Source organism: Mycoavidus sp. SF9855 (genome assembly GCF_024582735.1).
Classification (GTDB): Bacteria; Pseudomonadota; Gammaproteobacteria; order Burkholderiales; family Burkholderiaceae; genus Mycoavidus.
On the sequence record NZ_CP102085.1, the window covers coordinates 1,952,535 to 2,183,220 of the forward strand.

Below are 230,686 nucleotides of genomic sequence, written 5' to 3' on the forward strand. Positions count from 1 at the left end.
AAACAGCACGAAAAGCAGTGGATAGGCAAAAATTGGGTTTATGGCAGCATCGAAGCGGCAAGTGTCAGATCATTTGCGCAACCGACAGTGTCCAATCAACAATGGTTATCATCAATCGGTCACAGCACATAAATAGATGGCACATAATAGAGACTGCATGTGAGAGTGTTTAGAGGCCTTTCTAACGCGCGCAGCAAAACACCATGCGCCTTAACTATTGGCAATTTTGATGGCGTGCACCGCGGCCATCAAATGCTGCTAGCGCATATGCGCGAACAGGCTCAGCAACGAGGCTTGCCGGTTTGCGTGATGACTTTCGAGCCACATCCACGCGAATTTTTTAATGCGGCCAGCGCACCGCCGCGCATTGCGCTGTTGCGTGACAAGCTTGAAGCCTTGCGCCTATGTGGCGTGAACCAGGTGATTGTTGAGCCATTCAATGCTACTTTCGCGAGTCAAGCTGCGGCGACTTTTATCGAGCGCGTCATCGTACAAGGCCTAAATACACGCTGGCTTTTAGTGGGCGATGACTTTCGTTATGGCGCAAAACGGGCTGGCGATTTCGCTACCTTACAAACCGCCAGCAAGCAATATGGGTTTGAGGTCGAGAAAATCGCCACGATTACCAATGGCAATCTACGGATCTCTAGCTCTGCTGTACGGGCCGCCTTGCTCACGGGAGATCTGGCCAGCGCCGGCGTTTTGCTGGGTCGTGCCTATATGATTAGCGGTCATGTCATACATGGCAGCAAATTGGGGCGCGAGCTTGGTTTTCCGACCTTGAATTTTCGCATAGCATCCCAACGCTTAGCGCTTAGCGGCATCTTTGCGGTACGTGTGCATGGACTAGCCGCAAACCCATTGCCGGCTGTCGCCAGCCTTGGCATACGACCTACGGTGGATGATTCGGGCCGGACGTTGCTCGAAGCGCATGTCCTCGATTGGCAAGGCGACGCTTATGGCAAACTAGTGCGAATTGAATTCCTGAAAAAATTGCGCGGCGAGGAAAAATATGATGACCTTGCCACCTTACGCGCCGCGATTGCGCGCGACGTAGACAATGCGCGTACATTCTTCATCTCCTCTGATCAGAAACTATGAGCGATAAAAAAGCGGATGCAAAACCAGTTGCAAAATATCCGGTTAACCTCCTAAACACCTCTTTTCCAATGCGCGCTGAGCTACCCAAACGCGAACCGCAATGGATCAAAGCATGGCAACAAAAAAAGGTGTATCAAAAAATTCGCCAGATTTGCAAGGGGCGCCCGCAATTTGTCCTGCACGACGGCCCCCCCTATGCCAATGGCGATATTCACCTTGGCCATGCGGTTAACAAAATCTTGAAAGACATGATTGTGAAAGCGCGCACGCTGGCTGGCTTTGATGCCGCCTATGTGCCGGGCTGGGATTGTCATGGCATGCCGATCGAAATTCAAATTGAAAAAAAGTTTGGCAAAGCACTGCCCACTGCCGAAGTGCAGCGCAAAGCGCGCGCTTACGCGAATGAACAGATCGAGCGGCAAAAGACTGCATTTCAGCGCTTAGGGGTACTCGGCGATTGGGAGTCACCTTATCTCACGATGGCTTTTGCCAATGAGGCGAATGAAATCCGCGCCTTCGCCAAAATTCTCGAAAAAGGATATATCTTTCGTGGCCTAAAACCTGTGAATTGGTGCTTTGACTGCGGCTCGGCCCTAGCCGAAGCGGAGGTCGAATATCAAGATAAAACCGATCCCACGATTGATGTTGGCTTTGCTTTCGCCCAACCAGAAAAAATCGCACAGGCATTTGGGCTCACCACGTTACCCCAAGCAAACGGTTGGATTGTCATCTGGACCACGACCCCGTGGACCATTCCGGCGAATCAAGCGCTGAATCTCCATCCAGAGTTTAGCTATAGTTTGGTTGACACGCCACGTGGCTTACTGATTCTGGCCACCGAACGCGTTGAAACATGCCTACAAGCGTATGGACTCAGCGGCACGATCATTGCATCGGCGCCAGGTAAAGCGCTAGCAGGGCTCCATTTTCATCATCCGCTGGCCACTGCGCACGAAGCCTATCAACGGACTGCGCCCATCCACCTTGGCGATTATGTAACCTTAGAGACGGGCACGGGGGTGGTTCACTCAGCACCGGCCTATGGCGTTGAGGATTTTATTTCGTGTAAAGCGCATCACATTCATGATGAGCAGATGATTAACCCGGTGCTCGGCAATGGCCATTATGCTGAATCGCTGGCCCTTTTTGGCGGCCTGTCGATTTGGCAAGCGAATCCTAAAATTGTCGAAGCCTTAGACCAAGCTGGCGGGTTATTCAAAACCGAAATGTATACGCATAGCTATATGCATTGCTGGCGGCATAAAACACCCATCATTTATCGTGCGACTTCGCAATGGTTTGTGGGCATGGATCTAGTCCCTAAGGAAGGCGGCAAAACTCTGCGCGCCGCCGCCTTGGAAGGCATTGAGGCGACACATTTCTACCCGGCCTGGGGCAAACAGCGGCTATTTGGCATGATTGCTAACCGTCCCGATTGGACGGTCTCGCGGCAACGTCAATGGGGCGTACCGATCGCTTTTTTTGTGCATAAAGAAACTGGCGAGCTCCATCCTAATATGCTGGCCCTGCTTGAAGAAATCGCCCAACGCGTTGAGCAGGGCGGCATTGAAGCATGGCAAGCGCTTGATCCGCGTGAGTTACTCGGCGATGACGCAGATCACTATGAAAAAAACCGCGATACGCTCGATGTTTGGTTTGATTCTGGCACCACCCATTGGCATGTACTACGCGGCTCTCATCAGGATCAGCTTACCTTTCCAGCTGATTTGTATTTAGAAGGATCCGATCAGCATCGTGGCTGGTTCCATTCATCGCTGTTAACCGCGTCTATGCTTGATGGCCAGCCGCCTTACAAAGCCCTGCTCACGCACGGCTTTACCGTCGACGGACAAGGCCGCAAGATGTCAAAGTCGCTCGGCAATGTGATTGCACCGCAGCAAATCACTGACACCCTGGGCGCGGAGATTATTCGGCTCTGGGTCGCATCGACCGACTATTCAGGCGAGCTATCCATTTCCGATGAAATCTTAAAACGCGTCGTCGAGAGTTATCGACGCATCCGTAATACGCTGCGCTTTTTATTGGCCAATTTGTCTGATTTTGTATATGCGCAGCACGCTCAACCGATCGCTAGCTGGCTTGAAATGGATCGCTATGCGCTGGCGATGTCAGCGGCTTTGCAACGCGAGATTCTCGTGCATTACGAGCAATATGAATTCCAGCCAGCGCTAGCAAAGCTCCAGACCTTTTGTTCAGAGGATTTGGGGAGTTTTTACCTGGATATCCTTAAAGACCGCCTCTATACCGCAGCGCCAGATGCGCCCGCACGGCGCGCCGCGCAAACCGTGCTGTATCACATCACGCAAAGTCTGTTGCGGATGATTGCGCCTATTTTATCCTTTACCGCCGAAGAAGCATGGCAAGTCCTAGAGCCGGACGCAGCCACCATTTTTACCGAAACTCATCACACCTATCCAGCCGTCGAGCACGCTGCAACACTGATTGCCAAATGGCAACTAGTGCGCACGGTGCGTAGTGAAGTTACCAAAGCACTTGAAGCTGCTCGTACCAGTGGTCAGATCGGTTCATCGTTGCAAGCCGAGGTGGAGTTAAGCATGAGCGGCGTGCGTTATGAGACCCTAGCAAGCTTAGGCGACGACTTAAAATTTATTTTGATTACGTCCGCCGCGACCGTCGTCAAAGTTGAGCAGGAAAGCGCTGAAGGCGTCTATGTGACCCCTTCAGCACATCACAAATGCGAGCGTTGTTGGCATTATCGTAGCGACGTCGGCACAGAATCCGCCCATCCCACCCTCTGCATGAGATGTTTTAACAATCTATTTGGCGCTGGCGAACCTACGCGGAGGGCGGCATAATGGCAAACCAACACAATCGTGAAACACTCATACGTTGGTTAGGGTTAGCGCTGGCCATTATCTTGTGCGACCAGCTCAGCAAGCTCTCAATCATGCACACTTATGCTTATGGCGAGTCGCATCCGCTGACTTCATTTTTTAATCTAGTCCTGGTCTATAATCCAGGCGCGGCTTTTAGCTTTTTAGCGAAAGCCGGCGGCTGGCAACGCTGGGCTTTTATTGCGTTGGGCATAGCTGCAGCATTTTTTATCACTTACTTACTTAAACGGCACAGCGGCCAAAAGCTTTTTTGCACTGCGCTGTCTCTCATTCTTGGGGGCGCGCTTGGCAATGTCGTCGACCGGCTGTTATATGGCCATGTCATTGATTTCCTCGATTTTCATTTTCGGGGGTGGCACTGGCCAGCCTTCAACGTGGCCGATAGCGCGATTACGTGCGGTGCAATTTTGCTGATTATCGATGAACTGCGGCGCGTTCGTCGCGCACGCTGAAGCAATAGAGGTGTGGCGCTGCAATCACGAACGCACAGCTGATGAGGCCATGCTCATTTAGGCTGATGACGCCATACTCAGTTATTGTGCGAAACTCCGAACCGGCTGATTAACTTAAAGAATCCAGATGGATCTGCTCAACAAACATCTCGTGCTTGGTCTAACAGGCGGCATTGCCTGCTATAAATCTGCGCAATTAACCCGTCTTCTCACCCAAGCAGGCGCTACTGTACAGGTCGTGATGACCGACGCCGCGACCCAATTCATTACACCGGTTACGATGCAGGCGCTGTCAGGCCGCCCAGTCTATACCAGCCAGTGGGATGCACGCATGAGCAATAATATGGCTCATATCGACCTTTCACGGGCGGCCGATGCAATCATCATCGCGCCCACCTCAGCGGATTTTATTGCAAAGCTGGTCCACGGCTTGGCCGACGATCTTCTCTCCACGCTAGCCATTGGGCGCACTTGCCCGCTGCTGGTGGCCCCGGCGATGAATCAGCAGATGTGGCAAAATCCAGCTACCCAGCGCAACCTCGCGCAACTTCATGCAGATAAAATCTTGGTACTGGGCCCTGATGCCGGGTCGCAAGCATGCGGCGAAACCGGTGCAGGCCGGATGCTTGAACCAACGGCAATATTAGATGCCATCATGGCATTTTTTCAACCAAAATTACTGGCCGGCAAACGCGTACTCATCACGGCAGGCCCGACCTATGAACCGATTGATCCAGTCCGCGGCCTCACCAACCGTTCAAGCGGCAAAATGGGCTTCGCTGTGGCACGCGCAGCGGCGCACAGTGGCGCGCAGGTTCGCTTAATTGCAGGCCCAACGCCACTTGCTACGCCCGCCGGCGTGATCCGTGACGACGTACAAACCGCTCAACAAATGTGTGATGCCGTCATGGCCGAAATAGCCGAAACCGATATTTTTATCGCGGTCGCAGCCGTTTCTGACTGGCGCGTTGACCAAGTCAGCATGGAAAAGATTAAGAAAAATGGCGAAGCCATCGCCCCTCGCTTCACTTTTGTTGAAAATCCAGATATTTTGCGGCTGGTCGCCCATTTGCCCAAGCCCCCCTTTTGCGTAGGTTTTGCAGCAGAAAGTGAAGAGCTTGAGAAGCATGGACAGGAAAAACGGCTACGCAAAAACGTACCGCTTTTAGTCGGCAATCTTGGTCCTAAGGCTTTTGGTTACGACGACAACGAAGTCACATTATTCGACGCAACAGGCGCGACCCCGTTGCCGCGCATGGATAAACAAGCGCTGGCCCGCACTTTAATCGCTGAAATTGCACAGCGTCTAACGGTTAAAGATTAATATGAAAATCGATATCAAAATTCTCGATCCGCGCATGCGTGATCAATTACCGCACTATGCAAGCCCGGGCAGCGCCGGCCTTGATTTGCGTGCGTGCCTTGAAGCTCCGCTGACGCTTGAGCCTGGCACTACGGCATTAGTCCCCACCGGGCTCGCGATTCATCTAAATGACCCAGGCTATGCCGCGCTGATTTTGCCACGCTCAGGGCTTGGGCATAAACACGGTATTGTGCTGGGCAATCTAGTGGGGCTGATTGATTCCGACTACCAAGGGCAGTTGATGATTTCGACCTGGAACCGAGGGCAAACTCGCTTTACGCTCACGCCCTTTGAGCGTTTGGCCCAACTCGTAGTCGTGCCGGTGATACAAGCTGAATTTAATATTGTTGATGAGTTTGCGCAAAGTGCACGTGGTGAAGGCGGGTTTGGCAGTACCGGTAGGGCGTAGATAACTCCGATTTGTGCGGCTAGCACCTGTGTTTGGTTGCGTTGGAAAACGCGATGATTGAACATCATCAACACTCTCCATTTTGCTTCGTTTTAATTTGATGCTAAGCCGCTTGAACTCACTGGGGTTACATAACTAGACAAGAGGGTGTCAGGAATTTTGTGTGAAAGAAGTCATATGATAATGAAGTTAATAAAAAGGGAAGCATATGACGAAGATAGACAAAGGGATATTAGATAAATTTCTAGAGGGAGTAGATCTGTCGAATCCTCAATCGATATTCACAGAAGTGATGTTGACCCTCTCTCACGGACAAAAAATGGTTTCCATTAATCAATTGGAAATGGATATGAAATTATTTTGTTATGCGGCATGAACACAAGGCAAAACAGAATCCACCCTGCCAAACTTAAAGCAGTCCAACTCATGTAGAGAGTCATTAGTCGACCCTGAATAACTCGTAAGCTCTTATGTGGTAAAGGTTTTTCGTCGAAATAGAGTGGCACAAATTGCAATAAAATGGCATATTAAGAAAGTAAATCTTGCAATTTGTGATGAGGCAAAAATGGGTCCAAAGGCAACGGCGAGCACAGGAGATTTATTCCGGTATCCGCTAAACGAACAGATCAATATGAAGCATCCGTTGGTGCGACTGGCGGGTTTAATCAACTGGGATCAGCTTAGCGTGTTGATGAGTGAGAACTTCACCTCAAATAGAGGTCGACCTGCGACCTCGCCACGACTCATAGCAGGCTTACTGTATCTGCAATACGCATTCAATTTGTCTGATGAAGAAGTGGTGTTGGGTTGGCTGGAAAACCCCTACCATCAATTTTTTACAGGGGAAACGTACCTCCAAACCGAGGCGCCGATTGACCCGTCAAGTCTAACGCGTTGGCGTAATCGGCTGGGTGAAGCGGGCGTAGAAGAGCTATTAGCGGAGACGATCGAAGCGGCCAAACGTAGTGATGTCATCAAAGCGTCGAGCGTAAAACGAGTGATCGTTGACACCACGGTGATGGAGAAAGCGATAGCGCATCCAACCGACTCGCGACTGCTAGAGCGTTGCCGAGAGCACCTGGTGAAAGCGGCGGAACAACATGGCTTAAAGTTACGGCAAAACTACAACCGAGTCGCGCCCCGCCTATCAATCCAAATCGGCCGCTATGCGCACGCGAAGCAGCACAAACGAATGAACAAGGCGTTGAGCACCCTGCGTTCGCGAGTGGGACGAGTGATGCGTGACGTTGAAAGACAAATCGAGTCAGTGGCCGAGCAAGGGCGTGAAGCATTGCGAGAGTTGATATCCCGTACGAAACGAATCATTTCGCAAAGGCGCAAGGACAAAGACAAACTCTATGCTCTGCATGCCCCGGAAGTGGAGTGTATTGCCAAGGGCAAGGCGCGTAAGCCCTACGAGTTCGGTGTGAAAGTGTCGATCACGACGACTCATCAGGAGGGGCTGGTGGTTGGCGCACGCTCGATGCCAGGAAATCCCTACGACGGTCATACGCTGGCCGAGGCGCTAGAACAGGCAGCGATCTTAAGTGACGTGACTCCAGAGGTTGCCATCGTTGATCGGGGTTACAAAGGAATTGCGATAGAGGGTGTAAAAATCTATCACTCTGGCATGCGTCGGGGTATTACCCGTACGCTAAGCGCGATCATCAAACGACGCAGTGCCATCGAGCCCACTATTGGTCATATGAAAGCGGATGGGAAGCTCGGTCGAAATTGGCTTAAAGGGGCATTAGGCGATGCCATGCACGCTGTGCTCTGTGGCGCTGGGCATAACTTACGAATGATCCTCAGAAAGCTTCGGCTTTTTTACGTCTTTCTTTTATCCGTTTTATTCTGTCATACCTTTGCTGTTGGTTTGAGTTTTTAGATCAAATAGTACGTAAAACGATTTATTCAGGACCGACTCATTAGGTCGAATGTCGTTTTTTTGCAAATAGTTCCTTTCAAAGTTGATCGGTGAGACGTAGTTGAGAGCTGAATGCCTACGTTTGAGGTTGTACCAGGCCTCAATCCATGTGAATACAGCCAATCGAGCTTCAGATTTGCTCTTAAAGTTTCGACGATCGAGCAATTCGCATTCAAGGCTGGCAAAAAAGCTCTCCGCCATCGCGTTGTCATAGGCATCCCCTACGCTGCCCATAGAAGCTCTTACGCGCATTGCCTTGCAGCGATTGCCAAAGGCAAGGCTAGTGTATTGACACCCTTGATCACTGTGATGAATCACATTTTCTGGCTAGCGTTGTTCAAGCGCCATATTCAAGGCATCGAGCATCAGATCAGTGTCAAGAGACTCACCAATTGCCCAGCCCACCACACGTCGACTCCACACAGCCAGAACAATGGCCAGATAGATAAAACCTACCCCAGTTGGCACGAACGTGGCATCCGCCACCCACAGCTGGTTTGGCTCATCCGCAACAAATCGACGATTCACCAGATCGGGCGCGGGTCGTTGTCGCAGGTCGCGTTTAGTTGTCACTTGGTAGCGGCGACGGCATACCCCCCGCAGGCTGTGAATGCGCATCAGCCGTGCCACTCGGCGACGACTGACAATCCAACCTTGCTCCTTCAGCTCAGCTCGAATACGTGGCATACCATAAGTCTCATCTGACTCAGCGTGAATCGTGCGAATGTCCTCTATCAGTTGCGCATTCGCTTGCTCACGAGCATTCGGTACACGTTTACGCCAGTCATAATATGCACTGCGCGAAACGTTTAGAACTTGGCACAATGCCTGCACTGGAAATTCGGCCTGATTCACCATCACGAGTTCGAAGATGGGGTGTACATCTTCTCGCCTTTGGCGGCAAACCAGGCCGTAGCCTTTGCCAAGATATCTCGCTCCACCTGTAGCTGGCGTACTTGACGGCGTAAGCGACTAAGCTCTTCACGCTCTGCAACACTTAGGCCCGCCTTGACCGATGATTTGGGTTCTTGAGCTATCGAGGCTTGGGCTATCCAATTAAGGATTGTCTTAGTACAGCATCCTAACTCTTTGGATAGCTCCTTAGCGCTCTTACCCGCTTGCACTAGCTCTACGAAAGGCCGCTGGATACGGCGCTCTAGATTGATTCATTACGAACTCCTTTTAGGTAGTTTAAAAGTGTCCGCGAAAAGAAGCCAACTTCAGTCTGATCCGCACGACTTTTCCCGATGGCTTCATCTTGTCCACTCGTCGCTCCAGCGCTGTGCTGGTGAGCTTTGATATAGCTACCATCAATAAACGTCCACTCTAAATCCGGTTGATTGACCAATGCCTTAAAAATTTTTAACCACTTACCGCTTGCTGACCAAGCATTGAATCTTTTATACACCGTATTCCAACAGCCAAAGAACTTTGGCAAATCGCGCCACGGACACCCAACACGCAGACGATAAAGCATGCCTTCGACCCTTAAGCGCAAGTTACGCTTGCGATAAATCTGTTCATCAAGCAAAATCTTTTCTAGCTTCGACCAAAATTCATCCGTAAGAAGTAATCGGGGCATTGCAAACTCGTATTGTCTCGGTGTGGAAACCTCAACAATACGGGTTTGCTCTTATTTTTCAAGAGATTCGCGACAAACGTCAACACGCCCTAGTAGTGCGTATGTTGGGTTTACCCCAATATCTCGCTATTAATTCTAAAAACGCCTTGATTTTACTTATTCTGTCGCCTAGCCTAAATTTACAATGTGCTCTCCAAGCAGCGTTGGTAGGATTTGCAAGATCTGCTGCGTAAAAACCAGCCCCATTTACCTAAAGATCTTGAAGTACTACCGCAATTCTAGAGCCTTGTATCTATTCAAAACAAAATCTTTTTCACCTTACTTAGGAGTTTTTATGATCGAACTGCACACTTCTTTTGGCGTGATCCAACTTGAGCTAGATGCTGAGAAAGCCCCGCAAACTGTCGAAAATTTTTTGAATTATGTCAAAAGCGCGCACTATGACGACACTATTTTTCACCGGGTGATTCCAGGCTTTATGATTCAAGGTGGTGGCTTTACAGAAGATATGGACCAAAAATCTACGCAGGCCACGATCAAAAATGAAGCCAATAATGGCCTCAAAAATGTACGCGGCAGTATTGTAATGGCCCGAACCAATGACCCCCACTCTGCCAGCGCACAATTTTTTATTAATCTGAGCGATAACGACTTTTTAAATTTCTCTGCTCCCACCGTACAGGGCTGGGGATACTGCGTCTTTGGGCGTGTGGTGTCCGGCCTAGAAGTGGTAGATAAAATCGCTGCTGTAAAAACAGGCACAAAAGGGCATCATCAAGATGTACCCGTAGAAACCGTCAAAATTGAAAAAGCAGTAGTTGCTTCGTAAGAACCTGTTCACGATCTTCCAAAAAGGTTCATATTTGGGGGAGCAGGAGCACAGAATTCGGATGTACTTGTACAGTGAGGATTGTGAGCACCGCACGACCCCTAAGATGGGCTTTTTTGGGAGACCAGAAACCGCTGGTTATCAGTAAGCATGATCAAACATTATAGCTTGGGACAAATGATGGGAAAGAGGAGTGACCTTGCCTGAAAATACCAACTACAAGAAAAACGAACGTTTATCTTGTAGTCAAAAAATTGCCGTTTGACGCAAAAAAGCACAAGAAAACCCATTCAAAAAATCAAAACAAGATTCAATTTCTAGATTTTGCTTTTCTGGCGCTGTCTGTTACTCATTCACGAAGTAATCCTTACGGTCCCCCTCGCTGCTGTGTTTGCATTTGTTGCAGTCAAGCCTTATCTATATCAATACATTAATGATCCAGGAAATTCTTGAGGATCCTGCTTGGCTTGGAAAAATGACAACGCGTGATCGGGCCGCGTTAAGCCCGCTGTTTACGAATCACGTTAACCCATTTGGACGTTTTGATCTCGATTTGGAGAGCAGAATCCAGTTCAGGAGCCGCATTACGCTTCCAAATTGAGGTAAAAAAACTGCTTTGCCCCTGGTAGTGCGTATGTTGGGTTTACCCCAGGAAGAAGAGCGTAGCCGTTTGACCTATGAAGCATTAGCCGATGTAGAGACAGGGCAGGTCATTGATTATCAAGCAGTTCAAGCATGGGCGAATAGCCTTAGCACTGATCAAATTTTGCCGTTGCCGCGCTAATGGAAGTAAAATGGACGAGTAAGGCGCTTGCAGAGTTAGGGCGATTGTATGAGTTTTTAGCCTCGGTTAGTCAATCAGCTGCTGCACATGTGATCCAGTCTCTCACTGCTGCACTGGCACGCTTGCAAGTGAATCCTCGTATAGGAGAGAGGTTTGAAGAATTTGACCCACGAGAGGTTCGCAGAATTTTTGTAGGGCATTATGAAATGCGCTATGAAATCCAGGGCTCCACGCTCTATATATTGCGTCTTTGGCATACGCGTGAAGACCATTAAGATGATTCTGCATAGCAGAAAGCTGGGGGGCGGTATTAACGCTGAAAATATATTGGCGAACAAGGATAATTGGGTGATAAAAAATCCATATGACACTCGTGGTGCAAGCGTGTACGTTGGGCGAGATCATACCGAGATGCAATGGAAGAAGCTGTTTGCCGATCAGCAATTGGATGGCTTTCTGGTGCAGGAATATATTGATTCCCAATATCTGATTGCCGGTGACGCGGCGTCTGGTTTCCGAGATCTAGTAGCAATCATTGCAAGCGGCTGTATCGTCAGGCACGCATCGCGCGTCAATTCTGGATATAAAGTGAATATCGCACAGGATGGAAAAAACCTGTCAGTTCTGAGCACACTCAATTTTCCAGCGCAGACCGGCATAATATAGCCATGTTCGGCCAGTGGTTATCGCGTTGCTCTGCAGGTCTCCGATCGCTGCACAGTCAAAATTTTCGTCTGTTTACGATAGGCAATTGCATTTCACTGATTGGACGCTGGATGCAGCGGGTGGGAGTCGCTTGGCTTGCCTGGACGCTGACTCACTCAAGTTTCTGGCTGGGTTTGATTGCGTTTGCCGATCTGTTCCCGACCATTTTCTTAAGTCCTCTCTCAGGCATACTGGCCGATCGATATGACCGTCGGCGTATCATGCTATTTACACAGCACACTGCCTTAATACAGGCGCTGCTACTCGCCGTCTTAACCAGTACAGGGCTAATTAATATCGAGGGTCTGTTTGTGCTGACACTGGGGCTCGGCGTGGCAGACGCGATCAACCAACCGGCGCGCCTTTCCTGGCTTCCCAGCCTGGTCAAAGCAGCTGACCTTCCTTCCGCAGTAGCAGTTAATTCCATTGTTTTCAACATTGCAAGATTTATCGGGCCTGCCATCGCGGGCATCGTAATTGCTGGTTCGGGTGTTGTTATCACCTTTGTTCTGAATGCACTCAGTTATGCTGTTTTTATTGCTACGCTGCTTTGCATTCGGTTAAAAAGCAAGCCGCGCGGACACAAGCGGTCCAACATTTGGCATGGAATGCGCGCCGGTTATCGGTACACGGCGCGTCATCCGCAAATTGGCCCAGTATTTCTAATGCTCATTTTGACCGCCCTCGGAATCCGCGGCATTCCGGAGCTGGCTCCGGCAATCGCTGAAATGGCATTTCAGCGAGGGGCCGGCGGATTCGCCGTGCTGATCACGATGATTGGTTTAGGTGCTTTGGTTGCAGGACTCTGGATAATCGGGCGAGACCTTTCCAAAGATCTGGCTTCGTTGATCATTCGTCATGTGCTATGTTTGTCGTTAAGCGTGTTATACCTAGCAATTAACCATGAATTTTTTATTGCGTTGTCTCTTTTCTTTGTGATCGGATTTTCTTTGGCGGTGACCGGGATCAGTGCACAAACCATAGTTCAAATGAAAGTGGCCGAGCACATGCGCGGAAGGGTGTTCGCACTGTATGGTGTCGTCTACCGGGGCGGCTCTGCAATTGGCGCGTTATGGATGGGAACCGTCGCCTCCTGTTATGGTGTCCGCTGGACCATATATGCAGGCGCAGCGCTGTGTTTTGCTGCCTGGTACTGGGCAAAGCGTTCAATTGGGCCACGAAGCGGAGTAGAGTGATGAATAAAGGCTGTGCTCATAGATGGCGCTTTTGGCTTCCATGTGGTCACTAGGCCAGATTCCCCGGCAAATGCGCCGGATAGTTACACAACTAAAGTGGAAACTTTTCCACGCATGTTTCATGCTTCAATCTGGTCAGTTTTGCACACTGTTTTGCAGCTATCTATTTTAAAGGAGAATTCATCTTGTCGACTATCTCTAATACTACGGGTTCTATGAATATTGGCACGCAGCCGTATATTGATTCAAAGCCAGACATTCGCTTTGAAACCGGTGATAAGGGGGACTTGACTGTGGTTATACAGACGAAAGATCTCGAAATGAAATCAGTCACTCAAAAAAATTTACCAGATTACATAAGGCTATTCAGCGATCCCACCAATATGGAAAAATACCGTGAGGGCGGCGTCTGGAGTGCAGATCAAACTAAAGAACATGTTAATACGTGGATAAACCTCTGGCAAAATGGAAATGCCTTTAGCGCTTTTGCTATCACCAACAGAAATGAAGATGATCAGTTTATTGGCAGTGTATTAATTAAAGCTTGGGAACCAGCAGATTCTTGGGATTCATGCATTGCTATTGCGATAGGTCGGGTGCTCTATCATAAACATTGGGGTAAAGGATTGGGCAAGCAGGTCGCTATTGCGCTGGTGAATTATTACATTCCTGAAGCGCTAGATCGAGGCTATAAACTGCCCTCTCTCTCCGGGGAAACTCCAAAAAACATTACCCTTACAGCGCGTGAAGATAATCATGCTTCCGTCAAGACTTGGAAATCTCTGGGATTGCCACAAGTTGCCACGATCGAAAGATTTGGAAGAGAGCGGCTCGTTTTTTCTGAAACTATCGAAAAGCTTGATAAAAGAAATTTGCCGGTTCTGTCGCAGTAAGGAGAGTGGTCTCAAAGGAGAGTGTTTCATCCCAGCGCACTATGAAAGCTAAAGGGCCACCACACTCTTCTGGCGGTGCTCGCCGCTTGCCGCCAATGCAGTATGGGTAAGTACGCTTTTCATCTTGCGCCAGACATGCTTCAATGCGCACCTCATATTGTCAGCCGTCTCCAAAATCATACTTGTAGAGAAAGCGCTCATTGATAAGGAATTTGAACTCGCATAGCCGAACCTGATCGGCATCGGTTGAAAAGCTGATATCGCCATCGTGGTAGACGCCATAGTCTTGGCCATGGATGTGAAATCGGTTCAAATGAGCATCGCTCCAGCCAAAGGCAATCTGCAGCGTGTCATGCAGTTCAGCAATTGTGCTGCCGCTGCGCACCAGCAACCAACGCCAAATCATTGGAGTAATCTGGCGAATCCAGACATGGAACTGGTAAATTTCAGCACCAGCTTCGTTGGGTATCGTCACTTCAGCCTCGCAAACAACCGTTGGACCATTTAATTTTGATAGCCAGACCCGAAGTCTGGTAAGGAAAATTAACATACCATCGTATCTGGCCGCCGAAAGAAGCTCTCTTCTCCTCAATGTGGTGGTAGCTAACCACCACAGACAAAATGATACAAGGAGCCAGATGAATCGAGAGATTCACGTCCTGTTGTATTAGGTCTAGCGGTACAATTGAAACTCATTGTAAGCTATTCGTAATCGGGCCCAAAGCTCCCTTCTTTGGGATTGAAAAGTAGCAAAAGTCCAATAGAAACATATCCAGTAGAAACATGATGCCCTCATCCAAAACTATCACTGCCGATAACCTAATCGCGCTTGGCGCTGATAGACTTGCAGCTATTCTGTACTCTCTGTCGCAAGAAGATGCTCACATAAAGCAAAGACTGCGCCTTGCCTTGGCTGAGCAAGCTGGGATTGAAACAGTCGCCAACGAAGTGAAAAAACGTCTAGCCTCATTGAAGCGCTCACAGGCTGCTATCGCTTGCGAAAAAATCCACGCACTGAAACAAGATCTTTATTTGCAATACGAAACCATTGTAGAACGCATTGCACCCAAGCGACCTGATCTGGCACTTGAGTTATTGTGGTTATTTATGGGGCTTGCCCCCTCAATTTATGAGCGCAGCTACGACCGCAACAATGACCTAAGCATGGTCTTTCATCAGCCTCGCGAAGATCTTGGCGGCATTGCGCAACGCGCAAATCCTGAGCCGATGGCGTTAGCCAATCAAACCTTCACTGCAATCAAGGCCAATGACTACGGACAATACGAGGGCTTAGTCGAGATACTCTTTCCCGCGCTGGGACAACAGGGAGTTGCGCACCTTAAAGCAAAAATCAACGCTGCGCTCGCGATCCATCCTAAGCGTCAAGATAATCGATTTGATTACCAAGAACGTGTGCTCGTGCGCGCGCTACAAGATTTAGCTGATCAAGAAAAAGATGTCGATGCCTATATTGCACTCACCACGGCAGCCGAGCAGCGCATGCCACATGTTGCAGCTCAGATCGCACACCGTTTGCTCAACGCCGGGCGGGGAGAAGAGGCAATGACTGCTCTGCTCGAAGGCCATCCCCAACTTCATGCTAACCGCTATCACGCGTCCTCGCATGAATGGGATAAGGTCTATCTTGAAACGCTCGACGCGACAAATCGAACCGAAGAAGCGCAAACAATCCGCTTAGAAAAGTTCGATCAACACCTGAACAGTGAAGCCCTGCGTGCCTATCTCAAACGCTTGCCGGCTTTCGATCAAGCCGCGGTCGAAGAAAAAGCACTTGCATATGCGTTGCAGTTTCCCAATGCCGTAGTGGCGTTAAACTTCTTTTCAAGTTGGCCAAGCCTTTCTTATGCCGCTCAACTCACGCTCACGCGGACCTCTGAAATCGACGGTGATGCGTGTTATTCACTTGACGAAACTGCGCAGCAGTTAGCAGGGAGCTACCCTTTAGCCGCCACCTTGTTGCGTCGTGCGATGATCGAAGCTATCTTGCGCAGCGCTAAATCGAAACGTTACCGTCATGCGGTGCGCCATCTGGCTGAATGCCAGTCGCTGGACAATCTTATCTCCTGCTACGAACCTTACGTTTCTCACCAAACGTTCGTCGCGACTCTGCGTACTGCACATTCTCGTAAAAGTGGTTTTTGGGCTCACATGAAAGAATTTGGCATGGATCAGCCGATTGCTTAATTTTGCTTAGAATGTATTCAACCTTCTCCAAAAAAACTTTATGTCGAGCAAGCAGGCGCATCAACCCCAACCGCAAAAGATGGACCCGCAGGAACATTTAAACCAAGGGGATCGTCGCCCTCTCCCATCTGAGGTTGACAATTCTGCGCGGCCCGACACTGGCTCCAAAGAGAGTACTCTGGCCCTGGAAATATCTCCGACGGGGCGAATCCATCTGGCATCTGTTGCAGGGCAGTCTGATTTATCCCCAGCGGCCACCACGCGCATCCGCCAAGCCTTCGAGCGCGGCAGCGGCCATGGGCTACTCCACTTGGGCGCAGTAGAGCTGGCGACATGGTTGCCGTCTTCTCTTGCATTCGGTCGCGAGTTGGGTCATCTGTTCATGGCGCGCTGGTGTGCGGTGCCGGATTTAACGCATCAGTGGGACAGCGCCGAGATTGCCCCCCCTCTCACCGAGTTGGAAAAGCTGGTAGCGTCAATTCCGCTGATGATCGGAGCGCACTATCTAAATCTCGCCGGCTTGGCAATTCTTTGGGCTGATCTGCACGCCGCGGCGCGCACAGAAATCTCGGCCGAACATGACGACGTGCAGGCATGGCTACAGCGTAAGCACGCAAGCTGGAATTTGGTTGGTCGCGTTTGTTTTCATCTCGCCGAAAATAAAAATAATGAGCAAGCGCCCTTCGCTTTTCTCGCGACGTATGCAGCCGGCGTATCGCCACGTTCACAGGTGCAGCACCAGGCGCTAGGCAAGGCGTTACAAGAGTACGCTGGCGTAGGCGACCGCAACACGCTGCTTGGGCTGCTGCTGCCGGTGCACAAGGCGGCCGAGCAGAGTCCATGGTTAAAAGTGCTGGTGGACTCCGGCGCCATTTTTCGTCCAATCGCGTGGACGCCCTCCGACGCACATCAATTCTTGCGTAACATTCCACTCTTCGAAGCATGCGGTATCGTGGTGCGGATTCCGGACTGGTGGAAACCCCATCAGCCAGCACGACCGCAGGTACAGGTGAATATCGGCAACCGCGCTGCTGGCTTAGGGCTGGATACGATGCTCGACTTCAATGTATCGCTTTCACTCGATGGCGAGGCGCTTTCGTCTGCTGAATGGGAACAACTGCTCGCTGCCGGCGATGGTTTGGTACGACTCAAAGGGCGTTGGGTTGAACTGGATCGAGAAAAGCTCGATGGGGTCCTCGCACATTGGCAAAAAGTACAGCGCGAGGCGGCTGGCGAGGGGATTTCTTTTCTTAATGGTTTGCGCTTGTTAGCCGGTGCCGCAGTGGAAGCCAATGGCATGGCAGCACTATCAGACGATACGGCAGATTGGTCTACTGTAGTGGCGGGTGACTGGCTGAAGGATGCGCTGGAAGGGCTACGCAATCCACACAATGTGCGTAGCAAAGCGCACCCCGGAGCGGAACTCAAGGCACAACTACGCGCCTACCAACAAGATGGCGTGCAGTGGTTATGGTGGTTGCATCGCCTGGGGTTGGGAGGATGCCTGGCGGATGATATGGGTCTAGGAAAGACGGTGCAAGTCATCGCGCTGCTCTTGCTGGCAAAACAGGAAGCCGATCCGGGTCCGCATTTGTTGGTGTTGCCCGCATCGTTGATCGGCAACTGGCAAGCCGAAATGGCCCGCTTCGCGCCTACTCTACGCATATTGGTGGCACACTCCTCGGCGCAACCAGGCAAAGCGCTTGCTACCCTATCTGCCGGGCAATTGGCCGAGTGGGATGTTGTCATCACCAGTTACGGTAACTTGATCCGTCTACCCTGGCTGCTGGAGACACGCTGGTCGCTGGTGGTGCTGGATGAAGCCCAAGCCATCAAAAATCCGGGGGCGCGGCAGACGCAAGCGGCCAAGGCATTGAAGAGCCGGGTGCGATTTGCGTTGACCGGGACACCGGTGGAAAACCGACTGGGCGATTTATGGTCACTGTTCGATTTTATCTGTCCCGGTCTACTGGGCTCTAACAAGATGTTCAGTCGTTTCGCACGCTTTTTAGAGCAAGACGAGCAGCTTGGTTACGCGCCGTTGCGCAAGCTGGTTCAGCCTTACATTCTGCGCCGCCTGAAAAGCGATAAGCGGATTATTGCCGACCTGCCGGACAAAACCGAGGTTAAGGCTTATTGCGTACTCAGCCGACTGCAAGCCAGTCTGTATCAACAAGCAGTCGATGCGCTGGCCAAACAGATCGAAACTCTGGATGGCATCGCCAGGCGGGGTGCGGTGTTGGCGTTCCTGATGCGCTTCAAGCAGATCTGCAATCATCCGTCCCAATGGTTAGGCGATGGTGCTTATGCGCCAGATGACAGCGGAAAATTTGCCCGTTTGCGCGAACTTGCAGAAGCGATTGCGGCGCGCCAAGAAAAAGTCTTGATATTTACCCAATTCCAGGAAATGACCGGGCCGTTAGTTGAATTTTTACAAGGGGTGTTTGGGCGACCTGGATTGCTGTTGCATGGCGCAACCCCTGTCAAAACACGCCAGTCGCTGGTTGATCAATTTCAACAGGAACAAGGACCGCCGTTTTTTGTACTATCCATCAAAGCGGGGGGCACTGGCCTTAATCTGACGGCCGCATCGCACGTGATTCATTTCGATCGCTGGTGGAATCCCGCGGTGGAAAATCAGGCGACCGATCGTGCCTACCGCATCGGCCAGAAAAAAAATGTGCTGGTCCATAAATTTATTTGTCGCGGTACTGTCGAAGAAAAAATCGATGCGCTGATCGATACCAAACTCGGACTATCAAATGATATCCTTACAAACGGTGGCGAAATGTTGCTGACCGAAATGGATAATAAGGCATTACTAAAGCTAGTATCGCTTGATATTAATAGCGCCATGGATGATAAATAAACTCGCTGTACAGCTCTGTCATGTGGAATGAAAATGGATTTTTATGATGGTGGTTGGGCGCCTTATGTCTCGGTCGCGGAACGACGCGACAAAGCACTACGAAAATTAAAATCCCTTGAAAAAAAAGGGCGAGTCTGTCAGCCAGTCACCATTGAGGGGCGTGCGATCGCTCGTACTTTCTGGGGCAAAAAATGGTGCGACAATCTTGAAGCCTATAGCGACTATGCTAGCCGCTTACCGCGTGGACGCACCTACGTGCGGCATGGTTCGGTGGTTGATCTAAAAATCAAGGCCGGCAAAATTACGGCGTTGGTTTTTGGTTCAGAAATGTACAAGGTTAGCATCGAAGTAGACGCACTAGAGGCCGAGCGCTGGCAATCGATTTTGCGTGAATGCGCGGGTCAAGTTGCATCGCTGGTGGAGTTGTTGCAGGGGCGTTTGTCGAACTCCGTCATGGAAGTAGTCACGCGTCGCGGCGCCGGCTTGTTTCCGGTCCCGCAACAGATTGATTTTCGTTGTAGCTGCCCCGATTCAGCGTCGATGTGCAAACATATTGCCGCGGCATTGTATGGTGTGGCCACTCGCCTAGATAGTCAGCCGGAATTACTGTTTGAGTTGCGCCATGTCGATCCGCTGGAATTGATTCGACAAGCGGGTAACCTATCGATAGCCGACGCACAGTCGGAACCGCACCAGCAACTGGATACGTCAGATCTGTCTGCATTATTTGGTATTGAATTAAATGAGTCACCGGTGGCGATAGCTGCACCTTCTTTGGCGGCAAAGAGTCCTGCGATCACGGCCAAACGCTCTGGCAAGCCTGCCCGCTCGCTGGCCCCAAAGGCGGCCACTCGTCAAGTAGCGCAGGTTCAGCCTGCGCCGGTAAAGAAAAAAATGGCAGCGCTGCGTCAACCGCGCCAGAAACCAACAAAGACCGTCACCGCACGTGATCTGCTTGGGCGCGGCATACCTCGCCATATGCAGCAAAGCTGGCTCCAATCTGGCATCCTGCTACGTACTAACGAACGCGGCGTATATCACGCAACGAAGCAAACAAAAAAACGAATCGAGGATTACCTAGGGCGAGTCACGATGACCTGAGCTTAGGCCACCACCCGGATTGGGGTAAACCACAGCGGGGCGATCCAAACATACGGGGTTGGATGCACTGCCTGAATCTAGCCGGCGATACTCTCTTAAACCTATATTCCGCTACCCCAGCTTTCAATAAACAGAATTATAATTTATTGATATATAAGAACTATTTATATTTCCTTTGAAGGCCATTCGGCTAGCGAGCCACTTACCACACTTCCCAAAGCTTGAGTTTGAGCAAGTTACCACTTCAATTTACTAGTTAATTTTGCATATTGGCGAACTCAGTATATTTACCGAAACTACGTGCCCAAGCGTAGTGCTGATCATCTGTTATTCCATCTTAAAAGCTAATAGCAAGCTTAATTAAACCTTTAGCCATCCCCTGACTGTCGTCCTGATTAATAGACAAATCATGGTAGTCACCCAAGTATCGTTTGAGCCACACAAAATTAATCATAACACCTAGACTTATACCAGTTTAACTAGTATACTATTTTTCTTTAACATTTGAATTCAGTATTCCAGCGACTTCTATGTCCATCATTTCTCACCCCCATGACAAATTTTTTAAGGGAAGCCTCAAAGAAAAACAAATTGCTCTCGATTTTCTAAAAGCCCATTTACCTGCTGATATCTATCAACAGCTTGACCTCAGCACTCTGCGAGCCATTGATAAAAGCTATGTTAGTGCTGAGCTACGCGAAGTGCATAGCGACATGGTCTACGCTTGCCAAATCAATGGCAAAGCAGGCTATATCCCCATTTTACTGCTGCTTGAGCATCAATCTACCGCCAGCAAACATATGGCTTTTAGACTGCTGCAGTACACTGTAAATTTGATGGGAGATCATTTAAAAGCTGGGCATAACTCACTCCCATTAGTCTTGCCGATATGTCTTTATCATGGCGCCGTATCTCCCTATCCGTATTCAACAGATATCTTTGAAGACTTTGATGATGTTGAGATGGCAAGAGCGCTAGTCTTCAAACAGTTCCAACTCATTGATTTGACAATGCTGCCAGTCGATACCTTGAAACAGCATGGAGCAGCCTCACTGATGGAACTACTTTTTAAGCGCTATCAGGAACGCAATTTTATTGAAACAATTCGGCAGCTTGCAGACCAAGGCATCTTGAAGATGGCAGTATCTCATACGACAGAGTCATATTTTTTTGCTATGCTAGAGTATATTGGTTCAAATGAACAAGGGAAGCAACCGCAAAAAGCGGAAGATTTATTTAAGCTACTAAGCACAGTATTACCTGAGAAGCGGGAGAGTATCATGACTTTTAACGAACAATTGCGGCAAGAGGGTCGGCAGGAAGGTAGACAAGAAGGTGAGCACCAGAAAGCGCTTGCTATTGCTAAAAAAATGCTAGCCGAGGGATCAGAACCTGCTTTTGTTAAAAAAGTGACCGGTCTTTTTGACGAGGACATCAAAAAAATAGCGCTCCAACATTAAATACCCTCAGCACACTTTAACTAGACTTCATAGTCTATTTGCTCAGTTACTACACAACTAGTACCTGAGAAGCGGAGCGGGGGTAGCGGAAGATAGGATTAAGCGAAGACCAGCAACGGTGACTCTCTCCGCTTAAAGACATCAGCGATGATCATAAAACTTAATTTATACAAAAGCCGTTTGCACATCAAAGGCAAAACCACGAGGCGCTTTGTGTACATCCTCAAAGGTCACAATCTCATAAGCGTCTTCGTGCGCAAACAGCTCACGCAATAATGCATTGTTAAGCTTATGGCCCGATTTATAAGCCTCATAAGAAGCCAACAGCGGGTGACCCGCTACATATAAATCGCCAATCGCATCCAGCATTTTGTGCTTCACGAATTCATCTTCATAGCGTAAGCCATCGTTATTCAAGATGCGATATTCATCGAGCACAATGGCGTTGTCCATACTGCCGCCGCGCGCTAAACCCAACTCGCGCATCGCTTCCACTTCATGCGCAAAGCCAAAAGTCCGGGCGCGCGCGATTTCGCGCACATAGGAGGTATCCGCAAAATCAACCACTAGCTTCTGGCCTGTTTTGTCAACGGCAGGATGGTGAAAGTCAATCGTAAATTTAAGCTTAAAACCAAAGTATGGATCGAAGCAGGCGAATTTATCGCCATCGCGCACCTCAATTCGCCGTTTAATTTTGATGAATTTTTTGGCAGCGTTTTGCTCTTCAATGCCAGCTGACTGCAATAAAAAGATAAAAGAAGCGGCGCTGCCATCCATAATTGGAATTTCTTCAGCGGTCACATCTACGTAAAGATTATCAATCCCAAGCCCGGCACAAGCCGACATCAGATGCTCAATGGTTGAAATGCGCGCGCCCTCTTTTTGCAGCACTGAGGCTAGCCTAGTATCGCCGATGCTAGAGGCAGAGGCTGGAATTTCAACTGGCGGCGTCAGATCAATGCGCGTAAACACGATACCCGTATGAACTGCTGCAGGACGTAGCGTAAGCTCGACCTTGCGACCAGAATGCAATCCGATGCCAACGGTTCTGACAATGGATTTAATTGTGCGCTGCTTTAGCATATTTAATATTTATAATCGAAAACCTTGGACCAATAGGTTGAATTATACTCAATTCAGCCTATTGGCTTTTATCAAACTGTTGCGCACCGTTACCAAAAGCAAACGAGCGCAGTCCCACTCCCGTTTGCCATCCGTAGCGCTTAAGGGGAGTGGCTTGGTCAGCCGCGGCGCCGTTCGTCAATCCGCCTGATTACGCAAAAAGGCCGGAATATCATATCGATCCACGCCTTTTTTCTCTAGCGCGCTAACATGAGCAGACGCCGTCTCACGCGAGCTGCGCCAAACAGCAGGGGTATCCAGCGCACCATAGTCGGTTGTATTCGATAACGGGGCGTGAGCCACGTTCATCGGTACATTATCCGTTCCCGTTCTTAATAGGGTCATCGGCACGGCTTGTGCTTTTTTGGCAGTCCGGCCTAAACCTGTCGCCACTACGGTGACCCGCAGCGCCTCACCCATGGCATCATCATAAACCGTGCCAAAGATCACCGTTGCATCTTCAGCAGCGTAGCTTTTGATGGTATTCATCACTTCGCGTGTTTCAGATAGGCGCAATGAACGGCTGGCGGTGATATTCACGAGCACACCACGTGCCCCCGACAAATCAACCCCTTCCAGCAATGGGCTGGCTACCGCTTGTTCTGCCGCCAGACGTGCGCGGTCAATGCCGGCGATGGTGGCCGTACCCATCATCGCTTTGCCTTGTTCGCCCATGACCGTTTTCACGTCTTCAAAGTCAACGTTGACTAGACCTTCGACATTGATGATTTCTGCAATCCCGGCGACAGCGTTGTGCAGCACGTCATCCGCACACTGAAAACATTTGTCCATCTCAGCATCATCGCCCATGACGTCAAAGAGCTTATCGTTGAGCACGACAATCAATGAATCCACTTGCGCTTCAAGCGCTTGCGAGCCGGCCTCAGCGATACGCATGCGCTTGCCCCCTTCAAATTCAAAGGGCTTGGAGACGACACCGACAGTCAGAATGCCCATTTCCTTGGCGATTTGCGCCACCACGGGGGCCGCTCCGGTGCCAGTGCCTCCGCCCATGCCTGCGGTGATAAAGACCATATGCGCACCGCGCAAACAATCGGCGATGCGCTCACGTGCTTCTTCGGCAGCAGCTTGCCCCATTTCAGGTTTAGCGCCAGCGCCCAGACCCGTCTTGCCAAGTTGAATCACATGCGCGGCTTGTGAGCGCATCAAGGCTTGCGCATCGGTATTCATGCACAAAAAATCTACCCCTTGCACGCCTCGGTTAATCATGTGCTGCACCGCATTGCCGCCTGCTCCGCCCACGCCTACCACCTTAATGATGGTACCGCTGGTTTCCGTTTCCAGCATTTCAAATTCCATTATGATTCTCCATCAAAATTAAATTAACTTAACTTAAACTTTTCAAACTCTAACTGGCCTTTTCGAGGTTTTAAAAAAGCGTGCGCCACGCACTCGCTCTGCACCTCTAAGACCCACTTTTCCCTGTTGATTTTTTTAAAAACTGCGCAAAAACCACTCCTTCATCCGCGTCCAAACCTGTGCGGCCGAACCCGCGCGCACAGCAACTTTGCGGCCCCTTATCCGTTGTGCATGTCCTTCGAGTAACAGCCCCATGGCCGTTGCATAACGCGGGCTACGCACGACATCAGCCAAACCGCCAAGATAATGAGGAACGCCAATACGTACAGGCTTCAAGAAAATATCCTCACCCAATTCGATCATGCCGGCCATTAGCGCTGCGCCGCCGGTTAAAACGACACCGGAAGACAATATTTCTTCGTAACCGGATTCGCGCACAACTTGTTGCACCAGTGAAAAAAGCTCTTCAATGCGCGGCTCAATCACCGCTGCTAGCGCCTGCCGAGACAACATGCGCGGGCCACGCTCGCCAAGACCTGGGACTTCGATCATTTCATTTGGATCAGCCAAGACCTGTTTAGCAATGCCATGGCGCACCTTAATGTCTTCTGCATCTGGCGTAGGGGTGCGTAACGCCATCGCGATATCGCTGGTGATTTGATCGCCGGCAATTGGAATCACGGCAGTGTGCCGAATTGCGCCTTCAGCAAAAATAGCGATATCCGTCGTGCCGCCACCAATGTCAACTAACACCACGCCTAGCTCTTTCTCATCTTCGGTGAGCACCGCCAGACTTGAGGCTAAGGGCTGTAAAATCAGATCATTCACTTCCAGTCCGCACCGCCGCACGCATTTGACGATGTTTTGCGCCGCCGAGACCGCGCCTGTCACGATATGCACTTTCACCTCAAGCCGAATGCCGCTCATGCCAATCGGTTCGCGCACGTCCTCTTGCCCATCGATAATGAATTCCTGGGTGAGGATGTGCAGCACTTGCTGATCGGTCGGAATATTGATGGCTTTGGCCGTTTCGATGACACGAGAAACATCGGCTGACATCACTTCTTTGTCTTTGATCGCCACCATACCGCTCGAATTAAAGCTGCGGATATGGCTACCAGCAATGCCGGTGAAAACATTCGCGATTTTGCAATCCGCCATGAGCTCAGCTTCTTCGAGCGCGCGCTGAATCGACTGTACCGTGGCCTCAATGTTGACCACCACCCCTTTTTTGAGTCCTTTCGAGTCGCTTTGGCCAAGACCGATCACTTCGTAGCGGCCCTCGCCCTTTTGTTCAGCCACCACCGCGACCACTTTCGAGGTGCCGATGTCAAGTGCGACTAATAGGTCTTGATAATCTTTCATAGGATCAATTAAAGCAGTAGTAAAGTGTCCAGCCTATTTAAGCGTATGAGCGCTATTTTGGGCGGTCGATAAATTTCATCCCAGCGGCACGAATTGCAAAACCATTTGGATAACGTAAGTCGGCATATTCAATCTGGGGGCCCCATTGCGTGGTCATATAGTGCCAGGCAGCAACCAAGCGGCTACAACGTTTCGCTAACGTGTCCATATTTAAGTCTTCACTCTGCTCACGGCCGAGTTCAATGCGCATGCCACTGGCAAGCTCAACGCTCCACGCATAGCGAGACGATAAAGTGACCTCTTGCACCTGGACACCAAGTGGGGCAAACCAGCGTTTAAAATCATGATAGCGCGCCACCACCTGCTGCTCGCTGCCCGGCGGCCCGTTAAACGCGAGCAAATCATCGCCGGCTTCCGCTGGATTGGCGGTGAAACGCTCGCCTTGGGTACTGACCAACCAATCACTACCCCATGTGCCAAGCGGCTTATATTCATCGAGCGCTACGCTGAGCCGATTAGGCCAAATGCGCCGTACGCTCGCGTGGCGCACCCATGGCATGGCCTCAAAAGCGGTGCGGGCAGCATCCAAATCCACCGTAAAAAAATTACCCCGCAACTGACTCATCGCGGCGCGCGCGCCTTGCATATTGAAGTGGCTCGTATCCCCTTCAATGCGCAACGCTCGCAGCACAAACACCGGTTGCCGATTTAACCAGTACGCCAAACCCACCAGCAATAGCAACGCGCCACACGCGCTTAGCAGATTAGCGAGTAAGTTGAGTTGACGAAGGTTGTGCCACATTTTGCGCGGATCTTTTTAGACTAAGGTGAGAGACAGTGCATGCAGCATCAACTCGTCATAACTGATCCCGATGGCAGCTGCCGCTTTGGGGATCAGCGAGTGACTGGTCATGCCTGGCACTGTATTGCCCTCTAAAAACCAAGCCTTACCATTGGCGTCAAGCATAAAATCTATCCGTCCCCAACCCTTGCCGCCGAGTACTTTGAAGGCATGGCGGGCGAGTTCCAGCAGGCGTTTTTCCTCGGCGCTCGCCAGCCCGCAAGGAACAATATATTGGGTATCTTCAGCAAGATATTTGGCGTGATAATCGTAAAATTCACTGGCGGGTATGATTTTTATGATTGGCAGGTCAAGCCCCTCGACCAGCGATATCGTATATTCACCTCCGCCGTCGATGCCTTTTTCAACTAGCACAACGGGCTCATGATGAGCAATCTCCGCCAGTGCCGCAGCTAATCGATCCGCTGTTTTCACTTTGCTAATGGCAATACTTGACCCTTCGTTGGCGGCCTTCACGAAAAGAGGCAAGCCGAGTTGAGTGGCGATCTCTTGCGCGCGGGCTTCGTAGTTTTCACCTCGCAGCACTACCTCAAACGGCGGCGTGGGTACGCCGCTTTGCTGCCAGATCCATTTGCTGCGCACCTTATCCATCATCAAAGCGCAACCCAGCACCCCAGAACCGGTACAAGGAATACCGAGAAATTTAAGCGCACCTTGGACCGTGCCATTCTCGCCATCCCCGCCATGCAGCACGTTAAAAACGCGTGCAAACCCCTCTTCCTTTAGTGCGAAAAGTGGCCGCTCGCTAGGATCGAATAGCCAAGCATCCACGCCGCGCGCGCGCAACGCAGCTAATACCGCCTGCCCAGAATTCAACGATACGCCACGCTCGGCGGACTGGCCACCGCATAGCACCGCAACTTTGCCAAATATTTTTGGATCCATGATTGATCTATCCTCTGCCTCTAATTTCAAATATGCGACTGCGTTAGCCACACCGGGACATGACCCATCGAGCCTGCCCCCATCGTAATCACGACATCACCGGCTCGCGCCTGCTGGGTAATCGCCTCGGGCATCGCCTCGATAGTCTCAGCAAAGACAGCGTCTACCTTACCCAACGCACGAAGTGCGCGCACCAATGCCTGCCCATCGGCCGCGGTGATAGGCTCCTCACCGGCCGAATACACTTCAGTGAGGATGGCTGCGTCCGCACTAGAAAGCACTTTAACGAAATCCTCAAAGCAATCGCGAGTACGCGTAAAACGGTGCGGTTGAAAAGCCAGCACTAGCCGCCGCCCAACAAAAGCGCCGCGCGCAGCCTCAATCGTGGCCGCCATTTCGACCGGATGATGGCCATAGTCATCAATCAAGGTATAACTGCCACCAGCGCTTAGCGGGATTTCCCCATAGCGCTGAAAGCGGCGGTCTACACCCGTAAACTCTGCCAGCGCTTGGCAAATAGCCTCATCGGCCACCTCCAGTTCAGTGGCAATCGCAATCGCCGCTAAAGCATTACGGACATTGTGCAGGCCCGGCAGATTCAACTCGATGGCCAAGGGCGCAGCATCTGCGCGCAGAACAGTAAAGTGCATACGGCCGGCCTCGGCGCGAATCTCCACGGCGCGTACCTGAGCCTGCTCCGACAGTCCATAACGCACAATCGGCTTAGCCACGGCAGGCAAAATCTCGCACACATGCGGGTCGTCAATGCATAACACCGCAATACCGTAAAACGGCAAGCGCTGCGTAAATTCGATAAAGGCTTGCTTCAGTTTCGTAAAATTATGTCCATACGTCTCCATATGGTCCATATCAATATTGGTAATGACTTCGATCACCGGGAACAGGTTCAAAAAAGAAGCATCTGATTCGTCTGCCTCGGCCACAATAAAATCACCGGTGCCAAGCCGGGCATTCGCGCCGGCACTATTTAAGCGTCCGCCAATCACAAAAGTTGGGTCGAACCCGCCTCGCGCCAGGACACTTGCCACTAAGCTCGTGGTGGTGGTTTTGCCGTGCGTACCGGCAATCGCAATACCCTGCTTTAAGCGCATCAATTCGGCTAGCATCGCGGCGCGCGGCACCAGCGGAATGCCACGTTGACGGGCGGCCAGCATTTCCGGGTTATCTGCGCGGATCGCGCTAGACACCACCACCGCGTTGGCCTCTCCAATATGCTCAGCCTGATGACCCAATGCAATGCGCGCACCTAATGCCGCCAAGCGATCCGTGACTGCGGTCCGATTTAAGTCGGAACCGCTGACGCAATACCCTAGATTTAACAGCACTTCGGCAATACCGCTCATGCCCGAGCCACCAATGCCGATAAAATGAATGTTTTTGACGACATGCTTCATAGCTGTCCCTTATTGCGCTCAGCCACCGCTAAACAAATTTTGCTCACTTGCTCGGCTGCATCAGGTTTAGCCAGCAGGCGCGCACGCTCGGCCATTTGGCTTAAGGCCTCACGGGTTTGTGTCTGCAGCCAAGCCGCCAGCTTGTCTGCAGACAACTCGCGCTGCTGAATCATCACGGCGGCTCCATGCGTAGATAAGAACGCCGCATTGGTTGTTTGGTGATCATCTACCGCATGTGGAAACGGCACCAAGAGGGCCGCGACCCCTACTGCGGCAATTTCTGCAATCGTCATCGCGCCGGCCCGGCAGATCACCAAATCAGCATCGGCATACGCCTTCGCCATATCTTCAATAAACGGCGTCAATTCAATTTGTTCATGATCGTGCAAACCAGCAGCGGCATAATTTGCCCGCAAAGCATCAATCTGCCGCACGCCCGCTTGATGCACGACATGCGGCTGCTCATCGACAGCTAAAGCGCTGAGCGCGCGCGGCACAACCTCATTGAGCGCCGCCGCGCCTAAACTGCCACCGACCACCAATAAGCGCAATCGACCACTCCGCTGCCGATAACGTTGCGCTGGCTCAGGCAAGTCCATCAGCGCATCGCGTAGTGGATTACCGGTCCATTCGGCACGCGGCAAGACATCTGGAAACGCAACCAACACCCGACGCGCAATTTTGGCAAGCACTCGGTTCGCCAGCCCAGCAATTGAGTTTTGTTCATGCAAAATAAATGGGCGGCCGCTGAGTACCGCCATCACGCCGGCCGGGAAACTAATATAGCCACCCATCCCGAGCACCACAGTCGGTTTAATTTTTGCCAGCACACGCAGGCTTTGCCAAGCCGCGCGTAGTAAATTAATCGGCAGCATTAACTTGGTGCGCAAACCCTTGCCGCGCAGCCCGCCAAAGCGCACAAATTCAATTGGAATACCGTGCTTGGGCACCAGCGCAGCCTCCATGCCCGTGGGATTGCCAAGCCAGACCACATGCCAGCCATGGCGGCGCATCCGATGGGCGACGGCTAGCCCCGGAAACACATGCCCTCCCGTGCCTCCTGCCACAATCAGCAAAGTGCGCGCATTACTCATACTTTTCCTCCGCGCATTAAGAGGCGATTTTCATAATCGACCCGCATTAATAGCGCAAGCGCAATACAATTAAGCAAAATACCTGAGCCACCATAGCTCACTAGCGGTAGGGTTAACCCTTTAGTCGGCAACAAACCCAGATTGACCCCCATATTGATAAAGGCTTGAGCCCCTAGCCACAAGCCAATACCTTTGGCGGCAAGGCCCGCAAATACACGATCTAGCACCAGTGCTTGACGGCCAATTTCGAAGGCGCGCCGCACCATCCAGTAAAACAGCACAATAACGGCCAATACACCGAAAAAACCCAGCTCTTCGCCAATCACAGCCAGAATGAAATCGGTATGGGCCTCTGGCAAGTAATTGAGTTTTTCAACGCTGCCGCCTAAACCAACGCCAAACCATTCACCGCGGCCGAAGGCAATCAACGAATGCGTCAACTGGTAGGCTTTACCTTGGGCATAACGTTCATCCCACGGATTTAGGTAAGCAAAAATGCGTTCACGCCGCCATGGCGATAACCAAATTAACAACGTAAAGGTACCCACTACCGTCAGAGCAATGCCACCAAACCATTTGCCATTCACTCCGCCCAGAAAAAGCACCCCCATCGCAATCACCGCGATCACCATAAAGGCGCCCATATCGGGTTCAAGCAGCAACAATGCACCGATACACCCTACGGCCAACGCCATGGGCAAAAATCCCTGGCCTAGGCTATGCATTAACTCCTGTTTACGCACGGTGTAATTCGCGGCATAGACGGTGACTGCGAGTTTCATAATTTCGGAGGGCTGAATATTGAGTAAACCCAGCGAAATCCAACGATGTGCACCGTTAACCCCTTTGCCAAATGGAGGAATCAAGACCATCACCAGCAACACCAAGGCGAACAGAAAAAGCTTAGAAGCAAACCGATCCCAAAGTTTAAGCGGCACCCAAAACACACAAAATGCCGCCACCATCCCCAGCGACAGCGACACAATATGCCGCAACAAGAAATGATTCGCCTGATAAGAGGCATATTTCGGCGCATCCGGCATCACAATCGATGCCGAATACACCATCACCAACCCTAGCCCCAGCAGCGTAATGACGGCCCACATCAACGGCGCATCATATTCAAGCAGCTTCATAAAACCACTCCGCAAGCACTCGCTAGCTCGGCGACTGTCTGCCTGAACACTTGCGCCCGGTGGCGGTAGTCGCGAAACATATCAAAGCTCGCACAAGCCGGCGAGAGCAGAACTGTGTCGCCCTTTTGGGCCAGGGTGGCGGCCGCGCGGGTCGCATCTATCAAGGTGGCATATTCGTTCAGCGGCACGCCCGTAGCCGCCAATGCCTGCCGTAAACGCGGCGCATCGCGACCAATCAACATCACGGCCCGGCACCAATCGGCAACGGGAGCTGCGAGTGGCGCAAAATCTTGCCCTTTACCCTCCCCGCCCATAATTAATACAGTGCGCCGCGCCAAGCCATTCAGGGCAGCAACCGTTGCCCCGACATTGGTGCCCTTACTGTCATCAACAAACTCGACGCCGTTTAAAGAGAGAATCGTCTCAACCCGGTGCGGCTCACCATGGTATTCACGCAGGCCATGCATTAGACTGGCTAGCGGCAGGTCGATCGCGCGACATAAGGCCAACGCGGCCAGCGCATTCGCCGCGTTATGCAAACCACGAATGCGCAATGCCTCAACCGGCATCAGCCGTTTCAGGGCAATCTCATGCGCAACTTTTGCCCGCGGGCGCGCACGCGGGGATAGCGGCAGCGTGCTGTCGGCAACAGCTTCAGCCAGCGCCAACCAGGCCATGCCGTTTTCTTGCGCTAAACCGTAATCCCCATTGATGTGCGGAGCGTCAAGTCCGAAGCTAATCACCCGCGCCGCTTTTTGCGTCGAGCTGCGTAGGTTTTTTTCGCTCTCTTCGCTGACCCAGTCAGAACTTTGCACGAGCGCCATAGTATGCGCATCATCACGATTCAAAATACGCACGGTATGAGCGCCAAAAATACGGCTTTTAGAGGCAATATAGTGCGCCAAGCTCTGATGCCAATCGAGATGATCTTGCGTGATATTGAGTATCACAGCAGCGTCGGGCGCAAACGTGTAAGCACTTGCCAGCTGAAAACTCGACAGCTCAAGCACCCAAATTTCGGGCAGCTGATGAGCGTTGAGGGCTTCGGCTAAGCGCTCAAGCAGCGGCGGACCAATATTGCCGGCGATGCCCACGCGCCGGCCGGCGCGCTCGCACAATAAACCCGTGAGCGCAGTGGTTGTCGTTTTGCCGTTAGTGCCGGTAATCGCGAGCAGTTTCGGCTGATAAGCCTCCATCCTCAGTGCTCGCAACGCCTGGGCAAAAAATTCAAGCTCTCCCCACAGCGGCACACCACGGGCACGCGCAACCTCAAGCAATGGTGCAAATTCAGGATGCCACGGCGAAATCCCCGGGCTCAGGGCAACTAACTCAATGCCATCGAGTAATCCTGGCGTTAACTCACCATGGATAAACTCCGCGGCGATCTGTTCTTCTTTAAGCGCTGCGAGTTTAGGCGGCTCTGCTCGCGTATCGGCAATCCGCACGGCACAACCATAGTGTGCACACCAACGCGCTAAGGCCAGGCCCGAAGCACCTAGGCCTAGCACTAACACAGCGGGTTGTTGGAGTTCACCAAACATTGACATAGTTTCTTTTACCGCAATTTGAGCGTAGATAGACCGATCAAAACCAGCATCAGCGTAATAATCCAAAAACGCACGACCACCTGAGTTTCTCTCCAGCCTGATAACTCAAAATGATGATGCAGCGGCGCCATCTTGAATAAACGGCGCCCGGCGCCGTAATACCGTTTGGTATATTTAAACCAGATGACTTGGATCATCACCGACAAGGTTTCGACAACAAATACGCCGCCCATGATAAAAAGGACGATTTCCTGCCGCACAATCACCGCCACCGTACCCAGTGCGCCACCCAGCGCGAGCGCACCTACATCGCCCATAAAGACCTGTGCGGGATAGGTGTTATACCAAAGGAAGGCAAGGCCTGCGCCCCCCATCGCCGCGCAAAAAATCAGCAACTCGCCAGCACCTGGAACATGGGGAAACAACAGATATTTTGAATAGACAGCACTGCCCATCACATAGGCAAAAATCCCCAATGCTCCGCCGACTAACACAACCGGCATAATCACTAGACCATCCAAGCCATCGGTTAAATTCACCGCATTGCTAGTACCCACAATCACAAAATAAGTGAGCGTAATAAAACCATATAAACCTAATGGATAACTGATCGACTTGATAAACGGCAGCAGTAAATCTGCCCGCGCCGGCAAATCAGTCGACAAGCCACTACGCACCCATGCCATAAAAAAATCAAACACGGGAACATTGCTGGCCTCCGATACGCTACACGCAAGATACACCGCAGCAAAAAGGCCAATCAGCGATTGCCAGCCGTATTTCTCGCGTGACGACATGCCACGTGGATTTTTATGCACCACTTTGCGATAATCATCAACCCAACCAATCAGACCAAAGCCAAACGTAACCAGCATCACAATCCAGACAAAACGATTGGTCAAATCGGCCCACAATAAAGTCGCTACGGCGATACCAATTAAAATCAGCACCCCGCCCATGGTTGGGGTGCCTGCTTTGACCAGGTGCGTGCTCGGACCATCTTGGCGCACAGCCTGGCCCATTTTGAGTTTGGTGAGCTTACGAATCACCCATGGACCGCACACTAAGCCGATCACTAGGGCAGTAATCGCGGCCATCACCGCTCGCAAAGTCAGATAGTGAATCACGCGCAAAAAACTTACGTCATGTTGTAGCCAGTGCGCGAGCCAAAGTAGCATTGCCTTAATTTCCTATGAATGTAAAAGGGGCGCTTGGGCCCTCAATCGATTCAGCGCCAAGCGCTGCGACAATGCGTTCCATTTTCATAAAACGCGAACCTTTAACCAGCACCGTAGCGCTGGCATCAAAACCCGCACCTAACAGCTGTTTAATTAATGCTTCAGCACTACTGAAATGTTTAGCCTCTGCACCAAATGCGCTACAGGCATCGCGCGTAGCGTCTCCTAATGCATATAACGCATCAATGCCACGCTCACGGGCATAGACCCCCACTTCACGGTGAAAAGCAGCGCCTTGCGGCCCGAGCTCACCCATTGCGCCAATCACCAACACCCTCGGCGCCGCACGCGTTGCCAACACGTCAATTGCTGCGCGCATTGAATCGGGATTCGCGTTGTAGCTATCATCAATTACCATGGCCCCGGCAAATGGCCCAACGCGAACCACTTTGGCAACCAGCCGGCCACTCACCGGCTGGAATTTTTCAAGTCCCAAGCGGATGGCAGCCAGCGTCACTCCCGCGGCCAGCGCCACGGCTGTTGCCGCCAGAGCATTGCGTGCATTGTGTACGCCCAGCACCGGCAAGGTGAGTTCGAACCGACCAATGTCCGTTTGCACTGCCAGCCGGCCCTCAGAGCATAACGTGCCGCTGACAGCCGCGGCGCTGGCCAGTGCAAAATCGATGATGCGACGTCCACTCGCCGCGCTGCGCCAAATCGACGTATAGACATCGTCTGCTGGCAGCACCGCAATACCCTCCACGGGTAAGGCACGCAGCACATTCGCATGTTCGTGCGCCACGGCTTCTACGCTGGCCATGAATTCTTGATGCTCGCGCTGCGCATTGTTAATCAGCGCGATAGTGGGTTCGGCAAGCGCGGCCAGCTGCGCCGTTTCACCTGGATGATTGATGCCAAGCTCGACCACAGCGAGCCGATGCGCCGCATTTAAGCGCAACAAAGTGAGCGGTACGCCCACCTCATTATTTGAGTTACCGCGGGTAGCAAGCCACGCCCCCTCGCCCACTGCCGCCGTGAAAATCGACGCAATCATTTCTTTGACTGTGGTTTTGCCATTGCTACCCGTCACCGCGACCAAGGGTAGTTTGAATTGGCGGCGCCAGCCACGCGCCAGCGCACCGAGCGCTTGTTGTGTATCAGACACACATAAAGTTGGCACAGAAGCCTGACTAGGAGGGCGTGACACTAAGATCGCAGCCACGCCACGCGCCACTACGTCGGGCAGAAAATCATGCGCATCAAAGGTTTTTCCCTTTAGTGCGATGAAGAGATCGCCTGGGCCGGCGGTGCGGCTGTCAGTAGAAATTCGCTCAAAACAGGTGTCTGGCTCACCCAGAATCTGAGCACCCGCGATCAGCAGCGCGGCCTCACGCAATGACAGTGGACTCATCCATGGCCCCCTACCGCTTGCGTTGCACGCGCGGCCAAGGCAAGACGCACATGGTCTTGATCACAAAATTGATACTTTTGGCCCTGTATTTCTTGCGTCGTCTCATGACCTTTGCCGGCCAGCAAAATCACGTCCTCACAGGCAGCCGCACGAATCGTACGCAAAATTGCGCGCGCGCGATCTTCAATGCACTCGGCACGTGTCGGGTCGGACATGCCGTGCAAAATATCGTCGATGATCGCAGCAGGCTGCTCGTGACGCGGATTATCGCTGGTTAATACGACGGCATCGGCAAGCCGTTCGGCGCTACGCCCCATGAGCGCGCGCTTAGTGGTATCGCGGTTACCGCCACAGCCAAAAACACAGACCAAATTACCCCCACGGGCGTGGGCAATTGGGCGCAGCGCAACCAAAGCCTGTTCCAGGGCATCAGGGGTATGGGCATAATCAACCACCACCAGCGGCTCGTTCAATGTCATATTGCCGCCCAATTGTTGCATGCGGCCAAGCACTGGCTCTAAGCGAGCAAGTTGAGCCAACGCAACCTCGAATGGCACCTCTGCCGTTAACAACGTAGCCAGCACGGCAAGTAAATTACTCACATTAAAAGTACCTAACATCGGCACCGTAATTTCACCCTCGCCCCAACTAGAACTCACTTTGAATGCCGTACCCGCAGTCGTCGAGCGAATGTCCTGCGCGCGCAGCACACCGTCTGCGTTCATTCGCTGAGACGCCACGGTCGCTTCATTAATACCATACGCAATCGTCTGCACTTTGCCATGCAGGCGCGCCAGCAAACGCGCGCCTGCGGCATCGTCACAATTAATAATGGCGTAGCGCAATGTCGGCCAGTCAAATAAACGCGCCTTCACGCTTTCATAGTTCTCTAATGTGCCGTGATAATCTAGGTGGTCATGCGATAGATTGGTAAAAATCGCCGTATCAAAAGCAATGCCATTGACACGCTCTTGCTGCAAGCCGTGCGATGACACTTCTATGGCAACCGCTTGCGCACCTGCGCGACACACCTGCGCTAAACTGCGCTGCAATTGAGTCGCATCGGGAGTCGTGAAGCCCGTGGCCACCAATTTGCCAGGCAAGCCCGCCCCCAAAGTACCCATAATCGCGCACGGTTTATCAAGCGCGGACAAGGCTTGCGCCACCCAATGGCTACAAGAAGTTTTACCATTCGTGCCAGTCACTCCGATGACCAATAGCGCCTGACTGGGCGCACCGTACCATTCGCTGGCAATCGGCCCCGCCAACTCAGTGAGGTTAGGGATGGCTAAGGTTGGCACAGCAAAATTTTCTGCCCCTACCAAGCCGATCGGCGCAGACTCCGATTGCCCAGGCTGCCACAGAATTGCGCCCGCGCCCCGTTTGATTGCTTCGCCAAAATAACGGCGCTGCTCTTCTTCCGTGACGGCATAACTCAAATAAATATCGCCTGACTGCACAGCCCGGCTATCTGCGTGCACATTCGCAGTGGCAGGAACACGCGCACGCAGCCAGTTAAGCGTGTACGCCAGCACGTCCGCCACCTTGTCATTCGCTAAATTACATACGCTGCTCATCTATTCGCCTCCAAACGATTCTGTTGCACACTATTCGCTACCGCCATCAGTTGCACCGGTTTATCGGGGGTCACATTTAATGCCCGCAACGTATCATTGGCGATTGCCGCAAACACTGGAGCGGCGACTTGACCGCCAAAATGTTTGCCGGCGCTTGGCTCATCGATGGAAATTGCAACAATAATGCGCGGCGCCGACATGGGCGCAATGCCAACAAACGAGGCGCGATATTTTGATTTATCGTACTGGCCCTTAGCATGCTTATACGCAGTACCCGTCTTGCCGCCAGCCCGGTAATCGGCCAACTGCGCAGCTGGCGCCGTGCCACCAGGCCCGATCACCGCTTCGAGCATCTGCCGCACCTGACGAGCCGTCTGCGGCGAAATAACCTGCACGCCAGCAATGCGTTCACTCGCCTGATTGCCATGGTCAGAATTTTTGAACAGTGTCAGCGGCAGCAACTGCCCATCATGCGCTAACGCAGTATAAGCACGCGCTATCTGAAACAACGAAACTGAAATGCCATAGCCATAAGCCATCGTCGCTTGCTCAATCCGCCGCCAACGCTGCCAAGGTCGCAAGCGGCCTGCAACCGCCCCCGGAAAACCAATCTCCGGCGCCTGCCCAAAACCAACGCTGGTAAACATGTCCCACATTTCTTCTGGCTTGAGCTGCAAGGCAATTTTGGTGGTCCCAATATTGCTTGATTTTTGCAACACGTTAGCCACCGTCAGGACACCAAAATCACGGCTATCGCTAATCGTTGCGTTATCCAGTTTATAGCGGCCAGGCGAAGTGTTAATCAGTGTCGTGGGCGCGACCCGCTTCAAGTCGAGCGCCCGGGCCAAGGTCAGCGGCTTCATAATCGAGCCCGGTTCAAAGGTATCCGTCAGCACGCGATTGCGCAGCTGAGCACCGGTCAACTGGGTTCGACGATTCGGGTTATAGGCCGGATAATTCACTAAGGCCAACACTTCGCCAGTATGCGCATCAAGCACAATCGCGGCCCCCGCTTGGGCTTTATTGCGCAGCACCGCTGCTTTCAAATCGGTATAGGCGATATACTGCAATTTGCTATCAATCGACAAGGTTAAATCACGCCCATCGCGTGGCGACACCAATTCATCGACATCTTCTACCACGCGCCCCATCCGATCTTTAATCACACGGCGGCTGCCTGGCATACCGATCAGTTGCTTTTGCATACTGAGTTCAATCCCTTCTTGCCCCTCATCCTCAATATTGGTAAAGCCCACTAAGTGGGCCGTGATTTCCCCTTCTGGATAAAAGCGTTGATATTCCTTACGCTGATAAATCCCTGGGATATCCAGCGCCGCAACCTGCTCAGCTACGTCAAGCGGCACTTGACGTTTGATATACACAAAACTTTTATCTTCGGCCAACTTGCGACGCAGCGCCTGACGGCTCAAACCTAGCAGTTTGCCCAATGCCTCAAGCTTAGGGTCAGCTAGGTCACTCGGTGCATCTTCTGGAATCGCCCAAATGGCGCGCACCGGCAAACTGGTCGCCAGCACCACACCATTACGATCAAAAATTTTGCCACGGGTTGCCGGTAACGCAAGCGTGCGCTGATAACGGCTCTCACCTTGTTTTTGATAAAAGTCGTTACCCGGCCCCTGGATCCATAAGGCGCGCACAGCCAGTGCAGCAAAGCCCAGAAAGAGCAAAAAGACGACGCATTTTGAACGCCATAACGGCAAGCGCAGCGATAACACTGGGCTTGCCGAAAACGGAATGGCGCGGTGTGAGACCTGTTTCATCCCCCACCCTTTTCAGAAAAAACCGGCGCTTGGGGGGCCTGATCAGTTAAATAGTGGGTCAAACCGGAACTCACCGGCCGCATTTTAAGCACGCGCTGCGCGACGCTCTCGATACGCGATATTTTTGACAACGCACCTTGCTGATATTGCAATTGCGACCATTCCTGCCGCAACTGGCGCTCTTGCGTCTGCGCCCGATCAAGCTCGATAAAGATGCGACGCTGCTGATCAGTTGCGTTAATCACGGATAACGCACACATCACCAGCGCACCTAACAACAAAAAATGCAGGCGGCTCATGACGCCACCTTTTCGGCGCAGCGCAGCAACGCCGAGCGCGCACGCGGATTAAGCGCAATTTCAGCTGCGCTCGCGCGTATACGCCCATGCAATTTAAGTAATGGCATGGGTAGATCAGCAGCCCGAATCGGCAAGCGGCGATCAAGCATAGGAGGCATCGCATGTTTTTTTAAAAACTGCTTAACGATCCTATCTTCAAGCGAATGAAAGCTGATCACCACCAAACGCCCTCCTGGTTCTAATAAATTGAGTGCCGCGGCCAGCGCTATTTCCAATTCTTCAAGTTCTTGATTAAGGTAAATCCGTATAGCTTGAAAGGTGCGCGTAGCCGGGTTTTTCCCCGGCTCACGAGTTTTGACGGCGCTGGCCACGATCTCGGCCAACTCGCGGGTGCGCGTGATCGGTCCCAAGCGTTCAGCTTGCGCCCGGCGAGCAACAATCGCTTTTGCAATCTGATGAGCAAACCGCTCTTCCCCATAATCCCGTATGACCTCGGTTAATTGCTGTTGTGGCACGCGCGCCAGCCACTGCGCCGCCGACTCGCCACGGCTTGAGTCCATCCTCATATCCAGTGGCCCATCCACTTGGAAGCTAAAGCCGCGTTCAGGATCGTCAAGCTGCGGCGAGGAAACGCCCAAATCTAATAAAACACCCGCGACCCGCTCTACGCCACGCTGCGCCATTTCGTCATGCAAATTAGCAAAACTGCTATGCACGATCTCAAAACGCCGATCTGTCATCTGCTGTGCCGCCAGCAACGCCTGCGGGTCTTTATCAAAAGCCACCAAACGCGCATCCGCACCCAGCCGCTCAAGCATCAACTGGCTGTGTCCGCCACGCCCAAAAGTGCCATCAATATAGATGCCATCGGGCCGCCAAATCAGGGCGTTAACCGCCTCCTCAAGCAGCACCGTACAATGTCGCAAACCCTGCATAGCGACAGCCACCTTAGAACGTAAAATTTTTCAATGCAGCAGGCATTTCTTGAGCCATCACCGCTTGTTCTTTAGCTGCATAAGTCTGCGCGTTCCAAATTTCAAAACAGCCGCCCATACCCAGTAACATGACTTCTTTATCGAGCGCTGCGGCGCTGCGCAATTCAGGCGAAATTAACACCCGGCTCGTACCATCCAGTTCGACCTCAGAGGCATTGCCTAAGAAAATGCGACGCCACCAATGAGCATCCATCGGCAAAGCGGCAATTTTTGTGCGAAAGTTTTCCCATTCAGCGCATGGAAAAAGCAGCAAACACCCATCCGGGTGCTTCGTCATCGTCACCCGACCTGCTGCTTGTCCTTGCAACGCCTCCCGATAGCGAGACGGAATCGACATCCGTCCTTTCGCATCGAGTGTCAGCGCTGACGCCCCTTGGAACACTCGTTTCTCCTAACCTGGAACACCTCACGGCGTCCACTCAACCCATTTAACCCTCATTAGAGTTATCCCTAATGAGAAATTCACACAAAAATGCACTTTGTCACACTTTTCCCCACTTTAGATGAAGGCTGAACAATGGTCAAGCGACACAACGGCTTTTTATTTGATTTTTATTAGAAAAAACAACAACTTAGCGAGGATACTTTAGAACCAAAAAGGGAATTCCATTTGAAATAAGGTAGATACTGAGATTTGTGAAAGTAATTTATGAAGATTGAGGAGATCGGACAGCGGGAAAAAGCTAACTTATATGGTGGGCTTCCGGTTTGCAAGGAGATTTTTCAATGATATTCAAGAAAGGAAGGTTGCAGACTTATATTCAGCCTTAAGAAGCAGACCAAAGCCTGCGGGCCCTGGCTACGCTGTTGTCCTATTCGAGTAACGAGCTAAACACCTAATCGTCGATGTTTCTCATCTCCTATCGAGATGCGATGTGCCCGAGTTAAACGTCACGGGCCAAAAGCTGTATCTCTCGCCGGCGATGGACTTGTATAACGTGAATTGCACCCCAAAAGTTGGAACAGGCGTCCCATTTTTGGGGCAGGGTCAGACCAAATTCAATGCGCGGCTTTTTTAGACGATAGAACTGCCTTCAAAGATGGGATAACTCCACTGCCCCCCTGTGCATAAAAAAATTAGGCTACAACGAATACTTGTTTTCGTCATTGACCATTACCAGAAAAGCACCATTGGCATCATCAAACTAACAGCGCTTTTTCGTTTTAGCGCGGTTGATGCTTCTGTAATTCATCTAGTTTCTGAGCCAGAATATGACCGATTTCAGCGGTCGGCGCGGGCCTATCCATGTCTTCGTGTTTGCAGTGGATATCGTAAATCTCGACATTGCCGAGAACGTAAGGCTTCCATAAATCAGGGGTTAGCGGGATAGATTCATCTTCCGTTATCGTTGCACGAAAGAAGAGCACGTCGCCGCCATAAATGAGCGGGGAAAAATGCATTGCAATGTGACAATTGTTTTCGATGACATCTCGGGTTTTTCCCCATAAATATTCACCTGCATCTGGAATACCTTTATCGCCATAGCGACCAAAAAGCTTGATATAGGCAGCCTCTTGATCCATCTCCGGTTCATTGCTCCGCTGAGAATAGTCTGGATAACTATCTAGCAAAGCGAGTAGTGCCACTTTTTCGCCTTGTTGTTCGAGTTGTGTGGCCATGCTGTGAGCGACGCTGCCGCCAAAGGACCATCCCAGCAGATAGTAAGGCCCGCCAGGCTGAATGCGGCGAATTTGCCTGATGTAATCCGAGGCCATGGCGTCGATGGTTTTTGCAAGCGGCGGCACGCCATTGAGTCCACGGGCTTGCAGGCCGTAGACGGGTTGATCCGCGTTTAAATATTTAGATAGAGCGATATAACTCCAGCTCAGACCGGCAGCGGGGTGGACGCAGAAAAGAGGTGGCTGGGTACCTGTGGGTTTGATCGGAAGTAAAACGGCAAATGAATCGTCTTGGGCTCCGTCTAGCTTAAATAAACGCTGCGCCAGTTCCATGACGGTAGGCGCTTCAAACAGCGTGCGCAGGGCGATCTCGACGCCTAACGTGGTGTGAATACGACTGGTCATCTGCATGGCGAGCAGCGAGTGACCGCCGAGTGCGAAGAAGCTGTCGTGACGGCTGATGCGCTCTAGCCCAAGCAGCTCGGCCCAAATGCCCGCGAGGGCGGTCTCAATTTCGCCTTGCGGGGCTTCATACAGCTGATGGGCAAAGGCCTCGTCGTCCGGCGCTGGCAGCGCCTGGCGGTCAAGCTTGCCGTTGGGCGTCAACGGCAGCGCATCCAAGCGCACAAAGGCGGCTGGTGTCATGTACTCAGGCAGCCTGTCCGCGAGGTGCGCACGTAGCGTGCGGGCGAGCTGTTCATCAGGTTCGGCCACGACATAGGCGACCAGGTGCTTGTCACTGCCTTCCCCCCGCGCAAGCACGGCAGCTTCACGCACTTGCGGATGCTCCACCAGGCACGCCTCGATCTCAGCGGGTTCGATCCGAAAGCCGCGGATCTTGACCTGCTGGTCGTTTCGGCCCAAGAACATCAGATTGCCATCAGGCAGGTAACGGGCCAGGTCGCCCGTCTTGTACATGCGGGCATCGTCACGACCACTGAACGGATCAGGGAGAAAACGCTCGGCAGTCAGGTCGGGCTGGTTCAGATAGCCACGCGCGACACCGGCGCCACCAATGTACAGTTCGCCTACCGCCCCCAATGGCGCTGGCTGGCCGTGCGTGTCCAGCAGATAAACACAGGTGTTTGCGATTGGTCGGCCGATATGAGGCCGACTGTCTTCACCATTTTGCGGTCCAGAAGTTGCAACAACCGTGGCCTCAGTCGGACCATAGTTATTCACCAGCGTGAGCCCAGAAGGTAGCCCCTCTGGCAAGCAAGGGAAACGATCCCCCCCGGTCAACAGATGGCGCACGCTCGAGGGCGTTTGCCCACCACTCAATGCCATGACAGCCAAAGGCGTGACCAGAAATGTCACATCGAGGCGCTGCTGATGCCACCATTGCAGCATGGCCAGCACATCATCGGAGACAGCGTGAGGCGGTATGGACAGTGTACCCCCGCAGGCCAAACTAGGCCAAATCTCCCAGGCGCTGGCATCAAATGCCACGCCAGCGGTTGTTGCACTTCTACAGCCGCTATGTAAATCGAAAGTACGGATATGCCATGTGCAGAGATTGGATAGGTTGCAATGCTCGACCATGACCCCCTTGGGCATGCCGGTGGAGCCGGAGGTGTAGATCACATAGGCGAGATGATGGGAGGTTAGTCCCGGGACCTGCGGATTGGTAATGGGCGATTGCGGTAATCTATTTGGATCGAGTACGATCAGTGAAGCGGCCGCCTCGCCGAGCGCGGCGCGTCCAGCCGCATCAGCCAGCAAGATCGTCGGTGTCGCATCGGCGAGGATGTGCGTAAGACGCTCGCCCGGATAAGCCGGATCAAGCGGCACGTAGGCACCGCCCGCCTTCAGGATCGCCAGCAACCCCACCACCATCGCCGGTGAGCGCTCCACACAGATCGCTACGCGCGCATCTGGTTGAACGCCCAACGCAATGAGTTGATGCGCGAGGCGGTTGGCGTGCGCATTCAGCTCGGCATAGCTCCATACTTGATCTTCGTACACGAGCGCGGTGGCTTCTGGCGTGCGCTCGACCTGTTCTTCGAACAACTGGTGAATGCACTGGTGTTCTGGATATGGCGTGGCCGTCGCGTTCCAGGTTTCGAGTAAGCACTCACGCTCTTCGATGGGCAGCACCTCCAGTTGCCAAACCGGCATGTCGGGCGTGTGCTCCAGCGCCTCGGCTAGGCTCTGCAACGTCTGCTGCATATAGCCGCACACCCTAGCCGGATCGAGCGGCTCCACGACTTGGGCAGTCAGAGCCAGTGCGATGCCGCAGTCCTCCACTGACAGCGTGAACGGATAGTTGGTGCGTTCCTGCGCGCCCAGGAATTCCATGCCGGATACGGTTGGGCCCTCGCCCGATGGCATGGCATTGTGTCGGTAGTTCAGCAGCGCACTAAACAGCGGCGCACCGACTGGCACGCCGCTGCAGCGCTGCGCTAGCGCCAGCGACGCGTGTTCATGCTCAAGCAGCGCGGCCAGGCACGCGTGGGTTTGACGCACACTGTCCTTAACGCCACGACTGTCCAGGTCAATGCGTAGCGGCAGCGTGTTGATGAACAGCCCCATCGCACGGTCCGCCCCCTCACCGGCTTGCATGCGCCCGAACAGCACTGTGCCGAACACCACCCGCTGTTGGCCGCTGGCGCGAGCGAGCACCTGAGCCCAGGCTAGATGACACAGACTGGCCAAGCTCACGCCCACTCGTTTGGCTTGAACGCGCAGGCGGTCGTTTAAGTCTTGCGGCAGCATGCGGTGCGATTCACAGACCTGGGCGCCGTTGCGATGAACCTCGGCCAGCCCAAAAGGCAGCGTGGGCGCATCGACCTCGACCAGCATGCGGTTGAAGAAGTGCTCGTGCGCTTGCTGGCTTAGTCCTAAGCGTGCTTGCGCCACCAGGTTGCGGAATGGCTGGGGAGCTGGCAGGGCGTCGCCACGGTCTTCGAGGAACGCCTGAATCTCAGCCTGCATCACATCCAGCGTCGAGTGATCACCAATCAGATGGTGCAGCAACTGGACAAGCAGCCAGCGGCCATCTTTGTTCTGCGTGATCACGAAGCGCAACAACGGGGCCTGAGTTAACTCAATGCGATGTTGACGAGGATCGAAGCGTTGCGTCAATTGCTCAGTAATCGGTCCATCGGCTGGATCCAGAGTGAGCTCCGTGATTGACAGCGGCGCGTGACGCCAGACCACCTGAGCGGGCGTGGACAGACTCTTCCAGACAAAGGCGGTGCGCAGGATGTCATGGCGGTTCACTACCTGCTGGACCGCATCTAGGTAGCGATCGAGCAATGCTCGATTGGCAAAAGCCATCTGGGCGATCAACAGATACGGATCGCCCTCAGTTGCCAGCAGGTGGTGGAAGAGGATGCCGTCCTGCAGGGGGGACAAAGCGTAGATATCCTGGATATTGGCTACCCCGCCCAGGGTCTGTTCAACGATACGGTCGATCTCGTCTTGGGCGAGGTCAATCAACGGCAGCAGGTCTGGTGTCAGCGTGGTCGTGTTGGGCGTAATGAGATTTGGCGGTGTAGCCACTTCGTGATGTTGGCCTACAGATTGGGCCAGCACGCTAAGCGTGGGCGTATCGAACAGTGTGCGCACGGAAATCGTTAGGCCGAGGCGACGCAGGCGTTCAATCATCTGCACGGCGAGCAGTGAATGGCCGCCGAGCGCGAAGAAGCTGTCGTGACGGCTGACGCGCTCCAGGCCCAGCAGTTCAGCCCAGATGCCCGCGAGGGCGGTCTCAATTTCGCCTTGCGGCGCTTCATACACCTGATGGGCGAAGGCCTCGTCATCTGGCGCTGGTAACGCTCGGCGGTCGAGCTTGCCGTTGGGCGTCAACGGCAGCGCATCCAAGCGCACGAAAGCAGTCGGCACCATGTATTCAGGCAACCTAGCCGCAAGGTACGCACGCAGGGTGCTAGCAAGCTGTTCATCAGGTTCGGCCACGACATAGGCGACCAGGTGCTTGTCGCTGCCCTCCCCCCGCGCGAGCACGGCAGCTTCACGCACTTGCGGATGCTCCACCAGGCACGCCTCGATCTCAGCGGATTCGATCCGAAAGCCGCGGAGCTTGACCTGATGGTCGTTTCGGCCCAAGAACATCAGATTGCCATCAGGCAGGTAACGAGCCAGGTCGCCGGTCTTGTACATGCGAGCATCGTCATGATCACTGAACGGATCAGGGAGAAAACGCTCGGTAGTCAGGTCGGGCCGGTTCAGATAGCCACGCGCGACACCGGCCCCACCAATGTACAGCTCGCCCGCTACGCCCAGCGGCACAGGCTGACCATAGGCATCCAGTAGGTAAACTTTAAGATCCGGAATCCGCACTCCAATCGGACTACCTATTTGTTCACTATCCTGCTGCTGCAGAGGCCGATAGGTGACATGCACCGTGGTTTCTGTAATGCCATACATGTTCACCAATTGGGGAGCATGTTCAGAGCACGTCGCGTACCACGCCTGCAAGATGGCGGGCTCAAGTGCCTCACCCCCAAAAATGACATACCGTAAACGGTTCCGTAATGCACTTTGCGCCTGGCTCGCGATGAATGACTTAAAAGCACTGGGTGTCTGATTCAATACAGTGATGCCTTGTTCGCACACCAAACGATAAAATTCTTGCGGCGAGCGGGTAATGTGATGGGGCACAAGGACGAGTTTGCCCCCATAGCGCAAGGCCCCCCATAGCTCCCAGACAGAGAAATCGAAGGCAAAGGAGTGGAATAGACACCAGGTATCGTGCTGGTTAAAGTGATACCAAGCTGCGGTAGCGTCGAACAGACGCACAATCTGAGCATGCTCGACCATGACCCCCTTGGGCGTGCCGGTAGAGCCGGAGGTGTAGATCACATAGGCAAGATGATGGGGGGTCAGTCCCGGGACCTGCGGATTGGTAATGGGCGATTGCGGTAATCTATTTGGATCGAGTACGATCAGTGAAGCAAGGGCCGCCTCGCCGAGCGCGGTGCGTCCAGCCGCATCAGCCAGCAAGATCGTCGGTGTCGCATCGGCGAGGATGTGCGTAAGACGCTCGCCCGGATAAACCGGATCAAGCGGCACATAGGCACCACCCGCTTTCAGGATTGCCAGCAACCCCACCACCATCGCCGGTGAGCGCTCCACACAGATCGCTACGCACGCATCTGGTTGAACCCCAAGCTCGATGAGCTGATGCGCGAGGCGGTTGGCGTGCGCATTCAGCTCGGCATAGCTCCATACTTGATCTGCGTACACGAGCGCGGTGGCTTCTGGCGTGCGCTCGACCTGCTCTTCGAACAAACGGTGAATGCACTGGTGTTCTGGATATGGCGTGGCCGTCGCGTTCCAGGTTTCGAGTAAGCATTCACGCTCTTCGATGGGCAGCACTTCCAGTTGCCAAACCGGCATGTCGGGCGTGTGCTCCAGCGCCTCGGCTAGGCTCTGCAACGTCTGCTGCATATAGCCGCACACCCTAGCCGGATCGAGCGGCTCCACGACTTGGGCAGTCAGACCCAGTGCGATGCCGCAGTCCTCTACTGACAGCGTGAACGGATAGTTGGTGCGCTCCTGCCCACCCAGGAATTCCATGCCGGATACGGTTGGGCCCTCGCCCGATGGCATGGCATTGTGCCGGTAGTTCAGCAGCGCACTAAACAGCGGCGTGCCAGCTGGCACACTACTGCAGCGTTGTGCCAAGGCCAGCGATGCATGTTCTTGTTCGAGTAGTGCGGCCAGCCGCGCATGGGTCTGACGCACGCTGTCTTGAACGCCAAGACTGTCTAGGTCAATGCGTAGCGGCAGTGTGTTGACGAACAGCCCCATTGCACGGTCCGCCCCCTCACCGGCTTGCATGCGCCCGAACAGCACTGTGCCGAATACCACCCGCTGTTGGCCGCTGGCGCGAGCGAGCACTTGAGCCCAAGCCAGATGACACAGACTAGCCAGACTCACGCCCACCCGCTTGGCCTGAGCGCGCAGGCGGTCGTTCAAGTCCTGCGGCAGCATGTGGTGTGACTCGTTAACCTGGACACCGTCGCGATGAACCTCGGTCAGCCCGAAGGGCAGCGTAGGTGCCTCAACCTCGGCCAGCATGTCGATGAAGAAGCGCTCGTGTGCCTGCGGGCTGAGCCCCAAGCGCACCTGCGCCACCAGGTTGCGGAATGGCTGGGGAGCTGGCAGGGCGTCGCCACGGCCTTCGAGGAACGCCTGAATCTCAGCCTGCATCACATCCAGCGTCGAGTGATCACCAATCAGATGGTGCAGCAACTGGACAAGCAGCCAGCGGCCATCTCTGTTCTGCGTGATCACGAAGCGCAACAACGGGGCCTGAGTTAACTCAATGCGATGTTGACGAGGATCGAAGCGTTGCGTCAATTGCTCAGTAATTGGTCCATCGGCTGGATCCAGAGTGAGCTCCGTGATTGACAGCGGCGCGTGACGCCAGACCACCTGAGCAGGCGTGGACAGACTCTCCCAGACAAAAGCGGTGCGTAGGATGTCATGGCGGTTCACTACCTGCTGGACCGCATCTAGGTAACGATCGAGCAATGCTCGGTTAGCAAAGGCCATCTGGGCGATCAGTAGATAAGGATCGCCTTCGGTCGCCAGCAGGTGGTGGAAGAGGATGCCGTCCTGCAGGGGGGACAAGGCATAGATATCCTGGATATTGGCTACCCCGCCCGGGGTCTGTTCAACGATACGGTCGATCTCGGCTTGGGTGAGGTCAATCAACGGCAGCAGATCTGGTGTCAGCGTGGCGGTGTTGGATTTAATACCATTGGGCGGTGTGGCCACTTCGCGATGTTGGCCTACAGATTGGGCCAGCACGCTAAGCGTGGGCGTATCGAACAGTGCGCGCGCGGAAATCGTTAGGCCGAGGCGGCGCAGGCGTTCAATCATCTGCACGACGAGTAGTGAATGGCCGCCGAGCGCGAAGAAGCTGTCATGGCGGCTGATCTGTTCAACATTAAGCAGCTCGGCCCAGATGCCCGCGAGGGCGGTCTCAATTTCGCCTTGTGGGGCTTCATACGTCTGATGGGCGAAGGCCTCGTTGTCCGGCGCGGGCAGCGCCTGACGGTCGAGCTTGCCATTAGGCGTGAGCGGTAGTACATCTAAGCGCACGAAGACGGCTGGCACCATGTACTCAGGCAGCCCAGCCGCAAGATGCGCACGTAGCGTGTGGACAAGCTGCTCGTCCGGCTCTGCTACGACATAGGCGATGAGGCGCTTGCCACCGTTCTCATCTAACGCGAGTACCGCGGCTTCCCGCACTTGCGGGTGCTCAATCAAGCGCGCCTCGATCTCGCCGAGTTCGATCCGAAAGCCGCGGAGCTTGACCTGCTGGTCGTTGCGCCCCAGGAACTCTAGATTGCCGTCAGGCAGGTAGCGAGCCAGGTCGCCGGTCTTGTACATGCGAGCATCGTCATGCTCGCTGAACGGATCGGGAAGGAAACGCTCGGCGGTCAATTCAGGACGATTCAGATAGCCACGCGCAACACCCGCCCCACCAATGTACAGCTCGCCTACTGCTCCTAATGGCACGGGCTGGCCGTGTGCGTCCAGCAGATAGAGTTGGGTGTTCGCGATCGGGCGGCCGATAGGGATGCTTATGCCCTCTTCTGGAAGCGAACCGATTCTATATGTCGTAGCAAAAGTCGTACTTTCGGTCGGACCGTATCCATTGATCAGTTGTTGTGGTGGTGTATTGCGCAGTACTTGCGCGATGACGCTAGCATCGAGCGCATCACCACCCACAATCAATATTTTAAGTTGTGGGAATACGGGCTCTAGCGCCACTGCCAATTGGTTAAACAACCCAACGGTCAGCCACATAATGCTAATGTGTTTTTCCTGCAAAGTACGCACAAAAGCATCGGGCGTAAGAACGGTGTCGCGATCTATCACGACAAGGGTTCCGCCATTGAGCAAAGGCGCCCAAACTTCAAAAGTGCTAGCGTCGAAAGCGGGATTGGCGGCAAAGGCCACGCGATCATTGACTCCGATGTCGGCATAGCCGTTGTTGATCACCAGGCGAGCAATGGCGCGATGCGGCACGAGCACCCCTTTGGGGACGCCGGTCGAGCCTGAGGTGTACATCACATAAGCGGTATCTAGACTGGAATGGACCAGGTCGGGATTGGCGGCGGACACATCCGTTTCATTTACGTCCCTTGATGCCAGACGTAGCAATGGTGTAAGCAGGGCGGCAGGAATCTCGGTATGGGTATCAGTGACCAATAGGCGCGCGGCGCAATCGGCCAAGATCCAGGTTTGTCGCTCCGCCGGGGCTTGAGGATCAATTGGCACATAGGCGGCCCCCACTTTGAGGATCGCCAGTTGAGCGGCGACCAACTCCACAGAGCGCTCAAGCAACGTAGCAATATAGTCACCCGGTTGAACCCCCAGCTCGATGAGCTGATGCGCGAGACAGTTGGCGCGCGTATTCAGTTCGGCATAACTCCATACTTGATCTTCGTATTCCAACGCAGTGGCATGCGGTGTACGCTCGACCTGCTCCTCGAACAACTGATGAATGCACAGGTGTTCTGGATATGGCGTGGCCGTCGCGTTCCAGGTTTCGAGTAAGCGTTCTCGCTCCTCGATGGGCAGCACCTCCAGTTGCCAAACTGGCATGTCGGGCGTGTGCTCTAGCGCCTGGGCCAGGCTCTGCAGCGTTTGCTCCATATAGCCGCACACCCTAACTGGATCGAGCGGTTGCACAACCTGAGCGGTCAGACCCAGCGCAGCGCCGAAGTCTTCCACCGACAGCGTGAACGGATAGTTGGTGCGCTCCTGCCCACCCAAGAATTCCATGCCGGACGCGGTTGGGCTCTTGCCCGATGGCATGGCATTGTGCCGGTAGTTCAGCAGCGCACTAAAGAGGGGTGCGCCAGCTGGCACGCTACTGCAGCGTTGTGCCAAGGCCAGCGACGCATGTTCATGTTCGAGCAGTGCGGCCAGCCGCGCGTGGGTATTACGCACGCGGTCCTTGACACCGGTGTCATCAAGATCAACGCGCAACGGCAGCGTGTTGATGAACAGGCCCATCGCACGGTCAGCCCCAGCACCGGCTTGCATGCGCCCGAACAACACGGTGCCGAACACCACCCGCTGTTGGCCGCTAGCGCGAGCAATCACTTGAGCCCAGGCTAGATGGCATAGACTGGCCAGACTCACGCCCACCCGCTTGGCCTGAGCGCGCAGGCGGTCGTTCAAGTCCTGCGGTAGCATATGGTGTGACTCGGTAACCTGTGCGCCGTCGCGATGGACCTCGGCCAGCCCAAAAGGCAGCGTAGGTGCCTCGACCTCGACCAGCATGTCGGTGAAGAAGCGCTCGTGTGCCTGCTGGCTTAGCCCCAAGCGCGCCTGCGCCACCAGGTTGCGGAATGGCTGGGGAGCTGGCAAGGCGTCGCCACGGCCTTCGAGGAAAGCTTGCACCTCGGTATTCATCACATCCAGCGTCGAGTGATCACCGATTAGATGGTGCAGCAACTGGACCAGCAGCCAGCGGCCATCGCTGTTCTGTGCGATAGCGAAGCGCAGCAACGGGGCCTGGGTCAAATCGATACGATATTGGCGAGGATCGAAGCGTTGCGTCAATTGCTCAGTAATCGATCCATCGGCTGGATCCAGAGTGAGCTCCGTGATTGACAGTGGCGCATGACGCCAGACCACCTGGACGGGCGAGGACAGATTCTTCCAGACAAAGGCGGTGCGCAGGATGTCGTGGCGATTCGCTACCTGCTGGACTGCATCCAGGTAGCGATTGAGCAATGCCCGGTTAGCAAAGGCCATCTGGGCGATCAGTAGATACGGGTCGCCTTCGGTCGCCAGCAGGTGGTGGAACAGGATGCCGTCCTGCAGGGGAGACAAAGCGTAGATATCCTGGATATTGGCTACCTCCCCTGGCGTTTGTGCAACGATACAATCGATCTCGGCTTGGGTAAGGTCGATCAGCGGCAGCAGGTCCGGCGTCAGTGTGTCGGTGTTGGGTGTAATGCCATTGGGCGGTATGGCCACTTCGTGGTGCTGACCCAGAGATTGAGCCAGCACGCTGAGCGTTGGCGTATCGAATAGCGCGCGCACGGATACGGTTAGGCCAAGGCGACGCAGTCGTTCGATCATCCGCACGGCGAGCAGTGAATGGCCGCCGAGCGCGAAGAAGCTGTCGTGGCGGCTGATCTGTTCAACATTAAGCAACTCGGCCCAGATGCCCGCGAGGGCGGTCTCAATTTCGCCTTGTGGGGCTTCATACGCCTGACGGGCGAAGGCTTCGTTGTCCGGCGCGGGCAGCGCCCGGCGGTCGAGCTTGCCGTTGGGCGTCAACGGCAGCGCATCCAGGCGCACGAAAGCGGCCGGTACCATGTACTCAGGCAGCCTGTCCGCGAGGTGCGCGCGCAGAGTGCTAGCAAGCTGTTCGTCCGGCTCAGCTACAACGTAGGCAACCAGCCGCTTGTCGTTGCCCTCGCTCCGCGCAAGCACGGCAGCTTCCTGCACCTGCGGATGCTCGACGAGGCGCGCCTCGACCTCAGCGGGTTCGATCCGAAAGCCGCGAATCTTGACCTGATGGTCGTTACGGCCAAAGAACATCAGATTGCCGTCAGGTAGGTAACGAGCCAAGTCCCCCGTCTTATACATGCGAGCATCGTCACGATCGCTGAATGGATCGGGAAGAAAACGCTCGGCGGTCAATTCAGGACGATTCAGATAGCCACGCGCAACACCCGCCCCACCAATGTATAGCTCGCCCACCACTCCCAATGGCACAGGCTGGCCATGCGCATCCAGCAGATAAAGCCGAGTGTTCGCGATCGGCCGGCCGATAGGTAGCCGATCCAGTTGATCGTCAAGTCTACTCACCTCGTAAGTTGTTGAAAAAGTGGTACTCTCAGTGGGCCCATAGCAATGGATAAGATGACTCGGCCCTCCATTTTTCAGTAACTCTACGAAAGACTCCCGTTTTTCTTGCTCTCCTCCACAGAGTAGATATTTCAGTTGCGCTAAGGCTGGACCTATAGCCAAAACGAATTGATTGAACAACACGGTCGTCAAGAAGAGCGATGTCACCTTATGCCGACAAAGCGCATTTGCTAGACGTTGTGGGTCAGTGAACGTATCGGCATTAATGATGACAATACGGCCCCCATTAAGCAAAGGGGCCCAGACTTCAAAAGTGCTGGCGTCGAAAGCGGGATTGGCGGCAAAGGCCACGCGATCATTGACTCCGATGTCGGCATAGCCGTTGTTGATCACCAGGCGAGCAATGGCGCGATGCGGCACGAGCACCCCTTTGGGGACGCCGGTCGAGCCTGAGGTGTACATCACATAAGCAGTATCTAGACTGGAATGGACCAGGTCGGGATTGGCGGCGGACACATCCGTTTCATTTACGTCCCTTGATGCCAGACGTAGCAATGGTGTAAGCAGGGCGGCAGGAATCTCGGTATGGGTATCGGTGACCAATAGGCGCGCGGCGCAATCGGCCAAGATCCAGGTTTGTCGCTCCGCCGGGGCTTGAGGATCAATTGGCACATAGGCGGCCCCCGCTTTGAGGATCGCCAGTTGAGCGGCGACCAACTCCACAGAGCGCTCAAGCAACGTAGCAATATAGTCACCCGGTTGAACCCCCAGCTCGATAAGCTGATGCGCGAGACAGTTGGCGCGCGTATTCAGTTCGGCATAACTCCATACTTGCTCTTCGTATTCCAACGCAGTGGCGTGCGGTGTACGCTCGACCTGCTCCTCAAACAACTGGTGAGTGCACTGGTGTTCTGGATATGGCGTGGCCGTCGCGTTCCAGGTTTCGAGTAAGCATTCACGCTCTTCGATGGGCAGCACCTCCAGTTGCCAAACTGGCATGTCGGGCGCGTGCTCCAGCGCCTTAGCCAGGCTTTGTAGCGTCTGCTGCATATAACTGCACATCCTAGCCGGATCGAGTGGTTGCACGACCTGAGCAGTCAGGCCCAACGTGGCACCAAAGTCTTCCACCGACAGCGTGAACGGATAGTTAGTGCGCTCCTGCGCGCCTAGGAATTCAATGCCAGATACGGTTGGGCTCTCGCCCAACGGCATGGCATGGTGCCGGTAATTCAGCAGCGCACTGAACAGCGGCCCCTCGGCTGACACGCCGCTGCAGCGCTGTGCCAGCGCTAATGAGGCGTGTTCATGCTCAAGCAGCGCAGCCAGCCGTGCATGAGTATCGCGTACGCTGTCCTGAACGCCACGACTGTCCAGGTCAATGCGTAGCGGCAGCGTGTTGATGAACAGGCCCATCATCGCACAGTCCATACCAACGCCCGCCTGCACACGCCCAAACAACACGGTGCCGAATACCACCCGCTGTTGGCCGCTAGCGCGAGCAATCACTTGAGCATAGGCTAGATGACAAAGACTGGCCAAGCTCACGCCCACCCGCTTGGCCTGAGCGCGCAGGCGGTCGTTCAAGTCCTGCGGCAGCATGTGGTGTGACTCGTTAACCTGTGCGCCGTCGCGATAGACCTCGGCCAGCCCGAAAGGTAGCGTTGGCGTATTAACCTCGGCCAACATATCGGTGAAGAAGCGCTCGTGTGCCTGCGGGCTTAGCCCCAAGCGCGCCTGCGCCACCAGGTTGCGGAATGGCTGGGGAGTTGGCAGGGCGTCACCCTGGCCTTTAAGAAACGCCTGAATTTCAGCCTGCATCCCCTCCAGCGTCGAGTGATCGCCTATGAGATGGTGCAGCAACTGGACGAGCAGCCAGCGGCCATTACTGTCCTGCGCGATCGCAAAGCGTAGCAATGGGGCCTGAGTCAAATCGATACGATGTTGGCGAGGATCGAAGCGCTGGGTTAACTGCTCAGCGATCGCTCCATCGGCTGGACCCAGAGTGAGCTCCGTGATCGACAGCGGCGCATGACGCCAGACCACCTGGGCTGATGCGGATAGACTCTCCCAGACAAAAGCGGTGCGCAGGATGTCATGACGATTGATTACCTGTTGGACTGCATCTAGGTAGCGATCGAGCAATGCTCGGTTAGCAAAGGCCATCTGGACGATCAGTAGATAAGGATCGCCTTCGGTCGCCAGCAGATGGTGGAACAGGATGCCGTCCTGCAGGGGGGACAAGGCATAGATATCCTGGATATTGGCTACCCCGCCCGGGGTCTGTTCAACGATATGGTCGATCTCGGCTTGGGTGAGATTGATCAGCGGCAGCAGGTCCGGCGTTAGCGTGGTGGTGTCGGATGCGATGCCATTTGGCGGTGTAGCCACTTCATGATGTTGGCCCAGAGATTGGGCCAGTGCGTTGAGCGTCGGCGTATCGAATAACGTACGCACTGAGACAGCTAGGCCGATGTGACGCAAGCGTTCGATCATCTGTACAGCTAGCAGCGAGTGGCCGCCGAGCGCAAAGAAGTTGTCGTGACGGCTGATGTGTTCTAGCCCAAGCAGCTCGGCCCAGATGGCGGCGAGGGCGGTCTCAATTTCGCCTTGCGGGGCTTCATACAGCTGATGGGCAAAGGCCTCGTCGTCCGGCGCGGGCAGTGCCTGGCGGTCAAGCTTGCCGTTGGGCGTCAACAGCAGCGCATCCAAGCGCACAAAGGCGGCTGGTGTCATGTACTCAGGCAGCCTGTCCGCAAGGTGCGCACGTAGCGTGCGGGCGAGCTGTTCATCAGGTTCGGCCACGACATAGGCGACCAGGTGCTTGTCGCTGCCATCCTCTCGCGCGAGCACGGCAGCTTCACGCACTCGCGGATGCTCCACCAGACATGCCTCGATCTCAGCGGGTTCGATCCGAAAACCGCGGAGCTTGACCTGATGGTCGTTTCGGCCCAAGAACATCAGATTGCCATCAGGCAGGTAACGGGCCAGGTCGCCTGTCTTGTACATGTGGGCATCATCACGATCGCTGAACGGATCGGGGAGGAAACGCTCGGCAGTCAGGTCGGGCCGGTTCAAATAGCCACGCGCGACACCGGCTCCACCAATGTACAGTTCGCCTACTACGCCCAATGGCACAGGTTGGCCATGCGTATCTAGCAGATAAACACGGATGTTAGAGATCGGTCGGCCAATGGGAACCACTTCACTGCTGAGATCATGTGAGCAACGCCATGCAGTGGCGCAAACGGTTATTTCGGTTGGGCCATAGGCATTGAAGACGACGCCTTGATGAATCAAGGTTTGAAGCAAGCTTGCACCGGGCGCTTCGCCTGCCAGAATCAGTGTTAGAGGGATGTTCAGGCTAGGCAAATCCTCGCCATCCTGAAGCAGCGCAGGAGGTAAAGTAACGTGAGTGATTGCATATCTCGCCAAATAATCCCACAAACCATTTCGGTCCCGTCGAGCGATATCAGGCAGCAGATACAAGCCTGCGCCGCATCCTAAGGCCATGAAGATTTCCGAGACACTCGCATCGAAACTGGGGGAGGCAAACTGCAATACCCGGCTGGAGGGGTGAACCTCAAAACAAGCTATCTGCGCCTGAGCGAGATTCACGACACCTCTATGCTCCACCATGACGCCCTTGGGCGTACCGGTGGAGCCGGAGGTGTAGATCACATAGGCGAGGTGGTGTGAGTTCAGTCCCGGGACCTGCGGATTGCTGATGGGCCATACTAGCAGCACATTCGGATCGAGCACAGTCAGCGAGGCAAGGGCCATTTCGCTTAGTGCGGCGCGTCCAACCGCATCGGCCAGCAAGATCGCCGGTGTCGCATCGGCGAGGATGTGCGTAAGACGCTCGCCCGGATAAGCCGGATCAAGCGGCACGTAGGCACCGCCCGCCTTCAGGATCGCCAGCAACCCCACCACCATTACTGGCGAGTGCTCCACGCAGATCGCCACGCGCGCATCCGGTTGAACGCCCAACTCAATGAGCTGATACGCGAGGCAGTTGGCATGCGCATTCAGTTCGGCATAAGTTAATACTTGATCCTCATATACGAGCGCAGTAGCCTGTGGTGTACGCTCGACTTGCGCTTCGAATAACTGGTGAATGCACTGATATTCCGGATAGGACGCCGCCGTTGCGTTCCACGTCTCGAGCAAAAGTGTGCGCTCGGTCGGCGCGAGGATATCGACCGTGGAAATGGATTGCTGCGCATCGGCAGTCATTGCCCGCAACATGGCCTGCAGATAGCCGACCTGCCGCTCAATTGTCTGACGATCAAAGAGGGCGGTCGCATAACGTAAATCCCCGATGATCTCGTCACCAGCTTCTTGTAAATTCAGTTCGAGATCGAACTTGACGGTGTTGTAGCTCAATGCGACTGGGGTCACCTCCAAAGCAGGCAAGCGCCACTCGGCCACCTCGTTGTTTTGCCAGGCGAACATGACCTGGAACAGCGGCGTATGGTCCAGCTTGCGTGGTGGCTGCACGATCTCCACAACCTGCTCGAAGGGCAGATTCTGATGAGCCTGAGCCGCCATCGTGCTATGCCGGACGCGCTCTAGCAATTGAACCGTATTTGGCTCGCTGGCCAGATCGATGCGCAACGCCAGCGTGTTGACGAAGAAGCCGAGCAAGGACTCAATCTCACGGTGGTTACGATTAGCGCTTGGCGTGCCGATGATGAGATCGTCTTGGCCGGACAGCCTGGACAGGACTGCGCCCCAGGCGGCCAACAGGGTCATAAATAGGGTCGCACCGTGCTCTTGGCCCAGGCGCTTGAGCAAGCGCGTTATTTTCGCATCAAGACGAACCGGCACCTGAGCCCCAGCAAAGGATTGCTGAGGTGGACGGGGCCGGTCGGTGGGCAGATTGAGCAGCACGGGCGCATCGGCCAGTGTCTTGCGCCAGTACGCTCTCTGGGTCTGGAGTCGCTTGCCCGAGAGCCATTGCCTTTGCCAGGCGGCGTAATCTGGATATTGGATGGCAAGCGGCGGTAGCGGACAAGGTTCACCGGCTCGATAGGCCGTATACAGCGCATTCAATTCCTGCAGGAGCACGCCCAAAGACCAGTCGTCCGAGACGATATGGTGCTGTGTGAGCAGGAACACGTGCTCATTGTCAGCGAGTTGAATCAGGCGCGCGCGAATCAGTGGACCTTGCGCGAGATCAAACGGCGTCTTCGCCTCTTGGGCGCTCAAACTTTCCAGTTGCGCATGGGCATTCGGTTTGCCCCGTAGATCATGCCAGTGCATCGGCAAGCCCAACTCGGGGGCCAGAAGCTGAACCTGTGGCTGGCCGTCGATAGTGACGAATACAGAACGTAGTGCCTCGTGGCGCGCGAACAGAGTATTCAATGCTTGTTGCCAGGCGGCCCGATCCAAGGCCCCACGCAAGCGAATGGCCAGCGGAATATGATAATTGTCGCTGATCCCATCGAGCTGTGCGAGAAACCACAGGCGCTGCTGGGCGAACGACGGAGGCAAAATGTCCTTGCGTGACACAGGCGTGATGGTGGGGAGCGTACTGTCTTCTTGGGTCAAACGTTTGTTGACCACCGCGGCAAACGCAGCAAGGCAAGGCGAGTCGAACAGCGCTGCCAGTGGCAGTTCGGCGCCCAGCGCTGCGACGCGGTTCATCAGGCGTATGGCGAGCAGCGAGTGACCGCCGAGCGCGAAGAAGCTGTCGTGACGGCTGATCTGTTCGACATGAAGCAGCTCGGCCCAGATCGCGGCAAGCGCGGTCTCAATTTCGCCTTGCGGCGCTTCATACACCTGATGGGCGAAGGCCTCGTCATCTGGCGCGGGCAGCGCCTGGCGATCAAGCTTGCCGTTGGGCGTCAACGGCAGCGCATCCAAGCGCACGAAAGCAGTCGGCACCATGTATTCAGGCAACCTAGCCGCAAGGTACGCACGCAGGGTGCTAGCAAGCTGTTCATCAGGTTCGGCCACGACATAGGCGACCAGGTGCTTGTCGCTGCCCTCCCCCCGCGCGAGCACGACAGCTTCACGCACTTGCGGATGCTCCACCAGGCACGCCTCGATCTCAGCGGATTCGATCCGAAAGCCGCGGAGCTTGACCTGATGGTCGTTTCGGCCCAAGAACATCAGATTGCCATCAGGCAGGTAGCGGGCCAGGTCACCGGTCTTGTACATGCGAGCATCGTCATGATCACTGAACGGATCAGGGAGAAAACGCTCGGCAGTCAGGTCGGGCCGGTTCAGATAGCCACGCGCGACACCGGCCCCACCAATGTACAACTCGCCTGCTACGCCCAGCGGCACAGGCTGACCATAGGCATCCAGTAGGTAAACTTTAAGATCCGGAATCCGCACTCCAATCGGACTACCTATTTGTTCACTATCCTGCTGCTGTAGAGGCCGATAGGTGACGTGCACCGTGGTTTCTGTAATGCCATACATGTTCACCAATTGGGGAGCATGCTCAGAGCACGTCGCGTACCACGCCTGCAAGATGGCGGGCTCAAGTGCCTCACCCCCAAAAATGACATACCGTAAACGGTTCCGTAATGCACTTTGCGCCTGGCTCGCGATGAATGACTTAAAAGCACTGGGTGTCTGATTCAATACGGTGATGCCTTGTTCGCACACCAAACGATAAAATTCTTGCGGCGAGCGGGTAATGTGATGGGGCACAAGGACGAGTTTGCCCCCATAGCGCAAGGCCCCCCATAGCTCCCAGACAGAGAAATCGAAGGCAAAAGAGTGGAATAGACACCAGGTATCGTGCTGGTTAAAGTGATACCAAGCTGCGGTAGCGTCGAACAGACGCACAATCTGAGCATGCTCGACCATGACCCCCTTGGGCGTGCCGGTAGAGCCGGAGGTGTAGATCACATAGGCAAGATGATGGGGAGTCAGTCCCGGGACCTGCGGATTGGTAATGGGCGATTGCGGTAATCTATTTGGATCGAGTACGATCAGTGAAGCAAGGGCCGCCTCGCCGAGCGCGGTGCGTCCAGCCGCATCAGCCAGCAAGATCGTCGGTGTCGCATCGGCGAGGATGTGCGTAAGACGCTCGCCCGGATAAACCGGATCAAGCGGCACATAGGCACCACCCGCCTTCAGGATCGCCAGCAACCCCACCACCATCGCCGGTGAGCGCTCCACACAGATCGCTACGCACGCATCTGGTTGAACCCCAAGCTCGATGAGTTGATGCGCGAGGCGGTTGGCGTGCGCATTCAGCTCAGCATAGCTCCATACTTGATCTGCGTACACGAGCGCGGTGGCTTCTGGCGTGCGCTCGACCTGCTCTTCGAACAAACGGTGAATGCACTGATGCGCCGGATAATCATGCCCCGTCGCATTCCACTCGACCAGCAACTGTCGCCGCTCTGCGGCATCGAGCAAGTCGATGCCGCTAATTGGCTGTGTGGGTTCGGAGGCGAGGGCATCCAGGAACTTTAAAAAACGGCATTGATATGCAATGAGTTCATCTGCGGTGTAGAGCGTGGGGTTCGCGTCAAAATCAATCCGTAGCGGACCGTCGTCGGATAGAGTATAGACAACGATCATCAGATCTTCGACGGGCCCATTGACGAGATTATGATTGGTCGACGAATGCTTGCCAAAGGACAGCTTATAGTCAAACGGCATGAGATTGATCGTGGGACCAAATAATGGTTGACTTTGCGCCAGCCCAAGTTCTCGCCGTAACGCTTCACTGCGGTAGCGTTGATGCCGAAACCCGCGTTGAATCTCTTGTGCTGCCTGTTCCATCAATAAGGATAGGCTCATGTCCGGCTGCACAGTGAATCGGACCGGCAAAACATTAGCCGTCGTACCGGGAATGCGCCGGTCTTCGCCCAAGCGGGCGGTCCCCGGAAAGCCCAACACCACGTCCTGAGCGCCGATCAAACGATGAAGATACGCTGCCATGGCAGCCATTATGAGCTGCGCCAAACGACTTGCGTCAGAAGCGTGAGTGCGCACCGATTGAGAGCGGAGGTAAGTAGTCTGCCGAAGGCGGTGATACAAAGCGGGGGCTGGACGATCTGCAAGCGTCACCGGTTTGGGCCAATCCGCGCAGTGCTTAAGCCAATATGCTCGGTCTCTTGGAAATTGTGCAGAGGCACGGTAGCGAGCATCATTCTCCAGCAACAGCGATACTGACCCGAAGGGGCACTCTTTCGCTGCCACACCCTTGACCCGCGCGCTATACATTTGCGCCATGCGTTGCGCGATGAGGACGCCTCCGATCCCATCCATCACGATATGGTGATAGCGCTGATACCAGAGAAATCGGTCAGGGGCGACTTTTAACAACGCATAGCCAAACGGTAGGCTGTGCAGAAGGTCGATTGGTTGTTCGTAGTCGGCTCTCATCCAAGCCTCGGCAGCGGCTTGAGGATCAACCTCTGCACTGACATCGATCAAGGGGAGAGACCAATTTAGTGAGCCGACAAATTGTTGAAGGCCATCGTCACTTTCGGTGAATTGAAGACACAGGCTTTGCGCTTCCAAAACCACCTGCTGCAAGGCTGCCTCGAACAAGGTCGGGTCAACGATGCCATGGATTTCTGTGAACTGGCTAATGTTGTAGACAGGGCTTTGGGGCTTGATTTGCTGCGCGAGCCAAATCTCCATTTGTGCAGCGGATAAGGGATAGGTCACCGGCTTAATGCAAGCATGCATAAACATAGGACTTCCTAAAACAAAAGTTAAAGGCCTCCACAGACGAATTTATGATACGTCCAAAAATACATACAGTCAAACTGATGCGTAACGCACCCAGGGCCGCCTCATTATAAAAATGCCAAGAGGGGTATGAATTTAGTAAGCCGAGAGAGATAGAAATGTTTTAGGATTCAAGCCCCTATATGAATAAAGAGGGGCCTGAATTGTAGAGGGAGTTGGAAGGATGTCAGGGAAGACCCCTTTACTTTTTACAAGATATGTCAATAAATTCAAAATTTAACTCTATCCTGACGTAATTTGCACGGAGAATCTGACATCAGGTTAGGGTTTAGATCAACCGTACATCACTTCCATATTTTGAGGGCTTAAATTTGCCCACGCAATTGGTGAAATTGCCCTCCCCCTCACACACCGGCCATTGCGGTCACGATGGGGAAGAGCCGCTCTACATCTATATATAATAAGCGGTATAGGTCATCACCCGCGAACTCATGCGCATTAAATCACGCACCGGCAACGGTAACTCTATCCCCCCGGCATCGGAAGCGGCGCGCCCATGCGCGATTTCATCAGTACGCATTTGTTCGATAATGGCGCGCGATGCATGGTCATTTACCGGCAATTTCTCTAAATGGGTATCAAGATGCTGCTCAACTTGCCGCTCTGTCTCGGCCATAAAACCGAGGCTAATGCGATCGCCCATTTTTCCGGCGATAAAACCAATCGCAAAAGCACCGGCATACCATAGCGGATTAAGCAAACTCGGACGTGCGTCTAACGTATTTAAACGCTCTGCCAACCAACTCAGATGGTCCTCTTCCTCACGTGCTGCATGCTCGAAACTGGCTTTCAAGCGAGATGACTGAGTCGCAAGTTTCTGCGCTTGATACAGCGCTTGCGCACAAATTTCCCCAGTGTGATTCACGCGCATTAACGCACCTGCCTGCTTTTTCTCTGGTTCCAGCAACTCGGCCGCCATCCCTTCATCCAGGGCCTGGGGTATGGGCCGCGCGGCCCGGACAACACCGGTTATCGCCCGCAAACTTCGGTCAAATTCACCAATTAAACCATCAATCATCATCTTTACCCCATTCCTGAAAACACTTGCCACCATGCAGCAGTTGCTCGCGCTTAGCTATATGCACCCAGCCTGTTGTTGTGTAAATGTGACATAAATTTAGAATACATGGCGTGTAAAAGAGCTTTTTCTTTAACCTAGCTACTGAATTTGTTACAGTAGATTAACTTCTTGTGAAGTTGTAGCAGTAAATTCGGTATCTGGCTCCGTATTTTTTATGGGCGGGTCTACCTAGTGTTTTAGGGGGCCGCTGGAGTGCAGCACTATATTGCTTGCAGGTTATTTGGGCCTCAAGTTGTGAGCTGTGCGAGGGTCAGATCGTATATTTTGCCAAATAAATTCCCAATCTTCTTGGAGATACTCAATGAAAAAGTCACTTCTTGCTCTCGCGGCACTGGGTGCATTCGCTGGTGCGGCTCAGGCCCAAAGCAGCGTGACGCTGTATGGTGTGATTGACGCAGGTGTTAACTATGTTAGCAGCGTGCAAGCTACAGCTAAAGCTAAAGGCGGCAGACAATTTAGCCTAACTAGCGGTGTTATGCAAGGCAGCCGTTGGGGTGTGCGTGGTACGGAAAACCTCGGTGGTGGCTTGAAAGCTATTTTCACCTTGGAAAACGGATTTGAATTGAACAATGGCCGTTTGGCTCAAGGCGGTAGCGAGTTTGGCCGTCAAGCTTTTGTTGGCTTGTCAGGTGACTTCGGTACAGTAACCGTTGGTCGTCAATATGACTCAATTGCTGATTTTGTCGGTGGCTTTGCTGCAGGCAGCCAGTGGGGTACATATGCGGCTCACCCAGGTGACCTCGATAACTTCAATAATAGCGCTCGCATCAACAACTCGATCAAATACACCAGCCCAAATAACGGCGGCTTCACGTACAGCGCGTTGTACAGCCTGGGCGGCGTAGCAGGTGAATTCCAGAAAAACCGCACCTGGTCAGTTGGTGCAGGTTATGCAAATGGCCCGTTGGCTTTTGGTGTTGCCTACTTGAACGCGATGAATCCTAATCTCTCGATCTACGGCAATACTTCGGCAGACGGCGGCGTTGCAAAAAGCTTCTCCAACAACGCGATCTTAGGTGGCTTTGCATCTGCTAGCACATTGGAAATCGTTGGTTTGGGCGGTGCCTATACATTTGGTCCAGCTACGGTTGGTCTGACTTATAGCAATGTCAAACTCAAAGATTTGAATGATAGCCGCTCAGATGCAGGCAAATCTAACTTTACTGGTTCGCCTAAGTTCAACAACGGTGAAGTTAACCTCTCGTATCAGTTGACACCAGCTCTGAAAGTAGGAACAGCTTACTCCTACACAGAAAGCAACTCTGTCAGCATCAAAGGTCGTGACGAAAAAACTTCTAAAGCGAAGTTTCATCAAGTTAACCTCGGTGCTGATTACTCTCTGTCAAAACGCACCGATGTTTATGCCCTCGGCGCGTACCAGAAAGTCTGTGCTGGTAATGATGTAGTTGCGGCACAAATCGCTGGTCTTGAGCCTTCACGGAACAAGCGCCAAGCTGTTGTGCGCGTAGGTCTTCGCCACAAGTTCTAAATTGAGAAATGAAATTTAATTGAAAAATTAAATTAAGTTCTTATTAAAAAGGCGCCTTCGGGCGCCTTTTTTATTGGTGTACCACATGGCTTAGCCACAATGATCATAGCTGCTCCCGCAAAACCCTACGCAAAATCTTACCCACATTCGTCTTAGGCAATTCAGCGCGAAATTCTATAAACTTTGGACGCTTATACCCGGTTAACCGTTCTTTGCAAAAAGCCATCACCTCCGCTTCGATCAGAGCGGGGTCTTTTTTAACCACAAAAATCTTAACCACCTCTCCTGAATGCTCATTGGGCACGCCAATCGCCGCCGCCTCAAAAATACCCGGATGCTGCGCGAGGACTTCTTCGATTTCAGTCGGGTAGACATTAAATCCTGACACAATCATCATGTCTTTTTTGCGATCGACGATTTTGATGAAGCCATCTTCATTCATAACGCCAATATCGCCTGATTTAAAAAACCCATCCTCGGTCATTGCTTTAGCGGTTTCTTCCGGCCGATTCCAATAACCCGCCATCAATTGCGGCCCACGGATGCAAATTTCGCCCTCTTGACCTGGCGCTACTTCAACGCCGTCTTCATCTCGAATTGATACCTCAGTGGAAGGAATCGGTACTCCAATCGTGCCTGAATACGTCGTGGCAACCACAGAATTGCACGTCACGCACGGTGAAGTCTCAGACAGTCCATAGCCCTCAACAATCGGGGCGCGTGTGAGATCAAACCAGTGGCGCGCCACCGCTTCTTCTACCGCCATGCCTCCGCCATGTGCTACCAATAACTTTGAAAAATTGAGTTGCCCAAAGCCAGGGTGATTCAGCAATGCTTTATATAAGGTATTCACCGCCGGAAAAGTATTAAATGGATACGGTTTTAAGGTTTTAATCAAACCAGCAATATCGCGCGGGTTCGGAATTAAAATGCCCAGCCCGCCCGTGCGAATGCTCAGCAGCGCACATACGGTAAGCGCATACACATGGTAAAGTGGCAAAGCAACCACCGTGACCAGTTGCTTAATCTCTGGCCGATTGCGATGCGCGGGCGCAAGCCAAGCTTCTGATTGCAAAACATTCGCCAAAATATTGCGATGCAATAAGACAGCGCCTTTAGCTAAGCCTGTCGTACCGCCGGTATATTGCAAAAATGCAATCTGATCGGCGCTTGGCCGAGTGAATTTAAAGGCTAAGCGCGCACCGCTCGCCAGCATCTGATTAAAGCGGACATACTTTTTAAGCTGCCAAGCAGGCACCCTTTTTTTCAAATAACGCACAGCCGCATTAATGAACGGCCCTTTAACACCCATTAAATCGCCCATTGACGCCACGATTACCTGCTTAACGGCCGTACGGCCAATAATCCTGGCTAAGGTAGCTGCAAAATTTTCCAGTACGACAATGACCTCAGCGCCGCTGTCGCTCAATTGATGCTCAAGCTCATGGTCCGTATAGAGTGGATTCACATTAACCACCACATAGCCCGCCCGCAACACCGCCATCATCGCCACTGGATATTGCAAAATATTAGGCATCATCAAGGCAACGCGCGCGCCTGGTTGCAAATTTCTTGCCTGCAACCAGGCCGCCATCTGGCGCGAGAGCCGGTCCAGTTGACCATATGTCATGCTTTTGCCCAAGCAAACAAAGGCTTCCCGTTGAGCGTATTGGCTTAAGCTTTCTTCAAATAACTCAACCAATGATGTATAAGCCGATAGATCAACTTCGGCAGGAACTCCGGATGGATAGGATTTAAGCCAGATTTTTTCCATTTTTAATACTTCCCGTTAATCTCTTTACTCTTATTTTTTTAACCAAATGAAGTATTTTTCTAAGTTAATCCCTCCCACTCAAGCTGGTCAAGCGGTATATGGTGTACATTCGTGCGTTTGAAGAATATATTGGAGAGTGATCCAAACCGGGGGCTGACGTTTCTAGGCCGCCTCCTTGAGCAGCGCCAACTCAACACTCTCTTGAGTTTTCATACAGAGAAACCAACGGCAGAAGGTTTTACGCAGATCACCATTGAGCACTTGCACAGGCGTTTGAGAAGCTTCAGCCCTCAGTTTGGATCACTCTCTTGATTAAGGTGCTGCTTCATCATTGCGCGTTGGTAACGCCATAGCTTAAAAGAAGTTAGCTTGCCCGCAGCACTCTCTTGCGGAAACGATTAGATCAACCTAATCGTTAGGCGACACTACGCACCTTGTCTGCAATTGCTTCGGCATAGTGTACTGCTGCCGTTGCTTCCGCCGCTTCAACCATCACGCGCAATACTGGCTCGGTGCCAGAAGCCCTGATGAGCACACGACCGGTAGCGCCAAGGGCATGCTCAGCATGCGCAATCGCTGCTTTAATTTCATGATTACTATGCCAATCACTCCCTGGGCGTAGTTGAATGTTAATTAGTTTCTGCGGGAAAAGCTGCACGTCACGCAATATCGCAGCCAGCGTCTTGCCACTACGTTTTAACGCGGCCAGCACCAGTAACCCAGAAACAATGCCATCGCCAGTGGTGTGCCGATCAAGCGATAGAATGTGGCCCGAGCCTTCTGCGCCCAGTTGCCAGCCGCGCGCCCGTAAACGCTCAAGCACATAGCGGTCACCCACCGCGGCCCGCTCAAAGGCCACGCCTAACCGTTGCAAAGCGATTTCTACCGCTAAATTGGTCATCTGCGTCCCGACCACGCCAGCCACTTGGCCGTCTGTTGCAATGCGGTCAACAACGAGCGCATAAAGCAACTCATCGCCGTTATAGAGGCGCCCAGCAGCGTCGACAATTTGTAGCCTATCGGCATCGCCATCCAGCGCAATCCCCAAATCTGCATGGTTTTCTCGTACGGCTTGAATTAATGCATTGGGCGCAGTGGCACCACATTCTTTATTAATATTGAAGCCATTTGGCTGAGTGCCAAGCGCGACAACATCGGCGCCCAATTCATGAAATACATGGGGCGCAATATCATACGCTGCGCCATGCGCACAATCGACCACCAATTTCATCCCGCGCAAATCAAATTGTGCGGGAAAAGTACTTTTGCAAAACTCGATATAACGCCCTGCTGCATCATCCAACCGGCGCGCCTTGCCCAGTTGCTCAGAGGGCGCGCACACTAGAGCCCGATCCAGATTTGCCTCAATCTCACGCTCAATCTCATCAGGTAGTTTATTGCCATCGCCTGAAAAAAATTTAATCCCATTATCGTAGTAAGGGTTATGCGATGCGCTAATCACCACCCCCGCGGCTAAGCGTAAAGCACGGGTAAGATAAGCCACGCCTGGCGTTGGCATCGGACCCGCCAACATGACATCGACCCCGGCAGCAGAAAGCCCCGCCTCTAAGGCCGCTTCCAGCATATAGCCAGATACCCGCGTGTCTTTTCCGATTAGGACAGTTGGCCGGTTACCTGTTTGTAGTCCATGATCCGCACCTGCCAAGACTTTACCAGCGACATAACCCAAGCGTAATACGAAATCAGGGGTGATCGGCAACTCACCGACTTTGCCGCGAATACCATCTGTACCAAAATAATGGCGGTTCATTGTTGGGGGTTTCCTTTATCTAGCAGAATCTGCGGTTCGTACCGCACTCCATATTTTTAATGCATCAACCGTTGGCGCCACATCATGCACGCGAATGATGCGCGCGCCACGCTCGGCGGCACAAATTGCACCCGCAATGCTTGCTGCCGCGCGCTCGCTAGCCGGCCGGTCAATTACCGCCCCCAACATCGATTTGCGCGATAGGCCAATGAGTAGCGGCACATCAGCGGGCGCTAACTGCGCCAAATGGGCCAGCAAAGTGTAATTATGTTCAAGCGTTTTGCCAAAACCAAAGCCAGGGTCTACGCTAATGCGCGAGCGCTCAATCCCAGCTGCCTCCAATTCTGCAATCCGTGCGTGCAAAAAAGCCGCGACTTCGGCCACCACGTCTTGATAGGATGGCGCCCTTTGCATCATCTGCGGAGTGCCGCTCATATGCATCACGCATAGGCCACAACCACTTTGCTTGACGAGTTCAAGCGCGCCAGGCTGGCGCAAGCCCCAAATATCGTTAATCAGATCTGCCCCCTCAGCAAGGGCGGCCCGCATGACCTCCGGCTTATGCGTATCGATAGACAGCGGCACGCCGACATCGCGCAAGGCTTTAATGATTGGCAGCACACGCTCGAGTTCTTCGTTAAGCGGTACGGCTGGTGCGCCCGGACGCGTCGATTCGCCACCGATATCAATGAGATCCACGCCTTCATCAACCATTTGCATAGCACGCGCCAGGGCAGCATCATGGGTCAGAAAATGCGCGCCATCATAAAATGAATCGGGCGTAATATTTAGAATGCCCATGACCTGCGGGCGTGTCAGCGCAAGCCGAAAGCGCCCGCATTGAAATTCACTCGGACCAGAGATATTCACGCGTTGCACAAAGAACGTTTAAGTTAAGACCAAGAAAAAATGAGCGGCGCTCCCACCCCCGCTCACTCACATCACCACCGATCAGCGCGCTTCAGCAGGTTGTGCTGTAGTGGCTGGCTTAATTTCGGAATAACCGTCGTTGTCACCGCCCGCAGCCGAACTCCCGTCTGATGAATCATTCTTTGGTGAACGGGGAGGATTGCCAGCCATAATGTCGTTGACTTGATTGGCATCGATGGTTTCCCATTCAAGCAAAGCTTTGGCCATCGCTTCAACCTTATCACGGTTATTTTCGAGCAAATCGCGAGCCCTCTGATACTCTTGATCTAGCAGCCGGCGAATTTCTGCGTCGACCTTCTGTTGGGTGGCTTCGGAGACTGATTTTGAGGCTACTTTACCAAACATTGATTCTTGCTCGGTATCTACGTAAACCATCGTTCCCAGCACATCCGACATACCATAGCGAGTGACCATATCACGGGCAATTTTAGTCGCGCGCTCAAAATCGTTTGAGGCCCCCGTAGACATCGAGTCGAGAAATACTTCTTCCGCTACCCGACCGCCGAAAAGAATGGCGATCTCTTCTAGCATTTTGTCGCGATATAAATTGACCCGATCGTGCTCAGGCAGTTGCCAGGTAATCCCTAGCGCCATGCCGCGCGGCATAATCGAAACCTTATGCACGGGATCTGCGTGCGGCAAGAGTTTAGCGACCACGGCATGACCAGATTCATGGTAGGCCGTATTACGGCGCTCCTCTTCCCGCATGACCGCCGACTTGCGTTCTGGCCCCATAAAGATCTTGTCTTTGGCATCTTCAAAATCTTTCATTTCGACAATACGCTTATTGCGCCGTGCAGCAAACAACGCAGCTTCGTTGATGAGGTTGGCCAGGTCAGCGCCAGAAAAACCCGGTGTGCCACGCGCGATAATCGATGCATCGACATCATTTGAAATCGGCACTTTGCGCAAATGTACCTTCAAAATATGCTCACGCCCGCGGATATCAGGCAAACCAACATAGACTTGGCGATCAAACCGGCCTGGGCGCAATAGTGCTTTATCCAGCACATCAGAGCGGTTGGTGGCGGCAATCACAATGACGCCTGAATTGGCTTCAAAGCCGTCCATTTCAACCAACATTTGGTTTAAGGTTTGTTCGCGCTCATCATTGCCGCCGCCCATACCCGCGCCACGGTGACGCCCGACGGCATCGATTTCATCAATGAAGACAATGCATGGTGAATGTTTTTTTGCTTGTTCGAACATATCACGTACGCGCGCAGCACCCACGCCAACAAACATTTCAACGAAATCTGAGCCAGAGATACTAAAGAAAGGGGCCTTCGCTTCGCCAGCAATGGCGCGAGCCAACAAAGTTTTACCTGTACCCGGCGGACCAATCAGCAGCACGCCACGCGGAATACGGCCGCCAAGTTTTTGAAACTTCTGCGGATCGCGCAAAAAATCGACCAACTCTAGTACTTCTTCTTTGGCTTCGTCGCAACCTGCGACATCGTTAAAATTGATCGCATTATTATTCTCGTCGATCAGCCGCGCACGCGATTTGCCAAACGAGAAAGCGCCGCCTTTGCCACCGCCTTGCATCTGCCGCATCATATAAAACCAGAAGCCGATGATCAAAAGCGTTGGCCCGAGGTATGTCAGTGCAGAGATCAGTACATTGGTTTCTTCATCAGGTTTACCGCTCACCTGGACGTTGTATTTCATTAAATCGCCAACCATCCACATATCGCCAGGCGATGCAACTTGATACTTATTACCCTCAACTGGCGTCACCGCCAAATTGCGCCCGTGCACTAGAACATCCTTGATTTTGCCGTTCTTTGCATCCTCCATAAACTGGGAGTACGCAATCGTATTCTCGGGTGGGTGCGGCTTATCGAACTGCTTAAACACAGTAAACAATACCAGTGCAATGACCAGCCATACTAATGTCTTCGAAAGCATATTGTTATTCAAAGCGTCACTCCTTGGTCCATCGTGTGGAATTCACGATGCATAATATTAATTCAGTCCGCCGGCTATCTTCATAGCAAAAACTAAGCAGCTCATAGAAAATGCTGCAATGACTCACATATTATTGCGCCACTTTTAAACATTTTCCTAAAATAAAAACCTCGGCAGACTTGTCGCGCGAAGCCTTAGGCTTACGTGCTGCGACTGATTTGAAGCTCTGCTTAAACTTCTTAATAATTTGGCTATAGCCACTGCCATGAAAACATTTAACCAGCAATGCACCCTCTTGATGCAAGCACTGCTGCGCAAATTCTAACGCTAGATCGCACACATCTTCAATCCGTGCTGCGTCCGCTACCGCCACCCCTGATAAATTGGGCGACATATCAGAAAGAATCAGATCTATTTTACGCGTTCCAATCATTTCGGTTAACTGCGCCAACACAGCATTCTCGCGAAAATCGCCCTGAATAAAATGGACATCTGCAATAGGCTCCATCGGTAGTATATCAAGTGCAATGATCGTGCCCGAGAGATTATTTGTCTCAGAACGTGAATTTTGTGCAAGTTTGTGACGAACATATTGGCTCCAACTACCCGGAGCCGCCCCCAAATCAACAATAATTTGGCCCGAGCGAATGAGCTTATCTTGTTCATCGATTTCTTTCAATTTGTAGGCCGCCCGGGCCCGATACCCTTCACGCTGGGCAAGTTTTACATAAGGGTCATTGATATGATCATGCAACCAAGACTGGTTAAACCGGTTTTTTGCCATCTAATAAAAGTTATATCTATGTTTTTACTGAAATTTTAGCGGATAATATGGTTTTATATTTACTATAGCTGACTCTTTGTCTAACGTCAGCGTGTAAAAACTACTATTCTTAAATCATGCCTGCTTTATCCATTACGCCCGCCAAACGGGCGACTTTACGCGCACAAGCCCATGCCCTCAAGCCCGTCGTTATGATTGGCGCTGATGGCTTAACCGAAGCCGTGCTTGCTGAAATTGAAATCCATCTCAGCGTGCATGAGTTGATCAAAATTCGTGTCTTGGGCGACGATCGCGACGCGCGCGCCGCCATCTACCAAGATATTTGCGAGCAACTTAACGCCGCGCCGGTTCAACATATTGGCAAGTTATTGCTGATTTGGCGCGCCACGCCTGCGCCTCAGGAATCCCAAACAACTTTAGCGCGCCCGGCCCATCAAGGCCAAGCAGCCAAGCCCGCTAAAGGACGCGGCTCACGCCTGGTGACGATTGTCAAACCGAACCCAAATCCAAGCCGGCGCCCGCAAACTAAAAGCGTCCTAGTGCGCGGCAATGAACGCGTCACGGCAGGCGGCTCAATCAAGAAAGCAAAAAACCGGCAGGCCAGCACAAAACGCCAGTATCAGTCTGATAAATAGCGCTATCGCTAGACCTGTTTCAGCACCCTGCAGGTCTATTAAATATAGCGAATCGCAATAATTTCATATTCGCGCACGCCGCTTGGTGCTTGCACGGTCGCAACATCGCTTTCATATTTGCCAATCAGCGCTCGCGCAACGGGCGAACTGATTGAAAGCAAGCCGTGTTCAAGGTTGGCTTCATCATCCCCAACGATTTGATAGGTTACTCTTTCGCCCGAGGCCAGGTCCTCAAGATCAACCGTGGCGCCAAATACGGCGCGGCCGTCCGCATCAACCAGCGCCGGCTCGATAATTTGCGCGGCGGATAATTTTGCTTCTAACTCTAAAATCCGGCCTTCGATAAAAGCCTGCTTCTCTTTTGCCGCATCATATTCGGCATTTTCCGAAAGATCACCCTGAGCACGGGCTTCTGAGATTGAATGAATCACCGACGGCCGCTCGACTGTTTTCAGCCGATGCAGTTCGTCTTTTAATAGGCCAGCGCCACGTTTGGTTAACGGAATAGAAGTCATGAGGAAATTATACGGTACCTAAATACATTGAGGGGTTAGTTTAGACTAGCATGTAGCCCTTGTATATCATATACCTCTAGATTTTTTAAATAACGCAATCCCTCAACCGCTGCGCGCGCGCCTGACATCGTTGTGTAATACGTGACTTTATTAGCCAGAGCGCTGATCCGAATCGAACGGGAATCGGCAATCGCTGCGCGCGTTTCATCAACCGTTGTAAAAACTAACGCAATCTCACCATTTTTAAGCATATCGACAATGTGTGGGCGGCCGTCTTTCACTTTATTGACCGCCTTGACTGGCACGCCAGCCGCACTAATCGCCGCGGCCGTGCCTTTGGTTGCAACCAAGCAGTACCCGAGCTCGTGCAGTAAGCGCGCCAACTCAACTGCAGTGGGCTTATCGCTGTCTTTTACGGTCATCAAAACCGTACCAGAAACTGGTAAGCGCGAGCCAGCTGCAAGTTGCGACTTAAATAGCGCCTCGCCAAAAGTGCGGCCAATCCCCATCACCTCGCCAGTTGAGCGCATTTCAGGACCGAGTACGGGGTCCACGCTTGGAAATTTAGCAAACGGAAAGACCGCCTCTTTAACGCTAAACCAAGACGGCTCAACTTCCTCACCGATATGCTGCGCATCAAGGCTTTGCCCAACCATGCAACGCGCGGCAATTTTTGCGAGTTGCATGCCGGTTGCCTTGGAAATATAAGGGACTGTGCGTGAAGCGCGTGGATTGACTTCAAGCACATAAACAATATCTTCAACCTGCTGGGTTGGTCCAGTGCCCGCAGCTTGACGCTGAATCGCAAACTGCACGTTCATCAGCCCAACCACTTTTAAAGCCTGTGCCATCGCTACCGTTTGCCGCTTCAACTCGGCAATCGTGGCGGCCGAGAGCGAATAGGGCGGCAGTGAACACGCCGAGTCGCCCGAATGCACCCCAGCTTGTTCAATATGCTCCATCACGCCGCCAATAAAGACCCTTTGCCCATCTGCAATGCAATCCACATCACATTCAATGGCATCGTTCAGAAAACGGTCAAGTAACACTGGCGAATCGTTGGAAACCTTAACGGCCTCTCGCATATATCGCTCAAGCTCGCGCGGCTCATGCACAATTTCCATCGCGCGCCCACCGAGCACATAAGAAGGCCGCACCACGAGCGGATAACCAATTTCCTCAGCCAGCGCCAGCGCTTTTTCTTCAGTTCGAGCGGTGCGATTGGGTGGCTGGCGCAAGCCAAGTTTAGATAACAATTGCTGAAACCGCTCGCGGTCCTCAGCCATATCGATCATATCCGGCGTCGTCCCGATAATCGGCACGCCATTGGCCTCAAGATCAAGCGCCAGTTTGAGCGGAGTCTGCCCACCATATTGCACGATCACGCCTAAAGGTTGTTCTTTATCGACAATTTCGAGCACATCCTCTAACGTCAGCGGCTCGAAATATAGGCGATCCGAGGTGTCATAATCAGTCGATACCGTTTCTGGATTGCAATTGACCATAATCGTCTCATAGCCATCTTCACCCAGCGCAAGCGCCGCATGCACGCAACAATAATCAAACTCAATACCTTGCCCAATCCGATTTGGGCCACCACCTAACACAACAATTTTTTTGCGCTGAGTCGGCTGTGCTTCGCATTCTTCTTCATACGTTGAATACAAATAGGCCGTTTTTGTCGCGAATTCAGCCGCGCAACTATCCACTCGCTTATAGACTGGGCGCACATTGAGCGCCAGGCGACGGGCGCGCACGGCAGCTGGCTCCACCCCCAGCAATTTAGCCAAGCGCCGATCGGAAAAACCACTCCGCTTTAACTCACGCAATTCGTCGGCTGACAGACTCTCCAATGAACGTGTCCTCAAGGCCTGCTCTTTCAGCACGATTTGCTCAATCTGCGCTAAAAACCAAGGGTCGATATGGGTTTCTTGGTAAATTTCAGCTAGACTTAAACCGATCCGAAACGCATCGGCCACATACCAGATACGATCGGGGCCAGGCTCACCAATTTCTTCGCCAATTTGGTCGCGATCGGTCGATTTTTCATCCAGCCCATCCACTCCCACTTCAAGCCCGCGCAACGCTTTTTGAAAAGACTCCTGAAAGGTGCGGCCAATTGCCATGACCTCCCCGACCGATTTCATTTGGGTGGTCAAATGCGGATCAGCTGCGGGGAATTTCTCAAAAGCAAACCGTGGGATCTTGGTCACTACATAGTCAAGCGTAGGCTCAAACGAAGCCGGCGTGCCGGAGCCCGTTTCATTGCTGGTAATTTCATTTTTTAATTCATCGAGGGTGTAACCTACGGCAAGCTTAGCGGCGATCTTCGCAATTGGAAAACCGGTTGCCTTTGAGGCCAGCGCTGATGAACGCGATACCCGTGGGTTCATTTCAATGACCACCATCCGGCCATCGGCCGGATTAATCGCAAACTGTACATTTGAGCCCCCCGTATCAACGCCAATTTCGCGCAAGACGGCTAACGAGGCGTTGCGCAAGAGCTGATATTCTTTGTCCGTGAGCGTTTGCGCAGGCGCGACGGTAATTGAATCCCCGGTATGGATCCCCATTGGGTCTAGATTTTCAATTGAGCAAACAATGATGCAGTTATCATGCCGGTCGCGCACCACTTCCATTTCAAATTCTTTCCAGCCCAAGAGAGACTCTTCAATCAATAACTCATGGGTCGGCGAAAGATCGAGGCCGCGTTTGCAAATTTCTTCAAACTCTTCACGGTTATAGGCAATCCCACCGCCTGAGCCACCCATTGTAAAAGAGGGCCGGATAATCATTGGATAACCCGTGCCGCCGGTTTGTATTGAGATCTCGGCCTGTACTCTTAGCGCGTCCTCAAACGAATGAGCAATGCCAGATTTTGCCGAAGCCAGGCCAATCTTTGTCATGGCTTCTTTAAATTTCTGCCGGTCTTCTGCTTTATCAATCGCAGCCGGCGAAGCGCCAATTAATCCAACGTTGTATTGGGCAAGCACGCCATGATGATGTAGATCAAGCGCACAATTAAGGGCGGTCTGCCCACCCATGGTTGGCAAGATGGCGTCAGGACGCTCTTTGGCGATAATCCGCTCAAGCACTTCCCAAGTAATAGGCTCGATATAGGTCACATCCGCCATTTCCGGGTCAGTCATAATCGTTGCCGGATTACTATTGACCAAGATCACCGTGTAACCTTCATCACGCAATGCCTTGCACGCTTGCGCGCCTGAATAGTCGAACTCGCATGCTTGGCCGATGATAATCGGACCCGCTCCGATGATTAGGATTTTATTAATATCTGTGCGCTTAGGCATAAAATTCTCTAAATAGTTTTCTTATACGGCCGCTTTGTTGCTAGCACGTTCACGCTCCATGAGCGTGATGAATCGATCGAATAAATAGCCTAGATCATGCGGCCCCGGCGATGCTTCTGGGTGGCCCTGGAAGCAAAATGCCGGGGACTCCTTCAAAGCAAAACCTTGCAAGGTACCGTCAAATAGCGAAACATGCGTGATCCGGGCGTGTGCCGGCAAGCTCTGCGCATCCACCGCAAAACCGTGATTTTGCGAAGTAATCACCACGCGGCCATCATCCAGGTCTTTCACCGGATGATTAGCGCCATGATGGCCGGTTTTCATTTTGACTGTCTGCGCGCCAATCGCCAGCGCCATAATCTGATGCCCAAGGCAAATGCCGAAAGTTGGCAATTTTTGCTCGATCAACTCACGCACAGCACGAATTGCATAATCGCATGGCTGAGGATCGCCCGGACCATTGGATAAAAAGATGCCATCCGGTTTAAGCGCCAGCGCCTCAGCTGCGCTCGTTTGAGCCGGCAGCACAGTGACCCGGCAGCCACGCTGCGCTAACATGCGCAAAATATTAAATTTGACGCCATAGTCAAAAGCCACGACGTGGTAGCGTGGTTGCGTCAACGTGCCGTAGCCAGTACCCAACTGCCATTCGGTTTGCGTCCATGCATAGGGTTTAGGCGTTGAGACAACTTGAGCCAAGTCCTTCCCTGACAACCCTGCAAAAGCTCTGGCCAACGCCAGCGCTTTCTCAGCATCCGTGTCGCCAGCCAGAATACAGCCGTTTTGAGCGCCACGCTCACGCAAAATCCGGGTCAAGCGACGCGTATCAATACCGGCAATCGCGACCGTCTGCTGCTCGCGCAGATAATCAGCAAGCGGCTGATGCTGACGGAAATTAGACGACAATACAGGAAGATCACGAATGATAAGGCCGGCCGCTTGTATTTTTGCAGCATCAATATCTTCGTGATTAACCCCCGTATTACCAATATGAGGATAAGTAAATGTCACCAGCTGATGAGCGTAACTCGGATCCGTCAGGATTTCCTGATAGCCCGTCATTGCAGTGTTAAAGACTACCTCACCCACAGTATGACCGGCAGCGCCAATCGAAACGCCACGAAAAATCGTGCCATCAGCAAGCGCAAGCAAAGCAGGTTGAAAAGACGGCAACACGGCTAACTCCTAAAGGCAACACGCCTACTGTCAACCCGCCGCCGGTCACTAAAAATTGCCCGTGTGCTCGCCAGAGAGCTCCACATCAGCATTAAGGCTTGGCTGCATGCAGTCGCACTTGACTATGCGGGACCAGAACGGAGGATACGGGTAGGCGCTAAGATAAATTTAACTCAGATAAACCTTCTAATTATAACTTGAAAGCGTTCTATTTTTTGTATTTTTGAGGATAAAACCTTACCCCTTATCTGCTTAGCCGCTATTTGCCTGATATTTCTGCGCCTCAATCAGGCCACGATTAGCCAACGCATCAGCACGCTCATTCTCCGGGTGACCCGCGTGTCCCTTAACCCAGCACCATTCAATTTCATGCTGGTTAGCTAGCCGATCTAAGCGCTGCCATAAGTCGACGTTTTTCACCGGTGTTCTCGCTGAGGTTATCCAGTTTTTTTGCTTCCAACCGTGGATCCATTGACTAATGCCCTGTTGCACGTATTTTGAATCTGTATAAATAGCAATTTTGGCGCGGCGCTTTAATGCTTCAAGAGCCGCAATCACCGCCATCAACTCCATCCGATTATTGGTGGTAGCCGGTTCACCGCCTGACAATTCTTTTTCTTGCATACGATAGCGTAACAACGCACCCCACCCCCCTGGACCTGGATTGCCTTTACAAGCCCCGTCGGTGTAAATTTCGATCGTTTCGGAATGCATCATTTACGCCTCTGAGTTTGTGGCGTGGCCACCGGCGGCAAAGCAGGCGCCAGGGCGGCAGAACTGCGCGGCGCGGCGCCGACTAAACGTACGCCACGCACGCGCTTAATCGCCGTAATCATGTACACTGCGCCAAAAATAGGCCACCAGCGATCCCCGGCTTTTTCTACGCACGCAAATCGCGTCAGCCACTGTTCATTCATAAAGGGCGGCTGATAACAACCAAAGCGCCCGCGATTTAATTCAAAACCCAGTAACTTAAGCCAGTCCTTGAGACGCGAAAACGCAATCAGCTTACGGTGAGCAGGCACAAAAGAACGCTTAGTTAACCCCTTAAGCGCTTGTCGAGCTCCCCATAGACTCAATGTATTAAAGCCAAAGATCACCAATTGTCCTTCGGGCAACAACACACGCTCAACTTCTCGTAATAGCCGATGTGGCTCACACGTCAATTCAAGCGTGTGTGGCAAAATAAGTAAGTCGACACTTTGGGAGGCGAAAGGCAGCTCAGGCAAATCGCACCGAATGCAGCTATATTCGGCAAACGCAGCCAACATTTTTAAATCAGACTCTGCATTCAACACCACCGCGCGGGATGGCATGCGATTTTCACGCAGCGCATCAAGTTGAGGCAGGCCAAGTTGTAATGCATAATAGCCGAAGATATCACTCACCAGGCGATCAAGTTGTGCCTGCTCCCAGGCAAGCACATAGCGCCCAGGGGCAGAAGCCGCCCAAGCGGACCACTCTATAGTAGATTGATTAGACATGATGCTCCAATGAATACGTCATTTACTGCTCGCAAATTACTTGAGTACGTAGCAGTCCCCGCGTTTCAAGATAACTATATTTGGTTGGTATCGGATGGCCAAGCCGCATTCGTGGTCGACCCAGGCGATGCAACCCCGGTCATCGCTCAATTGCGCGAACGTGGCTGGCATTTAAGCGCTATTTTACTCACACATCATCATTATGATCATGTCGCTGGAGTAGCGAGCCTACTTAGCAGGTGGGACGTCCCTGTATATGGCCCCGCGCAGCAGACCATCGACACCGTCACGCACCCGCTCAAACATAATGATACGGTATGTCTGCTGGCACCGCAGTTAGAATTTGCCGTGCTTGAAATACCCGGCCATACAAATGACCATCTGGCTTATTTCATCAAAGGCGCACAGCAGACAGCGCCTCGCGTATTCTGCGGCGATACGCTTTTTGCTAGCGGCTGCGGCCGTCTATTTGAGGGTACGCCGCAGCAGATGCTTGCCTCACTCGATGCGTTAGCCGCGTTACCCAGCGCCACGCGCGTACACTGCGGACACGAATATACGCTAGCGAATATCCGCTTTGCGTTAGCTTGCGAGCCGAATAATTTAGACTTACACACCTGGCAACGCCAAGCACACACTCTGCGTGCACAGGGTAAACCAACCGTACCCACGACCTTGGCTCACGAAAAACGTGTTAATCCCTTCTTACGGGTTGACCAAGCAGAAATACAGCAGCGGCTTGCTGTGCCAACGAGCGATCGGCTCGCTACATTTATCGCGCTGCGTGAATGGAAAGACCACTTTAGTTAAAATACGGTTGAAAACAAGTTAAGCTTCCCTGCTATGCTTGTACTTTTTACGGCTTTACCTGGAATTCTTGCCCTAATGAGATTCATCTTTAGTGTGCTATGGGTCGCATCGGCCATATTATTAGCCTCCTGCGCCAGTAGGCTGCCCGCTAATACTGAGAACACGCTGTCCACGGTAGATGAGCGCTCTTCTTTTTTCTCTTCTTTCGCCGCTCGTTTTAAAACCGCCAACGTTGATCAAACGATTGACCTTGACCATGATTCCGTCAATGCCCATAGCGGGCATTCGGCTGATTTATGGAGCCGTATCCGGCGCGGTTTTCAGATGCCAGATCTCAAAAATGACCTAGCCCAAGCACAACTGTCTTGGTATGCTGCACGGCCTGAATATGTCCAGCGCATGACCGAGCGTTCCAAACTTTATCTTTATCATATTGTAGAAGCGCTGGAAGCACGCAATATGCCCACTGAGCTTGCGTTGCTGCCCTTTATTGAATCTGCCTATAACCCACAAGCCCTGTCAGTCGCTAAAGCGGCAGGTATGTGGCAATTTATCCCGGGGACAGGACGCAGTTATAATCTCAAACAAAATATTTTCCTAGATGAACGCCGCGATGTACTCGCTTCAACCAATGCCGCGCTCGATTACTTAGCTAAGCTACACGGTATGTTTGGCGATTGGCGCCTTGCCCTAGCAGCTTATAATTGGGGAGAAGGCAATGTCTTGCGCGCGATCGCGCGTAATCGCAAAGCAGGTTTGCCAACGGATTACCTCAGCCTAAAAATACCTAAAGAAACGCGTCATTACGTACCCAAATTACAAGCTGTTAAAGATATCGTTGCGCAACCGCAAAAATATGGCTTAACGCTGCCGTCGATTCCAGATCATCCCTACTTTGTCACCGTGACGACTGCACGCGATATTGATGTTGCGGTAGCCGCACAGCTTGCCGGCTTATCGGTTGATGCATTTCATGCACTCAATCCATCGTTTTCAAAACCGATTATTTTAGGGGCGACGCAGCCACAAATTTTGTTGCCGTTTGAAAATGCACAAATGTTTGAGCAAGGCCTAAATAACTATCAAGGTCTACTCTCAAGCTGGACCACCTATACCGTCACCAAACGCGAGCGCACAACGACGCTGGCAGCAAAAATCGGCGTTGATCCAGCAACCTTATCTGCGATCAATAAAATTCCGGTTGGCATGCGGCTCAAGCCAGGCTCTACGGTACTAATACCCAAAGTCAAAGCCGCAGACGATGAAGATATCAGCGCCTATATCGCAGAAAATGCAGTCTTCGCACTTGAGCCGGATGTGCCAGACACCCGCAAAATGTTGATTCGTGTGCGCCGGCATGAAACGATGGCCGCCTTTGCTAAGCGCTATCGTATCCCGGTTGCCCAAATTCAAGCGTGGAACCATACCAAGCGCACCAAGCTCGCGCCTGGGCAGATTGTGATGCTGCATGTTCCGACGAGCCAAAAACCTACGTTGGTTAAAGCTAAACTGCGCGTGCGGCCACTGCCGCCGACAGCCAACGCAATCAAGGCACGAGCCGTTAAGCTCAACGCGAAAAAACCCGTAGTCAAGCACAAAGCAAAAGTTGGGCCAATCAAAACCCCCAAGGCCAAGGCCCAAAGCTCGCTGCCGGTGCGAAAAATAGCCTCAAATTAACCCGCTCTATTCACCAAAAACAGAACCGAGATAACCCGTCTCAGTGGAAACATTTATGCGCCAACTTGTACTCGATACTGAAACGACCGGCCTGAAAGCCCGTGGCGGCGATCGTATTATTGAAATTGGCTGTATTGAGCTCATCAACCGCCAGCTCACCGGCAACCATCTACATTTTTATATCAACCCAGAGCGTGACAGCGACCCAGGGGCGCTGGCGGTACACGGGCTAACCACCGAATTTTTAAGCGACAAACCCAAATTCGCTCAAATCGCCAGCGAACTATGCGATTTTGTCAAAGGCGCACAAATTATTATTCATAATGCGCCGTTCGACGTCGGATTTCTGGACGCCGAATTAGCCTTACTGGGCCTTGCGCCATTTAATGAACAGTGCGGCACGGAAGTGATCGATACGCTCGTTCATGCAAGGCAGATCTTTCCCGGCAAACGCAACTCGCTCGATGCGTTATGCGAACGCTTTAGCATTAGTAACGCGCACCGGACCTTGCATGGCGCGCTCCTTGATGCTGAGCTACTCGCTTTAGTTTACCTAGCCATGACGCGTGGCCAGGAGAACCTATTGCTGGATATGCTAAACGAGCCCTCCGCCGAGACCCGTCACCATGCGTCGATCGCACTTGAGCAACTCATATTGCCGGTACTCCGTGCAACTCCAGATGAAATCGCGGCCCATATCACTGTATTAGACGAATTAGAAAAAGCCGCAAAAATCCAAAGTGTGTGGCGCAGCAGCATTGAAAAGTAGCGTTCCACACCCTTTATCTGATAAGCTTATTGGTTGTGCTACGCAGACATGCATGCGTGACTATCTCAAGCAGCAATTAGGGCGATTAACTCAGCGGTAGAGTGCCACCTTCACACGGTGGAAGCCAGTGGTTCGATCCCACTATCGCCCACCAAATCCTTCCCGCCAGCGACATTGTGCTTTTCTTTAAGAATCGTAAGCTCGCTGAAATTTTCTACGACCCGCTTTTTACTAAAACAAAAAGGATTGAGTCGATACCCCTGCCTTGCTGCGCTAAAAAGCCAGGCGAAATACCTATAAACGTAATGGATAAAAAAAAGCCCAAACCGGAGTTTGGGCTGAATCCACCAAAGGAGGAGGGTGGAGGAGACACTGCTTGGTTACCAATCGATAACCGATAAACAGATTATAGCAATGACTCTTGTGCAATGCAAGGAACTTTATAATATAAAATCATTTTTTACATTATGAAAAATTAGAGGATTTTACCAGAAAAATAAAAATGCTTATTATTCAATAGGTTAGGCCACAACACCCCAAGCCTGGGCGTTACCTTACAGAAAATTAGAGAACTATTCAGTCGTTATTTTAGGTCATTTACCCTAAAAATTAATTTGCTGCGCAGCACAAATTATTTTGGATAATCTATCTGCCACGGGCTTGAAATGGTATCCGTTTGCCACGCACACGCACACGCACACGCACACGCCACAGTCGCAGCGTAAGTAATACCCAGATGAATAAATGTGAAGAAGAAAAAATACTGAAGAGGTTCGCAGCCCCAATACACAACGGGGCCTAACTATAAAGAAAAGGCAAAGCAGACCGATAAGCCGGATTCTGTGCACGCAACCAGAGTTGCGCGTGACAGCCATTCCTCTAGGCACGTCATTGCTGACGCGCTCAAGCTTCCTACCCGCGAACTAGCAAGGGGCCTGCTTGCACCCTATAGATGCATGCTCGCCTATTTGGAATTGCTCCGGGTGGAGGTTACCGTGCCAGCTGCGTCACTGCAGCCGCGGTGCGCTCTTACCGCACCGTTTCACCCTTACCTGAGCCATCAAACTTAACGCTTGAGGCCATCGGCGGTTTGCTTTCTGTTGCCCTATTCCGCGTGTCGCCACGGATGGCCGTTAGCCATCACCCTGCCCTTTGGAGTCCGGACTTTCCTCCCCCTTCTAACGAAGGCGGCGGCTGTCTGGTCTACTTTGCCAGGTGAAGTTTAGCACGCTTACTCAGTTAAGCAAGTCGCCATGCGATTGTTTCACCTGCACCTAATGGCACAATCGTGTGCTCACCTGCGGGTAATTCAAGTGGCAGCTGCCATGACTCGCGCCGCAGCGTAACCGTTCCTGAGTTGCGCGCCAAGCCATAAAACGCCGCGCCGTGAAAGCTTGCAAACCCCTCAAGCTGCGCCAAGGCACCGACCCGATCAAAAGCCTGCGCGTAAAGTTCAAGCGCATGCAAAGCCGTGTAACACCCAGCGCACCCACACGCATGCTCCTTCAAGCCTTTAGGGTGTGGCGCACTATCCGTACCTAAAAAAAAGCGCGGATTACCCGAGGTTGCCGCTTTTACTAATGCCATCCGGTGCCGCTCGCGCTTTAAAACTGGCAAGCAATAATAGTGTGGCCGCAGCCCTTTTTGGAACAGCGCATTGCGGTTATACAACAGATGATGCGCGGTAATCGTCGCGCCAAACGTGCCAGGCGCTGCCTCTGCGTCGCGCACATAGTCAGCCGCTTCTTGCGTGGTGATATGCTCAAAGACAATCTTCAACGCCGGAAATGCGCGCCGCACAGGCACCAGTACTTGATCGATAAATACTTTTTCACGATCGAATAAATCAATTGACGGATCCGTCACTTCACCGTGCACCAGCAGCGGCAAACCAAGCTCTTGCATCACTTCAAGCGTTTTTGCGCAGTGTTTAAGGTCCGTCACGCCGGCATCTGAATGAGTCGTGGCCCCTGCCGGATAGAGCTTAATCGCGTGTACAACGCCTGACTCATGGGCGCGACGAATTTCATCAGCAGGCGTGTTATCGGTGAGATACAGTGCCATCAATGGTTCAAAATCCGCAGATTCTGGCAACGCATCCAGAATGCGGCGGCGGTAAGCCAGTGCTTGCGCTGTGATCGTTACCGGCGGATTCAGATTGGGCATCACTAGCGCGCGCCCAAACTGGCGCGCGGTATGCGGCAACACAGCCGCCAGCATCTCGCCATCGCGCAAATGCAAATGCAAGTCATCCGGACGCGTCATGGTGAGTGAGTTAATCTGCGCTGTTTGGGGTTGAGTGAGAGCTTGATTAAAGTGATTTTCCATGAATTTGAGCCTAGCTCAGAAGAGATACGATTCAATTTATTATAATCTGCAAGCGCATCTTAGTGGGATGATTAGAAATTAGAGTATAAACACAAATTGTGCTTGCGATAAATTTGCTCATCAGGCAAAATCTTTCCCACTTTCAATCGGAATTCATCCATAAAGAAGTAATCGACGCATTGCAAACTCGCGTTGTGTTGGTATGAGAACCTCAACAATACGGGCTTGCTCCTATTTTGCAAGAGCTTAGTGCCAAACTTCAACAGCCCCCTAGTATTTTTTAGGTTCTGTAGTCCAAGTTCCATCATTGAAATTTTATAGCGTGGCCCATCAACCTATGGCCGACCTTTAATTTTTGCTTTAGATAAGACTTATGCCTGCTTGCGTCAATCCAAATCCAGTAACCTATCCCTTATCCGCTGCACAAATGGAGATTTGGCTCGCGCAGCAAATCAACCCCCGTAGTCCTGTCTACAATATTTGCCAATTCACAGAAATCCATGGCGCCGTTGACTCGGCCTTGTTCGAAGCCGCCTTGCGACAGGTGGTCGCGGAAGCAGAAAGCTTTTGTCTTCAGTTCATCGAAAGTAGCGATGGCATTCAACAATTTGTCAGTTTACCGGATTGGTCACTTCCTTTGATCGATCTCAGCGCAGAGGTTGATCCTCAAGCTGCTGCCGAAGCTTGGATGAAAGCGGACTACGAACAGCCAACCGACCTACTGAATAACCTGCCGTTTGGCTTTGCATTGTTAAAAATCGCACCTGACCGATTTTTTTGGTATCAGCGTTGTCACCATATCGCGATGGATGGGGCCAGTGGCCGCCTCATCGCGCAACGCATGGCGCAGGTATATAGCGCACGAGTCAAAGGGGTAATAGCGCAAGAGCGCCCATTCGGACCCGTATCGCTGCTGCTGGAAAATGACGTTCGCTACCGCGCCTCTGCGCACTTTACAAAAGACCGGGAATATTGGCGTGCGCACTGCGCGGATTGGCCTAGCGCGGTGACACTTGCAGATAAGCAAGCCCCCGCTTTGCACCACCGTTTGCGTCAGACAGCTTACCTCTCTTCTCAAACAATGCGCACTTACGCTTCTGACGCAAGTGGTTTGGCTCAGTTTATTACCGCTGCCGTGGCGGCGTATCTTCATCGTTTAACCGGTGCTCAAGACGTGGTGTTGGGCTTTCCGGTGCCAGCTCGCTTTGGCGAAGGCCGGCGTATTCCCGGCATGACTTCTAATGTCATGCCTATCCGACTCACGGTGCAGCCAGACACGAGCCTCACATCATTGATAGAACAGGCGGCGCAAGAGATTAAACACGGCTTTCGGCATCAACGCTATCGCTGTGAAGAGCTACGGCGAGAACTCCGACTGGCGCAAGGCCGGCCATTGTTTGGTCCCACCATCAATCTGATGCCATTTGACCATGACCTGCGCTTTGGCAAACATGCATCGGCCACTCATAATCTTGTCAATGGGCCGGTCGAAGACCTGATGATCGCGGTCTATGTCCTATCCGGGGACAGCCCATTGCGGATTGACTTTGACGCGAACCCCTCCCTCTATACAGCAAACGAACTCATTGCACACCAGCGCCGTTTTCTAAAATTCCTGGACGCCCTGGTCACAGAGCCCACCCAGCCAATCGACGGCATCGACCTGCTCAGTGCAGCGGAGCGGCGGCAATTGCTGGTCGAATGGAATACAACGGAGGCGCCGTATCCAGCGCACCAATGCATTCATCAGTTATTTGAAGCACAGGTTGAGCGTACACCGGACGCCATTGCCTTGGTGTACGAAGGTCAGGCATTAGGGTATGCGGAACTGAATGCGCGTGCTAATCGTCTTGCGCATCAACTCATCGAGCTGGGCGTTCAACCAGATACGCTGGTGGCGATCTGCGTGGAACGCAGCCTAGCGTTGGTGGTGGGGCTACTGGCAATTCTCAAGGCGGGTGGTGCTTATGTGCCACTTGATCCGGCATATACGGGCGAGCGGCTGGCGAGCATTCTCACCGATGCGGCGCCACGGATCCTGTTGGCAGACGCAGTGGGCCGCGCCACATTGGGCGAAAGGGCCCTCGCCTCGTTGACTGTGCTCGATCTAGCGGTGCAGCCAGAACAGGCAGTCACTAATCCGCACGTGCTTGGCCTGACTGCTCGTCATCTTGCCTATGTAATCTACACGTCCGGTTCTACCGGCGCCCCCAAAGGCGTGATGGTTGAGCATGCGCAGATTGTACGTCTGTTTGATGCCACAGAACCTTGGTATCACTTTAACCAGCATGATACCTGGTGCCTGTTTCATTCCTTTGCCTTCGACTTTTCGGTTTGGGAGCTCTGGGGAGCCTTGCGCTATGGCGGGAAACTGATCTTAGTCCCTCATCAGATTGCCCGCTCGCCACAAGAGTTTCATCGGCTGGTTTGCGAGCAAGGCGTGACCGTATTGAACCAGACGCCCAGTGCTTTTAAGACTTTTATTGCCAGCCAAACACAAAGCCAATTGCGCGATCAATTACGCTATGTGATTTTCGGTGGTGAAGCGTTTGAACCTGCAATCTTGCAGGCATGGTACGCCATGCGTTCGGAGCACGCGCCTCAATTAGTGAACATGTATGGCATTACGGAAACCACCGTGCATGTCACTTACCAGCCGCTACGACAACAGGATAGTCATCAAGTGGGCAGTCCGATTGGGGTAAGGATTCCCGATCTTAAGGTTTATCTGCTGAACGCCGATGGTCAGCCCGTGCCGTTGGGAATGGTGGGCGAACTGTATATTGGCGGAGCGGGTGTCGCACGTGGCTATTTGAACCGCCCTGAATTGACCGCCGAGCGTTTTCTTTGCGATCCGTTCAGCAATCATGCCGAGGCCCGCATGTATAAGACGGGCGACTTGGCCCGCTATCTGCCCGACGGCAATCTCGAGTTCCTCGGCCGCAACGATCACCAGGTTAAGATCCGGGGCTTTCGGATTGAGCCCGGCGAAATCGAAGCGCACCTTATCGAGCATCCTCTGGTGCGCGATGTTATCGTGCTTGCGCTAGGCGAGGACGGCGACAAGCGGCTGGTTGCCTATGTTGTGGCCGAGATGGACGAACAGCTAGCGAGCACACTGCGTACGTATCTCGTGGCCGGGTTACCTGAGTATATGGTGCCGGCCGCCTTTGTGCGCTTGGATGCACTGCCGTTGACGCCCAACGGCAAACTTGATCGTCGGGCACTGCCGGCGCCGGATGGCGAAGCCTTTGCGCGCCAGGCATACGAGGCGCCGCAAGGTAAGATAGAAACCACGCTGGCCACAATCTGGGCAGAGCTGCTCGGGGTTGAGTGCGTCAGCCGTCACGATAGCTTTTTTGCGCTCGGTGGCCATTCAATGCTCGCGGTGCGGATGATCGAACGCCTGCGTTCTCTTGGCTTGACGCTCTCGGTACGCGCGTTGTTCGATACGCCTACGCTGAGCGAGCTGGCCCAATCGCTGGGCCTGCACCGGGAAGTCTCCGTGCCGCCCAATCTCATTCCATCCGACATCACCATGCTTACGCCGGACATGCTACCGTTGATCGATCTCAGTCAGGCCGAGATCGACTGGATTGCGGCACAGGTCCCCGGTGGCGTTGCGAATATCCAAGATATTTATGCATTGTCCCCGCTGCAAGATGGCTTCCTGTTTCACCACCTGCTGGCGACTGAAAGCGATCCGTATCTGTTGATTGCCCAAATAGCCTTTACTGACCGGGAGCAACTCGATCGTTATCTAGACGCGATCCAGCAGGTCGTCAAGCGCCACGATATCCTGCGTACCGCCTTTGTCTGGGCGCATCTGTCCACGCCCGCGCAGGTAGTCTGGCGTCAGGCGCCATTGTCTATCACGGAGCTCACACTGGATCCGTCCGATGGACCGATCACTGAACAACTGGCTCAGCGTTTCCGTCAGCATCGTCTTGATTTGACCCAGGCCCCGTTGCTGCGTTTCGTGATTGCGCAGAACAGTGATGGCCGCTGGCTGCTGGTCCAGCTGTTACACCATTTGATCGAGGATCATTCGACGCTAGAAATCATGCAGACCGAGGTGCAGGCGTTCCTCGAAGGCCGGGGCGATATGCTGCCCGCTGCCCAACCGTTCCGCAACCTGGTGGCGCAAACGCGTCTGGGTATGAGTCAGGCCGCGCACGAGCGGTTCTTTACCGATATGCTGGCCAAAGTGGAGGAGCCTACGTTGCCCTTCGGGCTGACCGATACTTATCGCGACGGTACCGGGGTTACCGAATCACGCCGACTACTGCCGCAGGAGTTGAACGATCGCCTGCGCGTTCAGGCGAAACGACTGGGCGTGAGCCTGGCCAGTCTATGCCATCTGGCTTGGGCACAAGTGCTTGCACGCAGTAGTGGCCTACAGCGGGCGGTGTTTGGCACTGTGCTATTTGGGCGGATGCAGGCAGGTGACGGGGCGGACCGTGCCCTGGGGCTGTTCATTAACACCTTGCCACTGTGTGTTGAGTTGAACCGCAGCGTTGAGCACAGTGTGCGGGATACGCATGCGCTCCTAGCTGGACTACTCGACCATGAGCATGCATCGCTGGCGCTGGCCCAACGCTGCAGTGGTGTGCCGGCTGGTACATCTTTGTTTAGTGCGTTGCTGAACTACCGGCACCACATTGTGGTGCCATCAGAGGGCCAAATGGCACCCGGCATTGAGTTGTTGAGTGTGGACGAACGCACGAACTATCCACTCGCTCTGTTCGTGGAGGATTTCGGAAAAACGTTGGGACTGATCGCTCAGGTTGTGAATCCGCTTGATCCTAATCATATATGCGGTTATATGCAGCAGGCGCTGCAGAGCCTAGCCGAAGCGCTTGAACAGCGGCTGGACAAACCGGCTTGGCAACTGGAAGTGCTGCCGAGCGAAGAGCGCGAGCTTCTGCGTATGTACAAGACGGGGGACCTAGCGCGCTACCTGCCCGACGGCAAGCTTGACCGTCGAGCGCTGCCAGCCCCGGACGACGAAGCCTTCGCTCATCAAGCGTATGAAGCGCCACAAGGCGAGATCGAGATCGCATTCGCCACAATCTGGACTGAAATGCTTGGTTTGGAGCGCATCAGCCGTTACGACAGTTTCTTCGCGCTCGGTGGCCACTCGCTGCTCGCCGTGCGGATGATCAATCGTATTCGCACCACGTTGGGCGTCGAGATTGCCCTCCACATGCTGTTTGAAGCGCCTACCATCGCGGGACTGGCGCAGCGTTTACTCAAGCTAGACGGAGCCCAAGACGATTCATTTAATGTCTTGCTTCCCATCAAGCCAGAAGGCGCTCGGCCACCTCTTTTCTGCGTTCACCCCGTGGCTGGTCTGAGTTGGAGTTATATCAGTCTATCTCAGCATTTAGACGCGGACCAACCTGTCTATGGTCTGCAAGCTTGTGGACTCAGTGGCGTATCACAGCTTGCAGAAACAATCGATACCATGGCGTTAGACTATATTAAACACATTCGCCGCATTCAGCCTAACGGGCCTTATTATTTGCTGGGATGGTCTTTTGGCGGCAATGTTGTTCACAGCATCGCAACTCAGCTTGAACAACAAGGCGAAAGAGTCTCGTTGCTTGCTTTGTTGGATAGTCATCCGGGCCCTTTCCAGTTGGACAATAAACTTGAGTTAGATCAAGAAACTATCTACATCAAACTTCTTGATCGCTATAGCGATGAAAATATTTCAGATGCGGGGGAATATTTATGGGAAAAAACCCGAAATATCATCAAAAATAACCTTTGCCTTTTAAATAATTTTTCTCCGCTCATTTATTCCGGCGACCTGCTCTTCTTTCATGCAACGATAATGGCAGATGGATCTACCCAGCCCTCCTTTTCTCATTTATGGAAACCTTACGTTCTCGGCAATATCGAAACTTACGATATCCACTGCAAACACGACGATATGGATAGGCCCGTGCCAACCGCTAAAATCGGTCGTATTCTAGCCCGAAAACTAGATGAACTACAGAAGAAGCATCACCCACCCCAAAGCGAAGAGGTGTAAACAGGGGTTCTTACATGGTTAGAAATTAAAGTTGCCCGCTTTTCACAGATAATCTAAACTACCCAAAACTTAGCCGCACACCTCAGCGTGACATGACACTCTCTATGCAACGCTGGGCTAGTAACACAATGTAAAAACAATGAGTGTAGTCAATCGATGCGCTGGTGACAATTGAAAAGGAGGAGCGTGTGCTGAAAAACGGAGACTCAGCCCATCTCAAAGACCTGATCGCTACGGGTATCTAGCACCTTAACTCATCATTAAATTTGCCAGGTTTTATCGTTCATAGGGGCCGGTGCAGCAATTGGCAGACTGTGACTTAGAGAGCGTCCGCATAGACAGATCATGCGGATCGAAATTAGGGGACTGAGCACCAACTCAACTGAATTTATTATATAAAAAGCTCAAGGGGATTATATTATGATGAATTGTGTAGACTCTGTTTTGGCTATGTCAGATGTGCAAAGCAGCACTGATCACCGCGAAATCTCGATTCAGCGAGTTGGCATCAAAGCGATACGTCATCCACTAACAGTACTGAGCGCCACTGGTGCGAGCCAGCCAACAATCGGCCATTGCGAGCTTGATGTTTACTTACCGGCCGATCAAAAGGGCACTCATATGTCGCGCTTTATTGCCCTATTGCAAGAAAGCACGGTAGACCCTAAGACAGGAAACACGATCCCGCTCGATCTCTCCGGCTTTCAGAAGATGGCCCTCAAGATGCTCAACAAATTAGAGAGCTCCGCGGGCCGCATTGAAATTACTTTTCCTTATTTCATCAATAAAACAGCGCCAGTATCGGGAGCTCAAAGCTTGCTTGATTATGAGGTCAGCTTTATTGGCGAAGCGCATGGCAATACGAGCCGGATTTTTTTGAAAGTTTTGGTGCCCGTGATGAGTTTATGTCCATGCTCCAAAGAAATCTCGTTCTATGGCGCGCATAATCAACGCTCGCATGTGACCATTAAGGCAGAATTAAATAGCCTTGAGCTATCGATTGAGGCATTGATACGCATCGCTGAGGAATCGGCATCTTGTGAATTGTGGGGGCTCTTAAAACGGCCAGATGAAAAATTTGTGACCGAGCACTCTTATGATAATCCAAAATTTGTCGAGGATTTAGTGCGTGATACTGCTAGCCGGCTCAATCAAGATGATCGGATTATCGCTTACGTGCTTGAAGCCGAGAATTTTGAGTCGATCCATAATCACAGCGCGTATGCATTAATCGAATATGATAAGCGGAAAAGAAACTTGAAAGTTGTTTAAATTTGTCCGGCTCAATACACCATCATGGCTAATGCGAAAACAATCGGGCTACTGTGCGGCACACTTAGACGCCCGTTTAACTTTCCTTGTTGGTGAAGAGCTGACTCATTAATCATTGGAAACTTAAAAAGGAGAGCAGGAGATGAGCCGTTTTATACCATCAAGCAAAAGCCTAACGTTACACGCCGTATCTGGCATTCCCCTTATCCAGACTGGGGATGACCTTAGCCAAATCATTCTTAAGGCGCTACATGAGGATGATCTCATCTTAGCAGATGGCGATGTGTTGGTGCTTGCTCAAAAGATCGTTTCCAAATCTGAAGGGCGATGGGCTAAGTTATCCTCAGTCACGCCTTCTAAGCAAGCCATCGATTTGGCACAGAAGGTCGATAAAGATCCACGACTGGTTGAACTCATCCTCTCTGAGTCGGTGGAAGTCATCGCGCACAGGGAAACAGGTATGCTCATCGTCATGCATCGCCATGGCTTCGTCATGGCGAACGCCGGTATTGATCATTCGAATGTTGGCGGTGGCGACACCGTACTGTTACTGCCCAAAGACTCTGATCACAGCGCGCAGAAATTGAAAGAGCAGATTCACCACCTGTGCGGTGTCAACGTTAACGTTATCATCAATGACAGCTTTGGCAGAGCCTGGCGCCGCGGTACGGCGGGATGCGCAATTGGTGTGGCAGGCTTTGCGCCGCTTAAAAACTATATTGGAAAGCCAGATTTATTTGGCTGCCTCTTACAGACAAGTCAAGTGGCAGTAGCTGACGAACTCGCCGCAGCGGCCTCCTTTCTGATGGGGCAAGCGGACGAGAGCAGGCCTGTTGTGCTGATCCGCGGCGCGAATCTGCCCCCAGCCGATGGAACGATTCAGCAGCTGATTCGTAGCAAACCAGAAGATGTGTTTCTTGAGACGGCGTCTACGTTTTCGCTAAAAGCCGCGTGAACGTTGGCTTAGCACAAGGCATCGCAAAAAGAGAACGGGCGAACCATCGGCGCGGAGTGTGTCAATCAGAAATGATTAGACAACTAAATTATTATATGGCAGCATCGTGTTCAAATATAAAAATATTGAATGAAGAGCCCATTGAAGTGACGCGCATTCACAATGCGCGTCACCTTGATTTTTCAGGAAAATAATAAAAAGGAGATTGCACTATGCATTCTGCTTCTGCGCGTCAGCGCAGCGACGGTATTTGGGGAGTAGTGCCATTAAAAGCGCCTGAATGCGCTAAGACACGCCTGGCTGGCGTTCTCAGCCACGCCTCCCGCCGCTCATTGTTTTTCTCAATGGCCAATCACGTCATTAGTACGCTGAAGGCATCATCCCAAATCGCGCGTCTGCTGGTGGTTACGCCTTCTGAAATCAGCGCAGAGATGGCTCGGGCCGCGGGCGCAGAGATCTTGTGGGGACCACCCGATGAAGGCATGGCCAACGCCTGCGCGCGGGCAACCGCCCATGTTGCCGCAGCGGGCGGACAACGTGTGATGTTCGTCCCCGGCGATTTGCCGCTGCTAGATGTAGCCGCGGTCGACATGTTGAGTCGCGCACCAGTAGATGCAATTGGCATGGCACCGAACCGGGAAGGCTATGGCACCAATGGGCTAATTTGCCGACCTGGCGCGATTCCGATGCATTTTAGCGGGCACAGCCTGTCCGCTCATAAAGACGCCGCGCGGCGCGCAGGAATTGATGTTTGGATCGTCCGCTCAAGAAGCTGGGCGTTAGATGTTGATTTACCAGCCGATCTTGACGAATTCAAGTCTTCTATCAAAGATGTCCAATGGAGGGGTTATGATGAAAGCAGCAATGAGTAGTCCGGTGAGTCAAATACTCAAGAAAATTGAGTACTCCGCTGATGCCGCTCAGCCAAGGCTGAATCAAAAGGAGTTAGCGTATGAACTTGAGGCGGTGCAGGATTGGCGAGCGCTGTCTGATCTTGCCTCGGCCTGGCGAGACATCGGCTGGGGTAACAACGTAAGCTATTCGCGCAAAGTCTTTATTCCGCTCACTCATCTGTGCCGAGATGTCTGCCACTACTGCACCTTCGCTAAAGCGCCACGGGTGGTTGGCCCAGCGTTTCTGACGGTGGAGCAAGCGTTAGAGATTGCCCGGGCGGGCGCTGCAGCAGGCTGCCGCGAGGCCTTATTTACGCTGGGTGACCGGCCTGAAGCGCGCTATGCAGCTGCGCGCGAAGCACTCCAGCAACTCGGGCATGCTAGCACAGCCAGCTACGTCGCCGAGGTCGCGCAACGCGTACGGGCCGAAACAGGGCTACTACCACACTTCAATATGGGCGTGCTCAGCGCTGCCGAGTACCAAGCGTTGCGGCCGCATGCGCCTTCTTTCGGAATCATGTTAGAGACGGCCTCTGAACGGCTTTCCGAGCGTGGCGGGCCACATTACGGCTCGCCGGATAAACATCCGGCAGTGCGGCTTGAAACGATGCGCTTAGCTGGCGAAGCACATATACCGATCACTTCAGGCATCTTGATCGGCATCGGCGAGACCCGCCGTGAGCGGCTGGAATCGCTCTTTGCGCTGCGCGATTTGCATGATCGCTATGGACACCTGCAAGAAGTCATTGTGCAAAATTTTCGCGCCAAAGCCGGCACCAAGATGGTTAACGCTCCTGAGCCATCGATGGACGAACTATGTTGGACCACAGCGGCTGCCCGTTTAATCCTCGGCTCAGCCATGAGTATTCAGGTGCCACCTAATCTTTTCGAAGGCGATCTCACCGACTTGATCCGCGCGGGCATTAACGATTGGGGAGGTGTATCGCCCATCACACCCGATCACGTCAACCCCGAAGCGCCTTGGCCGCACCTCGAACGGCTGAGCGACGTCACGGCCCGTGGTGGCAAGGTATTGGTCGAGCGGCTGACGGTCTATCCGCAGTATATCGATGCCCGCGATCAATGGGTCGACCCAGGTTTGCACCGCGACCTTCTCCTCCATTCAGACTGTGGTGGACTGGCCAGAACCGATGGTAAATGGATAGCGGGCTCCAGTACGGCAACCGACATCTCCAGTCTGCAGATGCAGACTACGATACCCAATGCGGATAGCATTTCGCCGCAGACCATCGATATTGTCAACAAATGCTTGTCTGGCGATCGCCTTGAAGAAGCTGATCTCGTGCATTTATTCAAGGTCCGCGGCAACGATTTCGCGTATGTTACGCAAACGGCTAATCGTCTGCGCCAAGAGACCAACGGAGACAATATTACTTATGTTGTCAATCGAAATATCAACTACACCAATGTCTGCCAATATCATTGCAACTTCTGCGCCTTCTCAAAAGGGCGCGTAGAAGAAAGCTTGCGCGAAAAACCCTATATCGTCGAACTTGACGAAATCCGCCGCCGCGTCCGGGAAGCTTGGGATCGCGGCGCCACCGAAGTTTGCCTGCAGGGTGGCATTCATCCTGATTACACGGGACACACTTATCTCGACATTTGCTCAGCGGCCAAAACGGAATGCCCGGACATTCATATCCATGCCTTTTCACCCCTTGAGATCATGCATGGCGCACAGAGTCTGGGCAGAACAGTCAAAGCATTTTTGTCTGATTTGAAAAAAGCTGGCTTAAGTACCTTGCCTGGCACTGCGGCCGAGATTTTAGATGACGAAGTGCGGCGTCAGATTTGTCCAGACAAATTAAATACGCAGGAATGGCTGACGGTGATTCGAACGGCTCACGAGCTAGGCTTGCGCACCACCGCCACGATCATGTTTGGCCATGTCGAATCTTACCGGCACTGGGCGCAGCATATCCTCAAACTAATCGAGCTGCAGCGTAACACAAGAGGGCTGACTGAGTTTGTCCCGCTGCCCTTCGTGCACGAAGAAGCTCCTCTGTTCAGAAGAAATCGCTCTCATCAAGGGCCGACCTTGCGCGAAGCCGTTTTGATGCATACCGTAGGACGCCTAGCCTTTCATGGTCTGATTGATAATATCCAGACATCTTGGGTGAAGATGGGCGAGCAAGGCTCACAACTTTGCTTGCAGGCAGGTGTTAACGATTTGGGTGGCACCTTGATGAACGAATCGATCAGCCGTGCTGCCGGCGCGGCCCACGGACAAGAACTACCGCCAGCAGCGATGGCAGCACTTGCTGCCGGCTTGGGACGAACCGCCGTACAGCGCACCACGCTGTATGGGCGCGTGAGTATCGAGCGGCAGCAGGCGGCCCAGGCCGCTCTTCCGCTAACCCCTGTCAAGTACGTAAAAGCCGGGCGTCTGGTGCGCGGAGAGGGCCACCAAGTCCTACGCACCGTGGCGTCGTCATGAGCTAAATTTTCTAAAACACCGCGGCGTCATGAGCTAAATTTCTAGCCTTGTGATTGACGCCGTGAAAAACGCTGAAGTAGCGTATACACCCGCTGCAACAGCATTAAAAACGCTCTCATGCGGGTCTCCGTAAGGAAAATAGGATGGCAAAGTATGTTGCATTATGCGGCGGGGTTGGCGGCGCCAAATTGGCGTTTGGATTAGCCCACGCCCTCCCCCCCGGCGAATTAACGATTGCGGTAAACACCGGTGACGATTTTGAGCATTTTGGCTTGCTCATTTGCCCCGATCTAGACACAGTTGTCTATACGCTCGCAGGCATCGCTGACGCAGGCAAGGGATGGGGACGTGCTAGCGAGAGTTGGTTAGTGCAGGAAGAACTGGCTCGTCTAGGCGGGCCAACCTGGTTTCAGCTCGGTGCTAAGGACCTAGCACTTCACCTTTATCGGCGCAGCTTGCTTGACGGCGGAAATAGCCTATGCGGCGTGACCACGACACTCGCTAACACTTTGGGTATCAAGCATACGATTGTCCCGATGTCCAATGACCCAGTGAGAACCATAGTTGAGACAGATGAAGGCGCTTTGGCTTTTCAGAGTTATTTCGTCGCCCGGCGATGTGAGCCGCGCGTCTCGGGCTTTCGCTATGAAGGCGCTGCCACAGCAAGAGTATCACCGGCGCTTGAGGCAGCGCTCAACGCACCCGATCTCACTGGCATCATCTTATGCCCTTCGAACCCATTCGTAAGTATTGGGCCGATACTGGCATTGCCAGGGATGCGCGATCAGTTGCGCACCAGTAATGCCCCAATCTTAGCCGTTGCACCGCTGGTCGGCGGCGCAGCAGTCAAAGGGCCGTTGACCAAAATGATGCATGAACTAGGGCTCAAGGCTTCCATTGACGGGATCGCCTCGCTTTACGCTGATTTTCTTGACATTCTTGTTATTGATCCGCAGGACGAGTGTGATGCCAGCGCCTTGTGCACGGATTCGATAGAAATCGATATGATCAAAACGCTCATGAAAACGCCTGACGAGCGTATCACTCTCGCGCAGCACGTCCTGGCCCGTCTTAAAAACCTATCCTCAGATGGCCGTAAGCAGGTGCCATCTGATAGAAAAGGACACGTGTACGCACTGTCTTAGCCCGCGTCGACTTATCTCAAATCTCGCAGCGGTTTAAGATAGGCGTTTCTGTTGTACTCCATACCCCGGTGCCGAGCTCAACTGGCGACACGAACACAGTCACTTCAATCGGCGACCAGAGGCAGCATTTCATCTTCACCCGTTGGCGCATGCTGCTGATGTTGCAACGCCCACATCTGAGCATACACATTACCCGCAGCAAGCAATTCTTGATGGGTACCGCGCTCAATGATACGGCCCTGATCCATCACCAGAATCTGCTGTGCATGGATGATGGTTGACAGGCGGTGCGCGATAATCAGCGTTGTGCGGTTGCGCGCGATCTGCTCCAGCGCTTGCTGAATCGAGCGCTCTGCGCGTGAATCGAGCGCTGACGTCGCTTCATCGAAAATGAGAATATGCGGATCTTTCAATAATGCGCGAGCGATCGCAATGCGCTGCTTTTCGCCGCCGGATAACTTCAGACCACGCTCACCCACTAGGGTGTCATAACCCGCTGGCAGGCTTTCGATGAAAGCATGAATATGCGCATGGCGCGCAGCCGCGATGACTTCGTCTCGCGATGCGGATGGCCGACCATACGTGATGTTGTAATAGATCGTGTCATTGAAAAGCACGGTATCTTGCGGTACGATACCCATTGCTGCGCGCAGTGAATCCTGCGTCACTGCACGAATGTCTTGGCCGTCGATCACAATCCGTCCCCCACCCGCCTTATCGATATCGTAAAAACGAAGCAACAGTCGCACCAGTGTTGATTTGCCTGAGCCGCTATGGCCGACTACCGCAGTGGTTGTGCCGGCTGCAATCGTAAACGTCAGATCACGCAAAATCTGCCGCGGCGGTTCATAGGAGAAGCTGACATGCTCGAAGCGCACCTCAGCGCTACGCACGGCAAGCGGGGGCGCCCCCTGGATATCCTGAATTTCAGACTCGATTTCTAACAGCGAAAACATCCGCTCCATATCGGTAATGCTTTGCTTCAAAACACGATACCTATTGCCCAAGAAACTGAGCGGAATATAAAGTTGCAACATGAAAGTATGAATTAACACAAAATCGCCCAAGGTTAATTGCTTATCCAGCACTCCCTGCGTCGCCCGCCACAGAACTGCGATCAGACAGAGCGCGATGATTAACTGCTGGCCAAGACTCAACAATGACAGTGATCTTTGTGCACGAATCGCGGCCTTACGGTAAAGCATCAAGTGCTCATCGTAGCGCTGCGCTTCATAGTGCTCATTACCAAAATACTTGACGGTTTCGTAATTGAGCATCGAATCGACCGCCCGCGTACTGGCGGCTGAGCCGAGTTCGTTGATCGTGCGCCTTAATTGCGTGCGCCACTCAGTCATTTTCACGGTAAACGTGATATAAGCGACAAGTACGGAAAAGGTGACAATCGCATAGTATGCTTCGTAGCGGACCGCGAGAAAAATCAACACCAGCAACACTTCGATAGCGATCGGCAAAATACTGTAAAGCGAATATGAAACCAGAGTTTGAACACCCCGAGTGCCACGCTCGATATCGCGCGACACACCGCCAGTTTGTCGCTTCAGATGAAAGCGCAAAGACAATCTATGCAGATGCCGGAAAGCCGCAAGCGCTACCTGCCGCCCCGCGCTATAAGCCACTTTCGCAAAGAGAATCTCACGCAACTCGGCAAACAGCGAGCTTGATAAACGCACAACCGCATACGCCACAACCAGCAGACCAATGCTGCTGAGCAAGCTAAACGTCGTCTCATACGCCGATGCCGGCAGCCGATTAGTTACCGCGAGTTGATCGACAATCGCTTTCATCACAATCGGCACACCCAAATTCGCGATTTTCGCGCTAATCAAGCAGGCCAACGCGAGCGCGACACGCACTTTATAGGCCAGTAGATAGGGCAAGAGTGTAGTGATTGTCTGCCAATCGCTGCGCTGATTTGAAGACGGAGGCAAAGAAGTGGGGAACGGGCGCATAGTGAGTAGGTATCGTTATCTTGCTTGCGCGGTACGGCAAGCATTTTTGATTCTTCGCATCGTCGACTCCGGGCAAAAAAGCGCACTTACGAGTATACGGATACGCACTAAGCAGGTAAACGGCAGCTTTTCCTATGTTTTACCGCTCGCACCATTTCCTGCTGCTAATAAACCTGAAGTTTCGGCCAGTGGCATGCTCTTTCTTGCTATATCCGGGCCATGGCGAGCCAAGCAACATTGATCGCTCGAATTTAGCAAATGACACAACGCTCTACATCACCAACTTACGCACCGTAGAGAACACCAATAATATACAGCCTCCACGGCGAAGGCAATCAAAGCGCGCTTTTATCATTGGTGATAAATCTATGGCATCACCTCTCTCAGGCCAGCTTGATCATGTCCGAAAATTGTATATAATTTTCGGACATGAGGCAAAATACACTTAATCCACCTCCAAACATCAAGTCGTTGATCGTGCAACGCATTGATCAAGCCCCGGTAGACACCGTATGGACACCGGTGGATTTCCTTGACCTAGGCGGTCGCGATGCGGTCGATAAAACCTTGCAACGCATGGTCGGCTGCGCCCTATCCAGTTGGGAAATCTAACGATCCAATTCAATCGGATAAGATTTATAATGATCTGCAAACTGGCTTGCACACGGTCCCGTCATGGATGCAGCAGTGGATAAGAGAACTACTGGCAAGCAGTATCAATAAAGGAAAGAGTCATGATGCCGACGTTTAGTGAACGACAGAAACTTGCCCAACAATTCGCCACCGACATTACTCGTATGCAGCATTGTCTACATACGGCCGGTCGCCATGTCTCTGACGACAACGTAGTCTATGCGTGGGCGGAATATTCCGATCATGTCTGCGCAAGTTGGCTCACGCTACCGGACGATGAGGCAGAATTACTAGAAACCTTACTGAAATATTTGCCGTCCGGAGCAGGTACACAGGCCATTATGTGGCGCACCACTTGCCTGTATGCAGGGGATGGTAGCGGTGACAGCATCGTCGAGTTGCCCGACGAACTGCTGGCTCAATTGGGCTGGAAGGTGGGAGATACACTGACCATCAGCAAGACGGATTCAGGCGAATTGATACTGCGGCGTGCGGATTGAGCATACCCGAGCCAATCATTCTCCTAAATAAGACGCCCTCACTTGCGGATCTCCGAGCATCTGTTTGGCGTCTCCAGACATGGAGATCAGCCCAGATTCCATCACATAAGCACGATTAGCCGCGTGGAGCGCAAGCCGCGCGTTTTGCTCAACCAACAAAATAGTCAGCCCTTGCGCTGAAATTTCCCGCACGACTTCAAAAATGCGCTCAACCATCAATGGCGAGAGGCCCATTGATGGCTCATCCAGGAGCAGTAGCTTGGGCCGACTCAGGAGCGCGCGCGCCATGGCCAGCATCTGCTGCTCCCCGCCCGAAAGGGTGCCGGCAAGCTGCGATAGACGCTCTTTCAAACGCGGGAAATAAACGAACATCTGCTCAATGTCTTGCTTAATGCCGCGGGTATCATGACGCAAATAGGCACCCATGCGCATGTTTTCGAGAATGGTCATGCGCGCAAAAATGCCACGCCCTTCAGGAACCATAGCGAGCCCACGTTTGAGCAATTCGTGCGCAGGGATGCCTCTGAGCAATTCACCACGATACTCGATATCGCCAGCAGCGCAGCTTTTTAAACCGCAAATTGCCTTCATGGTGGTTGTTTTACCGGCGCCGTTAGCACCGATAAGCGTGACCAACTCACCTTCAAAGATTTCTAAGTCGATCCCCTTAACCGCTTGAATGCCGCCATAAGCCAGTTGCAGCCCTTTGATTTTTAAGAGTGCTGACATTAACTGCCTCCTGTGCCCAGATAGGCTTCGATAACTTTAGGGTTTTTTTGGACCTCCTGCGCTGACCCAGTGGCAATCACTTTACCGTACTCCAGCACGGTCATTCGGTCACATAGCCCCATCACAAGTTTCACATCGTGTTCGATCAACAAAATGGTTTTACCATCGTTGCGAATTTTTTCGAGTAACTGACGCAAATCTACTTTTTCAGTGGCATTCATGCCAGCTGCAGGCTCATCGAGGGCCAGCAGTTTCGGCTCAGTTGCCAATGCACGCGCGATCTCAAGCCGGCGTTGGTGACCGTACGATAAGTTACGGGCCGTGTAACCCGCATACTGTCCAATCTCAACATAATCGAGTAAAGCGCGAGCATATTCTTTAATTTCTTTTTCTTCACGACGTTCAGCAGGCGTGCGCAAGACCGCTCCTAATAGTCCTTGCCGCGTACGCACATGGCGCCCCACCATGACATTTTCAAGCGCTGTCATGCCACCGAATAGACGGATATTTTGGAAGGTGCGCGCAATTCCGGCGCGCGCCACTTGATGCACCGCAGTGGGCTGATAAGGCTCGCCATCAAGTATAAAGGTACCGGCATCGGACTTAGATAAGCCCGTTAACACATTGAAAAGGGTGGTTTTGCCTGCCCCGTTTGGGCCGATCAGGCCATAAATATGTCCGCTGACGATCTCTAAACTCACGTCATGCAGTGCCTGCAAGCCACCAAAACTTTTATTGACGCCTTTAACCGATAAATGAATGGGTTGAGTGGGTACTATCGTCTCAAGGTTCATATACGCCCAATGCAATTGCGCTTGGCTTTTTTAGCCATCATGCGGTCTTCATGCTTAGCGGCCGGCCATAAGCCAGCAGGACGGTAAAGCATGATAATAATCATGGTCAAACCATAAAATAGTTGGCGAATGGCCTCGGCGTCGACAATTTCACAAGCAAATAGCGCATGCTGTAAAGGTCCCATTGTCGAGCGCAAAAACTCTGGGAAGAGTGAAAGGAGTAACGCACCCAAAATCACACCTGGAATATGCCCCATGCCACCCAGCACAACGCAAGATAGCACCACAATGGATTCCCAAAAAGTGAAAGATTCAGGTGAGACAAAACCTTGGAAAGCCGCGAACATGGCTCCCGACACACCGCCAAATGAAGCGCCCATGGCAAATGCGAGCAGCTTCATATTACGCGTATTAATACCCATCGCTTGGGCCGCCGTTTCATCTTCGCGAATGGCTGCCCAAGCCCGGCCGATGCGAGAGTGCTGCAGCCGGATAGAAACAAAAACCACCAGCACAGCAAGCGCGGCAAATAGATAATAATATAAATAGACGGAGGGAAAGTTCAGGCCCCAAAAAGTATGCGTCTTCGATAAATCAAAGCCAAATATAGTAACGGGTGCAATATTGGCGATCCCTTTTGGGCCGTTGGTAATATTGAACGGGCGGTCAAGGTTGTTCAGAAAAATCCGCACAATCTCGCCAAAGCCAAGCGTCACGATAGCCAAATAATCGCCACGCAAACGCAGCGTCGGCGCGCCCAACAAAACGCCAAAGAGGGCTGCCATGGCAAATGCAATGGGCAAAATCAACCAAATTGAGAAGTGTGGTCCAGCTGGCAGTAATTGGGCAATCCAATCAAATTGCATCAATAGATGCGGGGACGATAAAAAAGCTGCGGTATATGCGCCCACCGCATAGAATGCGATGTACCCTAAATCAAGCAAACCGGCAAAGCCAACCACCACATTCAGACCCAATGCCAGCATCACATAGAGCATGGCAAAGTCAAGCACCCGCACCCAATAATTGCCGCCCACCGCACCAATCAAAATCGGCGCTAAAAGCAGCGTGAGCGCAAGCAATATCATGCCGACATAGGCTGTCACTGGTTTTTTTGTAGTGAACGCTATCATATGTTTAAGCAAAACTTAATATAGGAGGAGTTAATCACAAAACCAAGGCTGATACCGGCGCTTTATAGAGCCGGCTACGTCAGAGTCATGCGATGCTTTATGCACGGTCAGCAACCCGCTCGCCTAACAAACCAGATGGCCGGAGCACCAACACGACAATTAACACCATAAAGGCAAATACATCTTGATAATTACTGCCAAATACACCGCCGGTCAAATCCCCAATATAACCCGCGCCCAGTTGCTCGATAACACCGAGCAAGATCCCACCTACCACCGCACCGCCTAGGTTACCGATACCTCCTAGAACCGCCGCAGTAAAGGCTTTAATCCCCGGGATAAAGCCCATATTGAAATGGGCATTGCCATATTCGGAAGCAATCATCACGCCGGCCAGTGCCGCCAGTGCCGCCCCAATCATAAAAGTGGCGCAAATCACAAGATTGGGGTTCACGCCCATTAAGCTTGCCACTGCTCGGTTTTCCGCGGTGGCGCGCATCGCGCGGCCAAGGCGGGTTTTATGAACCAACAGCAATAAACCACCCATGGTGATAAAAGCAACCACAATAATAATGATCTCAGTCATTGAAATCACTGCCCCCGGCTGATCGCCTTTAGGTGTAATCACATTAATTGGATCTGTCGGCAGCAATTGCGGAAACATCAATGGATCGCGTGACCAGATCATCATCGCCAGTGTTTGCAGCAAAATCGAGACGCCAATCGCCGTGATTAATGGCGCCAGCCGCGGTGCATTACGTAGTGGCCGGTAGGCCACCCGCTCGATCACATAGGCCAGAGTCGCACAGGCAAATGCAGCGACTGCCAGGGCCATCAATAACGTCGGTATAGGTCCAAGCTGTGGCCAGTACGCTTGGATAAGCTTAATCACCGAGAGCGCGATGAGCGCGCCGGCCATCAGCACGTCACCATGAGCAAAATTGATAATGCCCAAAATGCCATAAACCATGGTATAGCCTAGTGCAATCAGTGCATAAACACTACCCAGCACTAAACCATTCAGAATTTGCTGGATAAAAATATCCACTTACCCTCCTCAATTTGGCTTATTTGAATTTTCCGGGCCACTGGCTAATGCACTCAGTTCACGCGGCAGCGGGAAAGACACGTTTTCAGCAACGCCCTCTAAGGTACGCACCTTCGCCACGCCAAGTGTGCGCAAGCGTTCAATCACCGATTGCGCGAGCGCTTCAGGCGCTGATGCGCCTGCCGTGACGCCAATTCGACGTTTGCCCACAAGCCAGGCCGGGTCAATTTGCGCCGGCTCATCTACCATATAAGATGGAATGCCAAGCTTTTGAGCCACTTCGCGCAGACGATTTGAATTTGAACTGTTCGGACTGCCCACTACAATCACCAGATCGCATTGCGGCGCCATAAATTTGACAGCATCTTGCCGATTCTGCGTGGCATAGCAAATGTCTTGCTTCTTTGGCCCGAGAATCGCCGGGAAGCGTTTCTTTAACGCCGCGATCACCTGCGCTGCATCGTCAACCGATAAGGTCGTTTGCGTCACATACGCCAGCTTTTGCGGATCAGTCACTTGCAGCTGCTCAACATCGGCTAGATCTTCCACGAGATGCATTCTATCGCGCACTTGTCCCATCGTGCCTTCAACTTCGGGATGGCCTTTGTGTCCAATCATAATGATCTCATAGCCATTGGCCCACATTTTAGCCACTTCGACATGCACCTTTGTCACTAATGGGCAGGTTGCATCGAAAATATGTAAACCAAGGCTTTGAGCTTGCGCATGTACTTCCTTGGGCACGCCATGCGCACTAAAAATAACCGTGCTACCGGCAGGCACTTGCTCAAGCGACTCAATAAAAATAGCCCCTTTGCGGCGCAAATCGCTCACCACATAGGCATTATGAACAATTTCGTGGCGCACATAAACTGGCGCGCCAAAACGCGCCAGCGCACGCTCGACAATTTCAATCGCGCGATCAACTCCGGCGCAAAATCCGCGTGGCTGCGCCAGCAGAATCTCAGCTTCAGTATCGGTTAAAGCAGGGTGCGTCATGATATGCCTCTACAAAATACCAATAATGTGCACCTCAAAAACAAGCGCTTGACCCGCTAACGGGTGATTAAAATCAAACAGCGCTCCACTTGCATCTATTTCTTTTAACACCCCCGCATAACGCCCGCCGCTGGGTGCATTGAATTCAACTAAATCTCCTGGCACAAATTCATCACTACCCACCCCATGTTCGTGCAAAGTCGTTAACGTGACTTTTTGAATCAACGCGGGGTTGCGCACCCCAAAAGCCTGCTCCGGTGTTAGCCGAAAGGTAGAATGGCTTCCTACTTTCATTCCGAGCAAAATAGCCTCAAGCGGCGGTGCGATCTGACCGGCTCCTAATAACAAAGTAGCCGGCCGATCATCGAAAGTATTCACGATATCAGCGCCCTCTGCTAACGAGAGGCGGTAGTGCAGCGTAATGTGCGAGCCTTGCTTCACTACATTAATATTAGTCAGGGTCATGCGATGCTTAATCAATATTTATCAAACCGGTGGCAAAAAAACTGCACCGTAAAACACAAAAAAACGATATTGTAAGCGACTTAACCCAGATGAGACAGTTAGACAACGGAACCAGCCATCCCATTCACGCTTGGCCAAATAGCGAACGCCCGCGCGAAAAATTAGCCAATGCCGGCCCCGCGGCCTTATCAAATGCCGAGCTGCTGGCCATTTTTTTACGCGTTGGGGTCGCCGGACAAAGCGCGGTTGACCTTGGGCGCACTTTAATCAATCATTTTGGTTCGCTACGCGCTTTACTGAACGCTTCACATGCGGATCTGAACGCCGTGCATGGCATGGGACCCGCCAAAATTGCTCAACTCCATGCAATCAGCGAGCTTATTCAACGCGCTCTAGCCGAAGAATTACGCAATAACACCTACCTAGAGTCGCCCACGGCGGTCCGAGATTATTTAAAACTGCTGATCGGCACGCGCCCTTATGAAGTTTTTGTTTGCCTATACCTTGATGCGCGCCATCGGCTCATTCGGGCGGAAGAGTCATCACGCGGAACGTTAACCCAAACGACCGTTTATCCGCGAGAAATCACTCGACAAGCGTTACTATTAAACGCGGCGTCTCTTATCGTGGCCCATAACCACCCCTCTGGCACTGTCGCCGCGAGCCAGGCCGACCAACATTTAACGAAGCAGCTGCAAGCCGTCCTGGCGTTATTTGAGATTAAGCTGTTGGATCATTTTATCGTCGCCTCTAATGCCATTTTGTCGTTCTCTGAACGGGGCTGGCTTTGAGGCGAACGGTCAAGTGCAGATGGCAAGATGATTTGCCGCAGATACCGCATAGGTGCTATGCATTAGTTCATATAGTCCGCCAATGGCTTGCGGCGTGAAATTAAAAAAGGGACAAAACGCAAACGTCACCAACCGAACAAAAATGTGCCAACCGAACGCAAATGCACCAAGCGAAAGTTTTTATGCTAGAATCTCGCTCCTGTTTTTATAATCTTTTTTGCAACGCGCAGTGGTCATACTACTGCAGCTAGAATTTAGCGTACCAGGAGTGCTCAATGGCACGAAAATGTAAGGTAACCGGGAAAGGGCCAATGGTTGGCAACAATGTTTCCCATGCCAATAACAGAACAAAACGCCGCTATTTACCGAATTTGCAGTATCGTCGCATCTGGGTAGAAAGCGAAAATCGTGACGTGCGACTGCGCATCTCGAGTGCCGCATTACGCCTGATCGATAAGAAAGGAATTGATGCCGTGCTCGCCGATCTGCGCGCACGTGGCGAAATTTAAGGGGTATGAATCATGGCTAAAGGCGGACGCGAAAAAATCAAGCTAGCATCATCAGCTGGCACTGGTCATTTTTATACCACGACAAAAAATAAACGCACTAAACCAGAAAAGATCGAGCTTATGAAATTCGATCCGGTTGTGCGCAAGCATGTTTCTTATACAGAAACAAAGCTCAAGTAAGCGGTTTTAGACTACCGAATAAACAAAAACCCCGCCAGCTGCTGCCTCATCGTTTTGTTGCAGTTGCTTCGTGCGGGGTTTTTGCTGCACCTGGCTTGTAGATGCCAAACCCTGAAGAATCTTCCAAACACTTAAATTTCGACGTTGTCATCGTAGGCAGCGGCCTGGCAGGCTTAAGTGCCGCCTTAAAACTCGCCCCCACGTTGCGCGTAGCGGTGATTGCTAAGCGCTCAATACAAGACAGCGCAAGCGACTGGGCGCAAGGCGGTATTGCCGCTGCGTTGGATGCAGCGGACAGTATTGAAAACCATGTACAAGATACGCTGATTGCAGGCGGCGGGCTGTGTCATGAAAGCATGACCCGCTTTATCCTCGAACGGGGCCAGCAGGCAATCGAATGGCTGATCAAGCAAGGTGTGCCTTTTACACGCGATGATGCCAGCGAGTTTGGCTTTCATTTAACCCGCGAGGGTGGCCATAGTCACCGGCGGATTATTCACGCGGCAGACGCCACCGGCCATGCGGTGGTGACCACTCTAGCCCAGCGCGTACGGGCACACCCTAATATCACGCTGCTTGAAGAACATTTTGCGATTGACCTGATCACAACCGCCCTGCCTGGCTCGTCCGGGCGGCGTTGCAATGGCCTATACGTATTAGATTCAAGCAATGGCCGCACGCTCACCCTACAAGCACACCATACGATACTCGCCACTGGCGGCGCAGGTAAAGTCTATCTATATACGACCAACCCGGATACCGCAACCGGCGATGGCATTGCAATCGCTTGGCGGGCAGGCTGCCAGATTGCGAATATGGAGTTTATCCAGTTCCATCCCACCTGCCTTTACCATCCCTATGCAAAATCATTTTTAATCAGCGAGGCGGTGCGCGGTGAAGGCGGCCTACTCAAGCTCCCGGCTAGCGACGGCAATGGCATACGCTTTATGCCCACGCACGATGCACGCGCTGAGCTAGCGCCTCGCGATATTGTGGCGCGCGCCATCGATTTTGAAATTAAAAAGCACGGCATCGACTATGTTCATCTCGATATTAGTCACCAGCCGGCCGAATTTTTGCACGCACATTTTCCAACCATTCTCTCGCGCTGTCTGGAATTTGGTATTGATATTACGCGCCAGCCTATTCCAGTTGTGCCGGCGGCACATTACACCTGCGGCGGGGTGGTAACCGATGTGTCTGGACGCACTGAGATTGCGGGGCTCTTTGCGATTGGAGAGACGGCTTACACTGGTTTACATGGCGCTAACCGACTAGCCAGCAATTCTCTGCTCGAATGCGTCGTCATGGCGCACTCAAGTGCGCTGGCTATTCAAGCCGATTTCGCCAACCATACATATCGTCCGAGCGCGCCGCTGCCCGCCTGGGATGAAAGCCGCGTGACAGACCCGGACGAAGAAGTAGTGATTACCCATAACTGGGACGAACTACGCCGACTAATGTGGAACTATGTTGGCATTGTCCGCACCGATAAACGTTTGTCGCGCGCCAAACATAGAATTGCACTCTTGCGCAGTGAAATCGATGAATATTATGCAAATTTCCGTATTAGCCGGGATTTGCTCGAATTACGTAACCTAGTCGATGTCGCATCGTTGATTGTGGACAGTGCGTGCTCACGGCGCGAAAGCCGTGGTTTACATTTCAGCCGAGATTGGCCTGACCAGCTTGCTAAAGCGCGGCCTACTGTGCTGGCGCGGCAGCGTTAAATATTAATTGGTCTGTCACAAAAGGCCCACTAAGAAGTTCCCCACAACTCTAGGCTAAAGCGCGTCACTTCTCCAACGGCCCTATACCTCGATCCACTATTTCTATATACCTTGCATAACTGAACAGGCGGTTTCGCTTCTGGGGGGTGAGTGCTTGTACGATACCCAGTTTTTCCATGTGAGCCAATGTCTTATTGACAGTGGCGGGTGTTAGACCCGTTTTCTCTACTAACCCGCCCGAGGTGGTAACAGGGCGCTCGATAAGTACTTGGTGGATTTGCAAAGCAGAAGGTGCCGCTCTGCCCAGCCTATTCATTTTTTCTCGATCCTGAGCGAGCAATTCGAGAAGTTGTTGCGCCGTTTCTACTGCCTGGGTAGCAGTGACGGTAATGGCTTCAGTAAAAAAATCGAGCCAGGCTTCCCATTCACCAGTCAAGCGGACATTATTGAGCAGTTCATAATAGTATTGACGATGGGTTTTGAAATAGAGGCTCAGATAGAGCATGGGTTCTCGTAGCACCTTCCGTTCATATAAAAGCAACGTGATCAGGAGGCGGCCCAAGCGACCATTACCATCGAGAAATGGGTGGATCGTTTCAAACTGTACATGCGCTAGCGCTGCTTTAAGCAAGACTGGCGTTGGCTCTGGCTGATCATGGAGAAATAGCTCGAGCTTGCTCATACATGCTAGCACTTCCTCAGCAGGAGGTGGAACGAAAGCCGCGTTGCCTGGCCGTGTACCCCCAATCCAATTTTGGCTGCGTCGAAATTCCCCTGGGGTTAGTCTACAACCACGACCCTCTGCTAACAGCACGCTGTGCACTTCTCGAATCAGCCGCAACGACAATGGCAGCCCTTCTTTGAGCAGGCGCAAACCATGTTCGAGTGCTGCGACATAGTGACTCACTTCACGTACATCATCTAATGGGACGCCCGGCATTTGATCTAGTTCGAACAACAACAAATCGGAGAGTGAAGATTGCGTCCCTTCGATCATGGATGAGAGCACCGCCTCTTTACGTACATACATGTATAGAAAAAGCGAGGTGTCAGGTAGCAGCGTTGATACGCTATCCAACTGTCCTAGCGCGAGTAATGCCCGATCGAATTTCCTGCGCAATTCGGCAGTCCAAGCGATAGGTGGGCAAGGCGGAAGCGGTGCGGGTACGAAGGCCCGCGCTTTTTCGCCCGTTGTCGATATCGTGACATAACGGCCTTGGAGCGTTCGTTTCATCGGGCGCAACCTAAAATAAGAAAGGCCCTTATTTTACGATATCAATCGAAAGTAAAATATGTTTTTGTCAAGGAATTTTATTGTGATCGAAATGGTGGCGGGTGACAACACCAAGGGAGGCGAGCGTTGTGTAGCCAGTACCCTCTCTGAGCGCTGGCATACCACGAGCGGCCGGTTTGACCCCGATGTGAATGCCAGGCTGGCATTGCTGTGCAAGAACACGAGTGTTGGGTCTACCCCTTCAAAAAGGGCGTGCAGTGGATCACCGTTAGAGGCGTACCCTCATCCACCCGCTCAGGCCACGCCTTTATGATGTTTATTTACCACGTCAAGCGCAAATGCTTAAGTCTCATGACCCGGCGTACTTTGAGAAAATACTACGTGCTCATATAATAGCGCCAGCTTTGCATCCACTTTAATTTATAGGAATTTTCCACCCCTGTATATGCATATTAATAAACTCCCCGCCAAAGCGGGTTATACATGGTTTAAAAAAGGGCTTTGGCTGTTTGGGCAAAACCCTTTTATTTTCCTGATCGGTTCTTTGTGCAGTTTGTTTTTAATCCTACCCCTTTTAATTGTAGGAGAATGGCTTTTAAGTCCATTCATACGAGTCGGCTTTATGGCAGTATGCCGCAAAAAACTCAATCAAAAATCAACCTTACTTGCCACCCAGTCAACTCTACGCAGCACGTATAATAAAAAAACTGTTGGGCGACTGCTATTGCTCGGTTTATATGAAGTGATCGCCCTTTTTATCTCGGCTGTTTTAGCGCTTTTGGTAGTCTTAATATGGGTCACTCCCAATCAATTTATTAAAGACATAGCAGCAGGAAATTATGCGTCGTTTTATGTGCTAGGCGCAATGATGATAAGGATAATAATTTACAGAATATTTCGTATGTTGACCCGATTTACGCCAGCTTTAATCACTTGGCATCGGATGCCGCTACATAAAGCGCTAGGTCTTAGTGTGCTTGCATGTTGGCGTAATTTTAGCGCGATTATGCTGAACTCACTGCTGTGGCTACTATGTTTAAGCGCTGCCTATATCTTGGCGTTTAGCATACTCTTTATGTTAAACGTTGATACGCTGGTGTTTGCAGTATTAGCACTGACCATTCCCATCCTCTCGATACCGATTCTTTTGTGTATGAATTATGCGAGCTACGTTGACTGTTTTTCACACGATATTAAGTCTTTAAGCGATAAGCTAGATTCTGAAATTAACCTCCTCTCACGAACAGTTAATGGCTGATATTTTTTAATGTGGAAGTGAGTGTAACAATATTTTCCAAGATGAGACTGTTGGCAGATTAGGTAGAGCCTGCTGCTCTGGCACGGCAGCGCTAATCAATCACCCGTAACGAGTAATCCGTTGCCTGCAGATGCTTAGTCAATGCACCGATTGAAATTCGATCCACACCCACCTCAGCAATTGCGCGCACGGTCTCTAGATGCACGCCTCCCGAGACCTCGAGTACAGCGCGGCCAGCATTGATGCGTACTGCTTCGCGCAGTTGCTTAAGGGTAAAGTTATCCAGCAGAATTAACCGTGCCTGTGCGCTCAGCGCCTCTTCAAGCTGAGCCAATGTCTCAACTTCTATTTGGACCGGCACCTGCGCCTGCAGCGCACTAGCGGCAGCCAGCGCCTTAGCGACGCCACCTGCTGCGGCGATATGGTTTTCTTTAATTAAAATACCATCATATAACGCCAGCCGCTGATTCTCGCCACCGCCAACACGGACCGCATATTTTTGCGCAAGCCGTAAGCCTGGCAAAGTTTTGCGCGTGTCGAAAATGCGCGCTTGTGTGCCTGCAATAGCCTTAACATAATGCTGTGTCGCAGTCGCTACCCCTGATAGCATTTGCAAAAAATTGAGCGCAGTTCGTTCACCGGTCAAGATTAAACGGAGCGGTCCACGCACGATGCAAACCACATCGCCAGCTCGCATCAGCTCCCCTTCCTGATAAAGCCATTCGAGCGTAATCTTTGGCTCAAGCTGGCGCATCACCTCGGTAACCCACGGTATGCCGCACAGCACGGCAGCTTCACGCACGATGATGCGTGCCGCGCCGATCTGATTCGGATTGAGCAAGCGACCCGTTTGATCTTGTGAACCAATATCCTCACTCAGCGCATCCGCTACAGTGCGGATCAGCGCCTGCTCAAATAGTTCGCCATATTCACTACGGATTGTTTCAGAGGGTGCCATCTTGTGAAGAAGAGAATACGTTGGGTACTGAGTCTAACAGAGCGATTTCCGCTTCATCACTCAAGCAGGCCCAACATGAGCAAATAACGCGCCATCGCGTGCGAGATCGCCACTGGCACGCACGGTACTACGCTGACGCGCGGCAAAATCCAGCATGCGATCAATCGGCACGCGCGCGCGCGCCGCAATCTCTGCATCAATCTGAATTTCGTTATGCCCACGCTCCAGTACATCGGCGAGGTTGGCCAGCCCATTCATCGCCATCCAAGGGCAATATGCACAACTTTTACAGGTTGCGCTATTGCCCGCTGTTGGCGCTTCAATGAAATGCTTAGTCGGCGCTGCTGCGCGCATTTTGTACAAAATCCCTAAATCGGTGGCAACGATAAATTCAGTTGCATCGAGGTTTTGGGCGGCAGCAATCAATTGCGTCGTTGAGCCAACCACATCCGCTTGCGCCACCACGGCAGCCGGCGACTCTGGATGCACCAGTACTTTAGCGTGCGGATGCTCAGCGCGCAGTAGTTCCAGTTCAACCCCTTTAAATTCGTCATGCACCACGCATGAGCCCTGCCAAAGCAACATATCCGCGCCGGTCTTTTGCTGAATATATTGGCCAAGATGGCGATCTGGCGCCCAGAGGATTTTTTCTCCTTGAGCATGCAATTGGGCGATGATCTCGAGGCCAATCGATGACGTTACCATCCAGTCCGCCCGCGCTTTGACGGCGGCGCTGGTGTTAGCGTAGACCACTACCGTGCGCTCTGGATGAGCATCGCAAAAAGCCGAGAATTCATCTGCCGGGCAACCCAAATCCAGTGAGCAAGTCGCATCCAGATCAGGCATCAGCACACGCTTGTCTGGGCTTAGAATTTTGGCAGTCTCACCCATAAAACGCACCCCTGCCACCACTAAAGTGCGCGCGGGATGATCGCGGCCAAAACGCGCCATTTCTAGTGAATCCGCCACACAGCCGCCGGTTTCATCCGCCAGCTCCTGCAATTGAGCATCCACATAATAATGCGCCACCAATACGGCTTGATGGCGGATGAGCAAAGCACGAATACGCTCTTTTAACGCGAGTTGCTCAGTTGGGCTCGGCACGTCTGGCACACGCGCCCAACCTCGCCCTACGCCGCAGACGGCACCTTGCGTTTGCGGGTGGTCAAAATCAACCGCCTTAATAACTTGCGACGAAGATTGCTTCATTGTCATGAATAACAGCGTAGGCGTAGCGAAAAGTCTTGTAAAGCTTTAATGCCACTTTCTTCGGCCCGGTGACACCAAGTTTGTAGCTGATGCAACAGTTGCTCGCGCGAAGCATTTGAGCGTTCCCAGATAGCGGCTAGCTCGCCCTGCAGCTCATGAAAGGTACGCAATGCATTACTATGCGCCAAAATGTGTGGCAACTGCTCTTTTTGAAATTTCTCGAGGCGAGTGCTTTCGTTATGAAACCATTCACGCGCGCTTTTAACCAACAGATATTTTTCTTGGCCGCCGAGTTCTTTAAGGTGCACCAATTCCTGCCGATATGCACGCTTTGCGGTCTTGGCGTAACGCGCCATCACCTCATAACGATTCGCCAAGACCGCCTGCAAAGTCTCAAGATCCAGTGCCGGCTTGCCTTGTGTCAGTTTGGGTACGGGCGCCACTTTTTTGACTGTAGCCAGTCGTAGCGCAGACAAAATCCGAATATACATCCAGCCAATATCGAACTCATACCATTTACTCGATAGCTTAGCTGAGGTAGCAAAAGTGTGGTGATTGTTATGTAATTCTTCGCCGCCAATTAATATCCCCAATGGGAAAATGTTGGTGCTGGCGTCGGCGCAATCATAATTGCGATAACCCCAATAGTGCGCAAGCCCATTCACCACGCCGGCCGCCCAAAACGGCACCCAAATCATCTGCACCGCCCACACTGACACACCAACCACACCAAAAAGCGCAATATTGATGATCATCATCAGGGAGACGCCAAGCACCGAATGCTTGCCATATACATTGCGTTCAAGCCAATCATCAGGCGTGCCACGGCTATATTTGCTCAGTGTTTCTTGATTTTTTGCTTCCGCTCGGTACAATTCGGCGCCTTCTAGCAATACTTTCCAGATGCCGCGCCGTTGCGGGCTGTGCGGATCTTCATCGGTTTCACATTTGGCATGATGTTTACGGTGAATGGCGGCCCACTGACCCGTCACCATACCCGTGGTTAGCCATAACCAAAGCCGGAAAAAATGACTGACGATTGGATGTAACTCAAGCGCACGGTGCGCTTGGCAACGATGCAGATAAACTGTCACCCCAATAATCGTGATATGGGTTACAGCAAGGGTATAGATGGCAATTTGCCAATATGACAAATTCAATAAGCCATGAGAGAAAAATTCAAGCAAAGCGTGCAACAAAATAGCCGCCTCCTGTTAGAAAGGTCAAAAATAACACCGCTAAGCGCTCTCAAAACTTCGGCTTCATAAGATTTCACTGAGACGGCAGAATAAGCGTATTTTATCCTATACGGCAGATGCACCGTTCACCTAAGCTAGATACTGCCCAAAAGCGTGCGCTAGTCGGCTATACAGAAATAGCATACGCCTCAGTCTAAAAGGGAGGACGCGCGGTATTTCGGGACCGTTCGCGATAATGAACTATTCGGCCGTAGCGGGCAATCTGCCATTGATTACTCTCCCTTTTGCACCACCAGTTTATGATATTTCTGCAGTAACTGGACGCGTGTTTCAGTATATTCAGGGTTAAGCGGAATGCACTCAACTGGACATACTTGCTGGCATTGCGGTTCATCAAAATGTCCGACGCATTCAGTACATTTACTCGGGTCAATGACGTAAATCTCAGTCCCCATTGAAATCGCGTCATTTGGGCATTCCGGTTCACAAACGTCGCAATTAATGCACTCATCGGTAATCATCAGCGCCATAACTTATCCCTGCACCTGTTGCCGCAGGCTATAACGATCAACCTCAGCCGCGAGCACCGCGACTTTTTCTTTGATCTTTTTTTCGACCGATGGAAAGACAAATTTGCTAATATCGCCGCCCAGTTGCGCGATTTCTCGCACAATCGTACCGGAAATAAATTGGTACTGGTCAGCCGGGGTCATAAACATCATTTCAATATCCGGCATTAGATAACGATTCATGCCGGCCATTTGAAATTCATATTCAAAATCTGACACGGCGCGCAGGCCACGCACAATTACGCGCGCTTCATGGCTACGTACGAAATCTTTTAGTAAGCCCTTAAAACTCTCGATTTGAACATTAGGATAATGTCCAAGAACTTCGCGCGCAATCGCCAGCCGTTCATCGAGTGTAAAAAAAGGTTGTTTATTACGACTATCGGCAACCCCGATAATTAGTTTGTCGAAAATGCTGGCGGCCCGGCGCACAATATCCTCGTGGCCGCGCGTGAACGGATCAAAGGTCCCCGGATACACTGCAACGATCATGCCGTTTCCCCATCAGAAGGCAAAATGTCGCCAGCCTGGCTAGCCAGACGGCGAAGTAAATGATAATGCACGGCCCCTGCCCTACCGTGCCGTACGACGCTCCACTCCATCTGCTCACCCGTCAGCGCTAACCCAGATGGGTCGCCCGTCGAGATAGCATCCGTTGGCAAGACCAGTTGCTTGCCCCGGGCCAGTGACCTAGATGATTCAATATAAATGGCGCCTCCTATGCGCACAAGCGGCATACACAGCTTTAATGCAGGTTCAAGCAAGTTCGTAGCAAACGGGGGGTCAAGGAAAATTAAATCAAAACTGCCCGCGGCAAGCCCACAGGCAAATTTTAGCGCATCCGCATGGACAATTTCTATTGTCTGAGCCGCGAGCTTTTCTCGATTGCACCGTAGTTGCTGTACAATCCGTAATTGTCGCTCAACCATCAGCACGCGCGCAGCGCCTCGCGAGGCAGCCTCGAAACCTAATGCGCCGCTCCCGGCAAATAAATCCAGGCAAACCAAGCCATCAAGCCCTTGGCCCAACCAATTGAATAGTGTTTCACGAACCCGATCAGGGGTTGGCCGCAATTCGCCCATATCCAGCACCGGCAAATGCGTGCGCTTCCAAGCCCCGCCGATGATGCGAACCGAATGTGCAGCAGCGCGCGTACGCGCTGCTGCAGTAGAAAATTCAGATGAAATAGCCATAAACTAAAATGCTGATTGCACCTCTAGCGTGCAGCTGGCGCGCCGACTAATACGGTCGCCATCTGGTTTACATTCACATGTTTTGCAAATGCGGCTTGCGCTTCGGCACGCGTCACTGCATTGACACGCGCAGTCCAGGTTTCTAGATAATCCAAAGGCAGTCCGTAAACACCTATGGTCGCCACGATCCTCAGCCGCTTGCCATTACCGTCAAGTTGCAATGGAAAACTGTTCACCAGATAATTCTTGGCCGCATTCAATTCTGCTTGGGTAGGCCCCTGGGCAATAAATGTCGCAAGAGTTTCACGCACCACCGCCAGGGCCTCATAAGCCTGGTCTTTGCGTGTTTGCAGGCTAATTTGGAAACTACCCGGCTGCGCTGCAGGAATGAAAGCGCTGTATACGCCATAGGACAAGCCGCGCTGCTCCCGCACTTCATGCCCGAGTCGAGAGATCAGTGTGCCACCACCTAGCACTTGATTCGCCACTAATAACGGAAAATAATCCGGGTCACCTCGTGCAATGGCGGGCGCGCCAATCAAAATGTGCGCTTGCGAGGCCGGATTCAGCAGCTTAATCTCAGATGAGCCAGATAGCGGTACCACCGGGGGCAGCACTGCGCCTGGCGCGCTATCTGGCAACGCGCGCATCAGTTGCTCAGCAATGCGCTCTGCTTGCGCCCGGTCACAGTCGCCGACAATGCTGAGGACCGCATGCTGGGCAGTATAGTGCGCCTGATAGAACGACGTAAGGTCGGCTTGCGTCAAAGCTGCAATGCTTTTGGGGTCAGGCGATGCGCCATATGGATGCGCGCCAAATACGGCGGCCTTGAAGGCCTTTTCAGCCTGCGCCTGTGGCTGCTTTTCCGACACCTTGAGAGCCGTGATCACACGCTGCCTTTCACGGACTAACTTTTTTTCCGGCAAAGCCGGACACTGCAAAATGCCTGCAAAAACCGCCAGCGCCGCATCACGCTTGGGCGCGGCTGACAATGTGCGCAAGCGCAAAGCCGCGCTATCGCCATCCACGGTATCCGAGATCACGCCGCCAATCTCGGCTAAGCGGTCTTCAATCTGCGCTTCGGTCAACCCTAAGCAACCTTTGGCCGTACGCATTCCCGCACTCAACATGTGCGCCGTCATGGCAGCTAATCCGCTGCGGTTAGATGGATCATAACGGCTACCCGCAGCAAAATTGACTTGAATATCGAGCATTGGAATCGCGTGATCTTCAACCAACAGTACTTTTGCCCCCGACGGTGCGGTCCATTGCTGAATCAACGGTCCAGCCAATAACGGCGCCGGCCATCCCAGCACGACTGCGGCAAGCAGAGTCGTTAAACGTAAAAATTTAATCCTAAGCGGCATCCTGACTGGTTCCATTACTTTCCTTGCGATCTTTTTCTCAAGCGCGGCGTTGACTGCGTGTGCGGTGGCATCAGCGTAGCCACGGTCAGCTGATCATCGCTAAAATAACGCGCCGCCACCGCTTGCACATCTTGTGCCGTCACCGCATTGAGGGCTTGATCCATGGGCTCGATGGCGCGCCATGAATGCCCTGCCATTTCAGCTAAACCTATTTCCATCACTTGGCTAAAGACGGAGTCTCGTCCATAGATCCGCGCGGAGTACAGTTGCGTTTTGACACGCTGTAGCTCCTGAGCACTGACCCCGTTTTGCGCAATTCGCCGTAGCTCACTGCGTAAAGCGGCTTCTAGCTCGATTAACGAGCGGCCCTGCGCCGGGATCGCGCTTAGCGTAAATAGCTGAGGCCCACGCGCCACCATACTATAAGAGGCATCGACCCAGTCGGCTAGACGTTGTTCGCGCACGAGATGTTTTTCCAGTCGTGCATTTGGATAGCCATCCAGCACAGCGGCCAGCACACTGAGGGCGTAAGCATCTTGTTTCGTAGTGGAATTTTCCTCTAACGGCATGGCTTTGAATGCCAATACGACGCGCGGCACATCAGCAGGCGCTTTGATCGTCACGCGTTTCAAGCCGCGCTGAAGCGGTTCATTTTGTGGTTTACGCGCCGGCAATGGCCGTGCTGGAATCGCGCCAAACCAACGCTCAGCTTGGCTGCGCACAGACGCAGGAGCAACATCTCCGGCCACCACCAGCACTGCATTATTCGGTGCGTACCATCGTTCATACCACGCCCGGGCGTCAAGCCATGTCATATGTTGCAAATCATCCTGCCAGCCAATCACCGGCCAGCGCGCAGGCGACGCATTATATGCCGTTGCCTGCAAGGCCTCATCCAGCAGCGCCTCAGGTTTATCTTCAAGGGATAAACGCCGCTCCTCCATCACCACGCGAATTTCCCGCTCGAATAGTTCGCTTGTGATAGCAAGATTTTGCATCCGATCCGCTTCTAACGCCATGATTTCAGATAGATGCGATTTCTCTATACGCGTGAAATACGCTGTACAGTCTTGCATCGTAAACGCATTCTCGCTGCCGCCGAGAGCTGCCACGCGTTGCGAAAACTCTCCCGGTCCAAGCTGCTGAGTGCCGCGAAACATCATGTGCTCGAGCACATGCGCCACCCCAGTTGTACCGCTTAGCTCATCTAGCGAGCCTGCTTTATAAAAAAGCATCTGCACCACAGTCGGCGCCCGGTGATCTTCACGCACGATGACGCGTAAGCCGTTAGCTAAAGTAAATTCCGTTGTCGGCAACGCGTGTTGGAGGTCAGCACTTGACGCGCCTTCAGTCCTCGAGGTGGCAGCCGATACGCTAGCTACGCAGAGAAGTGTCAATAGACAGGCGCCGCTTCGCAAGAAATGGTCTCGCATATAAGCGCGCGCCATAACGCGTAATGGCATAACTGCTTTAGCTAGCTTTTTCAATATATTCTTATTCAGCAACATAAATTAATTGAACTCAATGCTGATTGATCAACAGTCCTAGACACCGTGATTTTCGACTAAGCGCATTTTGCTTACACTAAAAATACCCAATCATGATGAAAGCACTGATACATGCTCCATAAGGAGAGGGCTTTCCATTCCATCTGCTAGAATAAACGCTTCTTTTGCATCCACACTGAGCGCTTTCCAAGCCAAGTTCTCGAAACTATAAACCATGTTTAGCTTCTTCAAAAATCTTAATAAGGGCTCAACATCGACCCCGGCACCTTCTGAGCCAGAGAATAAATCAAAAGCCAGCACTCAGGCTAAAAATCTGCCGAGCACAGAGCCTACTGCCAACCGCTCAACCTCCTGGGTAAGCCGACTAAAATCAGGTTTAGCGAAGACGCGTAACAGCTTTACCAGCATTTTTGCTGGCGCAAAAGTCGATGAGGCCCTTTTTGAAGAGCTCGAAGCTGCGCTATTAATGGCCGACACAGGCATTGAAGCGAGCGATTTTCTACTGAGTGCTCTACGTCAGAAAGTAAGCGCTGAGCGGCTGAATGAAGGTGAAGCAGTCAAATCTGCCTTGCGCGCGCTCTTGATTGATTTATTAAAACCACTTGAGCACACATTAGTACTGGGCCGCGCGCAACCCTTGGTGATGATGATCACGGGCGTCAACGGCGCAGGTAAAACCACCAGCATTGGCAAACTGGCCCAACATTTACAGCAACACGGACAATCTGTGTTGCTGGCCGCGGGTGACACTTTTCGCGCCGCCGCACACGAACAGCTTGCACTGTGGGGTGAGCGTAATCAGATCAATGTGATTTCACAGCAAAGCGGTGACCCCGCCGCGGTCATTTTCGACGCCCTTAACGCCGCGCGCGCACGTAAGCTAGATATACTCATGGCGGACACCGCTGGGCGCCTACCGACACAATTACATTTGATGGAGGAGTTAAAAAAGATCAAACGCGTCATCGGTAAGGCGATGGACGGGGCCCCGCACGAAGTGCTGCTGGTGATTGACGCAAATACCGGACAGAATGCCCTCGCGCAGGTGAAAGCTTTTGATGATGCCCTTGGTCTCACCGGATTGATTGTGACCAAGCTTGATGGCACGGCTAAAGGCGGCATCCTCGCCGCGATTGCGCGACAGCGGCCTATCCCCGTGTACTTCATTGGCGTGGGAGAACAAATTGATGATCTACAGCCGTTTTGCGCCGCAGAGTTCGCCAGCGCGTTGCTGGATTAAACCCTCACCCAGCCTAAGCTCAAGTGACTTTGACGGCAAATTCACCCAACCCCTCAATGCCGCCTATCATCAGGTCACCCTTCACAATCGACCCCACCCCACCTGGGGTTCCGGTATAAATTAAATCTCCCGGCACAAGCTCGGATAACGTTGATAAATAAGAGATGGCTTGCGCCACCGACCAAATTAACTGAGACACATCAGCACGCTGCTTCTCAACGCCATTTACGTTAAGCCAAATCGCCCCCTGCTGATAATGCCCAACCTCGTCTACTCGGTGAATCGGCCCCAGCGGCGCAGCATGGTCAAACGCTTTGCCGATTTCCCATGGATAACCTTGTCGTTTCATCTCCGCTTGCAAATCACGGCGCGTCATATCGAGACCTAGGGCATAGCCAAACACATACTCAAGCGCCCGCTCAACTGGGATATCGCGACCGCGCTTACCAAGCGCGACCACCAACTCCATCTCATAATGCACATTGTTTGAACCGGGTGGATAAGGAAATTGCCCAACCATACCGGGCGCTACATACAGGATAGCGTCAGTCGGTTTATTAAAAAATACTAAGGACTGATGATCCGGCTCACCACCCATTTCACGGGCATGCTCGACATAATTGCGGCCAATGCAGTAAATACGGCGCACAGCAAAGCAGTCGTTTGAATCGGCGATTGGCACAGTGACTGGGGCTGCTGCGGCAAATATTTCACTCATTATGATTTTCCTGGCCTAATTTAGATGGGTTTGCTCGGCATGAGCAAACCCATCGCATGATTATAATTCTCTTACGCCTCTCGATGGAATTAGCACTCTATCAAGAAGAGTGCTAATATTATTAAAAACGTCCTCTCTAAGGAGTGTAAAGTGAGTGCGAATCATCTCAATAAATTCAATCAAGGCGGAGCATTGACCCTGGCTTCTGCCATGCCGGTACTTGGCCAGCTAGGCGATCTTAACGCCTATATCCAAGCGGTTAACCGGATTCCAATGCTGCAAGCAGATGAGGAGCAGCAGCTCGCTGCCGACTACCGTGAACACGGCACGCTTGAATCCGCCCGCAAGCTGGTTTTATCCCATCTGCGTTTGGTCGTCTCAATTGCCCGTAACTACCTGGGTTATGGGCTGCCGCATGCAGACCTCATTCAAGAAGGCAATATTGGTCTGATGAAAGCCGTGAAACGCTTTGATCCAGAGCAAAATGTACGGCTCGTGTCATACGCCATTCATTGGATCAAGGCTGAGATTCATGAATATATCCTACGCAATTGGCGGATTGTGAAAGTCGCCACGACCAAGGCTCAACGAAAGCTTTTTTTCAATTTGCGCCGTCATAAACAAACGATGCAAGCGTTTACATCGAGTGAAATCGATGCCTTAGCTAAAGAATTGAACGTCAAGCGTGAAGATGTCCGCGAAATGGAAACGCGCATGATGAGTGGGGATATTGCGCTAGAAGGACAAATGGAGGATGGTGAAGAATCATTTGCTCCGATCGCCTATTTAACCGATACTCAGCACGAGCCAACCGAGGTGCTGGCAAATCGCCAGTTGGATCGGTTACAAAGCGACGGCTTAACAAGCGCACTGGATACCTTAGATGCCCGTAGTCGCCGCATTGTTGAAGCGCGCTGGTTACAGGTCGACGATAATGGTACTGGCGGCGCCACACTGCATCATCTAGCGGCTGAATTCGGCGTATCCGCCGAGCGGATTCGCCAGATCGAAGTCAGTGCCATGAAAAAGATGCGCAATACACTGACTTCTTATACCGCATAAAGTGGCAATCAAGGTTTGAGGCCGTCAGTCAATCTCCGCCGTTTCGGGGTTTGTATTCTGTGATGCGCCGTTTTCATCAAAGACGAGTTGCACGTTGTTTTGATCGTCTACATCAACCGTGACACGGCCGCCGTTTGACAGCCTGCCAAAAAGCAGTTCGTCGGCCAGCGCACGCCGGATGGTGTTTTGAATTAAGCGTTGCATAGGCCGCGCTCCCATTAACGGATCAAAACCGCCTTTAGCAAGATATTTGCGCAGCTTATCCGTAAAGACAACGTCCACCTTCTTTTCATGCAGTTGTTCTTCCAGTTGAATTAAGAACTTATCAACGACGCGCAGAATAATCTCTTCATTGAGCGAATAGAAGTTAATGATCGCGTCCAGCCGGTTACGAAACTCCGGGGTGAAAGTCCGTTTAATTTCAGCCATTTCATCACCGGCTTGGTTGCGTACAGTAAAGCCAATTTTGGCTTTTTGCAGCGCTTCTGCGCCGGCGTTGGTGGTCATGATGAGAATCACATTGCGAAAATCCGCTTTACGGCCATTGTTATCTGTCAATGTGCCATGATCCATCACTTGCAGCAAAATATTATAGATATCTGGATGCGCTTTTTCGATTTCATCAAGTAACAGCACGCAGTGGGGCTTTTTCGTAATCGCCTCAGTCAACAGGCCACCTTGATCAAAGCCGACGTAGCCGGGCGGTGCACCGATTAAACGGCTGACCGCATGACGCTCCATATATTCAGACATATCGAAACGTGTCAGCTCAATCCCTAAAGTGAACGCCAGCTGACGTGCGACTTCAGTTTTGCCAACGCCGGTTGGACCTGAAAATAAAAACGCGCCGATTGGCTTGCCAATTTGACCTAGCCCGGCACGGGCCATTTTAATCGCAGCTGCCAATGCTTCAATGGCGGGGGCTTGTCCAAAGACCACACTTTTAAGGTCACGCTCAAGCGTTTGCAATTTGCCACGATCATCCAGTGAAACGCTTTGCGTAGGCACGCGGGCCATTTTTGCGATAATTTCCTCGATGTCGACTTTACCGATAATCTTTTTTTGTTTCGATTTAGGTAATACACGTTGCGCGGCGCCGGCTTCATCGATAACGTCAATCGCCTTATCAGGCAAATGACGATCCGCAATAAAACGAGCGGATAATTCAGCCGCAGCCGATAACGCGGCGAGAGAATATTTAACATTGTGATGTTCTTCAAAGCGCGACTTGAGACCACGCAAAATCGCAATGGTTTGGGCTACGGTTGGCTCAGACACATCGATTTTTTGAAACCGCCGTGACAGCGCTGCATCTTTATCAAAAATACCGCGATATTCAGTAAAAGTCGTGGCGCCAATACATTTTATTTGCCCTGACGAGAGCGCTGGCTTTAATAAATTTGATGCGTCTAGGGTACCGCCTGAGGCAGCGCCGGCACCAATCAAAGTATGAATTTCATCGATAAAAAGTATTGCATTTGGGCGATCTTTTAATTCCTTAAGCACTATTTTTAAACGCTGCTCAAAATCCCCACGATATTTGGTGCCGGCCAACAAGGCGCCCATATCCAATGAATACACAATTGCATTGGCCAAGATATCGGGTACTTCGCCACGCGTGAGCCGCCAGGCGAGCCCTTCAGCGATCGCCGTTTTGCCTACACCGGCTTCACCAACTAGCAACGGATTGTTCTTGCGACGGCGGCATAAAATTTGCACCACACGTTCAACCTCAGGCTCGCGGCCAATTAACGGGTCAATGCGACCCTCTTTTGCCAGTTGATTTAGATTTTGCGTAAATTGCGCCAATGGCGTTTCTTTCTGCCCGGCCGACCCTTCGCCCTCTGCGCCCACATCAGTCGGTTTTGCAGCTTCACTCTCGCCTGTTTTAGTTATGCTATGCGAAATAAAATTGACCACATCTAAGCGCGTGATACCTTGTTGTTGCAAGGCATAAACAGCATGCGACTCTTTTTCTCCAAAAATGGCAATCAGCACATTGGCGCCCGTGACTTCTTTTTTGCCATTTGAAGCAGACTGCACGTGCATAATTGCGCGCTGAATCACCCGCTGAAAACCTAATGTAGGCTGGGTATCAGCATCTATCGAACCCGGCACAATCGGGGTGTTGTCATGAATAAAATGATGCAAGCTATGTCGCAAGTCATCAATATTGGCCGCACAGGCACGCAAAACTTCAACGGCGGTTGGATTATCCAACAGTGCCAATAGCAAATGCTCTACCGTAATGAACTCATGCCGGGCTTGGCGCGCTTCCATAAACGCCATATGCAAGCTGACTTCTAGTTCTTGGGCGATCATATTCTCTCCATAACACACTGTAGCGGATGGCCTTCTTGTCTGGCATGGGTTGTAACCTGCTTGACTTTAGTCATCGCCACATCGCGCGTATAAACCCCACAAATTGCTCTACCTTCGCAATGTACTTTCAGCATAATCTGAATTGAGGCCTTTGGGTCTTTTCTAAAGTATTTTTGAAGAATCATGACAACAAACCCCATCGGCGTAAAGTCATCATTTAACAACACCACTTGATACATGGATGGCGGCTTTATTTTTTGCTTTTGCCGCTCAACCACAGCGTTGTCTTCTACATCTGAAAAAATAGCCATAATCTTTATTCTAAACAAGTTGCGTGTACTTGCACGCCGGCTGAACGCATTAGAGTAGAGCAACTAGCTTTATATTTAACCTCTTTTCTACAACACTGTCGAGCAAAATGAACTTCGACCCAGCTTAAATCCCTTGCCCTTCGACATAAGTCGCCTGTACCCTCAGTTGGCGGTCAAGCACCACTAAATCTGCCCACGCACCGACGGCCAGCCGGCCGCGTTGAATTAAGCCAAGGTAGTCCGCCGCATAGCGCGATAACCGATGTGAAGCTTCGGCTAAAGGCAAACCAAGCGAGACTAGATTACGCAACGCTTGATCCATCGTCAAGGTACTCCCCGCCAACGTACCATTGGCAAGCCGCACGCCGTTTACGCATTTAGTCACCGTCTGGCTGCCCAGCGGGTAAGCTCCATCCGGCATCCCTGCTGCCGCCGTGCTATCGGTGACGCAGTAGAGCTTAGGAATCGCGCGCAGCGCGGTGTGAATCGCACCTGGATGCACATGCAACAAATCTGGGATAAGTTCCGCATATTCAGCATGCGCCAGGGCCGCCCCGACCATGCCTGGCGCCCGATGATGCAAGCCCGTCATGGCATTAAATAGATGGGTGAAACCGGATGCTCCGTGCTTGAGCGCATTAACGCCATCTTCATAACTCCCGAGCGTGTGGCCAAGCTGTACGCGTACGCCACGCGCGGCAAGGTGGGTGATGATATTTAAATGACCGGCCAACTCCGGCGCCAACGTCACAACCCGAATCGGGGCCAGCGTTAAATAATAGAGTATTTCATCCAACGCAGCGAGCGCCGTTGCATCAGGTTGCGCCCCCAGTTTGCCAGGATTGATATAGGGTCCTTCAAGATGCACCCCAAGGATACGCGCGCCACCAGGCGCGCGCTGCTGCACCTCATGCGCAAGCCTAGCCAAGATGGCAGCCAACTCAGCCGGCGGCGCCGTCATCGTAGTCGCCAATAAACTTGTCGTGCCATACTGAGCATGCAGCCGCGCCATGATTTGAGCAGCCGCGCCGCCTTCCATCACGTCGGCGCCGCCCCCGCCATGCACATGCAGGTCAATAAAGCCTGGCAAAATATAGGCTTCATGATTGAGCGCCGGCTCGATAGATGCGCCACTCAGGGCAACAATCCGTCCGCCCTCGAGCGTTAAATGACCGAGCCTCCAGCCCTCGGGCGTTAAAATATTTCCGTACAGCTTTAGGCTCTTCACGGATTACTCTTGAAAGCAAAACATCTTTGAGATCCTCGCCAGCCTAAAGAGTTTACCGCGCATCTGATCAATTAAGCAGTATTTTAAGATCGTGCACCCACGGCTTCGATCCTTGCCCATCGCGGGCAAAAAGGCGCAGCTTGCCGGTTGCGTCAAACACATAGCCGGCTGCCGTATGGTCCATCGTATAGGCATTGGAAATTTCATCTAACACAGAGGGTTTTGCCCTCGTGTCTACGTTTGCCTGCTCGCGCGCATAGTGCACGCGAAAATCTTGCGTCACTTTTTTGAGTTGCGCTTCATTCGCCGGCCGCAAACCGATAAAACTCGGATCAAAGGCAGGGACATAGTGCGCCAACGAAGATGATGTATCACGCTCTGGATCGACAGTCACGAACAACACCTGCACCCGTTTTGCATCTGGACCCAATTGTTTAAGCGTTTGCGCAAGCGTTGCCAGCGTCATTGGGCAAATGTCTGGGCAGTGCGTGTAACCGAACAACACCACCACGACTTTTCCTTTAAAGTCCGCTAATGTACGCAACTGGCCAGTCGTATCCGGTAGCGTAAAATCGTTGCCAAAACTGGGGTTGTCAGTCAAATCGGTATTTTTGAACACGGGCGCACGCGTGCAGCCAGCCGCCCATATCAGGGCGCACATTAGGCATACAATAAATTTAGATGCCGCGGCAGTAGAGTTGCACATAGTGGTCCGCCAGTAGCGCTGCAAACAGCAACGATAAATAAATAATTGAATATCGAAAAAGCCTGCGCGCCAGCCTATCCGAATAAGCGCGCCATATTTGCCACGCATAGGCTAAGAAAATCACCCCCAGTACCAGCGCGGCGACCAAATAGACCAGCCCACTCATGCGCGAGGCAAATGGTAGCAACGACACACCAAATAAAATGATGGTATAAAGCAAAATATGCAAGCGCGTAAATTGCTCACCATGGGTAATCGGCAGCATCGGCAAACCCGCTTGCGCGTAATCTTGCCGGCGATATAACGCCAGCGCCCAAAAATGGGGCGGCGTCCAGACAAAAATAATCAACACCAGCAACCAAGCATCAGCCGGCACCGTTCCCGTCACAGCAGCCCAGCCAAGAGCCGGCGGCATGGCGCCGGCGGCGCCGCCAATCACAATATTTTGCGGCGTTGCAGGCTTTAGCAGCACCGTGTAAATCAGCGCATAGCCAATAAAGGTGGCCAGCGTGAGCCACATGGTCAAGGCGTTGGTGAAAGCATACAGCGTCCACATGCCAAGCCCACCCAGCATGGCTGAAAAGAAAAGAATTTGGAGCGAGGTTAATTCGCCACGCGCAGACGGACGCCATGCGGTACGGCGCATTAGCCGATCCACTTTGCGCTCAAGTAAACAATTGACCGCAAACGCGGCGCTGGCTAATAGCCAAATCCCCACCGCGCCACCTAGCAAGATGGACCACGGCACGCTACCGGGCGTTGACAGTAGCATCCCAATCACGGCGCAAAATACCGCGAGCTGGGTCACCCGAGGCTTAGTCAGTGCACAGTATTGGGAAATTCGGTTGCCAAGAGATGGGCAAATAGAGATACTTTCCATAGATTCAGACCTGCGTTGCGGCTTACCGCATACCTTGTCTGCTAATTACGATACGATAGTTTAGCATGATGAGCAGCAACAATAATACCGCCGCGCCGCCATTATGCACGAGCGCAATCAGCAAAGGCCACTGCAATACGATATTCGCTAAGCCGGTTAAACACTGCAGCACAACCAACGCGATCAAGCCATAGGCTAAGGAGCGCAGCGCAGCAAACTGGCGCAACTGCAGGCCGAGCCCAAGCAACCATACACTCACTCCCAGCGCAAAAGTGCGATGTGTCCAATGGATTGCCACCAGCGCGTCTGGCGTAATAAAATCCCCTGCTTTGGTTTGGCCCAGCGAGCGCCACAGCTGAAAACCTTGCACAAAATCCATTGGCGGCAGCCAAGCGCCATGGCAGGTCGGGAAATCTGGACAGGCGAGCACAGCGTAGTTCGCACTCACCCAACCCCCTAAAGCAATTTGCAATACCAACAGCACCAGCCCCACCCATACCGCCCACTGCCAACGTGCCGCGGCAGGCGCCAGCCTGGGCGCAGGCGCACAACTCATGGCCAGCCGAGCCAAGCCACCAAGTAGGGTCAGCCCTAGCAATAAGTGAATCGTCACAATCAACGGCTGCAATTTTAAGGTCACGGTCCAAGCGCCAAACGCGCCTTGCACGCAGACTAGCGCCAGTAACGCCACCGGCCACCACGGTGACACCAATAACGATTTACGTTTGCACCACGCCATCACAACCTGCGCAATCATCAGCACCCCCAAGGCCAGCGCGAGATAGCGGTGGATCATTTCAATCCACGCCTTAGTCATCGTGACCGGGCCACTGGGCAATAAGGCTTGCGCTGCCCGAATCGCTTCGTGCGCGATAAATGGCGATGCGGTGCCATAACAACCAGGCCAATCAGGGCAGCCTAGGCCCGAATCTGTCAGGCGCGTAAAGCTGCCAAACAGCACCAGATCAAAGGTGAGCACAGTGCTGACCCAGACCAATTTACCAAATTGATCGGTGCCACTACGCAGCCACACCCAACTTAGCGGAATGAGTGCAAGGCAAAGACCTATTAAGCTAAGTTGCAGAATAAACACGGAGAGATCCTGGGAACGATTTTAGCCAATGCCTGACCACTTCAACAATTTGCTCAGGTCTTTTTTGATTTTGCCTGGGTCTGGCTGGGCTGGAAAGCGCATCATCAGATTACCGTTTGGGTCCACTAGATAAATATGCTCGGCCAGCTGCCGGCCCTCATCAAGCGGCAACCATTGCAGCAGGGTAGCCGGATCAACGCTCAAAAAATGCGTCTCAGCATAGGCGCGTTGCACGGCAGGAGGCACCGGAGCACGGTCGGTGCGCAACCAAACCGTTACCACCCGCTCACGTTCAATGCCCTGCGCAGCACGTACTTGCCTCATAAAATAGAGTTTTTTGGCACAATTTTCAGCGCATGCGCTCGCATCAACAGCCAGCAATAACCATTTGCCTTGTAAAGTTTGCAAAGGCGTGATCGTGCCATTTTCTGTGCGCACCATTAAACTGGGCGGGATGGGCCGCTGCGGCTCAATCAACTGACCATAATTCGCCGATCCGCCGACTGGCTTAAAAACATAATAAAATAAGTAAGACGCAATCACTGGCGCCAGACACACCGCTACCACCAGCCACAACACCCTCCAACTCGAGTCTTTGCGACCTGACTTGAGGTCAGGTAAAGCCAACGTCTTTGGCTCTAGATCATGATTTTTCATTGGCAGTTCTAAAATGAGTCCTACTTAGAAGCGCTAAGCGCTGCGCGGCGCGCAGCGTACAGGCCCGATAATACTATAGCAACCGCGATTCCCCACCATTGGACCATATAACCATAGTTACGCGCCACACCCGTTAAAGGGCTTGGCCAAACACGCACCAGTTGGTCATTTAGATCATTGGTCTGCCAAAGGATAAATGGCTGCAGCGGCAACCCAGTTTCTGCTTGGTATGCTGCAATCTCCAAATTTTGCCGGATCCGCAAACGCGCCGCTGAACCACCAGAGCCAAGCTCAAATGCACGGCCCGCATCAGCGCGGGCAATCCCTTCTATGTCGACGATACTCGCCGGTGTGCAATATGGTGCAAACGCAATACGATCTTTTATATTACGGGGTATCCAACCCCGTTTGACCAATACATACCCCCCCTCTTCTAATGCCAGGGGCATCAGCACATGAAAACCAGGCTGGTCGTTATAGGGCCGGTTATCAAGATACACCGCGTGCTCCGGCATGAAACGTCCGCGCGCTCGTAGCCGATGGTATTCGATTTCTTTAAGTGGCAGTAACGATGAGCCCACAGGTATCAGCGCGCTATGCTGATGGCGCGTGATTTGGGCTGCCAGCGCTTCTTTCTGATGCGCACGATCCCGCTGCCAAAAGCCTAAGCGTACGGCAAGCGCCACCGCTATAAGGACTGCCAAGGCTGGCCAGAAACGAATTTTTAGCATAGCTGTTCGAGCGCACATGATAGAACCGTTAGTGCGATAATAGTACGGCTTATGCTGTTCTTTTGAAACTTTGCTGAATTATTTCTACCCATATGGCTGTTCTAGTTGCACTTGCTTTTATCCTAATTGGCGCTAGCCTAGTTTGCGCACTGTATTTCATGATGCACGACCGAGGTACAACAAAGCGGATGGTTTATTCATTAATGGCCCGCGTTGGGCTTTCAATTGGGCTTTTTTTATTTATTTTATTCGCGTATTGGAGGGGATGGATTCAAAGTACCGGCATTCCGTATAGCGATTAAAGAGAATGCAAGGGTTTAGAATGCTAACAGCATTCTAAACGCCCCAGATGGCGGTATCTGCCTTCAAACAAACCCCATCAAAGCCAATACACCACAACATATAAGCCAAGCCATACGACGTCGACAAAATGCCAATACCAGGCAGCACCCTCAAACGCAAAGTGGTGCTCCGCGCTAAAGTGTCCACGCATTAAGCGCACCAGCACGATAGCCAACATCAATGCCCCCATCATCACATGGAAGCCATGAAAACCCGTTAGCAGAAAGAAGGTAGAGCCATACATGCCAGAGGTGAGCTTGAGATTAAGCTCATGATAAGCATGCACATACTCATAGCCTTGCATAAATAAGAAGATGGCGCCAAGCAACACCGTGGCAGCGAGCCAAATAATCGCTTGTTTGCGATGATCATCCCGTAGCGCATGGTGCGCCACCGTCAAGGTAGCACCAGAGGTTAACAACAAAGCGGTGTTGATGGTCGGGATCGGCCAGGCCGTCATGGCCTTAAAATGTGACACCAAACCGGAGGGTCCGACATTCGGCCAGGCCGCCATAAAATCTGGCCACAGCAACCTATTATCAAGGTCGCCCAAAAGCGGGCTGGCAAACGAGCGGGCATAAAATAGCGCGCCAAAAAACGCGCTAAAAAACATGACTTCGGAAAAGATGAACCAGCTCATGCTCCAACGGTAAGATGCATCAATCCGTTTGCCGTATTGCCCACCCTCGGATTCAGCAATTGCATCGCCAAACCAGCGCCACAGTATAAAAAATAACCAAGCAAGACTCACCGCAAATGTAAACGGCGCCCAGCCCTGACCATTCAGCCAGCCCGTTAGCGAAAGCATAATGCCCAGTAAACTAAGCGCTGCCAAAATCGGGTGCTGCGAAGGATTTGGCACGAAATAATAAGGGCTCTGGTTTTGGCTACTCATCGTTGCAGTTCCATGTCAATCTCAATTTCAATCTGTGGTTTCGATATTGCCGTTGTATCTTCTGTTGTCTCAGACTCATCCATTACATCGGATAAATCATGCGCTTATTCAACCACGGGGGGTTTCTCGAAAGTATGAAAAGGGGCCGGGCTTGGGATTGTCCATTCAAGCCCCTGCGCGCCATCCCATGGCTTATCTGCCGCCGGTAAATGCCGTTTGCCACGATACGTTGGCAAAGCCACCCAAAACAAAAAGTACACCTGCATTAAACCAAAAACAAAAGCGCCAATCGTCGCGATCTGGTTAAAATCCGTGAACTGCGCCGGGTAGTCGGCATAACGGCGAGGCATGCCCGCTAAGCCCAGAAAGTGCATCGGGAAGAACGTGATATTGAACGAAATTAGCGAGCCCCAAAAGTGAATCCGGCCGCGTACTTCGTTATACATATAGCCAGTCCATTTTGGCGACCAATAGTACCAGCCTGAAAAAAGCGCAAACAATGAACCGGCCACCAAGACATAATGGAAATGCGCGACCACATAATAAGTCCCATGCATGGCCACATCAAGCGGCGCCACCGACAGAATTAAACCGGTAAAACCGCCCATCGTAAATACAAATAAAAAGCCTATGGCAAATAACATCGGCGTCTCAAACGTAAGCGCGCCGCGCCACATGGTGGCCACCCAATTAAAGACTTTGACACCCGTTGGGACCGCAATCAGCATCGTTGAATACATGAAAAAAAGCTGACCGGTAACCGGCATACCGGTAACAAACATATGGTGCGCCCACACCATAAATGACAGGATAGCAATTGACGCCGTGGCATACACCATCGAATGATAACCAAACAAAGGTTTGCGCGAGAAAGCTGGAATCACCTGTGAGATGATGCCAAACGCGGGCAAAATCATGATGTACACTTCCGGGTGCCCGAAAAACCAGAAAATATGCTGATAGAGCACCGGGTCACCGCCACCTGCGGCATTAAAAAATGAGGTGCCAAAATGACGGTCAAAGAGCAACATGGTAATCGCGCCCGCCAATACTGGCATGACCGCAATTAACAAATAAGCGGTGATGAGCCAAGTCCAGGCAAACATCGGCATTTTCATCAGCGACATGCCAGGGGCGCGCATATTCAAGATGGTGACCACAATATTGATGGCGCCCATAATCGAAGAGGCGCCCATAATATGCAGCGCAAAGATAGCCAGATCCATGCCTGGCCCCATTTGCACTGAAAGCGGCGCATACAGTGTCCAGCCTGCAGCGGTCGCACCACCTGGCACAAAAAATGATATCGTCAATAACAACGCAGCTGGGGGCAACAGCCAGAAGCTGAAGTTATTCATGCGCGCAAATGCCATATCCGATGCGCCAATTTGTAATGGCAGCATCCAATTCGCAAAACCAACAAACGCCGGCATAATTGCGCCAAACACCATCACGACACCGTGCATGGTAGTGAGCTGATTAAAAAATTCGGGACGCATAATTTGCATGCCAGGCTCGAATAACTCGACCCGAATCAACAGCGCCATCACGCCACCAGACAAAAACATGATGAATGAAAAGATCAAATACAAGGTACCAATATCTTTATGGTTCGTCGCGTATAGCCAACGCCGCCATCCAACTGGATGCTGATGCGCATGATCGTGCTGCGCTCCCTGGTCGTGTCCGATCGTGGTCATAGAAACTTTCCTTATTTGAATGGTTTCACTGTGCAGATTATGCGGCTGAACCGGATGTCCGCGCTTGGCCTAGTACTGGCGATTTGCCTGCTTTGCCTGCTTTGGCTGAGGCGGCCTGCGGGGTTACAGGGCGCTGTGCAGAAACGGCTTGCACTTGGCTAGCTTCGTTGAGCAGCGCTTGGTTGCGTGCCGCTGTCACTTGCCGCGGTTGGATTAAATCGCCAGTATGATTGCCCCACGCATTACGCTGATACGTCACCACAGCAGCCAAATCAATATCATTGAGCGTTGAAGCCCACGGCGGCATTTGGGCTTTGCCATGGAGCACAAGGTTCAGGTGGCTGCTGAGCGGGCCATTGGTCACCAGACCGCCATCAAGCGCTGGAAACGGGCCAATGCCTTTGCCGTTAGCATGGTGACAGACAGCGCAATGGCTTGTATAAATTTGCTCGCCACGCACTTTAAGTTGGCTCATGGTCCAAGTTTTACTGAGTTCAGCATGCACTGACGTGGTTTTTATCCGCTCGTCTACCCATTGCGCATAGTCCTGTTCAGACAAAACTTTTACGACGACTGGCATATAGGCATGATCTTTACCGCATAGCTCAGTGCAAAAACCATGATAGGTGCCTATTTTTTCAGCTTTAAACCAAGTGTCCCGGACAAAACCGGGAATGGCATCCTGTTTTACGCCAAGGGCTGGCACCGACCAAGAATGCACTACATCATTAGCGGTCGTCAGCACCCGAATCTTCTTATTAACCGGCACCACCAGCGGGTAATCCACTTCCTGCAAATACGTATCGGAAACCGGCTGCCGGCCCTCTATTTGATCGCGAGGCGTTGAGATGGTTGATAAAAATCCAATGCCAGCACCTGGGCCATTGATATAGTCATAACCCCATTTCCATTGATAACCCGTGACTTTTACCGTGACATCTGCATTGCTGGTGTCTTTCATAGCGATCACCATCTTCGTCGCCGGCCAGGCCATCAAAATCACGATCAAAAATGGCACGACGGTCCAGATAATCTCAACGGTAGTGCTTTCATGAAAATGCGCCGGCTGATGTCCTTTGGACTTACGGTGAGCCACGATCGAATAAAACATCACCCCAAACACGCCTACAAAAATCACTAGGCAGATGATCAGCATCAGGGTGTGCAGCCCGTAGAGACCTTCAGCGATCTTGGTCACCGGCGTTTGAAAATTGAGTGCGTTGACCGCCGGGCCGCCCGGAAGGTCATTGACCGCATGAGCAACATTTGCCAGCAGCAAGCCACTACCTGCTAGCGCCCCTATTAGAATTCGTTTGATTGTTTTCATCGGCATCTTTAATCTGAGTACAGTCTACGAATGAGGCGCAATACTTCCGCCCTCTTCATTTTTCTAATCCAATCAAACGACGCATTATAATTGCGTTTCAGGACTTTTGCTTTGCAGCTTTGGTAATTTCATCAAGACGCACAATCGCATAGCCTTCTGCAGTTGTCCTCGCAGCCGCCTTCCAGGCATGCCCGTAAATGATTTCAAAGGTGAGCGAAAGCGTGCCATCGGCTCGCCGCTGCGCCTCTAGCGCCGTCATTAGCGCCTCGTGCCAGCCACGGCCAGTCAGTCCCGCTGGACGCTGCGCCAGATTGAACGGATAGGCGCCCCAGCGACGCACATCACTGAGCAAGGCAGCCGGCGAGGAATACGTAATGGTCAGCTTTTCCATCTCCATCACAGGGATCTCAAAGCCGCTCGCCGCCAGCATATCGCCCAGATCATGCATATCCGTGAAATCAAGCACCCGCGAAGAGGGCATCTGGGCGCCTGCACGCTGCCCTGCCGAGCGCAATTCACAGAGTGAATCAGGCCCCAATAAACTAAACATCAGTAGGCCGCCGGTTTTTAAGACGCGCTGCCATTCCAGTAAAACTTGCTCGGGTCGAGGATGCCAATGCAACGCCAGATTTGACCAACATAAATCGAATGTACTCGCGGCAAAAGGCAGCGTTGCAAAATCAGCTTGCACGGTCTGCCGCGGACGCGGCTGAAAAATCTGCACTAATTTTCTGCCCCAAGGGCTTTTAAATTGTATTTTTCGAGATAGGGTATCCGCTAGACACCCTCGCCAACCTAGCCGCGGCGCGCCAGTGGCGGCTAATGCTCGCGCCAGCATCTGATGAGAGACATCGAGTCCATAAATTTGCGCAGAGTCAAAATAGGCTTGCAGGGCTAATAAATCGTCGCCCAAGCCGCAGCCGGCATCCAAGATACGGGTAGGCGCTAGGTTCACGCACTCAAGGCGCTCACGCATACGTTGCGCGACTTCGCGCGGCAAGAAATTCACGGCGTCAAAAGTCTGCGCACGTCGATCAAAAATTCGCTGCAAACGCCGAATATCGACGGCGGGTCGAGAAGAGTCTACGGATGAAAGAGGCATGGGTATGAATACACTAAGAGTTATGAGTATACTTGCCTACTGAAGAAGTAAGGTTTAAAGATTAAAAAATTTAACCGAGCGCCTTGACGTTTTAGCCCATGCCGCGACCTTTTTTTGCTGTTACCGCATTTGCCCAGCATACGTTCAATTTATGCAAAGCTTGCACTCGTCTCGCGCTACCGTGCCGGTGCGCATTGTGTGGTAATTTGTCACCAACCGCCATCTGCGACGGGTGTGACAACGCTTATTGGCAAACCAAGCATAGCCGCTGCACACGCTGCGCCTTACCGCTGGAGCGCAACCCTACCCACCCCAACCACAACCCCTCTCTTTTATGCCACCACTGTATCGCCACGCCACCTACATTTGATGCAACCCTCACGCTGGCTCACTATGCCGCGCCGCTTGATCAACTGGTCCTCGCCTTAAAGTTTAATGCCCAACTCACAATTGCCGCCATTTTTGCTGAGCGTCTCGCGAGCTTAGTGCAACAAACCTATGCCAACAGCATGCTGGCCTGGCCCAGCCTGATTGTGCCCGTGCCGCTTTCTGCTTGCCGGCTGGCCACGCGTGGCTATAATCAAGCCTGGGAAATTGCTCGGCCCTTGGCTCAGCTCCTGCGCATCCCAAAGCAAGCCACATGGGTTAGGCGCGTGATTGATACACCACCTCAGGCGCAACTCAGCCACCTCCAAGAAAGACGACGCAATCTGCGTTGCGCATTCGTGGCTGCCATGAATGCGCGGCAGTTAGCCAGCGTGCGCGGACAGCATATTGCAGTGGTCGACGATGTGATGACTTCCGGCACAACGCTTGAGGCAGTAGCTCGTATATTAAAGAACGCCGGCGCCGCGCGGGTCACCAATTTGGTCGCGCTGCGCACGCCATAAATCTGGCATGGCAGTGCAGCTGGTGCGCTATCCCAGGCTATAATCCCGGCGCTATGCACACAGCTGGGCCATCTTTCTTATGTTTAACGTTGTTCTTGTCGAACCTGAAATTCCATCCAATACGGGCAATATTATTCGCCTGTGCGCCAATGCAGGCGCCCAATTGCATCTGATTGAGCCGCTTGGCTTTAAGCTCGATGATGCAAAAATGCGCCGCGCCGGACTTGATTATCATGAATTTGTCTCGCTGCGGGTGCATCAAAACTGGCAAGCTTTTATGTCTAGTGAAAGCGTCTCTGACACGCGTATGTTCGCGTTTACGACCCGCGGCGCCAGCCACTTGCACCATCACACATTTGCCAAAGGTGATTGGTTTGTGTTTGGTCCAGAAACGCGTGGGCTCAGCACCGAGCTACTGACGCAGTTCACAACAGAGCAACGCGTACGGCTGCCGATGAGGCCCGGCAATCGTAGCCTTAATTTGTCAAATGCTGTCGCGATCACGGTCTTCGAGGCGTGGCGGCAACAAGACTTTGCCGGCGGCGCATAACCCCCCAATGAAAGGATTTCGCCTCTAACACGCTATACGCCAGCTAAGCTCGTTTCTACCTTCGCTTCTCGCTGTAACAACGCATAGGCCGCAGCGCGCGGCGCACAGCCATCAAATAACACGGAGCACACCGCTTGCGTAACCGGCATTTCAACCGCCTGCGCTTGCGCCAAGGCTAATACCTCTGGCGCACAACGCACCCCTTCTGCGATATGGCCAAGCGTAGCCAGAATGTCGGCCAACGGCCGCCCTGTTGCCAACTGTAAGCCAACGGTGCGGTTGCGCGATAAATCGCCGGTTGCCGTTAGGATCAAATCACCAAGACCGGCCAGCCCCATAAAAGTCTCGGCCCGAGCGCCTAGCGTCACACCTAACCGGGTCATTTCGGCCAAACCACGGGTGATCAAGGCAGCACGCGCATTTAGGCCAAGCTTAAGCCCATCGGCAATGCCCGCCGCAATCGCCAATATATTTTTGACCGCGCCCCCCACTTCGACGCCGATCACATCGTCGGCCGTATAGATACGCATTGCGGCATGATGAAGTGCGCGCACGGCCGCATCACGGCAAGCAACGGATTGGCTCGCTATGGTTAGCGCCACTGGCAAACCTTGCGCCACTTCACGCGCAAAGCTCGGGCCGGATAAAGCCCCGCAACTACGATGCGCGCCCAGTTCAGCGGCCACGACTTGGTGGGGCAAGCAGCGGCTAGCCACCTCAAATCCTTTACATAACCAAATCAGGTGAGCGGGGATGCAGTTAAGCTCACGCATGGTTTTACATAGCGCGCGTAGGCCAGCGACTGGCGTTGCAATAATACAGAGCGCATCCTCTGCCGCCGCATGCTCAAGGCTCGCCAGCAAATCCGCTTCATAGCGCAAACTGCTAGCCAACGGCACACCGGGCAGATAAGCCTGATTATGTTTATCATGCGTCAATTGCTCAACTAAGGCCGCATTGCGCGCCCATAGCAAAGTAGAGTGACGATCCGCCAGATGATGGGCAAGCGCGGTCCCCCAGGCACCCGCGCCTAGAACAGTAATATTCATCAAGTCACTGACAAAGATATGGCCTGGTTCTCTGCAAAATAACGCATGTATCGCAGTCTAAAGAGAAATCGTGCATCACACGGCAATGAATCGATCATGCTCGCGGCAGAGGTGGCCGCTTAAGATGATTCGCGAAAGTCAGGTTCGCGCTATTGCTGTCTACTGCTTTTGGTTTTTGCGCTGGCGCTTCTTTTTTGGATTCTGCCTGCTGTGCCAAACGGTGCTCATACAACGACTGGAAATTAATTTCGGCAAGATGAATTGGCGGAAAACCAGCACGTGTTACTGCATCAGCCAAATTTGCACGCAAATAAGGGAAAACAATCGACGGACAAGCAATATGCAGCAGCGGATCCATTTGTTCTTCTTTGATATTGCGAACCTCAAATAGACCGGCTTGTTTTGCTTCGATTAAAAGCACCACTTTATCTTTTAGTTTTGCTGTCACAACAGTCGAAACAACGCTCTCATAGATCTCGTCTGAAATCTTTTCTGCTTTGAGGCTAACCTCGATTTCAATGGTCGGGGCTTGTTTTTCAAGTTCACTCAGAATGGCCGGTGAGTTAGGCTGTTCAAGCGACAAATCCTTAAGATAGAGGCGCTGAATATTAAATACAGGCTGCGTATTTTGTTGAGTACTTTCGTTTACCATCATATTCCTTACAGTTGCAGTTTAAGTCGCATGACTCTAAATTGATTACGCGCTCACTGTGAGCAAAGACGCTAAATCACCATTACGATCAAGCGCGGCCAATTTATCATAGCCGCCTATATGGGTACCGTTGATGAAAATTTGTGGCACAGTGCGCAGGCCAGTACGCTGAATCATTTCATCGCGTAGGGCCGGGTCCTTATCGATCGCGATTTTTTCGATATGCTCGACACCACGCGCCTTCAGCAAGCGCTCGGCCATATCGCAATATGGACATACTTGTTTACTATACATGAGCACTTTTTTCATCATGATCCTTATTTTATGACTGGCATGCCTGCTTGCTGCCACGCGGCTAAGCCGCCTTGCAAGACAAATACTTCGGTATACCCGGCTTGCTTCAGAACAGCGAGCGCCTGATGCGAACGCCGGCCAGTCTGACACGTTAACAGCACTGGATGCGCCTTGTTTTTAGCAATTTTCATCATTTTTGAAGGAAGCGCGTCCCACGCCACATGGCGTGCCTGCGGCAAATGGCCTTGGCCGTACTCAGCAGCTGTTCTGAGATCGATCACCGTTGCATTGCGATGGTTAATGAATTGCGTTGCCTGCAGCACCGACAAGTCGCGGCCACGGCGCATCAAGCTTGGCCAGAGTAACAACCCGCCCGCCATCATGGCGGCAACAAGCAAAGCAAGATTAGTGTAGTCAGTGAAGAATTTCACGGGAATTCCGATAATTTGAGAAAAGTTATCCTCACATTATATAAAATAAATGCTTGACGGTTACTAAATCTGGCTCGATTATTCAAAATCATGCTGATGAAGCGTTTGTTTTCGCTTATTTTCTGTACTTTTTTACGACTACTTTTATTTTACATGTATAAACTTGTCCTCATCCGTCACGGCGAATCGACGTGGAATAAAGAGAACCGCTTCACTGGCTGGGCTGACGTTGATCTCACCGAGCAAGGCATAAATGAAGCTCGCCAAGCCGGGCGGCTGTTACAAAACGCCGGCTATACCTTCGATGTTGCGTACACCTCAGTCTTAAAGCGCGCCATTCGCACACTTTGGCATATTCAAGACGAAATGGATCTTTTGTATCTACCCGTCACCCACTCATGGCGCCTCAATGAACGCCACTACGGTGCATTGACCGGCTTAAACAAAGCAGAAACAACCGCACAATATGGTGCGGAACAAGTTTTACAATGGCGCCGTAGCTATGAAACGCCGCCGCCAGCGCTGGACCCCTCAGATCCGCGCACATCCTACAGTGATCAGCGTTACGTAAAAATCCCTAGTAGTGAGTTACCACTTGCCGAGTGCTTAAAAGATACGGTGGCCCGGGTCTTGCCTTTATGGAATGACTCGATAGCGCCAGCCATTAAAACTGGCCAACGCATTATCATCGCAGCGCATGGCAATTCGTTGCGAGCCTTGATCAAATACCTTGAGGGGATTTCCGATCAAGATATTCTTAGCATGAACATTCCAAATGGAGTGCCCCTGGTGTATGAACTCGACGCAACACTCAAGCCAGTCTGGCGTGCCTATTTAAGCGAACACGAAGATCTTGAGAAAGCTCAAGAAACCCCTACTGGTCACGGTCAGGCGGCTTAAGCTAATGCAAACACATTGGCATTTTGCTTAAAAAATGTGCCACAATTGAACTCACTTTGACAGCTCTTAGCCCTATATTCCATGCGTAAACATCTCAAATACATCAGCTTAATCGCCCTTGGTCTGGTGACGGGCGTACTGGCTACGTTGCAATTTTCTGCCGCGGCGCAAAACAATAATGATGCGCCGCTGCCACTTGATCAATTGCGGCTTTTAGCTGAGGTATTTGGACAGGTCAAACACGACTATGTCGAAACAGTTAACGATAAAAAGCTACTCACCGCCGCGATCAAAGGCATGGTTTCAAGCTTAGATCCGCACTCGTCTTATCTCGATCAAAAAGAGTATAAAGAACTCCAGGAGCAAACACGGGGGCGCTTTGCTGGCCTGGGCATCGAGATTTCGCAAGAAGACGGGCTGATCAAAATTATTTCACCGATTGAAGACACCCCCGCATTTCGGGCGGGCATCCAACCTGGCGATTTAATCTCGCGCATTGATGACAAACCTGTGCGCGGCATGACGCTTGACCAAGCGGTTAAGCTGATGCGGGGCAAAGCGGGGACTCCTGTGACGCTGACCATTTATCGAAAAAGCGCCAATCGGATGTATCCGATGACCATTACACGTGCTGAAATCCATGTGCAGAGCGTCAAAACAAAAATTATCGAACCGGGCTATGCGTGGGTCCGCATTACCAGTTTTCAGGAACGCACGGTAGCTGATCTCGCCACAAAACTCGAAGAACTTGTCAAAAAACAGCCGCAAACTCAACTTCTAAAAGGCTTGGTGCTGGATTTGCGCAGTAACGGCGGCGGCTTATTGCAAAGCGCAGTAGGTGTTTCCAGCGCTTTCTTGCCACTCAATGCAACCATTGTTTCAACCAATGGCCAAGAAACCCATGCTAAAGAAACCTATCGCAGCACCTTTGCGCATTACCGCTTACCCTCACTCAGCACAGACCCTTTAAAAGATTTGCCGGCTATTTTTAAAACCGTGCCAATCATTGTCTTAACCAATGCGTATTCGGCATCGGCCTCTGAAATTGTTGCAGGCGCACTACAAGGCCACCAACGCGCACTGATTATGGGCCAAGCGACCTTTGGCAAAGGCTCGGTACAAACCGTGCGACCACTCACCACGGATACCGCCCTACGCTTAACAACGGCCTACTATTACACGCCAAACGGCCGGTCAATCCAAAACAAGGGCATCCTTCCCGATATGTCGGTTGATCAATATTCAGAGGGCGACCCAAACGACGTTTTCATCACGCGCGAGGTTGATTATTCAAATCACCTAGCCAATACACAAGACCCGAACGAGAAAAAAGAACAAGAACTCCGCGAGCAACAGCGCATTAAGCAATTGCGCGAACTTGAAACAGAAAACGCAAAAAAAACACCTGAGCAACGTGACAAAGACCGCGAACGCGTTCCTGCTATTTTTGGCAGCAAGGAAGACTTTATGCTGCAACAAGCCTTGCATCAGCTAAAAGGTGAATCGGTACAGTTATCAAAATCAAAAATCGAGCGCACAATCGCGGCAAATAAATCTGCTCGCCCAGCTGTTGCGCCAGCAAATTAGGCGGGTTGCGGCAATGAATGACGAACAACTCCTACGCTATTCCCGGCATATCTTTCTGGATGAGCTGGGGATTGAGGCGCAGCAACTTTTCCTGGATGCCCACGTCCTGATTATTGGCGCTGGCGGGCTCGGCTCGCCAGCCGCGCTCTACCTTGCTGCCGCAGGCATTGGCACCTTAACGCTGGTGGATGCGGACACGGTCGATCTGGCCAATTTGCAACGGCAAATTATTTACACCACCGAAACGGTAGGCCAAGCCAAAGTATCCGCCGCACGCGCGGCGCTAGCGCGTCTTAACCCAGAAGTCCAGGTCAATGCATTGGCGTTATACGCCGATGCGGTGGTGCTGGATGAATGGGTTGCGCGCGCCAGCGTGGTCCTTGACTGTACGGATAATTTCGCCACCCGCCACCTGATTAATCAGACGTGTATTACGCATCGTAAACCGCTCGTATCAGGCGCCGCGTTACGTTTTGATGGGCAAATTAGTACCTTTGATCTACGTTTAGCTGATTCCCCTTGTTATGCGTGCCTTTTCCCTCCAGCGCCGGCGTCGGCAGAAATGAGTTGCTCTAGAACAGGGGTATTTGCGCCATTAGTTGGCATTATCGGCTCCATGCAGGCCGCGGAAGCCCTCCGCCTTATCGCACAAACAGGCACCTCCCTAACCGGCCGGCTGTTATTACTAGATGCGTTGCAGATGAATTGGCGTTCATTGCAGATCGCCCGACAGCCTGATTGCAGCGCGTGCAGCGCAATTATTTAGAATAAAAACTTTATAATAATTCAAAAAGAACTTGACACAGAACCCAAGAGACCCAACAATCAGGGTGGCGCGTTTTTTATAAAAGAAGCGCCGGGGTGAGCTTAAGTGAGGAGGGAGTGGCGCAAGTCGTCTAGCTTTTCGAACCGCGCTCGTGGTTGAAGTAACAAGAGTAGAAGGAAAGTTGTATATGTCAATTGATCAGAACGCAGATCGCTGCCTAGGCACAGTCAAGTGGTTTAACGACGGCAAAGGCTTTGGGTTTATCACATCTGATACAGGCGGTGAAGATCTCTTCGCCCATTTCTCAGCAATTCAATCCAATGGTTTCAAATCATTGGCTGAAGGTGATAGAGTCAGCTTTACCATCGTAGATGGTCCTAAAGGCAAACAGGCTTCAAATATCCAAAAGGTATAAAGCCGGTTAAAAACCTTTGTTTTAAAGAACGGCCGCATTTAATGCGGCCGTTTCTTTTATGACCGCCCTACTTTCCCATATTTTCGATTAGAACCTTGCCAAAACCCGAGCAAGATACTTGCGTTGCCCCTTCAAGCGAGCGCGCAAAATCATAGGTCACCTGTTTTTGTAAGATCGATTTCTCCATTGCCGAAATAATGATATCGGCAGCTTCAAACCAGCCAAGATGGCGCAGCATCATCTCCGCAGAAAGAATCTCTGAACCTGGATTCACATAGTCTTTACCGGCGTATTTAGGCGCCGTGCCATGCGTTGCCTCAAACATAGCAATCGAATCCGACAAATTCGCACCGGGTGCAATGCCGATCCCGCCCACTTGAGCCGCCAGCGCATCCGAGACATAATCCCCATTCAAATTAAGCGTCGCAATCACATCATATTCAGCTGGGCGCAGCAAAATTTGTTGCAAAAAGGCATCCGCGATCACATCTTTAACAATGATCTCACGACCTGTTTTTGGGTTTTTAAATTTCGCCCATGGGCCGCCATCGATCAACTGCGTGCCGAATTCTCTCTGCGCCAACGCATAGCCCCAATCACGAAATGCCCCTTCCGTATATTTCATGATATTGCCTTTGTGCACTAGCGTCACCGATTGACGATCGTTATCAATGGCATACTGGATCGCCTTGCGCACTAGCCGCTCAGTCCCCTCGCGAGAGACCGGCTTGATACCAATCCCTGAGGTGTGCGGAAAGCGAATTTTCGTCACGCCCATTTCTTCTTGCAAAAAACGGATGACTTTTTTCGCTTGCTCGGAATCAGCGGCCCATTCAATGCCGGCATAAATATCTTCTGAGTTCTCTCGAAAAATCACCATATCGGTCTTTTCCGGCTCACGCAACGGTGAAGGCACTCCCTTGAAATAGCGTACTGGACGCAGGCAGACATACAAATCAAGCGCCTGGCGTAACGCCACGTTCAAAGAACGAATACCGCCCCCCACCGGGGTCGTCAACGGCCCTTTGATCGATACACTATATTCTTTTACCGCGGCCAATGTCTCATCAGGCAACCAGACATCAGCGCCATAAACCTGGGTCGACTTCTCACCGGCGTAGACTTCCATCCAGTTGAGCTTTTTTTTGCTGCCATACGCTTTGCGAACCGCTGCATCAACCACCTCGATCATCACCGGCGTGATATCGACGCCGATACCATCTCCCTCAATATAAGGAATAATGGGCTGATCAGGAACATTGATTGAAAAATCCGCGTTGACGGTAATTTTTTCACCGGCGGGAACTTTGATATGCTGATATGCCATGTCGAATTCTCCAATAGGGGGCTTGTTTAGATACACATAAAGGGCTTAAGAGATTTAGCCAACTCTTATATAAGACATAAGAATTATACACCGATTAACCGTGAGTATTTTTACCTGACTGCTGCTGAGAAAAATATTTACCTTGATTGGCGATAAACGAACACAATACGCAGATATTGACCGGGCCTGCGAGTACTGGAAAGATTGGCAAAGGAGAACTGACGATGAGAGATAAACCGCACGATGAAGCAATGGCTGAGCTATATCGAGATGATCCAGCCTATGCTCTTCAATTACTCAATAGTATCCTTGAAGGCGGTGATCAGAGCGAGTTCTTGACTGCCTTACACCAGATAGCAAAAGCTTTTGGTGGGGTGCAAACTTTAATTAATACCCTACCTTGTGAGGATGAAAATGAGAAAATTGATCACTGTTTTAGCTGCTGGCCTCTGCATCGGCGGCATAGCGTTACTTGCCACTTCCGCTCAAGCTCAGTCGGTCCCGTTTAAACACCACAGAAAACTGCCAGTGATGACGCTCGCCATCGGCATACATACAGTACACGCTGAAGTCGCGGCGAATGAAGCTAACCGCCAACAAGGCTTAATGCATCGCACAAGCCTCGGGCCCAATGAAGGCATGTTATTTGTCTTTGATGAAAGCGCTCAGCATTGCTTTTGGATGAAAAACACCAAGCTCCCGCTTTCAATCGCTTTTATTGACGATAACGGCACCATCACCGATATCGCTGAAATGAAACCTGAGACAATGGCTAACCACTGCCCTACGCAGGCTGGCCGCTATGCCCTTGAAATGAACCGAGGCTGGTTTGCTGCAAAAGGAATCCAGCCTAGCATGGCGATCGGTGGGTTGCCTGCATGGCAAGAAACCTTCCGCTAAATCTGAGCCTAGCGTGTCAGCTTCTTGCCGCACTATATGAATCGCTTAAGCGCCGAAGTTGTGCGCCGCAAACTCCCAATTCACCATATTCCAAAACGCCCCTACAAAATTCAAACGCACATTGCGATAATCAATGTAATAGGCATGCTCCCAAACATCTAATGTCAGCAACGGTTTTGCATCCGTTGTGAGCGGGGTCGCCGCATTACTGGTCGAAACAAGATCGAGTGAACCATCGGTTTTTTTGACCAGCCAAGCCCAGCCAGAGCCAAAAGTGCCAATAGCAACCTTAGTGAAGGCTTCTTTAAATTGATCATATGACCCCCATTGGCGGTTAATCGCCTCAGCCAGCGCGCCCGTGGGCTGCCCGCCTCCTTGTGGCGATAAGCTATGCCAGAAGAAAGTGTGATTCCAGATTTGGGCAGCATTGTTAAAAATCGGGCCAGAGGCTTTCTTAATAATGTCTTCAAGCGACATATTCTCGAATTCTGTCCCTACAATTAATTTATTCAGAGTCGTAACATACGTTTGATGATGCTTGCCATAGTGAAACTCAAGCGTTTCTTCTGACATATGGGGCGCGAGTGCATTTTTTGCGTATGGCAAAGCAGGCAGAATATGTTCCATGGGTAAATTTCCTTTTTTCTACTGGCTAAATAAATGTGGAAGAATTAATTAATCATTTTAGGCGACTTAGTCTATACGAGCAAATTAGAACGCGACTTCCGAGCGCAGCTGTACCCGAGTCAGCTCAACATCTGCGCTGCCCTGCGCTAAATGAACCACGATCTGAGACATCTTTGCCAAAATGGCCGGGGAGCGTATCGCGTGCTGGCTGCGGGGGTCTAGTAAAGCAGCATACCCTCGCTCTAAGGTGCGCTGTGGGCTTAAAAGCTCGAGCTTCGCGGCCGCTTCACGCAGCGTTGCGCACCGCTGTGCATGCGGCTGCGCAAAGGCCATGGCTAAACGCGTAGCTTGCTGCTGCAGTTGACTTTGTTGCCGCCGCAGTCGCTCAGCCGGGTTCAGTAAGCCACGTGCTAGCCAATCCAACTGCTGTGCACGCCCTTCAACTAAACGCGCACAAGCACGCATCAGCTGTCGCCGAGATTGCTCAAGCTCGCGCAATAACATCTCACGGGCCGGACTCACCAGTTCAGCCGCGCCAGTTGGAGTGGGTGCGCGTTGATCAGCCACAAAATCCGCAATCGTAAAATCAGTTTCATGGCCGACGCCACTGACAATAGGTAAGTGACTGGCCGCAATCGCACGCGCTAAAGTTTCTTCGTTGAAGGCCCACAAATCTTCCAGTGAGCCGCCTCCGCGGCAAATAATCAGCAGCTCAACTTCAGCCCGCTGATTGGCACATTCGATCATTTTGGCTAGTTTAGCAGCTGCCTCTACCCCTTGTACTGGAGATGGATACACAATGACAGACAGATGCGGTGCGCGACGTCTAAGGGTGGTTAAAACATCTTGTAGTGCAGCCGCTTGCAACGACGTAACAATACCGATCGTTCGAGGGTAAGAAGGCAGCTCTCGTTTTCTTGATGCTGCAAACAATCCTGCGCTTTCAAGTTTTTGCTTAAGTTGTAAAAAAGCCTCATAAAGCTGGCCTTGCCCGGTGCGACGAATGGATTCAATCTTGAGTTGGACTTCACCTCTTGGTTCATAGACTGTGACCAATGCCCGTACTTCAATCCGATCTCCATTCGCCGGCACAAACGACATTGACTGCGCCCGCATACGGAACATGACACAACGAATCTGAGCCGCGCTATCTTTCAAAGAAAAATACCAATGGCCGCTTGCCGCACAGGTAAAGTTCGACACTTCACCCGCCACCCAGATGAGCGGAAATGTCCGTTCAAGGGCCGTGCTTATTGCACCATTTAATGCCGACACAGAAAGAACCGTCTCGCCACCATTTGACACTGGCCAACTGCTTTTAATTTCCATATATCTTTTGGTCGATTGAGATCATTTGCTATATCGCATATTTTATAGTGACATACGTGAAGTTACCTATTTATCGAGAACAAACATTACAAATATTACATACAACACGCATTTTACGTATAATTTTTTACGTCAACCTGTCTATCCATTGCGGTATTGACCAGCAATGTTAGCGATTTTAAAAAAATCCTGGACTTACCGTCGATAAACCTTGCTAAATCTAAGGTATTTAAGCGATATCGTACTTAAGCGCTATCGCGATCAGTTCACTGAAATTAGGATGGCTCAGCATAGATATGCTAAAAAACTGGAAGCTGCATCTCGAACACTATGTATGGCGTGAATGGCAACGTAGAGGTTTATTTTCTTGGGCGCTATGGCCATTGTCTTACCTATTCGGCATCATCGCTGCGTTACGGCGAGCAAGTTTTACCTCCGGCTTACGCCGGGTTGAGCGTATGTCTGTGCCAGTCATCATTGTTGGCAATGTCACCGTTGGCGGTACCGGCAAAACCCCTGTCGTGATTGCTCTGATCGACGGATTGCGCCGTGCAGGGTTTAATCCAGGCGTTATTTCACGGGGCTATGGTGCGCAGATTAAAGCACCACGTGCAGTCAGCGCGCAATCCGACGCGGCTGAAGTCGGCGACGAGCCGCTTTTAATTGCCCAACGCACAGGTGCACCAGTATGGGTCTGCCCTGATAGAGCCGCTGCCGCACGCGCATTATGCGCAGCACATCCAGAGATTGATTTGATCATCAGCGATGACGGCTTACAGCACTATCGGCTCGCCCGTGCAGTCGAATTGGTGGTCTTCGATCAGCGGCTCGGCGGGAATGGTTTACTCTTACCTGCCGGCCCATTGCGCGAACCGATGTCCCGCCGGCGCGATGCAACCTTGATTAACAGCCCCTCTCCTCATGCATTACCGAGTTGGCCAAACACTTTTACGTTAAACTTGACCACCGGAGCCGCCTGGCATTTAGATAACCCATCTTTGCGCCGACCACTGAGTCAATTTGTTGACAAACGCATCTTGGCCGCAGCGGGTATTGGTGAGCCCGAACGTTTTTTTTCAACTTTGCGCACGCAGGGTCTCACCTTAACAGCGACACGGGCGCTGCCCGATCATTTTGCTTATAGCGCTAATCCGTTTATCCATACATCCGCTGAAATCATTCTAATTACCGAAAAGGATGCAGTAAAATGCCAAGGTTGGCGTGATGCGCGGCTGTGGGTTGTTCCAGTTGATGCTACGCTTGATTCACGCCTCCTGACCCTTATTACAGAGAAAGTCCGTGGATCCTCGTTTACTTGAAATTCTGGTGTGCCCATTATGCAAAGGCGCACTCACTCATGATCGTGCGGCGCACGAATTGATTTGCCATGTTGATAAACTCGCTTACCCGATTCGCGACGGCATTCCCGTGATGATTGTTGAACAAGCTCGCCAAACCGTCGAAGGCAAGCTGCTTGAACCGGTAGCCGTTAGCAAACCTGAGTAATCAATATATTCTTCAAATGCGTGATCTCGCTGGCTCTAGCGCAGTTAATGCGCTCGCCCCTCAGCCTTTTATCGCCGTCATCCCGGCTCGGCTAGCGTCCTCCCGCTTGCCTGGCAAAGCGCTACTTGAGATTGGCGGGCAACCGATGGTCGTGCATGTTGCCAAGCGCGCGCGTGCAGCCGGCGCGCAACAGGTGATTATCGCCACCGATACACAAGCCATTATCGAGGTTGCGCACCAATATGGCTTTCAAGCTGTACTCACGCGCCAAACTCACCTGTCTGGCACGGATCGATTAGCTGAAGTGGTTGAGCATTTTGGGTGGAGCGACGAGACAATTGTGGTCAATACGCAAGGTGACGAGCCTCTGTTAGAACCGGCACTGATACAAAGTGTCGTCGCCCATCTAGCCAGTCAAAAAGACTGCGCCATCGCCACCGCGGCGCACCCGATCACGGATCCCTCAGAGATATTTGATCCTAATGTGGTTAAAACCGTGCTTGATATAGGTGGCCGCGCGCTTTATTTTTCACGCGCACCGATTCCATGGGCGCGCGATGCGTACCAGGCCCACTGGCCCAATCTGCAAGCGCTGCCAAGCCCGCCCTGCGCCATCTATCGGCACATCGGTTTATATGCATATCGTGCCGCTTTTTTGCGCCGCTTCCCACATTTAGCCGCGGCGCCGCTTGAAAAAGCTGAGGCCCTTGAGCAATTACGCGCACTCTGGCATGGCGAGCGTATTGCGGTGCTGATCACAGACCAAGTACCCAGCGCGGGTGTTGATACGCCAGCGGACCTTGCTCGTGTGCGCAAGCTCTTTCAAGCTACGCAAAATGCGCGCCCTAATTCAAGTCAAAAAACTTAAGCCAAGCAACCATGGCATAATCAGTTGTTTTTACATATTGCGTAGCGCAATAAACCACACTATTCGGAGAATCACATCATGCGTTTGATCCTGCTCGGCCCCCCTGGCGCAGGCAAGGGTACCCAGGCAAACTTTATCCGAGAAAAATTTGGCATCCCGCAAATTTCGACCGGTGATATGCTCCGCTCCGCGATCAATGCAGGAGCACCGCTTGGCCTCAAAGCTCGCGGCTTTATGGATGCTGGAGAGTTGGTGCCAGATGAACTCATCATTAGTTTGGTCCAAGAGCGCTTACAGCAACCCGACTGTGCCAACGGCTATCTTTTTGATGGCTTCCCACGCACCTTGCCCCAAGCTGAAGCAATGCGACACGCTGGCGTGGCGCTTGACTATGTGGTTGAGATCGATGTGCCATTTGATGAAGTTATTTTGCGCATCAGCGGGCGCCGCGTGCATCCCGCCTCGGGCCGCAGCTACCATATAAAATTTCAGCCACCCAAGGTGGCAAACCAAGACGATGTCACAGGTGAGGCGCTTATTCAGCGCAAAGATGACGAGGAAGAGACGGTCCGCAAACGACTGTCTGTCTATCTCGAGCAAACCAAACCATTAGTCGATTACTACGCTAATTGGGCGAACCGCGTTGAAAACAACAATAGCCCAATTTCAGCGCCCCAATACCGGCGCATCAGCGGGCAAGGCAGCGTTGACGAAATTCGCCAGCGGATTTTTGATGCGCTGCAATAAAAACAAAATCAATCAATAACGTACAGATGCGGAATCCATCACCGCATCTGTCGTTTGAACCAAGTGTAGTTGAATCCCAACAGCCACAATATCGCAAAATAAACCGCTGCCACACTTATCAAACTGAGCGCCAGCAAAGCCATCCTTAAGAGCGGCGAGGCACCTAGCTCAATCCAGTCAAAACGCTGGCGGAACCACCACAGGACACCCGCCAAGACCGAACAAGCCAAAGCCAGTTGCGCAAAAAAGCGCCCCCAACCCGGCGATGGCGTATAAAAGCCCTTTTTACATAAGCCAACAAAAAGCAGTAACGCATTGATACATGCGCCAATTCCGATCGACAATGACAACCCCATATGGGCAAAAAACGGCACGAAGAAATAATTACACAGTTGCGTCATGGCGAGCACAAACAAGGCGATTTTGACAGGCGTTTTGATATCTTGCTTGGCATAAAAGCCTGGCGCGAGAATTTTAACCAAAATCAACCCAACCAGCCCAATTCCATAGGCACTTAAAGCACGGCTCACCATCGCGACATCAACTGCGCTAAAACGGCCATAGTGATACAGCGTTGCAATCAGCGGCTCAGCATAAATGAACAGCGCAATTGCGCTCGGTGTCGCGAGCAAAAACGTCAACCTTAGGCCCCAATCAAGCAACGCTGAATATTCAACGGCATCCGCTTCAGTATGCGCCTGCGCCAAACTTGGCAGCAAAATGGTGCCCAGCGCCACGCCTAATAAAGCACTTGGGAACTCCATTAAGCGATCCGCGTACGATAACCACGAAACACTGCCTGACGCTAGCCTTGATGCAATATTGGTATTGACTATCAGACTAAGTTGTGCAACCGATACCGCAAAAGTAGCCGGCAGCATCTTCGCCAGGATTCTCTTAACGCCAGGGTGCGCCAATGCCTTCAACGGATGAACGCTAATTTTTGGCAGCATGCCAAGTTTTGCCAGCGCCGGCAATTGCACGGCCAACTGCAAAACACCCCCAACAATCACCGCAAAAGCAAGCGCATAAATAGGCGTGTCCAGGTAAGGCGCAACCCATAGCGAGGCCACAATAAAACTCAGATTAAGCAAAACCGGAGCCACTGCCGGCAGTGAAAAATGCCGATATGTATTCAGTACGCCAGAAGCCAGCGAAGCCAGCGAAACCAATGCAATGTAAGGAAACATGACGCGTGTCATAAACACGGCGGCAGAAAACGCATGCGCATCTGCTTGCAGCCCGGTTGCAACCCCCCAAATAACCCACGCAGCCCCGCTCACCCCCAGTACCGATAGCAGCACAAGAATCCATAGTAATACCGTCGCGCTCGCGTCGACTAACGCTTTAGTCGCTGCCTGGCCTTGCTGGTTCTTGAATTCGGCTAAGATGGGCACAAAGGCCTGCGAAAAGGCCCCTTCGGCCCACAAGCGGCGAAGTAAATTCGGAATTCTGAAGGCGATATTAAACGCGTCGGTATATAGACTGGTTCCAAATGCGCGGGCGAACAGCATTTCACGAACTAAGCCAGTGATCCTCGAGAGCAAGGTAAATCCGCTCACCGTGAAAAGCGTTTTAAGTAGATTCATGTGGCAATATTATACGTAGCCTAGAAAGCCGATTTCGCTAAATTTGCTAATTTTATGCAGGCCTTGTTATAATCGCCGATTCTAGAAACTCCCGTCATTTTCCGATTCCGTTTGTTTGCGTCGGAAATCCTACGGTTGAACAGACACAAAAAGGAATTGTCATGGCTAACTCTGCACAAGCTCGCAAGCGCGCTCGCCAAGCCGCTAAAGCTAATTCTCATAATTCTGCTTTGCGCTCAAAACTGCGCACGGCAATTAAAGCTGTTCGCAAGGCTATTGCAGCTGGCGACGCAAGCAAAGCGAATGAGGTATTTAAACAATCGTCGAAAACGCTCGATATTATTGCCGACAAAAAGCTCGTGCATAAAAACAAAGCAGCTCGTCACAAAAGCCGTCTGGCTGCTGCAGTGAAGAGTTTGTCTGTGCCAGCAGCAGTTGCTGCTGAATAACAAAAAGAGAAATAGCGGTCACTCTCAATAAGAAAGTACCGCAATCCCTTATTTGGTATTAGGTGAGAGTCGCAACCCTCACCTTGTTTTGCATGGCTTTTGCACTCTAGCTAGGTATAGCAACCGGTCATTGAAAAAAGCAAAAGCCCGTAATCCAGCATATCCATACCCGGATCGGCTACGCCCGCCGCGGTTACCTACGGCAGGTCAAAGCAGCAACGTAGACTATTTCCACTTCAAGCAGCAAGCCTAGGGTTTATGTCGCGGTTTGATGGCAGCTTGAGTTTAGATGCCACGGATGCCATGCTGATTAGCGTCTTGCTCGCCTCGCCCACAGCCCCACACTGCTTTAAGAGTTGCTTATTCGCCGCGCTTAAGCCTTTCACATCTTGGATAGAGGTATCTGTCGCGGTAAGCACTTCATGCGTCGAACTCCAGCACAAAAGTGCCTTATATTTCATCTCCCTCTTTTATTACCTGCCATTGCCGTACTGATTTATCTTCACTGCCGGTCACCAAATAGCGGCCGTTGGAAGGCTTTTTCCAAGCGACGCTCATCACTAGTCCGTTAAAATCGGCGACCACCATCTGGCACCGACCGGTTTCTGCGTCCCACAGTCGCACTGTAGGGTTGCTACTGCCAGAGGTGGCGATCTGATCACCTGTCGGCGAATACACGACGCTACTAACACCACTGCTATGGCCGCTTAAGGTATGGCAGGAAGCATCCGTTTCAACGTTCCACCGCACTATTTGATTGCCTCTCATCAATCACTTGGCCGAAATCTCTGCCCGTCTTCAGTCACGCCCTGGATAAAATATTCACTTGGTGACGCTTTGATCATGGAAAAAACTGGCAAATTTCGGTGTAAAGCAGTTGTGATTATAGAGTAGAAGCAAGCTACATCACTTCGAGTCATAGCTTGTGGAGATGCAGGAAAAATGACAAGATAAAAAAAGTGCGCTCGCTAGTCGTCTGTGATAATCTTCAAGTCAAGAGTAGGCACATACACTCTTAGTACGAAAAGTAAAGAAAAATTGGGCAGAAAACTATTTCAAATATTATTTTTGGTATAAGACAATGCATAAAGATAAAATTTTGATTACGGGATCCAAAGGGCTCATTGGCAATGCTCTTAAAAAGAGTTTAGAAAGATTGGATATTCAGGTTATAGGAATAGATATTGATTATCCAGTTCATCATGAGGAACATGGAGATATACACGACCATCATTCATTTAAAACATTAGCTGCTGAATGCGTAGGCATTGTGCATCTAGCGGCCGTTTCCAGGGTTATTGCTGGTGAGAAAAATCCCGAGCTTTGCTGGGAAATGAATGTAGATGGAACCCATAATATACTTAAATCAATAAGTAATTTACCTAATAAACCCTGGATTATTTATGCCAGTAGCCGTGAAGTTTACGGTCAGCAAACTAAGTTGCCGGTTAGTGAGGATGCTGATTTATTACCGTTAAATATTTATGCGCGTTCTAAGGTTGCTGCTGAAAAATTAGTAGCGGAATATCGTGAAAATGGCTTACAAACTGCGACTGTTCGTTTTTCAGGTGTCTATGGATCAACCGATGATCATATTGACCGGGTTATTCCAGCTTTTTGTCGTGTGGCGGCATTAGGAGGCACCATGCAGATTGAAGGGAGAAATCATACTTTTGATTTCACACATATTGACGATGTGGTTGATGGTTTGATAAAAGTCATTAACAAATTACAGGATGGCTGTATAGATTTACCCACTGTGCATTTTACAAGTGGCCAAGCTATAACCTTATGGAATTTGTCAGAATTAGCAAAAAGCTTCAGTTTAATTCAGGTTAAATATATTGAGGTCCCACCCCGCACTTTTGATATATCTAGTTTTGTTGGCAATACTGAGCTTGCGAATTTAGTATTAAATTGGCAGGCAAAAGTTCCGCTTCAAGATGGGATTGGTAAATTGATTTACCAATACAGGCAAACGCCCAGTATCAAGGGCCAGCACAAGATTGCTCACGGATAACTTACAATAATAATAGCAAACCTATTTAGGAGCCTGAGGATCATGGATAGCGATTATGTAGTGATTGGAGGCGGCTTCGCTGGCCTGCATTGCGCCAAGAGCCTAGCCGATGTAGGTTTTCAGGTTACCCTCCTTGAAAGTGCCAACAAACTGATGGATGGCGCCACTCGCCACAACATGGCGAGGATTCACCTTGGCTGGCACTACCCAGGAAGCCTCGAAACAGCGCTGGAATGTATACCTGCGGCCTTCGACTTTCTTAAGGATTTTAGTGATGTCCTGCTCAAACCCAAAGTGGGTTCTTTTTCTCCATTCAAAAATGGCTTATGTGCTCTTGCCGCCAATTCGTTCACAAGTAAAACAGAGTGGCTAGCAATAGCAGATTCCCTACGCTCTTGTTATGCTCAGGAGTTTACGAAACACACATCAAATTTCGGTGCGCCCGAGGATTTTTACCGAGTGCTTGACGAGAGAGAATGGCGGCACATCTTCAACCCCAACACAATACTGTCGGTCGCCAGCACGCTAGAGCATTTTGTGGACCTTCCTGCGCTAAGCGCTAAGGTGATAAGCGCAGCGCAGAGTCATCCGAACATTTCCATACTAACCAACCATGAAGTGCTTGAAGGATACCCCATCACGGCAAACGGCAAAGAAGCTGTCAGATTGCGCGTGCGAACGGGTGATGGTTCCATTCGGAACTTCAGCGCCAACCGCGTGCTCAATGCCAGTTGGGCCTCGCGCAGAAAACTCGACGCTAGTATGGCGTGCCATCTCAAAGTTGACGAGCCCGCTAGCGTCACATACCGGCTGCGGGTTATATCAAGGGTGCAACTTGCAGGCGATCTTATCACCTTGCCATCTTTGATTACTGTACACGGCCCACTCTTTTCTTTCACGAACTGTGGAGATGGAACCGCGCTGATGATGTATGAACCGGTGTCAAATGCCACCAGTGAGAACAGCATACCCAAAGAATGGCTGCCGATGATTTCTGGCAATCTGCCAAAATCAGAACAGGCAGATTTAGCTCAATTAATTAGCCACGGGGTAAGCCAATTTATGCCAGCGCTAAAAGGTGTTGAACCTATAAGCATAACCGCTGGCGTCGTTTACCACACCGGCAATGCGGATATGTATGACCTGAACTCAACAGTCCACCACCGCCTCGGAACTGGCGTCAAAGCTATCGCAGATAATTGGATTTCATTGGACAGCGGAAAACTATCCTGGATTCCAAGATATGCAAGACAGGTCGTCGAACTGGGTCAACGCCAATCGTCAGCGAGTGGTACAACTCATGCTAGCTGCTTTGATAAATAGCAACCGCTAGGCTAGCGCTTTAGACTATACGGAAGAATCGGGCAGCGAACACGCTTGGGTCACGACAAGTTGATTATCCTTCGCAAAATTCATCACGAAATCAAACGCCATCGGTTCAATTATGCGTAGCTGTTCATCGACAACCACGCATTTTAGATCGCCCACCATCACTGGCCGCACATAAAAAGAATATTTGAGCCGCGCGTTTGGGCCGCTGGCGCCAGGCCCAAATGACGACATCACACCGCATAATCGCTCAGGCCAATCACTTGGCCGAAATCTCTGCCCGTCTTCAGTCACGCCCTGGATAAAATATTCACTTGGTAACGCTTTGATCATGGAAAAAGCTGGCAAATTTCGGTGTAAAGCAGTTGCGATTATAGCGTAGAAGCAAGCTACATCGATCATTGTCTTAAGCAACGAAGACTCGTCAAATGCTCGCAAATCCTTTATGCTTTAATATACTCATTCAAAAAAGCAGCTATGCCGAGCGCACGCTAGCAGCTAATAAGGTTGTTGTATTTGCTCTATGAACTCAAAAAAAATTCGCCATTACCTGCAGTTTAAAGATTTTTCGCTTGATGAATACACATACGTGTTTGAACGCGCACGCTATTTGAAGCAAAAGTTCAAAAACTACGAAACCTATCATCCACTGCATGACTGCACGCTGGCGATGATTTTTGAAAAAAATTCGACCCGTACCCGGCTTTCGTTTGAAGCGGGTATCCATCAGTTAGGCGGCCATGCAGTCTTCATGAACACGAAAGACACGCAACTGGGCCGTGGCGAGCCGATTGAAGATGCCGCGCAGGTCATTTCGCGGATGGTCGATATCATCATGATCCGCACTTTTGGCCAAGATATCTTGCAACGGTTTGCCGATCATTCGCGGGTACCTGTGATTAATGGACTGACCAATGAATATCACCCCTGTCAAGTTCTGGCTGATATTTTTACCTATTACGAACGGCGCGAATCGATCTCTGGTAAAACCGTGGCATGGATTGGCGATGCCAATAATATGGCCTACACATGGGCTGAGGCGGCTCAAATTCTCGGTTTTAAACTGCGTATTTCAGCCCCGCCTGGTTACCAGCTTGAACGCGCACGCCTGAGCGCAGAAAATTTGCCTTGGATCGAAGAATACGATGACCCGTTTGCCGCCTGCGAAGGGGCTGATCTGGTGACCACGGATGTTTGGACCAGTATGGGGTTTGAGGCAGAAAACGAAGCTCGTCGACAGGCATTTGCACAGTGGTGCGTAAACGCAGAGATGATGGCGCAAGCGCACCCAGAAGCACTCTTTATGCACTGCCTGCCTGCGCATCGCGGCGAAGAAGTCACGGCTGAAGTGATTGACGGGCCGCAAAGCGTGGTTTGGGAGGAAGCAGAAAACCGCCTGCATGTGCAAAAAGCTTTAATGGAATTCCTCTTACTGGGCCGTATCGGTCATTAAATATATTTAAGATAAATTATGAGCACTCCCCCGAAAGTTGTACTTGCCTATTCCGGCGGCCTTGACACTTCCGTTATCCTTAAATGGCTGCAGGACAACTATGATGCCGAAGTCATTACCTTCACCGCCGATATTGGTCAAGGTGAAGAACTTGAGCCCGCTCGTAAGAAAGCCATACAGCTTGGCATTAAACCCGAAAATATTTTTATCGACGATCTGCGCGAGGAATTTGTCCGCGACTTTGTGTTTCCGATGTTTCGTTGCAACACCGTGTATGAAGGCGAGTACCTGCTAGGTACTTCAATTGCACGCCCACTGATTGCCAAACGGCAAATTGAAATCGCTCACCAAACGGGGGCGCAAGCAGTCTCTCATGGCGCTACTGGCAAAGGCAATGATCAGGTGCGCTTTGAGCTAGGCTATTATGCGCTTGAGCCCAATATTAAAGTCATCGCGCCTTGGCGCGAATGGGATCTGCTGTCGCGCGAAAAACTTCTCACCTATGCGCAGCAGGCGGGTATTCCAATTGAAATGAAGCACAAGCAAGGCGGTGCACCGTATTCAATGGACGCCAATTTGCTGCACATTTCTTATGAAGGCCGTCACCTTGAAGACCCCAAAGCACAGGCCGAAGCCGATATGTGGCGTTGGACGGTAGCGCCTGAGCAAGCGCCTGAGCAACCCTGCTATCTGGAGCTTGAATATGCACAGGGCGACCCAATTGCATTGAATGGTCAACGCTTGACGCCGGCCCAAATGCTGGCCGAGCTGAACCGGATAGGCGGCGAGCATGGCGTTGGCCGTTTGGATCTAGTCGAGAATCGCTATGTTGGCATGAAATCACGCGGCTGCTATGAAACGCCGGGCGGCACCATTTTGTTAAAAGGACACCGCGGCATTGAATCCATCACGCTTGATCGTGAAGTCGCTCACCTAAAAGATGATCTGATGGCCCGTTATGCGGCCCTAATTTATAACGGTTATTGGTGGAGTCCTGAGCGCCAGGCATTGCAAGTGCTGATCAATCACACCCAGCAAAACGTGAATGGCTGGGTGCGCATTAAGCTCTATAAAGGAAGTGCCAGCGTGGTGGCGCGTGACTCCAAGCAGACGCTGTTCGATCAGACGATTGCCACCTTTGACGATGATGGCGGCGCCTATGATCAGGCCGATGCGGGCGGCTTTATTAAACTCAATGCTCTACGCATGAGAATTGCCGAAAACGCACGGCGCCGGCGCTCGTAATAGGCTAGTGCCTAATCTTTACGCCGGACTGTGTCGGCTCACAAGCCGAGTTCGGCGGCGATGATGTTACGTTGAATGTCGGATGTGCCTGAATAGATGACTGATGCGATGGAGTCGCGCAGTCCTCTCTCAGTAGGGCTTTCGGCCAAGTAGCCTTGTGCTCCGTAGATCCGCAGTGCATCTATCGAGAACTTAGTGTACGTCTCGGAGACGAACAGCTTCGCACAGGCAGCTTCCAGCGTGGCGTCCTTGCCCGCGTCCTTGAGTCGCCCGACCCGGTAGACGAGTTCGCGCGCGGCATCCAGATTGACTTTCATGTCGGCGATGCGATGGGAGACGGCCTGATTTTTCCCAATGGGTTGGCCGAACTGGTGGCGTGTGCGCGCGTGGGTGATGCATGCTTCAAGGCGGCGGCGCATTGATCCTAACGCGGTGGCAAGAATGCATCCACGTTCGTGTTCCATGGCACTTTCGAAGACTTTGACGCCTCGTCCTTCCCTTCCCAGTATCGCATCGGCCGGGACACGGCAGTCCTTGAGCGTGATCCGGCCCATTTGTGCGGTGCGCAGCCCCATCTTCTCCAGCGGCGGGCTGAGATCTATACCCGGGTTCGTCGTCTCGACCAGGAATGCAGTCACGCCGAGTGGACCGAGCGTGGGGTCGAGCGTGGCGTAGACGACACAAAGATCGGCGATGGGGGCATTGGTAATGTAGGCCTTCGAACCGTTAAGGACATAACTGTCGCCGTCTCGCACAGCTTGAGTGCGCATGGAGAACACGTCAGAGCCTGCTTCGTCTTCCGTCGAGGCATTAGCACCGATCAGCGAGCCGGCCATAAGGCCAGGCAGAAAGCGCGAACGCTGTGCCGGTGTGCCGTGGATGGCCAGCGGCAGAGCTACGGTCCACAGGTGGGCGTTGAGCGAGAACAGCAACCCCAAGTCCTCGCTGCCGTACCCCAGGCCTTCCATGACCGCGAGAAGGTCTGACAGTGACGCTCCCGCGCCACCGCGGTCCTCGGGTATAGCCATGCTGATCAGTCCGAATTCTGCGCATCTTAGCCAGCCGTCCCGATGGAACGTGCCGGCACGGTCGGAGGCTGCGATGTCCGTGCTTAGCTGGTCGCGAGCAAAACGCGCGGCATCGTCGCGCAGCGCTATCCGTTGTTTGTCAAGTTTGCTTGGCATGGCATTGACGCTCTAGAAGTTGATAGTTGCTCTTACCCGTCGAGGTGCGAGGAAGGTCAGGGAGGTAACTGAAATGGTCGGGCACCATGTAACGTGCGAGCCGCTCGTAACAGAACTTGCTGAGATCCGCTGGCGAGACCGGGGCATCGCGAGCCACCAAAAATGCCGTGATGGCGGTATTCCCGTCGGTCTCGGAGTTGACTACTGCACAGGCCCTGAGTTGAGGGTGGACCGCAAGGCATGATTCGATCTCGTCCAGTTCGATCCGGTACCCATGGCGCTTGATCATACGATCGAGCCGCCCCAAGAAGATGTAGCCCTCGGCTGAAGAGCGAATCATGTCCCCGGTGTTGTACCAGCGTCTGCCGTCGAGGTGGAAGATTCGCTGGGCCGTTTTCTCGGGAGCATTCCAATAACCGCTGACAACAGAAGGCCCTGCGATACACAACAGGCCGGGTTCACCTTCCGGTACCGGTCGTAAATGCTCATCGACGACGATAGTGTCGCAGTGGTTACAAGGATGACCGATCGACAACGGTTCGACGCGGTCCGCCGGTATCGACGTGGGCACGCGGTAGAAGGTGCACACATTGGTTTCTGTAGGGCCATACAAGTTATAGTAGGCCGGTTCCGGCCACAGGCGTAGCAGCATGCGCAACTTCGTGATGGGAAACACTTCCCCGGCAAAGAGCACAAGCCGTAGCCGGTTCGGAGCAGGGCTGCGTCCATTGTGCTGTGCGGCCAGCATACTTAGAATTGCTGGGGCTGAGTACCAGACCGTGATCTCTCGGGTGGATATGAATCTGGCGAGATGACGTGGGCTCGCAGCAAGATCGGTGTCGATCAGGTGGATGCATGCACCGTTTTTCACGGAGACATAGATATCGAAGATCGACAGGTCAAAGTGGAATGGGGCGTGGCTGGATACCTGGTCTTCCGCCGTCACATTGAAGGTCGCGGAGGCCCATTCGACGAAGCTCACCGCGTTGCGCTGGCTTATTGCTACGCCTTTCGGTGTCCCCGAGGAACCGGAGGTATAGAGGATGTATGCGAGCCGATCCGCATCCGGCATGCTGCGCGGGTAGGCGTGCCTCTCCCCGTGTAGTATGTCCAGCGTCTGCCAATCCTCAAGCGGGTTATTCGTCTCCTCATTACCTGGCTGCATCACAACCACGCGAGGTCCGAGTTGGGGTGCGGCTTGAGTCAGATGTAGCGCTGATTCGGGATCGGTGAAGATGACCCGAACATCGCAATCGCCGAATACGGTGGATGCACGCGTACCTGAACTGCCGGCGTCTGCGGGTACGTACGTCGCGCCCAAGCGGAGCACGCCGAAGATGGCCGCAAGAGTCTGGGAGCTTTTGCGCATGAAAAGCCCCACACGATCACCTGCGACAACGCCTCTCCGGTGGAGAAAAGCCGCGATCCTATCCGCCGCAGCGGAAAGCTCTCCGTAGCTTAGCGCCGATCCGTCAGAATCGACGACCGCGCGAGCACCAGGCTGTCGCGTCGTGGTGTCGTCTAAGTATCGCGCCAAGTCCGCCGATGGCTCGGGCTGTTCCGGCGGCATAATTTCGTGCATTATTTTTCAACTCCCGACAGCTTTTCATCGACGTAACGCGCGATCTCGCAAATCGTGGTGAAACGCGTCCTCGGATCACTAACACCGACCATGATGTCGAATTCATCCTCCACGAACGAGACCAGGCGCATGGTCGCCAAGGATGAAAGGAGCCCTGCCTCTGCCAGATTCAGGTCATCAGAAATATCTGAGCCATGTCCTTTCAGGATATCGTTGATCACAAAAGCACGGATTTTGAGCAAGGGGTTAGACATGAGGTTCTCCTCTAATGGTAATGGGCGATGAATATTCACTGTGGATTTGTCGGATTGATGACCAAGGCATCTTCTGGAGGTGCGGCCAGGACGACATGTGGCCAGCGGAATACGGCTGCGGAGGCCTCGGCTTGGCCGCCGAATCCATACAGCAGTACCATGTTGCCGGGTTTGATGCGGCCATCAGCTGCCGCGGTATAGGCGTTGAACGGCATCAGCACCGGCCCGATATTGGCGACCTGCGGGAAAGTGTTCACCACCCGGTCGTGCTCGAGGCCCAACGCATTCGCGGAAAACTCTGCATGCCAAGCCGTCGGCGTGTTCAGCACGACGGTATCAATATCCTTCAGCTCAAGCCCAGCCTTCGCCAGCGCTCCCTGAGTCGTATGCACAAGATACGGCTCAGCCGTGACACGCAGCACATGAGATATGGAAGGATCCATGCGCAAACGGATCCTCTGCCCTCCGGGTGTGGCTCCCGATGAATCCTCGACCGCGTCCATTAGCCAGGTCCCGCAGGTCTTGCCGGTGTGCAGAGATTCCGCCCCCAACAAGCCGAACCCGCTTTCGACCGGCCCGACCAGAAACGCCGCCGAGGCATCCCCGCACAGCCGTAACGTGACATCGTCAGCTTCGATCGCACGCGATAGTCGGGACGTCGTGACGACCAGAATCCGTTCTTTCAGACCCGCCTGCACCCAGGCGCACGCCGTCAACAATGCCGACATGGATCCGCCGCAGGTCGCTTCAACGTTAAACGCTCCGCCACCTGTGCCCAGTGCCTGCGCCAAATACCCTGCATCGCCCGAGCCGACCCGATCGGGGAACATCGACACCGCGATTAGGCAATCCACCTCATCCGGTGACACACCTGCCGCGCCCAATACTCGACGCGCCGCTTTAACCCCGAGTTCTACAGTCCCTTCACCATTCGTCACGACCCGGCGTTCGACGCTGCCGAAAAAGGGATCATTCAGATAACGTTCCATGGCCACATCGTACGGGTTGACCCTCCGACGCTTGGACGAACCACTCGACGTCGATGCTATGACTGATGGTTCGGTTTTCTGCGGTGGCGAAGCCTCTTCACTCCACCAAGCATTTGTACGCACTCCGTCCGGTAAATGGACAGCTAGTGCTTGAATTCCTACTGACCGCATACAATCTCTTCAAACAATCAAAAACAAAACAAAAATAGCGCCTGCCAGAGCGCATTCATCGAGTTCATATCAGGGAAACAATCGGCAAGATATCGGCTTGAGTCAATTCCTGTCCACGAAAAGTGGACAACTTCACATTATATAACGGTGGGTTCCAATTCAAGATGCACGCCAAACCGTGCATCTACATCACGCTGAATTGCGCCCGCCAGTTCAAGTATGTCTTGACCTTGTGCGCTCCCCTTATTGATCAGCACTAACGCATGCTGCGCATGAACCGCTGCCGGCCCAAGCCCACGCCCTTTCCAACCGCACTGTTCAATCAGCCAGCCGGCGGCCAGCTTGACGCGCCGGTCGGGCTGGCGATAGGCCACAATATCTGCTTCGCGCGCCAGTAATAAATCAAAATCCTCAGCGCTGACCGCTGGATTTTTAAAAAAGCTGCCTACATTGCCAATCTCAGCCGGGTTAGGGAGCTTAGCGCGGCGAATCGCCACCACTGCCTCAAAAATATCACGCGGCGTCGGTTGAACGCCATTCATACCTGCGACTGAGAATTGTCGAGCAAGGTCAGCATAATCACAGCGCGGCCGCCATTTTTTCGGCAAACGGAACGTCACCGAGGCAATCACAAAACCTCCGCGTCCCTGTTGTTTGAAAAAACTATCGCGATAAGCAAACCCGCAATCAACCTTATCAAACACAACGGTTTTGCCCGTCGACAGTTCAATCGCACTCAGGGTAGCAAAATGCTCAGCTATTTCCAGACCATATGCGCCAATATTTTGGACTGGCGCGGCCCCCACTAGACCAGGAATCAGCGCAAGATTTTCTAGGCCAGGCCAACCTTGTTCGAGCGTCCAAGCCACAAATTCATGCCAATTCTCACCAGCGCCTGCTTCCACAAACCAAGCCTGCTCATCCTCGTGTACTAAACGCCGGCCCTTCATGCTGATTAACCACACAATCCCGTCAAAATCGCCTGTTAACACGATATTGCTGCCGCCACCCAGCACCAAACGCGGCAAATCAGCGGTGCGGGGATCAACCAACGCCGCTCTAAGCATGGCTTCATTTTCGATGCGTAGCGCATAGCGCGCCTGCGCCTTAAAGCCGAACGTGTTGTGCGCCTGCAAAGCGTAATCGGTCATCAATTCAGACATAATTATTCAATCTACAGAAAAGCGATTTGAGCAAAATAGTCAGCCTCGGTAAAATAGTGCGTTATTCTAGGTTAGATTTTTTCATCGTTATCGCGCGTTTTGCGAAGCAGTGATTATAAGAGCTTATCTATCTGCCGTGGCTAACGCCACAACCCCTGTGTATTTTTCCGGAGAAATTCATGCCAACATTCGATATCGTTAGCGAAGCTAACTTAATTGAAGTCAAAAATGCAGTTGATCAAACCAACAAAGAAACCTCCACCCGTTTCGATTTTAAAGGATCTGATGCACGGATTGAGCAAAAAGAGGGTGAGCTCACCGCTTATGCAGATGACGATTTTAAACTCGGCCAACTCAAAGACATCTTAATTTCCAAAATGGCAAAACGCCAAGTCGATGTGCGCTTTTTGGATTACGGCAAGATCGAGAAAATCGGTGGCGACAAAATCAAGCAGCTTATCACGGTAAAAAAAGGCGTGTCAGGTGAACTGGCTAAAAAAATTGTCAAACTCGTGAAGGACAGTAAACTTAAAACACAAGCGAGCATTCAAGGCGACGCCGTACGCATCTCTGGCAATAAACGAGACGACTTACAGGCAGTCATGGCGATGTTGCGCGACGAAATCAAAGATACGCCCCTCGACTTTAATAATTTCCGGGATTAAGCCCACCCTTTAGACGCTCTGCTTGATTAAGGCCGCTTTTCGTTAGAGTTATTTCTGACCAATCCGGCCTTCCTTACCGGCTAATAGATTTTTTATATTTGAGCGATGGCGGTAAATTAACAGCAGACTCATTGCCAGCACGGCCACTGACCTGGTATCAAAGCCAAACATAAATACTTCATACAGCGGGGCAAAGACGGCGGCGACTAGCGCGGCGAGCGACGAATAGCGGAAGAAAAACGCCATTATCAACCAACTCGCAGCCGTTGCCAGGCCGAGAATAGGATGGATAGCAAATAACACGCCAGCCGCCGTTGCGACCCCTTTGCCCCCTTTAAAGCGGAAAAATATCGGTAGCACATGCCCCAAAAATACGGCCATGACCGCTAATCCAATCGCCTCATTACCCACGCCGTATTGGCCGCCGAGATAATGGACAAACCTCGCCGTCAGCCAGACTGCCAACCAACCTTTAAATGCATCGCCAATTAAAGTGAGCACCGCGGCCAGTGTATTGCCACTGCGCAGTACATTGGTCGCCCCAGGGTTTTTCGAGCCATAGCTGCGTGGATCTTGCAACTTCATGGCCGCACTCACGACCACAGCAAAAGAGATTGAACCGATCAAATAAGCCAAAACTGCGATAAGTAGATAAATCATAAATCTGCTTTTTAAAAAAGGGGAAATCAACCGGAATTAACTTCGGATAGAATTGGACACTATTGTACCGAAGCCATCCGCACCGATTTGCTAAACTATTAGGAATGCCTCATTAGAGGTTGATCCAGCCAACTTATGCTCCAGTACTACACACCTCATGCAGCGCACGCATAACCCCTCGCCAAGCGACTTTGATAAGACTGAGTCGATCCAAGCTCTGCTCGCCAGTTTGCCTCAGCGGATTGATGAGCTGCCTGAGCGTATAGCGCAGCATCATCCGGCAGCGCCGGCACTCATCGAAAATACTCGCCGCCTGAGCTATGCGGACTTGCGTGACGCCATCAATGCAATGGCGCAGCAACTTCGCCTAGCGGGCGTGCAGGCAAACGATCGGGTCATGATGATCAATGAAAACTGTATCGCGTTGATTGTACTGATATTCGCGACCACCCGACTCAACGCCTGGCCACTGCTCGTTAATGCAAGGCTAACCAGCGCTGAGATTGAGCAGATCCGTGCTCACGCAAAGCCGTGTCTGACGGTATACACGACTGAGGCCTCTCCCTCGGCACAACAGCATGCTAAACACGACCACGCGTGGAACGCCTCCTGTGTAGCGTTTGACATTGGCGCACTGGCTTTTTCAAAGGCCGCTGCCAGCCCTCTTGGCCTGAACCCTTCGCTCACACCGCATGACCCGGCGCCTAGTGCAGCAAACCCCACTACAGATTGTTCGCAACAGTGCGCCGCACTCCTCTACACGACAGGTACAACAGGTGCCCCGAAAGGGGTGATGCTGTCGCACCACAACTTACTTTTTATTGCGGCAGTCTCTAGCACGCTCCGTCACGTTACGGCTAATGACATCGTCTATGCCGTGCTACCTGTCTCGCATGTGTATGGACTTGCCTCTGTCTGTCTCGGCACATTATTCGCCGGCGCAGCCTTGCGGCTCGCCCCCCGCTTCTCGCCTGAAGCCGTTTGCCATGCGCTAGCGCATGAGGGCATCACGATTTTGCAAGGGGTGCCAACCATGCACGCCAAACTCATCGAATATGCACAGGCGCACCCCGAGCACTGGCATACGCCACAGCTACGCTTTGTTTATTCAGGCGGCTCGCCGCTTGATGCCACTCTTAAGAGGCGCGCTGAAGCGCTCTACGCTATGCCGCTACATAACGGCTATGGCATGACCGAAAGCAGTCCAACGATTGCACAAACCAGACTGAATGCCCCGCCGGCCGATACTTCAGTTGGCCCACCCATTCCAGGCCTGCAAGTGCGGATTGTCGCGGCCGACGGGGCCATCCTCGAACAGGGTAAAGTCGGTGAATTATGGGTACGAGGCCCCAATGTCATGCTTGGCTATTACCGTGATGCGATTGCAACCCAGGCCGCGGTGGTTGACGGTTGGCTCAAAACCGGCGATCTAGCCCGCCAGGATGCCAGCAACGCATTACATATCATTGGCCGCTGCAAAGAATTAATCATCCGTTCCGGCTTTAATATTTATCCGGCTGAGATTGAACAGGTTTTAAATAGTCACCCAGATGTCATGCATTCAGCAGTAATTGGACGGCCGCTATCAGGCGATGAAGAAATCATCGCCTTTGTTGAGCTTAAACCAGGTATCTGCGCAACGCCGCAAACCTTCGCCAGTTGGTGCGCTACGCGCCTGGCGCCGTATAAGCAACCGGCTGAAATCCGCCTGCTTAAAGCATTACCCACGGCCGCCACAGGGAAGATCTTGAAGCGTACATTGCATCAGCTGTTTACTGACGATAGTTCGCCACCCCTTCGCTAATTTCACGGTGCGCTGCATCCAAGCCTTGCCAGCCTTCCACTTTGACCCATTTGCCTTTTTCCAGCGCTTTATAGTGCTCGAAAAAATGCTTAATTTGATCTTTTAAATAAGCCGGGACATCTTCAATGGTTTTAAGGTCTGCGGTCATTGGACAAACCTTATCGGCGGGGACCGCAATTAATTTTGCATCCACCCCCGACTCGTCCGTCATTCTTAGCATGCCAAGCGCACGGGCACGGACCAGCGAACCCGCCAATAAAGGAAAAGGTGTCAGCACCAGCACATCAACCGGGTCGCCATCACCTGAGAGCGTTTGCGGAATAAAGCCATAATTCGCTGGATAACGCATCCCCGTGCCGATAAAACGGTCAACCACCAGCAAACCGAACTCTTTGTCGGCCTCATATTTCACCGGCTCGCTTTGCGCTGGAATTTCGATAATGACATTGAAATCAGTGGGTAAGTCTTTACCGGCGGGAATGTGATTGAAACTCATGAATTTTCCTGTTTAATATTGAAGGGATTGCAGAAAGGACTGACAACTGCAATGCGTTTAACTATTGGCTCGCGAAAAACTGAATTATAGCCATTAACCCATCAGCCAGACATAGGTTAGCCGCGCGGATGATGCAATGCATGCAGCACGCTCAACCGTTCACGTGCAACATGCGTGTAAATCTGCGTCGTTGAAATATCGGCGTGACCCAGCAACAGTTGCACAACCCGCAAATCCGCACCATGATTGAGCAAATGAGTCGCAAAAGCATGTCGCAATGTATGGGGAGACAAGGGTGCATGAATCCCGGATAGATGCGTATAGTGTTTAATGATGTGCCAAAACTGCTGACGCGTCATACCCGCGCCGCGCACAGTAATAAACAGCGCATCAGCAGCAGGTCGGGCCTGCAATAGCACGGGCCGCGCCGCGCGCAGATAGTGCTCAATCCAGCCTTGCGCTTCTGCGCCAAACGGCACCAACCGCTCTTTCGAGCCTTTGCCTAAGACCCGCACAACCCCATCGTTCAGACTAACGTCTACCGTCTTGAGCCCAACCAGTTCAGAGACGCGCAAACCGCTTGCATACATCAACTCAAGCATGGTTCTATCGCGTAAACCCAACGGCGTGGTCAAATCCGGCGCCGCCAGCAGCGCTTCAACTTGAGCCTCAGATAAAGTCGAGGGAAAACGCATGGGCTGTTTGGCCATGCGGATTTTCAAGGTAGGATCAAGCATCAGCCGGCGCTCGCGCAAAGCCCAAGCACAATAGCGTCGAAAGACCGAGAGCCGCCGATTGGCAGAACTCGCTTTATCTGCCCTGCGCGCAGCGATATAAGCGCTTAACTGGGCCTCGCTAGTTTGATCAAGCATGGTTGCCTCGTGCTCAGCCAGCCACTCCGCAAACAGCCGTAGGTCACGCCGATACGCCTCCAGCGTATTTTTCGCCAGCCCATATTCAAGCCATAAAACATCGCAAAACGTATCGATTGCAGCCAAACTAGCGCTCAAAACCATTGAGTCGGCTGGCAGCGGTTTGATCTCTGAGTTCATCACTATTTGATCGTCATCACGGGCGCTTCATCCTTGCCATAAATGGGCGGTTCGCCGCACATTTAGGTCACTAACTAAGTCATACACGGTCATAAAATAAAGCTATTTAGAATAGGCTCGGTTGAATCAATAATGAACCCCTTCATGCGCTAGCAGCCAGCGTTTCACGGTACGGAAATAGCCATCGCCACCATTATGCGCAAAGCCACCGATGCCAGTTGAGCCAACCACCCGGTGGCAAGGAATCACTAATGGAAAATAATTGGAGCCGCACGCCTGCCCGACCGCGCGCGGCGCACTACCAATGGCGCGCGCGAGCTGCCCATAAGTCATCACGGTCCCCGGCGCAATTTCACTAATCGCTTGCCATACACGGCGCTGGAAAACGCTGCCCACTTCGGCAAGCGGCAGATCAAAGGCAGCGCTAGGCTGTTTAAGATAGCGTTCGATTTGGCGTACTGCTCGCCGCGCAAGCGCATTATTGGGCGGTATTTCCTGGGCTGTGATGGGCAAGTACACAATTTCACTTAGCGCATTTGCCTCTGTGCGGATACCCACTTTGCCAAATGGCGTAGCAAACACAGCATTAAACGTAGAGATTGCATGCATTAATTTAACCGCTCCTTTCAGTGCACAGACTGTGACACCCAACGCACCGATAAGACGTAAAGCGCACTTCTATATAAAGAAGCTTAACAAAACTCATCGCACCGTGGCAGAGAATCTAACGCAACTCCACTGATCAGGCATTTTCCCAAGAAAGCGTTAGGCTCTCATATTGACACGAATGATTGCTCTAAGAAGAAAAGCTTAGAATTATTGTCGGCGTCCTCCTTAACTTGCACTCATTTATTCACCATCTAAACTTTCTAAAAATCGCTTGTAATCCTTCACAAATGGTTTATAATTAACCCATATAGGTTAATTAAGGTTGGTTTGCTACACCCTATTGGATAGAACAGAAAATGGCACAAGTCTTAAACGTTAAAGAACTGAGGGAGCTCGCAATGTTTGTCACCGCTTTCGATACGCTAAAATTGGTGAAACGCCTCATAGGCATCGGCGCTTCACCTGCTCAAGCAGAAGCTGGAGTTGAAATACTCGCCGAAATCTTCGATCATAATTTGCGAGAACTCGCAACTAAAGAAGATTTACAGTGTGAAATTAATGGTCTGCGCAAAGATATCGATGTCAAACACGAATCCCTGCGTAAAGATATGGATATCAAGCATGAATCCCTGCGTAAAGACATGGATATCAAGCATGAATCCCTGCGTAAAGACATGGACACCAAGCATGAATCCCTGCGTAAAGACACGGACACCAAGCATGAATCCCTGCGTAAAGACATGGATACCAAGCATGAAACACTACGCAAAGACATGGATTTAATGGCGGAACGCTTTGACTCTAAATTGGAAAAATTCGGGCTTAATTTAACCATCAAACACGGCCTTATAACTGCCGCTATAATCAGCGCAGCCTCGGCACTCAATAAGATTTTTTAGCCTTTTTCACTGGCCTAACGCCCACTGCACATGCTCGCGCACCAAAACCGACGAATCCTGCACACGCTGTTGCAGCGCCTCGGTCAATTGTCTATGCTCCAAATGACGGCCGGCCGCCCACGCCGCACGCCGGGCATTGCCCAAACCAACAGCCAGATTGCGTAGCCAGCGTTGATGCCCAATTCTGCGTATGGCACTGCCGGCAAGCCGCATCTCAAATTCAGACTCACTCCAGTTAAAAAGTTCAATTAATGACGCCTGGTCTAATTTATTGCGCACGTCAAAATCACCCACGCTGCTTGGGCTAGCAAATTTATTCCATGGGCAAACTAATTGACAGTCATCGCAGCCATACACGCGATTACCCAATAAGGGCCGCAGAGGTTCTGGAATACTGCCTTTTAATTCAATCGTCAGATAAGAAATACACAGACGCGCATCAAGCCGATAAGGCGCAACAATCGCGCCCGTTGGACAGGCATCAATGCACCGCGTACAACGACCGCAATACGCACCATTCTCTGTCTGTTGATGGCCGCTTGAATCTGCTATGTTCGGCGGCTCTGGTGGCGGCAGGTCAACCGGCAAGGGCAAATCGATATAAATTTCCCCCAGAAAAAATAATGACCCTTCATCGCGCTGTAATAATAAAGTATGCTTACCACGCCAGCCGAGGCCCGCTTTTTGCGCCAGCGCGACTTCAAATACCGGGGCAGAATCTGTAAATACTCGGTAACCAACGGGGCCAATTTCAGCCATAATCCGATCCGTTAGCTTTTGCAGCCGCTTCCGCATCACTTTATGATAATCTCGGCCACGTGCATAGATCGAAATAACCGCCTGCGTAGGATCGGCCAGCCGGGCATGTTCGGTCACGCGCCAGTCCGCCTGTACTGGACCCGGCCCTGCGGTAAAACTTGCCAGGCTTTTATCGGTCGGTTGTTGGTGGGCTAACTCCGGTTGATGATTGAGCGCAGCCTGCGCTGGCAAATAAGCCATGCGCACAGAAATCACTCGCACAGTACCTGCGACCAACTCAGCGGGTTGTATGCGCCGAGAGGGATGTTTCGCCATATAATCCATTTCGCCGTGAAAACCTGCTGTCAACCAGGCCAAAAAACCCGGCTCAGCGGCGGATAAATCGGTATCAGCAATACCCAATCCGTTAAAGCCCAGTTCACGCGCCCAGACTCTGATGCGTTGCGTAAGCTCAGTAAGCGCGCCGGTTTCGAGTTGGGGACTGATGGCGGCGGCGACCTGATTGGTTTTGTCTGGTAAATTATTTAAATTTGCATTCATCTGAAAATTGTATCTATGCGTGCTACCTCAGCTAAAACTGAACCTTTGCTTGAGCGCCTATTTGAACTGCCCGATGAGGCAGCCACGGAGAGATTTGGCAAAAGTTTCGCGCACGCGCTGATGACACTGTACACCACGGATTTCCCAGGGCTACAGGTACACCTCTATGGTGAACTCGGCATGGGCAAAACCGCGCTCGTGCGTGCTACCTTGCGCGCACTTGGTTATACTGGCCGAGTGCGCAGCCCAACTTACACGCTAGTTGAGCCTTACACGCTTGAAGTTGCCAAACTAGTGTCGAGGGCAACTCAAACACTTAACTCAGGCTTTCATTTACCTCTTAATATTGTCCATTTTGATCTTTACCGTTTTACCGATCCGACCGAATGGGCTGATGCAGGGTTTCGGGAATATTTCAATCTGCGCGCGCTTTATCTAATCGAATGGCCGCAACAAGCAGGAAGTTTACTGGGTATGCCCGATCTTGAGTTTACACTTGACCTCGCCGGCGCTGGGCGGCGCCTGCTGGTACGCGCTTTTAGCCAAACTGGACAAGAATGCCTCGCTCGATGTTAATCAAACCTTTTCGTTCACTCGAATCCACTGCCGCCACGCCCCCTATTTGGCGACGGCGTCAACTCCTGCGTGCAGGCGCTTCTGTGTTAGTCCTAGGCCTATTACCAAAATATGCACAAGCAGCATCCATTCTTGCGGTCCGCGTCTGGCCTGCGCGAGATTACACTCGTTTAACCATTGAGTCTGATCAACCACTCACTTACACCTCTCACCTATTAAAAGAGCCCGACCGGATTGTGGTTGATTTCAAAGGCCTTGAACTGGATGTAACCCTAAAAGATTTAGTTGCAAAAATTACGCCTAATGATCCGCAAATTCGACAGGTCCGCGTAGGTCAATTTGCCCCCAATGTTGTGCGGCTGGTGCTTGATCTGAAAGACGCCGCTAAGCCCCAAGTATTCACCCTACCGCCCATTAGCACCTATCGCCATCGGCTGGTGTTCGATTTATATCCAGCCGTCCCCCCCGATCCACTGCTTGATTTACTGGCTAAAACCGAAGCCAAGGCCATGGTGAGTGCACACAATACCCCACCAGCACTCAGCGGACCGCAACCCCCTACTATCATCGATCCAAGCGACGCTTTTTTTGAGCGCTTTGCAAAAGCAGACTCCGCTCCAACAGAGGCTTTAGATCAACGCGCGCAAACCAAAACATCGGACGCCACCAGTACGACAGCGCGAGCGCCCTCCGTGCATGCCAGCGATGATGTATACGGCCTAAGTAAACCTGCCCCTGCTAAAGCGCACACCGTGCGCCTGCTAACGATTGCCATTGACCCGGGTCATGGCGGCGAAGATCCTGGCGCGATCGGCAAAAAAGGCACCTACGAAAAACATGTTGTGCTCGATATTGCACGCCGGCTACGGACAAAAATTGATGCCTTGCCGAATATGCGTGCGATGATGACGCGCGACGATGATCATTTTGTGCCTCTGCATGTCCGTGTGCAAAAAGCGCGCCGGGTTGAAGCAGATTTATTTATCTCAATTCACGCAGATGCCTTCATCACTCCAAAGGCACACGGGTCATCTGTCTTTGCGCTCTCCAATCATGGCGCCTCAAGCACCACTGCAAAATGGATTGCCAATAAAGAAAACGCCTCCGATTTGATCGGTGGCGTGAATATTAAAACGCAAGATAAAACGATATCGCACGCGCTGCTGGATATGTCGACCACGGCACAAATTAACGACAGCATGCGCTATGGCAATTATGTGCTGAATGAAATCGGACGGATTAATAAACTCCATAAGCGCGCTGTCGAACAAGCCAGCTTTGCCGTATTAAAAGCGCCAGATATCCCGTCAGTGCTGGTGGAAACCGCTTTTATCAGTAACCCGGAAGAAGAGGCTAAACTGAATAGCCCCGCCTATCGCGAGCAAATGGCAAAGGCGATTTTGAGCGGCATTAAGCGTTATTTTGCAGCCAATCCGCCACTCGCCAAAAGCAAGATGCTTTAAGCGCCTTAAGACTTGCGCCGCGCCCATTGCCAAAGCCCGCCGACTAACACCGGCACCGCTGCTGTCGCCACGCCCACCAGCACAATCACATTCAAGTATTGCTTAACAAATGGCAAATTACCAAAGAAGTAACCCGCCAGCACCAGGCTTAACACCCATAGCAACGCACCAGATATATTGAACCATTGAAAGCGGGTGGCACGCATTTCAGAGATACCCGCCACAAACGGCGCAAAGGTCCGCACAACGGGAAGAAAACGCGCCAATACAATGGTCTTACCACCATGCCGTTGATAGAAATGCTGAGTTTTCAGCAGTGCTGCGCGATCAAGCCAACGCCAGTCGGACTCAAATACCTTGGGTCCGAGATAACGACCGATCCGGTAATTCAGCGTGTTGCCCAGTATGGCGGCAAGCAGCAGCAACGCAATTAAAACCGGCAGCGACATTGCACCCATCGCGCAAAACGCCCCGCCGACAAAAAGCAAAGAATCGCCCGGCAAAAACGGAAAAACCACTAACCCGGTTTCGCAAAACACAATCAAAAACAGCACAACATAAATCCATTCACCGTATTGCTGGATAAAAATTCCCAAAAAACGATCGATATGGAGCAACATTTCAGCAAAATGCAATACGGTTTCCAACGATTTCTCCTGACGTCCTAAAATGAGCAATCATACCGGAGTTAAAGCGGGATAATGTGACTCGCTCTGTCCTCACGATCAGAAAACCCGGACTCTTTACTCTCTGACTACTCTGCTGGCGCACCGCATAGATTTTTTCTGAATTTTACATACGCTTCTATTTAGCCCCTATAAGCACAGACAATTTATAATTCAATTATTCAACATCTTCGCCGCACCATTGCTATGACAACAAACCATCCACGCTCTATCCAACCACTACCCGATCAATTAATCAGCCAAATTGCAGCAGGCGAGGTCGTTGAGCGGCCCGCATCGGTGGTCAAAGAGTTGATTGAAAATGCATTTGATGCCGGTGCTCGCTCACTGCGTATTACACTTGAAGCCGGCGGCGTAAAGCGTATTGCGATTGTGGATGATGGCAGCGGTATCGCGCCTGACGAGCTGCCGCTTGCGTTAATGCGCCATGCCACCAGTAAGATTCACTCGCTGGCAGAACTCGAAGCCGTTTGCACGCTAGGTTTTCGCGGTGAAGCCTTAGCTTCGATCGCATCGGTGGCGCAGGTGTTGCTCACGAGCCGTACCGCTGACGCGCCACATGCGACTTCAATTGATGGGGAGACCGGCGCACTAGCCCCAGCCGCCGGCGGGGTGGGTACCTCAATTGAGGTGCGCGAGCTGTACTTTAATACGCCGGCTCGCCGCAAATTTTTAAAAAGCGAGCAAACCGAGTTTGGTCATTGCTTAGATGTTATCCGCCGGGCAGCGTTGGCGCGGCCAGAAATCGCTATTTCAGTGCACCATAATGGCCGCGCTGTCGAGCATTGGAATGCGGGTGATGCAACCCTGCGGGTCAGCAAAATCCTTGGCGAAGCTTTTTCACTCGCCCATTTACCGCTTGAAGAGCAAGCGGGTCCAATTGCTTTGAGCGGTTTTGTTGGGTTACCTACGGCCAGCCGTGGGCGAGCTGATCAACAATATTTTTTCGTCAATGGCCGCTTTGTTCGTGACAAACTGCTCACACACGCCGTGCGCGCTGCCTATGAAGATGTACTACATGGAGAGCGCCATCCAGCCTATGTGTTGCTGCTTGAGGTCCCGCCCGAAAGCGTCGATGTCAATGTACACCCCTCTAAAATCGAAGTCCGGTTCCGTGATTCTCGCGCAATTCATCAATTTGTCTTTCATGCGGTGCAACGCACACTCGCACAGCACGCAGGCATTTCCCAACCCACCACCGCGGGCGGTCACTCCGCGCATCTTACGCCGCTTAGCAGCTTAACTACCTCAAGTGAGCTTGAGGCAAATACACGCTGGCTACCGCAAGCACGGATGCGACAAGGCACATTGCCAATGCAAACCAAGGTTGAACAACCTTTTGCTGTCTATGATGCACTCTTTGGCCGGCGTGAAACCGCCCCCAATACGACGCGCGACGAAAAGCACACTGCGGCGACGCCCGCTCCTTTGGCAGATCCAGAGTCCAACCATGCCGCTGCCGATTTAAGCACAGCACATCTAACCAAGTCTGCTGAGCCGGTAAGCACTCAAGCTCCACCCACAACAGAACTTCCTGCAACCGCTTTTGGCAAAGAAGATCACCCGCTTGGCTTTGCGGTCGGTCAACTGCACACTATTTACATCCTGGCACAAAACAAAAGTGGCCTAGTGTTGGTTGATATGCATGCGGCTCATGAAAGAGTTGTCTATGAGCAGTTCAAAACCGCGCTGGCTGAACATTCGATCGCCGTGCAACCGCTCTTGATTCCATTGTCTATACCGGCTAGCGAGATTGAAATTGGCGCCGTCGAAGAAAATCAAGATACGCTTTTAGCGCTTGGTTTTGATATCGCCATTCAATCCCCGACCACGCTTGCTATTCGGGCTGTCCCCGCGCTTCTGAAAAACGCTGATTTATCCGCACTCGCGCGTGCAGTGCTGCATGATCTTCAGACTTACGGTGGCTCACAGGTGCTGCTTGAGCATCAAAACGAACTGCTCGGCACGATGGCCTGCCACCATGCTGTGCGGGCAAACCAACGCCTAACGCTTGATGAAATGAATGGCTTGCTGCGCCAAATGGAAACTACCGAGCGCGCCAATCAATGTAATCACGGACGGCCCACCTGGTATCAACTCTCTCTAGCCGATCTCGATCGGCTCTTTATGCGCGGGCAATGAACTCAACCGCTACGCGCCAAGCTAAACCACCCTCTCCGCCCGTAGTCTGCCTGCTCGGCCCAACTGCCTCCGGTAAGACTGCGGCAGCGCTCGCCCTAGCCAAACACGCACCGATTGAAATCATCAGTGTCGACTCGGCTTTAGTCTATCGCGAGCTAGATATTGGCACGGCCAAACCTACTCTAGCCGAGCGCGCCATTGTCACGCATCATCTGGTTGATATTCTCGACCCGGCTCAGACCTATTCTGCCGCCTGTTTCAGGGCGGATGCACAACGCTTAATTGGCGAAATTTACGCGCGCGGAGCAATCCCATTATTAGTTGGCGGGACCATGCTGTATTACAAGGCCCTTACCGAAGGACTCGCCACCTTGCCAGCTGCTGACCCTCAGGTGCGTGCAACGCTTGACCAGGAAGCTGCCCGTGATGGCTGGCCCGTCTTACACGCGCGCCTTGCCGCCTGTGATCCTGCGCTCGCCGCAAAGCTTGCACCGAATGATGCTCAGCGCATTCAACGCGCACTCGAAGTATGGACGCTCAGTGGGCTGCCAATGTCTCAGTTACTGGCTACTCAAAACCAGGCACCGTCGCTTTATGATTATGCGCCAATTGCCCTTGAACCCTCTGACCGGAGCGTATTACATAAACGGATTGCGGCACGTTTTGACGCCATGCTTGAAGCTGGATTTGTCGCTGAAGTGACACGCTTACGGGCGCGCGACGACTTGCATCCAGATTTACCTGCAATGCGCTGCGTGGGCTATCGTCAGGTCTGGCAATACCTCGAGGGTAAGATCAATCAGGCCACCATGCTCGAACAAGGCGTGTCTGCTACGCGTCAACTCTGTAAACGGCAATTAACCTGGTTGCGTGCAATAGACAAACGCCTGATCATTGATTGTTGCGCACCTGATGTCAGCGCACAAGTCATAACCACTGCAATGCGTATTTGGCGTAGGACAGTTAATAGTTAAATATGTCGATCCTTTAAACATATCTGATTTATATGTCGATGAAATGCGATAAAATCGACATATGATATTCGATCCGCTGACCCCCTATAATGCGCTGCCCTCCCTGCCCCCGCGTGCAGAGATTGAATCTAAAACGATTCTAAAGGCTTGTATTACGGCCCGCGCGACATTAGCCCAGCTCAAACAAGCGGGTGAATTGATTCCAAACCAGGCTGTGTTGATTAACAGTATTCCGCTGCTTGAGGCTCAGTCAAGTTCAGAAATTGAAAATATTGTCACCACGACTGACCGGCTCTTTCAGTTTGCTAATGAACACACGCTTCAGGCGGACCCGTCCACTAAAGAGGCTCTGCGCTATCGTACTGCTTTGTATGAAGGTTTTCAGAGTTTGGCGCAACGACCCTTTAGTATCGCCACCGCCGTGCAAGTGTGCCGCACCATCAAGGGTGTTGATTTGGATATCCGGCGCACCCCAGGTACAGCGCTGATGAACGATAAGAATGGCACAGTTATCTATACGCCACCAGTAGGCGAGACAGTGATTCGAGATAAACTGGCTAATTGGGAACGATTTTTGCATGAAGCGGATGAGATCGATCCACTTATTCGAATGGCAATCGGCCATTATCAATTTGAAGCCATCCACCCATTTATCGATGGCAACGGCCGCACCGGCCGCGTGCTGAATTTATTGTATTTAGTCGATCAGGGTTTACTGGAAATCCCAGTTCTGTATTTGTCGCGCGCAATCATTGCCGCTAAAGAAACCTATTACCGTTTACTCCTCGCGGTCACCACTGAACAACGCTGGGAAGAATGGATTCTTTTTATGCTGGAGGCAGTGACTCAAACCGCTCAATGGACCACTGATCTGATTAAATCGATCAAGGTGTTAATTGACGAAACGGCCATTTGGATGCGCTTAGAGGCACCACAGATTTACAGCCGCGAGTTGACTGAGCTTATTTTCGTGCAACCTTATTGCCGCATTGCCAATGTGATTGAAGCCGGCATCGCGCAAAGACAAACTGCCTCGGCTTATCTAAAGCAACTTTGTCATATCGGCTTATTGCATGAAATTAAAGCAGGCCGAGAAAAAATCTTTGTTAACCCAGCCCTCTTAAAATTGCTAACCCAGCGTTAAACAACAATCGTTTGCGCTTCGCCCTCACCACGTGCACGAATCGTACCGATGCACCAGGCCGTTTCGCCGGCGGCTGAAAGCTGAGCAAGCGCTGCTTGCGCACTGTCCGCCGATACGACTAACACCATCCCAATGCCGCAGTTAAAAACACGATGCATTTCGTCATCTGCAACACCACCATGCTCAGCTAGCCAGCTAAATAAAGGCGGCAGCGGCCAAGCGCGATGATCAAGCTCAGCGCATAAAGAATCTGCCAACATTCTTGGGATATTTTCAAGCAAACCACCGCCGGTGATATGGGCGATGCCGTTGATCGTCATTTTCTCAAGCAAAGCAAGCACCGGCTTAACATAAATGCGCGTCGGCGCCATCAGTGCGTCAGCCAATGAGCGGCCATCAAGATTGCTCGCCAGATCAGGCTGTGCATGCTGGATAATCCGGCGCACCAAAGAATACCCGTTTGAGTGGATACCGCTTGAGGCAAGGCCAATCACCACATCGCCTGCCGCAATGGTATGACCGTCAATAATTCTGCTTTTTTCGACGGCTCCCACGGCAAAACCGGCTAAATCGTATTCGCCCGCCGGATACATTTCCGGCATTTCCGCCGTCTCGCCGCCGATCAACGCGCACCCTGCAAGCTCACAACCGGTCGCAATACCGTTCACAACCGTGGCCGCCGTCTCAACATCGAGCTTGCCGCAGGCAAAATAATCAAGGAAAAAAAGTGGCTCGGCCCCTTGTGCGAGAATATCGTTCACACTCATGGCAACCAAATCTTGTCCAATGGTGTCGTGCCGATTCAGCTGAAAAGCCAGTTTAAGCTTAGTCCCCACGCCATCGGTGCCTGACACCAATACCGGTTCGCGATATTTTTTGGGGACCTCAAAAAGTCCGCCAAAGCCCCCCAGCCCGGCCAGTACACCCGGACGTAACGTGCGCTTGGCAAACGGTTTAATGCGTTCAACGAGCGCATCGCCCGCTTCCATATCAACACCTGACTCTTTATAGGTCAAGCCAGCAGGCCTAGTGGCAAAATTTGATGAGTCCATTTAATACAGCGGAAAGAGGTTTTGAGAAGTCCGGTAGAATAGGGATTTTAACCGATGTTCTCGCTCCAGCATAATGGATTGCGGGTTTTTATCTCCATTTTTATTTTTTGCATCACTTTTATATTTGTGTCTCGTCAGCTATTGCTTGATTTCGGTGGCCCGCCTAGCGCTACTTTCGATAACTTCATCACCGGTGCAAATACTGAACTTGTGACGCAGTTTGCCACGCTTAATGAAACCCTGGCAAACGGCAATGCCACCGATCGTTCGTTTTATCTTTGGGGTGAAGTCGGGAGTGGGCGCAGCCATTTACTGCATGCGCTTTGTCATCGCGCAGGCGCCGGCCGCGCACGCCTTGCCGGGCCATGGGCGGCACTGGCCGCGTTTGAATTCGATCCGGCCTTGGCCCTGTATGCGATTGATGATTGCGATGCGCTCTCGCCCGTGCAGCAAATTGCCGCCTTCAATCTGTTTAATGAAATCAAGGCGCATTCAAATAGCGCTTTTATTGCCACAGGTCAGGTGCCACCGCGCTCGCTCAAGATACGCGAAGATTTGCGCACTCGGCTTGGCTGGGGGCTTGTCTACCAGCTTATAGCACTTGATGATGCGGGTAAACTTGAAGCGCTAATAAGCGCCGCCCAAGCGCGCGGCATCACGCTCACCGCCGAGGTGCCGCCTTATCTGCTCACGCATTTTAGACGCGATATGCCAACCCTCATCGGCTTGCTTGATGCCCTTGACCGTTTTTCTTTAGAACAACAGCGGCCAATCACCCTACCCCTATTACGCACCATGTTACTTAATGAGAAAGTGGCGGCTCTCACCGCGCCCCTGCGCTTCGAGTAAAATGCCAGTTATGACAAACCTTGTCCTATTTGATCTCGACCATACGTTGATTCCGACTGATAGCGATTATGAATGGGGCTGCTTTGCGGCGCGCCTCGGTCTAGTCGATACAGCGCATTTTACGCGTGAGAGCGAGCGTTTCTACGCCGATTACCTAGCAGGCCAGCTCGATATCTACGCCTATCTACGTAGCACGCTAGCGCCACTGGCGCGCTACCCGCGCGCGCAATTAGCCGCTTGGCGCACGCAATTTATGCAAGAAGTGATTACCCCCGCACTGCGACCGGCTGCTTTTGAACTGGTCCAACGTCATCAGATTGCAGGCGATGTATGCTGCATGGTGACGGCGACGAATAGCTTTATCACGGCGCCTATCGCTCGCGCATTCGGCATCGATCATTTAATCGCACCAGAGCCCGCGACCGTCAATAATGATCCAACTGCTGAGTATACGGGTGAGATTGATGGCGTGCCAAGTTATCGCGAAGGAAAAATCATCCGTACCGAAGCTTGGCTACAGTCGCTTGATAAAAATTGGGCGAGCTTTAAACAAAGCTATTTTTATAGCGATTCACACAACGACATCCCGCTGCTCGAAAAAGTCAGCATTCCTATCGCGACTAACCCAGATGACAAATTGCGTGCTCATGCACAGTCAAAAGGCTGGCGTATTTTAGAATTGTTCAAAACCCCGTGATTAGAAAATTTATCCGCAAACTGCTGGGCCAGTCTGAATTGCCCACCTCGAGCCACGCTACTAAACAAGCCGCTCATAAAAAACAGCCGGTGAACGTGCCTGTCCGTGTACACCAAATAGATCCAGCATTGATTTCACGCCATGCAATACGCGTAACCAGCACATTACAGCAAGCGGGTTATCGGGCGTTTATCGTCGGCGGCGCAGTACGCGACTTGCTACTGGGTTTTGCTCCGAAAGATTTTGATGTGGCGACCGATGCCACGCCTGAACAAGTGCAAAAGCTCTTTCGCCGCGCGCGCTTAATTGGCCGGCGCTTTCAAATTGTTCATGTACCGTTTGGACAAGAAATTATTGAGGTTTCGACTTTTCGTGCCAGTCTTGGCGCAGCCAGTGTCCCGCCAGACCCAGCTAGCACTGACTTGCCGGTACGCCAAGGACCACGCGCGCGGCGCAATGAGTTAGACCATCGCCCCCATGCAATCGATGCGAGCGGACGCGTTTTGCGCGACAACATCTGGGGGCAACAGCACGAAGATGCAGCGCGGCGCGATTTCACCATCAATGCCATGTACTATGATCCAACGGCGCAAACTGTGCTCGATTATCATAATGGCATGGCAGATATTCGCGCCCGGCTCCTGCGCATAATTGGCGATCCGGCTACTCGCTACCGTGAAGATCCCGTTCGGATGCTGCGCATTATGCGCTTTGCAGCTAAGCTAGGCTTTGAGATCGAAGCAACCACACGGCAACCTATCCGCGCCCTCGCCGAGTTAGTCCGCAATGTGCCGAGTGCTCGGCTGTTTGATGAAATGCTCAAATTGCTCTTATGCGGCCAAGCTCTGACCTGTTTACGCCAACTACGCACCGAGGGGCTGCACCATGATTTATTGCCCATGCTCGATACGGCTCTCGCGCAGCCGCAAAGCGAAAAATTTATTACGCTTGCGCTCGATAATACAGATGAACGTATTCGTGCTGGCAAGTTTGTATCGTCTAGCTTTCTATTTGCGGCGTTGTTATGGCATGAAGTACACGAGCGTTGGCAAAAATATATAGCCGCAAACGAATACCCGATTCCGGCGCTCCACCACGCGATGGATGAAACGCTCTATGTACAAATGAAAAAATTGGCGATTCAACGACGCCACATTGGAGATATGAAAGAAATTTGGGGCCTACAGCCTCGTCTTGAGAAACGTGGCCACAGCGCATTCAAATTGCTCGAGCACCCACGTTTTAGGGCGGCTTATGATTTTCTGCTATTACGTTGCGAAGCGGGCGAACTCGATGCCACTGTGGGGCAATGGTGGACTGCTTTCATTGCAGCCGATGCCAGTCAGCGCGAAACACTGCTCTCAGAAGGTGAGCATGAACGCTCCTCACGCCGCCGCAGACGAGGTCGGGCAAAACCCCAAGCCTCTCAGAATGAGGACAAATTAACGCTTAAAACGCCCACAGAGTCTAGCTGAAAAAAGATACCCATGGCGATTGCTTATCTCGGTCTGGGCGCAAATCTTGGCGCTGCGAGCCAAACCTTACACGCCGCCATCTCCTGGCTAGCACAGCAAACGGCTGTCGCCGTGCGCGCCCAATCTAGCTTCTATCGGAGCGCGCCGGTAGAAGCCTGCGGCAATGATTATTACAACTGCGTGCTGGCGATCGAAACGACGCTCTCGCCATTCCAACTACTCGCGCGATGCGCGGCGGGCGAAAGCTATTTTGGCCGCACGCGCTCTTACCGTAACGCTCCACGTACGCTTGATATCGACATTTTGCTGTACGACCAACTGTCGATTAACGAAGCTAGACTAATTATTCCACATCCGCGTTTGACCGAGCGCGCATTCGTGCTGGTACCACTGCTTGAACTTGATGCTGAAGTTGAAATTCCACAGCTCGGTCGAGCCGATGCATTTTTGCCCATGGTTGCATCACAACGAATTGATCAGGTCCGAGACAAAAACTGAAGCAAGTTTCACCTGGCCAACACCGCTTTTTCTGGCTCAACTTTTATTCGCAGACCCGATATGAACTATCTCCAAGAAGTCTCCCGCAAAGCCATTACCGTACCGCGCCTACAAGTCATGCGCGAGAATGGCGAAAAAATCGCTGTACTCACCTGTTATGACGCGAGCTTTGCCGCCCTCCTCGACCAGGCAGGAATCGACGCGTTACTGATTGGGGACTCTTTAGGCAATGTCATCCAGGGCCACGCCACGACACTCCCGGTCACCGTTGCCGATATCGCTTATCACACAGCGTGCGTTGCACGTAGCAAGCCGGCAGCATTAATTGTTGCCGATTTACCCTTTGGCAGTTACGCTACGCCAAGCGATGCGTTTACCAATGCAGCTACGCTGATGCGCGCAGGCGCTCAAATGGTTAAACTCGAAGGGGGGATATGGTTGGCCGATACGGTGCGTTTTTTGGTTGAACGCTCAATTCCAGTGTGCGCCCATATAGGCTTAACACCGCAATCAGTACACGCCTTGGGTGGCTTCAAGGTACAAGGAAAAACTGATCTAGCCGCCGAACAATTGCTGCGCGATGCGAAAGCCCTGCAACAAGCTGGCGCACAATTGCTGGTGATTGAGGCAGTACCTGCCTTGCTTGGCACGCAATTAACCCAGGCCCTGACAATTCCGACCATTGGCATTGGAGCCGGCGCTGACTGCTCAGGGCAAGTATTGGTATTGCACGATTTGTTAGGGATATCCGCAGGCAAACGCCCGCGTTTTGCGAAAAATTTTGTCTGCGAACAAACGCCACGAACGTCAAATCAGCCTATTTTGCACGCCGCCGTCGAAGCTTATGTGCGCGAGGTCAAAACGGGGACATTTCCAGCAGCAGAACATACATTTTGACTTAGCACATTAAGCCACGGCAAAATTTATAGCGTGGAGGCCTCCAGCAAAAAATTGGGATACCTCCACCACTTAAATTTTTGACAAAACCCAAGCAAGCTTTAAATCAGATACGAAGCACGATCCTGACCAACAATCCATTTAGGCGGTTTGCCACGGCCTGACCATGTAACACCCGTCTGTGGATCGCGGTATTTAGGCGCCACGCGTGTGCGCACACGTAGCTTGCCTGCCATCGCTTTTCTCAGGCTGAGTTCTTTTTTACTAAAACCCAGTTCATCGAGTGTAATGCCAAAAATAGCAATCTTTTTCTTTATCTCGTCGATGACCGCAGCACATTCCCGGGCTTTAGCTTCTTCGATTTGTTTTTCAAGTTTTGCTTGTTGAGCAAGCAATTCTTCATATGAAGACATACGTCTTTCCTTCACAAAGTTAAAATGCGAACCTTGAGACTTTTTTATGAGTCCCGCAGTTCAAGTTATTAATGAGGCACGTAAATAATACAGAGTAATTTTGCGCTTGCAAAGAAAAATGAATATTTTTTATTAATTTTACGACCAATGAACTTCATTAAGTTCATCAACTGACGTGCTAGTTAGCGCGAATCGCGTGGCGACTCATTTTTAATTAATTTAAAATAAAAACAACTTCATTCCTCTTGCTTTTTTATACTGGCTTAGATCACATCTAGAAGCCTTGCTCGTCCGAAGACAATTGCGAAAATTTTAATTTAAATTTACAAAAATAATAAAAATATTTTGAGCTTCCGCCCAACCTGACTATCTACAACCCAGCGCCTATTATATCCGGTTTATCACAACCACATTATTTTGAGCCGCACACAAGCCATAAATTTATGTGCCGCCCAGACTTTTGGTTAGATCAGCAAACCCTTAGCATTAATTTCTTCAACCGCTAAGCGGGCGCCGTTCTCATTATTTTTGCCAAGATGGGCGATCCCACCTGTGAGCGGGGCAACATGGCCAATCTTGACCACCTGCTCAGCGGCAATCGCGGGTAGCGCTAGATATAACAGGTGAGTGTGGATACTTAAGACATTTACAAAACTTTTTATTACTAAGTTACTGTTACTATTGTGACATGCCAGTCGCTGCAAAGTGAAGCATCCCATAGTAATCTTATTGATTATTTGCAGATGTCAGCTTTAGCCACAGCTCAACGTCCAGTAAAAAGGAATTTCATGTATCGTTTGTCCCTTAAAATGCTGATTGCAAGCGTGCTGAGCTTGTTTTCTTGGGCTAGCCTGCCAGCGTGGGCCCAGCCGTCAACCCCCATCGTGCAGTGGGAATTGCACATTATGCAAGAGGGTCGGCAGGTTGCCAGTTTGGCCGGCCAAACCCCCCTTGGTCAATCGCATACTGAAACCAACCGCTATCTAGTTAGCCCTGCGCTGGGTTGCGATCAAGCCGCCATCGAATTGGCCCGCACCATTATCATCACGCCTGATACTCTCACGGACCAGGCTGTAACCTTTGCTCTTGAGACCCGTGAAACCCTCGAAAAACCAAGCGCATCTGCCTTACTGAACTGCGCATCGCCCGCATCTCCTCGTATCGTCAATGCGAGCCATCCGAGACTCGTGGTGCCCTTTAACGCATGGGCCACCTGGCAAATTCTGCCGCGCAACCCCATGCTCGTTTATCGACTGCGGGCTCGCCTTAGCCACTCATGAAATCTCCAGCAATTTTACGCACGGCGTCACGCGACCCACATGAGCTCATTGCAGTCAGCTGGAATCTACACAAAGGTCGCTCGCCACTTGGGTTTCAAACATGGCACGCGATGCAGCGCTGGCTGCAACTCACCCCTGCCGACATTTATTTTTTGCAAGAAACAATGGCGCGACGCCTATCTGCGCCAAGGCCGACAGCCGAGCGGAGCAAAGCTAAAATCGCCACCGCAGATGAAAATTGGCACTGCCATGCGACTGAGATCTCAACCAGCTTACAACTGCATCTCGCACTCGGACCTAATGTGCACAGAACCTCGTGGCGACACGGCAATGCCATTCTGTCCCCTTACCCACTGGCTCCAGGCGGACGATGGGACATTTCCGCCCATCGCTTTGAACAGCGTGGACTATTAGTCGCACGGATGACCATCAACCAACGCCCAATCATCTTACTGTGCGTGCATCTGGCCCTTACCCGTGCTGCGCGCTTGCGGCAAATGGAATGGGTCGCTCATTGGATTACGCGCGAGGCGCCTACCGGTCCCTTAATTCTCGCTGGCGACTTTAATGACTGGCAAAGCGATTCGGTTCCTATTTTTAATGCTCTGGGTCTAAGCGAAGTCGCTATGACGCTCGGGCAAGCGGCAAAAACATTTCCCGCTTTTTCGCCAGCCTTAGCGCTCGACAAAATGTTCGTACGTGAACTCACCCCCGTCGAACTCGTACCCGCCGCCAAAGCGGCTTGGTTATCAGACCACTTGCCTTACATTGCGCGCTTGCGCCTTGAGCCGCTCGGCGCACGCTAGGCAGAAAAAATAGAGATAAAAACGCAATTTTAGGAAACGAGAATCACTCTTATTTTCAATTGAGAGTAGAATGAAGCTTAGCCCACTTGAGGGGCTATTTGTTGTTATCCGCGACCGATTTATCATGAGCAATCTGACCCAACAAACTGTATTAAGTATCCACCATTGGACCGACACGCTTTTCAGCTTCACCTGTACGCGTGATCTCTCTTTTCGTTTTGATAATGGTCAATTCACTCTAGTAGGCCTTGAAGTTGACAACAAGCCCCTGGTGCGCGCCTACAGCATGGCCAGCGCCAACTATGAAGAAACCTTAGAGTTTCTTTCAATTAAAGTGCAAGATGGCCCGCTGACTTCACGCTTGCAACATGTACAAGTGGGCGATTCAGTTTATATCAGCAAAAAATCAACAGGGACGCTGATTGCTGATTCTCTATTGCCCGGCTCTACCCTCTGGTTATTATCAACCGGCACAGGTCTGGCGCCGTTCATGAGCATTATTAAGGACCCTGAGATCTACAGCCGCTATAAACGCATTGTGCTAACTCACACTTGCCGCTTTATCGATGAATTGGCTTACAAAGAATACATTACCCAGTCGTTGCCGCAAGATGAACATATTGGCCAGCTGATTCGAGATCAACTGGTCTATTATCCAACGGTCACACGCGAGTCTTTCCACAATCGTGGCCGTATTACGGATTTAATTCAAGAAGGCAAGCTCTTTGAGGATGTGGGGTTACCCCCCTTCTCCATTGAACATGACCGTTTAATGCTATGTGGCAGCCCGCATATGCTCAAGGATACGCGCGCCTTGCTTAAAGAAATGGGGTTTACCGAAGGTACCCATTCGCAACCTGGCCATTACGTGGTTGAACGGGCATTCGTCGGCTAAGCTGCACTCTACCTTGGAACTGAATCATGCATAGTATTACTGTGCGCACTGCGCTATGCCGCGCCCTCACCACGGTCATCTTGCTGCCCGCTACAGCCCTAGCTAATGAACACGCCCCACTACCGAGCACAGTAGGCCTGGCTTCAGTGGCGCAGACCATCGCTTGGCTGATTGCCGTCATTGGGCTTGCCTATGCTTGCGCATGGGCCACCCGCCGCTTTGGCATGCGACCACCGCTACGACGTCCAGGCTTAATCAAAGTCTTAAGCAGTACCGCTCTTACGCCCAAAGAAAAAGTGCTGGTCGTTGAAATAGGCAATACCTGGCTTGTCCTAGGCGTAGCAGCTGGCAGCGTACGCACGCTGCATACAATGCCAGCCAGCAACGATAGAGAAGACTAATCCTTCTTACAGTAGAAGAAAAATGCAGATGCACACAAGGCGCAATAAATAACGTAAGTTGCCGCATAAGCTTGCACCGCCCCGAGCGCGCCGCCAGCCGGAATCAACCCGTGCGAAAAGAGTAGGAGCAAACCAAACTGGCTGATTTGGGTTAGCACGCCAAGGCTCAGCGAAGCCCGAGCAGTGACTAGATAAGCGAACACATAGGCGCTTATCTTGAACGCATCGCCGCTCAACTGCCACGCGAAAAGATCACGCATCGACCTAAATTCAACTGAAAAGAATAATCCAATCACACTATCGCGCAGCAGCCACAGACTCAAACTGACGGCGACTGCTAGCGGGAACAAAAAGCGCTGCGCGCGGCCGATTTCGTGCGCGAAGTCTTGCTTGGCTTTTTGCCTGGAAAGCGCTGGCAGCAAATACACCGTGAAGGGTGCCGTAATCAATTGCAGATACGCTTCCGATACGCGGTTCATTCCCTGCCAAATGCCGACTTCGTCCCAACCGTAATGCACCGCCAGCAGCTCTCTTATGGCGGTATAGGCGATCGGCAGCGAGATAGCAGTCAGGATCATCATCGCCGTAAATTTAAGCAAGTTACGCGCGAGCCCACCATCCCAGGTTAGCTGCAGCCCGTTGCGCGGCACGATGCCGCTTTTGCACAGCATGATCCCTGCCGGCAATACCAATAACGCAGGTACCAAAGCGAGCCCAATCAGGGCGCCCTGGTAACCACCGCAACGAAACGCGATCCAGTATGCCCCGAGGCCAAGCAAACTGCCGCTAATCATCGATAGCGCAGTCCCTTTCGCATCGGATCGGCCTTTCAAGATGGCCAGAAAAAATTGAGCGCAGGCCATGCCTAATTGAATTAAAGCGATCGCCCGCAGCACGCCCTGGAAGTCTTTAGAGCCAAATAGCAGTTCGCTCAGCGGAGCTGCGGCCAAAATAAACAGCAGCGCCAGCAAACTCGAGCAACCCAGCACGAGAGCAGCAGCGGTACCAAGCAGGCGGCGCAAACGGACTGGATCGTGCTGAAACTCAGCGACATATTTGGTCACGCCATTGTGAATGCCTGCACCTGAGAGCGCACTTAATACCGCAACCAGCGCCATAAAGTTCCCGGCACGGCCCACGCCGTCTGGGCCAAAAGCCACTGCCAGCCACTTAATGAGTAGCAAATCCACGGCAATTTTAATCAGGGTGGCCGCCGCGGACCAGCCCAATGCCCGCGCTAGAGATAGCTTAGACAAAGAGCTTCACAACAGCGCTTATCATAGCGTGACGGTGACTGCACCGCACACTCGCAGATTTCTTGATTGGACAATAATTTAGCTGCGCCACGTGTCTCTCCTTTCATGCAATTAATGCACCGCGATGGCTATTTTTGTTTTGAGCAGGGCCAGAGGATTTAACCTCCGACCACCTGCACTCCATGTATATGTAGGCTACCCGGCTGAGCTACACCACCCAAGCAAGCAGCAATTGTAGCAGAGCAAAAATGGGGGGGTTGGAACACCGTCAGGACTCCTGCATAAATATGCAATAATCACTTTGGCAGCTTTTCAAGCCGTGCTTTTTAGGGAGCCTGTTCGCAAATTTGATATGAGGCTGAAATTTGCGGTTAGTAGGTTAACTGTTATCGTTTTTTCACGACGCAATTGGTTACCTCTATTTACCGCTAAGCCTTTCTAATCCAGGAGTTTTTTCGTGCATGACATACGTTTTGATGTAGTCATCCCCGCTCGCCTTCAATCCACCCGGCTGCCTGAAAAGGCGCTGGCTGAAATTGGCGATAAGCCGATGGTGATACATGTGGCGCAACGCTCGCAGACATCTGGCGCACAACGCACGATCATTGCGACGGATTCTTCGCGGATTGTCGAGTGTGCCAATCAATATAATGTAGAGGTTATGTTGACAGCCAAGCATCATGAGTGTGGCACCGACCGGCTTGCCGAGCTTGCGACCCAGTTGGATTGGGCGGATGACCAGATCATCGTCAATGTGCAAGGCGATGAGCCACTGATCAACCCTACATTGATTCGGGAAGTGGCCGCCCATCTGGCGGCAAACCCTAGCTGCGCGTTAGCGAGCGCCGCGCACCCCGTGAGTAGCCGCGAAGAAATTTTCAACCCCAATGTGGTTAAAGTGGTGCTCGATGCCAGAGGGTATGCGTTGTACTTCTCCCGCGCACCGATTCCTTGGGCGCGGGATGCGTGGCAAGACGTGATGGGAGAAACTGGCTTTTCAGTCAACCAAGCAACCAGCGCGAATAGCACAGATGACCCAAGCCTGCTGCCAGTGTATCGCCATATTGGTATATACGCGTATCGCGCTGCTTTTTTACGCCGCTTTGCAAGCTTAACGCCGTCCTCTTTAGAAGCAGCGGAAGCTCTGGAACAATTGCGCGCGCTGTGGCATGGCGAATCTATGGCTATCCATTTAACGGATCAAGCACCTATTGGAGGCGTAGATACGGCCGCTGATTTAGAGCGTGTACGGGCTTTGTTTAAGCAGGGTAGAACCTTCGCTTGACACCACAGCAGCGTGAATTTTACAAAAAGCCTACAACTTCCCTGGCTTTTTTAAAATATCACGCTGCGTCTTGACCCGCACTAGCTCTGTTCAGAGCGACTCATTTAAACCCAGCCTAAGAACTTCCAGTAAGTTTGCGAGAAAACCAGCAACAGGGCATAGCCAATCAAGGTCATCACAAAACCTACTTTGGTAAATTGTCGAGTCGTAAAAGTATTGGTCGCCAAGCAAACCATATTCTGCGGAGCGTTAATCGGTAAAATAAAACCAAAGCTCACCGTAAAGCCTAGCAACATCGTCAAACCCAGTCGATTAAAATCACCAGGCACCGTCTGCAGCACAGCAATTAAGATCGGCAGCATGGCTGAAGTCAATGCCGTTGCACTCGCAAACCCTAGGTGAATGACAATTAAAAATAGGCTGAGCACGGCAAATATTAGGCCGGGACTCAACACGTCCAGCCCTGTATGCTGCACAACTTGATCCCCTAGCCACTGACCTGCGTGCGTGGTTAACAAGGCCGTCCCTAGGCTAATGCCAATGCCAAATACAATCAACGTACCCCAAGGCGTTCGTGATTCAAGCGTTTTCCAATTCATCACGCCAATCCGGGGCATCAGCAAAAGAGCCAGTCCGGCAAAAGTGACTGAGGTTGTATCAAATGAGTGTAACTTACCTTCAGTTGACCAAAATGCCAGCAGCGTCAACGAAATCAGCAGCAGGCGCTTTTGGGCAGAGGTCATCGGACCCAATTCCGCCAATGATCGGCGCACCGCTTCAGCGCCCCCGGGAATAGTCTCTGTTTCTGGCGGCAACATTTTACGTACGACGTATAACAGAATGACGGACATCACAATGGCCCACGGCAAACCGGCAATCAACCATTCGCCCCAAGTCACACGCTGCCCAAGGATGCGTTCCATAAAACCGACTGTCAGTAAATTCTGCGCCGCAGCGGTTTGAATCGCAATATTCCAAATGCCAATGCTTTGCGCTACCACAATCATAATGCCAGCAGCAATATTAGAGCGTCGATCCAAACCAAAGGCGGACACAACGCCAAGCATAATCGGCACCATACACGCCCCTCGCGCAGTCGCGCTAGGCACCACTAATGACAGCATCGCCGTCACCAACACCGTGCCAATCATAATCCGCTGTGTGCTGGAACCAATCTTGGACAATGTCACCAGTGCGATGCGCTTATCAAACCCGGTCGAGGTCATGCCGGCAGAAATAAACAGCGCTGCCGCCACTAGCGCCAAGGCGCGATCGGAAAAACCCGCCAAGGCCATTGAGAGAGCGCCCGCCGTACCATATGCCAGAGTCGCATCGTCCACCCGGGGCGCCGCGCCAATCAAAAAAGCAATCAGCACGGTAATCAACACCGCACTCACCTCATACGTCACCGCCTCAGTGATCCAGACAATCACCGCGAACGCTAAAATTGCCAACATCCGCTGGCCAGCCACCGGCAGGCCAGGCAAAGCAGGCATTAAAACTAAGCCAAGGAGCACAATAGAGGCGGCAATCAGACCAAGAGAAATAGGAAAAGACCGCTTACTAGGAGCGGCTACGGAGGGTTTAGGCATTCTGTTTCCTTTTAAAACCACGCGTCACAATCAACGCTAAACTTGGGTCGCAATATATTCAGCACAGCGGAATTTTATACCAGCTCATATTTTTTGAGTTTTCTGAATACTTCATGCAGGTCTTTTTTCTGCTAGCAATGCGCGAAAAATTTTTGCGCACGGCACTGATCGACGTCCTCCAAGGCCCATTTCTGAGATTGGTTTAACTCGCCTTCTTTGCACTCACTTCTGGAATTGACCACTTTAGTTGCCTGATTTACGCTAAAATATAAATGGAGTTTTTTAAGGGCGCTGTTCGTTAAGAAGGCACCTGCTTTTAGTCAAAATTTAATCATTTTATAGAGTCATATGGTTGAGCTGAACGCCTTAATACTTGCACGGATTCAATTCGGCTTCACCATTTCCTTCCATATCATCTTCCCAGCATTAACGATTGGTCTCGCCAGTTATCTAGCTGTGCTTGAAGGTTGGTGGCTGCGCACCCGCAAACCGGTGTATCAAGATCTGTATCATTTTTGGTTAAAGATTTTCGCCATTAATTTCGGCATGGGCGTGGTTTCTGGCCTAGTCATGGCATACCAATTTGGCACTAACTGGAGCTATTTTTCAGCGTTTGCAGGCGGTGTTACTGGCCCCTTGCTGGCTTATGAAGTGCTCACTGCGTTTTTCCTTGAGGCCGGGTTTTTAGGTGTGATGATGTTCGGCTGGAACCGGGTCGGCCCAGGCTTGCATTTTCTGTCGACGATCATGGTAGCGCTTGGCACCTTAGTGTCGGCCACTTGGATTATCGCCTCCAATAGCTGGATGCATACGCCTGCAGGCTATGAAATCGTGGATGGCAAAGTCGTGCCAACCGATTGGTTGCAGGTTATTTTTAATCCATCCTTCCCATACCGACTAGTGCACATGGGCGTGGCCGCATTCCTGGCCACGGCGCTCTTCGTCGCTGCGGTCGGGGCCTGGCACCTGCTACGCGGTCGTCAGCAGCCGGCCATCCGCAAAATGTTTTCAATGGCGCTTTGGATGGCATTGCTGGTAGCGCCCCTGCAAGCAATAATTGGCGATTTTCACGGTCTCAATACGCTTAAGTACCAACCTGCCAAAATCGCTGCGATCGAAGGGCATTGGGAAAATCACGACGGCCCAGGCATGCCGCTTACCTTGTTCGGCTGGCCGGATATGAGCCGTGAAGAGACTCGCTACGCCATTCAAATTCCCCGTTTAGGCGGCTTAATTCTAGCGCATAGCTGGGATGGTCAAGTTCCAGGTTTAAAAGAATTTGCACCACAAGACCGGCCCAATGCCACGATTGTGTTCTGGAGCTTCCGCACGATGGTCGGCTTGGGCGTTTTAATGATTGCGCTAGGAGTCTGGGGATTTTATTTGCGCTGCCGCAACCGCCTGTACCACTCTCGTGCATTTTTGCGCTTTGCCTTATGGATGGGGCCGACAGGGATTATCGCCATTCTCGCCGGCTGGTACACCACTGAAATTGGACGCCAACCTTGGACGGTCTATGGTGTGATGCGCACCGCCGACGCTGTCTCTACGCATAGCGCATTGCAACTAGGCATTTCTTTAGTGCTCTTTGTGTTGGTCTATCTAGTCGTATTTGGGGCTGGCATTGCCTATATGATGCGTTTAGCTAAAATAGGACCGATCCTCAACGAAGGCAAAGAGGAAAATCTTGGCGGACCGGGCCAGCTACACCAACCGATGCGGCCGCTTTCCGCTGCACCCGCGGTTTTAGAAGATGAGGCGCACAATGCTGATCCAAAAAACTAATCCAGAAACCTCTTTTCAATCTATTTGAGTATCATGGGTATCGATCTTCCACTCCTTTGGGCCATTATTATTTTATTTGGCGTCATGATGTATGTCATCATGGACGGCTTTGATTTGGGCATCGGCATTCTCTATCCTTTTTTTAAAAGCAAGGAAGACCGCGATGTTATGATGAATACCGTAGCGCCCGTTTGGGATGGTAATGAAACCTGGCTGGTGCTCGGCGGAGCAGGCTTGCTAGCGGCTTTTCCGATTGCTTATGCAGCCATTCTGAGCGCTTTTTATTTGCCACTTATTTTTATGCTGATTGGCTTAATCTTTCGCGGCGTCGCGTTTGAGTTTCGTTTCAAAGCAGCAGAACACGAGCAACATTTCTGGGATAAAGCTTTTATCGGTGGCTCAATTGCCGCCACCTTCTTCCAAGGCGTCACCTTAGGCGGATTTATTCATGGCATTGAGTCAGTCGATGTCTATACCGGCGCTTACACCGGCGACGATATACTGCACTGGCTTACGCCATTTTCGGTTTTTACGGGTTTGGGATTAGTGGCCGCTTACGCGTTACTAGGCAGCACTTGGCTCATCATGAAAACCGATGGTGAGCTACAGCAACGTATGCGCGCTCTTACCCGCCCGCTGGCCTGGATTTTGCTCGCTGTTATCGCGGTCCTTAGTGTCTGGACTCCGCTGACACATGACGCAATTGCACACCGCTGGTTTAGTTTGCCCAATTTATTTTATTTCTTACCCGTTCCACTATTAGTCGCGCTGACTATATATCATCTGCTGCGGACTGTTAAAGATGCGCATGCTGCGCCATTCTTACTCACCTTGGCGCTGATCTTTTTGGGTTATAGTGGACTTGGTATTAGCCTATGGCCAAACATTATCCCACCCAACATCACTATTTGGCAGGCCTCTTCTTCTAGCCAAAGCCAAGGCTTTGCACTGATTGGCACGCTACTCATTCTACCCGTCATACTGCTTTATACCGCATGGAGCTATTACGTCTTTCGCGGTAAAACACGTCACGGCGATGGTTATCATTAATGAGTAACAACTCTGCTCCTAGCAAATTGCCGCCACCACACCCGACAAGCGGGCCAAGCTTAGGAGGATGGTGCAAAAAGCTCGGTTGGTTTATTTTGCTATGGACAGTCAGTGTATTGGCCCTAGGCGCGGTCGCTTATTTATTTCGCATCCTCATGCGCGCGGCGGGTTTAAGCACGACTTAAAGCCAAAGCCACTTCGCTGTGCGACGCGGAACGCGAAGCCGGTAGCGGCGGATTGCTAACCCCGTGATAAGTAAAAACCAATGAGAACTTTACCGCATCGGTCTTATTTGGCCCCGCCGAGTGCAACGTATTGCAATGAAAAAACACCACATCCCCGGCTTCTAGCTCTGTAGAACAAGCGGTATTGATCAATTCAATATTTTCTGGCGGCTCAGCACGAAAAAACTTCGCCTGATCAAAACGCTCAGCGGATAACTGCAAACGCTGAGATTTAGGCACCAGCCAAAGCGCCCCATTCTCGACTTTTTCAGGGCCGAGCGCGAGCCACACAGAGACCAGGTCATCGCGCTTAAATGACCAATAACGGGCATCTCGATGCCAGCCAGTTAAGCTGCCGTACGCTGGATGCTTGGTCATGACACAGTTATGATGCACGCGTGACAAAACTGCCCGCTCACCAAAATACATTTCCATCCAAGCCGCGATCTCTGGCGACCCGGCCCATTGCCGAAATAACGCATCACGGCCATACGCATCCAGTAACCGACGCACGGTTTCCCCGCCTGCCGCCTGCCGCGATGCCGGGGCACCGGGATAACTCAAATCTGCCTCATATTCAAGCGGTGCTGCATTGGCGGCAAGTTGCACCTCAGCCACCCCTCTAATCGCCGCACAACGCTTAGCATCGACCAAGCCACGCACCACCACAAACCCTTCTTCGCGCAGCGCTGCAATCTGTCGCTTTAACTTCAAATTATCGACCATCATCTATTCGTCCACACCAAAATTTAGATTATGACTGCCTTTGGACACATTTAACCAAGCTATCAACTATACTGAAAAAGTAACATCAAATAAACGGAGGCAATGATGGAAAGTTTCACGCTCGATGACCTCATTTTGCTGCTCCCGCTCGCTTTAGCGGGCGCAATTATGCTTGGCTCAATTCCCGTTGCCTCCAAATTAAAATTAACCAGCTTGCGTATCGCGGGCGCCCTACTTGGGGCTTTGTTTGGCCTGGTCTTTATTGAGGGATTGCCGGCTTTAATATAGCCCGGGATAATGCCGGGCATGACTTCATCCGAAACCTTGAATGCACCGTCTTATTTAATTGGGATTGATGGCGGCGGCACCGGCACGCGGGTACTGTTAGCCGATGTACATAGTACGATCCTCGCCCAAGCGAATGGGGGGCCTTCGGCCCTTGGGCTAGGGGTTCATGCTGCCTGGCAGGAGGTGACGGCACTGTGCACCGCCGCCTTTAACCAAATCGGCCAACCCCTTAACTGGACTCAATGCGCATTAGGCTGTGGTCTAGCCGGAGTTGACAATCCGGAGTGGCGCACCCAGTTCATCGCACAAGCGCCTGTATGCCAAGCGCTTACGGTTGAAACAGACGGTTATACAACCCTACTTGGCGCCCATAGCGGTCAGCCTGGTGTGATTATCGCCCTCGGCACTGGTAGTGTAGGCGTCGTCCTCAATGCGCAGGGCAAGCGCAAAATAATAGGCGGTTATGGCTTTCCTTCCGGCGATGAAGCCAGTGGCGCAGCATTAGGTTTACGGCTTGCGCAACACGCTCAACACGCATTGGACGCGCGTACCGCCCGCGATGCATTTGCGGCCGCGATCCTGAGCGCGATTGGCGTAGATGACCGGGAGAGTATGCTCACCTGGTTAGGCAATGCCAAGCAAACGCAATACGCATCGCTGGCGCCACTGGTTTTTACTCACGCCAACCACTCATTTGCACAAACGCTGCTGATCAGTGCTGGCGATGAAATCGCCAAGATGATAGAGGCGCTTGACCCAACCGGTACTTTACCCGTTGCGCTATGCGGCGGACTGGCAGCTGCCTTTGCCCCATATGTACCCATCACCCACAGCGCGCGTTTACGGCCCGCGCAAGGCAATTCCGCACAAGGCGCATTACGGCTCGCATTATGTACGATTAGTACTGATTTTCACTTTTTTAAATAATCTTTTTGTGAGATCATTTATACTCTATTTTTATTTAATATAAGGGAAAGCAAGAGATGCCCACTTATCAGGCTCTACAACTTCAAATTGAGCAATTGCAAGCACAAGCGCAAGAAGCCCGGAAAAGGGAATTGACTGCTGTTATCGCTGAGATCAAGCAGAAAATAATCGATTATGATTTAAACCTTTCAGATCTAGGACTCACAAGTTCTAAGCGAACCCAAGCCGGTGCCAAAGCGCCACTACCCCCTAAATATAAAAATCCACGCACAGGCCAGACCTGGAGCGGCCGTGGTAAGCCACCCAATTGGATTGCCGGTAAAAATAAAGAGAAATTCCTGCTTTAATTTTTTTAAATACACTAGAGCGGTATCCATTATGCACGTGCAATTGCAGGTGTAATGGATACATGCTTGCCTCGCAAATGACGGTGATTTGACGATAAAGCCTCCGGATTAACGACATGATAGATGCCGCCTTTTAGATAAGCTAAGATATTCTCAAACGCCGCCCGAAAATACATTTCATAACTTTCACGTTCTACATAACCGATATGTGGCGTGCAAATCACGTTTTTCATACGCAGTAAATTGTAGCCTTGTAAAATTGGCTCGCTCTCATAAACATCAATCGCAGCCATGCCAAGGCGGCCCTTCATCAGCGTGGTGATTTACCCGACCGCCCCCACAAGCGTTACACTTGCGCTAATCGCCGTAGTGCCGCTTGCAGCTCTGCCGGCTCATAGGCTGCCAGGACTTCTTGCACAGCGATTTCAAGCGTCGGCAGATGGGCGCGCAAGATCTCTTGTTTAACCACAAGTAGCTGGCCAGGATGGGTTGAAAATTCAGTTAAGCCCATACCCAGCAATAAACGGGTAAACGCAGGATCACCCGCCATTTCACCGCACACTGACACTGAGACACCAGCTTGCTTTGCTTGCCGCAAAGTATGCGCAATTAAATGCAAGACCGCAGGGTGCAGGGGGTCATACAAATGGGCAACCGCACTGTCAGAACGGTCAATCGCCAGCGTATATTGAATCAGATCATTCGTGCCAATTGACAAAAAATCAAAATGCTTTAAAAAAAGCTGGGCAGCAAGTGCCGCCGCCGGAATTTCGATCATGGCGCCAAGCTTAAGTTCTGAACTATAAACCAGCCCGGCGTCATCGCATTGGCCCTTGGCTTGTTCAAGTAAATCGAGCGTTTGAGCGATCTCTTGCGCATGCGCCAACATCGGGATGAGTAATCTCACCGGCCCAAAAGCCGAGGCCCGTAAAATAGCGCGCAACTGGGTCAGAAACATCTGTGGCTCGGATAAACTCCAACGAATTGCACGTAGACCGAGCGCCGGATTAACCGTATCCTCAACCTCGCGCATATCAAGCGATTTATCCGCGCCCACATCAATGGTACGAATGGTGACAGGCAAGCCTTTCATCGCCTCAATCACCCGCCGATAGGCATCAAATTGCTCTTCTTCATCGGGTAGCGCATGCTGACTATGCATGTACAAAAACTCGGTCCGAAAAAGGCCAATGCCCACCACCCCCGCAGCCAGTGCGGCGCCTGCATCCTCAGGGAGTTCAATATTTGCATAAAGTCCGATCGGCGTGCCATCTAGGGTTTGCGTCGGCGAGAATTTAAGTCTTTGTAGCTTGCGTTGCTCCAGCGTTTTTTCGCTTTGCCGATAGATATATTCTTCCAGCACAATCGGCGGAGGGTCAACAATGACCACGCCTCGCTCGCCATCTACAATGATCAGATCATCTTGGCGAATCAAAGAACTGGCCTGTTGCACGCCAATCGCGGCCGGAATGCCTAAGCTGCGCGCCATAATTGCCGTATGCGAAGTCCGCCCACCCGAATCTGTCACAAAGCCATGAAAAACTTGGGTTTTAAATTGCAGCATGTCGGCCGGTGCGATATCGTGCGCCACAATAATCATTTCACCATGGTCAGCCGTGCTGGCTGCTTTATCGGCGATCGCCGCCACGGCAAAGGATGAGCCCGCCAGGGCTTTTAATACACGCTCGACAACCTGTTCAACATCCGCCTTACGCTCACGTAGGTATTCATCTTCAATCTCATCGAAATGACGGCCCAAACGCTCAAGCTGCTCAATCAATGCCCATTCGGCGTTGTAGTGGCGGGTACGAATCAAATCAACGGTGGCTTCGGCCAGCATTGCATCACGCAAAATCAATGAGTGCAGATTGACGAATGCACTCATTTCGCTCGGCGCATCTGGCGGCAATTCTGCACATAAAATCTCGAGCTCGCGCTGGGCCGCATCTTGCGCGGCGCAAAAGCGCGCGACTTCAGCCTCGAGCTGGTCCGGATCAATAAAATAGTGATCGACCTCAAGCGCGGTGGCCGCTATCAGATAAGCCCGTCCGATCGCGATACCGCTGGATATAGGAATTCCATGCAGCATAAAAGACACGCGAATCTCCTAAGGTAAGCTTTTTGTTTTGATTTGCAAACGATTTAACAACCGCCTACCCCCCTTCACCAAACTTATCCGCGACCAGCGCTAGCAGCGCTGCCATTGCCTCGGCTTCATCCACCCCGTCTGCTTCAATTAATACGGTACTACCGATGCCAGCCGCCAACATCATGACGCCCATAATGCTCTTAGCATTAATCCGGCGACCGTTACGCGTCATCCAGATTTGACATTGGTAACGCGCAGCAAGTTGCGTCAGTTTGGCAGAAGCGCGTGCGTGCAGGCCCAGTTTATTAACAATGGTGGTTTCTTGTTGCAGCATGGTACTCCGGTTGGTAAAACTCAGATAAAGATGAAGTGGGCGGTAAAGGACCTGAGGGAATAGTGATCGCTTGAATACCTTTTGCGCCACCCGCTAGTGCTTTCTCAGCCAGCTGATCAAGCGGGGTTGTACGATAGCAAACAGCCCGTACCAGCATCGGTAAATTAACCCCGGCCAGCACCCGCACCTGGGGCAGGGGGATCAATTGACTCGCAATATTGGCAGGCGTTGCCCCGAAAAGATCAGTCAGCACCAGCGCGCCATTATCTTTGATTAAGCAAGACAGTTCATTGCGCGCCGCGGCAAGTAGCTCTGCTGGATCGCTATCGGGGACAACATCAATCGCCCCAATGCGCGTCGGCAGCTCACCATAAATATGCGACAGACAGCATTTTAAAGCGCCCGCGAGCGGAGCATGTGCGATGATTAGAATACCTGCCATATCAGCCTAAAGTAGAAGACTCTATGACTATGCAATGCTGTAGTCGAGTACAAAATACCATTTATAACCAGCCTAGCATATACTAATATACGCATGATAATGCACTTTGTTGCGAATACTTAAAGGGCATTCGTGCCCGTCTCGCCAGTGCGAATCCGGATTGCTTGTTCGATCGGCGCCACAAAAATTTTGCCATCACCAATTTTTCCTGTGCGTGCCGTGTGCTCAATGGCGTCAATCACCTGCTCAACGAGTTCTTTCGGCACGGCAATCTCAATTTTGACTTTCGGCAAAAAATCGATCACATATTCAGCGCCACGATATAATTCCGTATGCCCTTTCTGTCGGCCAAAACCTTTAACTTCGGTCACGGTGATCCCAGAAATACCAATTTCTGACAAGGCCTCACGCACTTCATCGAGTTTAAATGGCTTGATGATTGCGGTAATCCATTTCATTAAAAACTCCGTCAAAAACCAAAAAAATATTTATCCAGCCTAAATGGCTAATTCGTACCCAATAGACTTAAGTATACGAGGCATTCATGCTACAGTCGTCTTATCTAAGCGTGATGTATCTGCATCACGCCGATACCGAGCAGTGACTAGTATGGCATATCATTCATTTCCATAGCGCAGTCATTGCATCGTTCATATTTCCTTTTTTACGCACAGCCTCTGTGCATTGCTCCGAGGTCACACTATGAAACCTAGCGAACTCTTTCAAGACTTGCAGGCGAAAATTTCTGATTTACTTAAAAATTCACCCGTCAAAGATATTGAACACAATCTGAAAGCCATGCTCACGCAAGGCTTTGCTAAACTAGACCTGGTCACTCGTGAAGAGTTTGATATTCAGACACAAGTCCTCGCCCGCACCCGAGCAATGCTTGAAGAGCTTGAGTTGCGCGTGGCTCAGCTTGAGCGCGAGCTCAATTTGTCTAAAACGGATTAAACGAGTATCTGGAAATAAGGTATGTCGCTTGCCGTGGTTCACAGCCGCGCACTCACGGCGGCAAGCGCACCTGAAGTCACCGTTGAAGTCCATTTGGCCAATGGATTGCCCTCATTTTCTATTGTCGGCTTGCCCGAACTTGAAGTGCGTGAAAGCCGAGAGCGGGTGCGCGCAGCACTGCAAAACTCTGGTTTTACATTTCCGGTGCGCCGCATCACGGTCAATCTAGCGCCGGCTGATCTGCCCAAACAATCTGGCCACTTTGATCTACCGATTGCGCTAGGTATTTTGGTCGCTAGTGAGCAATTACCCGCCGCGGCACTACATACACACGAATTTGCCGGCGAATTATCCCTGACCGGCGCTTTGCGGCCGATGCGCGGCGCTTTTGCCATGGCATGTGGACTTGCGGCCCAAGCCGCAAAAGCTAATCCATCGCCCGCAACGCCCGTTCATCTTTACTTACCGTTAGGCTGCGCGGCTGAAGCCGCGCTCGTGCCTACGATTGCGGCTTTTGGGGCCCCTGATCTGCGCACCCTAGGCGCTCATTTAGCTGGCTTGCTGAGCCCTCCTCTGCTACCGTTTAAGCCAGTTGAGGCAATATATTCCGCCGTCCTCCCCGATATGGCAGACATTATCGGCCAAAGTGCCGCCAGACGCGCGCTTGAAGTAGCTGCAGCCGGCGCCCATCATATTTTGATGATCGGTCCGCCAGGCTCCGGAAAATCTATGCTCGCCACCCGTCTTGCCAGTATTTTGCCGCCAATGTCCAATCAAGAAGCGCTGGCCTCTGCGGCCCTATTAAGTGCCAGCGCATTAGGCTTCACACCGGCACAATGGCGCTGTCGGCCGTTTCGTGCGCCACACCATTCGGCCACGGCTACCGCCCTAGTCGGTGGCGGCAATCCGCCTCGGCCAGGAGAAATTACGCTAGCGCATCATGGCGTATTATTTCTAGATGAATTACCGGAATTTAACCGGTGCGCATTGGAAATGCTGCGAGAACCCCTAGAAACCTGCTCCATCACCCTCTCACGCGCATCGCATCAGGCTGAATTTCCTGCTGCCTGCCAATTAATCGCAGCCATGAACCCTTGTCCTTGTGGCTGGCTGGGTGACCCAAATGGACGATGTCACTGCTCGCCAGAAAATACCGCTCGCTACTGGCGCAAATTATCCGGGCCGCTGCTGGATCGCATTGACCTACACATTGAAGTGCCCGCGCTGACTCCCGCCGAATTAGCCGAACGGACTACACTATCATCTGAAGCAAGCGCCACCGTAGCCGCCCGGGTCGTCGCTGCGCGTTCGCGCCAACTCACGCGGCAACAGCAACCCAACCGATTTCTAAGCGGCCGTGAAATCGACACCCTATGCAGGCCAGACCCTGCCGGAGAAACTTTATTGCGCAGCGCAAGCTCTCGCTTTGGCTGGTCAACCCGGACTTATTACAGTGTACTCAAAGTCGCACGGACGATTGCCGATCTCGCTGACGTTAAAATGCTCGATGCTTCTCATATAGCCGAGGCCATTCAGTATCGCCGGGTATTCAAATAGGACTGGAAACTGGAAAAATGATTGTCGAGTAACAATCACTCATGCTTTACAATTTGCATATGAATATTTTTCAGCGCCTTTGTCCTCACCGCCGGCTTATCGCCTACGTTATCGCATCAGTCATCGCCACCATTCTCGGCTGCGCTGCATGGCTCGCGTTCAATTCGACCCCGCATGTGCCTCATGCGACATTTACGCTCCTTTCTGGCCAGAAAATTTCCACTGAACAGCTTACAGGCAAAGTCTATCTGGTAAATTTTTGGGCAACCAGCTGTCCTAGCTGTATCCAGGAAATGCCTACGCTCATTAGCGCCTACACTGAATTCAAAGACCAAGGGCTCGAAGTTATCGCGGTTGCAATGAGCTACGACACGCCAAGTTATGTGAAAAACTATAGTCAAACACGCCAATTACCGTTCAAAGTCGCCATTGATGATGGCAGCGCTGCGAAGAAATTTGGCAATATTCAACTCACCCCCACTACTTTTGTGATTGATAAAAATGGGCGCATTTTGAAGCGCTATATTGGTGCACTCGAAACCCACGAACTACATCAGTTACTCAAGTCAACACTCGCCCCTGCTCGCTCGAATACAGCCGGATAAATCATTGCGAAACCTCCGGCCATCTCGACTACCCTCTTAACTATCCCCGTTCGTATATTTTTTGGGGCGCACATCGTTGCGATTGACATAAGAAAGCAGAAGTATTGTCGACCATCATCATGGCGTTTCTCTCGCCTCTGACCATAAAAATAACAGTAATTATATTGGGGCGATACAAATCTCCCAGAACACTCTTTAAAAGAAATTCAAATGTTTTCTATACGCTCCGTCCAACCCGTTAAGCCGATTACAGGCGCCTGCCATCTATTGCCGGAAGCCGCTTTGGAAAAGGCATTGGCACAGCCTGAATCCGCTGCCGCGCTGGACAATACGTTATTAAAAAATGCTTTTTTAGATGCAGCAAAGAATGAGCGTTTTCAAACAGCTTATTTTAAAGAATTCGAAAAAACTGAACGATACACGTTTCGAGAGAGGCTTCGTCAAGATGAGGTCTTTCAACATTTTCTATCGCAACGTTTTAAACATGATATTGCTAATCAGCAAAAAATAAGCAAGCAGCCTGATACATTTTGGGAACAAATGAAACTTTCCCCTACGGTTAATCAAGATGAGCGCGGGTCTGTCGACATGCAAATTACCCACATCATTTTGCATCATACTGTGACTAACAGTGCAGCCAAAGCGGTGAAAATTATGGCTGATCGTAATGTGAGCTCTCATTATTTGATTGACCGTGATGGCGATTTGATATGCTTAGTTCCGGATAACTATCGAGCTTGGCATGCTGGCGTATCAAAGTGGCAAGGTGTGGAAAATGTCAATTTTTGTTCAATTGGCATCGAACTGGTTAATAATGGATTCGAACCTTTTCCAAATGAACAAATCAACAGGCTCTTGGAATTACTTGAAGATCTCAAAGATCGTCACGCTATCCCGATTGAAAATTTTATTAGCCATGCAGATATCTCACCCGGGCGGAAAGTTGATCCCAATTGGTTTTTCCCATGGGATTTGCTAGGTGACAAGGGGTTTGGATTGTGGCTGAAGCCGGAAGAGCGGCAGAGCGAACTGCCAGAGAATTTTGATACCGCCGATGCGTTAACGACACTTGGGTATCGAGTAGAGCCGCTGATGGATGCAATTCAAGCTTTCAATCTACATTACTTGGGGCACAAGGAAAAATTTGAACTTGATGAAGAGGGCAAACTCACCTTGCATAGCCTTGCCGTAAAAGTATCTGGCAGAGTTGAAGATACCGCTTTGCACGTCAAGGCCTTGAGGATCAATGATTTTGCTTAATTGACTTGCCTATGAAGCGATTACAGCCGATAATCGCTTCAATAATTGAAGCGATTAAATGATGCAAATATCTGACCTGTGGATTTGGCAACAATCCGGTTGGCCACAATTTAGCTGGCAGCAAGATAAACTTTCTCCAGCGTTAGCCCGTGCGCGGTTAGCGCAAGGCAAAATATTAGGCGCCACGCGTTTGCTCGATACCAATCTGACGCGTGAAGCGATAGCCTCTATTCTTGTTGAAGACGGTTTAACCACAAGCGCGATCGAAGGCGAACAACTCAACCTGGATGCAGTCCGTTCATCGGTAGCCCGGCACTTGGGATTGCCTACGGTTGGGTTACCCGCTCCGGCGCGCGCTGTCGACGGATTGATTGAAGTTTTACTGGACGCAACACAGCACTATAGTGCTCCGCTTACGACCGAGCGCCTGCTGGGCTGGCAAGCAGCGTTGTTTCCCAATGGTTATTCGGTACTGCATCCCGTGCGTTCTGGCGCATTGCGAGGGGATGCGCCAATGCAAGTGGTTTCAGGTCGCATCGGCCACGAACGGGTACATTTCATTGCACCACCGAGACCATGGCTAGAGTTGGAACTGGAGCGCTTTTTAACCTGGTTTAATGCCAAAGAGGCTAAGAGCGATGGCTTGATCCGTGCGGGACTCGCTCATTTGTGGTTCGTTACATTACATCCCTTTGAAGACGGCAATGGCCGGCTTGCTCGTGCCATTACTGACATGGCATTAGCGCAAGATGAACGTCAATCGATGCGATTTTTTAGCTTATCTGCACAAATTCTGCGGGAACGAGCAAATTATTACACCTACCTTGAGCGCACGCAGAGAGGCGGCCTAGATGTTACCGAGTGGTTGGTTTGGTTTTTAATACAAATTGAGGCAGCTGCCACCGCCGCACAACAATCCATCACCAACACTCTGGCTAAAGCTCAATTTTGGTTACATCATCAAGCAAACAGTCTCAATGAGCGCCAGCATAAAGTGCTCAATCGTTTGTTGGACGCTGGCCCTAAAGGGTTTGAAGGTGGCATCAACACCCGTAAGTATATAAGTTTGACTAAAACCAGCCGCGCTACAGCCTATCGCGAATTAAGCGAGTTAGTTGCAAAAGGCTGCCTTACTTCTACGGGTAAGGGAGGGCGCAGCACTAGCTACGAAATTATATATCCGTGCGACGGCTACGATCCCCACCACCCAAATGGCCGATAGGCCAGTGACTCGCCCGGCTTTAAGCAGGTTGCGGAACTTCACCCGTTGCACTACCGCTCTGAGCTTGTAAACGTAAAATGACTTCTTTGCGATACCGGTTTAATTCTTGCGCGGTTTTAAAGGTGCGATCAAAAATAAGCGATAAATTATGCAAAATTCGATCAACCACTTTATTTTCCCAATCGCCGTCAAAACGTATCTGCTCATCAAGCCAGTGCTCAAGCCATTCAGGATCAGGTAAACGCGATTGCACCGTGTCACGCGGAAAAAGCGCGCGATTCACATGCAAATTAGTCGGGTGCAAAGGTTTTTCAGTCCGGCGGGCCGACGCCATGAGCACGCCAATTTTAGCGAATGCAGCACGCGCAGTATCACCGGATTGCACCAGCGCTTTTTTCATATAGCGTAAATAGGCGCCGCCATGTCTTGCTTCATCGCGCGAAATAGTTTCATAAATGTGCTTGATGACCGGCTCAGTATGCCAACCGGCCGCACACCGATACCAGTGATTTAAGCGGATTTCACCGCAGAAATGCAACATTAGCGTTTCTAACGGCGGTGCTGGGTCAAACGGAAAGCGTACGGCATGCAACTCCTCTTCCGTAGGCAATAGTTCCGGGCGAAAACGCCGTAAATACTCCATCAGCACCAGAGAATGCTTTTGTTCTTCAAAAAACCAAATACTCATGAATGCAGAAAAATCACTGTCATGGTGGTTATCGCGCAAGAACATTTCTGTTGCAGGCAGCGCCGCCCATTCGGTAATGGCATTCATCTTAATCGTGTTAGCCTGCTCTGACGTCAATAAAGAGGCATCAAAGCGGTCCCATGGAATGTCTTTTTCCATGTCCCAACGTACGGCTTCGAGCGATTTATACAACTCGGGATAAAGCATTGTGTCCATATAGTTCATTCCTGTGTCCGCTATCTACAATGTGGCGGACGAGACTTCCTCAATTATCTTATGATAGCACGCTCTATGTCAGCTTGTTCACCGCTTTATACATACACAGTTTATAACGGAGTCAAAAAAATTCCCATCAAACTAAAACCGTTTCTTAAGCTGATCATATTCGATGTTTTATTGAGGAAATCCTCAATAATGTACATATTTTCCCCCTATTTTGGCTAAAGCGCGCTACGATAGACTGGCATAGTTTTTATAAATAGGCTGTCTATTGAATTTGATCCAAACCGCTCCATATGCGTTGAGCATCACCGAAGCGTCGGAACAAGGAGTCATACCATGCAGATGATTTATAACAGCCCAAACTATTGTATCGTTGAGTTTCCAGCACAAGTCGGCAGTTTCTCGCTGAAGGCTGGAGCATATGAAATCGTTGCGAAAAATCTACAACGTGAACTATTTATTGATGGTGAAATGGCGGCGCAATTCCGAGAAAACGTGCAAAAATTGATTGAATTACAACCCACTATTGACGAAATAGACGATTTCCTCGGTCAATTCGATAGTCTGATGACGCATCCGGTCATCCTGCACTAAAGCAGCTTGTTGCCGTTTTTCGCATGATGACGCACAACTGGCATTAGCGCCATTATTGTGAGCCAAGCGCCTCGATGCAACACGCATAAGTGGCATCAAGCGCACCCGGCTCAGACACAGTCATACCGAGGTCACGTAAGCGACCATCATGTACGCCATATACCCAGCTATGAATCATCAACGCCTGACCACGCGCCCAGGCGTCCCGCACGATGGTTGTACGGCATACGTTGACAGTTTGCTCAATTGCATTGAGCTCAATTAAACGCCGATGCCGCTCTTCGCCAGCAGGTACCTGTTCTAGCAGTTGCCGATGCTTGTCTTGGACATCTTGAATATGGCGCAACCAATTATCCGCCAGCCCCACACGTCGCTCAAAGAGCGCCGCCCCCACCCCAGAACAGCCATAATGGCCGACCACCATAATATGCTTAACTTTGAGCAGATCAACCGCAAATTGAATCACCGACAAACAATTTAAATCGGAATGAACAATCACATTCGCAATATTACGGTGGACAAATACTTCACCCGGGGGCAAACCAATAATTTGATTTGCTGGCACGCGCGAATCAGAGCAGCCAATCCATAGATATTCAGGTGTTTGCTGATCCTTTAAGCTTAAGAAATAATTGGGATTCTCAGCCAACATGCGCTTAACCCACGCACTGTTGCTATCGAACAGATGGCTAAGGGGATTGGGATGATCTTGCGCCGGATGATTGATTGTATCCATCAGAGTAGGGTCATTTTCCAATTTACGTGACATGCCAGTTGAGCGAATTAATGAATCGATACAGCATTGAAATTCTGCCGCCCGAACGGACTCACATGGTAGCCAGAAACGTTACCACGCGTCAATGCAATCACTTTGGGATGGCCAATCGGAAGCCACAGCGCTGCATCGTAGATAATTTTCTGCGCCGCAAGATACAATTGGGTACGCTGCGTTTGATCCGTCGTAGCCTTTGCCTTAGCAATCAACTTATCCAGTTCAGGCTGACAAAAACGCGCGAAGTTAGTACCCGAACGTACCGCCGCGCAGCTAAATTGTGGGGTCAAGAAATTATCTGGATCTCCATTATCGCCAGCCCAGCCCATAAATAATAGATCATGCTCGCCTTGCTTCGCCTCGCGGATCAACTCGCCCCACTCAACAATTTTGACCTGTGCCTTAATGCCAATTTTTTCAAGATCAGCCTGCAATAGCTCGGCGCCTGTTTGTGGATTTGGGTTCAGAGTGCTGCCTGTTGGACGCGTCCAAATCACCGTCTCAAAGCCCTTAGGATAGCCCGCCTCAGCAAGAAGTTGTTTGGCTCGGGCAATATTGTTCGGCCATGGTTGAAGGTTTTTCGCATAACTCCAAGTACCTGGCGGATAAGGGTTGCCGGCAGGCAAAGCCGTTCCATTAAATAGCGCATTCAGATAATTGGGGCGATCAAATGCTAAGTTGATCGCTTGACGCACTTTTTTATTATCGAGCGGTTTATGCTGGGTGTTCAAAGCGACAAAGGCGGTCATAAAACCAGGGGTTTCAATCGTTTTAACCAATTGATTTACCCCCATTGCGCTCACGTCTTGCGGCCGTGGCGACAATGAAATTTGGCACTCGCCAGCCTTCAGCCTTTGCACACGCACAGCTGGATCGGGGGTAATCGCATAAATCAGCTGGTCAACCTGCGGGCGCGCGCCCCAATACTGTGGGTTGCGGTCATAGCGGATAAGCGCATCTTTTTGATAGCTACGCAGCATGAATGGACCCGTGCCGACGGGCTCTAAATTGAAATCTGCAGTGCGGTTCGCGGTGAGCAATTGGTTTGCATAGTCGGCCGAATAGATCGAGGCAAAACCCATCGTCAATACTGACAAAAAGGTGGCATCGGGTTGATTCAACGTAAAGCGTACTGTATCTGCGTCAATTTTTTGGATGGCTTTTAGCCGCGCCGGCAATTGCAGCGATTGCGCATGTGGAAAGCCGCTGGGGCCTGCCACCTTATGCCAAGGGTTGGCCGGATTCAGCATCCGATCAAAAGTGAAAACCACATCATCCGCATTCAATGTGCGACTCGGCTTGAACGCGCCCCTGGTCTGAAAATGCACATTAGGGCGTAAATAAAAAGTGTAATTGAGTCCATCTGCACTCACATCCCATTTCTCAGCCAAGGCCGGCACGATTTTGCTGGTCACCTCGTCGAAAGCCACTAGGCCATTAAAAATAAGGTCGGCGCTTGCATTCGTGGTCACCAGCGCATTGTACTGAACAACGTCGAAACCATCAGGGCTTGCTTCCGTACAAACGGTTAAAGACTTAGAAACTGCAGATTTAGCGACAACGGTTAACGGCGCGCTCAACAATAATAAACTCGCGCAGCAAGTAGCGATCAGTTTTTGCTTCATAAAGCCTTTCTCTCTGATAATTGGCATGCGAGTGTGGCCTTACACTGGCTTCCCGTTTGCGGTTTTTTTTAACTTTTAACCGCAAACTTACATTTTTTTCGCACGAATCTGCGACACAACAAAGTCTAACACTGGCATGACCCCTTCCAGGCTATTCGTCAGCGCCGGAGAAATCTCATATTTTCCCTGCACGGCTAGCGCAGGTACGCCCGTAAGGTTGTAATCCACCATCAATTTATTGTCACGCTGTAGCTCACTTGCCGTACTGAAAGAGTTGTAGATCTCGAGGAATTTTTTCTTATCAACACCATGCTGCGCAATAAATTCTGCTTGCGCTTCGGTGGTTTGCAAATAATTCCGGTCGACATGAATGGCTTTAAAAATTTTTGGCGCCACCTGAGTCGCGACCCCGAGTGCATCAAGCGCATGATACAGCTTTTGATAAAGCGCTAGGTTTGCGTCAAACGCAATCGGCACACGCTTAAGCACAACATCAGGACCTTGCTTGCTAGCCCACGCTTCAATCAAAGGATCAAAGTCTTTGCAATGCGGACAACCGTACCAGAAAAACTCAATCACTTCGATTTTGCCTGCCGCCACACTCACTGCCTGCGGGGTTTTCAGTACTTTATAGTGTTTGCCCGCTTGCGGCACTAAAGCCGACGCAGCAGCGCTACCCACGGCAAACAGGATCAAGGCGAAGAAAACACCAAGCGATTTTTTCATATTAATCTATAACCACTATCGAGTTAAAAATACAGAAATATATCATTTAGGCAGACGCGCTCATTTATTGCTTAGTGGACGGATAATCGCCGTATCAATGCCCGCATCGGTCAGCCGCAAACGCGCCTGATTCATTTGCTCGAAGCGCGTAAACGGACCAAGGCGCACGCGATAATACAAGATGCCCGCACTCTCGTAGCGGGTTACCTTCGACTCAAAACCTTGTAAGGCAAGTTTAGCCCGTTGCTGTTCGGCATCTGCCCGTGTCTTGTATGCGCCCACTTGCAAATAATAACTGCTGTTCGCCCCGTTAGAGGCTAGCTCAGATTTATTGACAGCCTGGCCGCTGTTTAGCGCGCCGGCAGACGATGGCACTTCGACGATCTGCGGTTCGCTCATAGAGCCCGGCCTTTGCGACCCCGAGCCTGGCTCAGACGATGCCGGTGCCACTGGCTGACTAGGAGATCTACCTTGCAAGAGTCGGTTTGGATCAGCGCTGGCTTGGCTATTTAGACTCTCCGCGCTAGGTGCTGGCGCAGTCTTTGTGACAAAAGGCGTGGGCGCCCGCGTCACGTATAACGCAACCACAACCGCAATCGCCAATCCAACTGTGAGACCGAGCACGATACCCAAAAGTGTCCCCCCATTTTGCTTAGAAGAACGGCGTTGCTTTCTCATGATTCAAACAGTACCCAAGTAATTTCAAAATAAGGCCCATGATTAATGGGGTCTTTCAGCTACATTTTAGCGGGTGCGCTGACACCCAGTATAGCTAAGCCATTCGCCAATACTTGGCGGGTTGCCGCAATCAAGGCTAAACGCGCTATACGCTTAGCGTCGTCATCAACCAAAACACGCTCAGCATTGTAAAACGCATGAAACTGACCGGCGAGCTCGCGCAAATAAAAAGCCACCGCATGTGGCGCAAGTTCAGTCGCCGCGCGCGTTAGCATTTCAGGATATTCAGCCAAACACTTAAGCAACGCGTTTTCATGCGGACTGACCAGTGGCGTGACATCCGCTTGCGTCAAGGTGGTCAAATCCCCGCCCCACTGCGCCAGCACTGAGCAAATACGAGCATGTGCGTATTGCACGTAATACACCGGATTTTCATCGCTTTGCTGCAACGCAAGGTCAATATCAAATACAAACTCCGTATCCGCCTTACGAGAAACCAGAAAGAAGCGTACGGTATCGCGGCCACGCCTGATGAGGTCATCATGAGCGGCGGTTGGCAGCTTTTCTGGTGCCGCTTGGCCGCCGCCTGACCATTCGATCAAATCACGCACCGTCACGTAACTGCCTGCGCGTTTTGAGAGTTTAACCTCCTGACCGTTGCGCATTACCGTCACCATCTTGTGTAACACATAATCCGGGTAACCTTGCGGTATATTCAGCCCCAACTGCTGTAAACCCGCTCGCACTCGCGCAATCGTCCCGTGATGATCAGAACCTTGCACATTAATTACCTTATTAAAGCCGCGCTGCCATTTTGTCACATGATAAGCAACATCTGGCACAAAATACGTATAACTGCCATCGGTTTTGCGCATGACCCGGTCTTTGTCATCGCCCTCATCCGTGGTGCGTAACCAGAGCGCACCGTCGTGCTCGTACGTTTTGCCAGCCGCCACTAAAGCGGCAACCGTTTCCTCAACCCGGCCATCGCTATACAGCGATGACTCAAGATAGTATTGATCGAATTTAACCCCGAACGCCTGCAGATCCAGATCTTGTTCGCGGCGTAAATACGCCACCGCAAAACGCCGGATTGCCTCGAGGTGATTCGCATCGCCCAGCCCTGTTACCGGCTCAGCATCTTGCCTTACGACCGTAGCCCCAGCCAGATAATCGCGCGCAATTTCAGCAATATATTCGCCGTTGTAGGCCGTTTCTGGCCAATCCGCATGGGCCGGCGTCAAACCGCGGGCACGCGCTTGCACTGACAACGCAAGATTATTAATTTGCACGCCCGCATCATTGTAATAAAACTCACGATGCACCTGCCAGCCTTGCGTGCTCAGCACATTCGCCAGGACATCGCCTAGCGCTGCCTGCCGGCCATGGCCAACATGCAGCGGGCCCGTCGGATTAGCAGATACAAACTCAATCAGCACGCGCTTAACCGGCTGCTCAGCCACTGCATAGGCACACCCAAACGACGCGGTTTCATTCAGCACCGCCCGCGCCACCGCTTGCTTCGCCGCCGCCGACAACTTTAAATTGATAAAACCCGGCCCAGCAACGTCGGCCGCCTCAATCAAACCTGACGCACGCGGATGCGCACATACGCTCTCTGCGAGCTGCTGAGCAAGCTGACGTGGATTCATGCGCCATGGCTTAGCGAGCTGTAAGGCAAGATTACTCGCCACATCGCCATGGGCCGCGATCTTAGGGCGCTCGAGCGTAATCAGTAAATCTAACTCACTGGCAAATGATGGCGCTAAATTTTTGATCGCGTCAGTAAAAATGGCTTCAATAATCTGTTTTTGGGCTGGTAACATGCAAGGCAAAGAAACGTAATGCACAAATTTGCGCGGAAATAAGGATTCTAGCAGTGATACAAAGCCTTCAGCTTGTAACCGACAAAATTTAAGGAGCTCCTATGTTAATTACTTTTAAATCAATCGCTACCCCTGAGATCATCATGCTCGATAACCTTGCACGGTTTTTACTGAGGATTATCGGCAAACCACTGGATAAGCAAGGAGTGATTAGCCACGATGAGCTAGCGCAAGCCATCGCTCGCTTAGAAGCCGCCATTCATGATGAGCAAGAAAAAGAAGCGCTAGCGCGTGCCGAACATCATTTTGACCATGACGAGCTAGCCGATGAAACACCTGTTGGGCTTGCGCAACGCGCGTTTCCACTGCTGGATATGATGCGTGTTGCGCATCAGCAAGAAGCCGATATTGTCTGGGGTATTTGATTACAGTGAAGGTCTTTTGTCCTTAGGCTTCAGACTTTCAATGCGGTATCGGTCAACAGCTGTGTCATTTACCAATACAAAACCGACTAAAAATCTCGCCAAGCAAATCATCCGAAGTGAATTCGCCGGTAATGGTATTGAGTTGCAGTTGCGCCAAGCGCAGTTCTTCGGCAAAAAGATCAAGCGCCTGCGCGTTCTGCGCTGCTTGCTCCGCCGCGTTCAATAGGTGACGGTTGGCTGCGCGCAGCGCAATCAAATGCCGCTCGCGCGCCGAATAAACGCTTTCAGTACCGACTTGCCAGCCAGCAATCTCCAACAACTGCGCACGTAAATCGTCAATCCCCGCGCCTGATTTTGCTGACAAGCGTACCGTCCGCACAGCGTTGGCCTCGGTGGCCAAAACCACACCAGCTGATTCCGCAAGCAAATCAATCTTATTATGGAGTTGAATCATCGGCACGCCTGCCGGTAAGCTAGCAGCAATTGCCGCATCTTCATGCGTAAAGCCGATACGCGCATCTAGCAAATGCAGCACAATGTCCGCCTGCTTAATCGCTTGCCAAGTACGAGCGATGCCAGCCCGCTCAACTTCATCCTCTGTCTCGCGCAAACCTGCGGTATCAACGATATGCAGCGGGATACCTTCAATCTGAATGGTCTGCGCAATTTTATCGCGGGTGGTGCCAGCAATCGGCGTCACAATCGCCAGCTCAGCGCCAGCTAGCGCATTCAATAATGAAGATTTACCCACATTAGGCTGTCCGGCCAACACCACTGACAGCCCTTCGCGTAATAATGCGCCTTGCCGCGCATCAGATTGAATCTGGCTCAATTCATGACGAAGTGTAGCGAGTTTGCCACGCGCATCTGCAGCCTCCAGAAAATCAATTTCTTCTTCCGGAAAATCAAGAGTGGCTTCGACCAACATTCTAAGGCGAATCAAATCCTCCACCAACTGCTGAATCGCGCGCGAAAACACCCCATCTAGCGAGCGGCCGGCACAACGGGCCGCGGCTTCCGTACTCGCCTCAATCAAATCAGCAACCGCTTCGGCTTGCGCTAGGTCAAGCTTATCGTTAAGAAAGGCGCGACGCGTAAATTCACCAGGCTCAGCTAAACGCAAACCCGGTACTATATTCGCAGCAAGACAACGCTGTAACAATAACTGCAAAACAATTGGCCCACCGTGCCCTTGCAACTCGAGTACATGTTCGCCGGTATAAGAATGAGGCGCAGCAAAATAAAGACCTATACCGCGGTCCAGAATCCCTCCCTGCGCGTCCAAGAATGGTACGTAAGTCGCGTAACGTGGCGAGAGCTCCTGACCGCACACGGCTAACATCAAGCGGGCAACCACTTCTGCCCCCAGCTTGCCAAACGATAGGCGCACTACGCCGATCCCACCCCGGCCTGGGGCGGTAGCAATAGCAATAATTGGATCTTGATGAGTGGTAAACATTAGCGGCACACCTGCGATCTTTGTAATGATAGAAGACACGTCAGATCAGTTTCGTGAGAATATGGCAAAAAGATTGACAGCAAATTTTAGAGATTGACCATGGCGACACAATCCTCAAATAAAGAAACCAGCATTGCTCTTGTCTGGTTTCGTCGGGATCTACGACTATTTGATCACGCCGCACTTTATCATGCGCTGAAAGAATACGACCAGGTTATCCCAGTCTTTGTGTTTGATACCACCATTTTAGCGACCCTACCCCGTGCAGATCGTCGCGTTGAATTTATTCATGCATCACTGCGTGCACTCAAAGACGAATTACAACAAGCCAAGAGTGATCTTGTCATACGACATGCAAATGCTGTTACAGCGATTCCGGAGTTAGTCGCCGAATTTGGAGCTAGCGCAGTTTATACTAATCGCGACTATGAGCCAGATGCCGTCAAGCGCGACGCCGAAATCACCGCGGCTCTTCGTGCGCAGGACGTCGCGCTGCGCACATTCAAAGATCAGGTGATTTTTGAGCAGGACGAAATTATCACTCAAGCCAATAGTATGTATAGCGTGTTTACACCCTACAAACGTGCGTGGCTTACCAAGTTAAACGATTTCTACCTACGCTCATATCCCGTAGCACCTTACCTGCATCACTTAGCCCAATTGGATGCACAACCTTTTCCGTCATTGCAAGAACTCAATTTTGTGCCTGCCGGATTAGCTGACTTACCTATCCAAGCGGGCACGACAGGCGGTGAAGCACTATTTGAGAATTTCAAGGAGCGCATTGATCGCTATCACCTCAACCGCGATTTTCCAGCAGTCAAAGGGCCATCTTATTTGTCCGTACATCTACGCTTTGGTACGCTATCGATTCGTGAGTTAGCGGCTTACGCCTGGCGTGAAGGCAGCCACGGAGCTCAGACGTGGCTCTCAGAATTGATCTGGCGTGAGTTCTATCAGCAGATTCTTTGGCACCGGCCAGATGTGGTGCACCATGCCTTCAAGCGGGACTACGATGCGCTAGCCTTCCCAAACGATGAGATCTTATTTACAGCTTGGTGCCAAGGACAAACTGGCTACCCTATGGTTGACGCAGCCATGCGCCAGCTCAATCAGACTGGCTATATGCATAATCGACTGCGTATGATCACTGCGAGTTTTCTGGTCAAGGATTTATTGGTTGATTGGCGTTGGGGAGAACGTTACTTTGCCAAACAGCTGATTGATTTCGATCTGGCCGCCAACAATGGCGGTTGGCAATGGGCGGCGAGCACCGGCTGCGATGCTCAGCCCTATTTCCGCATCTTCAATCCAGTCACACAATCAACAAAATTCGACTCTGATGGCAAGTTTATCCGCCGCTATTGCCCGGAGCTAAGCGCTTTGCAAGGTAAAGCTATTCATGCACCATGGCTGGCAAACCAAGCCACGCTCGAGGCTGCAGGTATTACGCTTAGCGTGGATTACCCATTGCCAATAGTTGATCACGCCTGTCAACGCGATAAAGCATTGGCATTGTTTAAGCACCGAGGCAGAACATCAATCAAATCCAATGACGATTCTGCGACCGCCTAATCTCGCCACCTTTATCACAACTCTTTAGGTCTTCAAGAGCGTCAAAGCCAATCAAAGAGCTTGTGCAGCATTCTCGGGGCGCAGATCAAATACCAACACCTCGGCCTGCTTCCCTGCCGAAAAATGTAAAGAAGACTCATCTCTCACACGCACTCCATCGCCTGCGTTTAGCTCTTTCTCATTAAGCTTGATAGAGCCGCGTGCGACATGCACATAAGCGCAACGCCCACGATCAAGTTCTAGGTTAGCGGCTTGCGCGCCGTCAAATGCACCTACATACATATGCACATCTTGATGGATTTGGAGAGTGCCCGCAGCCCCATCAGGTGACAATACTGGCCGTAACTGCCCATTTTTATCAGCCTGCGGAATAGGCATCTGCGCATGACGAGGAGAAAGCCCCGGTTTACCGGGAAGGATCCAGATTTGCAACAAATGCACAGACTCATTTGGATCAGGATTCATTTCGCTATGCATAATACCCGTGCCAGCACTCATGATTTGCACTTCATTGGCACGTATCGTCCCATGGGCACTCGTGGAGTCTCGATGCTCTAAAGTACCGGTTAGCACATACGTGACAATTTCCATATTTTGATGCGGGTGCATCCCAAACCCACGGCCGGGCGCCACGATGTCATCATTAATCACCCGTAAGTCAGAAAACCCCATATGTGCAGGATCATAGTATTGACCAAAAGAAAAAGTCGGGCGGGAATGCAGCCAGCTAGAGCGCACAAGACCCCGTTCATCGGCTTTACGTATTTCAAGCATGGCGCCTCCTTAAAAGGAAATGTATGCTGAGTGTATCTTAAATTCAATCGGATAATTTAGCGCCGCCCTCTTTTTTAATAGATTTTAAAAGTAGAAAGCTAAGCCATACTGCAAGGGCTAATTTCTGCTGTGTGATTTAACCGAAGACGGCTTCCGATCGACGTATGTATTGGACGAAGTCGATGCATGGCACGGCAACTTCGTGCATAGAACATACAGAAGGTATCTTTCGTTTCGATTTCACGGCAGGTAGCAGATTTTGTCGCCCTTCATTTGATACCAGCTCTCTCCTATGAGCTCGTGCTGTAGCAATGATGAGCAGATCATTCTCGCCGACGCCATTCGAATGATACTTGTCACCCACAATTCCGAGTAGCCCCTTCATCCGGATCGCGTCTTGTATGATTACGTTCGTGATTCCTAGTTGCTCTAGATTCGCCGTCACCAGCCAATTACTGCAATCAGGTGTTTTCTTACGAACCTCTTCGTATGCCACGCTAGGCATCGTGAGCCTTCGCTGGTTGATCTCGGCCGCTATCCATACCCACAAACCAGGAAATTGACCTACTGGATAATTGTCCCAAGCGTAGATCATGGAAGAGGCGTCAAACACCTGCATAGTAGCGTTCCAATTGATGCAGGTCATTGATCTTCAAGCCATCGAGATAACTACTTGCCTTCGCCAAGGTGATGTACCGACTATTGAGTGCATCCAATACAGCGCGCACGAATCTATCGCCGAAAATGTGCGAAGGCTCTCGATGGCGGTACATCCGGGTTCCACCATTTTGCTCAGGAGAAGACTGAGCAGACCGCCAGTGTCGGTAATCAGCATATTGCTCTTGCGACAGCCGACCAATATCAAGCAGGCGACGCAAGATGACTTCCGTGCTAAGGCCCCACTCTCGCCGAAGCGGTTTCAACCACTCATCGAACTCAGAAACTTGTCGCGGGCGATACTTATCATCCACTCTTGCTAGAAATGCCACAGGCACAAGCAGGTGTCCAGCGAACGTGTTTGCGTCTTTTTCGTGACCTTGGTGGGACTGTATATCGCGCTCGTCGTCAATTGAGCTGCTTCGATGCAATAGCAAGTGCCCCAACTCGTGCATGAGGGTGAAGGATTGCTGAGATTCCGAGGCCTGCTTTTTTAAAACGATGACGGGACAATCACGGTCGTAAATGCTGAAGCCCAGAATCGGGCTCTCTTTGGCGATTTGCCACTTGCCATTGTATCCGTTGCTACGAAAAACCAGCACACCACGCGCTTCTAGCGCCGTTCTATAACTGTCAAACGTATTACTGTCATCGAGACCCAGCCAGCGGCGCGCGACCTTGGCTGCTTCCGTGGGGTTCTCGCGCGGCAGATCCTCCGGCTCTTCAAACCGAGGCAAATCGGCGCCATCTAAATCTTCACGAAGGCTCAGATATATCTCACGCTGTCTCTCGACGCGCTCGATGAGTAACTTCAACCCGGTTGTTAGCTCAGGTTTTTGATTTGCCAAGGTCCGGAACGCGGCGGTATGCACTTGGGTTTCGTCGACCGGCCCGGACTCTAGGAAAAAAAGCGCTCCCCGACCAAAGAAGCTTGCGACCTTACTGAGCTGGGGGAACGTTAAGCCGCGCTCTCCCGCCAGAACGCGCTCCATCGTCGCTGACAAGATGCCGACCGCAGACGCGAGTTCGCCTGGCGTTGTGCCGTGATCGGCACAGCACCAAATTATCCTCTCCGAATTGATTGACTGAATTAGCTCCATAACGCCTCATTATACCGACCGAGCGCTGCCTTGCAAGGCGTCTTCGCTCCTCTCCGGAAAGGTACAGGGGCGGTAGTAACGTCGCGATGACAGAGCACTATGTGCGCAAACGAGGGAGACTCGTTAAGCCTACAAAATAGATTTTTGTAGAACAAAATAAAGAACCCAAATTAGGCTAAACGCCTGATGGTATATGGTGGGGCGTGAGCGGCTCGAACGCTCGACCTACGGATTAAGAGTCCGCTGCTCTACCAACTGAGCTAACGCCCCAAAAGAAAGCGTATTATAGCAAGCTAACACACATTCAAAATCATATTACGTATGCTTGCTCATTTTGAACAGAAAATTTTAACCCGCGAAGATCTCGTCGCAAAGCGTCCAACTCTTTCAGCGCCAGTTGTTTTTACCAACGGCGTATTTGATATTTTGCATCGCGGCCATGTCAGTTATCTAGCCCAAGCGCGTACATTAGGCGCATGTTTGGTGGTTGGCGTGAATAGCGATGCGTCGGTACACTTACTTGGTAAAGGTGAGGACCGCCCAATCAACAATACAGCTGATCGCATGGCGCTGATAGCCGCACTTGCGAGTGTCGATTGGGTGGTATGTTTTGAAGAGCCAACGCCAACTGCATTGATTGGCGCATTACGGCCGGAGATCCTCGTTAAAGGCGGCGATTATGATATGGACGCATTACCAGAAGCGGCGCTTGTGCGCGGTTGGGGCGGACAAGCGTTGACGATTCCTTTTGAGTATCAACGCTCAACCTCTGCTTTATTACATAAAGTGCGTGCATTCTCAAATTAAGTCATGAAGCATCAACCATCCGCATTGAGCTATCGCTAGACGAGCTCACGTGCTCGCGCGCAATTAACGCAAGCCCTGTTAGCACTAAGTGCTCATGGTAGGTGTAGTCAATTGTCAACAAGCGGCTCACTCCTTTGGCCGCACCACCACTTAATACGCATCGGACCGGAGCGCCAATCTGGGTGCATAAATCGCGCCAGGCGCGCTCAATTAAACTAGCTTGAGCAAGTAAACAGCCTTCATGCAAAGCAGTCTGCGTATCGACCGCAAATGGCGCTCCAGCCTGCCCGCCATGTGGGTCTTGTCCTTCAGTCATGGGTTCCGCCGTCGGCAACAACGCGGTATGTTGACCCAACGACTGCATCATCATCGTCCCGCCGGGCGCAATCAAGCCGCCAGCAAAAGTGCCATCTGCATAAAGCGCTTCCAATGTAGTCGCGGTACCTAAAGTAGCAATCAGCAGATGTTCCGCCGGATAGGTTGCGCGCGCGCCAATCAGACTAGCCCAACGATCACTGCCAAGTTGCCGATAATCGCGATAACTATTCCGCACTCCGCACAGGCTGGGCTGGGCGCTTACCGTATGGCGCGGGGCATGCGGCCAACGTGTGCTGGTTAAGGTTTCAAGGCGCCTGGCCGTACGCTCGCCCGCCACATTTGCAATCCAAACACTACCGGGTATTGGCAGCATCGACCAATCCGGCTCTGGCAATGAGAGTAACGCGCCACGTTCATGCGCAAAGGCGCCCACTGCAATGCGCGTACCACCGGCATCGGTCAGTGCCCATTTAATGCGGCTATTACCCGCATCGATTAAAAGAAAAGGTGCCGCAGATGGAGCAAAAGACATCATGAGTGTATTGAAAAAGAAGCCCTTTTATAGGCGGAATAGGAAAAACCGACGATATTACAGAATATATGCTCGCAACGAAACGTCACCACTTGCCAGCGCTTGAATGCCGTTGCCTGTATCGATCAACAATCGGCCATACGAGTCGATGCCCGTTGCAACACCATGCAAAATTTCATGGCCATTCTCTAATATCAGCACTTTCTTGCCAGTATAAGCATGATCCGCATCCCACGCCTGCAGAAAAGGCGCTAAACCATGTTTTTCAAAAAGCTCGAGCATGGCGGCCAGGGCATTCAGCACACGAGCCAAGACATCGGTCATGGCCACCCCCGGTAATACTCGCGCTAAGGCCGCCGGCGGAGTGGCCCGCGCATCAAGCTGTGCCGCCAGCGCAGCCTCACCATCCAGGTTAAGTCCAATACCGATCACCACTGTACTCGAGGTATTGGTACAGCGCACCGTTTCAATCAAACTGCCCGCCAATTTTGCGCCATCGAGCAAGACATCATTAGGCCATTTAAGTGCCAGCCGATGCGTATCCGTGCGCATCAGGGCGCGCAATCCAGTGACTATCGCGGTACCTACGGCAAGGCTAAGCCCAGCAAGTTCGGCAGGTGGCCGAGCTATTTTATAGGCAAACGAAAAAAGTAACGCATCGCCCGCCGCGGCAAACCATGGCCGCCCGTGCCGCCCACGGCCAGCCGTTTGTTGATATGCAACCCGCACAATGGGTAGTGTGGGTTTATGCGCAGCCCTTAAATGGGCGATTAAATCAGCATTCGTCGAACCGGTCTTAGCCACCACCTCAATAGTCAATTTTTGTAAAGAGGCGGATAAAAGTGTACGAAGTCGCTCACCGTCAATGCGCCGTGTGTTAGATAATAGAGAAGTCGAAGAAAAAACCATAGTAAGCGTATTTTAACGGACCGCGCACCACGCTACGTTAGTCTGCCGTACAATCATTGAATCAATCAGTTATAAAATAACGCTATGTTGCGATCTATCCTACGCCGTCTTGGTATGTTCGTGCCGACTTTTATCGGCATTACAATGCTTACCTTCACGCTTATTCATGTGATTCCTGGCGACCCAATCGAAGTCATGATGGGCGATCGCGGGATTACCCCTGAAGCTCATGCTGAGGCGATACATCGCCTCGGGCTTGACTTGCCATTACCGGTGCAATACTTGCGCTATTTATCAGATGTACTGCAAGGCAACCTCGGCACTTCGCTGGCCACTCATACGAGTGTGATGGGTGAATTTTTAGCACGCTTTCCAGCCACGATTGAGCTCTCGTTGGGGGCGCTTTCTTTCGCCCTCATCCTTGGCTTGCCGATTGGTATTTTGGCAGCGCTTAAGGCTGGTTCGTTTTTTGATCGCGCTATAATGAGCCTTGCACTGGCTGGCTATTCAATGCCTATCTTTTGGTGGGGCTTGATTTTAATTATGTTTTTTTCAGTGCAACTTGGCTGGCTACCGGTATCGGGCCATCTGGCGATTCAATACGATATACCCTCGGTGACCGGTTTTACATTGATTGATACCTGGCTCTCCGGCCAAGAGGGCGCTTTACGCTCTGCTTTGCGTCATTTAGTCTTGCCATCGGTTGTATTAGGCACTATTCCGCTCGCCGTCATCGCACGCATGACCCGCTCATCGATGCTTGAAGTTTTGCGTGAAAATTACATTCGTACGGCACGTGCCAAAGGGCTCTCGCCGAGCCGAGTGGTCATCGTCCATGCGTTACGTAATGCCTTAATTCCCGTGGTGACTGTGATTGGCCTGCAAGTTGGTTCGCTGCTTTCAGGCGCGGTGCTAACAGAAACTATTTTCTCTTGGCCAGGGGTTGGCAAATGGCTGATTGATGCGATCAACCGGCGCGATTATCCGATTGTACAAAGTGGAATTTTGGTCCTGGCCACACTGGTTATCATCGTTAATTTGTTAGTCGATGTGTTATACGGCGTGCTTAATCCGCGTATTCGCCACTCGAGATAACAATGAACCAATCCAATTTAGCGGAATTTTGGGCACATTTCCGCACCCACCGGGGCGCTGTCTTAGCGGGCGGCCTGCTTATAGTATTTATGCTTGCCGCGATTTTTGCGCCCGTGCTTGCGCCGTATGATCCAACTGAGCAATATCGCGATGCCATTCGCGTTCCCCCCGTCTGGCAAGAGGGCGGCTCCTGGCGTTTTTTACTCGGCACAGACCAAGCGGGACGCGATATGCTTTCGCGCTTGATGCATGGCGCACGCTTGTCGTTTTGGATCGGCAGCATCTCAGTCTTGCTCGCGCTTTCACTGGGCACCGTGCTTGGCTTGTGCGCGGCATTTTTTCAGCGCTGGCTGGATGTGCCGATCATGCGTTTGATCGATGTACTGCTTGCATTGCCGGCACTTTTGCTAGCGGTCGCGGTCGTCGCCGTACTGGGTCCAGGGCTTACCAATACGATGTATGCCATCGCCATTGTGACCCTTCCCGGTTATGTGCGACTCACGCGCGCCTCAGCCCTGGCTGAATTAAGCAAAGAGTATGTGACGGCATCGCGCGTGGCTGGCGCAGGTACCTTGCGCTTGATGTTTTTGCAAGTATTGCCAAACTGCGCAGCTCCATTGATTGTACAAGCCACGCTTGGCTTTTCGACGGCACTGCTCGATGCGGCAGCGCTTGGCTTTCTTGGCATTGGGGTGCAGCCCCCGCTTGCCGAATGGGGCTCAATGCTTGCCTCCGCGCGCGATTACATGAATAGCGCATGGTGGATGGTGACCCTGCCGGGCATTGCTATTTTGGTGACCGTTCTGTCTATTAACCTGCTTGGTGATGGACTGCGCGATGCGCTTGACCCTAAGTTAAAACAAATTCACTAATTTCAATGAAGCAAAACCTTTTAACTATCCGCCAACTCTCGGTCAATTTCGGCGGGCCGCCAGTCGTGGATCATATTGATTTCGAGATTGCGCCTGGCGAGGTTGTCGGTATTGTCGGTGAATCGGGTTGCGGCAAAAGCATTACCATGCTGGCCTTAATGGGACTGATTGATGCGCCGGGTCAAGTGCGCGCCGACGAGATTAGCTTCGATGGTAAAGATTTGCTCAATGCATCGCCTCGTGCGCGGCGCAAAATTATCGGCAAAGATATCTCAATGGTGTTTCAAGACCCGTTGGCAAGCCTTAACCCAAGCTACACCGTTGGTGCGCAAATTAAGGAAGTCCTATGGCAACATGAGAATTTGCGTGGCACAGTGCTGCAGCGGCGTACGCTAGAGTTACTTGATCAAGTTGGCATTTCAGACGCCAAAAATCGTATGGATGCTTTTCCGCATCAACTCTCAGGCGGGATGAACCAACGTGTGATGATTGCCATGGCCATTGCCTGCAATCCAAAATTGTTAATTGCTGATGAGCCAACCACTGCGCTTGATGTCACCATCCAAGCCCAGATTATGCAACTGCTGGTTGATTTGCAAAAAGAGCATTGTATGGCTTTAGTCCTAATTTCGCATGATCTAGCAGTCGTCTCGCAGGTCGCTCGGCGGGTGGCCGTCATGTATGCTGGCCAAATTGTTGAAACCAATCATGTCCCCAATATTTTTGAGCAACCGCACCATCCTTATACCGAAGCATTATTGACTGCGATCCCCGAGCATAATCGCGGCGCTAAGCGCCTAGTCGCCTTATCAGGCGTGGTGCCTGGCCAGCACGACCGGCCACCGGGCTGTTTGTTTGAGCCGCGCTGCAAATATAGGATTGCAGCTTGCCAACAAACACGACCGCCATTAGCCCCTATTGCAGCAGGCGCTGTGCGTTGCATTAAGCCACTCAATTTGCCATCAGCTGGCAGCACGCCGGTAGTTTCTCACTCCACATCATGAATGCACCAGACACCGTGCTCGTCGCGGACCGTTTAACCAAACATTATTCGGTACGCCGAGGATTTTTTGGACACAGCCAGGTCAAGGCATTGAATCAAGTGTCGTTTTCGCTCGCCCGTGGCAAAACACTTGCTGTTGTTGGGGAATCAGGGTGTGGCAAATCAACACTTGCGCGCCAGATCACTATGGTTGAAGAGCCAACCTCTGGTACGCTCTTGATCAATGGCCATGATGTCGCCACCGCTAACCGCGCTACCCGCACAGCGCTACGCCGTTGCGTGCAAATGGTTTTTCAGCACCCATTTGCCTCGCTTAACCCGAGAAAAACCGTCGCCGCTACTCTGGCCGAGCCCCTCATCATTAATACTGACTTTGATCGCGCCACCCGCTTTACGCGCATTCAGGAGATGATGGCTACCGTTGGCTTACGGCCAGAGCATATGCGGCGTTATCCGCATATGTTTTCTGGCGGTCAACAACAGCGCATTGCGATTGCGCGGGCGATGATCCTTGAGCCGCAAATTGTGGTGGCCGATGAACCGGTCTCCGCGCTTGATGTGTCTATTCAGGCGCAAATCCTCAATCTCTTTATGGATTTGCAGGATCGTTTCGGCATTAGCTATATATTTATCTCGCACGATCTGTCCGTCGTCGAACATATCGCGCATGACGTTATGGTGATGTACCTTGGGGGCATTGTTGAGTTTGGCGACAAGGCCACGCTTTTTGCCCGCGCTCGTCATCCTTATACGCGCGCCCTTATGTCTGCGACCCCGGCTATCCGCTCCGCTGAAAGACGGATTCAAATTCGCCTCGAAGGGGAACTGCCATCGCCACTTAACCCTCCGGCTGGTTGCACGTTTCATCAACGTTGTCCGTATGTCATTGAGCGTTGCCGGCGTAAAGTGCCGATTTTACGTGAGGTGGATCATCGGCAGGTTGCTTGCCATCGGGCAGAGGAATTGGAAATTTAGTATGGTGTAGAGGGGTTAAGGGTTAAATCAACTTAGCATCCAATCATTAAACCGTTGGATAGCGTGATCCTGATTCTTGCACCAGTAGGCAGCATCAATGTGTCGCCCTCTCTCAAGATTCGTCGGATAACTTGTAAGATTCATAGCTGGCTTCGGTTTAATATAATTGAAAGCATCGGGCTGTGTTGGGCCAATGGCGTATGCTGCGAGCAGCGCCTGCCGCTCTGGGTCCGAGGCGAATTTGATAAATTCGCGGCATGCATCTGCATTAGGCGTGCCTTTTAAAATTGCCCAGCTATCGCACTGGTAAATATGCTGGTGCCAAGAAAATGCTACTGGCGCACCCGCATCTATTGCTGTTTGTACACGAGATATCCAAGCCGGTGTTAAATCTATCTCGCCGGATTTTAGCAGTTGCTCAACTTGTGGCCCACTCGTCCACCAGACACTAATATCCCGCTTGATTTTACTAAGACTACGAAACGCCCTATCAAGATCGCAAGGGTAAATATCATTCGCAGGGACGCCATTAGCCATTAACGCAATCTCGGTCATGTCAAGCGGGTGCCTATATAAGCCACGCCGCCCCACAAAATTTTTTATATCCCATAAATCTCTCCATGTTTGCGGTGCTTGATGTTTTTTAAATACATCAGTGCGATAAGCAAGCACGGTAGAATATACATTTGTTCCCACCCCATAAGGTGACATAAATTGTGGCGGAATTCGTGAAATAACAGGGTCAAGCTCAAGTTTATGTTTTTCCAGAAAACATTTGCCGCCGCTGCCGTTCGTTAACAGTAGGATAGCCATTTCCCCCAAAGCGGCCATATCCCACAAGTAATTCTTTGATTGAACCATCGTTTGAATCTGTGCGGTAGGATTTGCGCTTGCAGGAACGCCAATAACTTCAATGCCCGTTTTTTTAGAAAAAGGCTTATAGAGCACCTCGTTATATGCCTGATTAATTATCCCGCCAGAATCCCGAATTAAGATTCGCTTTGAAGAGGCTCGTGAAGGGGTCATCATAAATGGAGCGCAAAGGGCGGCTAAAATGCCAACTGCCATTTTTTTAAGGGATTTGCGACGATTAATAAAAAGTTTAGTTTGATCATCCATAAGTGCAGGCAGAAGGAAGAAAATCTTGCTCGTTATGCGTAAAAATTAATAACTTATTCTTGAGTAATCCAAGCAATTTCTTAAGTGCTGGCGAAAATATTTTGCCTCGTCTGACGACTAAGGAAGCTTCCACGCTGGTCAAAAGCGGGTTATCAATTTCAAGTGCAATCAGTTGCCCCTCTCTAATTTCCTGACGAGCTGCAAACGCAGTCATAATCGTTGCGCCATTCTTGACACTGGCGAATTTTTTTTGAGCACAACAAGAGTTCGTCGTTAATATTGTCTTTAACTGGATTTTCTCTAAGCGCTCTGCGGATTGAAGTAGCTTTCTAAAATTAAAAGAATTAGGTGGCAAGGCGAGCGGGTAACGAGATAACTCTTCGAAACTAACCTTTTGTTCGTGAGCTAGCGGATGGCTCCGACTCACTAACGCACGCATGGGTAGGAGTCTATTTGTATAACAAAGAATATCCGGATTAGGTATGTTATTAAAAATAATCCCAACATCTGCAGAGTCTTCTAAAACGCTAGTGACTATTTGAGAGGAGTTGTTAATTTCTTCGACAACTATATTTAAGTTAGGGTGTTCATGGCAAAAATCAGTAAACATGTCTTCCATAAGCGTATCGATATAAGCCGCGGGCAGAGCAAAGCGAATAGTTCCCCGCTTCATACTGCGCAACTCATCTAAACAAACTTCCATGTGATCTTGCTGCGCACGAGACGCCCGGTAGTATTCCAAAACAATCTTAGCCGCTTCGGTGGGTTTCATCCCATTCCGATGGCGTCGCTCAAACAATAACGTTCCTAATTCCTTTTCTAGTAATTGAATGTGGCGTGTCACAACTGCCGCAGAAGTACTTAGACTATCTGCCGCAGCACATGCTGACCCCGTGGAATAGACTGCATAGAAACAGCGAATGCGGCGCTGATTAATTTCGCTTGATAAGGATGAATTCATGCTTGCTTTTAACCCGCAGTGATTATTTCGTTACGTCTATCAAACAGCGTAAAAAAACTCCTCTAAGTCACTAAAGTGTAGATCACAGTACAAAAATTAGGTGAGCTTTTTTGATTTTAATTGTTCTACTTTCTAAGAGAAAAGGTTGCAATAAAAGCAGCAACGCGAGGTAAGCACAAATTTTTATTGCGCTAAATTCATAACGATAAAAAATAAAAATTGACCTTGTTGTGAATATCCCTTGCTACCCATACTAGAGCCAGAAAAGTTTATTGAAGATAAGCATCCCTTCGATGCAACATGACTTTGGTTTAGGTAGCGGTATGAGAATATCGCGTCTTTTTTTAGACGTACCCTGATCGATAGAGCTTAAAAAAGCTTAGGGGCCGTCCTTGGTAGCTGGTGCTAAATAAATATTCAGATCAAGGAGATGTAGGCAAATGAATACTTCATCCGCTGATAGCGATGTTTTGGTGCATAAAAAGTGGCGATATTTTCTACAGGGACATAAAACTGGTATGTTTCGCTTCCCGTTTGCTTGTCTTCAATGGCAGAAACTAATGAGTCTGCGCATCGGCATTATTCCATTACCGGCGTATTGCCTTACTCTTGTTTGCTTAGGTTTCCTCTTGGCCTTGGGGGAAATCTCCGGCGATATATCCGTCATGATTGCGCTACTTGCCGTATTCGGTTTTACCTGCGCCGAATTGGGCGCACGTATTCCGGGCCTGCGTCAGATTGGTGGGCCAGTCATTGTCACTACCTTTTTACCCTCTTGCCTCGTCTATTACAAACTCCTGCCCAACGAATTAGTTAGTTCAATCAACAATTTCTGGCAATCAACTAATATCCTTTATCTATTTATTGCCTCTGTGGTCGTGGGCAGTATTCTTAGTATGAATCGCCTAACCATTGTAAGAGGTTTTGTTAAAATCTTTCTGCCCCTTGTCGCTGGCTCTATTGCCGCAGCCCTTTTGGGAACCCTTACCGGAATGGCCTTTGGCTTGAGCGCACACCAAACTTTCTTTTATATTGTTATTCCTATCATGGCCGGTGGTATCGGTGAGGGGGCTATCCCTCTCACACTAGGCTATGCTGACATTCTGAATCTGCCGCAAAAGCAGCTTTTTGCACAGATTCTGCCTGCTGTCATGCTTGGCAACTTAACCGCTATTATCTTCGCTGGCTTGCTCAACCAATTCGGTAAACGTCACCCATGCTACACTGGCAACGGCCGTCTACATATCAACGACGATGGTACGTTGCTAAAGAAAAATAATAATGCCGTGGCTTCGGTTGAAAATATCGCCGTTGCTGGCATGATCGCAATTACGCTCTATATCATGGGTATCCTCGTGCATAAGCTTATAGGCTTACCAGCTCCCGTTACGATGTTTTTTCTAGCAGTGCTCGCTAAGCTAACTTATGCGGTTTCACCTAAATTAGAGGATGGCGCACACACGGTTTATCACTTTTTCTCAACCACAGTCACGTATCCGTTACTCTTTGCCATTGGAGTCACTATTACCCCTTGGGATGACTTATTAGCCGCTTTTAATTTAACAAATATCGTTACCATTTTCGTGACGGTGCTAACCCTGACTACAGTTGGCTTTTTTGTAGGCCGCTGGGTGGGCCTCTATCCGATTGAAGGGGCGATTATCAACGCTTGCCATAGTGGCATGGGGGTATTGGTGATGTGGCCATTCTTACCTCGGCTAACCGCCTGCAGCTTATGCCTTTTGCACAAATGGCAACGCGCCTAGGGGGAGCGCTCACTATCACTGTTGCAATTGTCTTACTCGGATTAACTGCCTAAATACCGAATAGCTGCAACAATCGTATTAAGTTAGTTACACACAAGCGTCATATGTAGCGAATCTATACACCCGCTTAGGTTCTTTGCTATACTCTCGTTTTAAGTGGCCCGGTAGCTCAGTCGGTAGAGCAGCGGACTGAAAATCCGTGTGTCGGTGGTTCGAACCCGCCCCAGGCCACCAGCATTTCAGGACTTGCATGATTGCAAGTCCTTTTTACTGTCAGCATAGGTTCCATGACAGGAGACTAAAGTGACGGCACAAACACATCCTCATAGCCGCGCACTCGTACTATTCTCTGGCGGCCAAGACTCTGCTACGTGTCTGGCATGGGCGCTTCAGCGGTACCATCATGTTGAGACCATCAGCTTTGATTATGGTCAGCGACATCGGATTGAACTTGAATGCCGCAGCCATTTCCGAGCGCGCCTTATAGAAACTGAAGCCTTTGCACCCTGGCGTACGCGTCTACACGACGATCATTTGGTTGATTTATCGATGTTCGGTTCGTTAAGCGACACCGCCATGACGCGTGACGTTCAGATTGAAACGCTTGCTAACGGTTTGCCAAACACCTTTGTGCCAGGCCGCAATTTGATGTTCCTGACGATGGCCGCAGCGCTTGCCTATCGGCGTGGCTTACAAGTACTGGTAGGCGGTATGTGCGAGACGGATTTTTCTGGTTATCCCGATTGCCGCGACGATACCCTCAAGGCATTGCAAGTTGCCCTCAATCTGGGGATGGATCGTCGTTTTGTCATTGAAACCCCGCTGATGTGGCTTGATAAAGCGCAAACATGGCAACTAGCACACACGCTTGGCGGTGATGCATTGCTTGATTTAATCCGCCTTGAAACTCATACATGTTATCTTGGTGAGCGTAGTACGCTGCATGACTGGGGCTATGGCTGCAGTGAATGCCCATCCTGTCTATTACGTAAACGGGGTTATGAAACTTTCATAGCTGGCCTAAATTAAAGACGTGGCGGCCTTAAGTCGATAGAATTCTTTGTCATGGCGTTTTATTCAATTAAAGAAATTTTTTATACTTTGCAGGGTGAAGGTATTAATGCCGGGCGGCCTGCTGTGTTTTGCCGCTTTGCGGGCTGCAATCTCTGGTCCGGCCGCGAGCAAGATCGCGCGCAGGCGATTTGCCGTTTTTGTGATACTGATTTTGTTGGCACAAATGGCGAAAATGGCGGCAAATACAAAAGCGCCGCTGCAGTAGTCGCCCAGATTGCCTCGCTCTGGCCTGCAGGCGCGGCGCATCGCTTGGTCGTCTGTACCGGCGGAGAGCCTTTACTACAGCTTAACGGTGAATTGATCGCAGCGCTGCATGCCGCACAGTTTGAAATTGCGCTTGAGACCAACGGCACGCTACCTATACCAGCAGGCATTGATTGGGTTTGCGTCAGCCCCAAAGCGGCGGCAACATTGGTCGTCACACAGGGCAATGAACTCAAAGTGGTGGTGCCGCAGGACCATCAGCAGCTCTTGGCTTATGAAAAACTCGACTTCGATCATTTTCTGGTGCAACCGATGGATAATGCAGCGCGCGAGCTTAATACGCGCTTTGCAATCGATTGGTGCAAGCAGCATCCGCGTTGGCGGCTATCGATGCAAACCCATAAATATTTACACATTCCCTAAATTTGTCCTGCCGTGTTAACCATCACTCGTAAACTTGAATTTGATGCTGGTCACCGTATTCCAGACCATCGCAGCCTATGCTGCAACCTGCATGGTCATCGTTATGTGCTTGAAATTACGCTAACAGGCAAACCAATCGCCACCGAAGGCGCGCCTGATCGCGGCATGGTGATGGATTTCGCACAGGTCAAAGCGCTCGCCCTTCAGCACTTGGTCGAGCACTGGGACCATGCTTTTTTAGTGTACGCTGGCGATACTGCAATACGCGCCTTTCTTGATACGCTGCCAAACCATAAAACGGTTGTCCTCGAACAGATCCCCACCGTCGAAAATTTGGCCGCGATTGCGTTTGATACACTTGCTCTGACGTATAACAGTCACTATGGCGCAGATTTAAGGCTTAAGCGGGTGCGCTTATATGAAACACCCAATTGTTGGGCCGAGGTGGAGCGCCCGGCGAGTTTAAACACTGCCTGAAATTAACTCTGTATTAAAGGTTTTTGCCGCCCCATACTCATGATTAAACCAACCGCAATACCCAGCGTAACGAGGGCTGTTCCACCGTAACTCATAAAAGGCAACGGCACCCCGACTACTGGCAATAAGCCAATCACCATGCCAATATTGACGAACGTATAGGTAAAAAAGCTTAAAGTGAGCGAGCCGGCCAATAAACGAGCAAAAAGGGTCGCGCCATTAGCGGCAACATATAATCCGCGCACAATCAAACATAAATAAAGCAAAAGTAAAGCAATACTGCCCGCTAGGCCAAACTCCTCTGCATACACAGCAAAAATAAAATCGGTATGCCGCTCAGGAATAAATTCGAGATGGGCTTGAGTACCTTTTAACCAGCCTTTACCAAACAAGCCCCCCGAGCCAATCGCGATCACCGACTGAATCGTATGAAAGCCTTTACCAAGAGGATCGGTGGTTGGGTCAAGTAAGGTGCAAACACGGTGTTTCTGATAGTCATGTAATAATGGCCATTGCACTTGTGGTTGGCAGATTTTTTGTTGAAATACAATCAGCGAGCCCGCTGCAATCGTAAGCGCAAGTAATACCGGTACAATTAATTTAAAGCTCAGACCAGCCAAATAAATGACAAAAAATCCGGCCGAAAACACCAGCACTGCTGTACCTAAATCAGGTTGCTTAGCAATCAAACCG

Annotated in this window: 197 protein-coding genes, 3 tRNA genes, 1 other RNA gene and 10 pseudogenes (1 of these 211 running past the window's edge); 100 read left to right on the forward strand and 111 right to left on the reverse strand. The window is 51.7% G+C overall.

Annotated elements, in window-relative coordinates; all coding sequences use genetic code 11:
• Window positions 1-159: 159 nt before the first annotated feature.
• The 7 genes from NQD60_RS07840 (at window position 160) to NQD60_RS07870 (ending at window position 8,089) form a co-directional block, all read left to right on the forward strand.
• Window positions 160-1,101, forward strand: a complete 942-nt coding sequence (locus NQD60_RS07840) for a bifunctional riboflavin kinase/FAD synthetase (protein WP_257100359.1) — start codon at window positions 160-162, stop codon at window positions 1,099-1,101.
• Entirely contained in the window at window positions 1,098-3,938 is a 2,841-nt protein-coding gene (gene ileS, locus NQD60_RS07845; protein ID WP_257100360.1) for an isoleucine--tRNA ligase, read from the forward strand. The genes NQD60_RS07840 and ileS overlap by 4 nt, the downstream gene beginning before the upstream one ends.
• The gene (gene lspA, locus NQD60_RS07850) at window positions 3,938-4,429 is read left to right on the forward strand and encodes a signal peptidase II (RefSeq protein WP_257100361.1); all 492 of its coding nucleotides are present in this window, start codon (window positions 3,938-3,940) and stop codon (window positions 4,427-4,429) included. The genes ileS and lspA overlap by 1 nt, the downstream gene beginning before the upstream one ends.
• Before the next feature lie 127 nt (window positions 4,430-4,556).
• Window positions 4,557-5,753: a bifunctional phosphopantothenoylcysteine decarboxylase/phosphopantothenate--cysteine ligase CoaBC gene (gene coaBC / locus NQD60_RS07855; RefSeq protein ID WP_257100362.1), complete on the forward strand. Its 1,197-nt coding sequence runs from the start codon at window positions 4,557-4,559 to the stop codon at window positions 5,751-5,753.
• A gap of 1 nt (window position 5,754) precedes the next feature.
• Window positions 5,755-6,201, forward strand: a complete 447-nt coding sequence (dut, locus tag NQD60_RS07860; protein WP_257100363.1) for a dUTP diphosphatase — start codon at window positions 5,755-5,757, stop codon at window positions 6,199-6,201.
• Between the two features lie 208 nt (window positions 6,202-6,409).
• On the forward strand, window positions 6,410-6,577 hold the full coding sequence (locus tag NQD60_RS07865; protein WP_257100364.1) for a hypothetical protein: 168 nt from the start codon (window positions 6,410-6,412) through the stop codon (window positions 6,575-6,577).
• Window positions 6,578-6,766: 189 nt separating this feature from the next.
• On the forward strand, window positions 6,767-8,089 hold the full coding sequence (locus tag NQD60_RS07870) for an IS5 family transposase (RefSeq protein WP_257100365.1): 1,323 nt from the start codon (window positions 6,767-6,769) through the stop codon (window positions 8,087-8,089).
• On the opposite strand, the pseudogene NQD60_RS07875 reads toward NQD60_RS07870, so the two are convergent.
• Together NQD60_RS07875 and NQD60_RS07880 are read right to left on the reverse strand one after the other, a co-directional pair.
• A pseudogene (locus NQD60_RS07875) lies at window positions 8,051-9,298 on the reverse strand (IS3 family transposase). The gene NQD60_RS07870 and the pseudogene NQD60_RS07875 sit on opposite strands and share 39 nt — an antisense overlap.
• A gap of 61 nt (window positions 9,299-9,359) precedes the next feature.
• Window positions 9,360-9,710: pseudogene (locus tag NQD60_RS07880) on the reverse strand (IS5 family transposase); the annotation flags it as partial.
• A gap of 334 nt (window positions 9,711-10,044) precedes the next feature.
• On the opposite strand from NQD60_RS07880, the gene NQD60_RS07885 reads away from it, so the two are divergent.
• The 7 genes from NQD60_RS07885 to NQD60_RS07910 all read left to right on the forward strand — a co-directional run bounded on the left by NQD60_RS07885 (window position 10,045) and on the right by NQD60_RS07910 (window position 14,117).
• The gene (locus tag NQD60_RS07885; protein WP_257100366.1) at window positions 10,045-10,539 is read left to right on the forward strand and encodes a peptidylprolyl isomerase; all 495 of its coding nucleotides are present in this window, start codon (window positions 10,045-10,047) and stop codon (window positions 10,537-10,539) included.
• Window positions 10,540-10,972: 433 nt separating this feature from the next.
• Window positions 10,973-11,140, forward strand: a complete 168-nt coding sequence (locus NQD60_RS09205) for a hypothetical protein (RefSeq protein ID WP_368736108.1) — start codon at window positions 10,973-10,975, stop codon at window positions 11,138-11,140.
• 33 nt (window positions 11,141-11,173) lie between these two features.
• Entirely contained in the window at window positions 11,174-11,323 is a 150-nt protein-coding gene (locus tag NQD60_RS07890) for a hypothetical protein (RefSeq protein WP_257100367.1), read from the forward strand.
• Window positions 11,323-11,598, forward strand: coding sequence for a type II toxin-antitoxin system RelE/ParE family toxin (locus NQD60_RS07895; RefSeq protein ID WP_257100368.1), 276 nt, complete (start codon window positions 11,323-11,325; stop codon window positions 11,596-11,598). The genes NQD60_RS07890 and NQD60_RS07895 overlap by 1 nt, the downstream gene beginning before the upstream one ends.
• 73 nt (window positions 11,599-11,671) lie before the next feature.
• Complete coding sequence (locus NQD60_RS07900) at window positions 11,672-11,989, forward strand: hypothetical protein (RefSeq protein WP_257100369.1); 318 nt, start codon at window positions 11,672-11,674, stop codon at window positions 11,987-11,989.
• A 2-nt stretch (window positions 11,990-11,991) separates the two neighbouring features.
• Complete coding sequence (locus NQD60_RS07905; protein WP_257100370.1) at window positions 11,992-13,224, forward strand: MFS transporter; 1,233 nt, start codon at window positions 11,992-11,994, stop codon at window positions 13,222-13,224.
• Between the two features lie 215 nt (window positions 13,225-13,439).
• Window positions 13,440-14,117, forward strand: a complete 678-nt coding sequence (locus tag NQD60_RS07910) for a GNAT family N-acetyltransferase (RefSeq protein ID WP_257100371.1) — start codon at window positions 13,440-13,442, stop codon at window positions 14,115-14,117.
• Here the strand turns inward: NQD60_RS07910 and NQD60_RS07915 are convergent.
• A pseudogene (locus NQD60_RS07915) lies at window positions 14,071-14,667 on the reverse strand (plasmid pRiA4b ORF-3 family protein). The gene NQD60_RS07910 and the pseudogene NQD60_RS07915 overlap by 47 nt on opposite strands.
• A 233-nt stretch (window positions 14,668-14,900) precedes the next feature.
• Here NQD60_RS07915 and NQD60_RS07920 point away from each other — a divergent pair.
• The 4 genes from NQD60_RS07920 to NQD60_RS07935 all read left to right on the forward strand — a co-directional run bounded on the left by NQD60_RS07920 (window position 14,901) and on the right by NQD60_RS07935 (window position 21,752).
• A complete protein-coding gene (locus NQD60_RS07920; RefSeq protein ID WP_257100372.1) occupies window positions 14,901-16,322 on the forward strand; it encodes a DUF6880 family protein in 1,422 nt (473 codons plus the stop codon).
• A 40-nt stretch (window positions 16,323-16,362) separates the two neighbouring features.
• Window positions 16,363-19,191 (forward strand): DEAD/DEAH box helicase, encoded by a 2,829-nt coding sequence (locus NQD60_RS07925; protein ID WP_257100373.1) that lies wholly within the window; start codon window positions 16,363-16,365, stop codon window positions 19,189-19,191.
• A 33-nt stretch (window positions 19,192-19,224) separates the two neighbouring features.
• Complete coding sequence (locus NQD60_RS07930) at window positions 19,225-20,292, forward strand: SWIM zinc finger family protein (protein ID WP_257100374.1); 1,068 nt, start codon at window positions 19,225-19,227, stop codon at window positions 20,290-20,292.
• Between the two features lie 530 nt (window positions 20,293-20,822).
• Window positions 20,823-21,752 carry an Rpn family recombination-promoting nuclease/putative transposase gene (locus tag NQD60_RS07935; protein ID WP_257100375.1) on the forward strand — a complete coding sequence of 310 codons (930 nt, stop codon included), beginning with the start codon at window positions 20,823-20,825 and terminating at the stop codon, window positions 21,750-21,752.
• A 165-nt stretch (window positions 21,753-21,917) separates the two neighbouring features.
• On the opposite strand, the gene lpxC is transcribed toward NQD60_RS07935, so the two are convergent.
• The 18 genes and pseudogenes from lpxC to coq7 form a co-directional block, all read right to left on the reverse strand.
• Window positions 21,918-22,835, reverse strand: coding sequence for a UDP-3-O-acyl-N-acetylglucosamine deacetylase (gene lpxC / locus NQD60_RS07940; protein WP_257100376.1), 918 nt, complete (start codon window positions 22,833-22,835; stop codon window positions 21,918-21,920).
• Between the two features lie 177 nt (window positions 22,836-23,012).
• The gene (ftsZ, locus tag NQD60_RS07945) at window positions 23,013-24,194 is read right to left on the reverse strand and encodes a cell division protein FtsZ (protein ID WP_257100377.1); all 1,182 of its coding nucleotides are present in this window, start codon (window positions 24,192-24,194) and stop codon (window positions 23,013-23,015) included.
• Between the two features lie 135 nt (window positions 24,195-24,329).
• A complete protein-coding gene (gene ftsA / locus NQD60_RS07950) occupies window positions 24,330-25,559 on the reverse strand; it encodes a cell division protein FtsA (protein WP_257100378.1) in 1,230 nt (409 codons plus the stop codon).
• A gap of 52 nt (window positions 25,560-25,611) precedes the next feature.
• The gene (locus NQD60_RS07955) at window positions 25,612-26,361 is read right to left on the reverse strand and encodes a cell division protein FtsQ/DivIB (protein ID WP_257100379.1); all 750 of its coding nucleotides are present in this window, start codon (window positions 26,359-26,361) and stop codon (window positions 25,612-25,614) included.
• Window positions 26,362-26,376: 15 nt separating this feature from the next.
• On the reverse strand, window positions 26,377-27,306 hold the full coding sequence (locus NQD60_RS07960; protein ID WP_257100380.1) for a D-alanine--D-alanine ligase: 930 nt from the start codon (window positions 27,304-27,306) through the stop codon (window positions 26,377-26,379).
• 26 nt (window positions 27,307-27,332) lie between these two features.
• The gene (murC, locus tag NQD60_RS07965; RefSeq protein ID WP_257100381.1) at window positions 27,333-28,721 is read right to left on the reverse strand and encodes a UDP-N-acetylmuramate--L-alanine ligase; all 1,389 of its coding nucleotides are present in this window, start codon (window positions 28,719-28,721) and stop codon (window positions 27,333-27,335) included.
• The gene (murG, locus tag NQD60_RS07970) at window positions 28,718-29,815 is read right to left on the reverse strand and encodes an undecaprenyldiphospho-muramoylpentapeptide beta-N-acetylglucosaminyltransferase (protein WP_257100382.1); all 1,098 of its coding nucleotides are present in this window, start codon (window positions 29,813-29,815) and stop codon (window positions 28,718-28,720) included. The genes murC and murG overlap by 4 nt, the downstream gene beginning before the upstream one ends.
• Window positions 29,812-30,948 (reverse strand): annotated as a pseudogene (gene ftsW / locus NQD60_RS07975) (putative lipid II flippase FtsW); the annotation flags it as partial. The pseudogene ftsW and the gene murG, both read right to left, overlap by 4 nt.
• Window positions 30,948-32,492 (reverse strand): UDP-N-acetylmuramoyl-L-alanine--D-glutamate ligase, encoded by a 1,545-nt coding sequence (murD, locus tag NQD60_RS07980; RefSeq protein ID WP_257100383.1) that lies wholly within the window; start codon window positions 32,490-32,492, stop codon window positions 30,948-30,950. The gene murD and the pseudogene ftsW, both read right to left, overlap by 1 nt.
• Before the next feature lie 14 nt (window positions 32,493-32,506).
• Complete coding sequence (mraY, locus tag NQD60_RS07985; protein WP_257100384.1) at window positions 32,507-33,676, reverse strand: phospho-N-acetylmuramoyl-pentapeptide-transferase; 1,170 nt, start codon at window positions 33,674-33,676, stop codon at window positions 32,507-32,509.
• 4 nt (window positions 33,677-33,680) lie between these two features.
• Complete coding sequence (gene murF, locus NQD60_RS07990) at window positions 33,681-35,087, reverse strand: UDP-N-acetylmuramoyl-tripeptide--D-alanyl-D-alanine ligase (protein ID WP_257100385.1); 1,407 nt, start codon at window positions 35,085-35,087, stop codon at window positions 33,681-33,683.
• Window positions 35,084-36,664, reverse strand: a complete 1,581-nt coding sequence (locus tag NQD60_RS07995; protein ID WP_257100386.1) for a UDP-N-acetylmuramoyl-L-alanyl-D-glutamate--2,6-diaminopimelate ligase — start codon at window positions 36,662-36,664, stop codon at window positions 35,084-35,086. Before NQD60_RS07995 ends, murF begins: the two co-directional genes overlap by 4 nt.
• Entirely contained in the window at window positions 36,661-38,445 is a 1,785-nt protein-coding gene (locus tag NQD60_RS08000) for a penicillin-binding protein 2 (RefSeq protein WP_257100387.1), read from the reverse strand. The genes NQD60_RS07995 and NQD60_RS08000 overlap by 4 nt, the downstream gene beginning before the upstream one ends.
• Window positions 38,442-38,744: a cell division protein FtsL gene (gene ftsL / locus NQD60_RS08005; protein ID WP_223692310.1), complete on the reverse strand. Its 303-nt coding sequence runs from the start codon at window positions 38,742-38,744 to the stop codon at window positions 38,442-38,444. Before ftsL ends, NQD60_RS08000 begins: the two co-directional genes overlap by 4 nt.
• The gene (rsmH, locus tag NQD60_RS08010; RefSeq protein WP_257100388.1) at window positions 38,741-39,691 is read right to left on the reverse strand and encodes a 16S rRNA (cytosine(1402)-N(4))-methyltransferase RsmH; all 951 of its coding nucleotides are present in this window, start codon (window positions 39,689-39,691) and stop codon (window positions 38,741-38,743) included. The genes ftsL and rsmH overlap by 4 nt, the downstream gene beginning before the upstream one ends.
• Window position 39,692: 1 nt before the next feature.
• Window positions 39,693-40,121: a division/cell wall cluster transcriptional repressor MraZ gene (gene mraZ / locus NQD60_RS08015; protein WP_223692312.1), complete on the reverse strand. Its 429-nt coding sequence runs from the start codon at window positions 40,119-40,121 to the stop codon at window positions 39,693-39,695.
• A 782-nt stretch (window positions 40,122-40,903) separates the two neighbouring features.
• Window positions 40,904-60,841, reverse strand: coding sequence for a non-ribosomal peptide synthetase (locus NQD60_RS08020; protein ID WP_257100389.1), 19,938 nt, complete (start codon window positions 60,839-60,841; stop codon window positions 40,904-40,906).
• Window positions 60,842-61,289: 448 nt separating this feature from the next.
• Window positions 61,290-61,919: a 2-polyprenyl-3-methyl-6-methoxy-1,4-benzoquinone monooxygenase gene (gene coq7, locus NQD60_RS08025; protein ID WP_257100390.1), complete on the reverse strand. Its 630-nt coding sequence runs from the start codon at window positions 61,917-61,919 to the stop codon at window positions 61,290-61,292.
• A gap of 361 nt (window positions 61,920-62,280) precedes the next feature.
• On the opposite strand from coq7, the gene NQD60_RS08030 reads away from it, so the two are divergent.
• Window positions 62,281-63,468 (forward strand): porin, encoded by a 1,188-nt coding sequence (locus NQD60_RS08030; protein WP_257100391.1) that lies wholly within the window; start codon window positions 62,281-62,283, stop codon window positions 63,466-63,468.
• A 103-nt stretch (window positions 63,469-63,571) separates the two neighbouring features.
• Here the strand turns inward: NQD60_RS08030 and NQD60_RS08035 are convergent, their stop codons facing one another.
• The 5 genes from NQD60_RS08035 to NQD60_RS08055 form a co-directional block, all read right to left on the reverse strand.
• Window positions 63,572-65,242 carry a long-chain-fatty-acid--CoA ligase gene (locus NQD60_RS08035; RefSeq protein ID WP_257100392.1) on the reverse strand — a complete coding sequence of 557 codons (1,671 nt, stop codon included), beginning with the start codon at window positions 65,240-65,242 and terminating at the stop codon, window positions 63,572-63,574.
• Between the two features lie 415 nt (window positions 65,243-65,657).
• A complete protein-coding gene (gene glmM / locus NQD60_RS08040; protein WP_257100393.1) occupies window positions 65,658-67,013 on the reverse strand; it encodes a phosphoglucosamine mutase in 1,356 nt (451 codons plus the stop codon).
• A gap of 15 nt (window positions 67,014-67,028) precedes the next feature.
• Entirely contained in the window at window positions 67,029-67,814 is a 786-nt protein-coding gene (folP, locus tag NQD60_RS08045) for a dihydropteroate synthase (RefSeq protein WP_257101299.1), read from the reverse strand.
• 150 nt (window positions 67,815-67,964) lie between these two features.
• Window positions 67,965-69,866 (reverse strand): ATP-dependent zinc metalloprotease FtsH, encoded by a 1,902-nt coding sequence (gene ftsH / locus NQD60_RS08050; RefSeq protein ID WP_257100394.1) that lies wholly within the window; start codon window positions 69,864-69,866, stop codon window positions 67,965-67,967.
• A 118-nt stretch (window positions 69,867-69,984) separates the two neighbouring features.
• Window positions 69,985-70,638: an RlmE family RNA methyltransferase gene (locus tag NQD60_RS08055; RefSeq protein ID WP_257100395.1), complete on the reverse strand. Its 654-nt coding sequence runs from the start codon at window positions 70,636-70,638 to the stop codon at window positions 69,985-69,987.
• 116 nt (window positions 70,639-70,754) lie between these two features.
• Here NQD60_RS08055 and NQD60_RS08060 point away from each other — a divergent pair, with 116 nt between their 5' ends.
• Window positions 70,755-71,273 carry a YhbY family RNA-binding protein gene (locus NQD60_RS08060; protein WP_257100396.1) on the forward strand — a complete coding sequence of 173 codons (519 nt, stop codon included), beginning with the start codon at window positions 70,755-70,757 and terminating at the stop codon, window positions 71,271-71,273.
• Between the two features lie 38 nt (window positions 71,274-71,311).
• Here NQD60_RS08060 and greA read toward each other — a convergent pair whose 3' ends face one another.
• From greA to NQD60_RS08085, 5 genes are all read right to left on the reverse strand, one after another.
• Window positions 71,312-71,788: a transcription elongation factor GreA gene (gene greA, locus NQD60_RS08065; RefSeq protein ID WP_257100397.1), complete on the reverse strand. Its 477-nt coding sequence runs from the start codon at window positions 71,786-71,788 to the stop codon at window positions 71,312-71,314.
• Between the two features lie 35 nt (window positions 71,789-71,823).
• Window positions 71,824-75,099 (reverse strand): carbamoyl-phosphate synthase large subunit, encoded by a 3,276-nt coding sequence (gene carB, locus NQD60_RS08070; RefSeq protein ID WP_257100398.1) that lies wholly within the window; start codon window positions 75,097-75,099, stop codon window positions 71,824-71,826.
• A 21-nt stretch (window positions 75,100-75,120) separates the two neighbouring features.
• Entirely contained in the window at window positions 75,121-76,275 is a 1,155-nt protein-coding gene (gene carA, locus NQD60_RS08075; protein ID WP_257100399.1) for a glutamine-hydrolyzing carbamoyl-phosphate synthase small subunit, read from the reverse strand.
• 252 nt (window positions 76,276-76,527) lie between these two features.
• Window positions 76,528-76,989 carry a ribonuclease HI gene (gene rnhA / locus NQD60_RS08080; RefSeq protein WP_223692349.1) on the reverse strand — a complete coding sequence of 154 codons (462 nt, stop codon included), beginning with the start codon at window positions 76,987-76,989 and terminating at the stop codon, window positions 76,528-76,530.
• The gene (locus NQD60_RS08085) at window positions 76,989-77,759 is read right to left on the reverse strand and encodes a class I SAM-dependent methyltransferase (RefSeq protein WP_257100400.1); all 771 of its coding nucleotides are present in this window, start codon (window positions 77,757-77,759) and stop codon (window positions 76,989-76,991) included. Before NQD60_RS08085 ends, rnhA begins: the two co-directional genes overlap by 1 nt.
• A 9-nt stretch (window positions 77,760-77,768) precedes the next feature.
• On the opposite strand from NQD60_RS08085, the gene gloB reads away from it, so the two are divergent.
• The 4 genes from gloB (at window position 77,769) to NQD60_RS08105 (ending at window position 81,169) form a co-directional block, all read left to right on the forward strand.
• Window positions 77,769-78,569, forward strand: coding sequence for a hydroxyacylglutathione hydrolase (gloB, locus tag NQD60_RS08090; RefSeq protein ID WP_257100401.1), 801 nt, complete (start codon window positions 77,769-77,771; stop codon window positions 78,567-78,569).
• Window positions 78,570-78,644: 75 nt separating this feature from the next.
• A complete protein-coding gene (locus NQD60_RS08095; RefSeq protein WP_257100402.1) occupies window positions 78,645-80,246 on the forward strand; it encodes a transglycosylase SLT domain-containing protein in 1,602 nt (533 codons plus the stop codon).
• A gap of 55 nt (window positions 80,247-80,301) precedes the next feature.
• Entirely contained in the window at window positions 80,302-81,015 is a 714-nt protein-coding gene (dnaQ, locus tag NQD60_RS08100; protein WP_257100403.1) for a DNA polymerase III subunit epsilon, read from the forward strand.
• A 79-nt stretch (window positions 81,016-81,094) separates the two neighbouring features.
• A tRNA-Val gene (locus tag NQD60_RS08105) sits at window positions 81,095-81,169 on the forward strand.
• Between the two features lie 659 nt (window positions 81,170-81,828).
• On the opposite strand, the gene rnpB is transcribed toward NQD60_RS08105, so the two are convergent.
• Together rnpB and pyrC are read right to left on the reverse strand one after the other, a co-directional pair.
• An RNA gene (rnpB, locus tag NQD60_RS08110) (RNase P RNA component class A) lies at window positions 81,829-82,225 on the reverse strand.
• A 29-nt stretch (window positions 82,226-82,254) separates the two neighbouring features.
• Complete coding sequence (gene pyrC, locus NQD60_RS08115; RefSeq protein ID WP_257100404.1) at window positions 82,255-83,343, reverse strand: dihydroorotase; 1,089 nt, start codon at window positions 83,341-83,343, stop codon at window positions 82,255-82,257.
• 373 nt (window positions 83,344-83,716) lie between these two features.
• Here pyrC and NQD60_RS08120 point away from each other — a divergent pair, with 373 nt between their 5' ends.
• The 6 genes from NQD60_RS08120 to cofD all read left to right on the forward strand — a co-directional run bounded on the left by NQD60_RS08120 (window position 83,717) and on the right by cofD (window position 96,106).
• The gene (locus NQD60_RS08120; protein WP_257100405.1) at window positions 83,717-89,383 is read left to right on the forward strand and encodes a non-ribosomal peptide synthetase; all 5,667 of its coding nucleotides are present in this window, start codon (window positions 83,717-83,719) and stop codon (window positions 89,381-89,383) included.
• 423 nt (window positions 89,384-89,806) lie between these two features.
• Window positions 89,807-90,655 (forward strand): GTP cyclohydrolase FolE2, encoded by an 849-nt coding sequence (gene folE2 / locus NQD60_RS08125; protein ID WP_257101300.1) that lies wholly within the window; start codon window positions 89,807-89,809, stop codon window positions 90,653-90,655.
• 142 nt (window positions 90,656-90,797) lie between these two features.
• Complete coding sequence (gene cofE, locus NQD60_RS08130; RefSeq protein ID WP_257100406.1) at window positions 90,798-91,610, forward strand: coenzyme F420-0:L-glutamate ligase; 813 nt, start codon at window positions 90,798-90,800, stop codon at window positions 91,608-91,610.
• 212 nt (window positions 91,611-91,822) lie between these two features.
• Window positions 91,823-92,482, forward strand: a complete 660-nt coding sequence (gene cofC, locus NQD60_RS08135) for a 2-phospho-L-lactate guanylyltransferase (protein WP_257100407.1) — start codon at window positions 91,823-91,825, stop codon at window positions 92,480-92,482.
• Window positions 92,460-94,961, forward strand: a complete 2,502-nt coding sequence (gene cofH, locus NQD60_RS08140) for a 5-amino-6-(D-ribitylamino)uracil--L-tyrosine 4-hydroxyphenyl transferase CofH (RefSeq protein ID WP_257100408.1) — start codon at window positions 92,460-92,462, stop codon at window positions 94,959-94,961. Before cofC ends, cofH begins: the two co-directional genes overlap by 23 nt.
• A 143-nt stretch (window positions 94,962-95,104) precedes the next feature.
• Window positions 95,105-96,106, forward strand: coding sequence for a 2-phospho-L-lactate transferase (cofD, locus tag NQD60_RS08145; RefSeq protein WP_257100409.1), 1,002 nt, complete (start codon window positions 95,105-95,107; stop codon window positions 96,104-96,106).
• 104 nt (window positions 96,107-96,210) lie between these two features.
• On the opposite strand, the gene NQD60_RS08150 is transcribed toward cofD, so the two are convergent.
• Window positions 96,211-98,076, reverse strand: coding sequence for an ABC transporter ATP-binding protein/permease (locus NQD60_RS08150; protein ID WP_257100410.1), 1,866 nt, complete (start codon window positions 98,074-98,076; stop codon window positions 96,211-96,213).
• Window position 98,077: 1 nt separating this feature from the next.
• Between NQD60_RS08150 and NQD60_RS08155 the strand changes: the two genes are divergently transcribed.
• The 3 genes from NQD60_RS08155 (at window position 98,078) to NQD60_RS08165 (ending at window position 99,209) form a co-directional block, all read left to right on the forward strand.
• Window positions 98,078-98,317 carry a hypothetical protein gene (locus NQD60_RS08155; RefSeq protein WP_257100411.1) on the forward strand — a complete coding sequence of 80 codons (240 nt, stop codon included), beginning with the start codon at window positions 98,078-98,080 and terminating at the stop codon, window positions 98,315-98,317.
• Between the two features lie 188 nt (window positions 98,318-98,505).
• The gene (locus NQD60_RS08160) at window positions 98,506-98,688 is read left to right on the forward strand and encodes a hypothetical protein (protein ID WP_257100412.1); all 183 of its coding nucleotides are present in this window, start codon (window positions 98,506-98,508) and stop codon (window positions 98,686-98,688) included.
• A gap of 122 nt (window positions 98,689-98,810) precedes the next feature.
• Window positions 98,811-99,209: a hypothetical protein gene (locus NQD60_RS08165; RefSeq protein ID WP_257100413.1), complete on the forward strand. Its 399-nt coding sequence runs from the start codon at window positions 98,811-98,813 to the stop codon at window positions 99,207-99,209.
• Between the two features lie 15 nt (window positions 99,210-99,224).
• On the opposite strand, the gene NQD60_RS08170 is transcribed toward NQD60_RS08165, so the two are convergent.
• The 6 genes from NQD60_RS08170 to NQD60_RS08195 form a co-directional block, all read right to left on the reverse strand.
• The gene (locus tag NQD60_RS08170) at window positions 99,225-99,938 is read right to left on the reverse strand and encodes an ABC transporter ATP-binding protein (protein WP_257100414.1); all 714 of its coding nucleotides are present in this window, start codon (window positions 99,936-99,938) and stop codon (window positions 99,225-99,227) included.
• On the reverse strand, window positions 99,938-100,732 hold the full coding sequence (locus NQD60_RS08175; RefSeq protein WP_257100415.1) for an ABC transporter ATP-binding protein: 795 nt from the start codon (window positions 100,730-100,732) through the stop codon (window positions 99,938-99,940). Before NQD60_RS08175 ends, NQD60_RS08170 begins: the two co-directional genes overlap by 1 nt.
• Window positions 100,729-101,865 carry an ABC transporter ATP-binding protein gene (locus NQD60_RS08180; protein ID WP_257100416.1) on the reverse strand — a complete coding sequence of 379 codons (1,137 nt, stop codon included), beginning with the start codon at window positions 101,863-101,865 and terminating at the stop codon, window positions 100,729-100,731. The genes NQD60_RS08175 and NQD60_RS08180 overlap by 4 nt, the downstream gene beginning before the upstream one ends.
• Window positions 101,866-101,962: 97 nt before the next feature.
• Window positions 101,963-102,913 (reverse strand): branched-chain amino acid ABC transporter permease, encoded by a 951-nt coding sequence (locus tag NQD60_RS08185; protein WP_257100417.1) that lies wholly within the window; start codon window positions 102,911-102,913, stop codon window positions 101,963-101,965.
• A 9-nt stretch (window positions 102,914-102,922) separates the two neighbouring features.
• A complete protein-coding gene (ispH, locus tag NQD60_RS08190; RefSeq protein ID WP_257100418.1) occupies window positions 102,923-103,912 on the reverse strand; it encodes a 4-hydroxy-3-methylbut-2-enyl diphosphate reductase in 990 nt (329 codons plus the stop codon).
• A gap of 9 nt (window positions 103,913-103,921) precedes the next feature.
• Window positions 103,922-104,377 (reverse strand): peptidylprolyl isomerase, encoded by a 456-nt coding sequence (locus tag NQD60_RS08195; RefSeq protein ID WP_223692400.1) that lies wholly within the window; start codon window positions 104,375-104,377, stop codon window positions 103,922-103,924.
• Between the two features lie 29 nt (window positions 104,378-104,406).
• Here NQD60_RS08195 and radC point away from each other — a divergent pair, with 29 nt between their 5' ends.
• From radC to nadB, 4 genes are all read left to right on the forward strand, one after another.
• Entirely contained in the window at window positions 104,407-105,168 is a 762-nt protein-coding gene (gene radC, locus NQD60_RS08200; protein WP_306438071.1) for a DNA repair protein RadC, read from the forward strand.
• Between the two features lie 275 nt (window positions 105,169-105,443).
• Window positions 105,444-105,677, forward strand: a complete 234-nt coding sequence (gene rpmB, locus NQD60_RS08205; RefSeq protein WP_223692402.1) for a 50S ribosomal protein L28 — start codon at window positions 105,444-105,446, stop codon at window positions 105,675-105,677.
• A 12-nt stretch (window positions 105,678-105,689) separates the two neighbouring features.
• Window positions 105,690-105,857, forward strand: coding sequence for a 50S ribosomal protein L33 (gene rpmG / locus NQD60_RS08210; RefSeq protein ID WP_223692405.1), 168 nt, complete (start codon window positions 105,690-105,692; stop codon window positions 105,855-105,857).
• A 101-nt stretch (window positions 105,858-105,958) separates the two neighbouring features.
• Complete coding sequence (nadB, locus tag NQD60_RS08215) at window positions 105,959-107,587, forward strand: L-aspartate oxidase (protein WP_257100419.1); 1,629 nt, start codon at window positions 105,959-105,961, stop codon at window positions 107,585-107,587.
• Between the two features lie 64 nt (window positions 107,588-107,651).
• On the opposite strand, the gene NQD60_RS08220 is transcribed toward nadB, so the two are convergent.
• A complete protein-coding gene (locus tag NQD60_RS08220; RefSeq protein ID WP_257100420.1) occupies window positions 107,652-108,821 on the reverse strand; it encodes a Fic family protein in 1,170 nt (389 codons plus the stop codon).
• A 58-nt stretch (window positions 108,822-108,879) separates the two neighbouring features.
• Between NQD60_RS08220 and NQD60_RS08225 the strand changes: the two genes are divergently transcribed.
• Window positions 108,880-109,134: a hypothetical protein gene (locus tag NQD60_RS08225; RefSeq protein WP_257100421.1), complete on the forward strand. Its 255-nt coding sequence runs from the start codon at window positions 108,880-108,882 to the stop codon at window positions 109,132-109,134.
• A 132-nt stretch (window positions 109,135-109,266) separates the two neighbouring features.
• Window positions 109,267-110,079, forward strand: a complete 813-nt coding sequence (locus NQD60_RS08230) for a BPSS1780 family membrane protein (protein WP_257100422.1) — start codon at window positions 109,267-109,269, stop codon at window positions 110,077-110,079.
• Window positions 110,080-110,170: 91 nt separating this feature from the next.
• Here the strand turns inward: NQD60_RS08230 and nadC are convergent, their stop codons facing one another.
• From nadC to NQD60_RS08270, 8 genes are all read right to left on the reverse strand, one after another.
• Window positions 110,171-111,037, reverse strand: a complete 867-nt coding sequence (nadC, locus tag NQD60_RS08235; RefSeq protein WP_257100423.1) for a carboxylating nicotinate-nucleotide diphosphorylase — start codon at window positions 111,035-111,037, stop codon at window positions 110,171-110,173.
• Window positions 111,038-111,097: 60 nt separating this feature from the next.
• The gene (gene nadA, locus NQD60_RS08240) at window positions 111,098-112,246 is read right to left on the reverse strand and encodes a quinolinate synthase NadA (RefSeq protein WP_257100424.1); all 1,149 of its coding nucleotides are present in this window, start codon (window positions 112,244-112,246) and stop codon (window positions 111,098-111,100) included.
• 2 nt (window positions 112,247-112,248) lie between these two features.
• Window positions 112,249-113,445 (reverse strand): fatty acid desaturase, encoded by a 1,197-nt coding sequence (locus NQD60_RS08245; RefSeq protein WP_257100425.1) that lies wholly within the window; start codon window positions 113,443-113,445, stop codon window positions 112,249-112,251.
• A 272-nt stretch (window positions 113,446-113,717) separates the two neighbouring features.
• Window positions 113,718-113,975, reverse strand: a complete 258-nt coding sequence (locus tag NQD60_RS08250; protein WP_223692442.1) for a YfhL family 4Fe-4S dicluster ferredoxin — start codon at window positions 113,973-113,975, stop codon at window positions 113,718-113,720.
• A 3-nt stretch (window positions 113,976-113,978) separates the two neighbouring features.
• A complete protein-coding gene (coaD, locus tag NQD60_RS08255) occupies window positions 113,979-114,506 on the reverse strand; it encodes a pantetheine-phosphate adenylyltransferase (protein ID WP_257100426.1) in 528 nt (175 codons plus the stop codon).
• A complete protein-coding gene (gene rsmD / locus NQD60_RS08260) occupies window positions 114,503-115,207 on the reverse strand; it encodes a 16S rRNA (guanine(966)-N(2))-methyltransferase RsmD (RefSeq protein ID WP_257100427.1) in 705 nt (234 codons plus the stop codon). Before rsmD ends, coaD begins: the two co-directional genes overlap by 4 nt.
• 23 nt (window positions 115,208-115,230) lie before the next feature.
• Window positions 115,231-116,589: a pitrilysin family protein gene (locus NQD60_RS08265; protein ID WP_257100428.1), complete on the reverse strand. Its 1,359-nt coding sequence runs from the start codon at window positions 116,587-116,589 to the stop codon at window positions 115,231-115,233.
• A complete protein-coding gene (locus NQD60_RS08270) occupies window positions 116,589-118,082 on the reverse strand; it encodes a pitrilysin family protein (protein WP_257100429.1) in 1,494 nt (497 codons plus the stop codon). The genes NQD60_RS08265 and NQD60_RS08270 overlap by 1 nt, the downstream gene beginning before the upstream one ends.
• Window positions 118,083-118,296: 214 nt before the next feature.
• Between NQD60_RS08270 and ftsY the strand changes: the two genes are divergently transcribed.
• The gene (gene ftsY / locus NQD60_RS08275; RefSeq protein WP_257100430.1) at window positions 118,297-119,322 is read left to right on the forward strand and encodes a signal recognition particle-docking protein FtsY; all 1,026 of its coding nucleotides are present in this window, start codon (window positions 118,297-118,299) and stop codon (window positions 119,320-119,322) included.
• Window positions 119,323-119,341: 19 nt separating this feature from the next.
• Here ftsY and NQD60_RS08280 read toward each other — a convergent pair whose 3' ends face one another.
• Window positions 119,342-120,040: a fumarylacetoacetate hydrolase family protein gene (locus NQD60_RS08280; RefSeq protein WP_257100431.1), complete on the reverse strand. Its 699-nt coding sequence runs from the start codon at window positions 120,038-120,040 to the stop codon at window positions 119,342-119,344.
• 186 nt (window positions 120,041-120,226) lie between these two features.
• On the opposite strand from NQD60_RS08280, the pseudogene rpoH reads away from it, so the two are divergent.
• Window positions 120,227-121,102, forward strand: a pseudogene (gene rpoH, locus NQD60_RS08285) (RNA polymerase sigma factor RpoH); the annotation flags it as partial.
• A 24-nt stretch (window positions 121,103-121,126) separates the two neighbouring features.
• On the opposite strand, the gene clpA reads toward rpoH, so the two are convergent.
• The 8 genes from clpA to NQD60_RS08325 all read right to left on the reverse strand — a co-directional run bounded on the left by clpA (window position 121,127) and on the right by NQD60_RS08325 (window position 129,030).
• Window positions 121,127-123,424 (reverse strand): ATP-dependent Clp protease ATP-binding subunit ClpA, encoded by a 2,298-nt coding sequence (gene clpA / locus NQD60_RS08290; RefSeq protein ID WP_257100432.1) that lies wholly within the window; start codon window positions 123,422-123,424, stop codon window positions 121,127-121,129.
• On the reverse strand, window positions 123,421-123,735 hold the full coding sequence (gene clpS, locus NQD60_RS08295; RefSeq protein WP_257100433.1) for an ATP-dependent Clp protease adapter ClpS: 315 nt from the start codon (window positions 123,733-123,735) through the stop codon (window positions 123,421-123,423). Before clpS ends, clpA begins: the two co-directional genes overlap by 4 nt.
• Before the next feature lie 124 nt (window positions 123,736-123,859).
• Window positions 123,860-124,963 (reverse strand): N-acetylglucosamine-6-phosphate deacetylase, encoded by a 1,104-nt coding sequence (nagA, locus tag NQD60_RS08300; RefSeq protein WP_257100434.1) that lies wholly within the window; start codon window positions 124,961-124,963, stop codon window positions 123,860-123,862.
• Window positions 124,964-125,030: 67 nt separating this feature from the next.
• Window positions 125,031-125,624 carry an SCO family protein gene (locus NQD60_RS08305; protein WP_223692464.1) on the reverse strand — a complete coding sequence of 198 codons (594 nt, stop codon included), beginning with the start codon at window positions 125,622-125,624 and terminating at the stop codon, window positions 125,031-125,033.
• Between the two features lie 16 nt (window positions 125,625-125,640).
• Entirely contained in the window at window positions 125,641-126,549 is a 909-nt protein-coding gene (gene cyoE / locus NQD60_RS08310; RefSeq protein WP_257100435.1) for a heme o synthase, read from the reverse strand.
• A 22-nt stretch (window positions 126,550-126,571) separates the two neighbouring features.
• Complete coding sequence (locus NQD60_RS08315; protein WP_257100436.1) at window positions 126,572-127,642, reverse strand: heme A synthase; 1,071 nt, start codon at window positions 127,640-127,642, stop codon at window positions 126,572-126,574.
• A 21-nt stretch (window positions 127,643-127,663) separates the two neighbouring features.
• Window positions 127,664-128,299, reverse strand: coding sequence for a cytochrome C oxidase subunit I (locus NQD60_RS08320; RefSeq protein WP_257100437.1), 636 nt, complete (start codon window positions 128,297-128,299; stop codon window positions 127,664-127,666).
• 20 nt (window positions 128,300-128,319) lie between these two features.
• Window positions 128,320-129,030: an SURF1 family protein gene (locus tag NQD60_RS08325; RefSeq protein ID WP_257100438.1), complete on the reverse strand. Its 711-nt coding sequence runs from the start codon at window positions 129,028-129,030 to the stop codon at window positions 128,320-128,322.
• A 92-nt stretch (window positions 129,031-129,122) separates the two neighbouring features.
• On the opposite strand from NQD60_RS08325, the gene NQD60_RS08330 reads away from it, so the two are divergent.
• Entirely contained in the window at window positions 129,123-129,332 is a 210-nt protein-coding gene (locus NQD60_RS08330; RefSeq protein ID WP_257100439.1) for a twin transmembrane helix small protein, read from the forward strand.
• Window positions 129,333-129,409: 77 nt separating this feature from the next.
• Here NQD60_RS08330 and NQD60_RS08335 read toward each other — a convergent pair whose 3' ends face one another.
• From NQD60_RS08335 to NQD60_RS08350, 4 genes and pseudogenes are all read right to left on the reverse strand, one after another.
• Window positions 129,410-130,267: a cytochrome c oxidase subunit 3 gene (locus tag NQD60_RS08335; protein ID WP_257100440.1), complete on the reverse strand. Its 858-nt coding sequence runs from the start codon at window positions 130,265-130,267 to the stop codon at window positions 129,410-129,412.
• Between the two features lie 104 nt (window positions 130,268-130,371).
• On the reverse strand, window positions 130,372-131,967 hold the full coding sequence (gene ctaD, locus NQD60_RS08340; RefSeq protein WP_257100441.1) for a cytochrome c oxidase subunit I: 1,596 nt from the start codon (window positions 131,965-131,967) through the stop codon (window positions 130,372-130,374).
• A 40-nt stretch (window positions 131,968-132,007) separates the two neighbouring features.
• A pseudogene (gene coxB / locus NQD60_RS08345) lies at window positions 132,008-133,294 on the reverse strand (cytochrome c oxidase subunit II); the annotation flags it as partial.
• 97 nt (window positions 133,295-133,391) lie between these two features.
• The gene (locus NQD60_RS08350) at window positions 133,392-134,396 is read right to left on the reverse strand and encodes a methyltransferase domain-containing protein (protein WP_257100442.1); all 1,005 of its coding nucleotides are present in this window, start codon (window positions 134,394-134,396) and stop codon (window positions 133,392-133,394) included.
• 206 nt (window positions 134,397-134,602) lie between these two features.
• On the opposite strand from NQD60_RS08350, the gene NQD60_RS08355 reads away from it, so the two are divergent.
• Both NQD60_RS08355 and trmL read left to right on the forward strand, forming a co-directional pair.
• The gene (locus NQD60_RS08355) at window positions 134,603-135,286 is read left to right on the forward strand and encodes a ComF family protein (RefSeq protein ID WP_257100443.1); all 684 of its coding nucleotides are present in this window, start codon (window positions 134,603-134,605) and stop codon (window positions 135,284-135,286) included.
• A gap of 79 nt (window positions 135,287-135,365) precedes the next feature.
• Complete coding sequence (trmL, locus tag NQD60_RS08360) at window positions 135,366-135,836, forward strand: tRNA (uridine(34)/cytosine(34)/5-carboxymethylaminomethyluridine(34)-2'-O)-methyltransferase TrmL (protein ID WP_257100444.1); 471 nt, start codon at window positions 135,366-135,368, stop codon at window positions 135,834-135,836.
• Window positions 135,837-135,868: 32 nt separating this feature from the next.
• On the opposite strand, the gene NQD60_RS08365 is transcribed toward trmL, so the two are convergent.
• The 4 genes from NQD60_RS08365 to NQD60_RS08380 all read right to left on the reverse strand — a co-directional run bounded on the left by NQD60_RS08365 (window position 135,869) and on the right by NQD60_RS08380 (window position 138,262).
• Window positions 135,869-136,885 (reverse strand): NAD(P)H-dependent glycerol-3-phosphate dehydrogenase, encoded by a 1,017-nt coding sequence (locus NQD60_RS08365; protein ID WP_257100445.1) that lies wholly within the window; start codon window positions 136,883-136,885, stop codon window positions 135,869-135,871.
• A gap of 94 nt (window positions 136,886-136,979) precedes the next feature.
• Window positions 136,980-137,537 carry a protein-export chaperone SecB gene (gene secB / locus NQD60_RS08370; protein WP_257101303.1) on the reverse strand — a complete coding sequence of 186 codons (558 nt, stop codon included), beginning with the start codon at window positions 137,535-137,537 and terminating at the stop codon, window positions 136,980-136,982.
• A gap of 45 nt (window positions 137,538-137,582) precedes the next feature.
• The gene (gene grxC / locus NQD60_RS08375) at window positions 137,583-137,846 is read right to left on the reverse strand and encodes a glutaredoxin 3 (protein ID WP_257101304.1); all 264 of its coding nucleotides are present in this window, start codon (window positions 137,844-137,846) and stop codon (window positions 137,583-137,585) included.
• An 8-nt stretch (window positions 137,847-137,854) separates the two neighbouring features.
• A complete protein-coding gene (locus NQD60_RS08380; RefSeq protein WP_257100446.1) occupies window positions 137,855-138,262 on the reverse strand; it encodes a rhodanese-like domain-containing protein in 408 nt (135 codons plus the stop codon).
• A gap of 153 nt (window positions 138,263-138,415) precedes the next feature.
• Between NQD60_RS08380 and gpmA the strand changes: the two genes are divergently transcribed.
• The 4 genes from gpmA (at window position 138,416) to NQD60_RS08400 (ending at window position 141,930) form a co-directional block, all read left to right on the forward strand.
• A complete protein-coding gene (gene gpmA / locus NQD60_RS08385) occupies window positions 138,416-139,162 on the forward strand; it encodes a 2,3-diphosphoglycerate-dependent phosphoglycerate mutase (RefSeq protein ID WP_257100447.1) in 747 nt (248 codons plus the stop codon).
• Between the two features lie 81 nt (window positions 139,163-139,243).
• Complete coding sequence (locus NQD60_RS08390) at window positions 139,244-140,749, forward strand: S41 family peptidase (RefSeq protein ID WP_257100448.1); 1,506 nt, start codon at window positions 139,244-139,246, stop codon at window positions 140,747-140,749.
• 13 nt (window positions 140,750-140,762) lie between these two features.
• Entirely contained in the window at window positions 140,763-141,515 is a 753-nt protein-coding gene (locus tag NQD60_RS08395; RefSeq protein ID WP_257100449.1) for a molybdopterin-synthase adenylyltransferase MoeB, read from the forward strand.
• A gap of 187 nt (window positions 141,516-141,702) precedes the next feature.
• Complete coding sequence (locus NQD60_RS08400; RefSeq protein ID WP_223692515.1) at window positions 141,703-141,930, forward strand: cold-shock protein; 228 nt, start codon at window positions 141,703-141,705, stop codon at window positions 141,928-141,930.
• Between the two features lie 67 nt (window positions 141,931-141,997).
• Here NQD60_RS08400 and icd read toward each other — a convergent pair whose 3' ends face one another.
• Window positions 141,998-143,257, reverse strand: a complete 1,260-nt coding sequence (gene icd, locus NQD60_RS08405; RefSeq protein WP_257100450.1) for an NADP-dependent isocitrate dehydrogenase — start codon at window positions 143,255-143,257, stop codon at window positions 141,998-142,000.
• Window positions 143,258-143,671: 414 nt separating this feature from the next.
• On the opposite strand from icd, the gene NQD60_RS08420 reads away from it, so the two are divergent.
• Window positions 143,672-144,157, forward strand: coding sequence for a DUF192 domain-containing protein (locus NQD60_RS08420; RefSeq protein ID WP_257100451.1), 486 nt, complete (start codon window positions 143,672-143,674; stop codon window positions 144,155-144,157).
• A 45-nt stretch (window positions 144,158-144,202) separates the two neighbouring features.
• On the opposite strand, the gene NQD60_RS08425 is transcribed toward NQD60_RS08420, so the two are convergent.
• Together NQD60_RS08425 and xseA are read right to left on the reverse strand one after the other, a co-directional pair.
• Complete coding sequence (locus NQD60_RS08425; RefSeq protein ID WP_257100452.1) at window positions 144,203-144,784, reverse strand: superoxide dismutase; 582 nt, start codon at window positions 144,782-144,784, stop codon at window positions 144,203-144,205.
• Window positions 144,785-144,868: 84 nt separating this feature from the next.
• Window positions 144,869-146,113 carry an exodeoxyribonuclease VII large subunit gene (gene xseA, locus NQD60_RS08430; RefSeq protein WP_257100453.1) on the reverse strand — a complete coding sequence of 415 codons (1,245 nt, stop codon included), beginning with the start codon at window positions 146,111-146,113 and terminating at the stop codon, window positions 144,869-144,871.
• Window positions 146,114-146,409: 296 nt separating this feature from the next.
• Here xseA and lpxK point away from each other — a divergent pair, with 296 nt between their 5' ends.
• From lpxK to adk, 4 genes are all read left to right on the forward strand, one after another.
• Window positions 146,410-147,432, forward strand: a complete 1,023-nt coding sequence (gene lpxK, locus NQD60_RS08435) for a tetraacyldisaccharide 4'-kinase (protein ID WP_257100454.1) — start codon at window positions 146,410-146,412, stop codon at window positions 147,430-147,432.
• On the forward strand, window positions 147,413-147,619 hold the full coding sequence (locus tag NQD60_RS08440; protein WP_223692534.1) for a Trm112 family protein: 207 nt from the start codon (window positions 147,413-147,415) through the stop codon (window positions 147,617-147,619). Before lpxK ends, NQD60_RS08440 begins: the two co-directional genes overlap by 20 nt.
• A gap of 16 nt (window positions 147,620-147,635) precedes the next feature.
• A complete protein-coding gene (kdsB, locus tag NQD60_RS08445) occupies window positions 147,636-148,487 on the forward strand; it encodes a 3-deoxy-manno-octulosonate cytidylyltransferase (protein WP_257100455.1) in 852 nt (283 codons plus the stop codon).
• 78 nt (window positions 148,488-148,565) lie between these two features.
• Window positions 148,566-149,234, forward strand: a complete 669-nt coding sequence (gene adk, locus NQD60_RS08450; protein ID WP_257100456.1) for an adenylate kinase — start codon at window positions 148,566-148,568, stop codon at window positions 149,232-149,234.
• A gap of 38 nt (window positions 149,235-149,272) precedes the next feature.
• Here adk and murJ read toward each other — a convergent pair whose 3' ends face one another.
• Window positions 149,273-150,823, reverse strand: a complete 1,551-nt coding sequence (gene murJ / locus NQD60_RS08455) for a murein biosynthesis integral membrane protein MurJ (protein ID WP_257100457.1) — start codon at window positions 150,821-150,823, stop codon at window positions 149,273-149,275.
• 161 nt (window positions 150,824-150,984) lie between these two features.
• On the opposite strand from murJ, the gene rpsT reads away from it, so the two are divergent.
• A complete protein-coding gene (rpsT, locus tag NQD60_RS08460) occupies window positions 150,985-151,272 on the forward strand; it encodes a 30S ribosomal protein S20 (RefSeq protein WP_257100458.1) in 288 nt (95 codons plus the stop codon).
• A 236-nt stretch (window positions 151,273-151,508) separates the two neighbouring features.
• On the opposite strand, the gene NQD60_RS08465 is transcribed toward rpsT, so the two are convergent.
• Window positions 151,509-151,733: a hypothetical protein gene (locus NQD60_RS08465; protein WP_257100459.1), complete on the reverse strand. Its 225-nt coding sequence runs from the start codon at window positions 151,731-151,733 to the stop codon at window positions 151,509-151,511.
• A complete protein-coding gene (locus tag NQD60_RS08470; RefSeq protein ID WP_257100460.1) occupies window positions 151,723-152,040 on the reverse strand; it encodes a WD40 repeat domain-containing protein in 318 nt (105 codons plus the stop codon). The genes NQD60_RS08465 and NQD60_RS08470 overlap by 11 nt, the downstream gene beginning before the upstream one ends.
• Window positions 152,041-152,353: 313 nt before the next feature.
• On the opposite strand from NQD60_RS08470, the gene NQD60_RS08475 reads away from it, so the two are divergent.
• Both NQD60_RS08475 and NQD60_RS08480 read left to right on the forward strand, forming a co-directional pair.
• Entirely contained in the window at window positions 152,354-153,292 is a 939-nt protein-coding gene (locus tag NQD60_RS08475; protein ID WP_257100461.1) for an NAD(P)-dependent oxidoreductase, read from the forward strand.
• Between the two features lie 42 nt (window positions 153,293-153,334).
• Complete coding sequence (locus NQD60_RS08480) at window positions 153,335-154,615, forward strand: FAD-dependent oxidoreductase (RefSeq protein WP_257100462.1); 1,281 nt, start codon at window positions 153,335-153,337, stop codon at window positions 154,613-154,615.
• Between the two features lie 24 nt (window positions 154,616-154,639).
• Here NQD60_RS08480 and NQD60_RS08485 read toward each other — a convergent pair whose 3' ends face one another.
• Entirely contained in the window at window positions 154,640-154,954 is a 315-nt protein-coding gene (locus tag NQD60_RS08485) for a DUF3579 domain-containing protein (RefSeq protein WP_257100463.1), read from the reverse strand.
• 190 nt (window positions 154,955-155,144) lie between these two features.
• Here NQD60_RS08485 and argF point away from each other — a divergent pair, with 190 nt between their 5' ends.
• Both argF and NQD60_RS08495 read left to right on the forward strand, forming a co-directional pair.
• Window positions 155,145-156,074, forward strand: a complete 930-nt coding sequence (gene argF, locus NQD60_RS08490; protein ID WP_257100464.1) for an ornithine carbamoyltransferase — start codon at window positions 155,145-155,147, stop codon at window positions 156,072-156,074.
• Between the two features lie 18 nt (window positions 156,075-156,092).
• The gene (locus tag NQD60_RS08495) at window positions 156,093-157,319 is read left to right on the forward strand and encodes an argininosuccinate synthase (protein WP_257100465.1); all 1,227 of its coding nucleotides are present in this window, start codon (window positions 156,093-156,095) and stop codon (window positions 157,317-157,319) included.
• Window positions 157,320-157,357: 38 nt separating this feature from the next.
• Here NQD60_RS08495 and NQD60_RS08500 read toward each other — a convergent pair whose 3' ends face one another.
• The 5 genes from NQD60_RS08500 to murB all read right to left on the reverse strand — a co-directional run bounded on the left by NQD60_RS08500 (window position 157,358) and on the right by murB (window position 162,662).
• Window positions 157,358-158,503 (reverse strand): acyl-CoA dehydrogenase family protein, encoded by a 1,146-nt coding sequence (locus tag NQD60_RS08500; protein ID WP_257100466.1) that lies wholly within the window; start codon window positions 158,501-158,503, stop codon window positions 157,358-157,360.
• A complete protein-coding gene (locus NQD60_RS08505) occupies window positions 158,487-160,085 on the reverse strand; it encodes an amino acid adenylation domain-containing protein (RefSeq protein WP_257100467.1) in 1,599 nt (532 codons plus the stop codon). Before NQD60_RS08505 ends, NQD60_RS08500 begins: the two co-directional genes overlap by 17 nt.
• Window positions 160,085-160,339 (reverse strand): acyl carrier protein, encoded by a 255-nt coding sequence (locus tag NQD60_RS08510; protein ID WP_257100468.1) that lies wholly within the window; start codon window positions 160,337-160,339, stop codon window positions 160,085-160,087. The genes NQD60_RS08505 and NQD60_RS08510 overlap by 1 nt, the downstream gene beginning before the upstream one ends.
• 35 nt (window positions 160,340-160,374) lie before the next feature.
• Window positions 160,375-161,328 (reverse strand): 3-oxoacyl-ACP synthase III family protein, encoded by a 954-nt coding sequence (locus tag NQD60_RS08515; protein WP_257100469.1) that lies wholly within the window; start codon window positions 161,326-161,328, stop codon window positions 160,375-160,377.
• 308 nt (window positions 161,329-161,636) lie between these two features.
• Window positions 161,637-162,662 carry a UDP-N-acetylmuramate dehydrogenase gene (gene murB, locus NQD60_RS08520; protein ID WP_257100470.1) on the reverse strand — a complete coding sequence of 342 codons (1,026 nt, stop codon included), beginning with the start codon at window positions 162,660-162,662 and terminating at the stop codon, window positions 161,637-161,639.
• 179 nt (window positions 162,663-162,841) lie between these two features.
• Between murB and NQD60_RS08525 the strand changes: the two genes are divergently transcribed.
• Window positions 162,842-163,327, forward strand: a complete 486-nt coding sequence (locus tag NQD60_RS08525) for a YajQ family cyclic di-GMP-binding protein (protein WP_257100471.1) — start codon at window positions 162,842-162,844, stop codon at window positions 163,325-163,327.
• A 48-nt stretch (window positions 163,328-163,375) separates the two neighbouring features.
• Here the strand turns inward: NQD60_RS08525 and plsY are convergent, their stop codons facing one another.
• Window positions 163,376-163,987 carry a glycerol-3-phosphate 1-O-acyltransferase PlsY gene (gene plsY, locus NQD60_RS08530; protein ID WP_257100472.1) on the reverse strand — a complete coding sequence of 204 codons (612 nt, stop codon included), beginning with the start codon at window positions 163,985-163,987 and terminating at the stop codon, window positions 163,376-163,378.
• A gap of 157 nt (window positions 163,988-164,144) precedes the next feature.
• Here plsY and NQD60_RS08535 point away from each other — a divergent pair, with 157 nt between their 5' ends.
• Window positions 164,145-165,791, forward strand: a complete 1,647-nt coding sequence (locus NQD60_RS08535) for a class I adenylate-forming enzyme family protein (RefSeq protein ID WP_257100473.1) — start codon at window positions 164,145-164,147, stop codon at window positions 165,789-165,791.
• Here the strand turns inward: NQD60_RS08535 and ppa are convergent.
• The 3 genes from ppa to NQD60_RS08550 form a co-directional block, all read right to left on the reverse strand.
• Window positions 165,760-166,287 carry an inorganic diphosphatase gene (gene ppa, locus NQD60_RS08540; RefSeq protein ID WP_223692573.1) on the reverse strand — a complete coding sequence of 176 codons (528 nt, stop codon included), beginning with the start codon at window positions 166,285-166,287 and terminating at the stop codon, window positions 165,760-165,762. The two genes, NQD60_RS08535 and ppa, sit on opposite strands and share 32 nt — an antisense overlap.
• Before the next feature lie 116 nt (window positions 166,288-166,403).
• A complete protein-coding gene (xerD, locus tag NQD60_RS08545; protein ID WP_223692574.1) occupies window positions 166,404-167,339 on the reverse strand; it encodes a site-specific tyrosine recombinase XerD in 936 nt (311 codons plus the stop codon).
• A gap of 126 nt (window positions 167,340-167,465) precedes the next feature.
• On the reverse strand, window positions 167,466-167,948 hold the full coding sequence (locus NQD60_RS08550; protein WP_257100474.1) for a methylated-DNA--[protein]-cysteine S-methyltransferase: 483 nt from the start codon (window positions 167,946-167,948) through the stop codon (window positions 167,466-167,468).
• 398 nt (window positions 167,949-168,346) lie between these two features.
• Here NQD60_RS08550 and NQD60_RS08555 point away from each other — a divergent pair, with 398 nt between their 5' ends.
• Window positions 168,347-168,847 (forward strand): CCDC90 family protein, encoded by a 501-nt coding sequence (locus NQD60_RS08555; protein WP_257100475.1) that lies wholly within the window; start codon window positions 168,347-168,349, stop codon window positions 168,845-168,847.
• A gap of 6 nt (window positions 168,848-168,853) precedes the next feature.
• Here the strand turns inward: NQD60_RS08555 and queG are convergent, their stop codons facing one another.
• Window positions 168,854-170,146 carry a tRNA epoxyqueuosine(34) reductase QueG gene (gene queG, locus NQD60_RS08560; RefSeq protein WP_257100476.1) on the reverse strand — a complete coding sequence of 431 codons (1,293 nt, stop codon included), beginning with the start codon at window positions 170,144-170,146 and terminating at the stop codon, window positions 168,854-168,856.
• Between the two features lie 15 nt (window positions 170,147-170,161).
• Here queG and NQD60_RS08565 point away from each other — a divergent pair, with 15 nt between their 5' ends.
• Together NQD60_RS08565 and NQD60_RS08570 are read left to right on the forward strand one after the other, a co-directional pair.
• On the forward strand, window positions 170,162-170,722 hold the full coding sequence (locus tag NQD60_RS08565; protein ID WP_257100477.1) for a tRNA (adenosine(37)-N6)-threonylcarbamoyltransferase complex ATPase subunit type 1 TsaE: 561 nt from the start codon (window positions 170,162-170,164) through the stop codon (window positions 170,720-170,722).
• The gene (locus NQD60_RS08570; RefSeq protein ID WP_257100478.1) at window positions 170,704-172,185 is read left to right on the forward strand and encodes an N-acetylmuramoyl-L-alanine amidase; all 1,482 of its coding nucleotides are present in this window, start codon (window positions 170,704-170,706) and stop codon (window positions 172,183-172,185) included. The genes NQD60_RS08565 and NQD60_RS08570 overlap by 19 nt, the downstream gene beginning before the upstream one ends.
• A 5-nt stretch (window positions 172,186-172,190) precedes the next feature.
• Here NQD60_RS08570 and NQD60_RS08575 read toward each other — a convergent pair whose 3' ends face one another.
• On the reverse strand, window positions 172,191-172,832 hold the full coding sequence (locus NQD60_RS08575) for a VTT domain-containing protein (RefSeq protein WP_257100479.1): 642 nt from the start codon (window positions 172,830-172,832) through the stop codon (window positions 172,191-172,193).
• Between the two features lie 225 nt (window positions 172,833-173,057).
• On the opposite strand from NQD60_RS08575, the gene mutL reads away from it, so the two are divergent.
• The 3 genes from mutL to fic all read left to right on the forward strand — a co-directional run bounded on the left by mutL (window position 173,058) and on the right by fic (window position 177,131).
• Window positions 173,058-175,013 carry a DNA mismatch repair endonuclease MutL gene (gene mutL / locus NQD60_RS08580; protein ID WP_257100480.1) on the forward strand — a complete coding sequence of 652 codons (1,956 nt, stop codon included), beginning with the start codon at window positions 173,058-173,060 and terminating at the stop codon, window positions 175,011-175,013.
• Window positions 175,010-175,987 (forward strand): tRNA (adenosine(37)-N6)-dimethylallyltransferase MiaA, encoded by a 978-nt coding sequence (gene miaA / locus NQD60_RS08585; RefSeq protein WP_257100481.1) that lies wholly within the window; start codon window positions 175,010-175,012, stop codon window positions 175,985-175,987. The genes mutL and miaA overlap by 4 nt, the downstream gene beginning before the upstream one ends.
• A 61-nt stretch (window positions 175,988-176,048) precedes the next feature.
• The gene (fic, locus tag NQD60_RS08590) at window positions 176,049-177,131 is read left to right on the forward strand and encodes a protein adenylyltransferase Fic (RefSeq protein ID WP_257100482.1); all 1,083 of its coding nucleotides are present in this window, start codon (window positions 176,049-176,051) and stop codon (window positions 177,129-177,131) included.
• On the opposite strand, the gene purM is transcribed toward fic, so the two are convergent.
• Complete coding sequence (gene purM / locus NQD60_RS08595; RefSeq protein ID WP_257100483.1) at window positions 177,128-178,183, reverse strand: phosphoribosylformylglycinamidine cyclo-ligase; 1,056 nt, start codon at window positions 178,181-178,183, stop codon at window positions 177,128-177,130. The genes fic and purM overlap by 4 nt on opposite strands.
• A 120-nt stretch (window positions 178,184-178,303) precedes the next feature.
• Between purM and hda the strand changes: the two genes are divergently transcribed.
• From hda to panB, 5 genes are read left to right on the forward strand one after another with little or no spacing between them, the layout of a single operon-like run.
• Window positions 178,304-179,032, forward strand: coding sequence for a DnaA regulatory inactivator Hda (hda, locus tag NQD60_RS08600; RefSeq protein WP_306438086.1), 729 nt, complete (start codon window positions 178,304-178,306; stop codon window positions 179,030-179,032).
• 10 nt (window positions 179,033-179,042) lie between these two features.
• Entirely contained in the window at window positions 179,043-179,729 is a 687-nt protein-coding gene (locus NQD60_RS08605; protein ID WP_257100485.1) for an HAD family phosphatase, read from the forward strand.
• Window positions 179,726-181,204, forward strand: coding sequence for a polynucleotide adenylyltransferase PcnB (pcnB, locus tag NQD60_RS08610; RefSeq protein WP_257100486.1), 1,479 nt, complete (start codon window positions 179,726-179,728; stop codon window positions 181,202-181,204). Before NQD60_RS08605 ends, pcnB begins: the two co-directional genes overlap by 4 nt.
• 12 nt (window positions 181,205-181,216) lie before the next feature.
• Window positions 181,217-181,702, forward strand: a complete 486-nt coding sequence (folK, locus tag NQD60_RS08615; protein ID WP_257100487.1) for a 2-amino-4-hydroxy-6-hydroxymethyldihydropteridine diphosphokinase — start codon at window positions 181,217-181,219, stop codon at window positions 181,700-181,702.
• Window positions 181,703-181,762: 60 nt separating this feature from the next.
• Window positions 181,763-182,599 (forward strand): 3-methyl-2-oxobutanoate hydroxymethyltransferase, encoded by an 837-nt coding sequence (gene panB, locus NQD60_RS08620; protein ID WP_257100488.1) that lies wholly within the window; start codon window positions 181,763-181,765, stop codon window positions 182,597-182,599.
• A 101-nt stretch (window positions 182,600-182,700) separates the two neighbouring features.
• Here the strand turns inward: panB and NQD60_RS08625 are convergent, their stop codons facing one another.
• On the reverse strand, window positions 182,701-183,012 hold the full coding sequence (locus NQD60_RS08625) for an H-NS histone family protein (protein ID WP_257100489.1): 312 nt from the start codon (window positions 183,010-183,012) through the stop codon (window positions 182,701-182,703).
• Window positions 183,013-183,479: 467 nt separating this feature from the next.
• Window positions 183,480-183,647: pseudogene (locus tag NQD60_RS08630) on the reverse strand (ABC transporter substrate-binding protein); the annotation flags it as partial.
• Between the two features lie 153 nt (window positions 183,648-183,800).
• Between NQD60_RS08630 and NQD60_RS08635 the strand changes: the two are divergent.
• From NQD60_RS08635 to fliO, 4 genes are all read left to right on the forward strand, one after another.
• Window positions 183,801-184,292, forward strand: a complete 492-nt coding sequence (locus NQD60_RS08635) for a hypothetical protein (protein ID WP_257100490.1) — start codon at window positions 183,801-183,803, stop codon at window positions 184,290-184,292.
• Window positions 184,289-185,098, forward strand: a complete 810-nt coding sequence (locus NQD60_RS08640; RefSeq protein WP_257100491.1) for an endonuclease/exonuclease/phosphatase family protein — start codon at window positions 184,289-184,291, stop codon at window positions 185,096-185,098. Before NQD60_RS08635 ends, NQD60_RS08640 begins: the two co-directional genes overlap by 4 nt.
• Before the next feature lie 124 nt (window positions 185,099-185,222).
• Window positions 185,223-185,993, forward strand: a complete 771-nt coding sequence (locus NQD60_RS08645) for a ferredoxin--NADP reductase (protein ID WP_257101305.1) — start codon at window positions 185,223-185,225, stop codon at window positions 185,991-185,993.
• A 26-nt stretch (window positions 185,994-186,019) separates the two neighbouring features.
• A complete protein-coding gene (gene fliO / locus NQD60_RS08650; protein WP_257100492.1) occupies window positions 186,020-186,394 on the forward strand; it encodes a flagellar biosynthetic protein FliO in 375 nt (124 codons plus the stop codon).
• Here fliO and wzxE read toward each other — a convergent pair.
• Entirely contained in the window at window positions 186,391-187,650 is a 1,260-nt protein-coding gene (gene wzxE, locus NQD60_RS08655) for a lipid III flippase WzxE (protein ID WP_257100493.1), read from the reverse strand. The genes fliO and wzxE overlap by 4 nt on opposite strands.
• A gap of 457 nt (window positions 187,651-188,107) precedes the next feature.
• Here wzxE and kdsB (NQD60_RS08660) point away from each other — a divergent pair, with 457 nt between their 5' ends.
• Window positions 188,108-188,935: a 3-deoxy-manno-octulosonate cytidylyltransferase gene (kdsB, locus tag NQD60_RS08660; protein ID WP_257100494.1), complete on the forward strand. Its 828-nt coding sequence runs from the start codon at window positions 188,108-188,110 to the stop codon at window positions 188,933-188,935.
• Between the two features lie 104 nt (window positions 188,936-189,039).
• Here the strand turns inward: kdsB (NQD60_RS08660) and NQD60_RS08665 are convergent, their stop codons facing one another.
• A complete protein-coding gene (locus NQD60_RS08665; RefSeq protein ID WP_257100495.1) occupies window positions 189,040-190,527 on the reverse strand; it encodes an anion permease in 1,488 nt (495 codons plus the stop codon).
• Between the two features lie 348 nt (window positions 190,528-190,875).
• Between NQD60_RS08665 and NQD60_RS08670 the strand changes: the two genes are divergently transcribed.
• Genes NQD60_RS08670 through NQD60_RS08680 form a run of 3 tightly spaced genes read left to right on the forward strand, consistent with a single transcriptional unit; the run spans window position 190,876 to window position 193,547 of the window.
• On the forward strand, window positions 190,876-192,312 hold the full coding sequence (locus NQD60_RS08670; protein WP_257100496.1) for a cytochrome ubiquinol oxidase subunit I: 1,437 nt from the start codon (window positions 190,876-190,878) through the stop codon (window positions 192,310-192,312).
• A 33-nt stretch (window positions 192,313-192,345) separates the two neighbouring features.
• Entirely contained in the window at window positions 192,346-193,362 is a 1,017-nt protein-coding gene (gene cydB, locus NQD60_RS08675; RefSeq protein WP_257100497.1) for a cytochrome d ubiquinol oxidase subunit II, read from the forward strand.
• A complete protein-coding gene (locus NQD60_RS08680; RefSeq protein WP_257100498.1) occupies window positions 193,362-193,547 on the forward strand; it encodes a DUF2474 domain-containing protein in 186 nt (61 codons plus the stop codon). Before cydB ends, NQD60_RS08680 begins: the two co-directional genes overlap by 1 nt.
• Here NQD60_RS08680 and NQD60_RS08685 read toward each other — a convergent pair.
• The gene (locus NQD60_RS08685) at window positions 193,533-194,315 is read right to left on the reverse strand and encodes a phytanoyl-CoA dioxygenase family protein (RefSeq protein ID WP_257100499.1); all 783 of its coding nucleotides are present in this window, start codon (window positions 194,313-194,315) and stop codon (window positions 193,533-193,535) included. The two genes, NQD60_RS08680 and NQD60_RS08685, sit on opposite strands and share 15 nt — an antisense overlap.
• Before the next feature lie 99 nt (window positions 194,316-194,414).
• Between NQD60_RS08685 and NQD60_RS08690 the strand changes: the two genes are divergently transcribed.
• The 3 genes from NQD60_RS08690 to NQD60_RS08700 are packed head-to-tail and all read left to right on the forward strand — an operon-like array spanning window position 194,415 to window position 195,874.
• Window positions 194,415-194,600: a hypothetical protein gene (locus NQD60_RS08690; protein ID WP_257100500.1), complete on the forward strand. Its 186-nt coding sequence runs from the start codon at window positions 194,415-194,417 to the stop codon at window positions 194,598-194,600.
• Between the two features lie 36 nt (window positions 194,601-194,636).
• Window positions 194,637-195,527: a BadF/BadG/BcrA/BcrD ATPase family protein gene (locus NQD60_RS08695; RefSeq protein WP_257101306.1), complete on the forward strand. Its 891-nt coding sequence runs from the start codon at window positions 194,637-194,639 to the stop codon at window positions 195,525-195,527.
• 56 nt (window positions 195,528-195,583) lie between these two features.
• Window positions 195,584-195,874 (forward strand): H-NS family nucleoid-associated regulatory protein, encoded by a 291-nt coding sequence (locus NQD60_RS08700; RefSeq protein ID WP_223692656.1) that lies wholly within the window; start codon window positions 195,584-195,586, stop codon window positions 195,872-195,874.
• Between the two features lie 29 nt (window positions 195,875-195,903).
• On the opposite strand, the pseudogene NQD60_RS08705 reads toward NQD60_RS08700, so the two are convergent.
• The 5 genes and pseudogenes from NQD60_RS08705 to NQD60_RS08725 all read right to left on the reverse strand — a co-directional run.
• A pseudogene (locus NQD60_RS08705) lies at window positions 195,904-196,170 on the reverse strand (NAD(P)-dependent oxidoreductase); the annotation flags it as partial.
• A gap of 50 nt (window positions 196,171-196,220) precedes the next feature.
• Complete coding sequence (gene ptsP / locus NQD60_RS08710; protein WP_257100501.1) at window positions 196,221-197,972, reverse strand: phosphoenolpyruvate--protein phosphotransferase; 1,752 nt, start codon at window positions 197,970-197,972, stop codon at window positions 196,221-196,223.
• Window positions 197,973-198,027: 55 nt separating this feature from the next.
• Complete coding sequence (locus NQD60_RS08715; protein ID WP_223692660.1) at window positions 198,028-198,297, reverse strand: HPr family phosphocarrier protein; 270 nt, start codon at window positions 198,295-198,297, stop codon at window positions 198,028-198,030.
• A complete protein-coding gene (locus NQD60_RS08720) occupies window positions 198,269-198,739 on the reverse strand; it encodes a PTS sugar transporter subunit IIA (protein ID WP_257100502.1) in 471 nt (156 codons plus the stop codon). The genes NQD60_RS08715 and NQD60_RS08720 overlap by 29 nt, the downstream gene beginning before the upstream one ends.
• 119 nt (window positions 198,740-198,858) lie before the next feature.
• Window positions 198,859-199,197 (reverse strand): P-II family nitrogen regulator, encoded by a 339-nt coding sequence (locus NQD60_RS08725; RefSeq protein WP_257100503.1) that lies wholly within the window; start codon window positions 199,195-199,197, stop codon window positions 198,859-198,861.
• A 244-nt stretch (window positions 199,198-199,441) separates the two neighbouring features.
• On the opposite strand from NQD60_RS08725, the gene NQD60_RS08730 reads away from it, so the two are divergent.
• The 5 genes from NQD60_RS08730 (at window position 199,442) to NQD60_RS08750 (ending at window position 204,337) form a co-directional block, all read left to right on the forward strand.
• A complete protein-coding gene (locus NQD60_RS08730; protein WP_223692667.1) occupies window positions 199,442-199,693 on the forward strand; it encodes an accessory factor UbiK family protein in 252 nt (83 codons plus the stop codon).
• Window positions 199,694-199,714: 21 nt separating this feature from the next.
• On the forward strand, window positions 199,715-201,250 hold the full coding sequence (locus tag NQD60_RS08735) for a YifB family Mg chelatase-like AAA ATPase (protein WP_257100504.1): 1,536 nt from the start codon (window positions 199,715-199,717) through the stop codon (window positions 201,248-201,250).
• Window positions 201,251-201,309: 59 nt separating this feature from the next.
• Entirely contained in the window at window positions 201,310-201,855 is a 546-nt protein-coding gene (locus tag NQD60_RS08740; RefSeq protein WP_257100505.1) for a TlpA disulfide reductase family protein, read from the forward strand.
• A gap of 210 nt (window positions 201,856-202,065) precedes the next feature.
• Window positions 202,066-203,115 (forward strand): N-acetylmuramoyl-L-alanine amidase, encoded by a 1,050-nt coding sequence (locus NQD60_RS08745; RefSeq protein WP_257100506.1) that lies wholly within the window; start codon window positions 202,066-202,068, stop codon window positions 203,113-203,115.
• Between the two features lie 58 nt (window positions 203,116-203,173).
• A complete protein-coding gene (locus tag NQD60_RS08750; protein WP_257100507.1) occupies window positions 203,174-204,337 on the forward strand; it encodes a Fic family protein in 1,164 nt (387 codons plus the stop codon).
• 19 nt (window positions 204,338-204,356) lie between these two features.
• Here NQD60_RS08750 and NQD60_RS08755 read toward each other — a convergent pair whose 3' ends face one another.
• Window positions 204,357-205,241 (reverse strand): ferritin-like domain-containing protein, encoded by an 885-nt coding sequence (locus NQD60_RS08755; RefSeq protein WP_257100508.1) that lies wholly within the window; start codon window positions 205,239-205,241, stop codon window positions 204,357-204,359.
• Between the two features lie 342 nt (window positions 205,242-205,583).
• Here NQD60_RS08755 and NQD60_RS08760 point away from each other — a divergent pair, with 342 nt between their 5' ends.
• The gene (locus tag NQD60_RS08760; protein ID WP_223692689.1) at window positions 205,584-205,841 is read left to right on the forward strand and encodes a DUF3567 domain-containing protein; all 258 of its coding nucleotides are present in this window, start codon (window positions 205,584-205,586) and stop codon (window positions 205,839-205,841) included.
• 64 nt (window positions 205,842-205,905) lie between these two features.
• Here the strand turns inward: NQD60_RS08760 and can are convergent.
• From can to argS, 5 genes and pseudogenes are all read right to left on the reverse strand, one after another.
• Window positions 205,906-206,577, reverse strand: a pseudogene (gene can, locus NQD60_RS08765) (carbonate dehydratase); the annotation flags it as partial.
• Window positions 206,578-206,624: 47 nt separating this feature from the next.
• Window positions 206,625-208,238 carry an ABC transporter substrate-binding protein gene (locus NQD60_RS08770; RefSeq protein WP_257100509.1) on the reverse strand — a complete coding sequence of 538 codons (1,614 nt, stop codon included), beginning with the start codon at window positions 208,236-208,238 and terminating at the stop codon, window positions 206,625-206,627.
• A gap of 87 nt (window positions 208,239-208,325) precedes the next feature.
• Window positions 208,326-208,964 carry a thiol:disulfide interchange protein DsbA/DsbL gene (locus tag NQD60_RS08775; protein WP_257100510.1) on the reverse strand — a complete coding sequence of 213 codons (639 nt, stop codon included), beginning with the start codon at window positions 208,962-208,964 and terminating at the stop codon, window positions 208,326-208,328.
• 60 nt (window positions 208,965-209,024) lie between these two features.
• Entirely contained in the window at window positions 209,025-209,642 is a 618-nt protein-coding gene (locus NQD60_RS08780) for an SPOR domain-containing protein (protein ID WP_257100511.1), read from the reverse strand.
• A gap of 59 nt (window positions 209,643-209,701) precedes the next feature.
• Window positions 209,702-211,468 carry an arginine--tRNA ligase gene (argS, locus tag NQD60_RS08785; RefSeq protein ID WP_257101307.1) on the reverse strand — a complete coding sequence of 589 codons (1,767 nt, stop codon included), beginning with the start codon at window positions 211,466-211,468 and terminating at the stop codon, window positions 209,702-209,704.
• Between the two features lie 101 nt (window positions 211,469-211,569).
• Between argS and NQD60_RS08790 the strand changes: the two genes are divergently transcribed.
• Window positions 211,570-211,893 (forward strand): DUF1840 domain-containing protein, encoded by a 324-nt coding sequence (locus tag NQD60_RS08790; RefSeq protein WP_257100512.1) that lies wholly within the window; start codon window positions 211,570-211,572, stop codon window positions 211,891-211,893.
• Between the two features lie 64 nt (window positions 211,894-211,957).
• On the opposite strand, the gene mnmE is transcribed toward NQD60_RS08790, so the two are convergent.
• Window positions 211,958-213,352, reverse strand: a complete 1,395-nt coding sequence (gene mnmE, locus NQD60_RS08795) for a tRNA uridine-5-carboxymethylaminomethyl(34) synthesis GTPase MnmE (protein WP_257100513.1) — start codon at window positions 213,350-213,352, stop codon at window positions 211,958-211,960.
• 99 nt (window positions 213,353-213,451) lie between these two features.
• Here mnmE and NQD60_RS08800 point away from each other — a divergent pair, with 99 nt between their 5' ends.
• Entirely contained in the window at window positions 213,452-214,927 is a 1,476-nt protein-coding gene (locus NQD60_RS08800) for a deoxyribodipyrimidine photo-lyase (RefSeq protein WP_257100514.1), read from the forward strand.
• 51 nt (window positions 214,928-214,978) lie between these two features.
• Here the strand turns inward: NQD60_RS08800 and NQD60_RS08805 are convergent, their stop codons facing one another.
• The 4 genes from NQD60_RS08805 to NQD60_RS08820 all read right to left on the reverse strand — a co-directional run bounded on the left by NQD60_RS08805 (window position 214,979) and on the right by NQD60_RS08820 (window position 217,728).
• Window positions 214,979-215,701 carry a pirin family protein gene (locus NQD60_RS08805; RefSeq protein WP_257100515.1) on the reverse strand — a complete coding sequence of 241 codons (723 nt, stop codon included), beginning with the start codon at window positions 215,699-215,701 and terminating at the stop codon, window positions 214,979-214,981.
• Between the two features lie 136 nt (window positions 215,702-215,837).
• The gene (locus tag NQD60_RS08810; RefSeq protein WP_223692710.1) at window positions 215,838-216,320 is read right to left on the reverse strand and encodes a DUF4411 family protein; all 483 of its coding nucleotides are present in this window, start codon (window positions 216,318-216,320) and stop codon (window positions 215,838-215,840) included.
• The gene (locus NQD60_RS08815) at window positions 216,307-217,458 is read right to left on the reverse strand and encodes an ImmA/IrrE family metallo-endopeptidase (RefSeq protein WP_257100516.1); all 1,152 of its coding nucleotides are present in this window, start codon (window positions 217,456-217,458) and stop codon (window positions 216,307-216,309) included. The genes NQD60_RS08810 and NQD60_RS08815 overlap by 14 nt, the downstream gene beginning before the upstream one ends.
• Before the next feature lie 194 nt (window positions 217,459-217,652).
• Window positions 217,653-217,728 (reverse strand) — tRNA-Lys (locus tag NQD60_RS08820).
• Between the two features lie 51 nt (window positions 217,729-217,779).
• Between NQD60_RS08820 and rfaE2 the strand changes: the two genes are divergently transcribed.
• Window positions 217,780-218,265 (forward strand): D-glycero-beta-D-manno-heptose 1-phosphate adenylyltransferase, encoded by a 486-nt coding sequence (gene rfaE2 / locus NQD60_RS08825; RefSeq protein WP_257100517.1) that lies wholly within the window; start codon window positions 217,780-217,782, stop codon window positions 218,263-218,265.
• Window position 218,266: 1 nt separating this feature from the next.
• Here the strand turns inward: rfaE2 and NQD60_RS08830 are convergent, their stop codons facing one another.
• Together NQD60_RS08830 and NQD60_RS08835 are read right to left on the reverse strand one after the other, a co-directional pair.
• A complete protein-coding gene (locus NQD60_RS08830) occupies window positions 218,267-219,118 on the reverse strand; it encodes a type III pantothenate kinase (protein ID WP_257100518.1) in 852 nt (283 codons plus the stop codon).
• Between the two features lie 54 nt (window positions 219,119-219,172).
• Window positions 219,173-220,024, reverse strand: coding sequence for a biotin--[acetyl-CoA-carboxylase] ligase (locus NQD60_RS08835; protein ID WP_257100519.1), 852 nt, complete (start codon window positions 220,022-220,024; stop codon window positions 219,173-219,175).
• An 84-nt stretch (window positions 220,025-220,108) separates the two neighbouring features.
• On the opposite strand from NQD60_RS08835, the gene NQD60_RS08840 reads away from it, so the two are divergent.
• The 4 genes from NQD60_RS08840 to NQD60_RS08855 are packed head-to-tail and all read left to right on the forward strand — an operon-like array spanning window position 220,109 to window position 223,969.
• Window positions 220,109-221,119, forward strand: coding sequence for an ABC transporter permease subunit (locus NQD60_RS08840; RefSeq protein WP_257100520.1), 1,011 nt, complete (start codon window positions 220,109-220,111; stop codon window positions 221,117-221,119).
• A gap of 2 nt (window positions 221,120-221,121) precedes the next feature.
• Window positions 221,122-221,991, forward strand: a complete 870-nt coding sequence (locus tag NQD60_RS08845) for an ABC transporter permease subunit (RefSeq protein ID WP_223692726.1) — start codon at window positions 221,122-221,124, stop codon at window positions 221,989-221,991.
• Between the two features lie 5 nt (window positions 221,992-221,996).
• The gene (locus NQD60_RS08850; RefSeq protein WP_257100521.1) at window positions 221,997-222,995 is read left to right on the forward strand and encodes an ABC transporter ATP-binding protein; all 999 of its coding nucleotides are present in this window, start codon (window positions 221,997-221,999) and stop codon (window positions 222,993-222,995) included.
• Entirely contained in the window at window positions 222,992-223,969 is a 978-nt protein-coding gene (locus NQD60_RS08855) for a peptide ABC transporter ATP-binding protein (protein WP_257100522.1), read from the forward strand. Before NQD60_RS08850 ends, NQD60_RS08855 begins: the two co-directional genes overlap by 4 nt.
• A gap of 27 nt (window positions 223,970-223,996) precedes the next feature.
• Here NQD60_RS08855 and NQD60_RS08860 read toward each other — a convergent pair whose 3' ends face one another.
• Both NQD60_RS08860 and NQD60_RS08865 read right to left on the reverse strand, forming a co-directional pair.
• A complete protein-coding gene (locus NQD60_RS08860) occupies window positions 223,997-224,998 on the reverse strand; it encodes an ABC transporter substrate-binding protein (RefSeq protein ID WP_306438072.1) in 1,002 nt (333 codons plus the stop codon).
• A gap of 82 nt (window positions 224,999-225,080) precedes the next feature.
• Window positions 225,081-226,049, reverse strand: coding sequence for a LysR family transcriptional regulator (locus tag NQD60_RS08865; protein WP_257100524.1), 969 nt, complete (start codon window positions 226,047-226,049; stop codon window positions 225,081-225,083).
• Between the two features lie 560 nt (window positions 226,050-226,609).
• Here NQD60_RS08865 and NQD60_RS08870 point away from each other — a divergent pair.
• The 5 genes and pseudogenes from NQD60_RS08870 (at window position 226,610) to NQD60_RS08890 (ending at window position 229,993) form a co-directional block, all read left to right on the forward strand.
• Window positions 226,610-227,868: pseudogene (locus NQD60_RS08870) on the forward strand (2-hydroxycarboxylate transporter family protein).
• Window positions 227,869-227,973: 105 nt separating this feature from the next.
• A tRNA-Phe gene (locus NQD60_RS08875) sits at window positions 227,974-228,049 on the forward strand.
• Window positions 228,050-228,118: 69 nt separating this feature from the next.
• Entirely contained in the window at window positions 228,119-228,844 is a 726-nt protein-coding gene (queC, locus tag NQD60_RS08880; protein WP_257100525.1) for a 7-cyano-7-deazaguanine synthase QueC, read from the forward strand.
• A gap of 36 nt (window positions 228,845-228,880) precedes the next feature.
• Entirely contained in the window at window positions 228,881-229,516 is a 636-nt protein-coding gene (gene queE / locus NQD60_RS08885) for a 7-carboxy-7-deazaguanine synthase (RefSeq protein ID WP_257100526.1), read from the forward strand.
• Window positions 229,517-229,528: 12 nt separating this feature from the next.
• Window positions 229,529-229,993, forward strand: a complete 465-nt coding sequence (locus tag NQD60_RS08890) for a 6-carboxytetrahydropterin synthase (RefSeq protein WP_257100527.1) — start codon at window positions 229,529-229,531, stop codon at window positions 229,991-229,993.
• A gap of 2 nt (window positions 229,994-229,995) precedes the next feature.
• Here NQD60_RS08890 and rodA read toward each other — a convergent pair whose 3' ends face one another.
• Window positions 229,996-230,686, reverse strand: partial view of a rod shape-determining protein RodA gene (gene rodA, locus NQD60_RS08895; protein WP_257100528.1) — the 3' portion only. It continues 452 nt past the right edge of the window; the window shows 691 of its 1,143 coding nt (coding positions 453-1,143); its start codon lies off the right edge, out of view; it ends in the stop codon at window positions 229,996-229,998.

Excerpts from the sequence above, each read along its gene's own strand:
- ileS (WP_257100360.1), top strand. The coding sequence starts at position 1,098 with ATGAGCGATAAAAAAGCGGATGCAAAACCAGTTGCAAAATATCCGGTT.
- lspA (WP_257100361.1), top strand. The coding sequence starts at position 3,938 with ATGGCAAACCAACACAATCGTGAAACACTCATACGTTGGTTAGGGTTA.
- coaBC (WP_257100362.1), top strand. The coding sequence starts at position 4,557 with ATGGATCTGCTCAACAAACATCTCGTGCTTGGTCTAACAGGCGGCATT.
- dut (WP_257100363.1), top strand. The coding sequence starts at position 5,755 with ATGAAAATCGATATCAAAATTCTCGATCCGCGCATGCGTGATCAATTA.
- NQD60_RS07865 (WP_257100364.1), top strand. The coding sequence starts at position 6,410 with ATGACGAAGATAGACAAAGGGATATTAGATAAATTTCTAGAGGGAGTA.
- NQD60_RS07870 (WP_257100365.1), top strand. The coding sequence starts at position 6,767 with ATGGGTCCAAAGGCAACGGCGAGCACAGGAGATTTATTCCGGTATCCG.
- NQD60_RS07885 (WP_257100366.1), top strand. The coding sequence starts at position 10,045 with ATGATCGAACTGCACACTTCTTTTGGCGTGATCCAACTTGAGCTAGAT.
- NQD60_RS09205 (WP_368736108.1), top strand. The coding sequence starts at position 10,973 with ATGATCCAGGAAATTCTTGAGGATCCTGCTTGGCTTGGAAAAATGACA.
- NQD60_RS07890 (WP_257100367.1), top strand. The coding sequence starts at position 11,174 with ATGTTGGGTTTACCCCAGGAAGAAGAGCGTAGCCGTTTGACCTATGAA.
- NQD60_RS07895 (WP_257100368.1), top strand. The coding sequence starts at position 11,323 with ATGGAAGTAAAATGGACGAGTAAGGCGCTTGCAGAGTTAGGGCGATTG.
- NQD60_RS07905 (WP_257100370.1), top strand. The coding sequence starts at position 11,992 with ATGTTCGGCCAGTGGTTATCGCGTTGCTCTGCAGGTCTCCGATCGCTG.
- NQD60_RS07910 (WP_257100371.1), top strand. The coding sequence starts at position 13,440 with ATGAATATTGGCACGCAGCCGTATATTGATTCAAAGCCAGACATTCGC.
- NQD60_RS07920 (WP_257100372.1), top strand. The coding sequence starts at position 14,901 with ATGATGCCCTCATCCAAAACTATCACTGCCGATAACCTAATCGCGCTT.
- NQD60_RS07925 (WP_257100373.1), top strand. The coding sequence starts at position 16,363 with ATGTCGAGCAAGCAGGCGCATCAACCCCAACCGCAAAAGATGGACCCG.
- NQD60_RS07930 (WP_257100374.1), top strand. The coding sequence starts at position 19,225 with ATGGATTTTTATGATGGTGGTTGGGCGCCTTATGTCTCGGTCGCGGAA.
- NQD60_RS07935 (WP_257100375.1), top strand. The coding sequence starts at position 20,823 with ATGTCCATCATTTCTCACCCCCATGACAAATTTTTTAAGGGAAGCCTC.
- lpxC (WP_257100376.1), bottom strand. The coding sequence starts at position 22,835 with ATGCTAAAGCAGCGCACAATTAAATCCATTGTCAGAACCGTTGGCATC.
- ftsZ (WP_257100377.1), bottom strand. The coding sequence starts at position 24,194 with ATGGAATTTGAAATGCTGGAAACGGAAACCAGCGGTACCATCATTAAG.
- ftsA (WP_257100378.1), bottom strand. The coding sequence starts at position 25,559 with ATGAAAGATTATCAAGACCTATTAGTCGCACTTGACATCGGCACCTCG.
- NQD60_RS07955 (WP_257100379.1), bottom strand. The coding sequence starts at position 26,361 with ATGTGGCACAACCTTCGTCAACTCAACTTACTCGCTAATCTGCTAAGC.
- NQD60_RS07960 (WP_257100380.1), bottom strand. The coding sequence starts at position 27,306 with ATGGATCCAAAAATATTTGGCAAAGTTGCGGTGCTATGCGGTGGCCAG.
- murC (WP_257100381.1), bottom strand. The coding sequence starts at position 28,721 with ATGAAGCATGTCGTCAAAAACATTCATTTTATCGGCATTGGTGGCTCG.
- murG (WP_257100382.1), bottom strand. The coding sequence starts at position 29,815 with ATGAGTAATGCGCGCACTTTGCTGATTGTGGCAGGAGGCACGGGAGGG.
- murD (WP_257100383.1), bottom strand. The coding sequence starts at position 32,492 with ATGTTTGGTGAACTCCAACAACCCGCTGTGTTAGTGCTAGGCCTAGGT.
- mraY (WP_257100384.1), bottom strand. The coding sequence starts at position 33,676 with ATGCTACTTTGGCTCGCGCACTGGCTACAACATGACGTAAGTTTTTTG.
- murF (WP_257100385.1), bottom strand. The coding sequence starts at position 35,087 with ATGAGTCCACTGTCATTGCGTGAGGCCGCGCTGCTGATCGCGGGTGCT.
- NQD60_RS07995 (WP_257100386.1), bottom strand. The coding sequence starts at position 36,664 with ATGAGCAGCGTATGTAATTTAGCGAATGACAAGGTGGCGGACGTGCTG.
- NQD60_RS08000 (WP_257100387.1), bottom strand. The coding sequence starts at position 38,445 with ATGAAACAGGTCTCACACCGCGCCATTCCGTTTTCGGCAAGCCCAGTG.
- ftsL (WP_223692310.1), bottom strand. The coding sequence starts at position 38,744 with ATGAGCCGCCTGCATTTTTTGTTGTTAGGTGCGCTGGTGATGTGTGCG.
- NQD60_RS08020 (WP_257100389.1), bottom strand. The coding sequence starts at position 60,841 with ATGTTTATGCATGCTTGCATTAAGCCGGTGACCTATCCCTTATCCGCT.
- coq7 (WP_257100390.1), bottom strand. The coding sequence starts at position 61,919 with ATGATGATTGATGGTTTAATTGGTGAATTTGACCGAAGTTTGCGGGCG.
- NQD60_RS08030 (WP_257100391.1), top strand. The coding sequence starts at position 62,281 with ATGAAAAAGTCACTTCTTGCTCTCGCGGCACTGGGTGCATTCGCTGGT.
- NQD60_RS08035 (WP_257100392.1), bottom strand. The coding sequence starts at position 65,242 with ATGGAAAAAATCTGGCTTAAATCCTATCCATCCGGAGTTCCTGCCGAA.
- glmM (WP_257100393.1), bottom strand. The coding sequence starts at position 67,013 with ATGAACCGCCATTATTTTGGTACAGATGGTATTCGCGGCAAAGTCGGT.
- folP (WP_257101299.1), bottom strand. The coding sequence starts at position 67,814 with ATGGGCATTCTAAATATTACGCCCGATTCATTTTATGATGGCGCGCAT.
- NQD60_RS08055 (WP_257100395.1), bottom strand. The coding sequence starts at position 70,638 with ATGGCAAAAAACCGGTTTAACCAGTCTTGGTTGCATGATCATATCAAT.
- NQD60_RS08060 (WP_257100396.1), top strand. The coding sequence starts at position 70,755 with ATGCCTGCTTTATCCATTACGCCCGCCAAACGGGCGACTTTACGCGCA.
- greA (WP_257100397.1), bottom strand. The coding sequence starts at position 71,788 with ATGACTTCTATTCCGTTAACCAAACGTGGCGCTGGCCTATTAAAAGAC.
- carB (WP_257100398.1), bottom strand. The coding sequence starts at position 75,099 with ATGCCTAAGCGCACAGATATTAATAAAATCCTAATCATCGGAGCGGGT.
- rnhA (WP_223692349.1), bottom strand. The coding sequence starts at position 76,989 with ATGCATTCCGAAACGATCGAAATTTACACCGACGGGGCTTGTAAAGGC.
- NQD60_RS08085 (WP_257100400.1), bottom strand. The coding sequence starts at position 77,759 with ATGTCTAATCAATCTACTATAGAGTGGTCCGCTTGGGCGGCTTCTGCC.
- gloB (WP_257100401.1), top strand. The coding sequence starts at position 77,769 with ATGAATACGTCATTTACTGCTCGCAAATTACTTGAGTACGTAGCAGTC.
- NQD60_RS08095 (WP_257100402.1), top strand. The coding sequence starts at position 78,645 with ATGAGATTCATCTTTAGTGTGCTATGGGTCGCATCGGCCATATTATTA.
- dnaQ (WP_257100403.1), top strand. The coding sequence starts at position 80,302 with ATGCGCCAACTTGTACTCGATACTGAAACGACCGGCCTGAAAGCCCGT.
- pyrC (WP_257100404.1), bottom strand. The coding sequence starts at position 83,343 with ATGGAAAATCACTTTAATCAAGCTCTCACTCAACCCCAAACAGCGCAG.
- NQD60_RS08120 (WP_257100405.1), top strand. The coding sequence starts at position 83,717 with ATGCCTGCTTGCGTCAATCCAAATCCAGTAACCTATCCCTTATCCGCT.
- folE2 (WP_257101300.1), top strand. The coding sequence starts at position 89,807 with ATGAATTGTGTAGACTCTGTTTTGGCTATGTCAGATGTGCAAAGCAGC.
- cofE (WP_257100406.1), top strand. The coding sequence starts at position 90,798 with ATGAGCCGTTTTATACCATCAAGCAAAAGCCTAACGTTACACGCCGTA.
- cofC (WP_257100407.1), top strand. The coding sequence starts at position 91,823 with ATGCATTCTGCTTCTGCGCGTCAGCGCAGCGACGGTATTTGGGGAGTA.
- cofH (WP_257100408.1), top strand. The coding sequence starts at position 92,460 with ATGATGAAAGCAGCAATGAGTAGTCCGGTGAGTCAAATACTCAAGAAA.
- cofD (WP_257100409.1), top strand. The coding sequence starts at position 95,105 with ATGGCAAAGTATGTTGCATTATGCGGCGGGGTTGGCGGCGCCAAATTG.
- NQD60_RS08150 (WP_257100410.1), bottom strand. The coding sequence starts at position 98,076 with ATGCGCCCGTTCCCCACTTCTTTGCCTCCGTCTTCAAATCAGCGCAGC.
- NQD60_RS08160 (WP_257100412.1), top strand. The coding sequence starts at position 98,506 with ATGAGGCAAAATACACTTAATCCACCTCCAAACATCAAGTCGTTGATC.
- NQD60_RS08165 (WP_257100413.1), top strand. The coding sequence starts at position 98,811 with ATGATGCCGACGTTTAGTGAACGACAGAAACTTGCCCAACAATTCGCC.
- NQD60_RS08170 (WP_257100414.1), bottom strand. The coding sequence starts at position 99,938 with ATGTCAGCACTCTTAAAAATCAAAGGGCTGCAACTGGCTTATGGCGGC.
- NQD60_RS08175 (WP_257100415.1), bottom strand. The coding sequence starts at position 100,732 with ATGAACCTTGAGACGATAGTACCCACTCAACCCATTCATTTATCGGTT.
- NQD60_RS08180 (WP_257100416.1), bottom strand. The coding sequence starts at position 101,865 with ATGATAGCGTTCACTACAAAAAAACCAGTGACAGCCTATGTCGGCATG.
- ispH (WP_257100418.1), bottom strand. The coding sequence starts at position 103,912 with ATGACGCACCCTGCTTTAACCGATACTGAAGCTGAGATTCTGCTGGCG.
- NQD60_RS08195 (WP_223692400.1), bottom strand. The coding sequence starts at position 104,377 with ATGACCCTGACTAATATTAATGTAGTGAAGCAAGGCTCGCACATTACG.
- rpmB (WP_223692402.1), top strand. The coding sequence starts at position 105,444 with ATGGCACGAAAATGTAAGGTAACCGGGAAAGGGCCAATGGTTGGCAAC.
- rpmG (WP_223692405.1), top strand. The coding sequence starts at position 105,690 with ATGGCTAAAGGCGGACGCGAAAAAATCAAGCTAGCATCATCAGCTGGC.
- nadB (WP_257100419.1), top strand. The coding sequence starts at position 105,959 with ATGCCAAACCCTGAAGAATCTTCCAAACACTTAAATTTCGACGTTGTC.
- NQD60_RS08220 (WP_257100420.1), bottom strand. The coding sequence starts at position 108,821 with ATGAAACGAACGCTCCAAGGCCGTTATGTCACGATATCGACAACGGGC.
- NQD60_RS08225 (WP_257100421.1), top strand. The coding sequence starts at position 108,880 with ATGTTTTTGTCAAGGAATTTTATTGTGATCGAAATGGTGGCGGGTGAC.
- NQD60_RS08230 (WP_257100422.1), top strand. The coding sequence starts at position 109,267 with ATGCATATTAATAAACTCCCCGCCAAAGCGGGTTATACATGGTTTAAA.
- nadC (WP_257100423.1), bottom strand. The coding sequence starts at position 111,037 with ATGGCACCCTCTGAAACAATCCGTAGTGAATATGGCGAACTATTTGAG.
- nadA (WP_257100424.1), bottom strand. The coding sequence starts at position 112,246 with ATGAAGCAATCTTCGTCGCAAGTTATTAAGGCGGTTGATTTTGACCAC.
- NQD60_RS08250 (WP_223692442.1), bottom strand. The coding sequence starts at position 113,975 with ATGGCGCTGATGATTACCGATGAGTGCATTAATTGCGACGTTTGTGAA.
- coaD (WP_257100426.1), bottom strand. The coding sequence starts at position 114,506 with ATGATCGTTGCAGTGTATCCGGGGACCTTTGATCCGTTCACGCGCGGC.
- rsmD (WP_257100427.1), bottom strand. The coding sequence starts at position 115,207 with ATGGCTATTTCATCTGAATTTTCTACTGCAGCAGCGCGTACGCGCGCT.
- NQD60_RS08265 (WP_257100428.1), bottom strand. The coding sequence starts at position 116,589 with ATGGAACCAGTCAGGATGCCGCTTAGGATTAAATTTTTACGTTTAACG.
- NQD60_RS08270 (WP_257100429.1), bottom strand. The coding sequence starts at position 118,082 with ATGTTGCTGAATAAGAATATATTGAAAAAGCTAGCTAAAGCAGTTATG.
- ftsY (WP_257100430.1), top strand. The coding sequence starts at position 118,297 with ATGTTTAGCTTCTTCAAAAATCTTAATAAGGGCTCAACATCGACCCCG.
- NQD60_RS08280 (WP_257100431.1), bottom strand. The coding sequence starts at position 120,040 with ATGAGTGAAATATTTGCCGCAGCAGCCCCAGTCACTGTGCCAATCGCC.
- clpA (WP_257100432.1), bottom strand. The coding sequence starts at position 123,424 with ATGATCGCCCAAGAACTAGAAGTCAGCTTGCATATGGCGTTTATGGAA.
- clpS (WP_257100433.1), bottom strand. The coding sequence starts at position 123,735 with ATGGCTATTTTTTCAGATGTAGAAGACAACGCTGTGGTTGAGCGGCAA.
- NQD60_RS08305 (WP_223692464.1), bottom strand. The coding sequence starts at position 125,624 with ATGTGCGCCCTGATATGGGCGGCTGGCTGCACGCGTGCGCCCGTGTTC.
- cyoE (WP_257100435.1), bottom strand. The coding sequence starts at position 126,549 with ATGGAAAGTATCTCTATTTGCCCATCTCTTGGCAACCGAATTTCCCAA.
- NQD60_RS08320 (WP_257100437.1), bottom strand. The coding sequence starts at position 128,299 with ATGAAAAATCATGATCTAGAGCCAAAGACGTTGGCTTTACCTGACCTC.
- NQD60_RS08325 (WP_257100438.1), bottom strand. The coding sequence starts at position 129,030 with ATGCTAAAAATTCGTTTCTGGCCAGCCTTGGCAGTCCTTATAGCGGTG.
- NQD60_RS08330 (WP_257100439.1), top strand. The coding sequence starts at position 129,123 with ATGGCTGTTCTAGTTGCACTTGCTTTTATCCTAATTGGCGCTAGCCTA.
- NQD60_RS08335 (WP_257100440.1), bottom strand. The coding sequence starts at position 130,267 with ATGAGTAGCCAAAACCAGAGCCCTTATTATTTCGTGCCAAATCCTTCG.
- ctaD (WP_257100441.1), bottom strand. The coding sequence starts at position 131,967 with ATGACCACGATCGGACACGACCAGGGAGCGCAGCACGATCATGCGCAT.
- NQD60_RS08350 (WP_257100442.1), bottom strand. The coding sequence starts at position 134,396 with ATGCCTCTTTCATCCGTAGACTCTTCTCGACCCGCCGTCGATATTCGG.
- trmL (WP_257100444.1), top strand. The coding sequence starts at position 135,366 with ATGTTTAACGTTGTTCTTGTCGAACCTGAAATTCCATCCAATACGGGC.
- NQD60_RS08365 (WP_257100445.1), bottom strand. The coding sequence starts at position 136,885 with ATGAATATTACTGTTCTAGGCGCGGGTGCCTGGGGGACCGCGCTTGCC.
- secB (WP_257101303.1), bottom strand. The coding sequence starts at position 137,537 with ATGGTAAACGAAAGTACTCAACAAAATACGCAGCCTGTATTTAATATT.
- grxC (WP_257101304.1), bottom strand. The coding sequence starts at position 137,846 with ATGAAAAAAGTGCTCATGTATAGTAAACAAGTATGTCCATATTGCGAT.
- gpmA (WP_257100447.1), top strand. The coding sequence starts at position 138,416 with ATGTATAAACTTGTCCTCATCCGTCACGGCGAATCGACGTGGAATAAA.
- NQD60_RS08390 (WP_257100448.1), top strand. The coding sequence starts at position 139,244 with ATGCGTAAACATCTCAAATACATCAGCTTAATCGCCCTTGGTCTGGTG.
- NQD60_RS08395 (WP_257100449.1), top strand. The coding sequence starts at position 140,763 with ATGAATGACGAACAACTCCTACGCTATTCCCGGCATATCTTTCTGGAT.
- NQD60_RS08400 (WP_223692515.1), top strand. The coding sequence starts at position 141,703 with ATGTCAATTGATCAGAACGCAGATCGCTGCCTAGGCACAGTCAAGTGG.
- icd (WP_257100450.1), bottom strand. The coding sequence starts at position 143,257 with ATGGCATATCAGCATATCAAAGTTCCCGCCGGTGAAAAAATTACCGTC.
- NQD60_RS08420 (WP_257100451.1), top strand. The coding sequence starts at position 143,672 with ATGAGAAAATTGATCACTGTTTTAGCTGCTGGCCTCTGCATCGGCGGC.
- NQD60_RS08425 (WP_257100452.1), bottom strand. The coding sequence starts at position 144,784 with ATGGAACATATTCTGCCTGCTTTGCCATACGCAAAAAATGCACTCGCG.
- xseA (WP_257100453.1), bottom strand. The coding sequence starts at position 146,113 with ATGGAAATTAAAAGCAGTTGGCCAGTGTCAAATGGTGGCGAGACGGTT.
- lpxK (WP_257100454.1), top strand. The coding sequence starts at position 146,410 with ATGCTAAAAAACTGGAAGCTGCATCTCGAACACTATGTATGGCGTGAA.
- kdsB (WP_257100455.1), top strand. The coding sequence starts at position 147,636 with ATGCGTGATCTCGCTGGCTCTAGCGCAGTTAATGCGCTCGCCCCTCAG.
- adk (WP_257100456.1), top strand. The coding sequence starts at position 148,566 with ATGCGTTTGATCCTGCTCGGCCCCCCTGGCGCAGGCAAGGGTACCCAG.
- murJ (WP_257100457.1), bottom strand. The coding sequence starts at position 150,823 with ATGAATCTACTTAAAACGCTTTTCACGGTGAGCGGATTTACCTTGCTC.
- rpsT (WP_257100458.1), top strand. The coding sequence starts at position 150,985 with ATGGCTAACTCTGCACAAGCTCGCAAGCGCGCTCGCCAAGCCGCTAAA.
- NQD60_RS08465 (WP_257100459.1), bottom strand. The coding sequence starts at position 151,733 with ATGAAATATAAGGCACTTTTGTGCTGGAGTTCGACGCATGAAGTGCTT.
- NQD60_RS08470 (WP_257100460.1), bottom strand. The coding sequence starts at position 152,040 with ATGAGAGGCAATCAAATAGTGCGGTGGAACGTTGAAACGGATGCTTCC.
- NQD60_RS08475 (WP_257100461.1), top strand. The coding sequence starts at position 152,354 with ATGCATAAAGATAAAATTTTGATTACGGGATCCAAAGGGCTCATTGGC.
- NQD60_RS08480 (WP_257100462.1), top strand. The coding sequence starts at position 153,335 with ATGGATAGCGATTATGTAGTGATTGGAGGCGGCTTCGCTGGCCTGCAT.
- NQD60_RS08485 (WP_257100463.1), bottom strand. The coding sequence starts at position 154,954 with ATGATCAAAGCGTTACCAAGTGAATATTTTATCCAGGGCGTGACTGAA.
- argF (WP_257100464.1), top strand. The coding sequence starts at position 155,145 with ATGAACTCAAAAAAAATTCGCCATTACCTGCAGTTTAAAGATTTTTCG.
- NQD60_RS08495 (WP_257100465.1), top strand. The coding sequence starts at position 156,093 with ATGAGCACTCCCCCGAAAGTTGTACTTGCCTATTCCGGCGGCCTTGAC.
- NQD60_RS08500 (WP_257100466.1), bottom strand. The coding sequence starts at position 158,503 with ATGCCAAGCAAACTTGACAAACAACGGATAGCGCTGCGCGACGATGCC.
- NQD60_RS08505 (WP_257100467.1), bottom strand. The coding sequence starts at position 160,085 with ATGCACGAAATTATGCCGCCGGAACAGCCCGAGCCATCGGCGGACTTG.
- NQD60_RS08510 (WP_257100468.1), bottom strand. The coding sequence starts at position 160,339 with ATGTCTAACCCCTTGCTCAAAATCCGTGCTTTTGTGATCAACGATATC.
- NQD60_RS08515 (WP_257100469.1), bottom strand. The coding sequence starts at position 161,328 with ATGGAACGTTATCTGAATGATCCCTTTTTCGGCAGCGTCGAACGCCGG.
- murB (WP_257100470.1), bottom strand. The coding sequence starts at position 162,662 with ATGTCTGAATTGATGACCGATTACGCTTTGCAGGCGCACAACACGTTC.
- NQD60_RS08525 (WP_257100471.1), top strand. The coding sequence starts at position 162,842 with ATGCCAACATTCGATATCGTTAGCGAAGCTAACTTAATTGAAGTCAAA.
- plsY (WP_257100472.1), bottom strand. The coding sequence starts at position 163,987 with ATGATTTATCTACTTATCGCAGTTTTGGCTTATTTGATCGGTTCAATC.
- NQD60_RS08535 (WP_257100473.1), top strand. The coding sequence starts at position 164,145 with ATGCAGCGCACGCATAACCCCTCGCCAAGCGACTTTGATAAGACTGAG.
- ppa (WP_223692573.1), bottom strand. The coding sequence starts at position 166,287 with ATGAGTTTCAATCACATTCCCGCCGGTAAAGACTTACCCACTGATTTC.
- xerD (WP_223692574.1), bottom strand. The coding sequence starts at position 167,339 with ATGAACTCAGAGATCAAACCGCTGCCAGCCGACTCAATGGTTTTGAGC.
- NQD60_RS08550 (WP_257100474.1), bottom strand. The coding sequence starts at position 167,948 with ATGCATGCAATCTCTACGTTTAATGCTGTGTTTGCTACGCCATTTGGC.
- NQD60_RS08555 (WP_257100475.1), top strand. The coding sequence starts at position 168,347 with ATGTTTGTCACCGCTTTCGATACGCTAAAATTGGTGAAACGCCTCATA.
- queG (WP_257100476.1), bottom strand. The coding sequence starts at position 170,146 with ATGAATGCAAATTTAAATAATTTACCAGACAAAACCAATCAGGTCGCC.
- NQD60_RS08565 (WP_257100477.1), top strand. The coding sequence starts at position 170,162 with ATGCGTGCTACCTCAGCTAAAACTGAACCTTTGCTTGAGCGCCTATTT.
- NQD60_RS08570 (WP_257100478.1), top strand. The coding sequence starts at position 170,704 with ATGCCTCGCTCGATGTTAATCAAACCTTTTCGTTCACTCGAATCCACT.
- mutL (WP_257100480.1), top strand. The coding sequence starts at position 173,058 with ATGACAACAAACCATCCACGCTCTATCCAACCACTACCCGATCAATTA.
- miaA (WP_257100481.1), top strand. The coding sequence starts at position 175,010 with ATGAACTCAACCGCTACGCGCCAAGCTAAACCACCCTCTCCGCCCGTA.
- fic (WP_257100482.1), top strand. The coding sequence starts at position 176,049 with ATGATATTCGATCCGCTGACCCCCTATAATGCGCTGCCCTCCCTGCCC.
- purM (WP_257100483.1), bottom strand. The coding sequence starts at position 178,183 with ATGGACTCATCAAATTTTGCCACTAGGCCTGCTGGCTTGACCTATAAA.
- NQD60_RS08605 (WP_257100485.1), top strand. The coding sequence starts at position 179,043 with ATGACAAACCTTGTCCTATTTGATCTCGACCATACGTTGATTCCGACT.
- folK (WP_257100487.1), top strand. The coding sequence starts at position 181,217 with ATGGCGATTGCTTATCTCGGTCTGGGCGCAAATCTTGGCGCTGCGAGC.
- panB (WP_257100488.1), top strand. The coding sequence starts at position 181,763 with ATGAACTATCTCCAAGAAGTCTCCCGCAAAGCCATTACCGTACCGCGC.
- NQD60_RS08625 (WP_257100489.1), bottom strand. The coding sequence starts at position 183,012 with ATGTCTTCATATGAAGAATTGCTTGCTCAACAAGCAAAACTTGAAAAA.
- NQD60_RS08635 (WP_257100490.1), top strand. The coding sequence starts at position 183,801 with ATGTATCGTTTGTCCCTTAAAATGCTGATTGCAAGCGTGCTGAGCTTG.
- NQD60_RS08640 (WP_257100491.1), top strand. The coding sequence starts at position 184,289 with ATGAAATCTCCAGCAATTTTACGCACGGCGTCACGCGACCCACATGAG.
- NQD60_RS08645 (WP_257101305.1), top strand. The coding sequence starts at position 185,223 with ATGAGCAATCTGACCCAACAAACTGTATTAAGTATCCACCATTGGACC.
- fliO (WP_257100492.1), top strand. The coding sequence starts at position 186,020 with ATGCATAGTATTACTGTGCGCACTGCGCTATGCCGCGCCCTCACCACG.
- NQD60_RS08665 (WP_257100495.1), bottom strand. The coding sequence starts at position 190,527 with ATGCCTAAACCCTCCGTAGCCGCTCCTAGTAAGCGGTCTTTTCCTATT.
- NQD60_RS08670 (WP_257100496.1), top strand. The coding sequence starts at position 190,876 with ATGGTTGAGCTGAACGCCTTAATACTTGCACGGATTCAATTCGGCTTC.
- cydB (WP_257100497.1), top strand. The coding sequence starts at position 192,346 with ATGGGTATCGATCTTCCACTCCTTTGGGCCATTATTATTTTATTTGGC.
- NQD60_RS08680 (WP_257100498.1), top strand. The coding sequence starts at position 193,362 with ATGAGTAACAACTCTGCTCCTAGCAAATTGCCGCCACCACACCCGACA.
- NQD60_RS08685 (WP_257100499.1), bottom strand. The coding sequence starts at position 194,315 with ATGATGGTCGATAATTTGAAGTTAAAGCGACAGATTGCAGCGCTGCGC.
- NQD60_RS08690 (WP_257100500.1), top strand. The coding sequence starts at position 194,415 with ATGATGGAAAGTTTCACGCTCGATGACCTCATTTTGCTGCTCCCGCTC.
- NQD60_RS08700 (WP_223692656.1), top strand. The coding sequence starts at position 195,584 with ATGCCCACTTATCAGGCTCTACAACTTCAAATTGAGCAATTGCAAGCA.
- NQD60_RS08715 (WP_223692660.1), bottom strand. The coding sequence starts at position 198,297 with ATGCTGCAACAAGAAACCACCATTGTTAATAAACTGGGCCTGCACGCA.
- NQD60_RS08720 (WP_257100502.1), bottom strand. The coding sequence starts at position 198,739 with ATGGCAGGTATTCTAATCATCGCACATGCTCCGCTCGCGGGCGCTTTA.
- NQD60_RS08725 (WP_257100503.1), bottom strand. The coding sequence starts at position 199,197 with ATGAAATGGATTACCGCAATCATCAAGCCATTTAAACTCGATGAAGTG.
- NQD60_RS08730 (WP_223692667.1), top strand. The coding sequence starts at position 199,442 with ATGAAACCTAGCGAACTCTTTCAAGACTTGCAGGCGAAAATTTCTGAT.
- NQD60_RS08735 (WP_257100504.1), top strand. The coding sequence starts at position 199,715 with ATGTCGCTTGCCGTGGTTCACAGCCGCGCACTCACGGCGGCAAGCGCA.
- NQD60_RS08740 (WP_257100505.1), top strand. The coding sequence starts at position 201,310 with ATGAATATTTTTCAGCGCCTTTGTCCTCACCGCCGGCTTATCGCCTAC.
- NQD60_RS08745 (WP_257100506.1), top strand. The coding sequence starts at position 202,066 with ATGTTTTCTATACGCTCCGTCCAACCCGTTAAGCCGATTACAGGCGCC.
- NQD60_RS08750 (WP_257100507.1), top strand. The coding sequence starts at position 203,174 with ATGATGCAAATATCTGACCTGTGGATTTGGCAACAATCCGGTTGGCCA.
- NQD60_RS08755 (WP_257100508.1), bottom strand. The coding sequence starts at position 205,241 with ATGGACACAATGCTTTATCCCGAGTTGTATAAATCGCTCGAAGCCGTA.
- NQD60_RS08760 (WP_223692689.1), top strand. The coding sequence starts at position 205,584 with ATGCAGATGATTTATAACAGCCCAAACTATTGTATCGTTGAGTTTCCA.
- NQD60_RS08770 (WP_257100509.1), bottom strand. The coding sequence starts at position 208,238 with ATGAAGCAAAAACTGATCGCTACTTGCTGCGCGAGTTTATTATTGTTG.
- NQD60_RS08775 (WP_257100510.1), bottom strand. The coding sequence starts at position 208,964 with ATGAAAAAATCGCTTGGTGTTTTCTTCGCCTTGATCCTGTTTGCCGTG.
- NQD60_RS08780 (WP_257100511.1), bottom strand. The coding sequence starts at position 209,642 with ATGAGAAAGCAACGCCGTTCTTCTAAGCAAAATGGGGGGACACTTTTG.
- argS (WP_257101307.1), bottom strand. The coding sequence starts at position 211,468 with ATGTTACCAGCCCAAAAACAGATTATTGAAGCCATTTTTACTGACGCG.
- NQD60_RS08790 (WP_257100512.1), top strand. The coding sequence starts at position 211,570 with ATGTTAATTACTTTTAAATCAATCGCTACCCCTGAGATCATCATGCTC.
- mnmE (WP_257100513.1), bottom strand. The coding sequence starts at position 213,352 with ATGTTTACCACTCATCAAGATCCAATTATTGCTATTGCTACCGCCCCA.
- NQD60_RS08800 (WP_257100514.1), top strand. The coding sequence starts at position 213,452 with ATGGCGACACAATCCTCAAATAAAGAAACCAGCATTGCTCTTGTCTGG.
- NQD60_RS08805 (WP_257100515.1), bottom strand. The coding sequence starts at position 215,701 with ATGCTTGAAATACGTAAAGCCGATGAACGGGGTCTTGTGCGCTCTAGC.
- NQD60_RS08810 (WP_223692710.1), bottom strand. The coding sequence starts at position 216,320 with ATGCAGGTGTTTGACGCCTCTTCCATGATCTACGCTTGGGACAATTAT.
- NQD60_RS08815 (WP_257100516.1), bottom strand. The coding sequence starts at position 217,458 with ATGGAGCTAATTCAGTCAATCAATTCGGAGAGGATAATTTGGTGCTGT.
- rfaE2 (WP_257100517.1), top strand. The coding sequence starts at position 217,780 with ATGCTTGCTCATTTTGAACAGAAAATTTTAACCCGCGAAGATCTCGTC.
- NQD60_RS08830 (WP_257100518.1), bottom strand. The coding sequence starts at position 219,118 with ATGATGTCTTTTGCTCCATCTGCGGCACCTTTTCTTTTAATCGATGCG.
- NQD60_RS08835 (WP_257100519.1), bottom strand. The coding sequence starts at position 220,024 with ATGGTTTTTTCTTCGACTTCTCTATTATCTAACACACGGCGCATTGAC.
- NQD60_RS08840 (WP_257100520.1), top strand. The coding sequence starts at position 220,109 with ATGTTGCGATCTATCCTACGCCGTCTTGGTATGTTCGTGCCGACTTTT.
- NQD60_RS08845 (WP_223692726.1), top strand. The coding sequence starts at position 221,122 with ATGAACCAATCCAATTTAGCGGAATTTTGGGCACATTTCCGCACCCAC.
- NQD60_RS08850 (WP_257100521.1), top strand. The coding sequence starts at position 221,997 with ATGAAGCAAAACCTTTTAACTATCCGCCAACTCTCGGTCAATTTCGGC.
- NQD60_RS08855 (WP_257100522.1), top strand. The coding sequence starts at position 222,992 with ATGAATGCACCAGACACCGTGCTCGTCGCGGACCGTTTAACCAAACAT.
- NQD60_RS08860 (WP_306438072.1), bottom strand. The coding sequence starts at position 224,998 with ATGATGACCCCTTCACGAGCCTCTTCAAAGCGAATCTTAATTCGGGAT.
- NQD60_RS08865 (WP_257100524.1), bottom strand. The coding sequence starts at position 226,049 with ATGAATTCATCCTTATCAAGCGAAATTAATCAGCGCCGCATTCGCTGT.
- queE (WP_257100526.1), top strand. The coding sequence starts at position 228,881 with ATGGCGTTTTATTCAATTAAAGAAATTTTTTATACTTTGCAGGGTGAA.